Source organism: Dyadobacter ginsengisoli DSM 21015, from assembly GCF_059568735.1.
In genome coordinates, this window is sequence record NZ_JCANTY010000009.1 from 57672 (window position 1) to 288357 (window position 230686).

The window sequence follows — 230686 nt, forward strand, 5'->3', positions numbered from 1 at the left end:
TAATTATGAGAAGGGTTCGTTCCGTTTGTCATTGTCGAACATGACCAACAATGGGGTGATGCCGAATACGAAAACGCAGCAGAAATCGATCAACTTCAATTCACAATACAATATCACGAATCGCCTGACGGTATCGGTGAATGCGAGCTACATTAATACTTTCAATCCGAATAAGGCCAATACAACCGGTTCGAACAGCGTTTTGAACAGCCTTTTGTTCAACATGCCAAGCAACCTTCAGCCGCTTTCAGATATGAGGAGTTACTGGATGGACGGCTTTGAGGGGGTAAGGCAGAACGGTGCTATTATGAAAGATAATGGCATCGATGTTTCCGAGAATAACCCATGGTTTACGACCTACGAGAAGATACATCGTTTTGGCAGAGATAATTATTTTGGTAAAATCCAGCTCAACTGGCAGCTTACCGATGAATTATCGCTGCTGCTCCGGACCGGTACGCAGAATGTAAAGGAAAACTATGAATTGCGTAAGTCGTGGGGCGACAAAGGTGATGCTTACGGCCAGTATGTGCAGGGAAGTAATAGCAGCGTAGAGGCCAATACAGATGCGATCCTGAGTTACAGCAAGAATTTTGGCAAACTTTCGATGACCCTGGCGGGAGGCGGTAATTATCGCTATACCAATTCCAGCGATATGGAGATCTCCGGTGGCGACCTGAACTCGCCTGCATTGTTTACCCTGGCTAATATCAAGGCAGGTACCATGACGGTAGGCGGCAGCCCGTTCGTCAATAGTAAATCGGTGAGTGCCTACGGAACCGCAACGCTGGGCTGGGATGAGAAGCTCTTCCTGGACGTGACCGCGCGTAACGACTGGAAAGGGATTCTGCCTGAGGAGAAAATCCACTATTTCTATCCGTCAGCTTCACTGAGCTGGCTGGCATCTGAGACTTTCAAAATGCCGGAGACGATCAACCTGATGAAATTCCGGTTTGGTCTGGCGGATGTCGGAAACGGGCTGGTGAGACAGCGTTCTATCGATACTTACAGCTACGATCCAAGCCCATGGGGAGCGATCAACACGGTTTCGCTCAATGCGCAGCTTGTGGATCCGAATATCAAAGCACAACACTCGATCACCCAGGAAGCAGGTATCGATCTGGGACTTTGGCAGAACCGTGTACGATTTGACTTTACTTACTTCGTGAAAACACAGAAAGATCAGATCGACAACATTCCGCTTCCCAAAGGTTCCGGATACACAGGCATGCTGACCAACATTGGTGACGTGAGAAGCAGGGGTTACGAATGGGGACTGAACTTTACACCGGTCAAGACCAAGGACCTCTCTTGGGATGTATCGGCCAGCTTTACGCACTATAAGGCCAAGATCATTCGCCTGTCGGACGTATTTGCTCCGAACGGATACATATTTGCCAGCTACGACGGCAAGACGAAAGTGAAAATTGCGGAGGGAGAAACGATCGGTAATATCTACGAAGAAAATCCTATTTTGCGCGTAAAATCCGGTAAATACGCCGGTATGCCCTTGCTCAACAGCGACGAAGGCAAAATTCAGAAATCGGCCGACGAAAGAGACCGTGGGCAGTTAGGTAACTTCAACCCTGACTTTATCCTGGGTCTGAACACTACGCTTCGCTACAAACAGTTTACATTGAATATGGTAGGTAGTCTGCGGAAAGGCGGGAAGTACATTTCCGTCAACCAGCAATACCTGGAATCGAACGGACGGGCTGTAACCACATTAGGTTCGGGAGACAACAACCCGTGGTGGGTAGGTGGTCGTGATGCGGAGCATGGCGGAATGGTATGGCCGGCCACAGGAGCAAGCCAGTATGATGCGATCAATGCCAATAACGACGGGAAGCGGTCGGACTTCCAGGATGCAAGCTATGTGAAAGGTGTTTTCCTGAACCCGAACTACGAGGGTGACCCGGCAAATGCCCAGGATTCGGATTACATCGTGAATGGTGCAGATCCCAACAACACATTCTATGACTTCCCATACAACGGTTATGGTGATATCATCTGGAACTTCACAGCTACCCGTACGTACGACGCGACCAATTTCAAGATGAGAGAAATCTCGTTGGCATATACCCTGCCATCGACCCTGACGAGACAGTACAGGCTCAACAATGTGACCCTCGCGCTGGTGGGCAGAAACCTCTTCCAGTGGAACAAGTCGGGACGTCATGAAGATCCGGAATCGGCATTTACCGGAGTTGGCGCAAACCAGGGGGTTTTGAGGGCCACACTACCTAGCATCCGGTCATACGGTGTGAAACTGACCCTTGATTTTTAATTACTTTCCATTCAGAATCAATATGAAATCGATAAAAATATTCGCCCTTGTTGCACTTGCAGGACTATTTTCATGCAGCGACGATGAGCTCCGGACCTACGATGCCTTACAGCAAAAGGATGCGGTGGAATCCGTGAATGATCCTTACCTGCTGGCATCCATTATCAAAAAGACAGCCCTTTTTTATCAGAAAATGGGTTACGATACACGCATGCTGCCGGGAGCGGTACAGCACATGGAAAGCAACTACCAGAGCGGAGACAACTTCTATTCAGGCTTTAAATCTCCCGTCGCCGATATGTATGCCGCGATGGAAATCCTGAAATTGACCGACGGCTCCATCGGTCTGGCGAAGCAGCGCGGTTCGAAAACCCATGAAGGAATCTTCAAGATTTTCCGGGTACTTCTTTTTTCATACATGACCGATTTTTACGGCGACGTATATTACTCAGAGGCACTTAAGGCAAGAGAAGGAGTGCTCTATCCCAAATACGATAAACAGGCGGATATCTACAATGGACTTTTGGCGGAACTCGATGAGGCCAATGCATTGGTGGATGCTGGTACAGAAACTGTTTCCGACAGCTATGATCTGATGTTTGCCGGTAACAAGGAAAAATGGAAGAAATTCTCGAATTCCCTGAAACTGAGGTTGCTGATGCGTGCATCCGCGAAGCTGCCGGACGCAGGCGCGCGCATCACTGCACTGGCCAACGCGCCGATCATGTCGGACCCTGAGGACAATGCCGCGATTTCGTACATCGGAACACTGGGCGGAGATAACAGCAATTCATGGACGGGAGGCCCTTTGAACTGGGGGACCATCGACAACTTCGATACCAGAAGGCCCTGCAAAACGCTGATTGACAAGCTTACAGGCCTGAATGACCCGCGCATGCAGGTATGGTTCGCACCCGTTGAGAAGCCATGGACCAGTGACCCTGCGAAGAATGGCGTCAGTTTCACTACCACCGATCCGAATGGTTATACCTACACCTCGACCTGGGAGTACATCGACCGTAAGAACAAAGATATCGCAGCCTATGCAACAAAAGAGATCCTCCTCGATTCGAATAAGGTTTATGTAGGTTTTATAGCAGGAATGCTAGCCGACTGGAAGAACGGAAACGGACATTACGATGTGGCAGCGGGTGGTTCTGTGGGTAATTTCAAGGTTTCGAAATTCTCCAAGTTGTTTCGTGAAAACAAACATGCGTTGCTCAAAGCAATGATCATGAACAGCGACGAGATCCAGTTTATCCTCGCGGAGGCTGCCGCCAAGGGATTGATATCCGGAAGTGCCGACACTTACTATCGCAAAGGCATCACCAACTCAATGCTGCGCTGGGGGGTAAGTCAGGATGCGATTACCAAATACCTAGCTCAACCAGTGGTTGCATTGCCGGCAGACAAAGCTGGTCAGCTGGCTAAAATCGCGGATCAGAAATGGATCGGTCTGTTCCTGGTATCTTCCGAGGGGTATCTGGACCTTCGCCGCACGAAGCTGCCCAACATATTTAACAACGGCCGTCTGAGCGGCTTCCCGTTCCCGGAACGTTACCGTTACCCGGGCGATGAGCTGGGGCAGAATAAAAATGCATACGATGTAGGCGTCTCTTCGCTGACCCCCGCTGTGGACGACCAGTTTTCCAAAATGTGGTTATTGAAATAATAAATAAGACCGGGCAACAGGTACAGCGCCGTTGCCCGGTTTCTTGAATCCCAAATCCTCCTCTATCTCATCGTTTTCGTTAGGGAATAAATTAAAAATCAGAGTTTTACAATAGTACTAAAGACACCAACACCAGTAATGTAGGCAGGATTTCAGATCGGGTTAATTCCAGGCTTCGCGGCCAGGTGGTGATCCCAGGCTTCAATGAACTACGCTGTAAATATTCTTAGACACTGATTATATAAGCCGCTCCGGCTGTGAATTCTTTTTAAGCTCTATTTCTCAGTATCATGACAAGTGACAATCACCTTAAACTCGAAAATTATGGACCCGAATTCTATTATTAATCTGCGACGGCTGTTTCTATGCCTGCTGGTCGCAGTTTTATCGGTCAGCCCTTCCTTTGCCGGGAAAATGCGGCTCGACAAGACGATCAAGGGAAAGATCACATCCAAAATTGACGGCGCTTCTCTGCCGGGTGTCAGCATCATCGTCAAAGGTACCCAGATCGGAACTTCCTCCGACGCTTCCGGAAATTACTCCATCAATGTCAACGAAGGAACCAAGGCGGTTCTGGTATTTTCCTACATCGGGCACGAAACGCAGGAGGTGACGGTTGGTAATGAGTCAGTTATTAATGTAGTTCTGGCAGAAGGGGCCGAAACGCTCGGGGAACACGTGGTTACGGCATTAGGCCTTTCCCGTGAGAAACGATCGCTTGGGTACTCGATCGCGGAGGTCGACGGCAAGGAAATCAGCCGGGTGGCACAGGAAAACGTTTTGAACTCTCTATCCGGAAAAGTTCCGGGTGTTACGATCAGTTCGACGGGTGGTACCGGTTCGTCGGTGAGCATGATCATCCGGGGCGCTACTTCGCTTAGTAATGATAATCAGCCGCTGTTCGTCGTGGATGGGGTACCCATTGCCAATACACTGAACAATGTAAGCCAGGTTGGTAATGACAACCGCGTCGATTATGGTAATGCCATTTCAAGCATCAATCCCGATGACGTGGAAAGCGTATCGATCCTGAAAGGCCCTAATGCGGCGGCGCTGTATGGCTCGCGCGCAGGCCACGGTGTTGTACTGATCACCACCAAAAGTGGCAGCAAATCCAAGAAGATGACTGTCTCGGTCAATTCCAATACGGTTTTTGACAAACCCTACAAATACCTGAATATGCACCACAAGTTCGCAACAGGTATACTGCCATTTACACCGGACAATAATCCCTATCCGGGCGGGGTGTTACTCATTGACGAAAACTCTGCCGGTGGTGTGGGGCCGGAGCTCGACAAAGGCTACAAGGCGATTCAATGGAATAGCCCCAAGGATGCAAAGGGCAATCCGATCCCCACGGAATTGGTGTCACACCCCGACAACGTGAAGAATTTCGTCCGCACGGGTATCACGACCACCAACGGTGTATCGGTTTCAAACAGTAATGATCTGGTGAGCTACCGGTTGTCGTACTCGAATATGTCTAACCGGGGCATTGTTCCAAATTCAGACCTTTTCCGGAACTCACTCAATGTGAATTCGTCAGTTAAGCTCAGTAAGAAGCTGACAGTCAGTACCAATATCGATTTTAGCAGAAATAACTCCAACAATCGTCCTGCAACCAACCGCGGAACAAACCCGCTGCAATGGGCATATGCTGTTTCCCCGCATATCGACATAAAGGATTTGCGCAACTACTGGGTGCCGGGGCAGGAAGGTTTACAGCAGCTGTCACAAGGCCCGGGCGACTACAACAATCCATGGTTCCTGGCGTATGAGGTCAATAACAGCTTTGTGCGCGACCGTGTTTTCGGTAACCTCAAAGCCGACTGGCAGATCACCCCGCATTTCAGTTTGATGGGCCGGTACTCACTGGATACCTATCAGGAGGAACGCCAGACCAAAATCGGTAACAGTTACACCAATGACAGCCGCGGCGCTTTCGGGTTGATCAACTTATCGAGATTCGAGCGCAATGCCGACTTCCTTGCCACGTACAAACGCGATATCAGCCAGTTCAGCTTCTCTGTTTCTGCGGGGGGTAACACACGGTATCAGAAAAATACCGATCAGAACTCGTCTACCAAAAATGGCACCGGCCTGATCATCCCCGGCCTGTATACCATGTCGAACATTGCACCTGCCAACTTAAACTACACGAGCGCATTGTATGAAAAAGCAGTGTTCAGCGTGTATGGATTGGCTAATCTCGGGTTCAAGGACATGATCTACCTGGACATCACGGCACGGAACGACTGGTCGAGTACACTGCCTAAGGAAAATCGCTCGTATTTCTATCCATCAGCTTCTTTGAGCGTGTTATTGAACGAAATGTTCCCGATGGCAAACCAGATCAGCATGCTGAAACTGAGAGGAGGCGTAGCGCAAGTAGGTAATGATACCAATCCGTATAGTTTGCTGGCAACTTTGGGCAATGCAGGTGCCTGGGACGGCATTACCCGGCTGGGCAAGTCGGGACAGATCCTGCTCCCGGACCTGAAGCCTGAAATCGCGACTTCGTACGAATACGGCGTGGACATGAACCTTTATCACAACCGTGTCCGACTCTCTGCTACTTACTATCAGGTCGAAAACCGCAACCAGATCATCCCGACCAAGCTTCCCGGATCCAGTGGTTTTACTTCGAAGAATATCAACGCGGGTTTGCTCGTAAGCAAAGGTCTTGAACTGACACTTGGCGGAACGCCGATCGATAAGAACGGATGGAGATGGGATATCAATGCCAACTGGTCGAAAAACCGGACTACGATCAAATCACTTTCACAAGGTCTGGAATTTTATACATTGTGGACTGACGCAAAAGGCGGTGCATGGACTTACGTGGGCGAAAAAATCGGGGATATCTATGATGCCGAGATCGTAACTGTTCAGGATAAGGCTTCTCCTTACTATGGCTATCCGATCCTGGACGACGATGGTTCATGGCAGAGCATCGGTGCTTCGAATACCCGTAACAAGATCGGTAACTTCAACCCAGACTTTATCCTGGGGATGCAAACTTCTCTGTCATACAAAGGTTTCAGCCTGAACATGACATTCGATTGGCGTAATGGCGGGGACTTCGTATCGCAAACCTACCGTTACGGCGAATCCGATTTGAAATCACAGCGCTTCCTGGATAACCTGATCAATCCTAACGGCATGACCGGTGATCAGTTGCGCAACTATCTTGTCAATAATGATAAAGTAGTGATCAGAGGTAACAACTTCCCGATCGTGGGCGGACCTACCAAAGAGTATGGTGGCTTCCCGTTTGAGTACGGCGGCAACACTTATGACTATGCCGTCTTCAACCCCGGAGTAATCGCGGAATACAATGGAGAAGGGGATATCGTGGGCTATACCGAAAATCTCGGTGGACCGGGTACAAAATATATTCCCTATGGTGACAACTATCCATGGAGTTTTACCCGTGCTGCTACATTCGATGCCTCGTTTGTGAAGCTGCGCGAAGTATCGCTTGGTTATGACCTGCCATCCACTTTTGTAAAACGCCTGGGTCTGCAGAATGCCAACGTGGCGGTGTATAGCCGGAATATTATTCTTTGGACCAAAGCCAAGATCGGAATTGATCCTGAGCAGGCATTCCAGCAGGAGTCAGGCGCGCAGGCTGGTACGCAGTTCAAGCAGGGTATCGAACGTTACAACGTGACGCCCTGGGTGATGCCGATTGGCTTCAAGCTTGGGTTAACTTTCTAATTGTGAATCATACAGTCTATTTAATATAAATACACTCATGAAAAATATCAACAAAAAGTTCGTCATCATCCCGCTTCTGCTGGCATGTATGGTCTTTTCCTGTAAGGATCTGACGGAGCTCAACGAGAATCCCAACGGTGTTGGGGCAGAGACGGTGAACCCGAATCTGGTGTTGCCTACTGTATTGACAGAAGCTGCGAAACTTTATGTGAACCTGGGCTATCAGAACATCGCAGGTGTGGTGCAGCATACGCAAAAGGACGCGTGGTCGAGTGAACACAACGACTACGACTGGGGGGGTGATCAGAGCTGGAACGGATACTACGATGTGCTACGTAACAACGATTTGGTCTATACCCGTGCGGTTGCCCTGAATTTTGAGTTTCACCAGGGAGTAGCGCTGGTCATGAAGTCGTTCATGTTCGGGTTGATCACCGACCTTTGGGGCGATGCGCCTTATACCAACGCGCTCAAAGGCGAGGCAGGTGCTGTGGATGATATTTTACCTGCATTCGATACGCAGGACAAGATTTATGCCGGCGTCATCGCGGACCTTGAAAAAGCCAACACATTGCTTTCCAAATCGAAAGCTGACTATGAAGGTATCGTGGACAATGTGGACGTATTTTATGGTGGTGATCCTGCCAAATGGCGGAAAATGGCCAATTCGCTGCTGTTGCGTTACTATATGAGGCTTTCTGCGAAGCAGCCGGACATAGCCAAAGCCGGCATCGAGAAAATTGTAGCCAATGCTGCACAATATCCGATCATTACTTCCAATGCGGAGGACGCCACGATGGGCTTTCCCGGCAACAGCGAAGCTGACTCATGGCCTGCCAACACTGTGATCGACGCCAGCGGAAGTAATTACCGTCGTATCAAAATGTGCGCAACGCTGGTGGAGAGGCTGCAAACCCTTAAGGATCCCCGTTTGGGTATTTGGGCTAATAAAGTCGAAATACCGTTGGTCGTTGATCCCAAGCAGCCTGCCGGAACGGACAAGATCGTCGATGGCAAGCGCATTCTTTCACCCGATAAAGTAGGTGCCGCCCTCATCGACACGGATCCCGAGTACGTGGGACTGCCTCCGAGCTTTTCTGCCCTGCCATCAGCCTACAACCTGAACCCGACACCGGGACAAACGTCATTCAATCCGCACGTATCCTTCCTGAATAACATTTACAAAGCTGCCAAAGGCCCGCTGTTGAGAGCCCGCCTGATTTCGGCTGCCGAAGTGAATTTTATCCTTGCCGAAGCCGCATTGAAAGGCTGGGCGGCCGGGGTAGCCAAAGACCGTTACGAAGCTGGTGTGAAGGCATCGATGCAAACCTGGACTGTCGGTGATAAGTATGACGCGTACATAGCAACTCCCGGTGTCGCGTTTGATAATACATTGAAACAGATCATCGAACAGAAATGGATCGCCAGCTGGACGGCGGCGACCGAAGCATGGTTTGATTTCCGCAGAACCGGATTGCCTGCATTGAAAGCGGGCGCGGCAGCGAAAAGGGAAGTGTTGCCATTACGGTTCTATTACATGCAGGACGAATTGCGTATCAACAAAGCGAATGCGGAAAGTGCAGTAAGCAAGCTGGAAGTGACCAGCTTTTCGCAGGCGGATAAAGGAAACAGCCCATGGTCGAAGCAATGGCTTGTACAAGGTACCGGCAAACCATGGTAGTCGCATTGGTTTAAGGTGAGTATTTCAAACCGGGGCTGTCCGAATCCGCCGACAGTTCCGGTTTACTTTTAAAGCCCTTTCACTGAAATCCGTTCATGATGAAATCGAAGTGTATTTTTTTCTGCTGTTTATGTGTACTGTTCGGAGCCGGCGTGATGGCGCAGCATTTCAGGGCCGCTGCGGCAGTGAGGACAATCACCCCCAATCCGTTGCTGCCGGTGTCGGGCGGCATCGGTACGCCTAAAAAGGCTACGGAGAAAAATGGTGAGCTTTCCGTGCGGGCACTGGTTATGGAGAAGGGTGGCGTGCGTGTTGCCATCGTAAATGTGGACAACCTGGGCTGGCCGGCTGCATTGGGGAACAAATCGCGGAAACTCATTAAGGGCATTCCTCCAGGGAACGTGCTCATCGGTGCCACGCACACGCACAGCGGGCCGGACGCGTACGGATTTCCCAACGAAAAGGGCGAATCCTTTGCAGACCTGGCCTATCTCGATCATTGTGTGGCACAGATTGCCGATGCGGTGAATGAGGCGGTTCAAAAATTGGAAGATGCTTCTCTGATGATTGCGGTGGGGGAGGCAAAAGGTAAAATCGCCTATAACTACTATGCCGACCAGCTGTATGATCCAAGGTGCGGGGTGATCCAGGCCATTGCGGCTTCCGGTACTAAAAAAGGACAGCCTATTGCGACGTTGGTGAATTATGCGATTCATCCCGAGGTGATCGGATCAGGAAGGGGCATATTGAGTCCTGACCTCTGCGGTCCGCTTTATGACCGCATCGAAGCACGGGGAGGAGGCACGGCTGTTTTTATGAATGGTGCGCAGGGTGGAATGGTGACAGCTGATAACCGCCTTGAAAACGGGAAGGAGGCCAATGACTGGAATGAATGCAAAAGAATAGGCGAGCTGCTGGCCGACGAAGCACTCAGGATCGCGAATAGCGCGATTTTGCAGGAAAACCCTGATTTGTTTTGTGTTTCCAAAAAAATTGAATTCCCGGTGGATTCGGAGATTATGCGCTATATCCTTCAAAAATCGCCGATTAAAAATGAAATGGCGGGAGATAACCGTATCGTAACCCAACTGAACCTGCTAAACATCGGTACCGCGCAGGTGCTGACTGTTCCTGGGGAAGCGCTACCGAACATAGGTTATTATATCAAAAGGCATATGCACACCAAACAACCTTTCCTGTTCGGGTTGACCAACGATGCATTCGGCTATATGCTCAGCAAGGTAGATTTCAATAGTTTCAAAAGATACGATTACGTCAGCAGTACAAGCCTTGGCGAAATGACGGGCGAGATTTATATCGAACAGGCATTGAAATTAGTGAACGACAGCCCGAGACCTTTGGCAGGACAATAAACCAGACTTTTCATCTCAAACCTGATAAAACATGTTTTCCAGAATTGCCGGTACAGCATTAAAAACCATCATCATTGCATTGCTGACTATTGTTTCGCTCAACGCACAGAAGGTCACTCCTGAAAATGCGTTGGAAAGCTATCTCAACAATGGCGACAAGACATTCAAATGGGAGCTGAAAGAATCCTTTACCCGTGAAAATCTTACTTTTTACAATATCCTGCTAACTTCTCAAAAGTGGCGGGAGTTTACCTGGACACACCAGCTTACGGTGATCGTTCCCAAAGAAAACCGGCACGACGATGCATTGCTCTTCATCACCGGCGGTTCGAATGACAAGGAACTTCCTAATTGGAACAGTAAAAAGGATGAAAAAATGTACAGCTCGCTGGGTGCAGTGGCCACCACCAACCATGCGATCGTTGCATTGCTGAAACAAACGCCTAACCAGCCGTTTTTCGGTGACCTGACCGAGGACGCATTGATATCCTACACTTTACACAATTTCAAAAAAGACAAGGATTACAGCTGGCCGCTGCTTTTCCCCATGGTCAAAAGTGCGGTGAAGGCTATGGATGCGGTCCAGCAGTTTTCCCAAAAACAATTAAAACATACGGTTAACCGCTTCGTCGTTACGGGCGCATCCAAACGTGGCTGGACGACCTGGCTCACGGGCGCGAGCGACAAACGTGTGGAGGCAATCGCACCGATGGTGATCGACGTGCTGAATATGCCGGTGAGCCTCGACTATCAGATCAAATCCTGGGGAGATTACAGCGTTCAAATCGAGGATTATGTAAAGCTGGGCATTCCGCAGTCGACCGGTTCCCCGGATGGCCAGGCGATTACGATAATGATCGATCCGTATTCTTACCGTGCTAAACTGACGATGCCCAAAATGATTTTCATGGGAACGAATGATGAATACTGGGTGGTAGACAATATCAAAAATTATCTGGACAAGATTCCAGGCATCAATATGCTGCATTATGTCCCGAATGCAGGACACGACTTGGGAGACGGGCAGCAAGCGATGGAGGCACTCAGCGCATTCTTCGGTGCAACGGTGAACAAAAGGCCATATACCGAATGTAAATGGAGCCAGTCGGTAAAAAACCGGAGGGTAAGCCTGGATATCAAAACCACTCCTGATGCCTTGGTGGATGTGATCCTGTGGTCGGCCAGCTCCGCTGACCAAGACCTGCGAAACGATACCTGGACTTCCAAAAGTCTGGGCATTAGCAAAAGGGCTGCGGTGAAAGTGACCGAGTCGCTTCCACCAAGCGGTTTCCGCGCATTCTATGTTGACTTGAAATATAAAACACCGAAAGGAGCCGTCTACACCGAAAGTACAAGGGTGTTTCTGACGGATAATAAGTCGGTGCTGTAAATCCTGGAAATAGGTGTACCTATACCTGACGGGAAATTTGAAATAGCCATGATCAAATACAAACAATTGCTGCTGTGGGGCTTGCTATGCCCTTGCTTCCTATCTTTTTGTACGAAAACGAAGGAGCTGCCAAAAGGGTCTGTCAAAGAAGTAATAGACCGGGTCGTTACGAAGTTTTATGAGACGCTGACACCTGCCCAGTTGGACACGATTTCGGATAATTATATCCTGGGCATGCTGAGCGAACAGGATAAAGAAGTACTGGCTACACGTTTTTGGAATTTTGAAGCTAATGTGCCGGTCAAAGTATCGCTGATGCGGCACACCGGCCAGGTGGTTCCTCCATTCTGGCTCGAAAAGACTGGATTCAGGAAAACGAACATGCTGGTCAAGAATGAAGAGTTTACTTACGAAGTCTGGCAGAAAGACTTTGATAAAGGGCCGATAGGGCTGGGGATCAATGGTTTTGACAAAGACCGGCCCGTGTATTTTATCAGCGTGGCACCACAGAACGCGAATGATAAACTCTCCATAACGAACGTCGTCCCTGCCCAATACCCTTTGGATACCATGCAGGTGGGTGCATTTACCTATCATGACTGGGATGGGCTGACCCTGACCGAAGTACCCGACGAATTGAAAGGCCAGGTACTCTTCACGACAGTGCGTGGCCGGGCGCGCGAGGCACACCTAACGAATGCATTCCGAAAGACGGCAACCCAATCAACGGAAAACCCCGATCAGGTAGTCCTCACGTGGAGTGGAGACCCATCGACGACTGTGGACATTCAATGGCGTGTAAATCCCCGGATCACCGACGGAAAAGTGAAGTACTGGAAGGCCGGGGCTGCAGATACGCTCGTTACCGGCGGCGCGGGATTTAAAATGGAAGACAGGTTATTGCAGAACGATCGCTTTGTAAACCGTTTTACAACGAAACTCACCGGGCTGGTGCCGGGTACATTGTATCACTATTCAATTGGCAACGGGAAAGATTGGTCTGAGCCATCGTCGTTTCAGACTGCTTCGGATCAAAAAAAGGACTTTTCGTTTATCTGGTTCGGAGATACGCATTATTCACCGATCTGGGGCAGTATGGCGCAAAAATCCATCAAAAGGCATCCGGAAGCGTCATTTTTCTCCATCGCTGGTGACCTGGTGACAACAGGCTTGCACCGCGACGATTGGGACCAGCTCTGGGACCACGCCGGGTCAACGTTTACCACGCGGCCGCTGATGCCCGTGCCGGGGAACCACGACAGTCAGGATGGACTGGGTGCATGGATGTACAAGGAGATGTTCAGCTTACCGGAGAATGGCCCTGAGGGGCAGCCGTCTGAAATGACATATGCATTTAATTACCAGGATGCACTGTTCCTGATGCTCGATGGCACGCTGTCGGTACCGGCGCAGAGTGCCTGGGTGGAGGCGCAGCTGAAAAACTCCAAAGCGAAGTGGAAGTTTGCCATGTTTCATTTCCCGCCTTACAACTTCGAAGAGCCTTATGATGAAATCCAGCGGGAATGGTGCGCATTGTTCGATAAATACCATGTGGACATGGTCATGAGCGGGCACATGCATTATTATCTGCGCACGAAGCCGATGTTCCATCAAAAGGAGGCGGCATCGCCCGCGAAAGGCACGATTTACACCATGTCGATCAGCATCCCAGGCAAGCAGGTGCGGTGGCCGGATGAGGATTATGCTGTGGTGCGTTACAAGGATGGGCCGCTTTATCAGCACATTTCCATTAAGGGCAACACATTGTATTATAAATGTTACAACCCGGAAGGTGATGTGAAGGACGAGCTGACGATCACCAAGTAGTATTCAATAATTTCAATCATAATGACCAGGATTACATTACCATCAGCTCTCTTATTATTCATTGTTTTAAAGACCGAAGCCCAAACGCAGCTTGAACCGGTCAGAAAAGAATTTCTGAACCCCGATTCGAAAAATGTGCTGGTGGCTTCGCACCGGGCGGTACATCATGAGCTTCCTGAAAACTCGTTACCTGCGATCCGGGAGGCCATTCGCCTGGGTGTTGATATTGTTGAAATCGATGTGAAAGTGAGTAAAGACGGCATTCCGATGCTCATGCACGACGGTAAGGTCGATCGCACCACAACCGGGAAAGGAAATCTGGAAACCCAGACTTTTGAAGAATTGCGAAAACTGAGACTGGTTTCAAAAGGCCAGGTCACTGCGGAAACGATTCCAACGCTGGAAGAAGCCCTGCAAGCCGCGAAAGGCAATATTTTGGTCGATCTCGACCTTAAAACCGACCGAATCGACAAGGTGATTGAAGTGGTCCGGAAAATGGATGCAGGCAACTTTGTATTCTTTTTTGACAGTGATTACGAAATTCTTTCAAAAGTGGATTCTGCCTCCAAAAAGTACATGATCATGCCCAGAGCCTATTCACAAGCTATGGCGGATTCTGCATTGAGCCGTTTCGATCCTGAAGTGGTACATATCGACTCAGAATTTTATACACCGGAAGTAACGTCGCTCATCAGGGCTAAACATGCCCGGGTGTGGATTAATGCGCTGGGTGTGCCGGACAATGAAATCCGGAAAGGGAACGCGAAGAAAGTATTGCTTGATCTGACGAAGCAGGGGGCCAATGTCATTCAGACCGATGAGCCGGAAAAGATGATTAGTGCCTTAAAGGAGCTTGGAATGCACCGATAAACTTAAAACGCCATTCCGGGGGATCCGGAATGGCGTTTGTTAGATAGCCCTCATTTTATTGCTTTCGGCCTCGTGCGTACTTCCGCCAGCCCGAGTTTTCCATCAATCGGGACCTACAATCAGGCTAAAAGCTGCGGTCTTATTCAAACCGCCTGTTAGCACCGTTCAGCTCCCCGTGCGTACTGATCGCTACTGCGGTCAGGATCGCGAAAATGGCTACGACGAATATGAAATTGATAGCCCAGCGGCTGAGATTTAAGCCCCTATCAGAGAAGCCCGGTTGCATTTTCTTCATCAGAATGCCGATCACCAGCACGTTCAGGATATAGAGGTATTGCTCGATCCGGTAGAGGCTCATGAATGCGCAGGTAATAAGGATGCTGAAAATCGTGTATAAACCCAGATTCAGGAAGAAAAACGCCTGAAGTCCTTCATATGGCTGTTCAAAGAAGGCATAGCGTTCACGGAAGTAATACCGGTAAATAGAGTAACCTCCGAATGCAAGCACCAGCAATAAAGCTACCCACTGTACGTACAGCGTAATTCCTGCGGCGTCTGCGGCAGAATCGAAATGCAGGATGGTTTCGGTCAGTCTTTTTGTTTCAAACGATTGGTCCCAGACGATAAAGGGAATGATTAATGTGAGAATGGCAAGGGGAGCGAGCAAGGATGACTTACTTGTTTTGGTCTCGGATACCTCCCATTCGGACGTAAATGTGCCATAAGCCATTCCGATTCCCCCGAAAAAGCCGATCGAATACTCCATCACATTCCAGAAATTGAATTTGATGCCGGAGACACTGCCCATGACTTGCAGGAAGTTGCCAAATGCAAATCCGAATCCACCACCCAATCCGGCAAAAACTGCCAGCCGCATAGCCGAATGCTGCTTGTTGCGGATCATGTACCAGAACATCGCGACGGCCATTCCAAAGCATGCAGCCCAGGCTTCGGAACGCGGAGGTGTCATCAGCCAGCCGAGCTCCTCAATGAGTAAATAGTAAAAAATGATCGCACCGGCCGTCATTTCGGTGATTAACTGGGGCCATTGAACGGGCTTTTCTTTGCTGGAAGCCAATACAAGGCCGAACAAGCCACCACCAATGAGGCCGAACAACCCACCGATGACAAAGAGCATCAGAAAACCGTAATACACGTTCCCGAATTCGAGACCTCGTGCAAAACCAACGACTTTGCCATAACTGATGATGCCGCCCACACCCCAGCCAATGGCGGAAGCGAGCGTGAGCTGGAATGCTTTGGCATACCAATCCTTTCTTTTGGCAAGCAATACAATGCTCAATCCTCCGATGCCGCCCGCCCAGGCCGCACCTTGTTCATGTCCGAATTGTCCACGGATGGCCCAGGCAGTGCCGAGTGAAATGCCTGCAACCAGCAGGGCGTAAAGTAATTGTCTGTTGTTCATAAGTGGGGTGGATCTAAGAGTTTATGGGATAAATACTGGGTTGTCGTCCAAAAAGACTATAATGTTACCGTTACCTGGGAGCAGATAGCCTGAAACCGGGCAAGTCTAGTATTTCCGTAAAATTCAATCAGAACTATCGAACCTATGAGCAGTAAACGGCAACAACTCGCCATCTATGGAGGACCTGTAACCATTACGAAGACTTTTACATGGCCCGTTTACGACGAGCAGGAGGTTGCTGCCGTTTCGGTGGTCGTCGCCAGTGGAAAGTGGGGTAACCCGGATTGTGGTGACGAGGTAGAACGGTTTGAAAAAGCATTTGCGGCTTATTGCGGTAGCAAGTATGCCATTACCTGCGTGAATGGCTCGGTATCGTTACGACTGGCATTGATGGCCTGTGGCGTGAAACCGGGCGATGAGGTGATCGTACCGCCTTATACTTTTATCACCACGGCATCGTCGGTGATCGAATGCAATTGTGTTCCGGTTTTTGTGGATATAGATCCTGAAACTTACAATATCAGCCCGGCAGCCATCGAAGCGGCGATTACACCCCGGACAAGGGCCATTATCCCGGTCCATTTCGGCGGGCAATCCTGCGATATGGACGCGATCATGGACATCGCCCGGCGGCACAACCTGAGGGTAATCGAAGATGCTGCTCACGGGCACGGCGCTGAGTACAAAGGCAAAAAACTGGGTGCGATCGGGGATGTGGGGAGTTTCAGTTTCCAGTCTTCCAAAAACCTTACTTCGGGAGAGGGAGGTATTGTAATCACCAATGACGATGAATTGTACGCCACGATGCATTCCCTGCGCAATGTGGGGCGTATCGAAGGGGGGCAATGGTATGACCATTACAATCCGGGCTGCAACTATCGCATCACCCAAATGCAGGCGGTGCTGTTGTCGGAGCAACTCAAACGACTCGAAGGACAGACACGCCTCAGGAATGAAAATGGGTTGTATCTCAATAGCTTATTGGGTAGTATCGACGGAATCACACCCTTGAAGCGCACAGAAGCGATCACACTCCATTGCTACCATATTTATATTTTCAAATATGATGCTTCGAAGTTTGGCGGTCTGCCCAAAAGCGAATTCGCTGCCATGCTTGCCGCGGAAGGCGTGCCGAGTTTTAAAGGTTATCCCCACCCACTTTACAAACAGCCGTTATTCCAGAACAAAAACTTCATGTGTTACGCGATACCGGAAAATGTCGACTACACGGCCGTCTGCTGCCCGGTGGCCGAGCAGGCATGCAACACGGATGCCGTATGGATCTTGCAACATGCCATGCTGGGCGAAAGGGAAGATATGGAAGCTTTTGCCAATGCTATTTTGAAAATTCAGGAATCCGTCAGATAATACAAATTACAAATTCCGCCGCATCATCAGGTCGGTTTGAATGTCATCGCCCAGTGCAAACAGATGGCGGTCGAATGCGATAAATCCGTTTCTCGTATAAAAGCCGATCGCCTTCTCGTTTTTTTCCCAAACTCCCAGCCAAATGGACTGGTAGTGATGCTGGCGGGCTATGTTCACCGCTTTTTCAAATAACAACTGCCCGATTTTCTTGCCCTGATGAGCTTTCAGGACATAGATCCGCTCTATTTCCAGCGATGTTCCGTCTTTTAGTTCGGTCTGGGCCGGACCGTGGTTGATTTTCAGGTAGCCGATCAGTTCATTGTTAAAATAGGCAAGATGGAATTCGGAAGAAGGGTTTTCCAGCTCGCTGGTTACTTTTTCGACGCTGAAACCTGTTGCCAGATAAGCGGCCATGTTTTCCTTGGTGTTGAGATCCGCAAATGACTCGAAGAATGTCTCAATCCCTAATCGTCTGACGGTTTCCAGCTCGTTGATGGTAGCCTTGATGAGTTGTAATGACATTGTATGTTACTTTTTTGGTAATGCTTTAAGTCTGACTCCCTCACTGTGCGCCGTGAATTCGGGCGCGTACATGCATTGGATCGTCGTGATGCCATTGCTGAAATCGCCCTCGTGGGTTACAAAAAGCGGGTATTGGAACACGTAGGTTCCTCTTCGCAAACTACTGAAGAAGAAATTTGTGCTGGCGTCCCGGGTGCTTTCATAATAACCCAAACCGCCTTGCCAGCGATAGCCGCTGAGCACATTCACAGGTTCGAGTGCGGACGCGCGCAGGTCTTTCATATGCACATATTCCATGTCGCGGTCTACGCGAAGTTCAATACGGACTTTGATCTTGTCGCCGATATGTACCTGGTCGCCTGCATTGACCGGTGTAAGCACGGGGCCTGTATCTGTATTTTTCTCCACGAACAGTTTTTTGGAAAGTTTTAAAGGTGTTTCTGCAAAGGTGATTTTGTCAAGGTCTTCAAAGTACTGCCAGTATACAGCGCCCCAGCCGGGCATTGACGATGTGCCCGCGGTAGCTTCGACATCGAGACTGACTGTTCCCATCCCCGATGTAATGCCTGTATCGATGGTCTTTTTAAAGTACCCCGTCCCGTTTTCGGTTTTCTGATCTTTTTGCGTGATTTCAGTATCGCCCAGCCGGATCGTAGCCTGCGGGTTTTCAGTAAGCCAGTTCGCACCTGTCATCAGCAATGCATAACAAGCCTCTGCCGTGGCCTTGGTGCTCTCCCAGTTGTTAGTTTGTTTGTTTTTAAGGAGCCAAGTTTTGAGATCAGCCACGGCGGTCTGGTCATTCCCGATTTCCTGAAATGCTTCGATCAGCAACGCCTGGCGTTCGATAGGGGCTTCATGCCACCACCAGCCGCGCTGGCTGGTTTTCCAGTACATGCCGAGTTCCTCATTGTGGATGGAGGTTTGGCGCAGTGAGGTAAGGATCTGGTTCGCCGTTTTACTATCCTGCGTGCGATGCGCCGCCAATGCCGTCATCCCCTGCAATAATTTGGATTGGGAGACCCAGGTTAATCGGGCACGTTCGCGGAAGTACTGGTACGCTTTCTGAGAGGAAGCAGGAACAGGTCTGCTGAAGAAACTTCGGGCATACAGATATTGCAACTCTACGGGGCCCGGGACATAGTTTTTCAGGTCTGTTTTGTATTTAACCAAATTGTTATAGTCTTCCTGAATGCGTTTGTCGAGATACGGGATGGCCTTTTCCAGAATCGTATTGATGCCTGCCTGTTGTGCTGGTTGGAAGGCCTTGATTTTCTGCAAATGTCCGATGCCGGTAACGATGTACTGAGTAACGTAGCGATCGTCTGGTCCGCCTTTGAACCAAACAAATCCGCCATTGGAGCTCTGCATTTCCTGTAATTTGCGCATACTCGCATTCAGCTCGTTTTCCATCCTGACCAGATCGAACAGTAGTGCGACATTCCGTTTCTGCTCCTCTTCGGTTTTCGATGCCAGCACCCAGGGAGTTTCCTGCAAGAGCAGCGATTTGAGTTCCTGATTTTTGGACAAATTGCTTTGGAGCACATCTGAACCTTTCCACGACTTAAAGATCTGCGCAATGCGTGGAGAGGCATTCACAATATGCGAAGCAAGCGTATTAGCATAATAACGGTTCCAGGTTTGCTCGGCGCATTCGTATGGATACTCCATCAGGTAGGGCAGGGATTGCACGGCATACCACGCCGGATTGCTGCTGTATTCGACCGTGATAGCCTGGTGCACCAGGGTGGTAGACTTCGACGAGCCGAGCAATTTATTAAAGGTGAAATGCTTTGTACCGGCCCCGCGAATGGATAGCGGCATACTTTCCGTCACCAGCATGCGGTTGGGGAGCACTGGAAGCATATTCTCTTCGCCGTCGGACAGGCTTCCAGCTTTGGCGACTGCACGCCAGGTAACCATTTTATTGAAACCTTTGGGTACTTCCAAACTAAATAACACGGATGCACTTTGACCGGCCGCGATTGAAAAGGCACCCAATGGTTTACCGTTTTTGAAAATCCCGTCGATCGGCTGGTTTGTTTCCGTGTCGATCAGTTGGAGTGTTGCTTCTCCTTGCAACGCGGCCTTTGTCAGATTCACGACTTTGACGGGAAAGCTGATATGGTCCCCTTCGCGCAGGAAGCGCGGCGGGTTGGGCTGTACCATCAGTTCTTTCTGTGTGATTATCTCTTTGGTGCTGTATCCCAAAGCCAGATCCTGCGTATGCGCAAGCGCCTGAAACTTCCATTTGGTAAGTGCCTCCGGCATTGTAAATGAGAAGGTAATATTGCCCTCGCGATCCGTTTTCAGGTCGGGGAGGAAAAAAGCAGTTTCATTGAAGTTGGTACGAGTGGCCGGAGCTGCGTTGTTCAGTGCTGTGTTTCCATCATCGCCTGTCTTGGTTTTTTCCTGTTCTCGTTGGACATTATTACCGAGAGGTACTTTTTTCGCAATAACTGCTTCTTTTACTTCTTCCGAATCCGCCATTTGCATAGGCGCGGCTTCCGGTACCGAGGCGAAATTGCCGGGGCTTTTACCTGCTATTCGCAGTCTTGAACGACCACCACCCGCACTCACTGGCCTTGTTTGATCATATATCCCGAAACCCTGGAGTAACTCGTCATATCTCTTATCAAAAGATTTGTATTCACCATATTCGGCATAACGGATATCCGCATTCGTCAACCGGAAGTTCCCATTGTCGGTCCAGTACTGGAGGTTGGCTTGCATTTGCCAGACGTAGGGTTTCGTCCATTGATGCGGGTAAAACTGATCCAGTGAGGCGTCGTACATACTGCCAAGCATTTCGGCGGCCACTTTTTCTTTCTGATAACCGCTGATTTTTATCTTCCAGGTTTCCTTGCTTCCCGGCAGCGTTTTGTCCCTGAATGTTTCATATTCGATTTTCAGGTCTTTGTTGGTCCAGGGCACGGAGATGGTTTCCATGTACGTATGTACGCGGTTGTGCTTAACGAACATGTAATCCACGGAATATCCGCCGCGGTCCGCTTCCGAAGCGGTGTAGTCAAAAGTCCTCACCTCGTCATTCAGTGTTATGTACGAGAAATCTTTCGCTGCTGATTTTCGATTGGTGCTGGTGATCAGAAATGCTTTTTCTGCTGAGGTAGCTAAGGAATAGCTGCCCTTTTCGCCCGGCTCGATAGCCTTGCCGTGCGTGGTTGCTATGTATTGCGAATAGGTTAGTTTTTTGGAATTAGGATCCGTCAGTTCGATGAATTTGACATCGGTGAGTTTTTCTCCGGCCGCATTGACAGCACTGATCTGTATTTTATAAAAGCCAGCGGTCAGCGCATATTCTGAAACCGGAATTTCAGCATCCGGGCTGAGACTGACGGTCTTGCCGACGCCAGCCCCAGCTACCTCCCAGTTTTCCATTTCCGTTTCATCGTTGTACTCGTCGTTTGGAAAACTGGACACGTATTCGCTTTTGGTCATTACAAACAGGTCGGGCCGTTGCCAGTAACGATTTCTGATCAGCCTCTTTTCCGGTACGATCCGTTCGATCCGGATCGTGGCGTCCGCAGGAGCGAATGCGCCGGCCAGGTTTTCGGTACGGACAGGCAAAGATTTGAATCTGCTGACATCCAGCTTCGAAGGAATATCGGCTTGCAGCACATAAGACTTGTAGCTTACGGAGATCTGTGTCTGCGAACTTCTGGTCTCGCCATTGCTATCCGTCACATCGGCGTAAATGGTGTAGTCAAATACCGGGTCCGTTTTAGGGTCGATTTTCAGATCCGGAATAGCTTGAAAATTAATTATAAACTCGCCATCAGCTCCGGTGGTTGTGTCACCGTGCCCGATCTCCATCGGTTCCATAGGCTGCCACCAGCGCTTAACCAACCAGGTGTATATGATCCGTGGCGTGCGTACGACCCGGTATTTCACTGTGGCCCCATCGATCGGATTACCGGCGTAGGCCGAGGCTTTGCCCGTCACTTTAATCTGTTCATTAACTTTATAAGCGGTTTTGAGTGTGTCGAACCCGACAGCAAACCGGGGGCGTTTGTATTCCTCCACCCGGAAACCGGCCCGGTACTCATCCCGGACCTGTATGTAAAAGTTACCAGCGAGGCCGCCTTGCGGAATATTGAATGAACCTGAAAAACTTCCATATGCATTGACATGATGCTTTGTTTCGGCCACATGCTCTGCATTCGCATTGTAAAGCCTAACGGTAAACTCCGCACGCTGGTCTTCGAGCACACTGCTGCCCCTTCTGACGATACCTTTGTAATAAACCGTTTGCCCGGGACGGTACAGGCTTCGGTCTGTGAAAAGATACACGTGTTCCGCTTGTTTACTACTTTCTTCTGTCTCCTCTTCGTGGTAGTAATAGCGAATCGTATTTTCCTGTAAAAAGAGCCTGTCCTGCTGATAAGTGATTTCAAGCAGTTGTTGTTCGCCTCTCGTAGTGTTTCGCAAGGGCGGTCTTTTGAAATGCCCGAATGCATCGGTAGTCAGTTGCGGACCCTTATTATTGACATAAACCCTTGTATTGTAGTTATAGCTTTTTTCCCACAACTGTACTGTCGCCCCGGCAAGCGGCTGGCCATTGTCACGGTTCAGGATAAAGAAGTCGTTTTCCTTTTGGGCATAGCTGATGTCGGATACGTAAAACAATGTGGCGCCGAGCACTGCCTCCTTATTTTTGAAGCCCGGATCGGAGCAGGCCAGCAGCACATACTCTCCGGAGGGCAGGCCGTCAGATTTTATTTCAACGGCATGTTCCTGATGGTCTTTGGTTTCCGGAAGAGATTGCTCCCAGGCCCGTAAAGGCTGTGCACTGGTGAGTCTCGACCATTTTGTATTGTTATCATCCCTTTCCAGGCTATTTTTAATCAAATCCACCGCCTTGACCACCCTCAGAAACAACTTGTTGAAATCCTTATACTTCACCAATATGCGAAATGGCTTGCCGATGACATTAACAGCTTCCACCGAAAAGTAGAGATTCTTCCGCGGGATCTGTTTTGAAAGATTGAATGCATTCATCCCACCCTCCGTCTCCGGATTTTCCTGTGCGACCTTTTGACAGATTTCCAATGCCTTCACCCGCTCAAAACGGAAAGTAGAATCACTGCCGGGCTTGTAGCTGTCCGCTTTTTCATTCAACCATAGTGCCTTCAGGTACCAGGCCTGTGCGGCGGCCGGTGTCGACTGGTACTGATCTGCAACATGGCTTACCGCCATGAAATACAGCGTGTCCTTGTCCGGATGCACCGATTTCTGCCTCACATATTGAAGACGGGCCAGATCGGTATCGATCAGCGCGCCGGCATCCGCGTCTCCGAGATGGAATGCGACGAGTTTTTGATAAAGCAGCAGAGCTTGATATTCCAGCGACGATGAGTCTCTGGTTTCAAACTTCCTGTGTATAAAATCAGCAGCCGGATCAAATGCGGATGCCGTATTGATCTCAAATGCGTAAGCGGGCTTTTTGATATTACGCTCATCGGTCGAGAAGTACTCCAATGCCTTGTATGTGAGTAAATCATACAACGTTGGCCGTAATTTGCGCATGTTGCCTCTTGTGATAATCGCGTCGTAGGGTTCCAGCTTCGTACTTTTGAGAAGTGCCTCTTCCCGGATTGATTCCAGGTACAACGTCCCTATCTTTTTATGAAAATCGTCCGTACCCCAGGTTGCAATGTCCGTTTTATCGAAGTTGACAATAGCCGTGCGGTTGTACAGTTGCCAGCGGACGGTCTGATAGTAGGCGTAATATTGCGATGCGAGGAGGCTTGTCACGATGGGTCTGGCCGCCCCGGTGCTTTCGGCCATTTCTTTTTCCATTTCCCGGATCGAGGTTACCACATTGTCTTCACGGTTTTCCATCTGCAACTGCATCATGTAAACGGCCGCTTTAATGAGCTGGGCTTCCTGTTTCTCTTTTTTTGCAAGCTGATGTATTTTCCTAACCTGTTCCAGGGCATCCTTGGCGAGTCCCTTGCCGACAAGTCCTTCTACCGTTTTCCATTCTTGAGCGTAATTTTTGATCGGGTTTTGTCCGTAGGTGTGCATAGTTAATAATAAGATGATGGTGATAAACAGGTATCGCGAGAGGGCGTGCACAATTTTCATAGCCGGAGATTGTTTGTGATGATTTGTTAAAGATAATAAAAGGTAGCAGTGCCAAAAATGGCATTGAGCAGCCGGAACACGTCATTCAGCAAACAACTGTCGAAAGCCTGTTTTTCAGAAAGTATAAAACCTTTACATTCGCGCTTTTTACGATATGAAGTATCTTTAAACAGGGCTTTTGGCGAAAATATAACTAATCACTATTCTTTTTGAACGAATTTTATTTTTAATAACCTATGCGTACGATTCTATTGGTGGCGGGGATTATTGTCGCGCTGGTTTTGGGAAAACTGTTCATTTTTTCCAAACCTGGGGACGGCAAAACTTCGGATCCGAAAAAAAGCGGGGAAGGTAAGAATGCGAAATCGGGCAGCGGTGGCGCTGTACCCGTGAATGTGTTCATTGTAGGAAGAGAATCGATTGAAAACCAGATTTTCGCCTCTGGGACGATCTTGCCCAACGAGGAAGTGAACCTGATGTCGGAAATATCGGGCAGGCTTGTGAAGCTGGATATCAAAGAAGGAACGTACATTACCAAGGGCCAGTTGATCGCCAAAATCAATGACCGTGAACTGAAAGCCCAGTTGCAAAAGATCGCATATAACCAGGATCTCAGTAAAAAAATTGAAGCGCGACAGAAGAAGCTTTTGAACGTGGAGGCGATTAATCTGGAAGAGTATGACGTTACTTCCAACAACATCCGGGTTCTGGAAGCGGAGAAAGAGGTGATCGAAGCACAGCTTGAAAAGACTGAGATCCGTGCACCGTTCAGCGGCCGTATCGGGTTGAAATTCATCAGTGAAGGAGCATACCTGGCTCCGGGTACGCCCATCGTAACCATTGTACAGAGCAATCCGGTTAAAATTGACTTCACTGTTCCCGAGAAATACACGCCCAACATCCGCGTCGGCGGCATTGTGAAGTTTAACCTCGACGGAGACCCTTCCACCTACAGTGCGAAAATCCTGGCGGTTGATCCTAAGGTAGATGAAAACCTCCGTACGCTGCGTGTGCGCGCGATAGCGAGTAATCCCGAAAGCCGTTTTGTGCCCGGTATGTTTGTGAAAGTCCTGGCAGATCTCGATGCGAACCGTTCGGCAATGATGATCCCTACGGAGGCCATTGTGCCGGTTTTGAAGGGTAAGAAGGTTTTTGTGGTTAAAAATGGCAAGGCGCAGGAAGCGATGGTGACTACCGGACTGCGTACAGACAAAAAGATCCAGGTGATCGCCGGGCTTCAGCCCGGCGATTCGTTGATTACTTCGGGGATTATCGCTATCAAACCTAACACTGCCGTGAAGGTGAATCTATGAGTATTTCAACGCTTTCCATCAAAAGGCCGGTTCTTGCGATTGTGATGAACCTGCTGATCATATTGTTCGGGTTCCTGGGTTACAAATTCCTCGGAATGCGCGAATTTCCGTCCATTGATCCGCCCGTAGTGTCCATCCGGACGAGCTATACCGGTGCCAATGCGGACATTATCGAGTCGCAGATCACGGAACCGCTTGAAAAGCAGCTGAATAGCATCGAAGGGATCAAATCCATCAATTCAACAAGTAGCCAGGGTACAAGCCAGATCACCGTCGAATTTGATATCGGTGTGGATATGGAGCGGGCTGCGAACGATGTGCGTGATAAAGTAGGCTCCGCGTCCAGGACATTGCCGCTGGATATCGACGGCCCTCCGGTGGTGAGCAAGGCGGACGCGAACTCGGAGCCGATCATTGTCCTGACATTCAAAAGCGATAGCCGGTCACACCTGGAAGTGAGCGATTATGCTGAAAATGTGATCGCACAACGTCTTCAGACGATTGAGGGGGTCAGTGAGATCCGGATTTTCGGACAGAAGAAATATGCCATGCGGATCTGGATGGATCCCGTGAAAATGGCTGCGTTGGGAATTACCACGCAGGACGTCAAGGTAGCGCTGGACCGCGAGAATGTGGAGTTGCCCAGCGGTAAACTGGCCGGTGACAACACTGAATTGACAGTGAAAACCATTGGCAGGTTCCGGACGGAGGACGATTTCAATGAGTTGATCATCAAGAACTCCGCGACGCAGACGATCCACCTTAAAGATATTGGTTTTGCACAACTGGGTCCCGAGAACGAAGAAACGATCCTGCGGCTGGATAACGTCCCGATGATCGGTCTGGCCATTTCGCCTATGCCGGGCGCCAATTATCTCAATATTGCCGAGGAGGTGAACAAGCGGATGGCGGCGATCAAAAAAGAACTTCCCAAAGATTACCAGCTCGATACGCTGATTGACAATACTATTTTTGTTGAAAGATCGATTGAAGAAGTTGGGGAAACACTGCTGATCGCGATTATACTGGTGGTCATTATCATTTACCTGTTCTTCCGTGACTGGCTGATCGCCTTCCGCCCGCTGATCGATATTCCGGTATCCCTGATCGGGACGTTTTTCATTATGTACATCATGGGCTTTTCGGTGAACGTACTCACGTTGCTGGCGATTGTTCTGGCAACCGGTTTGGTGGTGGACGACGGGATTGTGGTTACCGAGAACATTTTCAAGAAGATAGAGCAGGGCATGAGCCCGATCGAGGCGGCCATAAAAGGGTCGAATGAGATCATATTCGCGGTTTTATCCACTTCCATTACGCTGGCTTCGGTGTTTTTGCCCGTGATTTTTATGGAGGGTTTTGTAGGAAAACTGTTCAGAGAGTTTGGGATCGTCATTTCGGCGGCGGTTTTGATCTCCGCATTCGTTTCGCTAACGCTGACTCCGATGCTGAATGCATACCTCGTCCGTAAAACGCATAAGAAAAGCTGGTTCTACGAAAAAACGGAGCCTTTCTTTGAACGGATCACCGACAATTACGGCAATGCACTGGCCCGGTTCCTGAAAATGCGTTGGGTAGCGATTCCGCTGGTGGCGATTACCATGGGTATGATCTGGTTTTTTGGCAAAGGCCTGCAATCTGAGCTTGCACCGTTAGACGACCGTAACTGGTTTCGTATCAATATGACTGCCCCGGAAGGATCCTCTTTCGAATTTACCGACCGGTATGTCCGGAATGTGAGCGATATGCTGATGGACTCTATGCCCGGGCGAAAAGGTCTGATGATGATCACATCGCCGGGAAATTCGGGTTTGGGTGCCGCCAATACGGGAAGTGGCCGTATTGCGCTGGTTGACAAAAAGTTCAGGAAGGAAACGCAACAGGAGATTGCGGATTATATTAATCAGAGACTGAAACAAATGCCGGATGCGAAGTCCTTCGTGGTACAGCAGCAGACGATTTCGGTCGACTCGCGCGGGGGATTGCCTATTCAATATGTGATCCAGGCGCCGGATTTTGAAAAACTGAGGGAATATCTTCCAAAGTTCATGGAAGAGGCTTCCAATGATCCCACATTTGCAATTACGGATGTGAACCTGAAATTCAGTAAACCTGAAATCCAGATCGTGATCGATCGGGAAAAGGCAAAGTCGTTGGGTGTTTCTGTACAAGATGTGGCGCAGACGATGCAATTAGCATTTGCCGGGCAACGTTTCGGGTATTTTACCATGAATGGCCGGCAGTACCAGGTAATCGGGCAGTACGACCGCGCAAACCGCGATGAACCGCTTGATCTGAAGAGTATGTTTGTAAAGACCAGTACAGGCGCTCTGGTGCAGCTGGATAACATCGTGAAAGCCGAGGAAGAAAGCAGTCCGCCGCAGCTTTTCCATTACAATCGTTACATGAGTGCGACCGTCCAGGCGGCGCTCGCACCTGGAAAAACCATCGGTGACGGTATTGCTGCTATGGACAGAATCCGTGATAAGCTGAATGACGAGACGATCCAGACCGCATTGAGCGGATCGTCCCGGGACTATGCCGAAAGTTCGTCGAACACGATGTTTTCGTTCTTCCTGGCACTGATCCTTATCTACTTTATTCTGGCCGCTCAGTTCGAAAGCTTTGTCGATCCGTTCATCATTATGTTTACCGTACCTCTCGCGATCGGCGGGGCGGTGTTCTCGTTATGGTTTTTTGATCAAACACTGAATATTTTCAGCCAGATCGGGATGATCATGCTTATCGGATTGGTGACGAAAAACGGTATTCTTATTGTGGAGTTTGCCAACCAGTTGAGGGAGCAGGGGAGAAGCATTCAGGAGGCCGCATTGGAAGCTGCTACGCTGCGTTTTCGGCCTATCCTCATGACCAGCCTGGCAACGATCCTTGGAGCGTTACCCATTGCTATGGCGCTCGGGTCGGCAGGGAAGAGCCGGATGTCGATGGGGATCGTGATCATGGGGGGGCTGCTATTTTCGCTGGTACTGACATTATACGTCATTCCTGCGATTTATACCTTCTTCTCACGACCTAAAAATTATGAGAAGATGAGGATGATAGACCGGGTAGCACGGGATAGCGAATTGGAGGAACCGGCACATTTTTGACGGGAGCCAAATGAGGCGGGATTTGATGGGAACGTGAACTATCGCGTTCCCATATTTTTTAGCATTCTTACGTGAGAACCCAAGGCATGGCTAAAATTGGCTTTTGCATTATAGATCAACCCAAATTCTATTGCAGTAGCCTTGACTATCGGTGACAGCGCGTGATAATGAACATGCGAAATGGAGGGGAACAGATGATGTTCAATCTGATAATCGAGCCCGCCGATAAACCATGAAAGAATACGGTTTCTTCCTGCGAAGTTGGATGTAGTCTGAAGCTGATGTACAGCCCAGGCATTCTCAACACACCCGGATTCGTCTGGCTCTGGCTGTTCTGCGCCTTCTACTACGTGAGCCATTTGAAACACGGTGCTCAATATCATGCCTGCCGTGGCGTGCATAACTAAAAAGCCAATCAGCCATTCTCCGAATGAAATGGAGGTGAAAGATAACGGGATTACGCATATGAACACGATATAGGCCAATTTTGTCCAGATCAGTCGAACCAGTTCTTTCTTTGGAAAAGGCTTGGTCATCCCGGACTTCGCCATTTTGTTGAATAGGGATATCTCCTTAAAGTCTTTCCACAAAAAGGACAAGGTCATCAGGCTGTACAGAAAGAATGCGTAGATGTGCTGGAACCGGTGAATGTATTTTTGTTTTTCCTGATAAGAAAGCCGGAGCAGAAACTTACCGGTGATATCTTCATCTACCTCATGGATATTGGTGTAAGTATGGTGGAGCCGGTTATGCTGAACTTCCCAATTGTAGGCATTTCCCCCCAGCAGGTAAATAGAGGCGCCGAAAAACTTATTCAGAATACGGGAAGTGGCGAGTGAGCCGTGTATGGCATCGTGCATTACCGACATACCCACACCTGCTACGCCGAAGCCCATCAGTACAGCAAGGCCGATCATCGCAAGATTCGAAAACTGGTTCGATAAGATCAGCGCGTAGGGTACGATGTACAGGCTAAGCATAAAAAATGCCTTATAAATGATTGCCTTGCCACCCGACTTGCATAACTGGTTTGTAGAGAAATATTGATCCACCCTTTGCCTCAGCGTCGGGAAGAAAGTGTTTTTGTCCGCGTTAGTGAATTTGATTTTCTGATATTGCATAAGAGGTGGGTGCGATGGATATCAATAACATAGTCCCCTAGCAACGGGATAATGCCCTTTATTATTGGTTAGGTGACGCGCTAATTTCGGGATTAGGGGCATTTATTTGGGGATGACCTTTTTTGCGAAATAATATTTGGCTGTTTGTCGGCAAACAAAGGAGGCCGGCAAAGCTTGCCGGCCTCCTTTGTTTGATTATCTATGATGGTGCTATTACAGAGAGAATTTCCCTTTGATAGCGTCTACGAAGTCCAGTTTTTCCCAGGTAAACAGCTCAACTTCTATTTCTTTCTCTTCTCCGTTAGCACCTTTAAACGATTTTTTCACGATCTCGTTCTTGCGTCCCATGTGGCCGTAGGCGGCTGTTTCGGAGTACATCGGATTACGCAGTTTAAGACGTTGCTCGATAGCATAGGGGCGCAGGTCGAAGATCTCACCGATTTTTTCAGCGATCGCGCCATCGTTGTCAGTTACTTTCGCAGTACCGTAGGTATTTACGTATAACCCACAAGGTTCAGCCACGCCAATGGCGTATGAAACCTGAACCAGTACCTCGTCGCAAAGGCCGGATGCCACCATATTTTTGGCAATGTGGCGCGTAGCATAGGCAGCCGAACGGTCTACTTTGGAGGGATCTTTTCCGGAGAATGCACCGCCACCATGTGCGCCTTTTCCACCGTACGTGTCCACGATGATCTTGCGGCCGGTAAGGCCGGTATCTCCATGGGGGCCGCCGATCACGAATTTTCCGGTCGGGTTGATGTGGTGTGTGATATCGCCTGTGAATAGTTTCTGAAGTTCAGGCGTCAGTTTCGCTTTTACGCGGGGGATTACGATGTTGATGATATCCTCTTTGATCTTGGCCAGCATGGCGGCTTCCGTATCGAAGTCGTCGTGCTGTGTTGAAACTACGATCGTGTCGATGCGCAACGGCACATTGTCGTCGCTATATTCGATCGTTACCTGTGATTTCGCATCGGGGCGAAGGTACGGGATCAATGCGGGCTCGTTGTTGCGGATGAAAGACATTTCCTGAAGAATCTTGTGCGCGAGGTCGAGGGCCAGCGGCATGTAGTTCTCTGTTTCGCGGGTGGCGTATCCAAACATCATACCCTGGTCACCGGCGCCTTGCGCGTTGGCTTTTTCTTCAAAGCTCTCGGAAGCCACCACGCGATCAACACCCTGGTTGATATCCGCACTCTGGTCGTGGATCGCCGAAAGGATACCGCATGAGTTCGCCTCAAACATGTATTCACTTTTTGTGTAACCAATTCTTTTGATCACATCGCGTGTGATTTTCTGAACATCCAGGTAGGTATTGGTCTTAACCTCGCCAGCCAGAACTACCTGCCCCGTCGTTACCAATGTTTCGCAGGCCACCTTACTATTGGTATCCCATGCTAGAAAATTGTCAATCAGTGCATCTGATATTTGATCGGCTACCTTGTCGGGATGTCCTTCAGATACGGACTCCGAGGTGAATAAGTATGGCATTGGAAACGAAATAAAAGTTAAAAGAAAAATTCAAATGTGTGATAAAATCACCTTTGGTAAGGGTATGCTATTTTTCTAATTGACGGCAAAAATAAGTAATCCTTTAGATATAGACTTTGAGAATTGCATTGTTTCAGTATAAATTCCTGAATTTTATCAAAATTCAGGCGTCATTTAACTAAAAACCTATTCATCGTACAGATCAGGAATTTAACCGGCAGTCATAACAGATCAATGATACCATAAAAAACCGGCATAGCTATGCTACACCGGCGCTGTATTATTCTTTTTGATCCGGATGATCAGATCGGGACATTGACGTGTCGCTCTGCATGATAGCTGGATCGTACCAATGGACCGGATTCAACATATTTCAATCCGCGTTTCAGCCCTTCTTCTTTATAGTTTTCAAACATTTCCGGAGTGATCCATTCGATCACCTCGTGGTGCATTTTGGTCGGCTGAAGGTATTGGCCGAGCGTGAGGATATCAAGGCCGTTATCGGCAAGGTCATCCATGGCTTTGTACACCTCGTCCTGCGTTTCGCCCAGGCCCAGCATGATGCCCGACTTGGTACGCTGCCCATATTCCTTGGTGCGTTTGATCTGTTCAAGGCTGCGGGTATATTTGGCCTGCGGGCGGACTGCCCGGTATAAACGTTCAACGGTTTCCATATTGTGAGAAACCACTTCCTGCCCTGCCTCGATCATGTGGATCAACGCATCCCAGTTGGACTTAACATCCGGGATCAGCGTTTCGATGGTTGTTTCAGGCGTGTTTTCCTTCACCTGGCGTACGGTCTGGTACCATATTTCAGCGCCCTTGTCTTTCAGTTCGTCTCTGTTTACCGATGTAATCACCGCATGTTTGACCTGCATCAGCTTGATGGCTTCTGCGACACGGCGGGGTTCATCGGTATCATATTCATTGGGACGTCCCGTTGCAACGGCACAAAAACTGCAGCTTCTCGTACAAACATTCCCCAGGATCATAAAGGTTGCTGTTCCTGCCCCCCAGCATTCGCCCATATTGGGGCAGTTGCCGCTTTCGCAAATCGTATGGAGTTTATAGTTGTCGACCAGCTGTCTTACTTTCCTGAATTCTGGACCGGCGGGAAGTTTTACCCGAAGCCAATCGGGACGTTTCCTGCGTTCCGACGGTATTACTGGCAATTCAATCATATTAATCTGTAATCTCTGATAAGCCGGAATTTTAGTGGATTATCAATTTATCAATGGTAATTATCTTTTCTTACTGCCAAAATACAGCGTCAGGTACCCTGATGTATAAAAGCTTCTGTTTTCTGCAAATGCCATAATCTGGATTTTCCGGGTGAATGCTTCTGCGAGAAACCCAATTTCAATGCCGGTTACATTCTCGCGGAATGCGCTCAGCTCAAAACTCATAGCTGTCTTGATATGGATGCCGGGAACAATTTTGGATTGACCGAACCCCTGGAAAAAGCTTCCGGCACCTACAATGCCTGTTTGTGAGCCGCCTCCGGTGTGCTTAACGGGATCAAATGGCTCCGTGGTAACCCGGCCATCGGTATTCTGGTACTGCACCATATAGGGCTTCTCGATGCCCAGTGACGGACCGGCGGCTAAAATCCCGCTGATCGCAATTCCTTCGTCATCCTGGCGGCTAAACAATGTCAGTTCACGTCCGTATTCCGGGCGTAACACGAACAGGTAATTCTGTTTTCCATAAACCAGCCTTGCGCCTGTTACAAAATCCTGTGTGGATAGTTCTTTCGGATGCTTCACATTCACGAGCTCCAGTGCAAGGTACCTGTACTGGTTTTTGCCAAACATTTTGGAGCCCAGAGCGGAAGACTGGCGAAATACCGCACCGCCGAGAATCCCGGAGTTGGTATTAGTGGTAATACCCACGGAGGTAAAAGATTTATAGCTCTCCTCGCTCTCCTCATTCTTCACTGATCTGCGCTGAGCGTATATATCTGCCGATAGTGCAAACAGAATAGATACTGATAGTAAAAGTTTTACACGCATCATATTATCGATATAATTCTCCGTGACTATGTATGTGTCGTATGAACAGTGAAAGTACAAAATAATAGCGTATACAACTGTATACTGACATCACTTTAACGGTTTTTTGTACATTTATGTTCTTTAAACGAAAAAAGAAGCAAAAAAGCCTGCCAGCGATCTGTTTTCCACGATTGATCAGCTGTCGGTTTTCTTTTTTAACATCCTTTTAATCAGAGCCCTTTGGTGAAAATCATTTATCAGGTCGCCATCCATATCTTCGCTTTTCTAATCCGGTTTGTTGCTCCTTTCAATCATAAAATCAAGCTCGGTACAGAGGGACGGAAAGGGCTTATCGGGAAGCTGCGGAAATCCTTTCATACGCTTGTGGCAGGGCGGCCGGTTGCGTGGTTTCACGCCGCCTCACTAGGCGAATTCGAGCAGGGAAGACCGGTGATCGAAGCTTACCGGCTGGCTTACCCCAACCATTTTATTATCCTCACTTTCTTCTCGCCGTCAGGCTATGAGATCAGGAAAAACTATACCGGAGCGGACTATATTTGCTACCTGCCCATCGATACGCCGGCCAATGCTCGGGCATTTGTCAGCATTGTAAATCCACGGGTCGCGTTTTTTATCAAGTATGAGTTTTGGTTCAATTATCTGCGGGAACTGCAAAAAAATGGGAGCTACATTCTTTCATTTTCTTCGATTTTTCGTCCTAACCAAATCTTTTTCAAATCCTATGGCGGGTTTTTCCGGGAAATGCTTGGTTATTTTGACCATTTGTTTGTTCAAAACCAGGCTTCAGTTTCGCTTTTGACAAATGCGGGGATTGCCGCTTGCAGCATCGCAGGCGATACGCGTTTCGATCGCGTACGTTCGATTGCGTCCAGCGCGCGCGAATTGCCGGAAATCGCCCGGTTTAAAGCGGGAAGTATGTGTCTGGTCGCTGGTTCGGTGTGGGATGCTGATATGCAGGCGCTTATTCCGGCGCTGAATGCATTGAAAAGCAATTTGAAGGCTATCATCGCGCCGCACGAGATCAAGGCAGAAGAAATAGCAGGCTGGCGCTCCAAATTGAACGGTCGTTCTATTTTGTATTCGGAAGTTGCCGCAGGACAAAGCCCGGAAGGGTTTGACTATTTAATTATCAATAATATCGGAATGCTTTCATCGCTTTACCGGTATGGCAATATGGCCTACATCGGTGGCTCATTCGGCGCAGGGCTGCATAACATCCTCGAAGCCGCGACATTCGGTTTACCTATTGTTTTTGGAAATAAAAGCTATCACCGGTTCCAGGAGGCGGTGGATCTGATTGAAAAAGGTGGTGCTTTTGCCATGGAGGATTCAAAAGCGGTGCTAAAAATGATGGAATGGTGGGTGGACAATCCTGATTCGGCCGATGGAGCAGGTGAAATAAGCAGGGAGTACGTGTCGTCAGGAACAGGCGCTACCGATCTGATCATGCAGAAAGTAAGGCAGGCAATAGGCTGATGGCACGTAAAGTGCCACCAGCTACGAAATATCACGAAAATTCCTTGCTAATCAGGTTTTCGAACAGATAGGCTTGTGTACCCAGCAGACGTGCCTTTGCGCCGAGCTTGGAGATGTGGATCGAGAGAGGGTTTTTGAAATCGGACAGGCAGTACTTATTGATTGCCTGCTCGATCGGATTGGAAATGAACGGCCCGGCTTCGGCCAGTAACCCGCCCACGATAATGACCTCGGGATTGAACAAATGTACCGCAGTAGCCAACCCTTTGCCCAACTCCGTCCCGACAGTGCTTAGCAAATCGATAGAAAACTCGTCGCCGGCATGGACTGCCTCGATGATATGCGACGTTTCGAGCGTTTCGAGTTTATTGTGGACAATCTGTTTCAGGATCGTCGCCCTGCCGCTGTGAATGCCTTCCTTAGCCTGGCGGATCAGTGCGATGGCCGAAGTGATCGTATCCAGGCAACCTACTTTACCGCAGTGGCATAGCATTCCGTCGGGCTTGACCTGAATGTGTCCCAGCTCACCCGCAAACCCCGAAGCGCCATTGAAAACCTCTCCATTGATGATGATTCCCAAGCCTACCCCCCAGTCGATGTTGATCGTCAATACCTGAGACTTATCAACTGCAAATCCGAACCGGTGTTCTCCGATCGTTGTGGCTTTGGTGTCATTGAAAAGGCAAACCGGCAGATCGAAATGGTCTTTGAGGTAGGCTACCAGCGGAATGCCGGGAGGTGTAAGGTTCAGATAGGTGAGGTTAATGCCCTGGGAAGAGTTGATCAGCCCAGGCATGGATACTCCAATACCCCAGAGCTTGCTGCGGGTGATATTGTTGGATTTGAGAAAGTCGTCGGTTGCGTCGAATAATTCTTTTAAAAAGTTAGAGGAATCGTCCAGGCGGATATTTACTTTCCTCTTCAAGATCAGCTGGTTGTGAAGATCGAATATCACCAGCTGCGTATCATGGCGGTTGATGTCCATGATCAGGGTCAGGTACTTTTTAGCATTCAGGCCGTATAATACCGGTGGACGCCCGGCTCTGGCGGGCCCGGTCCCTGTTTCGGTAATCCAACCCTCGCGCATCAGGTCATTTACGATGCCGGTTGCAGACGGGATACTCGCATGGAACAACTTTGCCATTTTATTAATGGAAGTGTCCCCGGATTGATACAAATGAAGCAGAAGACTGCTTCTGATGCGGTTTTTACGAATATCAATGACCGAACTCGGTTCTTCTGCCACTAAGTCCATTATGCGGAGTAATAATAATTACAGATGACGTTTTTAATTTTCTTTATAATTAGGTGATACTAATGTATGAAATAAACAGAAAAAACAGGTGTGATTTTAAAAAATATTATTATTTATTATGAAATCTTCAGGAGATCGGGCGGAATGCCAAATGTTTGTCAACAACGCTTACTTTCACAGGAAGATGGAATTTAGCTTGAAAACCGGTTGAAGCGAACCTTTCAATAAAAACGCCATGAATAGAAAAACTACTTAGTTTTTGCTGCTGGATTGAGTTCGCGGCCATTTTTTAACAACTTCTCCCAAACTCCTCTTAAATTCGCTGATTCCAAACAAACACAGAATGAGTTTAATCAGGGGATTGGTACTTCGCTCGACAGGATCATGGTATGAGGTCAGGGACAGCAGGGACGGGCATGTATGGCAATGCCGCTTAAAAGGTAAGTTCAAAGCACTGGGGCTGAAAGTGACCAACCCCATTGCGGTGGGCGACTACGTCAATTTCGAGGTGGAGAATGAAGGGGAGAACTTCGGGATCATACATGAAATCGTGCCGAGGAATAATTATGTAATCAGGAAGTCCGTTCACAAAACAGCCCACGCCCATCTGATCGCGGCTAATGTCGATCAGGCGATCCTGATCGCGACACTGGTATTTCCGAAAACGTCCTTAGGGTTTATCGACCGTTTTTTGGTAGCGATCGAATCGTTCCGCATTCCGGGCGTACTGGTCTTCAACAAGCAGGATTTATTGAATGATGAAATGAAGGAGTTCCAATCCGAGCTAATGGAACTTTACACGGGGCTGGGATATCGCTGTATGGCAACCACCGCGCTGGAAGAGCTTGGAGTTGAAGAATTCAAGTCACTGCTGAAAGGTAAAGTTTCGTTGCTTTCCGGACATTCGGGTGTGGGTAAGTCTACACTCGTCAATGCTATTGCGCCCGATCTGGATATCAAAACGCAGGAAGTTTCGACGTTTGCCAACAAAGGGGTGCACACTACAACCTTCGCGGAAATGTTTGAATTGGAAAGAGATACTTTCATCATCGATTCACCGGGGATCAAAGAATTGGGGTTGGCCGATATGGAGCCGGGTGAGATCAGCCATTATTTCCCGGAAATGCGTGATCTGCTAAACCAGTGCCGGTTCAACAATTGCCAGCACATCAACGAGCCGGGATGCGCGGTGAAGGAAGCGGTCTCGGAAGGGAATATTGCTTTTAGCCGGTACGAAAGCTACCTGAGCATGGTAGGTGGAGGGGATAACCGGAAATAAGGCGAGTTCAATCGTTTCGTTTTTGATGAGTTCAGTAATGCATCGGATTTATGGAAAATATGGAGCACATCGGTATCGCTGTCAGGGATCTCATCGCTGCCGAACAACTTTATTCTGTTCTGCTGAATGTGACGCCGTACAAGCGTGAAGCCGTTGAATCGGAGCAGGTGACAACCTCCTTTTTTAAGGTTAATCAAACAAAAATAGAACTCCTTGCAGGTACAGGGCCGGAAAGTGCCATTAGCCGGTTCATCGAAAAAAAAGGAGAAGGGATCCACCACATTGCTTTCGAGGTAGCGGATATTGTCGCAGAAATGGCCCGGCTGCGCGCTGAGGGCTTTACTTTACTAAGCGAGTCACCCAAACGCGGCGCCGATAACAAATTAATCTGTTTTGTGCACCCCAAGAGTGCCGGTGGAGTGCTGATCGAGCTGTGCCAGGAGATCAGATAATGCCGTGGCACATTAGAACGGTAACCCAACCGCAATATTCAGAATCAGGTTTTCTCTTCGCCAGGTTTTGCTTCCGAAATTAATCTCATTGAATACCCAGGGATTTTTGTACTTCACCTCGCCTTCGGGCGTCACGGATTTCACTTCGCTTACGTACCAGGGCTTACGGAATGGTGTGGCCAGGTCGAGCCTGAAAATCAGATAAGAGAAGTCAAGCCGCAAACCAATGCCACCGCCTACGGCAATCTGCTTCAAAAATTTGTTGCTGATCAATCCCGTGCCCGGATACGCTGCGCGCGTGCTGTCTCCGAACGACCAGATGTTCCCGGCGTCAACAAAAACAGCCCCGTTGATAATATCCGTAAACTTCATCCGGACCTCCGAGTTGAATTCGAGGCGAATGTCCGCAAACTGCTGGTAACCAAGCAGGCGTATCGACAGCGTGTCGGGGGCCACAGCACCTGGGCCCAGTGACCTGGCGCGAAACGCGCGGATACCCGTACTACCTCCCGCGAAATATTGCTTGAATTGCGGAATGGGCATTGTTTTGGAATTGCCGTAAGGTTTCGCTGCTCCCACCAGTATCCGGTTTGCCCATTTGATGGATGGCGTAATGGTCCGGTAATATCTTAAATCACCATCAACCTTGACGTACTGAAGTATGGGGACCTTTAAAAATTCTTTCGGATATCCTTCCGGGTTCTTTTTTGCCAGCAGACTTAGGATGTTTCCACCCCAATCTATCCCACCCGTCATTGCGATCTGATCCTTGCTAAACGGTCTGGGCGTAGGTCGGTAAGAAACAGAATAGTTGGAGCCCATGATGAAAAACTTGGTATCTACAAGCTTGAAAAGCCGGTCAATATCCAATGGATTGGTGTCCGGATCTCCGGCTATTTCTCCCAGGAGTTCTGTATTAATGTTTCTGGGTTCGACAAAGTTGATGGAGATGGGCGTTAAGGTATGTTCGACCTCAGAGTTTTTTCTCCATACATAAGACCAGTCTCCGCGAATCGATGTGGTGGTGTAAAAGTTGCGCTGAATTCTGTTCTCATAATTCAGTGACAAGATGGTTTTAGGGAGTGCCTGACTTTTCTCGGGCCTGATACGCACGAATGGGATTAGAAACCGGGGAAAGGACAGGTCAATTTTTCCCCCGTAACGGATGTACTCGTTTCCGATCCGGTTTGGATTAGCTTCTTTGTTCCCGCCAATCTGAACGTCGAAACCGTAGTAAGCACTGATGGCCAGCATTTCAGCGCCCTTAAAAAAATTGCGGTGCCGCCAGGTTAAATCGAGTTGAGAGCCGCCCAGGTTATTGGATTTTGTACTGGCTGATAACTTTGTCTGCAACGATTTCCGTTTCATCGGCGCCAGGTCATAATGCACATCCAGCAATGCAGAGTCAGAGCGGGGCACGAGGTCAAAACGGTTTTTGACGAACCGAAAATTTTGGAGGTTCACGAGTCTTTGCAAGGACACGTCGTGCATTGTGTTCGTATACAGATTCCCACGGCGGAAGCCGATCGCATCGTAGAAAATCCGCCTCTTGTAGTCATGCCCCGGGTCGCTAATGGTGATACCCCGGCGCAGACGCCCTTTGTTCACTGCCGAATCGGCCTCCTGGCTTGCATCCGTTCCGGTATTGACGAAAATACGGTTGATAAAATATTGTTTCAGGGAAGTCTGGGCCGTTTCTTTTTTGACTTCCAGAAATAAATTGACTTGCTGAGGCCCCATTGCGGAATCGGCCCGGCCAATGGTAGAGTCGACCTTCACAATCAGGTAATCGGGACTGAAATAGTAGTAACCTTTTCCTTTCAGTTCCTGATCAATCCGGGTACGCTCTGCCGTAATAACATCCAGCCGGATCGGATCGCCCTTTTTTAACAAGGTTTTCTGTTTGGTTGAATCCAGGTCCCTGTTGAACCGCGAGCTGTCGCTCACAATGAAATTGATTTCATTAATGAGGTAGCGGGGCATTACGTAGGCATCAAATTCGGTAGTTGCCGTTCGCTTCTTTTTTTTCTTGCTCTCTACAATTTTGCCCTTCACCGATGACCGGTAGTAACCTTCATTATCCAGAAATGCGACCATGTTAGCTGCATTGATATCCACCACACGCTGGGTAGCATAACGGGGCGGCTCGCCCAGCTTTTTTCGGAACCAGCTTCTTAAACCTCCATCGTCCTTCGGTTCACCGATCCAGTAGTAAAACCATACTTTCCACGGAAACCCGAAGATAGTCTTGTTGGGAGGTGGTTTGATCAGGCCTTCCAGTTGGTCGGCAACACCAGACACGTTCGGTTTGGAAATACTGTCGGCCTTGGCCGTGACTTTGTTGCCTACATAAATGCTCTGGCCCGCGGGTACATATTTGTTTACCGAGCAGCTGCCCAGGAAAAAACAGATGGCCAGAATGTACCCTATGTTACTTTTCATTGCGCTGCTTTTGAAAAATTTCACGGAAGAGGTCATAATCTGCCGTGATGATAAAACTTACGCCCGTTTCGATGATGAAACCTTCCAGGATCGACTGATACTGGTTTTTCCGGTATCCCCGGAACATATACCGACCGTCGCGCGATATGGAATAATCGAGGGCAATATTGTCAAACACTTCCGTTGAATTACCTGCATTGTTCTGGCTTTCGAGCTCGAAGTTCTTGCCGACCGAGATTTTAAGGCGGTTGTTCAGGAACGCTTTGCTTAATCCCAAGTTCAAGTCGGTACGCGCGCCGGTGGATTGATCGGCGGTGGAGTTGAGGCCAATATCGAGGTCGACGCCTTTGATCAGGTCGGACGCCAGGTTGTTCAATTGGTCGCTCAGCAGTTGGCTCACGCTTTGCCGCGCCACGGCCTCGGCGCTGGAACCGATGTTGAATCCGGCCGTCGACTGGTCGGTGATGAATTTGTTGGTAATAAGCAGCGCAAATGCCTGTTTATTCATTTCCGACGGGTTACCCACCATATCAGCCCAGAAAGTCTGGCTGGTAATATCGCTCTTGATCTGCTCGTCAATAGAAGTACCGGGCACGATATTGAACGTGATATTAGGTGTGGTCAGGTTTCCGGTAATGACGATCTGTACTTCGATAGGTATTTTACTTGCACCCTGAAACTTCGCGGCGATGGAACCGGGATCTACCATGACGGGGTAAGATGCCGTAATGTTGAGATCGGCTTTCATAGGGTCGCCGGTCCAGAGCAGCGTGCTCCCTTTTTTGATCTCGAATTGTCTTTTCAGGATTTGAAGGGTGAGGTCATAAGATCCTTCCGTCAGGTCGTAAGAGCCTAAAAGGAAAAGCTGGCCGTTGGGCGCTACGCCGGTGTTGAGCTGAGCATTCCCTTTCAGACGGATATTGTCCCCGTTCAATTCGTCGATCACCACCTTGAACTCCGATTTGTCGTCTACATCAATATCCAGTGATATCTGTGACGCGAAATCAACCATTACATTCTGAGTCTCTTCGACCGAATCTGCTTTCGCCACTCGCGTGGAGTCGCTCATATCCACAAACTCGATCACGCCTTTGGTCGCGTCGCCGGCTTCTGTTGCGTCGCTCGGCATCACCACGGCAATGCTGCTTCCCGGATCCAGTTTCACCTTTCCATCAATCACCGATTTGGAGCCCTGTCCCTTCACTGTGAGGTTTGCATCAATATTCGCCTTTCCGAAAAACAACTCATTCTGTTTTTGAGTGGAATTCAGCACATTGAAGTTCTTGGCCGAAATAGTCAGGTTATAGGCGACGTCCGGCAGTTTGGCAATATTCACATTGCCATTGACTTTCATGGCCTGGTTCAGAGAATCAGAGATCGTGAAATTGTTGAAGTTGATATTCTGGCCGTTGAACTGGATCTTTTGCCCGGCCAGTGAATACCGTGAACCCAGTTGTGTTGCATTGAAGGCTACCTTGTCAAAATTGACCTCGCCGTCGAGGCGCGGACTGTCTGTGGATCCTTTAATGGCGATGTTTCCCGTCAGGTTACCTTCGGCGCGCTTGAGTTCGCCAAAACTGAATGCCTCGATCGTTTGCGCGCTGAGTTTTTTGAGATCCATTTTGAAATCCATAGGCGTTTCGGATTTCAGGTTGTAGCTACCTCCGATACTGACGTCGTTCTGGTCATTCACCAGGGACATGGCCACGCGGATCAGGTTTTCTGTTTCGTTAGTCGACTTAATGGACAGGTTCCCTACCGGGATTTTGGTTACCGCAAGGTTGTCGATCGTGAGCTCTCCCGTGTACACCGGCGCGGTCATGTAGTTGTCCAGAACGATTTTGCCGTTCAGTGTGCCGGTTGCAAGAGTCGAATCCAGAGTAGCGATTTCAATGAGTGGTCCAATGGATATGTTCGACATGGCGATGTCAAGCGGGCTGTTGGGCTGTTCCGACGTTGAACTGATTTTTAAGGACTGCCCATTGTTGCTGATCATAAAGTCCTTTACATACAAACTGTCCGTCGCATACTGTATGTAGCCGGATGTATCCGCAGCCCATTTATCGTAATTCAGCAAAAGGTCGTCGCGCAGGTTCAGGCGATAACGGTTGTTATTGACAGCCAGATCGCCTTTGACCGCATGTCTTTCGGTATTGACCGAATCCCGGACAATGAAGTCGAATTTGATGTCATTGTTGACGATTTTACTTTCCAGCGATGCATTCTGCATTCTGAAACTACCGGTATTGACCATTCCGACGTTCGCATTGAGTGACGCATTGGCGTCTACTGTGCTGAAATCAACGGAAACGCGCTCGGTGCGGATACTGTCATAATCAACCATTGGAATACTCAGCCTGGCGACAATCGACGAATCCTTCTGGTTATCCATCTGCGCATTTAGCCGCACCGCATTCATTTCACGGAGCCCGGGCACAAAAAGCTGAATGGCCGGGTGATTGGTCACGGTCGCTTCAAGGTCGAAATTGACCGGTTTGGTTATTTCCTTGTAAGTGAGATCCGGAGTTTTGAAATGTTTCCCTACCTCGGTTAGCATGGCGTCGCCGAGCTCGGTATAGGAATAGTTTCCCGTCATTTTCGCTTTCAGGAATGGGGAGTCGATATACGCCTGCCGGCCACCACTCGAATCGGTTAGCTGGACATTGATATTCGATACATCGATCGGTTTGCGATGATGTGTCAGCACGAGGCTATCGATATTCACCGTTCCTAATGGGTTTTCAGGATTCGTGGAGGACATATTTACTTCGATATTCCCCTTAACCTGTAAGGAATCCGCGTACAAGTTCAGGGCAGTCAGATCGAGATTGGTGATCGCAAGGTCGGCCTTTACGGACGGATATTCCTTTGACAGGTCCGCTTGCGCATTCAGATCGAGATCAATGTTCCGGTCGTTCATGTTGGCCGAAATGTTAGCCAGTCCATGATCGATGTCGCCTTTCAATCTCAGGTTTTGATAGACATAACCCTTGATATCGGCGCTTTCAATGGTGCCATCCAGACGTGCGATCATGGTTTTGGGCGCATAGCCCACGCCTTCCAGGTCGGTGCGTAGTGTAAGCTTGCCCAATTCTGACGGAGGCTGTTTTAGCAGCTTGCCCAAATCGAACTCGCTGAATGTCAATGTGCCGTTGTACTGAGCCCTGAGACTGTCGGTAATATTTTTAAGAGTGCCTGAAAATGTACCCGTACCAAACGAAGTGTTAATAGTAGTGGCCAATGTGAGGTCCTCCATCGTGCCTTTGATTTTTCCGGAAACTTTTATTTCATCCGGAAGTTCGATAGAGGCTGGCAGGGTGCTATCCGGCAAAACCCTGAGCAGGTCCGCTTTCGTGGACGAAATCTCGGGGATATTCAGGTCCATTGCAAGCTTTTCGGGATCCGGTAAGCCACGCACGCGTCCATCTACGTTCAGGACAGTTCCATCGAGCATCGTAAACCGTGCCTTAGAAATCAGCATATCGTCTACGGAGCCGGTGATTTGTCCGGAGCCTTTTACCACGCCGTTAGGTTCCTTGTCAAATGGCGGAGTTTTTGCCAGATCCGGGACCAGTAACAGGATATCCGCGAATGCAATGCGGCTGTCGGTCAGTCTGAGTTTAAGTTTTGCCTTACCGATATCATTCGTCAGCTGATCGAGGTTCTTGTAGCGCAGGCTCAGTTCATCGCGTAAAAGGGTATTGGGTGTTTTCAGGTAAAGATTGCGGAGGTATGTTTCCTGATCGCCATATGCAAAATTGGTACGCAGGGCGTCTAACCGGAAGCCACTTTTTTCTTTGAATGAGCTTGCCTTGAGTGCGCCAGCGATCTTTTCAGGAGAAAACAGAAACTCCTGTAAGTCAACATTCAGATCTTTGATATTCAAGTGTGCATAGTCGAGCCCCTGGGGCTGGGCGGGCGAGTTGAAATCATCATAGCGGATATCGTTATTCACGATCCGGATCTCACCGACCTTGACATACCAGCCGGGTGTGGCGGATGCTGTTGATAGGGTATCTTTCTTTGCTTCCGGTGTTTTCGGTTTTTTTGCAAATTCTGCAAACAGCGACATGTTTTCCAGCGACACATTCCGGACATCAACACGCTGGCCGCCCATGAAAATGTGGTTGACATGACCTGCGAATTTATCGACTGTGACGCCATTTTTAAGCCCTGAAACTTCATCGTCAAACTGCCATTTGAACTGGCGGATGTCGATATCCCCTACTTTAATGTCCAGCGAGTCAGCCGGATCGGGCTTTGGTTCCGGGCCGGCCGCTGCGGTTTTCAATGCCGGATACATTCTCAGGCGGATCCGGCTGTTGAGCAATGCAGTGTTGGTAAGGTGATACTGTGAAAGGGTTGGATTGAACTTATCGAACTTCACAACCGCGGAATCGATATCGGCCTCGGCGTCGGTGCCAATCACGGCGTCGCGATAGGAAAGTCGGACATCTTTCAGCTTGATCTGGTCGAGCCGCATCTTCAATGGTTTTGAAGGCGTTGTATCTACCTCCGCGGACTCTGTTCCTGCAAAAGCATCCACAATAAACTGAAAATTGAAAACCGTGTCGGGAAGAACCCGGGTGATGTTCGCATTCACGCCTTCCAGTTCGATTTTGTTGATCCCGATATCGCCTTTGATCAGGCTATACATGTCGAGGTCGACATAAAGGCGCTTGCCGGCGACCAGTGTGTCGCCATGGAGATCTTCGAAGTACACGCCTTCCAGCAGCACCCAATCCGGAATGTCGAAACGGACTTTTTCGACGTTAACCTTGGTTTTTAGTTTTTTACGAAGAAAAGAATTCGCCTGGGATGTTAAAAAATTCTGGCCAAACGGCGTCTGGATTCCCCAGATCAACACGCCAACCAGAATCAATACTGTCAGGATTATGATGGCCAATACTTTCAGTGCTTTCTTCATCCTGCGCTGTTTTCCTGCCTGGTAGCATCGGCAGGTGTTGAGAATATACTTTTAAATGAATGGAAGGCCAAATCGGTGGATTCGACCTTCCGTATACCGGAATGCTCGCCGGTTGATTATCTTTTGAATAACTCCACATTGACCTGATCGTTGACAGTCAATGCTGATTTAATGGTAACGGGCTTTTTGTCGGTGCTGCTCTGTTCCACGATCTTGGTGGGATATAAAATACCGTAGGTGGATTTGGCGTAGTCAGCCAGGTCACTGGTAGTTTCCACGCCGGCCAGGGTCTCCTTCTGACGCACCAGCAAGCCGGTTTTTGCATCAAAGTACAGATTGTATTTCGCACCCTTTCCTTGCAATTCAACATGATTCACCGGAACGCCGTTGAGCGTCTCTGCACCCACCGTTGTGGCGATGAGACCGCGGTTTTTATAGTCGATGAATGGGGCAAGGTTCTCATACAATTCCAGGCGCATGCTCTGCTGTTCGGCCTGGCTAAGGTCCTTTACGTCAATTTTTTGGCCGATTGGCACCTTAATCCAGCCCTGGTCACCTTTTACGGTGTAAACAAAGCTGCGTTTCATAATTGTTTTGTTTTTGTAGATCGATTGGTCGGGTATCGAAGCCGTAATGACGGCGTCATAAGGCGTTGCCGCAGCAGCAGTGTAGCTTCTTTTCAGATTATAGGATTTGACACCATCCCACAAATTTTTGCCGCCCGTTGCTTTGTAAAACTGGGCGAATACTGAATCAGCAGGCAGTTTCTGTGCGTAAGACGTGGCCGATATCAACAGTGCCGCGACCAGTAGTTTCAAGTTCTTCATTTTAGTAAAATTTTGATGTGAGCGTTTCCCGATCGATTCCGGAACAACGGTTTTTAGATCGTTTTTTGCGTTTGGGGTTTAATTAAGCAAAATAAATCGACTCCTGCCACGACCTTGTTTGCAAAAACCATTCCACACATGCCTGCTACTTTCAAAAGGACTGTTTCGTAGCCCCCCTGTAATGCTGTGAACTGCTTGTAAATGAAAAAGGAAGGGACCTGGATCGCCCTTCCTTTTTGGAAATGAATGATTTCGACTAGTTTCTCAGGCATCGTCGCCGCTTGCGGAAATTTTACCAAACCTGTATTGGAATGTCACATTCACGAGCCGGTTGGTCTGATGCCAGTTTGATGATTGCGAATAGGTATCGGTGCTCAGCTGGCTTTTATAATTGCGCGAGAGGAAAATATCCTGGACATTGAATGAGATCGTGGCTTTCTTTTCCAGAAGATCCTTGCGAATCCCCATGTTGGCGATGAACACGCCGTCGCGCGTGCCTTGAGCGATCGCACGCGGACCTTCGTAATTCACGTATGCGGATGCGCGAAAATCGGCAGGCAGGGTTATGAATGCATTCAGGTTACCCGAGTAGCTCCACGTGCGGTTATCGATCTGCGCCAGTGCGGAAACGACTTCGCTGCGGAAGACACGGCCGCTGCCGTTAATTTTCAGGACATCGTTAAAAAGCTTCTGCGAGAAATCCGTTTCAAAACCATAAGATAGTTCGCGACCTACGTTATCATAGCGGGTAAGGGAAACGCCTGCTTCGTCGATCGTGCGGATTTGCGTAATCGCATTGTTTGAGTAATCCATAAATAATGATGGTCCCCAGCCGCCATTCGCCTCATAGTTGGAATATCCCATTTCGGCCTTGTGAGTAAATTCCGGACGGAGGTTCGGGTTACCGGTTCTGACGTTACGGGGGTCTGACACATCGGTGTAGGGGTTGAGCCAGTCGGCCTCGGGACGCTGCACGCGGCGGCTGTAATTAAGCTTGACCTGTGATGATTCTCCCAATTTTCTTGTCAATGCCAGGGATGGAACGAGCGTTAGAAAATGTACATTGAACTCCTGGTTACGGCTGATCTGGTTAATATCCTGATTATAATCGGTCACCCGCAATCCCGCACGCATGCCCCAGAGATCTGTTTTTTGGGAGAATGTCATGAAGCCGGTGTAGGTCGCATCCTTGTAACCAAATACATTGCTGATGTTGTTGTCAAAAACATAACTGTTTGTTTCACGATCCAGATTGTAAAACGCGTTTATGTTGTCGTTCGAGCTGGTGCGTGAGCGTACTCCGGCTTCCAGTGTCGCTTTCGGGGTAATCGGCCAGGTGTAGTCCGCGTTCAGGAATAACGAGTGACGGTTGTTGTCGCGAAGGTTCTGCTGGTTACGGATCAGGCTGTCGATTTTGCTTTCCTGCGAGAAATAAGATTCTCCGTCGGAGCCTCCGAGAGAATAGCTGGAATTGAAGTTCAGTTGATGGTCTTTTTCCGCAAATTTCAGTCGGTAGTCGAGGTTGAAATTGACGTTATCACCGTTACTCTTGCTGTTGTTGAGCCTGCGGAAACTTTCGGAAACCACACCATGGGTAAGACTGGTTTCGTTGAGGATGCTGCTGTTATTGCGGTTATTGTCCCGTGAATAGTTTACGCCGGCTTCGATGGAGTTCTTGTCATTGAAATCGTAGTTGACGCCTACACGGCCAAATGCATTCTTTCCCTTGTTACCACCCGTCCCGTCCTGTTGCAGGTGGGATGTCGTCTCGGTTACAAAATTATCACGGCTTAATGTTCTTTCCCAGGTCGTGGCGCGCGTTTGCCCACTTAGAGAAGCATTCAAACCGAATTTGCCTGCTTTGTAGCTGAGGTTGCCGGAGGCATTATTATTGTTTTTGTTACCGATGCTCAGGCGTGCACCCCCGTTCATGCCCCGGATTTTAGTTTTCTTCGTAATGATGTCTATCACCCCCGATGCGCCTTCCCCTTCATATTTGGCGGAAGGGGTAGTCATCACGTCGATCCGCTCGATCAGGTTGGCCGGAAAGGACTGAAGAATGGTGGGCAGGTCGCTTCCATAGAGGTTGGAAGGTTTGCCATCGATGAGGACCACTACATTACCTTTCCCGCGGACCTGCGGGTTGCCGTTTTCATCGAGCGATACCGCCGGTACCTTTTCGAGCAGGTCGCTGACATTGTTGCTGGTAGCCAGCATATCCTTGCCGATGTTGACGATTTTTTTATCGATATCGTCGACGATCATCGTTTTTTCGCCCTTTACGATCACCTCATTCAGTTTCTGAGCTTCCGGCAGCAGGGTAATTGTACCCAGGTCGAGCAGGTTCGCTTCGGTAGCCACGCTGATGTTGGGGCGGTACAGCGTCTGATAGCCCATGTTGGTCACCCGGAGGATGTAATTGCCAGGCGTGACATTGGCAATGGTAAACACGCCGTTTTCGTCGGCCACAGCGCCATTCGCCAGGGAGGAATCTTTGGAAGCAAGCAAAGCGACCGTCGCAAAACTAACGCCCGCATTTTGGGGCGCTTCGACAATTTTGCCCACCATTTTCCCGCCGTCGACCTGTTGCGATTTTGTATCATTCACAGGTAAGGGATAATGTCCGGGGTAAGCGAAAAGCAGATGGGTGGGTAGAATTAATGCAAGAAGATGAAGAAACGAAGTTCTTTTCACGGGTATAGGATTTAGATTTTATTAGGAGCTAAGTTAGGCAAAAGCGCTGATAGCGTGCGGGTAAATGTAACAAAACCCAGTTGTAAAGCTTTAAGTGGTACAAAGTTACACGTAATCTTTTTAACGTGCCTTTTTTTGAAATAATTACATAAAATTATTAAAAATTTAAGATCGGTAGTATTTTAAAATATGAAGACGTTAATTTGCATAGTTTTTAAATAATTTTAATAATTCCTGCTTTTAACCCAGATGAAACGTCTTCTTCTTCTCATTTTCTGCTGCGTGTTCGTGAAAACTGTGCATGCTCAGATCAACGTCATTCCTAAACCCATGCAGGTCGTGACTGCGAAAGGTGAATGGAATTTGAAATCAAAAACCAGGATCGGCGTACCTGCCGATACCAAATGGACGCATGTGGCCGGAATGCTGGCTTCGCAATTGGGCAAAGCGACCGGCCAGAGTATTCCGGTCGTGAAGGGCAAGGCTGATGTTTCTTTTGTAATATCCTCCGATGCAAGTCTGGGAGAGGAAGGCTACCGGTTGCTTTCCGGTTCAAAGGGCATTACCATACAGGCGCAAACGGCCAAAGGCGCTTTTTACGGAATGCAAACGCTGTTGCAGTTGCTTCCAGCCGAAGTGTTCAGCCCCAGCCCCGTTGCCGGTGTGAAGTGGGCCGTTCCTTATGTCACGATCAAGGACGTGCCGCGTTACGCTTACCGTGGCCTGATGCTGGATGTGGGCCGTCATTTTATGCCGATCGAATTTGTGAAAAAGTACATCGATCTGATCGCGCTGCACAAGCAAAATCAGTTCCACTGGCATTTGACAGACGATCAGGGATGGCGGATCGAGATCAAAAAATATCCGGAGCTGAAAACGATCAGTTCGAAACGCAAGGAAACTATGAAAGGTCATTATAGTGACCACAAATATGACGGCAAACCTTATGAGGGCTTCTACACGCAGGATGAGATCAAAGAGGTTTTGAAATATGCGGAAGAACGTTTTGTGAATGTGATCCCGGAAATCGAAATGCCCGGTCACGCACTCGCCGCGTTGGCTGCTTACCCGCAATTGGGGAATAATCCTGACAAAATTTATGAAACGGGAACGAAATGGGGTGTTTACGACGATGTATTTATGCCTCGCGAGGAGACTTTCAAATTTCTGGAAGATGTGTTGACGGAGGTGATCGACCTCTTTCCAAGTAAATACATTCACGTGGGTGGCGATGAATGTCCCAAGGTTCAATGGAAAGAAAGCCGTTTTGCTCAAAATCTGATTCAAAAGGAAGGCTTGAAAGATGAGCATGGCCTGCAAAGCTATGTGATCAAGCGGATCGATAAATTTATTACGGCTAAGGGGCGCCGGATGATAGGCTGGGATGAAATTCTCGAAGGCGGATTGTCCCCTAATGCAACAGTAATGAGCTGGCGCGGGACGGATGGTGGCATTGCGGCTGCCAAAGAGCGTCACGATGTGATCATGACCCCAAACAATTTCTGCTATCTCGACCATTACCAGGCCGAAGCCAAAACGCAGCCCATTGCGATCGGCGGTTTCACAGACGTGGCAGAGTCCTACTCGTACGAACCTACGCCAGCCGAACTCTCGGCCGACGAAGCGAAACACATTCTGGGCGTGCAGGGTAATGTATGGACGGAGTACATGAAAACACCGGCATATGTGCAATATATGGTGTGGCCGCGCGCAACGGCTTTGGCCGAAGTAGGCTGGACCACTAAGGAAGGCAAGAACTTCGAAGACTTCAGCAAACGTTTGGATATACACAAAAAACGCCTGGATTATCTGGGTGTCAATTACTTCGGAGCTCCGATCAACGGGCAGTTCGAGTATGTGTGGCCGGAGAAAAAGTAAAGTTTGTATTTTGCTCATAACACAACAGCATCCCGCATTCGCGGGATGCTGTTGTGTTATGTTGACATCCGGATCAATCCATCGCAACAAGATGGCCGGCGTCTAATCGGGTTTTTAGATGTCTTGATTTGGATGACGGCGAATGTCGGACTTTTTGAGCGCCGTCATAATAATTGATTCCATGCTAAGCAGTCAAAAATAAAAATTCCTCTCCCGCCCGCGCCTTCCTCTGAAACATTCTATTTTTGCAGGATGTATAAGATTCTCATCTCCCCTATACTTTTCCTGTTTGACGCTGAGCGCATTCACTATTTTGTGTGCGAAGTGCTTCATATCGCATTTAAAATCCCTTTTGTTCCGAAAATTATCCGCGCGCTGTATACCTATGAGCATCCGGACCTCGTGCAGGAGGTGGCAGGATTGCGCTTCCGGAACCCGGTAGGGCTGGCAGCAGGGTTTGATAAAAATGCGGAGATGGTGGATCAGCTGGAAGCGCTCGGTTTTGGGTTTATCGAAATAGGGACCGTAACGCCGCGGCCGCAGCCGGGAAACGACAAGCCGCGTTTGTTCCGCCTCAAAAAGGATAAGGCACTCATCAACCGGATGGGGTTCAATAATAAGGGAGTCGCCGTAGCAGCCGCCAAACTGGCGAAGCGGAAATCCAGCATTTTGGTAGGAGGGAACATCGGCAAGAACAAAGACACTCCCAATGAGCAGGCCCTGAACGATTACCTGATCTGTTTTCGGGAGTTGTTCGATGTTGTGGATTATTTTGTCGTGAATGTAAGCTCGCCTAATACGCCGGGATTGCGGGATCTGCAGGAGAAAGAGCCGCTTACCGCACTATTAAAAGAACTGCAGACCAAAAACCTGGAAAAGGCAAATCCCAAACCCATTTTCCTGAAAATCGCGCCGGATCTTACATGGAGCCAGCTGGATGATATCATCGACATCGTAAAACAAACCCGTATCGCCGGCGTTATTGCAACCAACACGACCATCAGCAGGGCGGGGCTCGCTACCGATACATCGGAGGTAGAAAAAATAGGGGCGGGTGGCCTGAGCGGTGCACCGCTGACGCATCGCTCGACGGAAGTAATTCGTTATCTTTGTGAACAATCCAATCATGCTTTCCCGGTTATCGGAGTCGGCGGTATCGCTACTCCCGGAAATGCTTTGGAAAAAATAAATGCAGGTGCCGGCCTGATTCAGCTTTATACCGGCTTTATTTACGAAGGGCCCGGTGTGGTCAGCAGGATCTGCAAAGCATTGGTCAGAAAGTAAAATCAAACTCAGCACTTCACGCATTCCCGGAATTGAAATAAATGTCAGTTAACAAGCCAAGAGGAAACACACAGCGCCAGAAACCGGAGGAGACTATCGCTCCCCGCTTTCGTGTATCCCTCGATTGGGAGCACATTTTTACCAGCCCGAAAAATACATTGGCCTGGGGCACATTCTTTATCATCCTGGGACTGATCCTGGAAACGTCTTTTTTCTCCTACATCATTACCGGGCTTTCCGATCAGAGTGTTCTGGATGGGCTAGGGCACGAGTCGATCCGCGATGCGGGGCGGCAGACGCGCAATTTCCTCGGAGTAATGGGAGCAGTAGTATCCCATATTTTTGTATACCGGTGGTTCGGGATCGGGGCATTGCTTCTCCCGCTGGTTCCCTTTGCAGCAGGTTGGAAAATGGCCTTTGGGCGGGAGATCCTTCCTTTGGGAAAAATAACCAAGGAAGTGATCTTTTTTTCCTTGTGGGTAAGCGTGCTGATGGGATACGTCGTTTTGATGAGTAATAGTGAAAACACGCTGAGCTTTCTTTCGGGTGGGTTAGGTTACCTGGTCAACGTTTCCCTGTTCGATTGGCTCAAATGGGGTAGCATCGTGCCCATCCTGTTCGCTTTGTTCGTTTTTGCGGTATTCTTCTACGATGCCCGCACGGTTTACGAATCATGGCAGGCAAAAAATGCCAAGCCGGAGCCGGTATCAGAAGATGTGAAGGATGATACAGTTCCTGTTGAGGCCGTTGAGCCCTCCGTTCCTGAAAGCAAATTTGTATCGGTGGTTAACGACACCTATGACGATGAGTTGCTGGCGCCCGAGGAAGAACCTGATCTGGACACAGAAGTGGAGGAAGAAGCGTCCAGCTTGGTTGCTCATCCTGCGGTAATTCAACCGGTTAAATTACCTATTCTGGCCGTTACGCCGCCCGCAACACCACTGGAAGTATCTTCTGTACCTATGGAGCCGCTGCTGGAACTGGAAGTGGAGGATACCACGCAGACGAAGGATGTTGTCGACGAAGATGTAGAAGACGAAGATGTCAATGCATCCATCTTGCGGGAATTTGGCCAATACGACCCGATGCTGGATTTGCCTTCATACCATTTCCCTAATGTCGATCTGCTGAACGAAGTTATTGAAAACCAGCATGAAAAGGTAAGCCAGGAGGAATTGGAAAGCAATAAAACCAAGATCGTAGACACCCTGGGGAGCTACGGTATCAATATTTCGAAGATCAAAGCGACGATCGGGCCTACGGTTACGCTCTATGAAATTATCCCGGAAGCGGGTGTCCGTATTTCAAAGATCAAGAACCTGGAAGGAGATATTGCGTTGAGCCTTGCAGCGCTCGGAATACGGATCATTGCTCCGATGCCGGGGCGTGGTACGATCGGGATAGAGGTGCCGAACAAGAACCGGGAAACAGTTTTCGCCCGTTCGGTACTTTCTAATGAGCGTTTCCAGAAATCAAATTTTGACCTGCCGATCGTTCTCGGTAAGACGATCTCGAACGATATACACATTGCCGATCTTGCCAAAATGCCCCACTTGCTGATGGCCGGTGCGACGGGGCAAGGTAAGTCGGTGGGTTTGAACGTTATTCTCGCCTCACTTATTTATAAAAAGCACCCCGCGGAGCTGAAGTTTGTGCTGGTGGATCCTAAAAAGGTGGAACTGACCCTTTTCAACAAGCTGGAAAGACATTTTCTTGCCAAGCTCCCCAACGCAGAGGAGGCGATCATCACCGACACGAAAAAGGTAATCTTTACCCTGAATTCGTTGTGTATCGAAATGGATTCCCGTTACGACCTTCTCAAAGAGGCCGCGGTAAGAAATCTGAAAGAATACAATGCGAAGTTTGCGCAACGAAGGTTGAACCCGGAAAAGGGACACCGTTTCCTGCCTTACATTGTACTGGTGATCGACGAGTTGGCGGATCTGATGATGACCGCCGGCAAAGAGGTGGAAACGCCTATTGCCCGTCTTGCGCAGCTGGCGCGTGCGGTGGGGATCCATTTGGTGGTAGCTACACAGCGCCCTTCCGTAAAAGTGATCACAGGTTTGATCAAAGCCAACTTCCCGGCGCGCCTCTCGTTCCGGGTTACGTCCAGTATCGACTCCCGGACTATTCTCGACATGGGCGGTGCCGAACAGCTTGTGGGGCAGGGAGACATGCTGCTGGCGATCAATTCCGAGGTGATCCGCTTGCAATGCCCTTTCATTGACACAAGGGAAATCGAAGATATTTGCGAGTATATCGGTGGACAGCGTGGCTACGACGAGGCCTATGCCCTGCCCGAATATGAAGGAGAAGATGCCGCAGAAGGTAAAGCGGAGCTGAATCCGGATGACTTCGACAGTTTGCTGCCCGACGCCGCACGCCTGATCGTTACCCATCAGCAGGGTAGTACGTCGCTGATTCAACGTAAGATGAAGCTCGGTTATAACCGGGCGGGACGTATCATGGATCAGCTGGAAGTGCTGGGAGTGGTGGGTCCTTTCACGGGTAGCAAGGCCCGGGATGTCATGTTCCATGATCTGAACATGCTGGAAGAGCATTTGCGTGTGATGGGCGTGAGCTGATTAAACCTTCCGCACTCGTCCAGGTCTAAAATTTGAAATATTTCACTTAAAACCCCGTTTTTTATAAACTCACTAAGGATTAAATTGTTGAATATGAGAAATTTGAAAAAAAGTGCTTGTTTACTTGCGGTGATGACGATCTTCTTTTTAACCCCCGTTGCTTCACAGGCGCAGGGCGACAAAAAATCATCGGCTATCCTTGAAGCCATGAGTAGCAAGTACCAGAAGATCAAAGCTTTCAAGGCACTTTTTACATACATCAGTAAAGGTGAAAAGCCGTTGAAGGGAGAAGCGACCGTGAAGGGCTCGAAATTCAGATTGAAAATGGCAGGTCAGGAGATCTTCAATGATGGTAAGCTGATGGCGACTTACATTAAGGAAACCAACGAAGTGAATTTGCAGGATTTTGATCCGACAGCGGGCGGTAATCTTGATCCTACCAAAATTTACACCGCTTATAAGAAGGGATTCAAATCCGCATTCATCAAGGAAAGGCAGGAGGCAGGTAAGTCATTGGAAGTAGTGGAACTGACTTCGACCAATAAAAGCAGCCAGGTAGACAAGGTACAGATCGAAGTGAATAAGGCAGATAAATCGATTGCCAGCTGGAAAATTTTCCAGAAAAATGGCCAGGAGGTAACCTATAAAGTGGATCAATTCCAACCTGATGTGAATGTAGCGGACAGTTTCTTTGCATTCAATTCCAAACAATACCCTGGTGTGGAAGTGGTGGATCTGCGATAACACATTTAATGAAGTACCAAAAGGAATGGGTGAGACCGAAAGGCTCACCCATTTTTCTTATACGCGTTATGAATTATTAACTTAGTTTACCGCCTGGTGCAGATCGCGGTATTTCTTGATGAGGTTATGCGACTCCAGTAATTCCGCTTTCTGATTGGCAATGAGCTGGCGTATGTCTACCGGCAGGTCGGCATCACTTGCCAGTGCGTCGTCATAAGCTTCCTGCGCGGCGTCTTCACCATATTCGCAGCTTTCGAGCACAGAGGTGCGGTCGTGGCCGGTGAATGTAGCCTTGATATCCATCCACACCCGGTAGATTTTACCCGAAGCAGTGGTTCCTGTTGCGACTTCTCCACCCAGATTACGAATCTCCGCACTTAGTTCGTTGATGTTTTCACGGCTTTCATTGGCCATTTTTTGAAAAATCCCCCTAAGATCCAGGTCAATATCTTTTACCTCATCGAGTGCCTTCTCATAGCCATCAACCCGGTCGTTATTGATCCGGATCAGATCGTTCAGTACTTCAATAAGATTTTCGTTGGCTTCCATAATGTTGATATTAAAGTTGTGACAAGTTTGAATTGAAAACTGTTGCAAGGCTTTTCAAATGTTATGCCATTATTTTCAAATCAGGTCGATGAGTGGTTCTAAGACGCTGTGGATTGCGTATATGTGGGGGATATTGCCCGCTTGGACAGCCGCGGATGGCGTATATGCTTCCTAAATTCAGCACACAAACAGCCTAGGGGCGGGCCAGCAGTGACCTTACGTGTTGTTCCGTGGCCGAGAAATAGCTGAGTTCTTCGGTTGGCTTATTCACAAACCGATAAAAGCGATTATCTTCAAATGCTTTGAAAACAGCCGGGTGTATATAATATTTTTTACAAACCGCCCGGGTATTGCCCAGGTGAGCGGCGACGATGTCCAGGCAACTATTTACGACCCGGGTTAACTGTCGCTGTGATGTGGCTTTTTCCTGTCGGCTCAGGTATTCGAATGCAGTCACGGTCCCCATCCAGGTCCGGAAGTCTTTGGCCGAAAAATTGGCGCCGGTGTGGCGCCGTACGTAGTCATTGACTTGCTGAGCGCTCAGCGCGCATCTACCGCCATTTTCGTGACGGTATTGAAAAAGTCGTTTTCCCGGCATCTCCTTGTATTGCTGCACGAGTCGTGCCAGTTGCTTGTCACGAAGGGTAATGTCCTGCCGGATCCCTTTTTTTCCTTTAAACATAAAACGGATCCGGGTGCCCGCAACCGTTGCACAACGGGCGTCGAGCGTGGTAATCCCCGATGACCCGTGCCGGATCTTGTACCGCTGGTTGCCTACACGCATACAAGTCTTATCCATCAGTTTGATCACCAAAGCAATGGATTTTTCCAGATCAAAATCCCTTTTCCTGAGATCATGCTCCACCTGCTCACGCAATCGCGGCAGTGCTTCAGAGAACGTCAGCAGCTTATAATACTTGGTCTGGTTCCGGATCAGGTTCCAGTAAGGATGATAGCGGTATTGTTTCCGTCCGGCGGCGTCAATGCCCGTAGCTTGCAGATGCGCGTCCGGATCGACGCTGATCCAGACCTCCGTCCATGCGGGCGGCAGTACCAGGGATTTGATCCGTTTGATTGTCTGCGGATCTTTGCAACGTTGTCCTCCGGAATCGAGGTAATAGAAACGCGGCGATTTTCCCTTCCGCTGGTATCCGGGCGCATGCTCCGACCGGATGTAATGCAGACCAGCCGCTTCGGCCGTCAGGGAGGGATCTTTTCTGAGTTTTTGATATTGTCTGGCCGTGATGACGGGCTCATCCGTCAAAGTTCCAGCGATTGCGGCTACCGGCATGTGGTTTACGTTTAACTGTGCAAAAACCCGTTAAAAACCAATACCAAATAAAAAACCCCCAACGAAACCGGATTCCCGATCAAGCTGAGGAACAATGTACTCAAACGGGCCTTATTCGACCGGGAAATATATGCTGAACACAGACCCTTCTCCGGGCACTGAGGTAGCATCGATAAAGCCTTGGTGGTTTTCCATGATCTTTTTACAGATCGCCAGCCCGATACCTGTTCCAGGATACTTGTGAGACGGATGAAGTCGTTGGAAAATGTCAAAGATCTTCTGTTCGTACTCCTTTTCGAAGCCAATTCCGTTGTCCGCAAAAGAGATCCTGTGATAGCTCTGCTCCTTGAATGTCTTTGCATATGGAACCTGACCTCCGTTGACGATATCGGCTGTGATCGTAATCTCCGGTTTTACTTCGGGTTTCACAAATTTGATGGCATTGCTGATCAGGTTGACAAAAAGCTGGTGTATCTGAAACGGAATGATGCTGACAGCGGGAAGTCTCCCCGCGTGTATCGAGACATGCTTTTCCTCCATTGTATCTCGCAATTCAGCCAGGACGCTATCCAGTACAACATCCAGATCGGTTGTAACAAAGACTTTCTCCATGGTGCCGGCTTTGGAATAAGCCAGAATGTCTTCGATAAGCATCTGCATTTTTTCAGCGGCAAAGCGCATTCGCTCCACAGAATCTTTCACCTGAACCGATAAATCCGGGTCTTCCCTGTCAAGCACTTTTGATGCAAAGATCTGGATCTTGCGTAATGGTTCTTTCAGATCGTGGGTCGAGATCCAGTTCAGGTTAGCAAGTTCCTTGTTAGCCAGCTGCAATTCCTGGTTCAAACGCCTGTTTTTGTCCTCCTGACTCCTGATAAACCGGAAATTAACATGTTTCTGCAGCGCATAGGAAAAGCTGGAAGCCGCATTGATCTCAGATTTGCGCCAGGGAATACTTTTGTCCTTGACAATCTCCATCCATAACTCGAAAGATTTCCTGGGAGAAAGACGGACGCCCTCCTCGTTGGGCAGGATAGCCTTATCCGGGTTGCCCGCCCAGTTAATGGTTTCTACTCTTTCCTTTCTGAACCAGATTATGCCATCGTTTTCGCCCGGCGCCATCGAATGGTAAATGATACCGGCTCCATATTTGGAAATGGATGGTGCATCGGGATAAATATCCAGCAATCTGGCGGTTTCAATGCCTTTGTTGGGATATGTAAGCGACAAGTATTTAAACAGCTGGATCAGGTCAGCGTCAGCGGGGACCAACCCGTTCTTGTACAAAACGCCGTCGTAAAAAATCGCCGCACCGGTTGCATTGGCCAGTTTCAGTAACGAGGCGGATTGGTGACAGGTCTTGATGAAGTTTTCCGATTCATGCAACAGGGTCAGTGATTCGACCAGCGCTTTGTCCACCTCTTCCGCGATACTGAATTCCTCGGCGACTTCGCGGACTGCAATTTGAGAGGTGAGAAAATGCCCCTGCAACAGCGCAGACAGCCGGGTATAGTGTGGGAGGATCTTCGGTGAGTAATGATGACAGGCGATCAGGCCCCACAGCTTATGGTTTTGCAGCAAGGAAATGGTAAGGGTGGCGCCGACACCCATGTTCTTAAGGTATTCGATATGCATTGGCGACACGCTGCGCAGGATCGAGAGGCTCAGGTCGAGCGAATGGTTTCCTTTCTCCGGTGTATCATCGATGGTCAGTAGCGGAACGGGCGTGTAGTTGATATCTGCGATCATCCGCAATGGATTGCGAATGTAGAGCTCACGCGCCTGTGCGGGGATATCGGTATGCGGATACTTCTGGTTGGCGAATGAGGGCAAATCCTGCCTTTTGCTTTCGGCCACCACTTCGCCATTATACTCAGTATCGAACCGGTAGATCATGACGCGGTCATAGCCGGTGATCGTACGTGTTTCGTCGGCAATTTCCTGGAAAAGATCCGGCAGGCCGCTGGATTTTTCCAGAATGGCCACAAAATTACGTGTCTGGGAGTATAAATTCGGTAAATGCAGGGTGCCGTCGGGGAATGGCTCCAATTCCATGATCACATTTCCACCACTTGCATGTATGGTCGTATTGAACGAAGTGCCATGCCATGAAAATACAAACGGCTTGGCCGGATCGATATCCAGTTGCATGTATTCTGCAAAATCCGCAGCCTGTTCTTCAGGGAAAATGTCTGCGATCTGTTTGCCCAGAAGCATTTCCGGCGCCAACCCGATGAAGTCGGAGGTGTTGGCACTGCAGAACTCGATGCGAGAATCGCCCTTTTTGATCCCCAGCAAAAAGCCATGGGGTTGAATGGTACCCGGGATATGGATGGGTTCACTTTCGCAATTTGTCAGGTTGACAATATCGCGGTTCACGATGTCCTTGATATTCATTACCTACTGATCAGTTACGACCGGCCGGGCCAATCAGGCCGAGCCAATTGTCAATGATTGTAAAAGTTTTTTTAGCACTGTCTATGACTTCTTCGCTTGTTCCCTGTGTGTCGACATATTGGGTAAGCGAGGAGATGAATGTTTTCCACAGGTTTCCCGTTTGCGCGCCATATCCCCAGAAGTAGCTGGCGCCGTTTTCGGGCGTGAAGCCAAGTGTCTCGTGAATATGCTTATACAGAATCCTTCCGCCGAGCGTGGATCCTTCCAGTACGTACATAATGCCTAATGCTTCCGCAGTCGAAGCAAATTCGAAACGGTACACCGACAACGCATCGATTTTTTCCTCGGAAAAACCCGTTGCGAGGAGATCGTCGATGATCAGTTGCGATTTGTAGCGCTGCTGCAAGTCGGTGATTTCGTGGGCAATTGCAGGGAATACCTGCTCCTCGCAAGCAATTGTCACTCCGAAAAGGGTTGCGAGGTATGTCTGATAATCCGCTATGGAAACCGAGGGGAGAAGTATCGCCCTGGAAAGCTGGTTGTCTTCCAGCTTCTGGTGGCTTTCCGCAGTCTCCTGTCTTAATCGTTTGAAAAATAATTCGTGCTTTGTGTTGAAAGCAGTCGCTTCACTCATACTGAATGCAAATTGAAAAACATGTAAGATTACTTCATTGGCAAAAATTGTTCCACTGCGACCGGAGTTAATCAACCAACTCTTCCAGTGAACATGTTCTTAGGATTTGAACGGAAAGCGGGGTGGCATTTATCGTAATGCCGTAACCCGAGTCGCGATGGTCGGATCGGTGGCAGATTTTGGCATGCTTTTTTATCTAAACACACCTCAATCAACAAAAAATGAAACCAATTATGAAAAAGTTCACAATGAGTGCCCTGATGATGGCTTCCGTATTAGCTTTTACGGCATGTAACAGCAATAAGTCAGAGGACAGCAAGGAAATTGCAGAAGAGCAAAATGAAGCCAAGTTGGACACGACTGCATTGGAAGATGACTCTGAATTCGCCGTCGCTGCGGCCGACGGTGGGATGATGGAAGTAAAATTGGGAGAACTCGCACAGACCAATGCGGCGAGCGCGGATGTCAAGAAATTCGGGCAAATGATGGTAACCGATCATAGTAAGGCAGGCGACGAACTGAAGACGCTGGCTGGACAGAAAAACATAACCCTGCCGGCGGCGCTTAGCGATGACAAACAGAAGCATTATGATGATCTGGCTAAAAAGAAAGGCAAGGAGTTCGATAAAGCCTATGTGTCATTTATGGTAGACGATCATAAGGAAGATATAAGTGAATTCGAAGAAGCTGCAAAAGATGCCAAAGACCCCGACGTAAAGGCCTGGGCGGAAGGTAAGCTTCCCACACTGAAGCATCACCTAGAAGCGGCCGAGGCATTGAACAAGAAAGCAAACTAGGATAAAATCATTTTTCGGCAGGGCCGGGATACTCCATGTATTCCGGCCTTTTTGTTTTTGAAGCAGGAAATAGTGAAAACAAATCATCAATTTGTAATTTTAGAGCCATCAGGTTTGTGCTCGTAAAGTAAATCATGGGAAATGTTTGCGAATTGATCTGCTATAAGTTTATTTTGTCTACCAATTATATAGAGTAATTCATGTTTACAATTAATGCCCGTTCGATCCGGTTGATATTAATGGCCATCCCAGGTTTGCTGGCCATGATGGTATCCCATAATGAGGCTTGTGCGCAAGCCGGCCAGCGACCCAACATCATTTTTATTTTTTCGGATGATCACGCCTATCAGGGAATCGGTGCCTACGGTAACAAAATTGTAAAAACCCCCAGCATCGACCGTATTGCGCGTGAAGGGGCATTGCTGACCAATAATCTGGTCACCAATTCGATTTGCGGCCCGAGCCGTGCAACGTTGCTGACGGGCAAGTATAGCCATATGAATGGCTACAAGCGAAATGACCGGACCCGCTTCGATACGAGTCAGACGTTGCTTTCCGAAACCCTCCGGAATAATGGGTATCAAACTGCCTGGATCGGAAAAATGCACCTGAATAGCCTTCCTGCCGGATTCGACTACTGGAATGTATTACCGGACCAGGGACATTACTACAACCCGGATTTCATTGGTCAACCTAATGATACTACACGCTACACCGGTTATGTATCCGATCTCATTACGCAGTTCGCGACGGGCTGGCTCGAAAAACGTGACGACAGCAAGCCATTCTTTCTGATCGTAGGACACAAAGCTACTCACCGCGAATGGCTGCCTGATTTGCAGGATCTTGGTGCCTACGACAATGTAACTTTCCCGCTTCCTTCCACATTCTACGACGATTACAAGGGAAGAAAGGCGGCAGCCGACCAGGATATGACCATCGACAAGACGATGCGTATGAAGCTGGACCTGAAAGTCGGGATCGACTATGAAAAGGATTTTCTCTACAAGCGCCTGAATCCCGAACAGAAAAAGGTGTTCAAGGCCTATTACGATAAGGTTTCCAAAGAGGTAACCGATAAAAATCTCACGGGAAAGGCATTGGTGGAATGGAAATACCAGCGTTACCTCCGAGACTATTTTTCCACAGCCAACTCGCTGGATCGCAACATCGGCAAGCTGCTCGACTATCTGGACAAGAGCGGTTTGGCTAAAAATACGGTCGTGATCTATGCATCCGACCAGGGTTTTTACCTGGGTGAGCACGGTTGGTTCGATAAGCGGTTTATCTATGAGGAATCCCTAAAAACGCCATTTGTGATCCGGTACCCGGGTGTGATCAAACCTGGAACAAAGGTCGACAACCTGGTAGCCAATATCGACTGGGCTCCCACAGTACTGAATATCGCAGGAGCACCTGCGCCTGCCGATATGCAAGGCAAGTCGTTTCTTCCCTTGTTAAAAAATACACAGGCCGCGCAGGTGCCCTGGCGGAAGGAAGCCTACTATCATTATTATGAGTTTCCGGAGCCGCACCATGTACATCCGCACTTCGGATTGAGGACCAGCCGCTACAAGCTTGCCTATTTCTACGGCGGGGCCGATTCATGGGAGTTGTATGACCTGAAAATGGATCCGAAAGAGGTTTCCAATATTTACGGGGTGAAAGGGACTGAAAAGCTGACAGCGGAACTAAAAACCAAACTGAAAGCGCTGATGAACGAGTACAAGGACGACGAGGCATTGAAAATCCTCGCAACGGCCAAACCCTGATCGCCGTGAGCAGAACGGAATTCGACGCGGTAGTGGTAGGCTCCGGCCCGAATGGGCTGGCGGCAGCGATCACATTACAGCGGTCGGGACTTTCGGTACTGCTGGTGGAAGGCAAAGAGACGATCGGGGGCGGAATGCGTTCCGCGGCGATGACATTACCGGGCTATGTGCATGACGTATGTTCGGCCATTCACCCGATGGCGTTGATGTCACCGTTTTTTAAGGATCTTCCGTTGTCGGATTTTGGGTTAAGATTTGTCCAGCCCGAATACGCGGCGGCGCATCCGCTGGACAATGGCCGGGTTGCGTTACTGGACCAATCATTGACCGCGACAGCCGAAAGCCTGGGCACCGATGCGGGTACTTATTTGAAATGGATGGCTCCGCTCGTCAGGTCGATGCCGAAGTTACTGCCAGACTTGCTCGGCCCAGTGCAATGGCCGGAGCAACCATTTGAGCTGGCCCGGTTCGGGTTAAAGGCGTTGCCGCCGGCCACATGGACGGCAGGTAAGTTCAAAACGACGGAAGGCAGGGCGTTGTGGGCGGGGATGGCTGCGCATGCGATACAACCGCTTACAAATACAGCGACTTCTGCATTTGGAATTATGCTGATGGCCGCTGCCCACCTGGAAGGCTGGCCGATCCCGGTGGGGGGAAGCCAATCAATTGCGGATGCGCTGGGGAATTATTTCCGTTCGCTGGGCGGGACAATAGAGACTGGATGGATGGTGGAATCGATCGACGAGCTTCCGGCAGCCCATGCGATCCTGATGGACGTAACACCGCGACAGCTGGTGCGGATTGCGGGAGAAAGGTTGAGTACCTCCTATCGCAAACGCCTCGATGCTTACCGTTACGGATCCGGCATTTTCAAGATAGACTGGGCATTGGAGGAGCCGGTACCATTCCGCGCGAAGGAATGCAGCGGGGCCGGGACGGTACATTTGGGAAACACATTCGAGGAAATCGCAGCTTATGAACAGAATATCTCGAAAGGAAAACAGGGTGAAAAACCTTTTGTACTGCTGGCACAGCAGAGCGTTTTCGATTCCACGCGCGCGCCGGAAGGAAAACATACCGCATGGGCGTATTGCCATGTCCCGAACGGGGACAGCCGCGACATGACCCAGGCGATTGAAAACCAGGTGGAACGGTTTGCTCCGGGTTTCAGGGAGGTCGTCAAAGCGAGGCATGTGATGAATGCCGGTGAAATGGAAGCTTATAATCCAAACTACATCGGAGGGGATATCAATGGCGGGGTGCAGGATATTGGGCAGCTATATTCGCGACCGGTGCTGAGCGCTTCGCCGTACCGCACCTCGGAAAAAGACATTTACCTCTGTTCATCGTCGACCCCGCCGGGGGGAGGGGTACACGGGATGTGCGGCTATCACGCTGCCAGACAGGCATTAAAGGATGTTTTCAGGACTAACATTGATGGGTTGTAATTGATTTTTTTGATATGGAATTTTCAGTAAAAGGCTTCGGTTGGATTGTATTGGGGATCGCTTTTGTGACTTCTTCCTGTGAGAAGAAGCAAACAGCGGAGGAGAAACGTAAGGCCGATAGCCTCGCGCATTGTATTGCCGACGGAATGCCCACGCGTGCTGCGGCAATCCGTAACGCAAGTTATGTGCCTGAAGGTATTGGCGATACTACCGGCATGGCCTGGATACCAGGAGGAAAATTTTTGATGGGCGCCGACGAGTTCCCCGATTCCCGCCCGATGCACCAGGTTACTGTGAATGGCTTTTTTATGGACACACATGAAGTGACCAACGCAGAATTTCAGAAATTTGTTAAAGCTACCCAATACAAAACCATCGCTGAAAGGCCGTTGAACCCTGCTGACTATCCCGGCGTACCCGCGGATAAACTGGTGCCGGGTTCTGCGGTTTTCACTCCGACACCTACGCGCGTTTCGCTCGATAATCCGCTGCAATGGTGGAATTACGTCGCTGGTGCGAATTGGGCACACCCGGAAGGGCCGGGCAGCTCAATTAAAGGCCGTGAGAATTATCCGGTAACCCATGTGTCTTATGAAGATGCCGCCGCCTATGCCAAATGGGCGGGGAAAAGACTGCCTACGGAGGCCGAATGGGAGTTTGCGGCGCAAGGTGGAAAAGGGAATCACACCTATTACTGGGGTGACGAACTGAAACCGGGCAACCAATGGGTCGCCAACATTTATCAGGGTAGTTTTCCGGATAAGAATACGAAGGAAGACGGCTACCTGACTGCCGCACCAATCAAATCGTTTCCTGCCAATTCGTATGGGCTGTACGATATGGATGGCAACGTATGGGAATGGTGTGAAGATCTTTACCGTCCCGATTATTATCAGAAAAGCCCTGCCACGAATCCCAAGGGACCTTCGGATAGCTATGATCCCGAGGAACCGGGCGCGGTGAAAAGGGTGCAGCGTGGCGGATCATTCCTTTGCAGCGACGATTATTGCATTCGCTACAAAGCGGGTAGCCGGGGAAAAGGAGAAGTCACGAGCGGAAGCAACAACCTTGGGTTCCGCTGTGTAATGGATAAAAAATAGTGAGATTACCAAACTGATGACTTTATGAGTATGCGCTTTCTGACCGTACCCGGGCTCGCGAGCTCAGGACCACAGCATTGGCAGACGATTTGGGAGGAGCAATACCCTGACCGTTTTGACCGTGTGCGGCAAGCCAATTGGGACTGGCCGGTGAAACAGGATTGGGTAGCACAATTACAGCAACAGGTCAGCGAACTATCCGCCCCCACGATCCTCGTCGCACATAGCCTCGGGTGCATTACCGTCGCACATTGGGCGCAGGAACACAGCTCTGAACTGATCAGGGGAGCGCTGCTGGTTGCGCCGGCCGATGCCGAACATTCGAAACGGCTGAGCTTTGTGATTGGCTTTACGCCCATACCGGTCCGCGAGATCCCGTTTAAAACAATTGTGGTCGCGAGTACCAACGATATGTATGCAACGATCCACAGATCCAAAGTGTTCGCGACGAACTGGGGAAGCGAATTTATCAATGTGGGAAAGCAAGGGCATATCAATGCAGTGTCGGGGCTGGGAGACTGGAATGACGGCAAGAGGATGTTGGAACAGTTCGAGGGAGTGGAGCTGCTGGCAGGGGAGGCGGCGCGTCAATGAGAAATGACGTAGCGGAATGTTAAAGGCTGTTAACGATTTGACGAATACTCTACTTCTTTTATATATTACAAATTCTTCTACACTTTAAACGATTGAAATTATTATGAAAAAAATGTTTGTTTTCGCGGTGGCAGGTTTGCTCTTCAATGCTGCTGCTATTGCCGACGGTCCTGGCAAATCAAAAGCGGCCGACAAGACGCTGGCGGTTGATACAAAAGCCAGCTCCATTGTGTGGGGTGCCAAAAAAGTGACCGGAACACACGCCGGAACAGTACCTCTGGAAAGCGGAACACTGGTCGTTGACAATGATAAGTTGAAAGGGGGAAGCTTTGTAGCTGATATCAAATCCCTGGTCGTAACCGATGTGACCGATAAAGACATGAACGGCAAGCTTACCAATCACCTCAAAAGCGATGATTTTTTCTCAGTAGAAAAACATCCGCAGGCTAAACTGGTGATTTCCTCTGTGACACCGAAAGCGGCGGGTTCATACGACGTAACCGGAAAACTGACCATCAAAGGCATTACCCAGGATGTGAAATTTCCGGCAACATTGAAATCCGACGGAAAGAAAGTGATTGCCAATGCAAAAGTCGCGATCGACCGCACGAAATATGATATCAAATTCCGTTCGACCAATTTCTTCGAAAACCTGGGCGATAAAGCGATCGACAACGACTTTACACTGGACGTAAGTCTTGTAGCGAACAAGTAATCCAGCATATTGATCCGATCGGAAATCCGGCCTGAAGCATCAGGCCGGATTTTTTATTGCCCTGCTACCCGACCGATGAAAACTGGCGAAATGGGTTATATTTGACCGCTTGATTTGATAACTGATAAAAAAACTATGAAAAATTTTATCGCCGGTTTAGCTATATGCACATCGATATTTGCGAGCAGCGCATTTGCCCAGACAGAAAACAAACTTCCGGATTGGGCTCTCGGCGGCTTTAAACGACCGGAGGGCGTCAACCCGGTTATTTCACCGGACAGTACTTCCCGCTTTTTTTGCCCGATGAACAAACGCCAGGTCGACTGGGAATCTAATGACACCTTTAACCCGGCCGCTACGATCAGGGACGACAAGATCGTTGTGCTGTACCGGGCGGAGGACAAGGCAGGGAAAGCGATCGGCATGCGCACATCGCGACTTGGCTATGCGGAAACTTCCGACGGAATTCATTTTAAGAGAAGAAAGGAGCCGGTGCTGTTTCCCGCGGAGGACACTCAGAAAGCCAACGAATGGCCCGGAGGGTGCGAAGATCCGCGTGTGGCTGTGACCGAAGACGGCCTGTATGTGGTGATATACACCCAATGGAACAAGGACAAGGCACGGCTGGGCGTAGCCACCTCCCGCGATCTGATCAAATGGGAGAAACACGGTCCGGCATTTCAGAAAGCCTATGATGGCAAGTTCAATAATATATGGACCAAATCGGGTTCGGTCGTCACCCAACTGGTGGGGGACAAACAGGTAATTGCAAAGATCAATGGAAAATATTGGCTGTACTTTGGAGAAGCCAACGTGAATGTGGCCACGTCGACGGACCTCACTAACTGGGAGCCGGTGGTGGACAGCAAGGGCGACCTGATCAACCTCATTTCTCCTCGAAAAGGATATTTCGATAGCAACCTCACCGAATGCGGGCCTCCGGCTATCGTGACTGAAAAAGGCATTGTTTTGCTTTACAATGGCAAGAACGACAAGGGTGAAGATGGTGACAAACGGTTTACACCCAACAGTTACTGTGCAGGCCAGGTACTCTTTGACAAAAATGATCCTACCAAGGTGCTGGCCCGACTGGATACGCCGTTTTTCCGCCCTATGGAACCATTTGAAAAGAGCGGACAATATGTGGCAGGGACCGTCTTCATCGAAGGGATGGTCTATTTCAGGAAAAAGTGGCTACTATACTACGGATGCGCCGATTCACGTGTGGGTGTTGCGATGTATGACCCGGCTTTGAAGGCACCGGGTGATCCGATTCCGTCCAACTAGCAGGTCAGTACAGGATAGTGCATCAGATATTTTTAGGAATTTTTGGATATTAATTTCTGCTTTTTTAAGAGTGTTGCTATTTCAAAAATCCCTTTGCAATAAGGGAAGTCAGTTGTTCAGAAGTCACTAAACCTATAAAGAAGATCAAAATGAGTTTCAGATTTATCAAGGCCGGATTATTAATGGCCGCCGTGGTGACCTTCACCTTCCAGGTTGACAGTTTCGCTCAGAAAAAAGAAAAAGGTGAGAAAGGTTTCGTATCTATTTTCGACGGAAAAACATTGAAAGGCTGGGACGGCGACCCCAAGTACTGGCGCGTCGAAAATGGCTCTCTGGTAGGTGAAATCACCCCCGAAACGCTTCTGAAAACCAACTCATTCATTATCTGGAAGGGCGGCGAGCCAGGCGATTTCGAACTGAAAGGCTCATTCAAGATCGCAACGGCAGGAAACTCGGGTATTAACTACCGCAGCGAGCAGCTCACCGATGTGCCGTTCGCACTGAAAGGTTACCAGGCCGATATCGACGGTAAAAACAACTATACAGGTCAGAATTATGAGGAGCGGAAGCGCACTACATTGGCTTATCGCGGTCAGAAAACGGTGATTAAAGAATACACCGGCGACAAAACGCCCGAAGCCATCCGTTCCAATGTGAAGGCCAACGCCTGGACGGGCTTTGAAGTGGTGGGCTCGCTCGGTAAATCCGATTCTCTCAAAACTTTGATCAAAAGTGAAGACTGGAACACATTCCATCTGGTTGTCAAAGGCAATCACCTTCAGCATTATATCAATGGTATCCTGATGAGTGATGTCACGGACAACGACACGGTAAATGGGGCGAAAAAAGGACTTTTAGGAGTACAGGTGCACGTGGGCCCGCCAATGAAAGTCGAATACAAAGATTTACGCATCAAACAATACTAATAGAAAACATCGGCTGTCGGCCGTCGGCTTAATGCGAAACCTTTAATGCAAAGCTTATAGCCTAGGGCTTAAAGCATAAAGCTTTTATAATGAATAAAATTGGATTCAATGTGCTCGCCTGGACGGCAGCAGTTTCGGATGACCTTTTTCCGATTATCGAAAGGCTGAAAACGATCGGCTATGACGGTGTCGAGTTTTATCTGGGCCCGCAGGAAGCAGCTGCTTACCAGCGAATGGGCAATTTTACAAAAGACCTCGGCCTCGAAACCACCACGGTAATGACGCTGGGTAAAGACGATAACCCGGTGAGCGAATCGGCAGAGGTCAGGCAGAAAGCACTTGACAAGATCAAATGGGCCGTTGATCGTGCCCACGACGTCAATTCCAGGGTAATTTGCGGACCTTTCCATTCCGGACATACCATTTTTGTAAACCGACCTGCCGAAGATCGGGAATACGCGTTGGCCGGGGAAGTGCTGAATGCAGCCGCAGATTATGCGGCACAGGCCAATATCACTTTTGCATTGGAAGCACTCAACCGTTTTGAATGCTATTTGTGCAATACCATGGAGCAATTGCTCAAACTGGTGAAGGCAGCGGACCACCCGAATGTGCGGGCGATGTTCGACACGCACCATTCCAATATCGAGGAGAAGAAGTACTCCACTGCTTTGCAGACCATTGCGCCGGTGCTCGCGCACGTGCATATCAGCGAGAACGACCGTGGTACGCCAGGAACCGGACAAGTACTCTGGGATGACGCGTTCTCGTCCCTGGCGGCAATCAAATATGACGGATGGCTTGCGATCGAGGCTTTTTCCCGTAACGATCCCGGCTTTGCTAACGCGATCGGGGTATGGCGGGAATTCAACGAACCGTGGGATATTGCCGAGAACGGCTACCGTTTTATTCGCGAAATGAGCCTGAAACACGGGCTCTGACCAAACCACTTTTTCAGTCCGGCACTTTATGAAAAATCTACTGAAATCAATGCTGGCCCTCGGCATTGCACTGATCACTTTCGGCGCAATGGCGCAGGATGACCCGGCCAAACACCGGGTTGTTTACAAGGGCGACAAGGGGCCGGGTGTGGGCAAGAATATCGTTTTCATCGCCACGGATCACGAGTATCGCGGTGAAGAATCGCTTCCTGCATTAGCGCGGATCATGGCGAAACACTACGGTTTTACCTGCACGGTCGTATATGCGCTCGATTCAAATGGCTATATTCTGCCCGGAGGTTCGAATGTAAAGGGCCTGGATGTGCTCGATAAGGCCGACCTGATGGTGCTTTTCATGCGGTTCGCACATTTCGGGAACAAGGAAATGCAGCATTTCGAAAACTATATTAAGCGAGGTGGCCCTATTGTGGCATTCCGCACCTCTACCCACGCATTTGAAATTAAAAATGACCCGAAGTGGGAGCATTATACCTGGAACTACAAGGGTCCGAAAACTGCCTGGAAAGACGGTTTTGGAGAATATATTTTGGGTGAAACCTGGGTATCGCACTACGGAACGAACCACAAGCAATCTTCCAAAATCATCATTGACGAAGCGCAGGCCAAGCATCCTATTATGCGGGGTGTGAAGGATATGTGGGTACAATCCGGCGGTTACACGGCCGCGCCAAAAGGAACGGTGCTGGCGAAAGGCCAGGTGCTGAATGGTATGACGGCCGATTCTCCTGCCGACCCGACCAAAGAATTGCTCCCTGTTGCCTGGATTCGTGATTATCAAATGGAAGGTGGCAAGAAAGGCCGCGCATTCACAACCACGCACGGTGCTTCGGAAGATTTGAAGGATTATGGATTTAGAAGAATGGTAGTGAATGCGATGTTTTGGAGTTTAGGAATGGAAAATAATATTAAGCCAGACAACGATATTGCATTCGTAGGGCCATATGAACCTACAACCTTCAACTTTAATGGGTATAAAGCGAATGTAAAGCCTTCCGATCTGGCCGGCTGGGATTCGCTGATTATGCCTGGCGAGGTAGTGAAAAAGAAGTCGAAGTGATTTTTATATAATTGAAAATAAACTTTTAAATGTCTCAGCAACTCCCATTCCGCTTTGGATCAGAAGTTTATACCTGGTTCATGAGCAACAGCGGCCAGACCCACCAGGGCCGGTTAGGACACATGATCGAAGTCATTGCGAAAGCTGGTTTTACGGGCATTCAACCCATTTTTACCTGGATGGGCGACCTCGTGGATCCGGACAAGCTCGAAGCCAAACTGAAAGAACAGGGTATCGGGCTGGCCGCATTGGCTTTGGCATTGGACTGGAATGAGGCCGAAGAGACCGAACGCGAACAGGAAGTAGCCGACCACGCTATCCGAGTGTTGCAACGTTTTCCCGGTGCGGTTTTAAATACAGTGCAAATTCCCACTGGCAGGCACGACCTTGCCGAGCGGCAGAAACGCCTTGTGAATATCGTCAACACGGTTTCGCGCCGTGCAGCAGATAAAGGTGTGCCTTGCAGCTACCACCCTAATTCACCGCATTCATCCATTATCCGCACCGAAGAAGATTACAAAATCGTACTGGAAAGTCTGGATGCATCGGTAACGGGCTGGACACCCGATGTAGGGCACATCATCAACGGCGGTATGGATCCGCTGGCCAAAATGAAGGAATATCAATCGCTGATTAACCATGTGCATTATAAGGACTGGGACGGTAATCCGGAATTTACATTGATGGGAAAAGGCAAAGTCGATTTGCTCGGCGTTACACAATGGCTCAAAGACATTAACTATAAAGGTTGGATCATTTGTGAGGATGAAGGGGAGGAAGCCCTGGAAGACCCGGATTTCGTGACATTGCACGACGGAAAGTGGATTCAGGAAGAGCTGGTGCCGGGATTGAGGTAGACTTCGGCTGTCGGCTATCGGCAGTCAAACTATTCTTTATTTAAAACCAAAAAAGCCGACGGCCGATAGCCGACAGCCATATTTATGCCCACCATCAAAACCAACGGTATCAATTTTTACTATGAAGAACGAGGCTCCGGTGAGCCACTTCTTTTGATTATGGGCATTACGGCCGCGGGTGCGGTCTGGAATGTACATGTCTCTGATTGGAAACGCGATTTCCGATGCATAATGGGCGATAATCGTGGCGTTGGCCAGACCGACAAGCCGGTCGGGCCTTATTCCACCGAACAGATGGCCGATGACTATGCGGGCTTGCTGGATTCGTTGGGATTGGAAAATGTAAACGTGATAGGGTGCTCGATGGGTAGTACCATTGCGCAGCAACTCGCGATCCGGCATCCTAAAAAGGTGAAATCGCTGGTACTGATGTGTCCCTGGGCGCGTTGTGACAACTATGCAAAGGGCCTTTTCCAGCATATCATGAACGCCAAGGCACGTTTCCGGCCAGAGGAGTTCGGCCTGTATATTCAGTTGCTGATTTTTTCCAAAGCATCCTGGGACGATGCGAAGCAGCACAGCGATCTGGAAGACGGTCGGAGGGCTGACGGTCTCAATCCGTTCCCGCAACCGCTGCACGGGCTGGAAGGCCAGGCGGCGGCTTGTATCGATCACAATGCTCTGCCAGATTTGGGCAAAATCAATGTGCCTACCCTGGTGATAGGGGGTAAGGAGGATATTTTCACTCCTGTTTGGATGGCCGAAGAAGTCGCCAACGGCATTCCCGGTGCTGAGCTATTCCTGTATGAGAAGCTCGGGCACGCATTCCATTTTGAAAACACCCCGGATTTCAATGCACGTATCAAAAACTGGCTTACACAGGTACGGTAGCCTGATCCGGGTATTTTTCTAAATAAAAGCATTAAAACGAGGCCATTTTCGCCTTTTTCAGGTTTAGATAATTACGAGGTTAATTAATACATAATGGAGATTGCAGCTTCGAAAGGTCGCGATGGGATAATTCAGGACTGGAAAGAAAAAGTTTCCAATCACGCGCAGGTAGGGGGCATCGAAACTTCGGTGATCGATAACGGTGCAGGCAGAGGTACCCGTATGGCGTGGGTGAATACCGGCACAGGCTTGCGTTTCAAAGTGGTGATAGACCGGGCGATGGACATTGCCGAGGCCTTTTACAATCAGCATAGCCTGGCCTGGATCAGTCATGGTGGCATTACGTACCCGCAACCTTTTTCGGACAAGGGCATCGACTGGCTGCGCACATTCGGCGGAGGTTTGCTGACCACCTGCGGCCTTTCCCACGCGGGCGGGCCGGAGTCGGACAGTCACGGCGATCGCGGTTTGCACGGACTGATCGGTAACCAGCCTGCGGAAATCATTTCGATCGTCCAGCCTGATTTACGTGCCGGAAAGTACGACATGAGCATTACCGGCATTATCCGTGAAACAAGGCCATTTGGCCCGAGTTTAGAGTTGAAACGGACGATTTCAGCGACATTAGGCGAAGCGAAATTGCGCATTCATGACGAAGTCATCAACAAAGCCAATACCGCCGCACCTCATATGCTGCTATATCATTTCAATTTTGGCTGGCCGCTGGTGGACGAAGGGACAGATATACTCTGGAATGGCCAATGGCACCCGCGCTTAGGCGAGGAAAATGCAAAAATTTTCAAAGAAGGAAATACATTTAAAAAGGCACCTGCTCCGCTCGAAAGTCACCTTGGAAGTGGAGAGGAAGTAGCTTTGATCGATGTCGATGCCGACATTTTCGGCGATAGCATTTGTGGATTGCACAACGAGAAGCTGGGAGTGGCCGTGGCATTGAAATTCAAAAAAGAACAATTGCCCTGGCTGGCCAACTGGCAGCATTGGGGCAAAGGCGAATATGTAACCGGCATCGAGCCAAGCACGCATCCGCTATCGGGCCAGGCGAAAGCACGGGAAGATGGCACTCTAATCTTTCTTGGACCGGAAGAAACGCGGGAGTACGATCTCGAACTGAGTGTGCTGACGACAAAAGAGGAGATTGAGGAGTTTGAGTTGAAGGTAAATGTATCGTGATTTTTCGTAGATAGCGGGACGTTAATGTCGTCCTGAGCGGAGTCGAAGGATGGTTGCGTGATGGAAAATGGCGGTATTGCACATCCCTTTCGACCGCCCGGTTCGCTCAGGATGACAAGGACGATACACATGAGTAAGGATAACATATTTTAAGTATCAACCAAAACCAATTTTTTAATACAAAAACAATGGGACTTTCAAGTATAGCTGAGAAGGCGTTGGAGCAGGGAAAGGGAATTTTGCGTTTGGCGCCGACCTGGGTGCCGCGTTCGTTTTGTGTCCCCGGTCGCAGGATCAAATTACACCCGGATGATTATTATGTACTGGGTGGCGAGCGTGGTGGAATCGATGAGCGTTGGCTGTCTTCAACCACTCCTGCGGAAAACGGGCCGCTTACAGGCGAGAATGAAGGTTTGAGCCAAATCGTTTTTGAAGACGAATCAGGCGTTCAAAAAGTGACATTGCGGGACGCGGTAGAAGAGCTGAAAGGCCAAATTATAGGTGACAGACTTTGGGATGAATACAAAAGCTGGCCCATGTACTCCAAGTTTTTTGACAATATGGGCCCGCTTCCGCATCATATTCACCACAGAGATGAGCACGCCGCAATGGTGGGCCAGAATGGAAAGCCGGAAGCCTACTATTTCCCGCCTCAATTGAACAATCACGGTGGCGATTTTCCATATACATTCATTGGTATCGCTCCCGGTACTTCAAAAGAGCAGATCAAAGAGTGTCTGATGAACTTCACCAAGGGGGACAATAAGATTACCAACTATTCCCAGGCATTCCGTCTGGAGCCGGGAACAGGCTGGGATGTGCCCCCTGGCATGTTACATGCGCCGGGCAGCTTGTGTACCTATGAGCCTCAAAAAGCATCAGATATCTTTGCGATGTATCAATCGCTTGTCAATGAGGCGGTTATTCCGGAAGAGTTGCTTTGGAAAGGAACGCCGAAAGACAGAATTGGCGATTATGATTTGTTGATGGAAGTGATCGACTGGGATTTGAACGTAAATCCTAATTTGATGGAAAAGCATTTCATGCGCCCCAAACCGGTAAAAGATGTCGCCGTGATGGCGGAAGAAGGATATAGTGAAAACTGGATTTGCTATAAAAACGAGGCATACAGTGCCAAGGAGCTTACCGTTTTCCCAGGACAGACTGTTACCATTACTGACGCTGCTGCATACGGAATGATTGTCATGCAGGGACATGGCAAATTCGGTGTATGGGATATCGAAACCCCTGCATTGATCCGCTACGGACAACTGACCAACGACGAATATTTCGTAAGCGAAGCCGCTGCGATCGAAGGTGTTACAATCAGCAACCCGTCGACTAGCGACCCGATCGTTATTTTGAAGCACTTCGGTCCGCGCAACCCTGATCTGGTATTGTAGAGGCTATAAGCTTTTGGCCGTAGGCTATATGCTCAATTGATGCATACAGTCAGAGGCTTAAAGCTTATGGCATAAGTTTATTTTCCACCCGGCCAGAGCCTATAGCCTATGGCTTACAGCTTAAAGCCCCTATCTCTTAAACCATGCCTGAAAATAATTTCCCCAAACTTCACAATGCCACATGGCCTGGCATCGTGGGTAAAGGTTCTGATTCAGAGCCTATTATTCCTTTTGATACATTGCTTGAGAAAACCGCTGCCGCCGAGGTGGACGGTGTGAAGTTCGATGGTGTCGACATTGGCCTTTTCGATGAACACATAGGCGAATACCTGAAAAGTGCCGACGGCGGCAAGCGCCTGGCCGATAAGCTGGCCGGATTTAACCTGGAAGCAGGAAGCCTGGTGGCCAACGTGTGGGCCGGCTCGGCCCTGGGCAGCAAAGATGCGCGCGAAACGTTTGTAGAGCAGGTGCGTAAGGCATGTGAGTTCGGGAAACAACTGCGTGACGCTGGTATCCGGAACGGCGGCGTGATCCGTATCGATTCGGCTGCTTCGCCCGAAGCTTGGTCGGCTGATCCTGCTGGTAACACGAAACAAATCGCCGAAACTTTCAGACGTGCTGCCGACGTAGCCGCTGATTTTGGGGAAAATCTGGCTGCCGAAGGAGAGATCTGCTGGGGTGGCATGCACAGCTGGAAAGCAATGCTCGACACCCTTGAGGCAACAGATCGCCCGAATGTAGGTTTCCAGGCTGATATGTCACATACTTTCCTTTACCTGCTGGGCTACAATGCGCCGGAAGACCGTATTCTGCCAGCCGATTTTGAATGGAGCGACCGTGCTACATTGGATGCGGCTTTCAAGAAAATGACTGCCGCGCTTCGCCCATGGACGATCGATTTCCACGTAGCCCAAAATGATGGGACTGTTCACGGAACCGGTTCACACGACAAAACCGGTCGTCACTGCCTGGCAACCGACCCGAACGGCAAGCTCGATATCGTACACCACGCCGGTTTCTGGTTGCGCGATGATAGCGGAAATCTCACGAAGGCGTTCCGCCACATTTGCTGGGATGGCTGTATGTTCCCCAACGAGGTAATGTACAAGCAGCAAACCTGGAACGACATCCTCGCCGCGCTGGTACGGGTACGTAACGCGCATGGCTGGGTAGTATAAAGGCTGTAAGCTTTAAGCTATAGGCTGTACGCTTTTTTTGCTAGCAGTTTAAATGAGCTTAAAGCTTACAGCCTAATGCTTACAGCTTACAAAAATATTCCCAAAACCTAAGGCTTAAAGCTTATTGCTTTATAGCCTAAAGCTTTCAACAAAATGTCAGAAAAAAAACAAATCCGTGTTGCGCTGATCGGTTCCGGTTTGATGGGCCGTACGCATACCAATGGTTATAAAAGAATCGGGGACTTTTTTCCCGAACTCGAATACCGTCCCGTTCTGGCGGCTGTATGTTCGCGTAACGAGGAAAAAGTGAAGGCCTTTGCGGAACAATGGGGGTACGAATCTTACGAAACCGACTGGCGGAGAATCATCGAACGTGACGATATCGATGCGGTGGACATTTGCACGCCCAACGACACGCACGCGGAGATCGCATTGGCTGCCGCTGCAAAAGGGAAAATGATCCTTTGCGAAAAGCCGCTCGCACGTACGCTTGCAGAGGCTAAAACAATGGTGGAAACTATTGAAGCTGCCGGCGTAAAAAATACGGTTTGGTACAACTACCGACGTGTACCCGCAGTGACTCTGGCCAAACAAATCGTCGACTCCGGTAAGCTAGGCCGTATTTTCCATTACCGTGCCAACTTCCTGCAGGACTGGACGATCAGCCCGGATGTACCGCAAGGCGGAACGGCAACATGGCGTCTGGATGTGGATGCGGCGGGTTCGGGTGTAACCGGCGACTTGCTTGCACACTGTATCGACACGGCAATGTGGATCAATGGCGGTATCAAGGATGTATCGGCGGTTGCGGAAACATTCATCAAAGAGCGCACGCATGCAGGTACCGGCCAGGTTCAGAAAGTAGGTATCGACGATGCCTGTATCTTCCATTGCCACTTCGATAACGGATCATTAGGCCTTTTCGAATCTACCCGCTATGCACGTGGTCACAAGGCGCTTTACACTTTTGAAATCAACGGGGAGCATGCTTCCATCCGCTGGGACCTCCATGATATGAACCGTTTGGAATACTTCGACCACGATGATCAGTCGATCGTACGCGGATGGAGATCTATTCTGGTAACGGACAGCGACCAGCCTTACATGAAGAGATGGTGGATCCCTGGGACCAGCATTGGTTACGAGCATTCGTTCATACACCAGGCAGCCGATTTCTTCGAAAGCCTGCAAACCGGTAAACCCTGCTCGCCAACTTTCCGGGATGCTTATGAAACCCAGAAAGTGTGCGACGCGGTGCTCGAATCAGCTGCTTCGAAAAGCTGGAAAGATACCGGCGTGAATTGGGAAGGGTAATCCCGTAATACTTTCAATATCGAGGCTTTAACCTCGTTCCGGGCAGCCGGGACAGGGTTAAAGCCTTTGTTCGAATCTCCCCATGACAGAGACCATCCTCACAGTTCAAAATCTCTCTAAATCTTTTTCCGGTGTAAAAGCGCTGGACAAGATTCATTTTGACTTAAAAAAAGGGGAAGTACATGCGCTAATGGGCGAAAACGGCGCTGGGAAATCGACTTTCATGAAAATTCTGATAGGACTGGTTGCGGCTGATTCGGGGGATATTATACTGGAAGGAGAAAGCCTTGCTGGCAGCAATGTGAATGAAACGTTGAAAAAAGGGATTTCCATGATCCATCAGGAAATTCTGATGATACCAGAACTCAGCGTCGCACAGAACATTTTTCTGGGGAGAGAAAGGGAAGTTTCAGGAAAAGGCGGGAGACTTTCGGGCTGGTTGAACGATTCGGAAATCAACCGGCGCGCAGCCGCATTGCTCGATCGCATGGGCGTTCATATTGCCCCGAAAGCGAAAATGAAGCACCTCAGTGTGGCACAAATGCAGATGGTAGAGATCGCCAAAGCCATTTCCAACAATGCGAAGGTGATCATTATGGATGAGCCTACCTCGGCCATTTCAGATAAGGAAGTCGCGACGCTTTTCAAAATCATTGGCGGCCTCCGATCGCAAGGAGTCAGTATCATCTATATTTCCCACAAAATGGACGAGATTTTTGAGATTTCGGATACTATTACCGTTTTGAGGGACGGTCAGTACATCGGAACCAAAAGTGCAACCGAACTGGACCGCAATGCATTGATTGCCATGATGGTCGGCCGCGAAATCGACCAGATGTTCCCGGAACCGCTCAATGCGCCAGGAGAAGAAGTTCTTTCTGTGCGTAACCTCGGGAAGGCAGGGAAGTTCACGAATATCACTTTCAATGTACGAGCAGGAGAAATCCTGGGACTGGCTGGTCTGATGGGCGCGGGGCGTACTGAAATTGCCCGTGCCATTTTCGGGCTCGATGAGTGGGACGAAGGGGAAATTCACGTCAACAAAGAGGCTGTGCGCGTGAAATCACCGCGTGAGGCGATTGATCGGGGGATCGGCTATGTGAGCGAGGACCGTAAAGGGCTGGGATTCATTCCCAGGATGTCTGTCAAGGACAATATCACACTATCCAGCATGAACAACCACAGGAAAGGGTTTTTCATCAACACACAAAGCGAACAGTCGGTAACGGAGCAGTTGATCGCAGATTTAAGGATCAAAACGGCTGGTACCGGGCAAAAAGTAACTTACCTGAGCGGAGGTAATCAGCAGAAGGTCGTGATCGGCAGAGTGCTGCTGGCCTCACCGGAAATTATTATCCTCGACGAACCGACCCGGGGGGTAGACGTAGGCGCGAAGTTTGAGATATACAAATTGATCCGTAACCTGGCCGACCGAGGCATTGCGATTATTATGATATCATCGGAGCTTCCCGAAATCCTCGGCATGAGCGACAGGATACTCGTATTGTCCAAAGGAAAACAAACAGCGTTGCTTTCGAGGACGGAAGCGACACAGGAATTGATCATGAAATATGCAGTAGCTTAATGGCTGTCAGCAATAAAAGAAATTTCAGTAATTCAAAAAAACCGACTGCCGAAAGCCGATGGCTGAAGTAACCCTATGAACACTCCTTCCCGATTCAGTAAATTGAGCCAGTATGGTATTTTCCTTGCATTTGCATTGATATGCCTGGTGCTGGCATTGAGTACGCCCAAATTTTTCACGGTATCCAACCTGCTGATCATCGGTAATCAGGTGTCGATCAATGCACTGCTTGCATTTGGTGTAACATTCGTGATCATTACCGGGGGGATTGACCTTTCGCTTGGGTCCATGGTAGCAGTTACGGGCGTTGCCGCGGCTACTTTCGCGCATCCGGATACTTATCCGCTGGTGATACCCCTCTTGGTGGGCCTGGGCGCAGGTTCGGCAATGGGCGCATTCAATGGCCTCGTAGTTACCAAAAGTAAGGTGCCGCCGTTCATCGTAACCTTGGGTACCATGACGATCGGGAGAGGCTTGGCGCTGATTCTGAGCAAAGGACGGCCTATTTCGAATTTATCCGACGAATTTAATTTCATCGGTGGCGGCAATATCCTGGGCATTCCATTTCCGATCATCATTCTGATCGTCGCATTCGCCGTTTGTTCGGTAGTTCTTAACAAGACGATCCTCGGGCGCTACATGTACGCGGTCGGAGGCAACGAGCCGGCGGCGCGCGCATCGGGTATCCGCGTGAGTCGCGTGAAAATGTGGGTATATACCATTTGCGGGCTGCTTTCTGCATTGGGAGGTATTCTGCTGACGTCGCGTATTACAACCGGCCAGCCCAATGCCGGAGCGGGTTTCGAACTCGATGCCATCGCTGCGGCTATTATCGGCGGCACCAGCACGTCGGGCGGCACCGGCACCATGACGGGCACGCTCATCGGCGCACTGCTCATTGGCGTGATCAGTAACAGCCTGGATTTGTTGAATGTGACATCGTATTATCAGCAGGTCGTGATGGGAGTCATCATCATAGGAGCGGTGGTACTGGATGGTGTGGGGAAGAAAGATTGAAAGGGAGGAAGGATTGAAAGGGAGGAAGGATTGATGGGGAGGATGGAGGAAGGAGATTTTCGTGTATTTTAAATATAACTTGACGGCAGACTGCCGAAGCTGAAGGCTTATGAAACGCAACGCTATTTTTGCCACCCTCATTTCCGCTGCATTGCTGGCGGGCTGCAACCAGAGTTCCGACAAAGAATCCGGCGCCGGAGAGAAGGATAAGCTGGTGATAGGGGCTACGATGCTCAGTATGCAGAATGAGTTTATTGTCAATGTGAGCGACGCGATGGAAGCGAAAGCGAAGGAACTGGGCGTGGAACTGATCACAGTCGATGCCGAACGTTCCGCATTGAGACAGGTCGAGCAGGTGGAAAGCTTCATCGGCCAGGGCGTAGACGCGATTATCATGAATCCTTGCGAGGTGGAAGCGAGTTCGCCGGCCATCAAACTCGCGATGGATGCCAAGATCCCCATTATCAATGTCAATTCCGAAACTGCTTCAAAACCGACGGCATTTGTAGGCTCCGACGATACCGAATCGGCGCGCATTGCGATGAAATACATTGCCGAAAAACTCGGCGGAAAGGGTAATGTGCTTATGATGCACGGGTTCATGGGCCAGGCCGCACAAATCAGGCGGGATAATGGGGCAAAGGAAATCCTGAAAGCGAATCCAGGCCTCAAATTGCTCGCCGAGCAAACCGGCGAATGGGACCGTGCCAAAGGGATGTCCCTGACTGAAAACTGGATCCAATCTTATGGTGATAAGATCAGCGCTATTTTTGCGCAGAATGACGAAATGGGGATGGGTGCGGTAAAAGCATTGGAAGCAGCGGGCCTGAAAGGCAAAGTGCTGGTTGTGAGTGTGGACGCGATTCCTGATGCATTGCAGGCGGTAAGGAAAGGAGCGTTGGACGCTACTGTTTTTCAGAATGCGAAGGAACAAGGCGGCAAGGCCATCGAGACGGCTGTGAAGGCTGCTAAGAAGCAGGCATTTGAGCAGCAAATGCTTATTCCTTTTCAGCTGGTGACGAAGGAGAATGTCGGGGAGTTTCTGAAATGAATGATCTACAATGGGATTGAGATTGTGCAAATTTGATGACAATGATTATCTCGTCCCTGACGAACTCACGAACATTGCATGGAGTTATTTTGAGCAAATTTTCATATTCAACCACCAAAGGGCTGAATTGGCAATGCAATTGAAAGAGTTTATATCCCGTGTAACCAGATGGAAAACAGACAGATTACAAATTTGGGTTGACGGGTCTTTTGCAACGCTTAAACCGCATCCGGAGGATATTGATCTGGTTTGTTTTGTAGATAGTGTCTTCTATGAGTCCAATCAAGCAGGTTTAAATTCTATTAAGCGAGACTTCCCAAAGTTAGATATCTATTTCATCAAAGATTATCCAACAGAACATCCCAAGTACTTTTTGACTAGCTTTGATAAACTTGATTGGTTATATTTTCTGACCAGGGATCGTCAAAACAGAAGAAAGGGCATCGTTAACTTGCTATTGTCATGAGACCGTTTGATCAACTTCAAGCAGAAATACAAGATACGCTCGAAAAGATTATTCGCGTAAATGCCTCTATCGCAAGGCATGAAGCCCGGGAACAATCTGATGAATTAGCCATTGCCCAGTTCGAAGAGATTAAGTCGCGGTTCACGCAGCATTTGTTGAAGCTTTTGGCGGAGATGGATATCAAATTAAAGGTAGCTGCGTAAGACATTCTACGTATCGTTTATCGCTTTCCCTCTCAAAATAATCTCCCTGTAAAAGTAAAACGCCGCTTCCCCGGCGCTTTTACTGGCGTGTGGCATTTGCCATTTTCCTAAAACCAACAAAATCACGGATGAACACTTTTAATATCAACCGCCGTAGTTTCCTTCACGGGGCCACGGCCGCATTGGCACTTTCAACATTCGGAGCGAGGGGAATGGACCTGGTCAACCCGGCCAAAACTTGGCGCGTAGGCTTAATCGGGACAGGCTGGTATGGCAAAAGTGATCTTTTCAGACTGATACAAGTCGCACCGGTAGAGGTCATTGCATTGTGCGACGTCGATAAAAACCAGTTGAATGAAGCAGGCAAGCTGGTGGGCCAGCGTCAGAAATCGGGCAAGACGCCCAAGCTCTATGGTGACTACCAGAAAATGCTAGCAGAAAATGAAATGGACATTGTGCTGATCGGTACACCCGACCATTGGCATGCATTGCAAATGATAGATGCCGTGAAGGCTGGTGCACACGTGTACGTGCAAAAGCCCATCAGTGTGGATGTGCTGGAAGGGGAGGCGATGGTCGCCGCCGCGCGTAAATACAAAAAGGTGGTGCAGGTGGGCACACAGCGTAAAAGTACTCCCCACCTGATCGACGCGAAGAAAAACATTGTTGATGCTGGCCTGCTCGGTAAGATATCCCACGTGGAAATGTGCTGCTACTACCATATGCGGGCTAATGGCAATCCGCCGGTGGAAGCTGTACCCGATTACCTGGATTATGAAAAATGGACCGGCCCGGCGCCGCTTCGTCCCTACGACGGCTCACCGCACGTTCGTTGGTGGCGGACATTCATGGAATACGGCAATGGTATCACAGGCGATATGTGCGTGCACATGTTCGACACGGTGCGCTGGATGCTGAAACTGGGCTGGCCAAAAAAAATCACGTCGAGCGGTGGTATTTATGTCCAGAAAGAGGGTAAGTCCAATATATCGGATACACAATCGGCGATTTTCGAATACGATGGCCTGAATTGCGTGTGGCAGCACCGCACCTGGGGAACGCCCAATAATCCGGACTATCCGTGGTCATTTACATTGTACGGCGAAAAAGGGACGCTCTGGGCGAGTACGATGGCATATGATTTCATTCCGCAAGGAAAAGGCGATAAGATTCACAAGGATGTTGTTTATGAGAAAGAAAAGTACCCGGAAGACCTTAAAGAAGATAAAATCGAGCTGAATGCAGCCCCTGCGACCCGTTTGCATATGCTGGATTTCCTGAGCGCCATTGACAATAATACCAGGCCGGTAGCGGATATCGAGGAAGGACATATTTCGACGGCCAGCTGTATTTTGGCAAATCTTTCAATGAAAACAGGCCGTTCGATTGTTTATGATCCGATAAAGCGCGAAATTGTGGGAGATAGGGAAGCCAACGCGCTGCTTGCCCGCGCCTATCGCGCTCCCTACATTCATCCTGACTATAAGAAGGTCTAGGATTAGTCAATAAAGTTCGTGGTCCCTTATATTCCCAGTACATCGCGTCCGGCAAAAACCGGGCGCTTTTTGTTTTGAGAGCACGGTTTAGTGCGTATCGCCTTGCAACAGAAAGCCATCGGGCCGGGTATAGTGAATTGAGGGATTTGGAAGGCTTTCAAACGCTTGAAATGCCTCGAAACAAGTAATTTTTGTGATCGATATATCAGTTTTATTTGTTTATAAGTTTAATAGATGTTTTACGGTCATTTAAACCATTTGCCCTTGGAAACTGTCAGACTATCATATCAAACCAAACGTTCAAAATCAAAATGAAAACCGTAGTGAAGTTGATAAAATCCGCCGGATTGGCGGTTGTGGCGGGGTTACTCATCATGGCGTGCAGCAACGCTCTTCAGGTCAGTTACGATTATGATTCGGCGGTGAATTTGAAACAGTTCAAAACTTTCAAAGTCGAAGCAGAACACAATATGGAGCAGGACCCACTTCTGGGCAGCGAGCTGAACCGCAGAAGACTGGGTGACGCCGTGGTGGAAGTAATGGAAGCCAAAGGGTATAAACTGGATAATCAGAATCCCGAAATTGTGGTGAGGTTCATGACCGACGTGAAAGACCGTCAGCAAGTACGGTCCAACAACATGTACTCGCCCTATATGTGGTGGTACGGAGGAGGAAACAATATTTCTACCTACAACTACCAGGAAAGCCGTTTCATTCTGAACATTTACCAGAAGACCACCGAAAGGATGGTTTGGCAGGGTTGGGCATCGGGAAAAGTGAAGGCGCCTACCAAGAAGGAAGATCAGAACACCATGATCAAGAATACCATGGCCGACATTCTCCGCTCCTTCCCGCAAGCAACATTGGATACGTATAGCAGGAAGTAGTTTTAGTCTTCAGATAAAAAATGCCGGGTGAGAGCCCGGCATTTTTTATGAATTGGCAATCTTACAAATCTTGTCCGTTGCGGTACTCCTCGGACGCCTTCTTCACAATGGCCTCCCCATCATGCAAATCACCGAAAACCTCGACGAGCGTATCCACGACAACACCGCGTTTAACAGGTACCCATTCCGCTTTTTTGGCTTTGTCGCGGATCACAAACACCTGTTCGCTGGAATTGACCACTGCCGTAACGGGGACAAACAGTGTGTTGCCGGAACGCTCCGTGTTGAGCTGCACCTGGGCATACATGCCGGCTTTTAACTCGTTGGAGCGGTTGTTGACGTCAAATTCAGTGATCATCGACCGATTTTCTTCAGATAAAGTGCGGGAACTGCGTGCGTATGTAGCCTTATAAATCTTTTCGGGACTGGCGGGTACGGTAAAGCTCACTTCTCCCTTGTTTGGAATAGCACTGGACATATTTTCGGGGATCGCCAGTGTCAGACGCAGCTTGGTGTTGTCTTCGAGTATAAAGAGCGGTTTGGCCCCGCCTTCACCCGGCCCTACCAATGCCCCGGGACTGATATTTCTTTCGGTAATAATGCCGTCGAATGGTGCTGTCACGGTCAGGTAGCGTGACAGTTCTGTTTTGGTTTCCATGAATGATTTCGCTGCCTGAACATTGCCTTTCGCAACGGCCATCGCCGAGCTATCGGTTGTTGCTCTTGCTTTTGCCAGATCGAGTTCGTTGAGTGAAACCGCGCCTTCTGTGCGGTTTGTTCGCATTAATCTGCTGTAAGTCAATGCGGTGGCCTGATATCGTGTCGTGATCTCATGCAGGGCAGCCTCAGCAGCAATGAGTTGCGCTTTGGCCTGGCTAAGTTCCGAGATAATTTCGGGTGCTTCGAGTTGGGCCAGGACCTGACCTTTTTTTACGATGCTACCCCGGTCCACATTGACGGCCCTTACAAATCCTTTCACTTTCGGATGAATACTCACTTTATTCCAAGGCTTCAATTCGCCTGGCAATGCGATCTGCTTGGCCGGCTTCATGCTTTTGACGTAGGCCAGTTCTACAACGGGTTCTGCGGCGGGAGCTTTTTGCTCATGTTTTTCGCTGGTTTCGGCCTCGGTATGGCAGGCCATCATGCCTGCGGCTACGGTCAGAAGTATCAGAATGGATTTCAAGGTATTCATGGAGAGAGATGTTTGGAGTTTTTTACGGAAGAAATTGCTTTCAGGGTCTTCCGGATCGAGGGATACGGAATTGACGGAAGCTTTGCGCTGAACGAGCGTGAACACCGCGGGAAGGATCAGCAATGATGCCAGCGTCGAGGCGATCAGCCCACCGATCACGGCTTGTCCCAGTGGGGCGATCTGGTCGCCGCCTTCGCCGAGGCCGGAAGCCATCGGTATCATCCCGGCGATCATCGCGATACTGGTCATCAGGATCGGACGGATCCGGCTACCGGCAGCCAGGGTGACTGCTTTATGCGCATCCTGCAATTTCAGACGCAGGTTTTCAGCATTGGTAACCATCAGGATCGCATTGGCTACGGATACGCCGACAGACATGATCAGACCCATATAGGATTGCAGGTTCAGTGTCGCGCCGGTGAGCAGCAGCAGACCAATGGAGCCCACTACCACGGCCGGGATCGTAGAAAGCACTACCAATGATAATTTGAAAGACTGATAGGTCGCTGCCAGAAGCAGGAACATGATCACCACGGCGATCAGCAGACCGGTTTGTAAGCTGCTCAGCGTTTCCGTGAGCAGTTCGGTTTGACCTTTCAGTTCTACGATCACCCCACGCGGTGGTTCACCGGCATTTTTAATAGCCTGTTGAACGGCAGTTGTAGCAGCCCCGAGATCCTTTTTATGGATATTGGCCGTAACCGTCACCAGGCGGTTTGGGCCTGCGCGGTCATATTCTCCCGGTGCGGTTTTTTCAGAAAAGGTGGCCACATCAGCCAGCAGCGGATTGGTTACTCCTGTTTTCAGCGGGATTGTACCAATGTCTTCCACGGACGTCATCTGGTATTCCGGTATTTGTACCTGCACCTGATAAGCAAGCCCCTTGGCATCGTCCAGCCAGAGGTTTTTATCTGTAAAACGGCTGGAAGAAGTGGCCGCTACCATCGATCTTGCTACCTGCGTGGAGGTAATCCCCAGCTGTCCGGCTCTTTCACGGTCGATTTTTACATCCAGAATGGGATATGCCAGCGGTTGGGCGATCTGAACGTCGCGCAGGAACGCGATCTGCTGCATTTCTTTCCGGATCTTACGGGCAAATCTTCCGGCTTCTTCTACGTCTTTCGCTGCCACGCTCACCTCAATCGGCGTGGAGGCGCCCTGGCTCATGATCTTGTCCACGAGTTCGATAGGTTCGAAGGAAATGGCCAGGTTTGGAATCTCTTTACCAATCCGGGCACGTAGTTTTTCCTTCAATGCGTCCATGCGAACCGGAAAATCTTCTTTCAGGGATACCTGTAAAACCGCCTCATGGGGCCCGCTGTTAAACACGAAGATGTTGGAAGTACCATAGCTGGAAGGGACTGTGCCGACATAAGCAGAGGAAATCTCGACGTGATCTTTTCCAACTTCCGATTTGATCAGGTTTAGCATCTTCAATGTGGCCTCTTCCGTGCGCTCTACACGTGTACCGTCGGGAACACGCATCCGCATCTGAAACTGGTGGCTGTTGGCCTTGGGAAGAATGTCAGTGCCAATGAGCAGGAATCCGCCGATGATCAATGCAATCGTGCCTGCGAGGTACACAGGTACAATCCAGCGTTTGCTCATGATGCCTCCCAGGGCATTCAGGTATTTTAGTTTAAACTTTTCAAAACCGGCCGGTGGCAGGGAAGGGTGTGCCCCTTCTTCGATGACATCATCGACTTCCTGACTATCCAGGGCCAGCGTCGGTGCCTCGTGATGCGGATGGTCTTTCAAAAGCCAGTTCGAGAGCACGGGAACCAATGTCTGAGAAAGAAGGAATGAGGCGATCATGGCAAAACCTACGGCCAGCGATAAGGGCAGGAACATGGACCTTGGAATACCACTCATGACAAATGAGGGCGCAAATACGGCCAGGATCGCCAGCAGGATCAGGAACTCGGGGAATGCAATTTCCTTACAGGCGTCCCAGATCGCCTGCTCCTTGGGCTTGCCCATTTCCTGGTGCTGGTGGATGTTCTCGATGGTCACAGTCGCCTGGTCGACAAGCACGCCAATCGCCAATGCCAATCCGCTCAATGTCATAATATTGATGGTCTGGCCAAAAAGATTCATCAATATGACTGCCGATAGAATGGAAATCGGGATCGTTACGATCACAATAATGACACTCCGCCAGTCGCGCAGGAAAAGCAGTACCATCAGACCGGTCAGCAATGCGCCGAGGATACCTTCCGTAATAAGACTTTTCAAAGAATTAGTCACATAAACCGACTGGTCGAACTCATAGGAAATCTTGACGTCCTCGGGGACTGCATTCCGAAGCTGGGGCAATGCGGCCCGGATATTGTTGACCACATCGAGCGTCGAAGCATCGGATTTTTTTACCACAGGAATATAAACCGCGCGGCGGCCATTGATCAACGCATAACTCACTGTCACGTCGGCACCATCTTCCACCACACCCACATCCCGGATAAATACGGTAGGGCCTGCACCGATGCGGATCGGGATATTGAGAAAGTCCTCGGGCTTTTTGATGAGGGAATTGACCGGCGTCATCAATGTCTTGTCCCCCATGCGGATGTTACCTGCGGGAGAGGGCTGGTTATTGGCAATAATGGATTTGATGACCTCCTCGGGTGTCATGTGATAGCTCCGGATGCGTTCAGGATCGACGCGGATCACAATCGTACGTTGGTTCCCTCCGAATGGCGGCGGGCTGGATACTCCCTCGATACGGCTGAACATCGGGCGAACGCGGGAGGAAGCAAAATCCTGGATTTCGTTCAGGGAACGCGAGGCACTTTCGAACACCATCTGTCCGATCGGTACCGAGCTTGCATCGAAGCGCACAACCTGCGGAGGGACGGTACCCTCGGGCATATATGCCTTTGCGCGGGAAACGTTATTCGCGACTTCCGCGGCGGCCTGCGCCATGTCGGTGCCCGGATAGAATGAGAGTTTGATCAGCGACAAGCCCTGAATTGTTTTCACATCCACGTCGCGAATACCGGACACGTACAGGAAGTGGTCCTGGTAGCGGGTCGCGATGAATCCGTCCATCTGGTCGGGAGCCATGCCACCGTAAGGCTGCACAACATAAATGGTTGGCAGGTCAAGGTTAGGAAAGATATCGACCGGAATGCTCCGTATCGACAGAATCGAGAAAAATAGGATGCCGATCACCACTACCACAATGGATATGGGCTGTCGAAGGGCAGTTCTGATGAGTTGATACATAATGCTTGGTATTTGTTATTTGATTTGCCTTGTCAACCTGAGCGGTCGATGCATTGTGTAATGCAATTGAGCATCACCCTTCTACCGCTCAGGCCGCCCGGTTCGCTCAGGGTGATATTGCTCGTATTTATTTGTCCAGTTGATTCAGGAAGATGCTCAGATCCCCCGCTGCGGCGGCTTTCAGCAGCAATGACCGCCAGGCGTTGCCATTGGTCACAAACTTGTCGACCTCCGCGCGGTTGAGTGCATTTACACTCTGCGCCAGCGTAAAAAGGTCGGTCAGTCCGCTTTGGTAGCGCGCTTCGGCCTGATTGAATGCGCGTTGGGCGGCGGATAGCTGCACGGGCGTCAGCCGGGCTTGCGCAAGCGAGAGCTGGAACTGGATTTCTGATTCCCGCGCCTGCCTGTCGAGTTGGAGCTGCTGGGTCTTGTACAGCGATTTGAAACGTTCTACCTGGAATTGCTCGGCACGGTAGTCGTTCCGGACTTTGAAAATATTGGTCAGGTTCCAGCGTGTCGATACGCCGAAAAGGTAATTGTAAACCTGGTATTTGACGCCGCTGCCGAAATCGGTTCGGAAGGAATCGTCTTTATTGGATACGCCGGAGCCACGTCCCCAGCCTGCTCCCACGAGGGAGATGGACGGGAGGTACATTCGTTTAATCGCCTGGCTTCTTGCCTGGGATGCGTCAATCTGAGTCTCGGAGAAACGCAGAGCGGGATTTTTTAGAAAAGAGGGGGACTCGCCTGGTATCTGCGGTAATTGGGAGTAGAAACCCATCGTATCGACTTCCATGCTGTCGCGCAGCTCACCGGTAAGTTCGGATAGCCGCAAACGCTGGGTTTTCTCTGAACGCCGGCTTTCCAGCAGGAGCAATTGCGCTTTGGCATATTCAGCTGCTGCCAGGGAACTGTCCACGCCCGGCCGCATGCCTGAACTTACTGCCGCGTCTGTCACCCGTTTGAAAACCGCAGCGCGCTCGAGGTTCTGGCGTTGGGCATCTACGAGTTTCTGGTTGATAAGCAGGAGCAGGTAGGCGTCGATGATCCTGACCTGGTGTTGAAAAAGTTCGTTGTCATAGTCGGCCTGGCTGCGGGTAAGATCCGCTTTGGCTGCATTGACATTGGCTTTGACTTTTCCAAAGTTGAATACCTTCCAGTCGACCATGGCTGTGGTGAAGCTGCCGAATGTAGCTGTGTAATAATTCTCCGGACGGATACCGCCTGATGGGGATAATGCGCTGCCCTCATTGGGAAGGAATGCACCGGCCACGCTGTTGCTGGTACCGTAAGTATATTGATCCTGCACGATGAATGCAGGCAGGTAATCTGTTTTAACCGACTTGACGCGCTGTTCTGCACTGTGGATCTCCGCCTGTTTGGCCCTCAAAAACGGGAAATTACCTTTGCCTTGTTCGAGGACTTCATGCAGTTTGAGCTTTTGGGCACATAACGGCTGAAGGGTACCTGCTGCGATCGCAAAGAGGATGAACCATGCATTTCTGATGCAAGTAAGCCGGTTTAAAATCCGGTCCGGAAAACAGGATGGCCGGGGTGGGAATTTCCGTGGAACTGAAAGATACCTGGAGTGCTTCATAATTCGGGTAAAGTGTTTTTTTAGTCGAAATTAGCGTGCAATTCTGGAAACATTTGGGAAAGGGAAGGCTGCAAACGGCTGTTATCGATATCATTAACCTTCCTAAATGTTTCCAACATCCGGAGTTATTTTTGTAAAGTACCTTTTGTAACAGGAATGAAAATATTAGTTGTCGAGGATGAAAAAGGGCTTGCCGAAAGTATCACGGATTATCTGTCCCGTGAAGGCTTCGTATGCGAGGTAGCGAATACGTTCTGGCAGGCCGACGAAAAGATCAGCCTGTATCAGTACGATTGCACGATCGTGGACCTGACGCTTCCGGATGGTGACGGATTCGACATTATCAAGACATTGAAAAAGATAGCCGCCGCGACGGGGATTATCATCATTTCAGCCCGCAACACTTTGGAAGACAAGCTAAAAGGCCTCGAAATCGGTTCGGACGACTATATGACCAAGCCCTTTCACCTTTCGGAATTAAATGCCCGGGTGAAATCGCTCATACGCAGGCGGAATTTTGGAGGGAATAATGATATGGTGTGGAAAGATATCCGTGTGAACCTGCCAGCGCGGAAGGTTTTTGTACGGGATATCGAAACAACCTTGTCCCGTAAGGAATACGACCTGTTGCTCTATTTTCTTTCCAATACCGATATCGCATTGACGAAGGAATCGATCGCAGAGCATCTCTGGGGCGATAACATGGATTCGGCGGATTCGCTGGATATGGTTTATTCGCATATCAAAAATCTTCGCCGGAAAATCGTCGATAAGGGCGGAAAAGACTACATTCAGTCGATTTATGGAATAGGATACAAATTCACAGCATCTTGAAACTGCTCGAAAAAACCAGCCGGATCTACCTGATGGCCTCGCTGCTGATTTACCTGGCTGTCGGCATCGCATTCTACTGGATCATCAAATTCATGATTTATGACGAAGTGGAAAGCCGGCTGATCCTGGAAAAACGGGATTTCGAGGCCTATGTCAGAACCAACGATACGTGGAGCAACAATTCCTATTTTGTGGAAAACAAGATCGAGGTGTTGCCGGTATTTGGTAAGTTCAAAAATGATGTCGCATTTACGGATACGCTGATCAGCAACCGGTACGAGGAAAGCCCGGACCCTTTTCGGCAGCTTACATTCTACACCCTGATCGGCGGGTCACCCTACCGGGTAGCCATCCGGAAGTCGATGATCGAGTCCTATAAGCTGATCGAGGCCATATCGGCGGCTATGATCGCGTTTCTGGGGCTTTTATTGGTGAGTACCTTCCTTTTTCACAGAAGTTTGTCGGGTAAGCTATGGAAACCTTTTTATGATTCACTGGCCAGGATTAAAGATTTTGACTGGACAAAAAACAAGCCACTTGAGACTGTCAGAAGTGAGATTACGGAATTCAACGAGCTGGGGGATGTGATGGAGAAGATGGCCTCTAAAATGCAGCACGACTATCGCAGCCTGCGTGAATTTACTGAGAATGCCTCCCACGAAATTCAGACGCCGCTCGCGTTGATCAATGCAAGGGTGGAGCAATTTATCCAGTCCAAAGACCTGGGTGAAAACCATACCTACTGGATTGAAGAAATTTATCATGCAGCCCGTCGGATGTCGCGGTTGAACCAGGGGCTGTTGTTGCTTGCTAAAATTGAGAACCAGCAGTTTACCGAACAGGAGGAGCTTGATCTTTCGGACCTTGCATTGAACAAGTTGAAGGATTTCGAAGACATCATCCAGCACAAGCAGATACAGCTCAGCTTGCAATCGACAGGTCGTTTTCGTAGGCTGATGTCGCCCGCATTGGCGGATATTTTACTGACAAACCTGATCAACAACGCGATCCGGCATAACTATTCCGGTGGAGAGCTTCGGCTGGAGACCGGGACCGAATATCTCCGGATCAGTAATACGGGCAATCCGCTGAAAACGGATCCGGAGCGCTTGTTTGAAAGGTTTAAGAAAGAATCCACCGGCGCGGAATCGCTTGGGTTGGGTCTGGCTATCGTGAAAGAGATCTGCGATGTATGTGAATTGCTGATTACCTACGAATTCCACGAGCCCATGCACATCATGCGCATTACAGCGCGATGATCGTTCAAGGTCATAGCTTCTGACCCTCACCCGTTACTTGCTAACCTTCTGCAATTCAGCTTCCAGTGTTTTGTTTCCGGGAAACTCCTGCGGGATCCAGCGGTTCACCACTTTTCCCGACGCATCGAGCACCAGGAAAGGATAGCGGATATCGATCGCATATTTTTCCTTCAGAATCTCAATGTTCTCGTCGGAAGCCCAGAGATGTTTGGCTGCCGGTCTGGTCTTGGTGTATTGTTTCCAGGTACGCAGCGGAATGCCTGTCGCTACCGAGATGTATGCGAACGTCACCTTATCTCCATATTTATCTTCCAACACTTTCAATCCGGGTTCGTGCTGACCGATACTGAATGAGAACACCATGCATACCGGTTTTCCCTGCAACGACGACACGGCGACCGCAGCGCTGTCGGGGCTGAGCAATGTTACATCAGGAATAGCCGAGCCGGGTTGCAGTGACTCCCTGGTTTGAATCAGTTTGCCTATATAATCGGCATAAGGTGATTGCGGGAAGGTCGTTTTGTAGTCTGGCAGCAATGTTTTCGCTGTTTCTATGCCCGGGATTGCAGTTGCGGCATAGTTAAGCCAGTAGGTAGCCAGGTATTCCCGCTGTTTGGGGTAAGAGGCGAGCTTATCCTTGCTGAATGCGTACACATCCTTCAACGCATCGGGACTGATTTCGTAACGGGTTTCCGATTCGAGCGGAAATTTCCGTGTGGAAGGGATCAACGCCCAGTTGCGCAGCTCGTCGCGGTAAGCCTGGCTGAGCAATGCGTCGTCGGGCTGGATCTTGAAATCCGAAAGGGTAAAATCTTCCAGTTCTTTTCTTTGGGCCGCATCGAGTTTGGTGACACGGTTGCGCCGCATGATTTTTTCCTGGATCAATTGTCGTGTGATCGACGGTTCCGTCGCGGTGGTCGCCAGCACGTAGGCTTCAAATGCAGGTACCACCGGGTTGGCCGCCTTGAATTTATCAAAAGCGTCGAGCCGGGCCTTTTTCAGGCTGTCGCTTTGCTGTACTACGCTCTTGTTGTCTATCTGTGATGGTTTATACCCGAATACCGGCAAATACTGGTATTGATTTTCGAGAAAGTAATTTTTAAGGAATGTCTGGTAATTGGCATTTTTACCGGAAAATGTCACATCGGCATTTTCCCCGAAATTGACGGTGAGGTCGTCTCCTGGCTGAATAAACAGCATCCAGGTTTTATTCACCCCATTGCCGCCGTATTGCAGGCGCATCATTTTAGGCTCATTGAGCTGGATAACGGCCTTTTCGGCAGTGTTTTCTGCGAAATTGGTGGAGGCCACGGCGTCGAGCTTGGTGTCAGCCAGTCCGGTGCCCAGATTGGGGTGAAAATGTACATCTTCCAGCACCAGCGTAGCGGTAGCCGGCGACTTTTTGGAAGCTGCAAGCGTAATATTGGCCGTATTTTGAGCATAGGAGACGTAACTGAATAGTGTGAGGACCAGAATATGTAAATGTCTCATCGTTATGAAAGGGAAAACTGTTTGAACCAAATGTTCCGGTGTAAAAATTGTGCCAATATACGCAAGTCGCAGGTGTAATTGCTGCCGCTATCTATCCACCGTAATCCGGACGCACATTAATGCAGTTTTTGAAAGCATAAATAGGACGAGTAACGTAACTTCGCCCTTCCATATCAATTGTTCTCCATGACCCGCGTTTCACAATTCCAGTTCAATGCCCTTCGCTCCCGTTTTGAGGGGGAACTCTATTTTGACGATTCCAATTTACATGCTGCGCAAAGGACCATTTATGCCACTGATGCATCCGTTTACCAGGAAATGCCGCTGGCAGTTGCATTGCCGCGTACTGTGGGAGATATCCGTGCGCTGATTGATTTTGCGAAGACTAACAAGGTAACGTTAATACCGCGGGCAGCCGGAACTTCGCTGGCCGGGCAGGTCGTGGGAAATGGCATTGTCGTCGATATTTCGAAGCATTTCGGGGAAATATTGGAAGTGAATGGGGAAGAGAAATGGGTAAGGGTGCAACCGGGTGTGATCCGCGACGATCTGAATAAGCATCTTGCTTCTCATGGTCTGCTTTTTGGGCCTGAAACATCTACAGCCAGCCGCGCGATGATCGGAGGGATGATCGGCAACAATTCCTGCGGACTGCACTCCATTACCTGGGGGGCAACACGGGACCATCTATTAGAAGTGAAAGTGCTGCTTTCGGACGGTTCAGAGGCTATTTTCAACGAGCAGACCGTTGCCGATTTTGCCGGAAGGATAAGTGAGCAGCAAATCAAAGGGCAGCGTTTGCAATCGGTTCTTGCCGGAATGTTTGGCTTAATATCCAATCCCGTTGACCAGGATCTGATCAAAAAGCAATTTCCGAAACCGACCGTGACGCGGCGGAACTCGGGTTATGCGCTGGATGCATTGGTAAGGAATTTTGAAAAAGGAAATATCAATCTCTGCAACCTCATTGCGGGCTCGGAGGGGACATTATGTTTTGTTACGGAGGCCAGGATCGCATTGGTGGATGTGCCTCCTGCGGCCGTGGGTGTTGTTTGCGTTCACACCAATTCATTGGCGGAAGCACTGCATGCCAACCGGGTTGCCATGCAGCTTGCCCCGAAAGCTTCTGAGCTTGTGGATAAGTACATTATGGATTTCACCAAAAATCACAATGTGTACTCTCAAAACCGGTTTTTCATGCAGGGTGACCCGGCAGCAATGCTGTTGGTCGAATTCTGGGGTGTTGCGAAAGAAGAGGTAGAGCAACAGGCATCGGCATTAATCACTCAGCTGCAAGCCGAGAATCTGGGTTACGCCTATCCGCTGCTGTTTGGCGACGATGCCAACAAAGCCTGGGATATCCGAAAAGCGGGCCTCGGCCTGATCCGTAACCTGCCGGGCGATACGCAACCTGTGAATCTGATCGAAGACTGTGCCGTGGCTGTGGAAGACCTCCCGGCTTATATCGATGACCTGGCAGCGCTTCTGGAAAAGCACGGCCTGCACGCGTCGTACTACGCCCATGCGGGTGCCGGCGAGCTGCATGTGGAGCCGATGATCAACCTGAAAACCAGCGAAGGGAAACAGCAATTCAGGGATGTATTGGCCGATACCGCGGTACTGGTGAAAAAGTACAACGGTGCGTTATCGGGTGAGCACGGGGATGGCCGTCTCCGGGGGGAGTTTATTCCGTTCATGATGGGCGAAGAGGTGTACGAAATGTTCCGGCAGGTAAAGCGTCTCTGGGACCCGGACGGCGTTTTCAATGCCAACAAGATCGTCGACACCCCGCCGATGAATGAGTTTCTACGCTACGAGCAGGACAAGCCAAACCCGGAGATCGACACTATTTTTGACTTTTCAAGACAAGAAGGAATACTTCGTCTGGCCGAGAAATGCAGCGGTTCGGGAGATTGCCGGAAAACGGAGTTAACGGGCGGTACAATGTGTCCCAGTTATATGGCCACACGGCGCGAGCGCGATACCACCCGTGCAAGGGCCAACATTCTTCGGCAATATCTGACGCCGGTTAAAGAAAAGGAGAAGTCGGTCACCCAGGATATGGTAAAGGAGGTTTTGGACTTATGCCTGTCCTGCAAGGGCTGTAAATCTGAATGCCCTTCCAGTGTGGATATCGGAAAAATGAAAGCCGAATTTACGCAGCAATATTACGAGAGCCACGGCGTGCCGATGCGCAGCAAGCTCATCGCCAATTTTTCTAAACAAATGAAACTGGCTTCGATTGCACCCTGGGCATTCAATGGCATCTTTGGAACACCGGCATTGCGGAAGATCGCCAACAAAATGGTCGGCTTCCACCCCGAACGGAGTATGCCGTCGCTCGACAGTGAGACTTTACTGGATTGGTGGCGCAAACATTACAAAAAGCACTCGGCCGATTCCCATGCGAGGAAAGTATTCCTGTTCTGTGATGAGTTTACGAATTATAACGACGCCGAGGTAGGCAAAAAAGCAGTATTGCTCTTGGAAAAACTCGGCTACGAGGTGGTCATTCCCGAGCATGTCGAGTCGGGCCGGTCGTATCTTTCCAAGGGTTTTGTAAAAGAAGCGCAAAAACTGGCGATCCGCAATGTCGCATTGCTGAAAGATAAGATTACTTACGATACGCCGCTGATCGGTATCGAGCCCTCGGCGATCCTTTCGTTTCGGGATGAGTACGTGGACCTTGTTGACGAGAACGAGCGGGGTAATGCTCAGAAAATAGCGGAAAACGCCCTGCTTTTTGAGGAATTCATAGCCCGCGAAGTGGACGCCAAACGCATTCAGAAGACCGCTTTTATACAGAAAAAGCAGCTGATCAAGCTGCACGGACATTGTCATCAGAAAGCACTGTCGACGCTGACGGCTTCCAAAAAGGCACTACAACTGCCTGAAAATTACCAGGTACAACTGATTCCTTCGGGATGTTGCGGAATGGCAGGTTCGTTTGGATACGAGGAGGAACATTTTGAAGTGTCCATGCAGATCGGCGAGCTGGTATTGTTCCCGACTGTGCGCCAACAGCCCGAAGATGTGATCATCGCGGCGGCGGGTACCAGTTGCCGGCATCAGATCAAGGATGGGACAGGGCGCAAAGCGATGCACCCTGTCGAAATTTTATGGGAAGCATTGATCAGATAATGCCTATTTCGTACCGCGGACATTTTCCATCACGGTGTCAGGACGCAGGCTTGTGCCAGTGTCGGAAGCAACCGAGTCAACGACGGTCGTGCCCTCTGAGGGGTTATCGGCCTGTTGGAATTTTTCGTCGTGATTAAAGAAGCCTCCCCAGAATGCAACGAGCATCAGGACAAGCCCAACACCCAGAATCCATTTCCACACATTCTTGGTGTTTTTGGTGGCTCTTGCTTCTTTATCAGTTTCTTGCCTGTTCATGGGTTTGATGATTTAGTTTGAAAAGGACAACACCATTTCCATACCAGCCCCGATCTGGCACTATTTCGCCGATTTATATAACATTGTGTTGATAAAATTTCCCCAAACTAAGTAGTGAATTTAAAATGTAATAAAACGGGGATGTTTCATGTTACCTTTGCTGGGAATTTCATTCCAGTTATTAGTTCTTCTCACAAGCCAGCCATATTCATGAATATTAGCCAAAATTTTTTAGCCATACTTTTTGCACTTTTCCTATTTGTGCAAGTCGATAGTCAGGCACAGAACGAAAACCGGAGCTTCTTCTCGGTTACTGCGGGGTATAGCTTGCCGGTAGGCGAACTGGCCAGAGAAAAACTGAACGACCCTTTCGCCGGTCTGACCGGTTCGGGATACTACGGACAAATTAACTACGACTTTCGCGTTGCCCGCTGGTTTGGGTTCAAGGTATCCGGAAGCATGAATAAGAACACGACACGCCCGCAACCGATTGTCGACATCGCCGATCGTCGTGTCGAGGAGATCAAAGGGCTTATTAACGAAACTACTTCGCATACCTGGGATACGAATGTATCCCGCTGGAAATTCAATGCCATCATGTTCGGCCCGGCTATCTATCTGAATTTTAACAAAGTACAGATCGAGGGACATGTACAGGGTGGTTATGTACAGGTTACTTCGCCAACTGTGGACATGACTGGTACTTTTCAATCGGGGGAAAATATGATTAAGGTGCATTTGAGCCCCGCGTCTACCAAGGATTTTGGCGTCGGGGCTGGTATGAGCCTTCGCTTGCCTGTTGCCGGGCCGTTGTACTTCCATCTTTCCGGCGATTTCCTGGCAACAGAAGCGCAGCTGAAAGATGTTGCAGTGGGTGTGAAAGTGGGTAGCCACCCGGAAGTGGGCATACCGATTAACGAGAAGCGTTTTGTGGGTGTAGCCAATATCGGTGCAGGTTTGGGCATTTCATTTTAAAAATACAATGCTGATAAAAACGGGTCGGATGCCGCACGCATCCGACCCGTTTTTATTTGTCAGGGACTTGTGGGATGCGCTTATTTCGCAAACCAAAGCTTCATTTTCATGTCATTCTTGCCTCCCTGCGCCGTGAGAGCCGCTGAAAAGTTATCGTAGTTCAGCGATTCTTCAGAATTGGGATAGGGCAGCCGCGTCGGAATGACATTCTGGTTGGTGTTTAGTACCGGTGGTTTGAGGTCCGGAATGCCCGTTCTGCGGAATTCGGTCCAGGCTTCGAGCCCTTGTCCGTACAATGCCATCCATTTTTGTTCCATGATCTGCGTGTATCCGGCCGCACCGGCTTTCAGCGCATTAGCGGTGAGGTAATCAGGGCTCACAGTGAGTTTGTACTGCGCGTGCGAGGCCGCAATGGCGTCAGTGTAGTTTTTGGCAACATCTCCTGCGGCCGCTATGCCTTTGAAGGCAAATTCGGCTTTTAGAAACAATAGCTCGGCGTAGCTCATGATCACGCCCGGAGCCGTCGGACCGGTGAAGTAACTGCCCACTCTGGAAGTACTGTCCAGACCCAGCTTTCCCGCCTGCGATGACGACAGGCCATTAGGCACGCCCGTATATTCATCACGAAGCGCCGGCTTATTAGCATAAACAGGCAGTCGTACATCTTTCAATACCTTCATTTTGTCTACCAGTGTGGCGCTCACCCGGTGGTCATCGCGTGTTTTGCGGTTTACATTAACCGGATTCTGGTTGTTGGTCGCGTCCAGATAGTTCAGCTGAATGTTATCGGAAACAGAGCTGATGACCGGGTATTTGGTCGGGTCGTTCAGAATTCTGGTTACCTCCGATTTGACATCCACCGGTGCATCCGCCTTGTCTATCATCCGGCTAAGTATCCGCAGACTGAGTGAATTGGCAAATTTTTTCCATTTGGCCAGGTCGTTGTTGAAGAGGATATCCCCGGCGATAGCCATGCTTTTATCGGTGGTGTTAATAGATTCTCCGGCCGATTTCAGTTCAGCGAGTACACCTGCGTATACGTCCTTCTGCTTGTCGTATTTGGGCAGCAGGTTTCCCTCCAGCCCCTGCAACGCGTCTTTGTAGGGAATATCTCCGTAAATGTCCGTGAGCAGGGTAAACACCCATGAGCGCAGTATGATGGCCACAGCCTGGTAATTGACATTGCCCGTTTCGGTCCCTATTTTGTAAATGCGTTGATAATCGGCAAGTGATTCGACATAGAGGCCCTGCCATCCCGCGGTATAAACGTCGCTCGACACTGTATACTGATCAATGTCTGTGTACTGGATCCTAGCCCAATGCTGGGAAAAGCCGTCACCGATATCCATTCCCACCGAGCCGCCCCAGTAAATATCGACCGCGCTCTGTATCCCGTGCGGCAGAAAAAGATCGGCCGTTCCTGTTGCCGCGCTGTTGTTATTGGTGTTGATCGTGTCAAAATCTCCCGTGCACGCTGTCACGCACAGCAGCGAGACCGATAGGAAGCTTGTAAAACCGAGTGAAAAAAAGCTCTTTTTCATATGCTTGGTAAATCAGGAAAATGTCTGTTATAAATTGAAGCTGATGTTGAAGCCCATCGTCTTAGTGGTTGGGATCTGGCCGTTTTCAATGCCTTGCAGATTGCCGTCGTTGTAGTAACTCGTTTCCGGATCGATGTGCGGCAGGTTGCTTTTCAGCAATGCAAGGTTACGCCCTACAATGGAAATCGCGATGTCGCGGAACGGCAGCTTATTGAATACTTTTCCGGAGATCATGTACGTCAGTTTTACCTCCCGAAGCTTGATGTAGCTCGCGTCGAATATGGTATTCTCATTGTTGGTCAGCAGATAATATTTGTGATGGTATTCTTCGGACGAGATCCTTTTGTCGTTAGGCACATATTCCGGACTTGCAGCCGTTCCCTTGTTCACGACGCCCTGTCCGATCACACCGTCTTCACGTCCGAAAGTCGTTTCTTTCAAAACACCTGTGTATCGACCTACATTAATGGATTGAGAGAAGATATCCCCGCCTTGCTTCATGTCGATCAGCGTGCTGAGGGAGAATCCTTTGTAGGTAAATGTGTTCGAGATGCCGCCTATCCAGTCTGGCGTGAAACTGCCCAATACCCGGCTCACCGGATCCAGCATCGGATACCCCTGGCTGTCATAAACGATCTGTCCGTCCGGAGCACGCAGGAAGCCTTTGCCAAAGAATGTGCCATACGGTTGCCCCACGCGTGCTTCAACCGACAGGCCTCGGAAACTGTTGGTGGAAGTTGCCTGGGTTAGCGAGTTGTAGCTGGTGTTGAGCTGGTACGTGGTGAGGCCGCCGTCCAGAGATACTACCTTGTTGTTGTTTTTAGCCCAGTTTAAGCCGATATCCCAGGTGAATTTGTCCGTTTTTACCGGTGTTGCCGTGAGCTGGATCTCAACGCCCGAGTTTTTGATCTTACCTGCATTCAGCAGCTTGGAAACGAAGCCCGTCGCATTGGAAATGTTTACATCGAGGATCTGGTTTTTCGAAACCTTGTTGTAATAGGTAACGTCTATACCTACACGATTGTGCCATAGCCGGATATCTGTCCCGATTTCATAGGACGAGGTGATTTCCGGTTTCAAGTTGGCATTGAGCATGGCATTGTTCTCTGACAAGCTCGGAGTGCTTCCCCATGCATTTTCGTATTTGTAAGTGCTCACGAGGCGGTAAGGGTCTGTATCATTTCCCACCTGGGCGACGCCTGCGCGTATCTTGGCAAATGACAGGACCGGGGACTTGATATCAAACACATCCGTGATGATCGCGCTCACGGCCGCCGACGGGTAGAAGTAAGACCGGTTGTTGGCCGGCAATGTGCTCGACCAGTCGTTTCGGGCCGTCAGATCAACGAAAAGATAGTTTCTGAAACCAAGGTTTGCCGATGCATAAAGGCTGTTTACCGTTTTTTGGATATAGCTGTTTTCACCCACCAGTTTCTGACGGGAGTTTCCGAAGTTGTACACTCTTGGAATAGCCAGCTCGGTAGCACCCATGTAATTGCGCTGAGCGTAGTTGCTGCGGTGATTCCCTCCGATGTTGGCAGTAAGATCGAATTCACCAAACTTGTGGGTCGCATTGAGCAGGAAGTCCGAATTTGATTCCCGTACGAAGATCTGTTCTTCATTATAGGCGTCGAACAGCGCCGACGTTCCGATAATGGCCTGACGAGCTGCGGTTTTGGTTTTTCTCCGGTCCTCATAAAAGTCGGTACCGGTCCGGGCCGTCAGGGAAAGCCAGTCTGTGAACTTGTAGGTTGCCGAAAAATTGCCGTAAAGGCGGTCTTTTTCGTTGGCCCGGGTGCTTTCGTTCAGCAGGTAATAGGGGTTTGTCCAATAGTTGTCATTCCAGTTGTACTGGTAAATGCTGCCCGGCTTTTTGTAGGCTTTTAACTTATCCATATCCACCTGGCGTCCAAACCAGATGAAGTACAATCCGAAATTGTTACGGTTATCACTGCCATCCTTAATATAGTTACCAGTGGCGCGGATGCTCAGTTTTTTGGTGAGGTTCCAGCCCGCATTCAGCGATACCGTACGACGTTGATAATTGGTATTGGGTAAAATACCGGTTTGATCCAGGTTGGTGAATGCAAGACGGAAATCGGCTTTGTCGTTGGACCCGGTTACTGCCACATTGTTGGTGAAGGTTCTGCCGGTTTCGAAGAACTTGTCGACGTTATCGGGATGGGCGATCCAGGGAGTCGGCGTTCGGGTCCCGTCGGCAGCAATGGGCGAATCAAACTGGGCGATCAAACGGCCATCCAGTTTAGGGCCCCAGCTTTCGTCCACGCCGTCGCCTTTTCCGCCTCCTTTCCCATCCACGTATGTAAATGCCCCGGCTGCGCCCTGTCCATATTCATTTTGCCACTGAGGCAGCCGGAAAGGGCTTTCGAAGGCAGTATTGGAGTTGACCGAAACGCCTATTCCCTTGGTACCTTTGCCGCTTTTGGTTGTGATCAGTACAACCCCGTTTGCCCCGCGCGAGCCATAAAGTGCGGCGGCACTGGGCCCCTTCAGTACGTTAATCGACTCCACGTCGTCCGGATTGATCGAAGCGGCCGCATTGCCGTAATCGATACCTGTTCCGGAACCGAAGTTGCTGTTGTCGACAGGCACACCGTCCACTACGAACAACGGCTGGTTGTTGCTGCCGATGGAACTGGCACCCCGGATGATCATCCGCGAAGACGATCCCGGTGCACCGTTGGAGTTGGTCACCTGTACCCCGGCAAGGCGGCCGGAGAGTGAATTGACCAGATTGGTCTCGCGCGCCTGCGTGAGGGTTTTGCCGCTTACTTCCTGCACGGCATAGCCCAATGCCTTTTTCTCGCGGGCAATCCCCAGCGCCGTTACTACGATTTCGTTAAACTGTGTCGCGTCGCTTTCAAGCATGATGTCGAAAACCGTTTTGGCCCCGACAGGGATCTCTGTGGTTTTGTAACCGATGAAAGAAACGACCAGCGTTGCGTTGGCCGGCGTGCTGAGAGAGAACTCGCCATTGGCGTCTGTGGTGCTTCCACGACTGGTACCCTTGATGAGGATGCTGGCGCCCGGCAGGTTCCCGTCTGCGGATTGCACTTTGCCCTTGATGGTGAGATCTTGCGCGAAACCTGTTCCCGATAGGAACAGCAAGAGCAATAAGAAGCCTAATGTAAAGACTTTCTTCATAATGGATAGTAATGGAGTGAAACAGTTAGGTAACTAATCGAAAACAGAATAATATTCTATTTTTAATTAATTTCAAGAAATAAACCATTAGGTAAAAATGTTTTAATAAAATATTCGTCGATAAATATGATTTTATTTAAAATTTAATATTTTTAAAAAGGATGTTTATATGCGGCTGCTTAAATGATGGCGGACAGGCGGCTACGCAGGGGTGGCAGGGTGGCCGTCAGCGAGTTATCAAAATAGCTGGTGCCGACCGGTATTTAGGAGTGTTATTGAAAGTAAGCGGCGATTGAATTGCTATATTTGCATCCTGTTCAAAATGAGTGGCCTCGTGCTGCCCATTATCGCATATCTCGAATATAGCTTTAAATGAAGGTTCTTAAATTTGGCGGCACCTCTGTCGGATCGGTCGACAGCATCAAAACGGTTATCAGTATCCTCGAAGAAAATCTCTCCAAAGGTGAGCGCATCGCGGTGGTTTTTTCAGCAATGGGCGGTGTCACGAACAGGCTCATCGAGATTGGAAAAATGGCAGCAGCGGGTAATACAGACTATGTCGAATTTTTGAAGGGAGTCGAGGAAAGGCATTTTGCTGTGGTCAGGGGGCTTATTCCCGTCAAGAACCAAAGTAGCACTTTTGCGGCTGTCAGGGGCCTTTTCAATGAATTGGAAGATATTCTGAGAGGGGTTTCGTGGATCCGGGAACTTTCCGAAAGGACGCTTGACCTCGTTATGAGCTTTGGAGAAAGGTTGTCGACCATGGTGATTACGGAAATTCTCAAAAGCAAAGGCATCGCAGCCGAGTTCTGTGATGCACGGCAGGTGATCCGAACCAATGCCGTTTATGGAATGGGAGACGTCAATTTTGAAGTCACCAACCATCTTATACTGGAACATTTTGCAAAAAGCACGGCGTTGCAATGCATTACCGGCTTTGTCGCATCCACTGCGGAAGGAGTCACTACGACCCTCGGTCGCGGCGGTTCCGATTATACAGCCTCCATTGTGGGTGCTGCACTGGAAGCCGATTCCATTGAGATCTGGACGGACGTCGATGGAATGATGACCGCCGATCCGCGCAAGGTGGCAAACGCGTTCACGATCCCGTCTATTTCTTATGCCGAGGCGATGGAACTGTCGCACTTCGGCGCGAAGGTGATTTATCCGCCGAGTTTGCAACCTGCATTTGCCAGGAATATTACCCTGAAAGTTCTGAATACATTCAACACGGATTTTGAAGGGACATTTGTCCAAAAATCCGCGAACGGTAAGGAGTATGCCATCACGGGGATTTCCTCCATTGATGAAATCGCGCTGGTCAATATCCAGGGCAGCGGGATGATCGGTGTTGCCGGTATTTCCGGACGGTTATTCACAGCTCTTTCCAATAATAATATCAGCGTTATTCTGATCTCGCAGGCATCTTCCGAACACTCGATCTGTTTTTCGATCGATCCGAAGAATGCGCAACGGGCTATCGATGTGCTGGAAAAAGAATTCGCGATCGAAATCGGCCTGGACCATATCGACGGCATTTCGGTGGAGAAAAACCTCTCCATCGTCGCTATTGTAGGTGAAGGGATGAAAAAAAGTACCGGTGTTTCAGGTAAGCTGTTCTCTGCGCTTGGAAAGAACGGGATCAATGTGGTGGCCACCGCTCAGGGCTCTTCCGAGCTGAATATTTCGGTGGTTATTTCGAAAAGTGATTTGTCGAAAGCATTGAATGCGATCCACGGTGTGTTTTTCCAGTCGGAAACGAGGTCATTGAACCTGTTTATCGTCGGGGTAGGGCTGATCGGTGGTACGTTGATCGAGCAGATCCGCAACCAGACCCAGTACCTGCGTGAGGAGAAATTATTGAACCTGAATATTGCAGGCCTGTCCAATACCAAGAAAATGCTGCTCGATCCGGATGGCATCAAGCCGGAAAACTGGCGCGACCGGGTCATGGACGAGGGGGTGAAAACCAGTTTGCCTGCATTCGTGCAGCGGATGATCGAGCTCAACCTGCCGAACAGTGTTTTTGTGGATTGCACGTCGGACAAAGACATTGTGCAGTATTACCATATGCTGCTCGATGCCAGTATCAGTGTGGTAACGCCGAATAAAGTAGCCAACTCCGGCAGCTATTCGGAGTATATCGCATTGCAGCGCACCGCATTACAGCGGGGTGTCAAGTTTTTGTATGAAACCAATGTCGGAGCCGGACTGCCGATCATCAACACGATCCAGGGACTGATGGCCAGCGGCGATAAATTCCTGAAGATCGAGGCGATCCTTTCCGGAACGCTATCCTATATATTCAACAATTTCGGAGGCGATAACCGGTTTGTAGACATTGTGAAAGAAGCCAAGGCCAAGGGCTTCACCGAACCCGACCCGCGCGACGATCTGAGCGGGGCCGATGTTGGACGAAAAATATTGATCCTGTCACGCGAGGTAGGTGTTCCGTTGGAGCCCGAGGAGGTGAAAATCTCCCAGATTCTGCCTGGAAACTGCCTGAATGCGCCTACCGTGGATGCATTTTTTGGAGAGCTGGAAATTTCCAATGCCTACTTTGCCGATATGCAGGCCGCAGCCGAAGCCAAAGGGGAGAAATTACGATACATTGCTACTTTGGAGAACGGCAAGGCCACCATTGAGCTGAAAACCGTCGATGCATCGCATCCGTTTTACACGCTTTCGGGTAGTGATAACATCGTTTCCTTCACTACAGAACGTTACAAGGACCGCCCGCTCGTGATCAAAGGTCCGGGGGCGGGCGCGGAGGTGACTGCTTCGGGCGTCTTTGCGGATATCATGAGTATCAGTAGCTATTTGGGATAGAAAACAACCATTTACAGTGAATTCAGTAAAAGCTTTTGCGCCGGCGACAGTCGCTAATGTGTCGTGTGGGTTTGATATTTTCGGTTTTGCCATTCAGGAACCGGGGGATACGGTCGAATTAACCAAACGGGATGAACCGGGCATAGTCATTACGGAAATTACGGGTGACGATGGCAGGTTGCCGCGACAGGCAGAGAAAAACTCCGTGACCGTGGTGATGCTGGCTTTGCTGAAACATCTGGGTATCAAAGACCTTGGCTGCGAGGTGGTGCTACGTAAAAATATGCCGCTGGGAAGCGGAATGGGATCCAGCGCTGCGAGCGCGGTGGCCGGTGTGGTGGCTATGAATGAACTGCTGGGCAACCCGCTGACCCGCCGGGAATTACTGCCTTTCGCCATGGAAGGTGAGCGGATCGCCTCGGGTTCCGCCCATGCCGATAATGTAGGACCTTCGCTTCTTGGGGGCTTTGTGGTGATCCGGAGCTATAATCCGCTGGATATTTTCACGATTCCTGTGCCTGATGATCTGTATTGCACCCTCGTACACCCCGATATTGAAATCAATACTAAGGACGCACGATTCATCTTGCGCAATGAGGTTTCACTCAAAAATACGATTGCCCAAATGGGCAATGTGGCTGGATTGGTGGCCGGATTGATGAAGGCCGATTACGACCTGATCAGCCGTTCGATGGTGGACGTCATCATCGAGCCCGTGCGCTCAATCCTGATCCCGGAATTTAAAGAAGTAAAGCAGGCGGCTATCTCGAACGGAGCACTGGGGTGCAGCATTTCGGGCGCGGGGCCGTCGATGTTTGCATTGAGCAGGGGTATTGAGAATGCGAAAAATGCAGGGAAAGCCATGCAGGAACGTTTCGCTAACGCGGGTATCGACTCGGCGGTGCACGTGTCCGGTATTAATCAGGGCGGCGCTATGATTTTATAATGATTACGAGGTTTTCGACGATTCCGTGAACTTTCGGCATCAGCTAAAACGTTAAATTGGACAGGTAATAAAACATTAGAAAAATGGTTACGGTAAGCGATACAGCCAAAAACAAAATTGTAGAACTCCGCAAGGCTGACGGTTTTGAAGAAGATTACCAGATCCGCGTTGGCGTGCTTGGTGGCGGTTGCTCGGGCTTGACATACAACCTCGAATTCAACTCCGATTCGAAGCCTAACGATATGGTTTTTGAAGACAAGGGAGTGAAAATTATCGTAGACAAGAAAAGCCTGTTATACCTGGCCGGAACGACCCTCGATTTTTCCGACGGCCTGAACGGAAAAGGTTTTCAGTTCATCAATCCCAACGCTACCCGCACCTGCGGATGCGGGGAAAGCTTCGCGGTTTAATTAAATTATTAAAATATTTTATTTTGAAAAAACGCGCTCCGAAATCCGGAGCGCGTTTTTTTTATCGTTTTGAATGGGTTTATTTTGAACCGTCTTTTACACACCACATTAAGGAACGTTTAAATCCATTTGAATGAAACCAACTCTTTTGATTTTAGCTGCCGGTATCGGCAGCAGGTACGGAGGTATCAAGCAGCTCGACCAGTTCGGTCCCAACGGAGAAACCATCATCGATTATTCATTATACGACGCTATCCGCAGCGGTTTTGGAAAAGTAGTTTTTATAGTACGTCAGGAGATCAAGGATAGTGCAGAAGCGATTTTCGCGCCTAAACTCAACGGTAAGATCGATTTCGATTTCGCCATTCAGGGCGTACAATCTTATGTGCCCGAAGATCTGGGCGTTGTAGAACGCACCAAGCCCTGGGGCACGGGCCATGCGACCCTGTGTGCCTGGGAGCAGACCGACACGCCTTTCGCGGTGATTAATGCCGACGATTTCTACGGCCGCGATGCGTTTGAGACCATGGCGAAGTTTTTACAGAACGACACCAATGACAAACAGCACGCGATGATCGGGTACGAGCTGAAACGTACCCTCTCCGAAAACGGCACGGTATCGCGCGGCGTGTGCGTCGAAAGGCCTGACCATAACCTGGATTCCGTGGTGGAAAGGACCAAGATTTTTGAAGACAATGGCATTATTTACTTCGAGGAAGACGGTAATCGTACCGAACTGGCGGCGGACACGCCAGTTTCCATGAATTTCTGGGGTTTTAAGCCATCTATGTTTCCTATCACCAAGGATCTTTTCGAAAAATACGCACGGGAAAATATCAACACCCCAAAGGCGGAATTTTATATTCCTACCGTTATGACCCACATCATCAAAGGCGGTTTGGGTGACTGCCGCGTGTTCCGCATCGCCTCCGACTGGTTCGGGGTGACCTATCCGGAGGACAAGCCATCGGTGCAGGCGTCATTGAATGCACTACATGAGGCGGGGGTGTATCCTGAGAAGCTGTGGGATTAAATGGTTGAAGCCTTTTTTCAAAATAAAAGCCTCCTGACTTCGGGAGGCTTTTGTTTTGTTATCGAGCTATTCGATCAGTATTTTCCCTGTCGTTGTGGACCCATCAGGAAAACTCATCAAGACTGAATAGATGCCGGGCCTTAAACAAGATACATCAATGTCTTCGTCAATTTTCGGAGAATCCCGTTTCAATGCTTGTTTCCCTTCCACAGAGAAGAAAGATATTGTGGTGGGAGCAGCTGAATTGATCCTTATTGTTTTGGTGGCGGGATTGGGATATATCACTGATAAATTGTGTTCTGATTCTTCAAACCGAACCGATTGGATCGAACTGTATGCGTATGTCTGATCTTTGTCGATCATTTTAAGGCGATACGAATTTTGACCTTGCATTGGCTTCGGATCACTGAAATTGTATTTCTGTGGAACAATCGTATTTTCATTTGCTGCTACCTGGCCTATCGCTATCCATTTATTTAGGTTGTCCGCTTTTTGAACTTCAAAGTGATCGGAGTTCGTTTCGTCGGAGGTAGACCATCGTAGCTCTATCGTATTATCCAGAGCTGTTGCTTCAAAATTGACTAATTGCACTGGCAGAGCGGTTCCCCAATCACGAAAGATAAATGCTGCCCCTTCGGAATTTTGGCCAAAACTTTGTGAACCGATTATTAAATCTTTTATGCCGTCTCCATTGACATCGCCTGCACTTTTTACGGAAACTCCGAATTGGGAGAAGGATTGATTGCTCTCGTACATAAGACTAGTCGGTTTGAGGCCTTCGGGGTTCATATGGAAGATGATAGTTAAGGAATGGATAAATGGTTAATAAAACTGCCAGAAATGATGAGTGAAGTCCACTGCCGGATTAGGCCGTAATAATTAATTTCAGCACAACGGCGAAGCAGACGGTTTAAACTTCGCAAGAGTATTGCCCTGATATACAATCCATTGAGCAGCGAACTGGAACTGCTTAGTAGACGGTCGATTTTAAAAAAACCTGCCCATGAGGATAAGCTCGCTGGCAGGTTGTTTGAGTTGCAGATATACTTTATGCGCACTAATGGATAAGAATTTTCTTCGAAGTCTGCGATTCATCAACATGGCTGATGACTAAAATGTATGACCCGGGCGCCAATCCTTTCACATCAATCTTTGAAGTCTGGCTGTGGGACTCGATGACTGCTTTTCCAGCTAGGGTGAATATTTTCACGCTCTTTATCAGGTCGGGATGGCCATGCTGGATACGAATTTCGTCTGTCGCCGGGTTGGGAAACACGCTGATGCCAGCCTGCCATTTTTCAGTTACCGGACCGGTGACTTTCCGTTTGATGGTTTCGGCCATTGTTTCTTCGGGTACCGGCGCATTGTTATAGCCCGCAAGCTGTGCTTGCACGTACCGCCACGGGCCGTACATTTGGCCTGTTATGGCTAGCACAGGCGAGTAACGCACACGTACGCGGACTTTGGTGCTGATGCCGTTTTTGAGAAGAATATTTCCTAAGAAATGGCTGATGCCGGACATGGTTGTAAAGCTGGCAGAGGCTCCCGTAAACTGGGTGCTGGTCGTGATAGGATAAACGCCCACTTTCGAAAAAGGTGTTCCGGCGCTTCTCGTCTCCCAAACCAGCTTACCCTTATTCTTCCCGATGAGCGATTTTGAAAATAAACCTGCCACAAAATTGGGCTGGCTGAATTGATCGTGATTAATTGGCAGACCGGCTAAACCGGTGTTGAGCAGCCGCACATTGTTTCTGAGGCCTTTGCTGTTGTTGCCATAGAATACTGAGGCACTACCGACGTCGAGTGACAGACCGTTGTCGGCATGCGGTGTCCCAACTACGATATCACTGTAGCCATCGCCATTTACATCGCCCGCGCCGGAGACGGCATACCCTAGATTGGCGCCGTTTTTGCTTCCCGCAATACTAAATGAATGGGAAGTTTGGATACTACTTCGGGAACCGTGATAAACCAGAGCCTTGCCTTTGATCGTATTGGCATTTACTCCATCGAAATCACCGGCGCCTACAATAAGATCAGCGTACCCATCCCCGTTCACATCTCCTGCGTTTTTGACAGCGTATCCGAAGTGTTGGTTTGCAATATCTTGTTCGAGTATGGTTGGAGCAGGGCTAACTTCACTGACTCCATTAACAGTGCCGTAATAAATCGTGGCAATGCCCTCATCCAATTGACCTTTGTCATAGCTTGGAGCTCCAACGACTACGTCACTGTATCCATCTCCGTTGACGTCGCCTACACCAGAAACAGACGCCCCCATATTTGCGTCTGTTTGGTTGCTTTGGAGGATTTTGGGATTATTGGTAACAATACCCTGGGCAGAGCCATGAAATATATAGGCCGCACCTTCCATATTTTGACCAAAACTATAATAAGGTGCCCCGACTATAATGTCGCCATAGCCATCTCCATTGACATCTCCCGCAGATGAAACCGCAATGCCAAAGTGAACGAATGCGAGGTTTGACTCAATGGTAGCGGACTTGATGGGGCCATTCGCAGAGCCAAGATAGATAAAAACCGCACCCTCATAAGACTGCCCGACCATAACTGTATAGCCGTCGTCTCCGATGACGAAATCTGCATATCCATCACGATTGATATCGCCAGCGCCTGCTACCGCACCGCCAAAACTCGAATTTGCAATGTTATTGTCCAAAAGTAAATTCATTGCCGGATCTACACCTGAGCTTGACCCGTAGTAAACAAAAACGACTCCCTCATTTAGTTGGCCGTTATCATAATCGCTCGCTCCAACAATCACATCGTCATATCCATCACCATTGATATCCCCCGCCCCTGCGACTGACCCACCAAAATAACTACCGAACTGGTTCTTGCTTAAAATCACTTTATTGCCTGCACTGATCCCGGTGAGCGAACCATAATATATCAAAGCAATTCCCCCGGTGACGGCACCAAAATCGAATTCCGGCGCCCCAACGATCACATCATCATGACCGTCGCCATTTACGTCCCCCACGCTTGCAACTGAGTAGCCAATCAGTGCCCCGGTATCGCTGCCCGACAGTGTCACGGACCCATTAGTGCCAATCCCCTCAGCCCCGCCATGGTAAAGAAACACATGACCCTCATCATTTTCTCCATTATCGTAGGAGTAACTGCCCACCAGGACATCGCTGTATCCGTCGCCATTCACATCTCCGGCGCTGGCAACGGCTGTTCCAAACCCACCTTCTACTTGATTGCTTTCAACGATTGAAGCAGGAGTATCCGAGATGCCGGAACTTGCCCCATGATGGATGAAAACGGCCCCTTCGTTGTTTTGGCCATTGTCAAAGTATTGAGCGCCAAGCATAATGTCGGCGTAGCCATCACCGTTTACGTCTCCCGCGCAAGCTATGGATGTACCCAATTGGGCGTCGATCTGATCTCCCTCAAAGATTTTTAAAGGAACAACATTGATTCCCGCTTGTGACCCCAGATGTAAGTACACTCTTCCCTCATTCACGAGTTGGTTGTCATATAAATAGGCGCTCACAAGGATGTCGCTGTATCCGTCGCCATTCACATCACCCGCGGAGCTAACTTTGTGTCCCATGCGCGCGTCCAATTGATTGCTTTCCAACATCACCGGGGTATTGGAAAGCAGCCCGTTGGCGCTTCCCTTGTAAATAAACGCCGCACCTTCATCTTCCAGGCCGTTGTCATATAGCCTTGCGCCTACTATTACATCGCTGAATCCGTCGGCATTTATGTCGCCAGCGGATGCGACAGAGAACCCGAACATGGCGTCAGCCTGATCCATTTGAAGGTGTTGGACTGTCTTATAATTGACGGGAGCTCCATAAAACACCATAGCGGCCCCCTCATTAATCTGACCCTGGTCATATTGATGAGCCCCTATGACGACATCGCTGTATCCGTCCGCATCGATGTCGCTAGCAGTCGCAACTGATACTCCGAAGTTGTCGCCGGGATTACCCGAAAGAAAATCCTGTGGCGTCGAGTTTGCGGTTATTCCCTGCGCAGATCCAAAATATAACTTTGCTATACCATCGTCTTGCCCATTGATATTATAGAAAGGTATCCCCACCAGGACGTCACTATAACCATCGCCATTGAAATCCGCCGCGCTAGCAACCGAGTACCCCATTTGCGCACCGTCCTGGTTGCATTCCAACGTTTCCGACACAAGGCTTAATCCATTTGCAGTGCCCTTAAACACAAACGCCGCGCCTTCATCGTTTTGCCCTTTATCGTATAGAGGAGCACCGACAATGATGTCGCTGTAACCGTCACCGTTCACATCGCCAGCGCTGGACACTGCAAAGCCAAGCCACATGTTGCTTTGATTGATTTCAATGAACTTGTCAGCATTTTGGGGATTGCCGTTAGTAACAATAGGATCGATTGTGATGGGATAAGCCGCATCGGCAACATCTACCGTGATTGCTATGCGATCATTTACGTAAGCAAGCGTTGCATTCAGCGGTTGTTTGTTTGCATCCCAGCATTTGAGATCATTGTAAACGAGCTTGTTATCTATCTCCCCTTTTTCGTTTTCAGTGTAGAAATGGAGTTGGTTTGCAGCTTCGTTCCGAACTTTGAGCCCATTCGCTGCGAGCCGGACCTGCAACTGCTTTGTGCCTTCCGGCGCTTCATCAATGATAAAGTTCTGTCGAACGCCTTTTTCACTGTTGATAAATTCCTCCGTGAACGCATTGTGGCTTATCCGCACCTGGTTCTCATTGTGATTGGCCTTTGCGCCCGTTTCGGGAGTGTACAGCAGCTTCCCGTCGGCGAAAATGCCTTCGTTTTTCAGTTCCAATTTGAAACGGTTCCCTGTCGTGTCGACACGCGCCTGAACGGTGAACTTGCCCGGTTCGTAGTAAGCCCGCAGGTTGTGTTTTCGGTTGGGACTTTGTAGTAGCTTCTTCTTTTCGTCAAAAGAAATTTGGTACTCCTGTTTTTCCAGCATCGAGCGAATGTCGGATAATGTAGTCTCGGGGACTTCTGCTGGCAATGGCGAAGCTAAGGCTGCCGATGTTTGCTTTGCGTGTTGGCGCCCCGGTTTGTTGATGCTGCGTATGCTCAGAAAGAACGCAGAAAGTGCAGTTGTTAAAACCATTCCGATGCGCAGAATGGACATGTAACGATTCTTCATAGTGTTGAACCTTTAAGTTGAACAATGAATTATAGCAATTGCTGCTATTAAGCTTACACGTGGTTTAAATTTTCATGTAAACCGTTTAACTATCGGATAGTGGAATGATCAGAAGGGGAAATAGGGTGCTTTTCAACGCCTTTTTTGCTGGCAGACATCGCTAGCAGCCGATGATCAATTTCCGGGAACTACAAGCGGCGTTCGCCCGGGTAATCCGGATAACATAGCGAACGACAGGTAATTGTGCAACATCAATAATCCTGCTCTTAGAGCCATATTCTCCTACACTGCGCCGTCCTGATCAAGAATTTCTACCCGTCTGATGTCCTTCAAATGATCGCTTTTCAGTTGAATCGTCTGTGCAGCCGGGTCGGGGTAGATAATCACCAGAGGGGTTTCGCCGGGAATATTGTGAGCGCGAAGGTTATGCTTCCGGTTGGGACTTTGGTAAGTTTGGCCTCGGGCATCAAATGATATATGGTACTCTAACTCGGCTATGTGGCTAACGGACTTATACTGTTTAGCAGACGGTCCTATGAAAAACATCTGTGATCTGCAAACGGGCACTACCACCATTGGCAGATCACAGATGTTTTGAATCAATGTTAACGAACAATAACCTTTTTCGAAGTTTGCGAACCGTCCGAATGGCCAATGACAAGAATGTAAGAGCCAGGTGCAAGCCTTTTTACATCGATTTTCGAAGTCGGGCCGTGTGATTCGATGACTACTTTTCCATGAGGAGTGAATAGCTTTACATTGCGGATTAATTCCGGTTGATTATGCTGTATATGTAGTTCATCGCTGGCCGGGTTGGGGAACACGCTGATACTTGCGTTCCACTTTTCGGTATCCGCCATCATTGCCTTCCTTTTGATAGTCTCCGACATACCGTCCGCCACTTCTTCCGGCACCGGCGCAGTACTGTTGCCCATCAGATAAGCAGGCAAATAACGCCAGGGCCCATACGCTTGTCCCGTCAGTGCCAGCACCGGATCATATTTTACCCGCACCCTAACCTTGGTGGAAGGTCCCTGCTTGTTGATCAGGTTCTTGAGTTCCATGCCAGTTGTCCCCAGGCTGGTGTAGGCATTCTGTGTCCCTGTAAATTGGGTGCTATTGGTAATGGTGTTGTTGCTGCCTTTTGAAAAGCCTTGTGCAAGCGGCTTGGTTTCCCATACCAGCTTGCCCTTGTTGCGCCCCAGGAAGGATTTGGCATAGAGGCCTGCGCCGAAGTTGTTGAGGGGGAATTGGTTATGGCTGATGGTAGTTGATAGGTCCGTGTTGTAGAGGCGGAGGTTGTTGCGGGTACCTAAGCTGCTGTTACCATAGTAAACTGAGGCTCTTCCTTCATTGATTTGACCATTATCGTATTGATGAGCACTTGCAATAACGTCACTATAACCATCACCATTGATATCGCCAGCTCCCGCAACGGAATTTCCCAGGAAAGCACTTGCTTGATTGCTTTCAACCAGTAAGTTGTAATTTCCTATGAGCCCTATGGACGATCCGAGAAACAAATAGAATGCTCCTTCGTTAGGATGACCATTTGTATAACCTAGGCTTCCGACGATCAAATCGCTGTATCCGTCTCCGTTTACGTCTCCCGCCGAAGATACGTTTCCCATGTAGCCATTTTCGACATTGCTTTCGAGCAACGTTGGCACACCGTTTGGCCCATTACTTGATCCATAATAGACAAAAATTGCGCCTTCGGCAGTTTGCCCATTTGTATAAGCTGATGCACCGATCGTTATGTCATTGAAACCGTCCCCGTTTATATCCCCAATGGCAAACGCATCACCCATCTGAGCTCCAACTATATTGCTATGTAAAATGAAAGGATTAGCTGGATTTAGACCAGCTTGTGACCCATAGTAAACAAATGCTGCGCCTTCAAAATTTTGTGCCGCCGTGTAAAAAGGTGACCCAACAACAACATCTCCATAACCGTCTCCATTCAGGTCCCCCCCGGAAACAGCATATCCTGTGTAAAAAGTGTCGGATGTGCCAGTTAGAACAATGCTGCCATTGGGATTTAAACCATTTGATTCGCCATAATAAATTAATGCTCGACCTTCGTCAAAATATTGTCCACCAACGTCGTATCCAGGCTCCCCAATTATCACATCGCTATAACCATCCTTATTTACATCTCCTGCGCAGGAAACTGATCCACCAAAATTACCTTCAAATTGAGAACCCAGAAGCGTAGTTTTCTTTGCTTTGTCTATACCTTGTTGAGATCCGTAGAATATGAATGCAGCTCCTTCATTGCCAATGGGATTATCATATAATGGTACTCCGATCACTACGTCCCCAAATCCGTCGCCATTTACATCACCGGCACTTGACACTTTACCAAGACTCGCCAAATTTTGATCACTTTCCAATGTGGTAGCCGGAATAGCTGTTAATCCTTGACTGGATCCGTGAAATACAAAGGCCGCTCCTTCCTGCGTTTGCCCGCCATCATAATTGTTAGCCGAAACAATTACATCCCCAAACCCGTCACCATTCACATCACCAGCACTGGCAACATCCCATCCAAATTGACTGTTGGGTATATTCATTTCCAAAGTAGTGACAGCAGCCTCCTTAATGCTTCTCGCCCCTCCCAACCACACAAACGCGGCCCCTTCATCAATCTGCCCCTTATCATAACCTGGCGTGCCAGCGACAATGTCGCTAAACCCGTCTCCATTTACATCCCCGGCACTCGCTACCGCAGATCCCAGATAGGCATTATTTTGGTTGCCTTCCTGCGTGCTGATGGGTGTGGCATCCAGTCCTGTGGCAGATCCCTGATAAACGAAAGCTGCGCCTTCGTTACCTTGCCCGTTATCAAACAGGTTTGCCCCTATGATCACATCCGCGTAGCCATCGCCGTTGACATCTCCGGCAGCAGCTACGGATGCGCCAAACTGTGCTCCTATCTGGTTCACTTCAAGTAGCTTGGCGATTCCGTTTCCAATGCCATTGGGCGAACCGTAGTAAATGAAAGCACCGCCCTCGGCGTTTTCTACATTGTCATACAAAAAGCCGCCAATAACCACATCTCCAAATCCATCCCCGTTCACATCGCCGGCTGCCGATACCGAATATCCAAAATAGGCCGTTGCCTGGTTGCTTTCCAGCGTCGTGACCACTCCTGCACCGATCCCTGCCGCAGACCCGTGGTATACAAATGCGGCCCCTTCGTCTTTCTCCGGTTTGTCATAGAGAAAAGCTCCCACAACCACATCGCTGAACCCGTCCCCATTCACATCTCCTGCCCCTTTGACTGAGAAACCAAACTGGGCATCGGGCTGGTTACTTTCCAGGGTAGTGCTGGCCGCACTGGCTATCCCCAGGCCGGAACCGTGGTAAACGAATGCGACGCCTTCATTGACTTGATCTTTATCATACATTGGCGCGCCCACGATGACATCGCTGAACCCGTTGTTGTTCACATCGCCGGCCAGGGCTACGCTTTGGCCCAGGTTTGCATTGGGTTGGTTGCTTTCCAGCATGGTCACTGCGTTGGTCCCAATGCCGACAACGGCCGAGCCATGGTAAATGAATGCCGCGCCTTCATTGCTTTCGTTGTTATCATACATCGGTGCGCCGACTATGACATCGCTGAACCCATCTCCATTCACATCGCCAGCGGTGGAAACGCTCGTTCCAAACTTGGCATCTTGCTGGTTGCTTTCCAGCATGCAGGCGGGCGTGTTATTCAGGCCGGTTGCTGCACCGTGGTAAATGAATGCCGCTCCTTCGTTGCTATGCCCGTTGTCATACATGGGTGCTCCTACGATCACGTCACTGAACCCGTCGCCATTGACGTCCCCGGCACTGGATACCGAAGAACCAAAATTGACCAGATCCTGATCTTTCTCCAGCAGCGTGTTGGCGTTGACAGGGTTTCCGTTGACCACCAGCGGATCGATGGTGACCGGATAAATAGCGTGTTCCACATCGACATCGATCTGGATCTTTCCATCCACAAAAGCGAGTGTGGCGGCCAGTGGATTTTTGTTCGCGTCCCAGCAATGCAGGTCGCGGTAGTACAGCTCCTGCCCGGGATCAGCTTTCGGGGAAAGTGTCAGCTCGTTGTTGCCCGTATGTGTAACTTCCATCCCCTTCGTATCCAGCCTGACTTGCAGGCTACGGGTGTCCGCGGGTGCGGTTCCGATTATAAAATTCTGCCGGACGCCACTGGTGTCATTGATATACTCTTCAATGAACCCCTTGTGCCGAATGCGAAGCCTGTTGTTCTGATGATCGGCCTTCGCCGATATTTGCGGGCTATATAACTTCCGCCCATCAGCGTAAATGCCTTCGTTGACGAGGTCGAGCCTGAAATTTTGGCCCGCTGAATCTTTGCGGTTGACGATCGTTAGCTGGCCCGGTTTGTAGTAGGCCCTGAGTCCGTGACTGCGGTTGGGGCTTTGAAGCGTATTTTTCAGGCTGTCGTAGCTGATGTGATACTCGCGTTCGGCCAGATTTTGGTGGATTTGCGCGAGGGTACTTTGCGGAATGGTTCCGCTGTCCCTTATCACCGCAGCGGCACTTTCTGTTTTAGGTTCAGAAAGGAAAGGCAGCCAATGCCTTTTCCAAACAAGGCTGGCTAACATCGTACCAGTAACCAGTATGGAAAGTAGCACTTTTAAGTAAGTGTGTTTCATCGTGATCGCAGATTGGGATTAAATGAGAAATGGGAAAGGGGCGGGTAAAGCCATTTCAAACTTCGTCATCCTATCATCCTAATAGGTAATCCGATGAGCAACAGCCACCAAGTAATGAGCCAGAGGGCGGGGCTTGTCTAAATCAATGTCTTTTTGACAAATACCTGATGGTTTTTTGTTCTCTTTACCAGCACAAATCCCTTCCGTTCCGGATGCACTAGAAAGTAGTGATAAGTGGAATCGTTTGCGAAGTAGCGATCCATTTTGTTATTGATGATGACGCAATTGATTTTGAAATCAGCCAGGCAATCGGCAAGATTTTCAGGCCGGATAATGTCATAGTAATAAAACGTCCAATCCTGACCGACGTAGCGGTCGTAGGAAAAAGGCGCATCTCCTCCTAGGGCCGAAACTGGCCCCTTTAAGTGACAATTTCTTAGCATCAAAGCAAACTCTTTGGAAGGAAGCGGCTTGTTTTGGGCACTCTCCTTGTATTTGGGGACATAAAGAAGCGTGACGAAAAACAGGTTCAGGCCTGCTCTCATGTATCCCAGGTTAATTACTCTGCCCGTAGGAAATTTTTTGAAGGTGATGCAATTACAGAGCAATGCAAGTAAGTACAAATAGAGAAAGAAGTGATACAGTACATAGTGTGTACGGGGGTAAATGAAAAAATTGGATACGTAAGTAGGTGCAAGAATGGTCAGAAACACCAGAAGAAAAGGTACATTCGTCTTAAGGGCCAGGATGACATTATGCCGGCTTTCACGATAATCCATTCGGAACAGTACCAGCAGGCCCAGCACCAAAAGCACGTATTTACGAAGTGGAAACTGTATACTATCGAAGATGATATTCTTAAAATGAAGGGGTATTATTTTGAAGTATTGAGTGATGTTCAGTTTGATATGCCAGAATACAAGCTGTGGGTCGGTAAGGATAGCATCCTTGATAGACACTAACCTGTGGCCGAAGGCAGTTGTGGTAATCTGGTTGAAGTGATTCCATGGCGATAAATTCAGTTTCGGGTGAGCATCGATATAATTGATCGAGAAATGATGCTTGAATGTCCAGAAACTTCGATCCCTCTGCCCAATAGGGGTTCCAAGGAAATATCCGCATACCAATGCAACCGTTGCCATCGTAAGAATATAGCCGAATTTTCTTTCGCGAAAACAGATGAAGCCGGTTATAACGGCAAGTAGAAAATAGCCAATATAAAGTTCGGGCCTCACATATGACGCGAGTAATGTGAATAAGGTGCATAAAAAGTATTTCCGGACAGGCCCTTCGGTGTAGGTAAAAGCCAGAAGGGATAGTAACAGAAAAATAATTGCGTAATGTGTCAGCTTGGGAGTAAGCGGGTAATTGAGGCCGGAAAACATAAACATGAGCGTGATCCACACAGCCAGCCAGAGATTAATTTTACGAGCCCTCAGAAGAAAATAGAACAGTACCATCGGCACGACGGTGGTGACGATATAATTAACGTAGTAGGTCTGGATGGCGTCATTTGTGATGAGTTGCAGTGCCAATTGAAAGACATAATACAAAGGACCGTCATCAGCGCCCCTGTATTTGCCTTTTAACAGCATCATTCCAAATGAGAAGTATAAATCATCGTCATCGGAAATAATATCAAGACGATTATTGTAATTGTAATTGATCAGGATCGCTCCTATTGCTACCATCAAAATTCCAAGGGCTTTTGGTGGTATTTTTTTTATCGTCATAGTGTGCGGGAGGTAATGGTGCGTTTGTGTGTGGACAGGCATTGTTTGATCAAACTTCGCCACGCCATCTTCCCGAAACGGAATCCGATGAGCCACGGCGCCGGATCGTTTAGTAGACGGTATTTCCGAAAATCATTAACCTGCCAGTGGCATAATGGCCATTGGCAGGTTGTTGGTGTAATGTATGATGTTAACGGACAATTACTTTTTCGGAGGCCTGCGTGCCGTCCGAATGACTAATGATGAGCAGGTAGGACCCGGGCATAATTCCTTTTATACTGAGCCTGGAAGCCGGCCCATGTGATTCGACGATTGCTTTTCCATCGGAAGTGAACAGTTTAACGTTACGAATTAACTCAGGTTGATTATGCCGGATATGCAGCTCGTCCGTTGCCGGATTGGGGAATACAGTAATACCTGCCTTCCATTTCACTGCTTCGGATAACATCGATTTCTTCCGGATCGTCTCGGACATCCCGTCGGCGACGTCCTCAGGTACGGGCGCTGAGCTTTTGCCCATCAGGTAGGCCGGAATGTAACGCCATGGTCCATACGTTTGTCCGGTTAATGCCAGTACCGGGTCATATTTCACCCGGACTCTTACCTTTGTGGAAGGCGCTTCCTTACTAATCAGATTTTTCAATTCTTTGCCCAAAAGACCAAGATTTGTGTAATACTTCTGACTGGCTGTAAATTGAGTGCTGTTGGTAATCAGACCATTAGAGGCCTGTGAAAACCCAACTCCGTTCGCCTTGGTTTCCCATATCAGCTTCCCTTTGTTACCTCCCAGGAACGATCTGGCGTACAAGCCCGCCCCGAAATCACTTTTGGCTTTCTGGCTTTGATCGAGAAGTGAAGTGAGATCTGAATTATAAAGGCGGAGATTGTTTTGCAGCCCGGTACCGGTGTTTCCATAGTAAATGTGTGCTGCATCGGCATCGGTCTGGGAGGAACTGAAATTCGGCGAGCCCACCATGACGTCGCTGTAACCATCGGCATTGATATCACCGGCACCGGCGACCGACCATCCAAAGAAATCATAGGCATCGTTTTGGTTTCCTGCAAGCATGATCGGACTGCTTTGAATACCCGATACCGAGCCTGTGAAAAGTAAGACCTGGCCCGTAGGTACAGAAGTCTGTTCATTCACAAACCAGGGAGCTCCTATGACTATGTCCGAGTAGCCGTCGCCATTAGTATCACCTGCACCCGATACCGAAGTGCCCATACCGGTACCCATTCCCGGGTCGTGAGAGAACAAGCTTGTGAAATTGACTATGTCGATTCCCGTCGCGGACCCGTAATAAACAAAAGCCGCTCCATCGGCATTATCGTAGCTTGGACTGCCGACGACTATATCACTATATCCGTCCGCATTGACATCACCCGCGCCGGATACATCCCATCCCATTTGGGCATAGGGTTGTATGCCTTTGATTGTCAACGCAGGATTGGCGACCAGTCCCGAGGCGCTGCCATGGTAAATGAACGCAGCACCGCGATCATCGTCTTCGAACGCATAGGCACCCGCGATAATGTCGCCGTATCCGTCGCCATTCACATCGCCGGCACCTGAGACCGAATTTCCCAGCCGGGCGTCGGCCTGGTCGCTTTCAACGATTTTCATTCCGGCCTGATTGGGGCCGGTAGGGGAGCCGGGATATACATAAAACGCACCCTCCTCGGACTCGCCATTGCTATAATTCGCCGCGCCCACGATAATATCAGCAAACCCATCGCCATCCAGGTCGCCGGCACCGGATACCGCAGAGCCCATCCAGGAGCCGGGTTTGTTGCTTTCCAAGATGGCTGCGGGTAACGGATTTATGCCGGAGGGAGAGCCGAAGTAAACAAAGGCTGCTCCTTCTTCATCCTGGCCGTTGTCGAAATGCATGGCACCTACTATAACGTCACTATACCCATCGCCATTGACGTCCCCGACGCCTGCCACGGAATTTCCATATTCTGCCTCTGATTGTCCGGCTTCGAGCATTACTGCGAAATTCTTGCTGATGCCGTGATTGGTCCCGGGGTAAATGAATGCAGCACCCTCGTCGGCCTGCCCATTATCATAATGCGGTGCACCGACGATGACATCGTCGTACCCGTCGCCGTTGACGTCCCCTGCGGCCGCCACTGCGTAGCCAAACCGTGACATTGCTTCGTTGCTGACAAGGGAAGACGGCAGATCGACAGCGAGCTTACCCGGGCCACCATGGAATACCAATACCAGTCCTTCATTCTTCTGGCCCTTATCGAACAGATATGCGCTGGTCACGATATCGCTGTACCCATCGCCATTGACGTCACCGGCGCTAGCCAGTGCACTGCCCATATGTGATTGGAGCTGCGTGCCTTTGATGACGATGTCCGGTTTTGATTTCAGTCCTGACGATGCTCCGTGGTAAATCAACGCCGCTCCTTCGTCCAGTAGCCCCTTTCCCCAATAGCCTGCTCCGACAAGCAGATCTGCATACCCATCGTCGTTGACATCTCCGGCACAAGCTACCGACGTGCCGAGTTCTGCATTCATCAGGTCACATTCGACCACCAGGGAAGCGTTGGTCTGGATGCCGGTTGCTGAACCATAATGAACAAACACAGCCCCTTCGTCGGATTGGCCATTATCAAAATACGATGCGGCTAAGGCTACATCTGAGTAGCCATCTCCATTCAGGTCCCCGGCACCGGCCACTGCCTTACCCAGCCGGGCGTGGGTTTGGTTACTTTCGATCACCACCGGGTTTGCGGTGTTGAGTCCGGTGGCCGAGCCGTAGCACAGAAATGCGGCTCCTTCTCCTGCCTGCCCATTCCCATACAATATTGCCCCGGCGACTACGTCGCTAAACCCATCTCCGTTCACATCTCCGGCACCGGCGACGGCTGAACCCAACCTGGCACCTATTACATTACTTTTCAAAATAGAAAAGTTGCCGGGAGCAATGCCATTTGCGCTTCCATAATACAGAAATGCCGCTCCCTCATTCATTTGGCCCTGATGAAAATAGATTGCCCCGGCAATGACATCGCTATATCCATCGCCATTTACATCGCCGGCGGGAGAAACAGCGGTGCCGAGCTGTGCATCTTCCTGGTTCTGCTCCAGTACGATGGCAGGGTTGGGTTTGATACCTTTGGCAGAGCCCAGATAGACAAACACGGCTCCTTCGTCGGTTTGCCCGTTGTGGTAGTTGGGGGCTCCGACAGTGATGTCACTGAACCCGTCCTTGTTGATGTCACCGGCGCTTGAAACGGCGAAACCCATTTGCGCATTGGTTTGGTTGCATTCCAGAATTGTCGGCACGGTGGTTGTGCCATTTGCAGACCCGTAAAACAGGAATGCCGCCCCTTCATCGCTTTGCCCATTGTCAAATAAAGGTGCGCCGGCAATGATTTCACTGAACCCGTCCCCATTCACATCTCCGGCAGAGGCCACCGAAAATCCGAACCAGGCATCCACCTGGTTGGCTTCCAAAGTCTGAGCTGCGTTGGCCGGATTGATAAACAGCGGATCAATGGTAACCGGAAATGTGGCCTTTTCTACATTGACATTAATCCGGACTTGTTGGCCAATACAGGTGAGGGATGCTATCAATGGTTGGTTGCGGGCATCCCAGCAATGGAGGTCGCGGTAAATGAGCCGTGGCTCGGGAGATTGCTCATCTCCGAAAAACAGCATTTCGTTTTGTCCGCCGCTTTTCACAATAAGACCTTCACAATCAAGCCTCACTTCCAGCTGCCTGGTCTGCTGAGGAGCCTCCCGAACGACAAAATTTTGCCGTATGCCGTTTTCATTATTGATAAACTCTTCGGTGAATGCAGGATACCGGATACCGAGCTTGTTGTGTTCGGGTAGGAGGGCTGCCGTATTGCCTGCTTCGCCAATGGGTTGGCCATCCGCAAAAATACCCCTGTTGATCAATCTGAGCCGGAAGTTGTTTCCCGCGGAGTCAATGCGGTTTTGGATCGTCAAACTGCCCGGCTGGTAGTAAGCGCGCAGGTTATGCTTCCGGTTAGGGCTTTGATGCACCTTTTTCGCTTTATCCCAGGTAATGTTGTATTCATGAGATGCGATGGACCGGAAAAGAGCCGATTGATCGGTATCCGGCAAAGTCGCCCGGGCACTTGCCCCGTTTTCAACCCCGGATGGATGCTTGTGCCTAAACGGATTGAAATAAAAGAGAATGGACATCGATGCGGCTATTGCTGTGATAGCCAGAGGGAGCGCTTTGGAAGCGTGTTTCATGGAATAGAAATTTTAAGATTAAGAGAAGTGTAAATCGGGTCGGCCGACCTTTCCTCCAATTTTGTACTAATCGTAAATTCTTCCCGAAACCAATGATCCGGTGACGTCAGTGATTATCAGACGGTAAAAATGGGTTTTCAAAAAAAATAGCCCCGGATTTAGTTTCCGGGGCATGTGAGAATAGTTGTATGTAGCGAAAATGATGTTTGCAAGTAGAGACAGGCTATTTCTGTACTAGAGCTTCCAGCATTTTTTCTGCCAGAAACTGGTTGCCGGCGTCGGTCAAATGCACGCGATCGGAGGTCAGAATGCCTTTTTCTTTGTTTTCAGGATTGTTTTGGGCCAGATAGTCGAGAAAATACTTGCGCAGGTCCAGGAGTTGCAGGCCGTTGCGTGTTGCTATCTCGCGGATAAGTTTGGAATACTGGTTCAGATCGCCGTCCTGCGCATTCGAGGCGTCATTACGCTCGCCTATTACGGTGGGCGTACAAACGATGACACGGATGTTCTGCGCCTTCATTTTTTTAATCAGTGCTTCATAGAACTTCACATATTTATCGGGGTCGGTTCCGGTTCCCGACGAAGTTTTGTGCCAAACATCATTGATACCCACATAAATGAAGACTACATCCGGCTTTTTGGCCAGCACATCGTCTTCGAGCCTTAAATAGAGATCATAAACCTTGTTTCCGCCTATACCCGCGCCGATCAGCTCGTACTGACTGTCCTGGCCTTTGGCTTTGAGCATTTCACCCACTTTGGTAATATAACCGGTTGGGCCTACACCGGCCTGAGTGATCGAATCGCCGAAGAAAACGACGCGTACAGGCTTGTCCTGGCGAAAAGCAAGCAATGGCAGCGCTAAAAATGCAACCTGTAATAGTTTGAAAAATACCCGCATGGTTGAGTGTTAAGAATGATTTTGGGAAAAAGACTGGTTGTTTGGAAAATTACCCTTATGCGCTCGGTGGGCCTTTGGTTTCGGATTTGATAATCCGAACGTCGGCATTACTGGCTGCATAATGCATTGTGAATGTGCCGCCGGGCTGTAATTGGGTTTCGAGGTGTGCAGGTACCGTGAGCTGCCTGATTTTACCGTCGATCCACGCCTGGACGGAAAGGATCTCGCCCTGTCGCTGGCAGGCCAATACTTCCCCGTAAATCATCAGGCCGTCGGGTTGGCTGGCGTCGTTCAGATAAACTTCGGCTGGTGTCCCGAAACGGACCAGTTTGCCCGTTTCCATGATGGCCACCTGGTCGGCCAGGCGGAATATTTCGCCCATGTCGTGGGTGACTAGGATGATAGAGAAACCGTGCTGACGGTGAAGTTTGAGAAGCAAATCCTGCAATTGGTAACGCATTTCCGGGTCCAGGGCGGCGAAAGGCTCGTCCATCAGCAGCAATTCCGGCTTGCGTACGAGCGCACGTGCGAGCGCGACGCGCTGCTGCTGCCCGCCCGAGAGCTGGGCCGGTTTACGGTCAGCCAGTTGCGTCAACCCGGTCGCTTCCTGCAGTTCATCCACAATTTCTGCCGATTGGCTTTCACCGAGTGCGAAACGCAGGTTTTTCCGGACGGTCATATGCGGGAACAATGCATAATCCTGAAAAACAAAGCCGATACGCCGCTTTTGGGCGGGTATGTGAATGCGCGAGGGGGTATCGAGCCAGACTTCATTTTGGAATGTAATGCGACCAGAACCCACGTGAATGAGTCCCGCGATGAGCCGGAGTAATGTCGTTTTTCCTGCACCGGAAGGCCCCGTCAATGCCAGAATGCCGCCGCTGGCAAGTGCGAAATCGACTTCCATCGGCAGGACGCCGTGCGCGGTATGCAAAGTATGCCGGATATGGACTTCAAGCTGGTTGTCGGACACGGAGCAGGCGGTTGTTAATAGAATAGACCAGCAGCAAAATAATGAAAGTGATCGCAAAAAGCACCATCGCGTAGGCGTTTGCGGCCGGGTAGTTCAGCGATTCTACCTCATTGTAAATGGCTACGGAAGCCACTTTGGTCACGCCGGGGATATTCCCGCCGATCATCAGCACGACACCAAATTCACCCACGGTATGCGCGAATGTGAGTACAAATGCCGTGAGTATGGCCGGTTTGCAGTTGGGCAGGAGCACTTGCACGAATGTCTGCCATTCGCTTTTCCCGAGCGTATAGGATGCCTCCCGCAATGACGCCGGCAGGGATTGAAGGCCTGCGCGGATTGGGTAGATCATGAATGGAAGACTGTATAAAATGGACGCGATCACCAGTCCCGGAAACGAAAAGACGAGCCTTAACCCGAAAACTTCCTCGACCCAGGCACCAAACCAATGCGACGGGCTGAATGCCAGCAGCAAATAGAAACCGATCACCGAAGGCGGCAGCACGAGCGGCATGCCGATCAGCGCTTCTACCACGCCACGGCCTTTGAACTTCCCGAAAACCAGCCAATAGGCGATCGGCATGGCGATTACGAGCAGCAGGACCGAGGTAATGCTGGCGAGTTTGAACGTTAGTAGTAATGGTTGGGTGTCCAATTTTAGTTTTGAATGACTGAATGACTATACTTTGACCTCACCTGACCACCTCTGACATTTACTCATAACCATACCGTTTGAAAATTGCCTTTGCTTTGGCTGAATACAGAAATTTGTAAAACTGTTCGCTGGACGCTTTTTTGGGAGAGTCTTCGCTGTGTTTTAATAAGATAGCGGCTTGTTGAATGGGTTTGTAAAGCGCCGGGTCGACGAGTATATAATGCCCCTTTCCCTTCATTTCCGGCGATAATACGATGGATAATGCATTGAAACCGGCTTCTACGGACCCTGTTGTAATATACTGCGCGGTTTGGGCGATGCTTTCACCGTATACCAGTTTCTTTTCCGTTTGGCCGTAGAGTTTCAATGCATTCAATGCCTGCACGGCCGCCTCGCCGTATGGTGCCGTTTGTGGATTGGGAACAGCTATTTTTTTGACTTTTTCGGTAAGGAGTATCGCCGGTTTGAGGTCGGTTTCTGTGATGTCTTTCGACCAGAGGACTAATGTACCCGTGGCGTAAACTTCCGGTTTTTGGTCGGAGCCGCCGTTTTTGAAGATTTCTTCGGGGTATTTGGTATCGGCTGAAACGAACACGTCGAACGGCGCGCCTTCGCGGATTTGCGTTGTGAGTTTGCCGGAAGATGCTACTACGATCTCGATCTTTTTGCCTGATTCTTTCTCGAATTCCTTTTGGATTTCCTTCATCACATACTGCACATTGGCGGCAGTAGCGACGACGATTTTGTCCGAAGGTTTGGAGCAACCGGCCAGAAATGCAGCGAAAAGGACGAGGTTACGTAGTTTGTTCATGCCGCAATTTAGATAAAAATGGATTATATAAATGGGCATCCAGGCAAGCAGGAGACCCCGCCGGGGCCGGTCGGTAATTTGCATTCCTGTATGCTACAACCAGGTTGTCGCTCCAGGACGACATCTGGCGATAGATAAGGGCGCCGGAGGCGCATCCTGTTTATAGCAAAACTGCGTCAAATCACGCATTGGCCCCGGCGGGGCCTCCTTACATCCCGTGTCGTTCGCGAAATTGTCGTAAATTGCGCCCCGTTTCGCCGGGGTGTTCCGGACGGAATTATTAATAGCTGATGGCCAATGGCTAAAAGCACAATTTTATCACCATAATGATTATAGAAACTGCACAGCGCACCAGGCAGACATCGGAATACTACTTTTCGGTGAAACTGGCAGAAGTGCGCAAACTGATTGCCGAAGGGCATGACGTCATTAATCTGGGTATCGGAAACCCGGACATGATGCCCTCAGTAGAAACTCTGAAAGCATTGACCGATGCTGCCTATCAACCGCAGGCACATGGTTATCAGCCTTATACAGGCACCCCGGCTTTCAGAAAATCAGTTGCAGATTTTTATTATCGCACCTACGGCGTTACACTCGATCCTCATACTGAAATATTACCCCTCATTGGTTCGAAAGAAGGTATTACCCATATATCGCTGACATTCCTGGATCCCGGTGACGAGGTGCTGGTGCCGGAGCTGGGTTATCCTGCCTATCGCGCCGTGAGCCAAATGGTCGGTGCGATCGTGAAGGAGTATCCGCTCCGTGAAGATTACGGCTGGCAGCCCGATTGGCAAACGATGGAAAGCCTCGTGACGCCCAAAACGAAAATCATGTGGCTCAATTACCCGCATATGCCTACGGGTGCGCCTGCGACGCGCGAGTTGTTCGAAGAAGCGGTTGCTTTTGCCAAAAAGCACAGGATTTTGCTTTGCCACGACAATCCGTACAGCCTGATCCTGAATAAGAAAGCACCCATCAGCTTGTTGTCGGTGGACGGAGCGAAGGAAGTGGCGATCGAGCTGAATTCGATGAGCAAGTCGCACAATATGGCAGGCTGGCGGATGGGATGGCTTTCCGGCGCGAAGGAATACATCAGCGCCGTGCTGACGATCAAGAGCAATGTCGATTCGGGGATGTTCTGGGCAATGCAGGAGGCTGGTGCGACGGCATTGCGCAACTCTGATGAATGGCATGCCCAACGCAATGCAGTATATCAGGGCCGTTTGGAAGCTTCGGAAGCACTTTTGAAGACGCTGGGTTGTACCTGGGACGATAAGCAGGAAGGTATGTTCCTCTGGGGCAAGCTGCCCGATTCCACGGAGTCGGCGGAAGCGCTCGTGAACAGCCTGCTCGTTGAAAAGCACGTTTTCATTGCACCCGGCTTCATTTTTGGTCCGAAAGGCCAGCGTTACATCCGTTTATCATTGTGTTTGCCAAAAGAAAGAATCTGGCAGGCCGTGGAGCGGATCAAAGGGTAATTGGGATTGATATTCTAAATTCAATATAATGATAATCAGCATTATAGGGGTCGGCCTGCTGGGTGGGTCGTTTGCCCTGGGACTGCGTGAGAAATACCCGCACGTGAAATTCGTGGGTGTGGATAATTCGGCAGTCAATCAGAAAATAGCATTGGCGAAAGGCATCGTGGACGAGATCCTGACGCTGGACGAAGCATTGCAGGTTTCAGAGCTGAATGTACTGGCGACACCGGTGGACGCCATTACCAAGCTGCTGCCGTACATGCTCGATCACCTGCCTGACGGCCGGACGATCACCGATCTGGGCTCTACCAAAGAGCTGATCTGCAAACTCGTCGACAAGCATCCGAAACGCGGGCAGTTTGTAGCTGCACACCCCATGGCAGGTACCGAGAATTCAGGTCCGGGAGCGGCGTTTAAAGAATTGCTGATCGATAAAAACGTGATCATCTGCGACAAGGACAAAAGCAATTCCGACTCGCTGGGACTCGTGGAAACGTTCCTCCGCGATGCCGGTATGAAAATCCATTACATGAAGCCTGTAGAGCATGATCTGCATCTGGCATATGTGTCCCATTTGAGCCACATCAGCTCATTTGCATTGGGAATGACCGTGCTGGATAAAGAACGCGACGAGCGTGCGATCTTCGATATGGCAAGCACCGGGTTTTCTTCCACAGTTCGTTTGGCAAAAAGCTCGCCCCAAATGTGGGCCCCGATTTTTGACCAGAACAAAAAGAATGTTTCGAAGGCATTGGGCGATTATATCGAGCTGCTGAAAAAGTTTAAAGAGGCAATAGACGGCCGTGATATGGACGCCAGCCTTTCTTATATGGCCCGGGCAAATGATATCGGACGGGTTTTGGCGGGGATTGAGAAGAAATGATGAATTTTGAGTGATTGAATGACTGAATGATTGAATGAGTCGCCGTGGAACGGGGAATGAGTGAATGAATGGGGTAATTCTGGTCAGGAAATAGTCAGGTGTAGTCGAGAATTGTTTCTTGTAAATAATTGATAATTAGTATATTGCAAATGGTTCTGAAATTTTTCGGAACCATTTGCGTTTTAAGACCTGTTAGGTTAGGGTCGCCTGGCGACGCATCTTCTTGATTGATTTTGAAGCACATACTCAATAAAACAATTAGAAATGACAAAAGCGCATGGGGTTTTGGTGGCGGTATTGATAGCAGCAGGCATTTCATTAGGTGTTCACCGGGCCGACTCACTTTCCAATCTTTCTACTACAAAAAAAATGCCGGTCGCGAAAATCGACTCGGTTGTTACCCGTTCCGAATGGATTTCATTGTATGACTCGCTGGGCTTGAAAAAGCAAGGCTTGTCGGAACGTGCATTCTATTGTGCATGGTTTGGTTTTCAAAAAATCAAACTCGATAACCCGATCATGGCGATCTGCGACTTTACGCAATCGTCGCGCAATAAGCGGCTGTATGTCATTGACTTAATTAAAAAGAAGGTGCTTCTGAATACTTATGTAGCGCATGGCCGTAACTCGGGAAATGAGTTTGCGGAGCGCTTTTCCAATGCGAATTCCTCTTTTCAATCCAGTTTGGGCTTTTATAAAACATTAGGCACTTACCAGGGCAAGCATGGTCTTTCGCTTCGGTTGGAGGGGCTTGAAAAAGGCATTAACGACCGTGCATTGGAACGGGCTATCGTGATGCACGGGGCGGATTATGTGAGTGAATCATTTATCAAAAATACCGGCAGACTCGGCCGCAGCCTTGGTTGCCCCGCTGTTTCGCTCGCCGACTCCAAAAAGCTGATCAATCTGCTTTACAATGGCGCCGGGCTCTTTATTTATTCCGGCGATCAGCATTATATCCGGGAATCCTCTTTGCTGGCGGGCATGGAAGCAATGGCCGACGTTCAGGCATTGGGCGTCTCGCGTTTGTAAACATCCGGGAAATACATCAAATCGCCTTTTGGATTACAGTCCGCAGGCAAATACAGCAAAAATACCGGAACCCTCTCTTTGAGTTTATGCCATTTGGGCGGGTGCGAAACGGTATCGGGCTCGGTAAGAAAATCACTGTCGAGCAGTTTCGTGCCGGCCATGTAGTTGGCCAGGTCGGTGGGGTGTTGCACGCGAACGCACCCGTGGCTGCGCCAACGCTGGTTGCTGGTAAACAAATACCTCGCATTGGTGTCGTGCAAGTAAATCGAAAGCGGATTTTTAATTTCTACTTTCAACAGCCCCAATGAATTGTCCTCCCCGGTTTCCTGCCTGAAACGGTAAGGGAATTTTTCAGCGCTTAGGTCGCCCCATTCCAATTCTTCGGGGTTAATCGCCTGCCCGTCCTTGTCGATCACCTGAATGCGGTTTTTAGCCAGATATTCGGGGTTTGCCGCGGCTTTCGGGAAAATCTCTTTAATAGCAATGCTTTTAGGCACATTCCAGTACGGATGCGTGACGATGCTTGTCGCGTAGGTGTCGATCGTAGGCGTAGGCGTATCGCGCTTACCCACGACAGTGCGCATGGTGAGCACATGCTGGCCGGCCGAATCCATCGCGGTCAGGTAAGCGCCCCGGATATTGACCACTACGAACCGCGGCGCGCCCTGAATTTGCCGGCGAATCCAGCGGTAGGCATTCAGGGTTTGAGCCACATATGCCGCGCTGTCCTTTTTTTGTTCCTTCAATAACCGGGTATAATGGATTTTCAGGTTATGGTAAACCGGGAAAACCGGTTCCAGCTTCTCCAAAACCTTTTCCACAGATTGCCCGTCGACAAGCTCCTCAGCCGCATCGCGTATCAGCGTTGTGTCGGCTTTGATTTTTTTCTGGGTAAACCGGATGGTGGGTTTGTGGCCGAACGCGATTTCTTCCAGCAATCCGAACACCGGCTGCGTGCCGGCCTTCGCCTCGAATTTGTGCGTATCGATCCCCGCATTGCCGGCGAGGTCGAGTAGTTGCTGATAGGTTTTCTTTTCACTGATCGCCTCGGCGAGCTCCTGATCAGTCATTTCCTTCGGGTTTTTCCGGCAGGATTGCATGATCGCGAGCGTAAAAAGAATCAGGAGGGGGATGTACCTGGCCTTGCCCAGGCCTGAGAGCATTTGCATGAGGGGTGTTGATTTTGTTGCTGGCAAAAACAGTACAATTGTCATGCTAACTTAAAAACCGCACACGCTTGCTGCCAGCAGCTCAAAAATGGGGAATTAAAGTGGCATCGCTGTACTTTAATTCCCTATAATGCTATTCGTTCCTCAGGCTGCGAACGGGGTCCGCAGTAGCGGCGCGGATAGCCTGAAAGCTCACCGTTCCGATCGTCACGACTAATGTTGCTACCCCCGTCACTACAAACACCCACCAGTTGATCTGCGTCCGGTAAGGATAATTTTCAAGCCATTTCTGCAATGCATACCAGGCCAGCGGCGACGCCACGACAATGGCGATCAGCACGAGTTTGACAAAATCCTTTGAAATCAATCCTACAATAGCCGCAACCGAAGCTCCCAGTACCTTGCGGATGCCCACTTCCTTCGCCCGCTGCTCGGCTGCCTGTACTACCAGCCCGAAAATGCCCAATGCAGAAAGGAACATCGTCAGCCCGCTGAAAAAGAGGAAGAGCTGGTGGAGTTTGGATTCGGCTTCGTATTGTTGCCGGAGCTGCTCTTCCACGTTGTTGATTCGAAGTAGTTTATCCGAGAAAAACGTTTTCCACAACCGTCGAATACCTTCTTCGACCTGCGTTTCGGTATCTGGCTGAATGCGGATGAGCATACCGGCATACTCCGGAGATTTTTGAGCGAGAATGAGGGTGGGTTTCATTGGTTCATAAAGCGATTCATTATGAAAATCCCCAACTACTCCCACGGGTACGGAATGGGCATTATTTACCTTGGTGTCAAGTTGCTTGATTCTCAGTATTTTCGAAGCCGAGGCGGTCATTAATGAGTTTTGGTTCGTCTGGGCTTCTGCAAATTTGTCGAAACCTTTTTTTTGCAATGAATCAGCATTCAAGGCATCGGCAAAATGGTCGCTGAACATACGGCCTTTTACGAGTTTCAGTCCCAAAGTTTGGGGCAGATCCACGTCACCGACGATGTACCAGATGCTGATAGGGCGGTCTGTATTGGCCGGGTCGGGTACATTTCGCTGCATATTGCCGCCGCCTTCGGTAGGGAGCCACAGGGACATGCTGCTGCGCAATACACCCGGGATTCGTTGTAATTCGGCTTTAAAAGCGTCTCCCTTGCCTTCCCACGAAATTTGTTCTATGCTTAGCAAACCAGTCTTTTGATAGCCAAGTTCTTTGTTCTTCATGAGATCGAGTTGTTGCCGGACCACGAATGTGGCAAGCAGCACAATAATTGAAATGGAGAATTGCGCCACTACCAGCATTTTGCGAAGACCATTCTGACTGAACGATGAAGTGAGGGTGCCCCGAAGTGTATTGGCAGGTTTAAAGCCGGATACCATCCAGGACGGATAAAGTCCTGTTAGTAATGCAGTAAAGAAAATCGTTACCAATGCCATCGTGGTCATGGGGAGACTGGCTGTGAACGTGATGATAAGCTTATGGCCCAAAAAGCTTTCTATCGGCGCTAGTGTGAAGTAATATGCAAAAAATGCAATGCCGACGGATATCCCGAAAAGAAGTAGTGTTTCCGTCAGTAACTGAACAATCAATTGTAAGCGCGATCCGCTTAGTATTTTCCGCACCCCGGCTTCCTTCAAGCGCGTGAAAGCCCTGGCTGTGCTGAGGTTGACAAAATTGATGCATGCGATAAAAAGTAATAGCAGTGCTACCCCCGTAAAAATGTAGATCGTGCGGACGTTGGCCTGGACGCTTTGCCCTTGGGCGAAGTCGGAGTGGAGGTAGACATCTTTTATCGGCTGAAATTCAAACTGTTCCCGACCTTTGTTATTCATGAAAGTGGTATACCACGCATTGATTTTGCGCGTAAATGCGTCAATATCGGTTCCCGGTTTCATTAGTATGTAATTTCTGCCGAAAGACGTGATTCCACTGTTAGTCAAAGGCTCTGTTTTGGTGGATTTCAACCGTATCGCATCGGCGCGAAGATGACTGTTATACGGAAGGTCTTCGATCAGTCCGGTAATTTCGTAAGGCGTGGGGCCGGAGCTGAATGTGGGTATATCATGAATGACTTTTCCGATCGGGTCCTGGCCGGGAAACATATTAGCTGCGTAGGACCTTGTTACGAGCAAACTCCATTTGCTCTTTGTCGAACGCTGGAAACTTCCGGCAAGCAACTTTAAGTCCAATATTCGGCTGATCATCGTATCAGCTGTAAGTATATGTGTTTGCCGGCCGTCCGGGTCTGTGGGATGGATTTTAAACTGTATGTCGTGGGCGGAAAGCGGCGACCAGGAATCCACTTCGGGATAATTTTTTTGCAATTCAGGAGCGAGGTTCTCCGGCGAAGATGAAGAGCGTTCCATAAGGTCGCTGCCCATTTTGCTGACGGTAACAATCCGGTAAATATCATCCTTCCTGCTCCATTGCCTGTCATATGACAGACTATCAATCACCACCGTAGCCACCATCATGCAGGCCCAAAGCCCGATAGAAAGCCCTGTGACGTGGATCAGCGAGTAGCTGCTGTTTTTGAGCAATACCCGTGAGCCGATCTTGAAATAGTTACGGAGCATTTCGGGGTTGAATACGGATGGTGAACGGTAAGCCGAGGGTTTGCGCTTCATGATCGATGGGCGCAGTAATGCGCTTACCTCGCGGATGAAAAACCAGTTGGCCTTGCGCGCGCCGGTGCGTCGATGACGCAATGCGTAACGCTCCTGGAGGTCACCCAGCAATTCCTCGCGGAGGTGTGGGGCGCAGATGCGGGTTGCCAGTTTGTTGAGCCAGCGGGGAGGGAGTGGTTGCATCGGGTCAGCTGTTTGAAAATTGGAGTCCCAGTTTCGTTAATTCTGTGTCTGCAATGCGGTTCCAGAGGCTGTTCCTGACATTGCGCACATCGCTCAGGATTTTCCCGCCGTAGTTGGTAAGCGCGAACAGCCGTTTTCTCCTTCCACCTCGCTCCTGCGTGGCTTCGCCGAGCTGGGAGGTCAGGCAGCCTTTTTGTTCGAGGCGCTGCAACGCGGCATGTACCGCTCCGGTGCTCACCGGCTGACCGGTTTCCCTTTCCAGCTCTTCGGCAATCATCACCGAATAGGCGCCCGGCGACAACGCTGCCACAGCCAGCAATACTATTTCTTCAAATTCACCCAGGTCGCTTCGTCTCATGGATATTCAGGTCAGATTTTATTTCATCTATTTCCGTATGTAAAATATCCTGCCAGCTTTGGGAAAGTGTGTTAGCGTTGAATTTAAGCCTATTAAAATCAAAAACCCTGTTCAAAAGCGGACAGCGGACGTCCGCCCTTGTACAGGGCTAAAGAAGAATGCAGGTTAGGATTATGCCCGTAAGCCTATTTTTTACCGAACAGCTTTTGCTTCGGGCTGCTTTTCTGCGTGTATGCCTTCACGGCCTCGGCTGCTTCGATCGGCAGGTCGGATTCGAGAATCGAAGCGCCGTCCTGTGCAATGGCCAGGTAAGCTGCTTTTCGCTCTTCCGGTGTTTTCAGCTTGTCATAGGACGATGCCGCTGAGATCATGCACATTGTTCCTTTTTTGTGCAGCAATGCATACAGCTCCTTGTTCTCGGGCTTTACATGGGGTCCAATGTAAGCGATCATCTGGTTGAACGGAACCCCGGCTTTCTCGTAATCCTCGTACTCTTTCATATTCCGGACGAATGCCGAGAAAGTGTGGTTTTTGTTTTGAGAAAGATAGTAAGTCATTTCGGCAGCGCTGTGGACGGTAAGCATCACGAAAGCGTCTGCGTTGTGCTTTTTAATCAGTGCGGCGGTCATCGCGAGCGGAACGTCCTTATGATCGAGATTGAGTACGGTTTTACCGCGTGCCCATTCAATCACCTCCGAAAGCGTCGGGATCGGGAAGTTGGTCACGTTGCCTTCTGCGTCTTTCAGTCGGATTTTTTTCAGCTCCTCGTAGGTGTAGTCCGAGAGTTTACCCTTGCCCGTGGTCGTGCGGTCAAGGGTGGCATCGTGCATGAGCACCATCACGCTATCCTTCGTCAGGCGCGGATCGATTTCGAAGAATGCCGGGGTGTGTTTCAATGTATTTTCAAAAGTGGCGATGGAGTTTTCAGGAAACCCTTTGACCATTCCCCCGCGATGGCCGGCTATCAGCATGATATCGTTGTCGGTATATTTGAAAAGGGCATGCAGGTCTTTGGCCGATTTGATTTTTAGTACATTCATTTTGGCCTGAGACCAGGCAGGTAATGTGACCGAGACAGCCAGCAGGGTCGAACAGACAAGCGGTTTGAAATAGTTCTTTTTCATATCGATGGATTAAAAATCAGGAACGGCAGTTGAGTTTGAGCAGACTGAATTCACCCTGCGCATCCAGATTGAATAATGTAATGGAAGAATTTTCCTGGACGATCTGCCGGTAGTTTTTAAGCGGCATCCCCAGTTTCCACGCCATGTAAAAGCGATTAACCGCATTATGCGCCACCACGAGAATGGTCCCCGAGGGGTGTTTTTGTAAAGCTTCGTTGAAAAAATCGTCCACCCGTGTGACGATCTCGACGGCCGTCTCTCCCGTGCCACCTGCACGCGCGTAGTCGGGTTCTTGCGCCCAGGCGTTCCAGAGTGCGGGGTTTTCGGCGATGAACTCCTCCCGGGTCTTGCCCTCCCATTCACCGAACGACGCTTCAATGAGCCGGTGGTCAACGATGACGCCAGGGTAGTTGACGGATGCGATGGTGGCGGTGTGGTGCGCCCGTTGCAGGGGAGAAGTATATACGGCGTCGAAGGTAATATCTTTCAGCAAAGTGGCTGCCTGGTGCGCCTGTTGGACACCTTTTTCAGTCAACCCGATGTCAGTGGTGCCACAATAGCGGTTGCCGTCGGCATTCCAGAGCGTTTCTCCATGACGGAGCAGATAAACATGAAGCATGGTCAATGGGTTTTGATGACTTCTCCGGAAATGAATCCTTTTTCCGTCAAAGTTTGAATAAAATTCCGGTATTGCTGCTCGTAGGCCGCGGAAAGGACCGGGTCGGGCAGGACCGTTTTTTCAATGTGCGTCATGGCAGCCGATGCCCGGGTAAGTGTGCCGAAGTGCGCACCGGCGGCCGCGACGATGGCTGCTCCTGCGGCACCGGTCACATTGCCGCATTTGTGGACAGGCCGGTTGAGGACATTGGCGCGGATCGTTAGCCAAACCTCGCTATTGCTGCCTCCACCGGCAGTGTACACAGCGTTCACTTGCTCGCCGGACAGGCTCTCAATCAACTCGTACGCGTAGCGCTCCACGCAGGCGACACCTTCCATGTTGGCGGTAAAAAGCATCTCACGACGGGTATTTCCGGGTTCAAAGCCCCTGGCCTGAGGCGCGATAAATGGGAAGCGCTCTCCTTGCTGTAACAAGGGATAGGCAATCAGTCCGGTGGGGATTAGGGCAGCAGCGGCCTTATTTAATACTGGCAGGTTGTCCGCAAAACCTGCCGAAATCCAGTCGGCGCCGATATTGGCAGCCCCGCCGGGCATCCAGTAGCCTTCGGGATGGCGGTGGCTGTATAGCCGTCCTTCGGGATCTCGTACTTCCCTGATGGTTACTCCCTTGACGACCAGGGTGGTGCCGATGGTGGTGTTCCAGTCGCCCGGCTTCACTGCCCCGGATGCTACCTGTGAAGCGCAGCCGTCGGTCATGCCGGCAATGACCTGTATTTCGGACAAGCCGAGTTGGCTGCTTAGTTCGGGGAGCAGGGTGCCAATGCGGGAGCCTGAGGGGACGACAGTTTGCAGCCATTCCTTTTGCAAGGGCAAATGTTCGGACAGGTAGGCAGGCCATTCGGCATTCGCAACGTCGAAGCCGGATTTCAATGCATTGGCATAATCGGTTACCGAATAGTCGCCGGAGAGTTTGCCGATGATGAAATCGGTCGCGTGAACCCAGGTTTTGATCTGCGCGGACCGCTCAGGGAAATGGTTAACATACCAGACCATTTTGGAAAGACCGCTCGAAGCATTGAAACCGGTATAGCCGTCGGGGTGATATCTTTCCGCTGTCTCGCGGCATTGTTTTCCTTCCGCGGCTGAGCGGGCGTCGCTGTACATCAATGCGTTGTGCAGCGGCTCGTTGTTCTTGTCGAGCGGGATCACGGTGCCGGATGTCGAAGTGACGGAAATGGCTTTGATTTGACTCAAATCAACATTTTTCCGAACCGAAATCAGCATATTTTGAAGACATTCCCATACCGACTCCCACCACATTGCCGGAGACTGTTCTTCCCGCGAATGCGGCGTGAGTGGAAAACCCTCTTCGCTGCTTCCGATCGTACTGCCCGCGTCGTTCAGCAGCAGCACGCGCACGCCCTGGGTTCCGACATCGATTCCTAAAAAATATGAATGCATTGATCTAAAATGGTTATTGGGATAATGTGCGAATCGTTTAATGCCCGATTTTGAATGCAGTCCTCGCCCGTTTCCATTCGGCTTGCCAATCGAGGTAAGCGCTGGTGCCATCCGGGGCGACGGTTTCCAGCGTTTCGGGAGTCGGGTTAGCTATTCCCAATGCATGGTTGCAGGCCGTTACGCCACCCGATACCGATGCCTGGCGGTAATTGGACCGGATCATCACTTTTTTACCTAATAAATTGGCAATGAACTGCCGCAGCAAACGGCTTTGCACGCCGCCGCCGCACATCCAGACGTAGTCCTGGTCGTGGCTGGTTACTTCGCACAGAACCCGATAATTCTCTGCAATGCTGCACGCAATGTCCCACAATGTCGCCCATACGAAATGTCCGCGGCTCAGCTGGTGCGATACGGGTGTATTGAAAATGAAACCGCCACGGATCAGCGGAGATTTTTCTCCGGCCAGCAGCGAACCCAATGCGGCCACACAATGCGTATCCCCGATGGCAGACACTTCCTGTTCGATCAGCTCGTAGGGCTCGTTGGGGTAAAATATTTCTTTCAAACGCTGGTAATTCAGTCCCGTTACGCCTGCATTGGCTTCCAGCAGGAAATGGGTAGGGTCGGTGTGGCGGTTGGTCCAGGTGCGATCCAGTGCATCGGTGACATAATGATCCTCGATCTTGATAATGGGTGTTGTGGTGCCCGAAACGATCACGACGTCGTCTGCCGATGGCTGCAAACTCATGATCGCCAGTTGGGTGTCCGATCCTCCCACCACAATATCGGCTGCTTCCGGAATTCCCAGTTCCTGTGCTATTTCGGGTAAGATTCTGCCTAGCAAGGTGCCGGAATGCACGAGTGGAGGCAGCAATGCGGAATCGATCTGGTAGGTCTCGCAAAGCTTGTCGGACCAGTCTCCCCGGGCTACGTCATAAAGCAAAGTTTCAGATGCCTGCGAGTGCTCGTAGCCGGCCACCCCGCAGAATTTAAACTGCGCCCAGTCGCTGATGCTGGTGAATGCCGAGACCTGTTGCCATAGTTCAGGGCGGCCATGCCGGAGGCCTACCAGTTTCAAAGCCGAAAAAAGCGAAGTGGGGTAGCGGCCGGTGAGCAGGTATATGTCGTGTTTGTCGGGTGCTATTTCCTCCCATTCACGACCACGGTGGTCAATATTGGGCATCCCAATGAGTGATTCGCCGTTTTTGCCCAGCGCCACGATGCCTTCGCGCTGGCTGGTGGCGGTGATGGCGGTAATTGCTATGGAGCCGGCCTGGGCAATGACCGATTTTGCAAGATTTTTGATGGTATTCCAAAGCGCGTCCGCATCGAAGAAGATGGATTCCGGATAGTTGTGATCCTTTTCGTACCGCATATCCGCGCTCGCCACACCGAGTATTGTGCCTGTGGTATCGGCAACCGCCACCCGTACATTGCCGGTTCCGATGTCCGCGATCAGGTAAGCCTGTTTGAATGTCATTGTTTTTTAATTAGTGGGTTTTAACAGACAATACTTCCCGATTTACGAACTGACGTATGTTTTGATTGCCTTTGATATAAAAATCATACAAGGCCTTGTTCATAATATCGGCATGATGATCTTCGACCTCAAAAGTAGCGCCGGCGATATGCGGGGTGGCGAGTACATTTTTGTGATGGATGAGGCGATAGTCGAGCGCATCAGGCGGTTCGTGGTCGAAAACGTCGAGAATGGCGCCGCGGATGCCGTTGCTTTCAATGGCAGCCAGTAATGCTTCCCTTTTCACAACCACCGCACGGGCGGTGTTCACAAAAATGGCATCCTTTTTCATCAAACCGATCAGCTCTTCGCCGATCATCCCCTCCGTGTCGGGGGTCACCGGCAGGTGAATGGACACGACATCACTTTGTCGGAATACTTCTTCCAGGCTTACCTTTTTGTAATCCGCGTCATCGGAAGTATAGAAAGGGTCGTAGTAAATGATTTCGGCCGGGAAATGGCGGACGAGGTTGGCGATAGTTTGCCCCACAGCCCCAAAACCGACCATTCCAATGGTTTTCCCCGCGATTTCACTTCCTTTGAACTGTAAGTAGGAAGTGTGCGCACCCGCTTCCCAATGTTCACCTTCCAGCCAGGCGATGCCTTCGAGCGTGTTGCGCATGAGGTTGATGAGGTTGGCAATGAACATCTCGGCTACCGCCTGCGCATTACGGGCAGGGGTATTGAATACGGGAATGCCTTTGGCAGTAGCTGTTGTAACGGCCACGTTGGAAGGAGTTCCCCGGCAAACACCGATGAAGCGCAGGCCGGGAAACGCTTCGATAACGGCCGCTGTAACATGGTCGTGCTCGGTAATGAGCGCTTCCGCGCCGGTTTCGCGCAGCAATGCGGTGAGCTCGCCTTCATTGTAGGCGCGCTCCTGCAATTTCCATGGCTTATAAATGATCTCTCCGAATTGTTCTTTTAAAATCTGTTGCGCCTTTTCGTGATAGGGTGCGGTGATGAGAATTTTCATACTTGGTGTCGTTTTGGCTTTTGCTGTTCAGCGCCCGGCTTTATAATTTGATTGATTTTTACTAGTGATTGTCATTAATGGCCAGTGCAGGGGTTTTGTTTTCCTTGGGCAATGAGATGAATCTGGTCAGGATTGCACTGATGAAATAGAGGATGGCGAGTATCCAGGCAACACCTTCGCTGCCGATGGTGCCGATAAAAATTCCGACAATCGCGGGGCCGATGAATACCGGCAGGCCTGCGCCCAGGTTCAGGATGGCCATTGCTGCTCCTTTTTCCTCTTTCACCAATGAAGGTACCAATGCCGATAACGGCACATATCCGGCCAGCAGCCCGCCCCAGAGTATGCCGGGAATGAGGATCAGCCAGAAATTACCATTGAAAAGAGCCGGCGAGTAGTAAAAAAGCAGCGTGGTAACGCCGCAGCCGAAACCGCCGAACCACATAATGGTATTCTGCCAGCCGAGCCGGTCGCCTACAAACCCGAAAATGAGGTTGAAAATGATGTTGCTCGTAAAGATCGTTCCCCAGATCCAGAGCCATTCCTGTGTGGAAAGTCCGTGTTCGGCCATATATGTGGGCAGGAATACGGGAAAAGCAAACTGGGCAGTGGTGTTGATGATCCGGACAATGCCGCCGATCAGTACTTTTGGTTCCTCCCGGACAATAGTGAGTCCTTTCAGTAATTCCCTGGCTTTACCTGCCGCCTCACCCGCTGAATGAAACTGATCTTTGTTCAAAACCAACGCGATAAATGCGCCCAGGCACACCCAGAAGATCGAACTCCACAACGTGTTCTGGTAGCCGATGCGCTCGATAGCCCAGCTGGAATAGTAAGCCCCGAACACATTGAGCCCTCCCGTGAATACAAACCAGAACCAACCTACCGCGCGGCCCAATGCATTTTCGGGAGTACGGTAGGTGATCCAGACCAGAAATGAATAGGCAAACAAAGGATACCCGAACCCTCTGATCGCATAAGTAAGCAGCATCACCGGGAAATTCAGTGATTCCATGCCCAGCCCCACGAATCCGATCGTGCCGATCACGTACAGCAGGATACCCATGAGCATGGCCTTGCGCGGGCCATACCCCTCCGCAAGCACGCCCGAAAACCAGGATGAAATTGCGATGGTAATGCCATAAACTGTAAACAGCGAGGCGGATTGCTGGATAGTCATGCCGCGGTCGAGGAGGTAGGGGCTGAGCCAGCCCTGCTCCACACCATCGCCCATCATGAAAATCAGGATGCCCAGATAGCCCCAGGCAAGGTGCCTGGGTAATCCGATGCGGTCAAAGGGTGTCATTGGTGCCATGTTTGGTTTGGGATTAGGAAAATAAAAGGTCAATTGAACGAATATCTCACGCCCAGCTGGATCCGCCAGGGCGTGCCGCCGATCGGACGGGTTGCGATGTTCTGCACGGAGTAACCATATTGCTGTTTCGCCTGATCAAATCCGTTGATGTTCAGCAGGTTGGTGTTGCCGCGGTTGTAGTTGCGGCCCCATTCCTTGTTCAGGATGTTGAGGAAGTTGAATGCATCGGCAGAAAATTCGAGGTTATGGCCTTTGACAATCTGAAATGATTTCGTCAAACGAAGGTCCACGGTGGTGTAGAATGGGTTTTCGCCACCATTCCGTTTGGCGACCTGTCCGATGTTCGAGTTAATATAGTCTTTTACACTCTGATCAGTCTCCGGGTTGCTCAGCAGGTCGCTGATGCCCTTGCGGATGTTCTCAGGCGTGGCCGGGTCGTTTGGGTTGAAGACATAGGCGAGGTCGTTGGTCAGTACAAAATCACCGTTCAGGCTCGTATTGCCGCCTACCAGGAAGCTATACCGGCTGCCGCCGATGCCTATCAATGTCGCGCCGAGCTGGAAACCTTTCCAGGAAGGCGCTGCACCATTAATGACGAGCTTGTTCTTGAACTGCTGGTCGGAATAGCCGTAGTTCAGATTGCGTGGGTCGTCTTTCACAGGCAGGAATGTCGAAGTGTTGGCGACGCAGCAGTTGTAAGAAGAGTTATCTTTCGCTGAGTTGATGGTATAACTCGCATTGACATAGCCGTCCTTGCCGATGCGCACGCTCGCATCCGCCACGAAAGTCAGCTGATTGGAAACGCCGGTAGAGATCAGTTCCAGTACACGGCCTACGTCTTCGGTTTTACGTGACTTGAGCCAGTCCGTCACCCCTTTGGCTGAAATCGTCGAGGCTGGTACAAACACACCACGGTTATCCTCGTTGGCCAGTCGGAATGCAGGGTTATCGGCCAGGTTACGGTCTACGTATACATAGTTGTTGACGGTCCGGCCTACAATGGCATTCAATCCGACGCGGATGCGGTCTCCGAAAAAGTGGTTGTAATTGATATTTGCCTTGTAAGTAGTGGGTACCTGAAAGTCCTTATTTACCGCATTGATGGTCGAAATGTAGTTCACGCCCTGCGGAATACCGGGAATGGTGGAAGGATCATTGCGGTAGGCATTGAAATTGGGTTTGGGAACTGCCGCACCGGTTACGTCGATTGCGCCTACCATCGATCCGCTGTTCTGGATGTTGTTGACCTGCGCATAGTAATGCGGCTGTGAAGAGAACATTCCGCCACCTATTTTCAGGATATCCTTTTTCCGGCCGCCCATGTCCCAGGTGACCTGGAAGCGCGGCTGGATGTTGTTCCAGTCCTGCGGCTTGATGTCGGTACGCACCCCCAGTGTTTTGTCAACATTAGCATTGTACTCACCATTGGTCAGGAAAGCGGTGGCGTCATAACGTAGCCCGACCACCAGGTTCAGGTCCCGGTGCGGATTGTACTCGGCTTGTGCGAATGCGGAAATGTCGAGTACGGTCTGTTCTACGATCGGTGCACCCTTGAGCGGGACTTCGCGTGCATACCGGTAGGGGGTCAGATTAGCCAGGTCATTGAGGCTGTTAAAGAAAAACCGGCCGTTCTGCTCACTGGAAAGATACGTTTCCATATATGTCAGCATGTTGTCGGTACCGAACGTGAAATTGATTTTGTCGGTGTTCAGGTAGGTGGTATTGCTCAGATGCACCTGCTTCATGCGGTTGGACTCGGGGCTGAAGCGCTGGCCGCCGAACTGCACGGACTTGGTTTGCGTCGCATTCGGGTTCGCCTCTGTCGGGAATGGAGAAGTTACATTCACGATCGCACGCGGGATGTTCTGGAAGGGCAGGTAGCTCTGCGGCGTCTTCGGTTTGTAGGAGTACATGTATTGTACCTTGAACTCGTTGGTCAGTCTTGGGTTAAGTGACGAGCGCAATGCGGCCATGGCCGTGGTCGAAACATCTTTGAAATCGTTGTAGGATTCGAGCAGGTTGATGTTCGAATTGTCGCCTTCATTGAATGGAGAAACATAGCGCGTCGTATTGCTTCGCAACGTGAGTTTATGTTTCTGGTTGATTTGCCAGTCGAGGCGCACAAATGCCGTGTTGGTGGTCGTCTTGCGGGGGAACTGGCCGTATTGTTTGCCCTTTAGTCCATACAATTCCGAGGCAATGCGGATCAGTTTATCCAGCGTGTCTTTCCGGATTCCATAGCGTTGTTCGTCGTCGGCATTTTTGATGTCGGCGATTACCAGCGGCTGACTTGCGTCCTGGCGGTCATAGGCGACGAAAAAATGCAGTTTATCCTTGATCAGCGGCCCGCCGAGGCTGAAACCCGACTGGTAGTTGTTGAAATCCTGCTCCCGTTTCACACCCCGGATGTCATATCCGCTGGAGAGCGTATTGTTTCGGAAATAGAGGAATGCCGAACCTTCCAGCTTATTTGTGCCGCTTTTGGTTACCGCACTGATCGCGCCGCCCGACTGCCGTCCCTGTGTCACGTCGTAATCATTGGTAATGACCTTGTATTCGCGGATCGCTTCCAGAGAAATGGCATATGGGCCTTCCGCAACGGTTCCGTTGGTCCATTGGTTCTTGGCATTCATACCGTCGATGGTCACGTTTGCTCCTGTGGCACGCTGACCGCCAAAGCTGAAATTGTCGCCGCCCTGCAGGGGCGAAAGGTTGTTCAGCCTGGTGAAGTTACGCCCTTCATTCGGCAGGTTTTTGATCTGCGCTGCCGTAATGGAGGTAGAGGCACCCGCTTGCTGGACTTCCTTAGCAAAGCCTTTTTCGGATATAACTACTTCTTTCAGAGCTGTTTCTGAGGCTGATAGCGTAATGTCTACGCGCAGTTTGTCTCCGTAATTGAGCGAATAACCCGTTTGCCTGACCGTTTGTAAGCCAACAAACGAGGCGCTGATGGAATAGGGCTTACCGAGCGGAAGCTGATGCAGGACGTATTCGCCCTTGGCATTGGTAATGGTATGGGTTTCAAAACCGGTTGCGTCGTTTCGGATGGTAATGGTCGCGCCCGGAAGGAATTCATTGTTTGTGGCGTCCTTCACCGTACCGGTAATAGATGCGTCGGTCGCCTGGGCGTGTCCGTAGTGAGTCGCTCCAAGGAGTATCAGCAACGACAGCAGGGTAGTCAGATGGATGAAAAAAGGTTTCATAGGATTGGGTAAGCCTGAATTTTACATTTTGATCATAGTGTGTTAAAATTTATTTCACTTTCCTGGCAGTCTCTGGCGCCTTGAAGCCTGCTTGGGTCTCATTTGGTATAATTGAAATAGAAAAAAGGATATATTATAGCTAAATGACGATGTAAACAAAGTAAAATTAAATTATTTAAACAAAATTAAAGTTTATTAAAGTAATTGAAACTAGTGATCTGTATAATTAACAATATGATAATATGCAGGTTTGACTACTATTTAGCTTACTGTGCAGGTTTTTAATTGTATTATTTATATTTAAAAAATAAATATGGCGGGTTATGGAGGGCTGATCTAACAAGTGGGCTTCCCGAATCCGGAAACTATTGTTATACTTGCTTTCAAAGCGTATCGAAATGACAATTACGGAAAGGCATCAATTCATTTTGCAGGAGCTGAAACGCACCGGGACGGTTAGTATCGTGCAGCTTTCGGAGCAAATGCAGGTATCGGGGGTGACGATCCGGAAGGATCTCAAATTACTGGAAGACAAAAACCTGTTGTTCAGGACACACGGCGGCGGCTCTCTCAATAACCCCTATGCGGTGGAGCGGCCGATTAACGAAAAGGAATTCATTAATTCGGAAGAAAAACAAGGCATTGCGCGAGAAGCACTTACGCTGATCCGGCAGACGGACTCGATCATGATCGGTTCCGGAACGACGGTGTTTGAGCTCGCGCGCTGCCTGCATCCTACGAAGCAGATTACGGTGATTACGCCGGCTGTAAAAGTAACGTTAGAGCTCAGCAACCGTCCTAATGTAGAAGTGTTGCAGCTGGGAGGGCTGATCCGCCAGAATTCGTCGTCCGTGGCTGGCTCCTATGCCGAGTACATTCTGGATCATATTTCCTGCGGCGTTCTTTTTATAGGCGTCGACGGCATTGACTTCGATTTCGGGCTCTCTATCAGCAACCTCACCGAGGCGGGGCTGAACCAGAAGATGATCAGCACGGCACAAATCGTAGTGGTGCTTGCCGATCATACGAAGTTCGGCAAGCGGGGGATCGGTAAGATCTGCGATCTGGACCAGGTGCAATATATAGTGACGGATTCGGCGGTATCACCTGAGTCGGTGAAGGCGCTGGAAGACCGTGGTGTGAAGGTGCTGGTGGCGGGTAGGTAAGGATAGGAATAGTCAGTTTATCACGTGAAGAACACCCTGCTGAAAGGTGTTCTTCTTTTTATGGTATGTCAATCCATTTTGTCATCCAGCTCGAAGCTTGGTATCAGCTGCTTCCTGGTGGATGCCGTAAGCTCACGTTTAGCTAAGGCATGGCATTCATAGGTTGCGTCCGCAAACATCATTTGCTGGGGAGGTGTTTTCTGTGTCGCCGCGGAAGGCCCCCTCAATGCGCCTACCAGTCCCATTTCTCGTGCCACATACACATAACGAACCGCGTCGATCACTACCCCCGCCGAGTTGGGGGAGTCCTGAACCGATAGCTGCGCGTCCAGCGTTACCGGGGAGCCCATGAATCCTTCCAGTTCAAGGCGAAAGTTGGCCACTTTGTTGTCGCCGTAAAAAGCAATGTATTCCGAAGGGCCCGCGTGCAGGAAGCTGTTGGTAGTGGAAATGCCACGAATATCGTTTTGGGCACGGATCACATTTTCCTTTGATATTTTTTTCGACTTCAGCCGGTTTTTGTCCTCCATATTAAGGAAGTCGGTGTTGCCGCCTACGTTGCGCTGAATGTGTGCCTTCACGTGATGGCCGCGTTCGAAAGCCAGTTCCTGCAACATCTGCGAAAGAATGCTTGCTCCGAACTGGCTGCGCATATCGTCGCCGATGATCGGGATGCCTGCTTCGATGAATTTCTGTTCCCATTCCGGGTTGGAGGCGATAAATACCGGGATACAGTTTACGAGCGAAATACCAAGTTCAAGGCAGATCTCGGCATAAAACTCGGTTGCGAGCTGTGAGCCGACGGGCAGGTAATTGATGAGTATTTCTGCTTGATGCTCTTTCAAACGGCTTACGATCTCCTCCCGGATCTCCTGCGTCATGACCGGGTCGTAGCGTTCGCTGTTGGCCAGTATATCCGTGGCTTTCAATTTGTCCTGAATTACAAAGCGATGGTCGGCGGGGTAGGCGAGCATTTGGGGCGAAACGCCGTCGAGCACCGGAGAGCGGTATACAGGCGCTTCGGTTTGGATGTCGGTGTAAAGCTGAATGGCACAGTTGGGCTTTGTAAAGATGGCGTTACGGAGTGGTAAGCCTATTTTGCGCTCATCGATGTCGAAGCCACATACGAATTCAATGTGTTCGGCCCGGTATCCGCCGATTTCGTTGGCCATTAGTCCTGATGTTTTTTCTGAAAAGCGGGTATAGTACTCCACGCCCTGAACCAGCGAGCTCGCGCAATTTCCCACACCCACGATTGCTACTTTTATCTTCTTTTTAATATTTGACATTTCCACTGCTTAGAGTTTTTGATGAAAAAAATTATTAAAATATTTTATTAAATATAAAATGATCTATTTTGAATCAAAATAAGTCATTTAAGTTCGATATATCAATAGTAGATCGAATTTTGTGCAAACGTTTGCATTAAATTACAAAAATGGGATTTTACATAGTAATTGAGGAGGGGCAAATGCACGAAGGGCACCGCCATAGCGGTGCCCTTCGTGCATTTGGAAAGAAGTTACTCAGAGATATTTTTTCATATAGTCGACAAAGAGTTTCCAGTCGTCGGGCAGGACTGTGTGCCCACCCTCATGCATGTAGTAGCCGAGGTGGCTCATGAGCAATGAGGTGTCACCGGCAGCGGGCATGGCGGTAGCCGTTGGTGCGGTTTCACCGAAGAGCCGGTAAACAGGTGCCGCCGCTATGGCAGAAAGGAATTCTCCTTTTGGGTCTGACCAGTAGTCTGTGCTTCCGGTTTGCAGTAACAGTGGTCGTGGAGCCATGAGTGCCACGAGCATATGAGCGTCGATTGGCATGGAGGCTACTTTGTCGGCATAGGTGTGGTAATTGGTGGCGAACTGGTAGAGATAGCGCGATGGGTCGGAAATATGCCGGATGGTTTCGCCGTAATTTCTGCGGGCTAATGCGGCCCCGCCCTCACCGGAGATGCTTGCTATCACCATTTTGAAGCGTGTATCATGTATGCCTGCCCATAGGACCGTTTTTCCCAGCCGCGATGCGCCTTGTAACGCGACCCGTTTGCTATCGATCTGGCGGTCGGTTTCAAAATAATCCATGGCACGGCTCAATCCCCAGGCCCAGGCTGAGATCGCGCCCCATTCATCCGGAGCGGGTTCGGTTTGCCCCGGTTTCAGATAGGTTTTTCGGATCCCGTATAGAAATCCATCTTTGAAATCAGGCTCTATGTCGCCGTAATAGACCGTCGCAAACCCAATGCCTGCATCCAGGAATTGCGCTACATTCAATTTGCCGAATGGGGAAGGTTTATCAGCCTTTACCTTCTTACCCTCTTTATTCCATATTTCACCCATCCGTAATCCGGGGTCGTCGATGATCTGGTTGTACGCGGCAAACGAGATATGCATCAACAGCGGCACGGGCTTAGTTGCCCGGGCCGGCAGATAGATCAGCAAATTCATTTTGTGAGCCGACGTGTCTTTCGTAAAGTATACCGTCACCTGCTTTCTGACCGCCTTGCCATTGAATGCCAATGTACCTTTGTCGAAAGTATGGAAAGTCATATCCTTTGGCCGGGACGGAGTTTTACCAAATTGGGTTTGCTCTGCCAGGCGCAGCAGTTCGGGGCGTCGTTGGGTGGTCCATTGCCTGCTGGTGGTAACCGGTTTTCCATCGCTGGTTTTGAGCAGGTCCGGAAGTGTGTATGTGCCGACGGAATCTTCCTGATAATTGACGGGAAAGCCTGCTACGACTGTCGGGCGGTTCGCTGCCTGCTGTGCCACCGAGCCGGTAATGGAAGCAGTGATGCAAAAAAGTAAATAGGTTATTTTCATTGGTTTAGGCGCCTTGTTGTTGAGTTTGAAAGCGTCCTAATAAGTCGGACAGCAGGGAAGAATACTGTCTTTGTTTTTTGGGAGTTGACCGAATTCTGTTTCGATATGTTGCGGCGGCCTAAAAGCCCTTCTGCAATTTTGGCAACAGTTCCTCCTCTGCCAATTTCGAGATAATGGAGGGCATGGCCTGGTACCCGTTGAATGCATTGGAGGCTCTTTTTGCAACGCTGGTGCGGAACACCTCTGTATCTGATTTTGAATCGACAACCTTTATGTACGCCTCAAATTTATGATTTCTGCGGTTTTGCTGGTAATGATAGGATATGGTGTACTTAGAATCCTCCTTCTTTGCGACCGTTTTGAAACCGGCGAACCCGATCCTTTCGACTATCTCTCTCTCAAAGCCTTTTTCGGTAGGCTCCACATAGAAAGTCTGTCCGAAGACGCCGGACGATAACAGCAGGAAAAAGCAGAGCATTTTAATCATCGAAGAGGTGTTTTAAGTCGACACAATAATATAAATTCTTCAAAAAATATAAAAGCTGAAACCGTGGATCGATTTGGTGGCGGGTGCCTTGCCTGTCGCTCTAAGGTAAAGATAGCTATTTGGCATGTGGGAAGGATTGCTTTGAACTAATTTAATAAGTGCGTCGGAATATATGGGATTACTTTAAAAAAGCGTCTTGCAGCAATGCAAGACGCTTTTTTAAAGTATTGTGAAATGAAGTTGGAGTTTCAGAACTGCGCCGTTGGTTCGTCTCTGCCTGGATTACAGCCAAATATTCCTCTAAGAGGTCAGGTATTTCCGATTATCCCAAGCAGCAATTCAAGCTTTTTTTCCTTTGATCAGAGCGGCAATGCCCAGTATGATGAGGGCCCCAATGAAGGATGTAAGAATTCTGGAAATCAATGACGGAAGTCCCAACACTGTTTCCAAGTCATCCCCAAGAACCCAGCCTCCTACAAATCCACCGATAATACCTAACACGATTTGCACCCATAGCGAAAAGGAAAACCGGTTAAATACTTTGTCGGCCAGCCAGCCAGCAAGAGCTCCAACCAAAATCGAAGTAAGCAGATTGATCATAGTCCAATTTAGTTAAGTGAGATTTGATTTACTGCATGCGCCCCGGTGTAGGGGTATTTCACAATAATAGTAGTAATAAAAATCAAGGATACAATTGGACACAATCCAAATCTCTCAGGCAAACGCTGGTCAGTATGATGCGATGGCAATGGGAACGCCCATAATGTCAGTGGAAGTGTTTACGTATACCGGTTAATAAAAAGATCAGCGTGTTATTGCTACGTATAGACGTCGGTGCGTAATTTAACATGTAACCTCCTCAGTAATAATTGTAAACCTGCCTATCTCTATGGAAGAACTCCGCCCGATCTCTCACACGAAAGAGGTCATTGATGCCCTTGCAGAAATTGAAGCAAGAGAACATGACGAGAACAATGAACGATTTAAGGTATTACTTATCGCCACAATTACCGGAATCGCCTTGATTTTTTTGATCGGCTTTTACCCTAAACTGGTAGAGAGTCTTCTAGCTGACGACAGATTTGCTTTTTTTTAAGTGATAAAATTATCGGGACGTATCTGGCGATCGTGTTTGGATTTCTCCTATCGAGTATTGGCGGGGATTTCGTTAGTACCGTTAAAAAGCAACTTTATGCAGCCTACGACAAGGGCTTGGCCGAACAACCTGAAAAGCAGGCGCCTGTGTCAAAGAATCTTGATGATAAGCAGCTTCAGGAAATGTTTAATCAGCTCATTAATAAGCGGCTATGAAGAATTTAAAGCTGTGGCTGTTAGGGGTGGTCACGGCAGCTACACCGGTATTGCTTTTTCTGCAAGGTAAAAAACTCTCAAACTCCGAGATAAAAGCCGATAGCACTTCCCGGATAATTAGCGAAATGTCTCTTCAAAAGCACATCGATAGTTTATGCATTGCTCTCGACTATCAAAAAAAATAACAGAATTCTATCGTGAGGAAGGAAGGAAGCCCGCACCATCCCCCAAAGTGATTGTTGTCGATAAGCCGCGCCAAGTTGACTATTCGAAACAAATCGACCGCATTATTGATTCGGCTAGCGCGGGGTTTCGCAGATCTACTCCTCGTAGGGGCGACTATTCGAAGCAAATCGACCGATTAATTGACTTGGCTAGCGCTGGATTTCGCAGATTGACACCGCCAAGAGTTGGCCTGGGAGGCCATATTGACAACGGAGATGCAGGGCAAAGGGCGGGTCGGAGCCAAATTATACGTGACTCTTTGGAAATCAGACAAATCGAGATAGCTCAAATCAAAGAAGAGCTGGGCGATTTGGAAAGACAGATTAAAAACCTCCGGAGATATAGAAACCTTCGAAATCGGAACGATACATTGAAGGTTTCTAAGGCTAACGATCAAAGGGAATTACTGATTTGGCGTTATGCATTTTTGACTAACCGGCTTTACACTTACCAAGGTAAGCCTGCGTTTCAATGAAGTATTGCGTTGATTTGCCTTTGAGACCTGAATGAAGAATCCTTCTGTCACAATCTGTTTGCCAGGGATACGATGTTGTAATACATTGCATTAGTAAGTTAGAAGCGTGCGCTAAACAGATATGTTATGAAAACCCTGACTGCAAATAGATCGTTATCTCGCCAAGAGCTTGTTTCAATCCTGAAAAACGGACTTTCTGATCATTACAGATACAAGATTGTTGACGACAATGAGGAAAGGTATGTGCTTGTCAGAAAAAATGCGTTGGTTGGCGCGAAGATTTTTAGTATCGCCGACAAAATATCCATCGAAGCCGTAGTGCCGACCCTGGGCGGGTATCTGTTTGCATTTGCGGTTACGTTCTGGACGGGTCTTTTTCTCGGTGTACCACAACCTTGGCTTAACTTCGAAAAAACGATTGGGAGCGCTTTGCTGAAGGTAATGTACTCGTAGTCGCCTTATATTTTCGGGAATTACACTTCGGTGTCAGTCTGATTGTCAAAATTTAGAATGTCCCTGTGTTATTCCCTCTTTGGTGATCAATTGTTGAATAGAGCTTATCCCGTTTGTTTAAACTCATCTGGTGTTAAAAAGCCAAGTGCTTGATGTGGTCTTTGAGTATTGTAGTCGTTAATCCAGTGTTCAACCACTTCTCGAACTTGTGGCAAACTTCGGAATAAATAAGCATTAAGAACCTCGCGACGAAAAGTGCCATTAAATCGTTCGATGTGCGCATTCTGTGTCGGTTTGCCAGGCTGTATCCAACGCAGTTCTATTTCATTTGATTCACACCATTCTGTCAACGCAATGCTGATAAACTCAGGTCCATTGTCGCATCGTAGGCAGTTCGGTTTGCCATGTGTTTCAATTGCCTGTTCCAGAAGCCGGACAACCCGCTTTGCAGGTAGGGAAAAGTCAATATCTATCCCCACTGCTTGCCGATTGTAATCATCCAATACATTTAAGGTACGAAAACGACGTCCATCTTTCAATACGTCAGACATAAAGTCAAGCGACCAAACTTGGTTGAGCCCTGTTGGCTTTGCCAAGGGTTGTCGAATTCGATCTGGTAACCGTTTTTTCTTACGCCTAGGTAAATTCAAGCCTAATAAGCGATAAATACGCCAAATCCGCTTATGATTGAAAGAATATCCTTGTCGGCGCAGTCTGTAACGAATCTTCCGCGCGGCGGCCACCAAAACCCCCAACCAGGATGGCGACGTGCAATACCTTGAATGGCCTGTTCAACTTCATTATCGGGTTGACACTTGGATTGATAAGCAAACATCCGTCGGCTTAATCCTGCTAATCGGCAAGCTCGCTGCTTGCTAAAAGCTTTTGTTTTAACAATCCAATGCGCAAACTGACGACGCTGAGCAGGCCCTACCACTTTTTTTTCAAAGCCTCTTTTACCACTTCATGCTCCAAACTCAACTCCGCATACATCCGCAGCGGCGGCCGCTTTTTCAACCGCCTGTTTTCCTCTTCCAAATCCTTCATCCGTTTCAACTCTGAAACCTCCATACCACCATATCGTTGCCGCCAATTGTAAAAAGTAGCTTCGCTGATTCCATGCTCACGGGTAATCTGAACAACTGTTTGCCCGTTTTGCTGCTGCTTTAGAATGGCCACGATCTGGGCCTCGCTGAATCGATTCTTTTTCATGTTCCTCTCCTTTTATGAAAATATAATCGGAAAGCTCCATTTATTCAACGATCACTTTTAGGGGAAGCTGACATCCCACGTTCTTAAATTTTTCCGGATCAAATAGAAGTCGTTAAAATGAAAAGCGCCTCGCAGCAATGCAAGGCGCTTTTTTGTGGATGTATAACGATGTGAAGTTATACTTTCGTGACCGCGACGGGAATCGAACCCATATCTAGAGTTTAGGAAACTCCTATTCTATCCGTTGAACTACGCAGTCGATATTTTAATGAACTATACTCCCTTTCTTTCGTGACCGCGACGGAAAATCGGTCGATCGCGACCCCGGCCCCATATCCAGCGTTTAGGAAACCCTATCGGGCGGCGGACCGCTCTATCCGTTGAACTACGCAGTCAATATTTTAATGAACTATACTCCCATTCTTTCGTGACCGCGACGGAAATCGGTCGATCGCGACCCCGGCCCCATATCTAGCGTTTAGGAAACTCCTATCGGGCGGCGGACCGCTCTATCCGTTGAACTACGCAGTCGATACCCCATCCCAAGTTGCGGGAATGGGGGTGCAAAACTGGGAAAAAATCATTTGAATTACAAATGATTATTCCTCAGTTTCTACCGGAGTGTAACCGAGATCAAGCCAATTCGGATAAATAGAGAAGTGTTTTTCCTTTACGAGCGAGAACAATGTCCGCTTCAACTCGTCGATATTTTCCTTCTGCTGGGCAGAGATGAAAACCACATGATCTGCTTTTTCCGCAATGTAGCTGCGTTTCAGTTGTTGCAGAATGTTTTCGGTAGATACACTTTCTTCTTCCGGCTCGTCGTCAGCGTTATAGGACGGTTTGTAAAGATCTATTTTGTTGAATACCAGAATCGAAGGCTTGTTAGCGGCACCGATTTCTTCAAGCGTTTTGTTCACTACGTCCAGGTGCTCCTCAAAGGAAGCATGCGAGATATCGACTACATGCATCAGAATATCCGCCTCGCGCACCTCGTCCAGCGTCGATTTGAACGACTCGATCAGGGTGGTTGGGAGTTTGCGGATGAAGCCCACGGTATCAGTCAGAAGGAAAGGGATATTCTCCATATTGACTTTTCGCACAGTAGAATCGACAGTTGCAAAAAGCTTATTTTCCGCAAAAACATCGGCCTTGGACAAGTTGCGCATTAATGTCGATTTACCCACATTGGTATAACCCACAATGGCGACGCGCACGAGCCTGTCCCGTTCCTTACGACGGGTTACACTCTGGCGGTCCACCTTTTCCAGCTTTTCCTTAAGGAATGCGATGCGGTCTTTCACGATCCGGCGGTCGGTTTCGAGCTCCGTTTCACCAGGACCTCGCATACCTACACCCGCACCCGACTGGCGACTAAGGTGTGTCCACAGCCGTGTCAGTCGCGGGTACATGTATTGGTATTGTGCCAGTTCGACCTGCAATTTCGATTGGGCGGTCTGGGCGCGCATTGCAAAAATGGCCAGGATGAGCAGGCTTCGGTCAATTACTTTGGTATCTTTGAAAACCGCTTCAAGGTTACGAACCTGCGATGGGGTAAGATCGTCGTCGTAGATGATCATATCCACGGGATTCGCAGTCACGTAAATCAGGATTTCTTCGAGTTTCCCTTTTCCTGTGTAAGTCCGGATATCGGCCCGTTCCAGGTTTTGCGTAAAGGTTTGAACGGTTTCCACTCCCAGCGTTGTCGCCAGAAAGGCCAGTTCTTCCAGGTATTCCTTGGTTTTTTCGACCGGTTGTTTTTGGGTACTTACCGCGACCAGTACGGCGGTTTCCTTGTGGGCGGCAGTGGAATATAATTTTTTCTTATCAATCATGCACTAGTTTTTTTGGCTGTGTTTTTCCGGCAAGAAATCCTTTTTGAACATACCCGCACGCCGGAAAATGGGTAGGGTTGGAACGGTTTGACGAAGGCAAAAGTTCACCACGGGAATTTGTGAAATTACATTTACCATTTAACAAATCCATTTTTTCGCTTGATTATTCAAAAAAGACTTTTGTATCTTTGCCCAAATTCATAAAGCCTATGTTGGTGCTCATCTTCGGTTAATTCTTAACCACCCGTCATTCTCCGCCTTTTTTACAGGCACTTTTTTACGGCCGTTGCTGGTCGTGCAATTTCTATTTATTCATTATTGCAAATTTCTATTATCCATGAAAAAGTGGTTTCAACTACTTCGTCAGGCTATTCGTGGCTCCGAAGAAAGTTTCACCGAAGGAAGCATCAACCGCGCTATATTTTTACTGTCTGTACCTATGATCCTGGAAATGGTCATGGAGTCGCTCTTCGCAGTGGTTGATATTTTCTTTGTTTCCAAAGTCAGTACAGAGGCCGTTGCCACGGTGGGGCTTACCGAATCGGTGATCACCTTGGTTTATTCCGTCGCAATTGGTTTGAGTACTGCTGCTACGGCTACTATCGCACGGCGAACCGGCGAAGGTAATCTCGCGCAGGCGCGGCATGCGGTAGGGCAAGTCATATTTATTTCGCTGTCTGTTTCTTCGGTGATAGCCGTATTGGGTTTCTGGCTCGCCGGGGATATTCTCCGGATGATGGGGGCGGATCATAAAGTGATTGAAACCGGGACGAACTTTGCCCGGATACAGTTCCTGAGCAGTCCGGTGGTTGTTTTGCTTTACTCCCTGAGCGGTGCCTTGCGTGGTGCGGGCGCTGCTGCAACGGCCATGCGCTCGCTGATCATCGCGAACGGGTTCAATATGCTTCTGGGGCCGATCCTGATTTTCGGTATCGGACCTTTTCCTGAGCTGGGCGTTACTGGTGCTGCATTGGCAACGGCAACGGGACGTTCGATAGGTGTGGGTTACCAGTTGTTTTCGCTAGCCAAAGGAAAAAGAGCGTTGGGATTGCAATGGGAGGACCTGCGGCCGAATATGGAGACGATCACGGCGATCATTAAAGTGGCGACAGGCGGCACCGTGCAGTTTCTCATCGGATCAGCCAGCTGGATTTTCCTAACACGCATTCTTTCTGAATTCGGTAGCGACGTTGTAGCGGGTTACACCATTGCGATCAGGGTGATCATGTTCACACTATTGCCCGCCTGGGGACTTGCGAATGCGGCGGCTACACTGGTCGGACAAAACCTGGGTGCCGGTAAGCCTGATCGCGCGGAGGCGTCGGTCTGGAAATGTGCATCCTATAACCTGATTTTCCTGCTTGTCTTATCGGTATTCATGTTTATTGGTGCCGAAAGCATTGTCAGTTTGTTCAGCACGCATCAGGATGTAGTGCAGACGGGAAAAATGGCGCTTCGTGTATTGTGTATGGGATACGGGTTTTATGCCTATGGAATGGTGGTGATCCAATCGCTGAATGGCGCTGGTGACACCAGGACACCGACGGTTTTGAACCTCATCGCATTCTGGGCTATTGAAATTCCGGTTGCGTATATATTGGCCGTTATCCTTGAACTGGGACCGGTCGGAGTTTTTGCATCGGTACCCATTGCGGAGTCGATCCTGGCTATGCTGGGAATATGGCGGTTCCGTCTTGGGGGATGGAAGGCCGTAAAAGTCTGATATGCCTGGAATTATAAGAGGGAGTCATTTATTGATTGCGTTTGCCAGGTCATGTCTGGTGGTGGTACGTTATTGCCTTTCCAAGCTGGGACGGAGGTAGCCCGAAACAAAAACGCGACCTTTGGGGTTTTAACAGTGATACATTTCGTCATATCCGCATGAAAATAGAACAGATTTATACCGGATGCCTTGCCCAGGGGGCATATTTCATAGTTTCAAACGGCGAAGTGGCGGTCATCGATCCACTTCGTGAAGTGGCACCCTACATTCAAAAAGCTGAAAGGATCGGGGCTGGCATCCGGTATGTATTTGAAACCCATTTTCATGCGGATTTTGTGTCCGGTCATCTGGATCTGGCCGAGAAAACAGGAGCGGTGATCGTATATGGGCCCGGTGCACAAACCGGATTCAAGGCCCATATCGCCGTGGACGGGGAAGAGTTCCGGTTGGGCGATGTGACGATCAAGGCATTGCATACACCGGGACACACCATGGAATCTACGAGTTACCTGCTGATAGACGAGTCGGGAAAACCGGTGGCATTATTCAGCGGTGATACGCTATTCATAGGTGACGTTGGCCGTCCGGACCTTGCACAAAAAGGCGAGCTGACGATGGAAGACCTTGCAGGTACACTTTACGATAGCCTGCGTTCGAAGATCATGCCATTGCCTGATGATGTGATTGTGTACCCGGCGCACGGGGCAGGCTCCGCGTGCGGGAAGAATATGAGCAAGGAAACGTCAGACACGCTGGGTAACCAGAAGCGGTTCAACTATGCTTTGCGTCCCGATATGACGAAAGATGAGTTTATCAGCGAAGTAACTGCGGGGCTAACCGAGCCGCCGCAATATTTCCCCGAAAACGTACGGATGAACCGCGACGGCTATGAAAGCATCGACGACGTACTGGAACGGGGCCATCAAGCCTTATCGCCGGAGGCATTCGAAGCAAAGGCCAATAATACAGGCGCATTGATACTCGATACCCGGAAACCGGAGGCGTTTGCCAAAGGTTTTATCCCTAATTCCATCAATATCGGCATAGACGGCAGTTTCGCACCTTGGGTAGGGGCATTAATTCCTGACCTGAAACAGCAACTGATGATCGTTACCGAGCCGGGCAGGGAGGAGGAGGTCGTGACGCGGCTTGCGCGCGTGGGTTACGACTACACCATTGGTTACCTGAATGGCGGGTTTGAGAGCTGGAAAGAAGCCGGGAAGGAAACGGATTCGGTAGCGTCGGTAACTGCAGGAGAGTTTGCGGAACGGTTTGAAAGGGATGATCTGGAAGTGATCGATGTGCGGAAGCCCGATGAATTCGCGGCAGGCCATATCGAAGGTGCCAGAAACCTTCCGCTCGACTACATTAACGACTTGATGCAGGAGTTCCCCAAAGACAAAACGCTTCACATTCATTGCGCGGGCGGGTACCGTTCGATGGTAGCGGCTTCCATTCTCAAATCGCGGGGCATCGATGACGTAGTCAATATCGAAGGCGGATACGGAGCCGTATTGAAGACGGACGTGCCGGTTTTGACGGGAGTATAAATCCGCTGATTATAGCTTAGCAAAATAACCGAACTGAATGTAGTTTATTAAATACTATATAAATCCTATATAATAACTAACAAATCATGGAAATCATTGAATTGCTCCGAAAACCGTGGCCCTGGTATGTTGCAGGGCCGCTGATTGGTCTGACGGTCCCGATATTGCTATTGCTTGGGAATAAATCTTTGGGTATTTCTTCGTCGTTGCGTCATATCTGTGCGGCGGTGGTGCCGGCCAATATTCCGTTTTTCAAATACAATTGGAGGAAGGAGGCCTGGAACCTGTTTTTCGTGGCCGGTATTGCAGTGGGCGGTCTCGTCGGAAATTTTGCGTTGGGAAATCCCGATGACATGGTGGTTTCAGCGGATACCCGGCAGACCTTGTCGTCCCTGGGAGTTACTGATTTTTCGGGACTGATGCCTTCGGATATATTTTCACTCGCTAATATCTTTACCCTTAAGGGTGCTATTTTCTTCGTACTGGGTGGATTTCTCGTAGGTTTTGGAACCCGGTATGCAGGGGGATGCACATCCGGCCATGCCATAATGGGCCTTTCTAATCTACAATGGCCGTCACTCGTGGCTACGGTCAGTTTTATGGCGGGTGGGTTTGCCTGCACACATTTGTTGCTTCCTTTTCTGCTCGGTCTGGTGAGGTAAGTGGTCCAGGCGGCCGCTACCTTACTTATTAAATACACTCAACAATGGAAAAAATACATCAACCTGCTGCTTTCGGCAATAACGAACCGGATCTCATCAAAATGGATGGCTGCGACGGGGCCAACCACCAGGAAAGTGCCGAAAGTTTTGCAGCCAATCTCAAATACATGATCGTGGGTATCGTGTTCGGGATTGTTTTTGTGAAGGCGGAAATCGTGTCCTGGTTTCGGATACAGGAAATGTTCCGGCTGGACTCCTTTCACATGTACGGCGTCATTGGTTCTGCGGTGGCGGTGGGGCTGCTGTCAGTCTGGCTGATCAGGAAATTAGATATCAGAACCTTATCCGGCGAGCATGTGAGCATTGCCGACAAAGTTTTTGATCAGGGCCAGATCTATGGTGGCGTGGTGTTCGGCATCGGATGGGCCATTACTGGCGCTTGTCCGGGACCGCTGTTCGCGCAGATCGGAGCAGGTTATGGCGCGGTGGCAGTTACTTTGTTGAGCGCGATTGCCGGTACCTGGGTATATGGACTGATCCGGGCAAAGCTTCCGCATTGAATTACTGCTTTCGTGCTACGAGATAAAGTTGCTCGTCGCCCAGCATAAACGGGTCGGCTTCGAGGTTACCGAACGTCCCCACCACAGTCATCCCGGCGCGTTCGAACATGAATGTAAGCTCACCCAGCGTGTAAATGTGCTGGCGCACGTTGTGCGTCACTTTTTCAGAACCCGAAATAAAAGTCTGCTCGGCTTCAATGTAGCTTCCCGCGGCGTGGTATTCGTTTTCGGCGAGATAGACGATATCCTCTTTTACAGGCATCCAGTTCCTTGACTGGAAGTTAGGCAGGATGCTTTCGGCCAGGTGCTCGGTGTGAATCGCTGCATGTGCACCGGGTTTCAATACCGAGGCTATTTGACTGATGAATTGTTGCATTTCCGGCCTTGGGAAAAAGCTAAAACTGTTGCCGAAGCAATAGGCCGCATCAAATGCTTCTTCCGGAAGATTCAATTCTAGTACATCGGCACAAACGACTTTGACCGGTAATTGCTCCTGCTCCGCAATGGCACGCAGTTCGTCACAGTACTCGGCAGAAATATCGATACAAGTCACTGAGGAGCCTTGTTCGGCGAGTGGCAATGCATGCCGCCCATAGCCGGCCAGCATATCCAGTACCAGACTATCGGGGGTTATTTCGAGCACATCCCGCAGGAAATCGACTTCATATTCGGTATATTCTTCATCCTGGTGCAGTTTCCAGGCGCGTTGCGGAAGTCCTTTGAAATAGGTATGGTACCAGGCCACTGGGTATTTTTGTTTGATCAGAAATTCAAAACTACGAAAAAAGCGAACTCACATCCGCATTAATCCGGGGGTAATGCGCAGGTATACCTGCCCCGAAAGCGGCGTTCCACCATAGCTGGCTTCGAGCATTCTGTCAATGGAATAAAGGCTGATCTGTCCTCCGGCTTGTAAAAGTGTGTTCCCGAACGAAGTGATCTGCCGGTTCAAACCCAGGGAAAACATAGAAACCGGGAGTCGCTCGATACCCAATTCGCCGAGAGAAGTGGCGAGCCCCAGTTCGTTAACGCTCTTTTGCACCCATTCGTAGCGGCCGTAAACAGCCCATTTATCCAGCTGGACATTGGATTCGGCCAGAACGGAATTTTCCTTGTGATGGGCACCGGCATCATTCAAGCCCCACACAAGCGTGGAAGAAATCCATCTGTTTTTACCATTGAGTTGGGCAGAATGCTGTACCGAGGCAGTGGTCCGGTTCACGTCTTCGTCCGGTTCGGCGGGCTCGGGACTTTTGATAAAACCTCTTGAAACCTGCAATGCCCAGTTAGCCGACGGGTTGAATAGAAGTCGGTAACTATGAGAATTGAAGCGCGGTTTGTCGAAATCGAAGCGGTTTTCGTCGGGCTCCCGACCAGTAAATGACGAGCCTTCCAGTTTGAATTTGCCGTATCGGATACCTGCGGTTACCACGCCAAATGTAATATGGGTAGCGTCCTGCCAGTGATGGCCTAATACGGCATCCGGATTATTGAATGCCGACATCCGGTGCATGAATGCGGTCGGACCTAATGCAGGCTCACCGGGATAGCCGGCGTAAAGCGTGAGGTCGATCTGATCGTTGACACGCTGCGTGTAGGCGACGGAAAGTTCCGAGATCAGGTCATGCGGATGTTGCCGGTCGATCAACGGTTTGCTTTTCCAGCTTTCACCCGACTGAAAAAGAAGGGGATAGCCAGCTCCTCCATCGAAAACGCGGTCGAGGGAAACCATGGCGCGAATGTTCAGCAATCCGTTTTTCCCGACCTGCCGTTGCGCCATACCCATGAACCAGTTGGGCATGCTGAATTTGGAATCGGATCCTTTTTTGCCGCTATTGTTGAAGTTTTGACTGGTGTAGCGAAGGAACAGGCTGCCGTGTAGCATGTAATTCCATTTATTGCCGTGCTTCATATACGCATACATGGGCGTGGCGTCCGGCTGCCATCCAGTACCCGACCCATTTCGGGTCATAGGCAGGCTTAATGAAAAGCTGTGGGTCATGTGTAAGGTACCATGTTGCTTTTGATCATGGTCCATTTGCCCATGATCCATGCTTTTCATGTCATGCATTTCATGGCTAACAGTGTCTTTAGCAGACTCCTGATGGTGTTCGTGCTGTGCGAATGCCGGTGAAATGACAGCCCCCATTCCGGCGGCTGTCATCAGGATCAGTTTGTTGAGAAGCATCATGAAGTAGTTTCGTGATCAATGCGCCGCCGCAGTTTTCCGGCAACAGCTTGGCAATTTGTCGTGCGACTTCTGGTTTGCAGGCAGCTCGTCGGCATCGTATCCCGTGCTGGTAATGGTTGCCTTAATGGCCTCCGGAGTGGTTTTGTTCGGATTGTATTTCACGGTTACTACCTTGTTGGACAGGTCGAGATTCGACTCTTTCACCCCTTTGGAAAGGCCCAGGTTTCGCTCGATGCGCGCCTTGCACATTTCGCAAATGGCGGAGGTTTTGATCTTAACCTCTTTGTCTCCGTCGGCTATCGCGACGTTCAAAGCCAGAAACAAGGCTGTCAGAATGCTGAGAATGGTCGTTTTCATAGTTTTAATAATTTGAATGATTAATGCTGATGGGCAGTGGAATCGGTATCGGCCATCGCTACTTCCTGTAAATCCATTTTGCAAACCGGGCATTTGCCGGCCTCCTCGTAGGTTTTTTCGCCTTCACATTTCATTGGACAGGCATATTTTTTGTCATTTACCGCATGTGCTTCCGTACCCGCAGCCGCATTTTCAGATTTTTCGTTATTTCCCGCGCAGGCCGCGAAAAGAAACACCAGGGATGCAAAAATGACTTGTTTCATACAGTTGAAGTTTTTGAATTAAAGCTTGATAATAGGTTATTTGATCGTAATGCCAATCCGGTATTCAATGACCTACCTGGTCGAGGGCGGTTCTTTGTAAAGCACTTTTCTTGAATTCACCCGGGGTCATGCCCGTCACTTTTTTGAACTGATTGCTGAGGTGCGCCGTGCTGCTGTAAGAAAGCCGCCAGGCTATTTCGCTCAATGTAAGTTCATTGTAGGACAGCCATTCTTTCACTTTTTCCACCTTTTGCGCGATAACGTACTGCTCGATCGTCTGTCCTGTTTCGGAAGAAAACAGGTTGCTCAGATAAGAGTATTCATATCCGATCTTTTCCGAGAGATAGTCCGAAAAATTCATCTGCGCCGGTTTATTGCCTTTAAGGTTTTGGACCTCGTCGATGACCAGCGTTTTAATATGCTCCACCATCGCAAGCCTCCGGTCGTCCAGCAATTCAAAACCGTTGGCTTCGAGTACTGTTTTCACCTCTTTCAGTTGACTACCATCCACCTCCGCCACCGTTTCGACCTCACCCAGTTCCACAAAATTCAGATCGATGCCCAGCCTGTTCAGTTCTTCGCGAACGACCCGCTTGCAGCGGTCACAGACCATATTTTTAATATATAATTTCATAAGTCCATTCCATTTAGTCTTTTAACCCTTCTTCCCTGCCACCATTCCTCCATTATCTGACAATCTTATAACGCATTCCCGCGTAAATCATTCGCCCTACGACCGGTCCCCAGGCCATTCCGGCATCGAAATGCTGGCCGAAAGGCTCGTTAGCTCCCATAATGGGGTCTTTCTGGCGGAAATTAGCCAGATTTTCGCCACCCAAGTAGATGTCCCATTTAGGAAATGTACGGGTGATTTGGGCATTCAGGTTATAGAATGAGGGCGACATCGTCGATGCCAGGTCTGTTGGAACGTGATGATCGGGAATATGACCCATGTAAGGAATTCTTCGTTTGCCGTTCCATTGAACGGTAGCATCAAATTTCCATTTGTCATAAGGCAGTGCATAACCCGCATTGAACAGCACCCGGTCGCGGCTGACCATCATCCTGGGCTGCAATGTATTGGCATCATAAACATTCCGGATGGTTTGTTTTACATCAAAAAGGCGATAGGCGAGTTTGAGCTCAAATCGTTTGATGGGAGTCAGGTTTGCTTCGGCCTGGAAACTGTTCGCGTAGGCTTTTCCTTCCAGGTTGTAAAAACGCATGTATCGCGGATCTTCCATGTCGGCTACCAGCTGGTTTTCAAAGTCAGTGCGATAAAAATCCATGATAAAGTTACCGCTCATTTCCCCGATTTTAAACTCCTGCGTCAGGCTTGCGCCATAATTCCAGGACACTTCCGGGCGGATGCTTTCGCGGAAAACCACTGCACGGGAACTTACCAGATTGCCATAGTACTCGGCCAGTGGGTTTGATACCCGGAAACCGCGCCCCGCCGAAGCCCGGAGGGTGGTTTGGTCGGTAAGATTGTACTTCAGATGCAGGCGGGGCGTCCATTGGGTGCCGTATAAGTTATGAAAATCCACCCGGCCACCGGCCACCATCACGAATTTGTCGAGATGGTTGTACGTATATTCAAAGAAAGCGCCCGGAACAGATTCATTTCTTTTCAGGCTAATGTCTTTGTAAAGCTCATCGTAGTGATCGAGCATGTAGCTGATACCAGTTTTGTAGGAATGGTTGGTATTGCCGATGATCGACTGATAAATGAGGTTCCCGTAGAACGTTTTCTGGCGGCCGTTGTAGTTATTCAGTCCAAAATAGGACTTGGAATCGTGCACGGAGGCGTTAACGATCAGGCCAAGACCTTTGTAGGGCTGGTCGGGAAACAAGCGCGCGATCTTCGAGAAAAACTCGTAACGGTTTATCCGCGCACCAAACCCATAGGCTTGGGTAGTTCCCTTCATTTCACGTTCGAAATCCTTTTGTCCGCCCAGGCGATCCTCATAAAGTGCTTTTACACCGAACTGAGCCATCATTTTGCTTCCCTGGTATTTCCATCGGTTGATCGCGTTGTACTGGGTATAGAGCGGCAGATCGAGGAAGCCATCGCCGTTTTTATCGACACGGTTGCGGAGCGTGCTGCCGTGGGTGAGCAGCCCGGTGCTCCATTTCTCACTCAATTTGTGGGCAAGGTTCAAATTCACCTCTGCGCGACCGAAGTTATTGACATAGGTGTTCAGGTACAGCTTTTCGTCGGTATCGGGCTTTTGCAGCTCGACATTGATTTGTCCCGTCATGGATTCATATCCATTCACCACAGAACCGGCTCCTTTGCCGACGTCGATGGACTGTATCCACGTTCCCGGCACGAAATTAAGCCCGAAAGTAGAAGCCAGTCCGCGAATGGACGGGATGTTTTCCACATTGGTTTGAATATAAGTACCATTCAGTCCGAGCATCTGGATCTGTTTGGAGCCGGTGACCGCGTCGGCATATGAGACCGATACGGATGCATTCGTTTCAAAGCTTTCGGAAAGGTTACAGCACGCAGCTTTGGCCAATGCCCGTGTCGTGATGATTTCGGTCTGATGCGGAGAAAGACGGTCGATGGAAGTGTTGTCGGCCCGTACCACCACTTCATCCAGCGTCTGATCGTTTTGCAGGACTACCTGGAGTTCGCTTTCCTGTCCTATTTTGATCGTATCGTTACGGAAGCCGACGAAACTCACCACGAGCAGTGCCGATTGGGCCGACCGGGGAATACTGAATTTCCCGTTGGCATCGGTGGCCGTGGCATGGGTAGTCCCCGACCAGTACACGTTGGCACCTGTAATGGGTTTCAGGCTTTTGGTTTGAGAGTCCTGCTCATTTACTGAGCCGGTTATACGCTGTGCGTAGATGGAGGAGGAAATGACTAAGAGTAGTCCTCCCAGCAGGTATTTATTCATGATTTCATCGATTCATTGGAATAAGAGATTCTTGCCAAATCGGGATGCTGTTAAGCATGGATTTGCGTTAAAAGGCTGTTATTCAATGATATCAAATCAAGAAAGACTGGATAAAAGCAAGCATACTTCTCCCGTGAAGACGGGAAGAGAAGGATATGTTGGGGAATAGTGAATGGGAAGGGATAATCCATTCGGCCTGGATAAAACGGAAGCGGGTTACTGCCCACGTTACGCCAGTGGCTACTGATTTGAGCAGTTTGGCAAGAAGTTGTGAATCATGGGAGACAATTTCGAGTTTTTTGAGTTGCTGGCTTTCCTTGCAGCAGTCGGTTTTTTTGAGAAATGTACCCTTCGCCATTTTCAGCTGCGCACTTTTGGCACAGCAGGAAGAGACGATTTTCGGTTTGCAAGACTCCGCTTTGGAATTGCTCACGAACTGCACCGATTTGCTGTCCATAATCGTGCACAGGCGCTCCGTTATGGCGAAACCGGTGCTGCTCAGCAGAACCAGGAATGCCATCAGGATGGTGATCGATCGGTGTAGTTTATTTTTCATCTTGTTGCTGTTGGCAGCAGGCTTTGAACTGTTGATCTGGCCCGGAAACTGAACTCCGGGCCAAAATTACTAATTATCAGGCGATTTCCTCGGCTACATATCCGGCCTTTTTAATCAGCTCGCTGATTTCTTCCGGAGAATGGGTCGTTTCAACTTTCAGTACGCGGTCGGCACTTTCCAGGTCGACGCTCCAGTTTTCAACATTTTCGTCACCATTGAGGAAAGGGGTAACGCCGGCGACACAGCCGCCGCATTTGATATTGGTTTTGAATTTTAATGTTTCCATGTTGCTATAATGGCCGGGGTGATACCCGTTGTATTTTGTGATTAATTGTTTTACAAATATCGGCAGCCCCCGGCGCCGGAATATTACAGAATTGTGGGAATGCTTTACAGAGTTTTTGGTTGTTGACTTCCCACCTTATGGCTACAACCGCGCGCTTTTCAACCTTAAACTATTCATCACCACGGAAACCGAGCTCAGCGCCATTGCTCCGCCGGCGATCATCGGGTCGAGGAGGAAGCCGTTGATTGGATAAAGGATCCCGGCGGCGACCGGGATGCCGATCACATTGTAGATGAATGCCCAAAACAGGTTTTGTTTAATGGTTACCACTGTTTTGTGCGACAGTTTCAACGCTTTGGGCAATGCCAGAAGATCGGAGGTGATGAGGGTCATTTTGGCCACATCCATGGCGATATCCGAACCTTTACCCATCGCCACACTCACATCCGCTTGCGCGAGCGCCTGAGAGTCATTGATGCCGTCGCCTACCATGGCGACAATCTTGCCCGCAGACTGAAGTTTTTTAACAAACTGCATTTTATCGTCCGGTTTCACCTCTGCCTGAAAACTGTCGATTCCTACCTGCCGGGCCACCGCTGCTGCGGTTTGGGCATTATCGCCGGTTAGCATATACACTTCGATCCCCTGGGCATGGAGTTTTGCGACAGCTTCCCGCGAAGTCGCTTTCAATTGGTCGGCGATGGCCGCGAGCCCGGTATGCTGACCATCGATCGCTATTCCAATCACGGTTTGGGCTTGTGCCGTCAACTGGTCATGCGCATTTTGCAATTCAGGGATCAGTTTAACACCTTCTTTTGCAAGAAAGCGGAACGTGCCGATCAGATATCTTTGCCCATTTACAGTGCCCTGGATGCCACTGCCGGTCCGTGATTGAAATTCGGTTACCTCTACTTTTTCTGCATCTTCAATAAAATCTACAATGGCCTGGGCCAGTGGATGCTCGGATCGCGATTCGAGGGCTTTGACGGCTGCGAGATGCGCCGATTGATTTTGCAAAGAATCGACCCATTGCCAGCCGGTTACTTTCGGACGGCCTTCCGTGAGGGTTCCGGTTTTGTCGAGGATTACGGCGTCGACTTTGTATGCTTTTTCAAGACTTTCGGCGTCGCGGATCAGGATGTTGTTCTCGGCGCCTTTGCCTACTCCTACCATCATGGCCGTAGGAGTGGCGAGCCCGAGCGCGCACGGACATGCAATTACCAGCACCGACACTGCTGCGAGCATCGCGTGTGTGAGGGCATTTTCGGCTCCTAACACCATCCAGGTTGCAAATGTGAGTAGGGCAATGACAATGACGACCGGTACAAAGATGCCCGCAATGCGGTCCACCAGTCGTTGAACGGGAGCTTTGCTGCCTTGTGCAGCCTGTACGGTTTTAATGATCTGCGCCAGGACCGTCTGCTTCCCGATTTTTTCGGCGGAGAAAGTGAAACTTCCGTGCTGATTGATCGTTCCTGCAAAAACCTGCTCGCCAGCCTTCTTTTCGGCGGGGATAGGCTCGCCGGTCATCAGGCTTTCGTCGACATACGAGCTGCCGCTGAGCACTTTGCCGTCGACCGGAATTTTCTCCCCGGAGCGGATCACGATTTCATCGCCTACATGGACGTCTTTCACACCAATCTCCATTTCGGCTCCGTCGCGATACACGCGCACCGTCTTGGGTTGCAGGCCGATCAGCTTTTTCAATGCATCCGAAGTATTCGATTTGGCGCGTTCTTCCATTAGTTTACCCAACAGAATGAAGAAGATAATCACCGCCGCGGCTTCAAAATAGACATGCGGATGCAAACCACGCTGGTGCCAGAATTCAGGAAAAAATGTATTGAAAGTGCTGAAAAGGAATGCGACGCCGGTACTTAACGCCACCAGCGTGTCCATATTGGCTTTGCGATGCGTGGCCTGTTTCCAGGCGTTGATGAAGAAATCCTTCCCGAACACCAGCAGAACCGGAATCGTGAGGGCCAGCATGATGTAATTGGCATTAGACCAATCCATGAAGAACATACCCAGGACCACGATGGGTACCGTTAGAATACCGGTATAGATCGCGTTGTTTTTGAGCTTTCGATAGCGTTCATGCTGGATTTTTTCCTGCTCTGCGATAGCGTCGTCCTCGTCATCCTCAATGATCAGCCCGTAACCGATGCTTTGAAGTACCTGGTCCATATCGGGGAGGTCTACCAGCTCGGGGTCGTACGCCACGGAGACAGATTGATTGGCATAATTCACTCCGGCATGGATGACTCCTTTTGTATGGCCTAGCATCGATTCCACACTTACAGCACACGCGGCACAGGACATGCCGGTTACCGGTAGCGTTACTTTTTTTATATCTGTTGTCGTTTCCATAGTCTTTCAGAATTGGAATACAAAGATAAAATCCGGCTCTCCCGGAGTCGTTACACAATTCTGGCTGTGGTTTACAAGATTCAAGGAAACGGATGTCTCAGGCAAGCCGGGTGCCGTTCGGGACGGGGAAGTCGGGGCTTGTCAGGATCACTTCGCCGTCGGGTAGAACGAAGCCGGTGGTAAGGACTTCGGACCGGAAATCGGCAATCTGTTTCGGAGGAAAGTTGACGACGCAAAGGACCTGCTTGCCGAGCAGCTGGTCTTTGGTATAGCGGGCGGTAATCTGAGCAGAACTTGCCCTGATACCGATTTCGGGACCCAGATCGATGCGCAGTTTAAATGCGGGCTTTCTTGCTTTCGGAAAATCGTCGACCTGAATGATCGTTCCGGCACGGAGATCAACTTGTTCAAAATCCTGCCAGGTAATCGTGTTCATGTTGCTTTCAGTTTGATATTAGTAATACTTATCTGGCAAATTAACATTAAAAAAGCCTTTTGCCGACCTTTCTCTTGCATTGCCAGGATTCATTTAAAACATTACAGATGAAAAAACTGATCGTTTCCATGATGCTGCTTTCGGCCGGATTACTGGCTTTTTCTTCCCAGGACAGAACCATCACATTCTATGTAGGTACACAGGATAAGGGGGCCAATTCTTCGATAACGCGGTGTGAACTTAATCTGTCGTCAGGCCGGATCACCCTGATCGACACTATCAATAAGTGCATTGCGCCAGGCTATTTGGCTATTTCCCCGAATAAAAAGAACCTGTATGCGATATCTTCCGATAACAAGGTATCCGCTTTTGTGATCGGCGCCGACCGGAAGCTAACCTATCTGAACAGCGAACCCTCGGAAGGCGTCGGACCTTGCCACGTTTCGGTACATTCTACCGGAAAAATGGCTTTTGTTTCCAACTATGGCGGCGGAAGTTTTTCGGCTTATAATATCGGGACCGACGGGAAGCTGAGCGCACAGGTGTACAAAGAGCAATATGCCGGGACGGGACCTAATGCGAAACGCCAGGAAAAGGCGCATGCGCATTTCGCGACTGCCAGCCCGGATGGCAGATATGTGTATGTGACGGATTTGGGAAGCGACAAGGTCATGAACTACACGGTGGATGTCAATACGGGCACACTGGCACCGAATGTGGCCCAACCGTTTTTCTCAGGTAAGGCTGGCGCAGGCCCGCGCCATTTGATCATTCACCCTTCCGGGAAAAGATTGTTTTTGCTCAACGAACTGGATGCCACATTGACCGCCTGCAACATCGGGAAAAAGGGAGTAATAACAGCCATTAAAACCTATCCTACCATCCCTGCCGATTATTCAGGCCCGACGAACACGAGCTCAGCGATCCATTTACACCCGAACGGCAAGTTTGTATATGTTTCCAACCGGGGCCACAATTCGATCAGCGCATTCAGGATACTGGGTAATGGGGAATTGGAAATGGTCGATCAGCAAACGAAGTCTATTTCAACGCCGCGGGATTTCAATATCGATCCGACCGGCAAGTTTATGGTTGTAGCCAACCAGTCGTCGGATAACCTGGTGGTGTACGATGTGGATGCCACAACGGGCAAATTCACGTTTAAGCAGGAAAGTATCGGCGTGAAAACGCCGATCTGTGTGGCATTCCTCTGAACAAAATGGTCAGAGTTTTCTGGCCATTTTGTTTTGATAGTAGCTTAGGAAATCCTCGATCTGCTCCACGGGCATTTTGCGGGCGATGATCTTTTTGTTTTTGTCGAGAATGTAAATGGTTGGTGTCGTAACCACATCGAATTTCCTGTTGAAGTCGATCTGCTGAAGGGCGTCGAAGCCATTGATCAATTCTTCCAGGTGGTAGGTTTTGACGAATGTTTTCCATTCCTCTACATTGTGCTCAGTCGAAATGGCCATTACCTTGATGCCATTCGCTTTGTTCTTGTCGTAGAATGCTTTCAGGACAGGCGAAGCCTCCTTGCAATGTCCGCAGGAAGGGGCGAAGAAAAACAATATCGTGTAGTTAGCCTGAATGGTCTGAACACTCACTTTTTTGCCTGCCGGATCAGTCAATGTCAGTGCAGGGAAAGGTTTGTTCACCAGGAGGTCTTTTAACGTAGTGACCTTTTCGGTAATGCGTTTTTTGATATCCTCGGATACGCCCATTTCGCCCGACAGATAATATTTGTTGGCCATATGCACCCAAACGGCCTCTGTTCCCACTGTTTTCGGATTTTCGTACTGGTTGGTGATGTAAAAAACAGTCCAGGCTTTCAGGTCTGTGTTGACGGAAACCTTCTTCACAATCATATCGGCGTCTTTGATAATTGAGTCAGGCACCTGTACGACGAGGTTTTTGAAATAACGTTCCAGCTTAGGTTCCAGGAACGGCGTGTTGACGATCCTGGGATCCGAAAAATCGAACGCGTCCCAGTAATGGGCCTTGTAATAGTTGAAAACCCACATGGAATCGGTTTTGCCATTCGGTAACTTCGGTGCGGCAGGTATTTCAGGGTCTGCCGACATTTTCAGCAGTGTTGCGGTGAAGCTGTCGGCATGTTCGGTTAGTAACTTCTTACGGTAGGTGCCAAACCCTTCCTGTATCGTTTTCAACCGGGCTTGGGCTTCCGGGGTCGTTTGTTTGCTCAGCGACTCCATTTCCTTAGTACCGTTGTTTAATTCTTTTCGATAGTTGTTGAAAAGCTCGTTTTCCTTGGAACCGGTTACTTTCATGGAGCCGATCATATCGGTCGTATCTACCTCAATGGCAAAGTTGGGTTCCTTGCCGGAATAAATGAGTTCGATCATTTTTTGGTTTCCAGGAAACAGGATTACGTACAGGCCCCCCGGAAGAGGTCCCGGGCCTTCAAATACCATTTTGCCATTAGCATCCGCTTTGGCCGTGTCTTTGGGTACAAATTGCGTAGCATTGCGATTATAATGCCCAATTACAAAGGAAGAGTCCCGCATGCCCTTCACCGTGGCTTCGATGCGATAGCCTTGTGAAAAAGCATTGGAGAAAAAAGTCAAAAGGAGCAGCAATGTGAAAACCGAAGCGCGGGTATAAACTGTCATCAGGGTATGGAAAGTTTGCTTTTGAGCTGTTTATTGGATTATTTCAAATCCGGATCACCGTAAAATTAACTTCAAAACGACAACTTCTGTCGACTTCTTATCCAAATGTTTTTTTTTCTCTCCAAAGCTATCGATTTCCTGGTCATGCCGCTGAGCATCATTCTTATACTGCTCCTGTATGCTTTTGCGGTTAAGAATGCGAAGAAACAAAAGCGGATCGTCGGTCTTGCGGTCGTACTGCTGCTCGCAATGTCGAATTCTTTTCTGGTAAGAAGGGCCCTGAACTGGTACGAGGCTCCTTTGGTGAATCTGAACGAGATTCAAGGTACTTACGATGTAGGGATTTTGCTGTCGGGAGGGTTGATATATACCAATATGCCAAGACAAAACCACATCGCGATGGGTAAGCATGGAGATCGTGTATTACAGACCTTCGAGCTTTATAAAAATGGAAAAATCAAAAAAATCCTGATTACCGGCATGAGCAGCGACGAGGCTATGGCCGATGGAAGAGGGGAAACCCGAAGGGCGGCGTCACTCCTGGTGAACTGGGGTGTTCCGGCCAAAGACATCATTTTTGAAGAGAAAGCCAAGAACACACGCGAAAATGCGCTCTACTCAGCTCGGATACTGAAAAAAATGTTCCCTTCAGGGCGATACATTCTGATCACCTCCGCGTTCCACATGCGCCGGTCGGTCGGGTGTTTTGAAAAAGCGGGTATCAAAACAATGCCCTTCCCGGCCGACTTCTACGGAGGATATGATGAGTTGGGTATTCGCGAAATCGTCCCTCAACCAGCAGTGCTTGCTGATTGCCATGTACTATGGCACGAGATGGTTGGATTCGCGATTTACAAAATCATGGGTTACTGCTGAGTGGTAACCTGGCGTATTAAACGCTCAGGATCTTCACCATTCTCAGCAAGTCTTCATTGATAGGTTTGGGCAAGCGGATCGTATCTTCGAATGGTGTGTATACCAGTTCGTTGTTGATGATCCCCGCCATGACGTTCTTCTGACCGGCGATGAGGCCTTCGAGTGCGCCCAATCCCAGGCGACTCGCCAGAATGCGGTCGTAGGCAGATGGCGTTCCTCCGCGCTGGGTATGGCCCAGTGTGGTTACCCGGATGTCGGCATTTTCGTCCACCTGTACTTTGATCTTGTCTGCCACTTCCTGCGCGCTTCCTTCTTCGTCGCCTTCAGCCACGATGATAATGGAAGAGGATTTCGAGCGGCTCCATCCCTGTTTGAGCGTTTCGACGACCTGAGAAATAGGGGTAAGCACTTCCGGTACCATTACGAGCTCTGCGCCCCCTGCGATACCCGACTGGATTGCAATGTAGCCCGAGTCACGGCCCATTACTTCGATAAAAAAGATACGGTCGTGCGAGCTGGCCGTGTCGCGGATACGGTCAATAGCGTCCAGCGCGGTATTTACTGCAGTATCGAAGCCGATGGTGTAGTCTGTTCCGTAAAGGTCGTTGTCGATCGTTCCGGGAGCTCCTACCGTGGGAATACCATATTCGTTGCCAAAAATCATAGCCCCTGTGAAAGTACCGTTACCGCCGATGGCGATCAGTCCCTCGATGCCCAGCGCCACCAGGTTGTCGTGTGCCTTCTTGCGGCCTTCGGGTGTCATGAACTCTTTGCTTCTTGCCGATTTGAGGATCGTACCTCCTCTTTGTACTATATTGCTAACCGAGTGGGATTCCATTTTATAGACATCCCCGGCGATCATTCCGCTATATCCTCTTCTGATTCCAAAAACTTCAATACCGTGATAGCATGCTCCGCGTACCACCGCCCGGATGCAGGCGTTCATACCCGGGGCATCTCCTCCTGAGGTAAATACTCCAATTCTTTTCATTTAATAATTTCGGGTTACTTCTAATCTTTCTATGTACAGCACCAATTGAACCTTAAAGGCACAATTTCCGCAAATTTATCCGGTATTTTCTTAAAATAGATGCCTTGATTCTTAATTATGTTAAAAAAATGCGAGAACAAGAATCATTTTTTACATCTCAAACATATACCAATACTTATATATTTGCGCCGGTTAATAGAAATTTAATGTCCCTTAACCGACGCTCATTGCTACTATTACTGTTTGAAAAGTCATATTTGTGGCGGATCGTTTACGGTACCGTCTCAGCCTGAAACCAACCCGTAGCTTAATATTATCAAAATGAAAAATCTGTTTTCCTGGCCGCGCATCTGGCCTCACCTGGTTGCTGTCATCGGTTTTATGATCCTGTCCATCGCGTACGTATCACCCGTCCTGCAGGGCAAAAAACTCAGTGCTCAGGATGAGATCCAGGCTAAGGGCGCGGCGCGGGAGGTTCTTGATTACCACAAGCAAACCGGTGAATGGTCGGCATGGACCAATGGAATGTTCGGCGGGATGCCCGCCTACCTGGTCGCTGCGGATTATCCAACGAGTGTTTCCACCAAGCTCGGGCAAGGGATTAACAGGATTTTACCGGCACCAGCCAATTATTTCCTGATCGGGATGGTCAGCGCCTATATCCTTTTTATCGTCCTGGGCGCAGGAGGATGGCTTGCGGCGATCGGAGCGGTAGCCTTTTCGTTTTCATGTTTCAACGTCATAAACCTGGAAGCCGGGCATGTTTCGCAGGTGATTGCAATCATGTACGCGCCAGGGGTGCTGGCCGGTGTAATCCTTGCTTTTCGCAGGAACTGGCTGGCGGGTTCGGCGCTTACCGGGTTATTCCTCTCCCTGGAATTGTACGCCAACCATGTTCAGATCACGTATTATCTGGGTATCGGCGTGGTGATACTTGTTGTGATGGAGAGCATTTCCTATTTCAAAAATGGCAAAGTTAAGGAGCTTGTATTCGTTTTGGGCGGTCTTGCGCTTTCTGCGGTGCTCGCCGTAGGTACGCACACGACCCGGCTTTGGAATGCATATGATTATACCAAAGAAACCATTCGAGGGAAGTCGGAACTGACCTCTGGTGCCAATCAGGCGGCTTCCAAACAGGGCAGCGGGCTGGACAAGGAATATGCCTTTACGTACAGTTATGGTGTCGGGGAATTGCTCACGCTGGTAATTCCCAATGCCTACGGCGGTCCTTCCCTTGGCCCGCTGACGAATACATCGGAAACTTACAAAGTGTTGACTGGTAGGGGATTTGACCCGTCGGCGGCACTTAATATTGTTCAGCAATTACCGCTTTATTGGGGCAGTCAGCCTATTATGGGCGGCCCCAACTACATCGGAGCAATCGTCTTTTTCCTTTTTGTACTTGGATTATTCATTGTGAAAAATCCATTGAAATACTGGGCTGCGGGGGTTGTGGCACTGTATGTGGTTTGGGCGTTGGGAAAAAGTTTTGCGGGAATTAACTACCTTTTCTTCGATTATTTTCCGATGTTCAACAAGTTCAGGGCGATGACGATGGTGATTTCACTGGCTCAGCTGCTGATGGTGCTCGTCGGGATATTGGGATTGTCGGCTATAGCACAAAAGAAGATTGCCGCAAAGGAATTTCAAAAGCCCTTCCTGATCTCGGCAGGTATTACCGGAGGACTGATGTTGGTGATGGCATTGATGCCGGGTGTCTTTTTTAACTTTCAGTCGGCAAATGATCAGCAATTTGCAGACCAATTCTCGCAAATGGCTCAGGACAAGGCCTATGGTCAGCAGGTCATTAATGCCATTGTGCAGGATCGAGCCGGAATGATGAAGGCGGACGCCATTAGAAGCTTGATTTTTATCGCGCTTGCTGCCGGTTTGGTGTGGTTTTATGTACAGGAAAAAATCAAAACCGTACTGTTTGCGGGCGTAATGCTGGTACTGGTTATTTTTGATTTATTCGGCATTGACAAAAGATATCTCAACGACGAAGACTTTGTGACCAAATACGTAGCACAGGGAATTACTACTCCTTCTCCGGCTGATGAACAGATCCTCCGTGACACGGATCCTGATTATCGTGTCTTCGACCAATCTTCCCGTCAGGGGCCGTTCAATAGCGCCGATGCCTCCTATTTCCATAAATCGCTGGGCGGCTATCACGCGGCTAAGCTACGTCGTTACCAGGAATTATTTGAGCATCAGCTCATGACGGAAAAGCCTAATTTCGAGATCATTAACATGCTGAATACGAAATATTTCATCTCAGCGGATCAGCAGGGTAATAAAGTGGCGCAGCCAAACCCGCAGGCTTACGGACATGCGTGGTTCGTGAAGTCTTATAAGGTAGTGCCGAACGCCGACGCCGAAATGGCTGCATTAAATGCGGTGAACCTGAAAGATGTGGCGGTGATCGATCAGCGTTTTGCTTCAAAACTGGGTGGTTTGGCGATCCGGCCGGATTCGACAGCCAAAATCAGCCTGATCTCTTACAAGCCCAATGAACTGGTTTACGAGGCGAGCTCAAATGCAGAAGGGCTAGCGGTGTTTTCGGAGATTTATTATAATGTACGTGACGAATGGAAAGTCACGATCGACGACAAGCCGGTTGATCTCTTGCGGGCGAATTACGTGCTGAGGGCATTGCGCATTCCGGCAGGCAAACATACGGTTAAGTTCCGTTTTGAGCCGGTGTCGGTAGCCACGGGAAGCAAGGTAGACCTGGTGAGCTCTTTGCTGCTGATCGGATTGATCGCCGGGGCAGTATGGATGGAAGCTAAAAGAACGAAAAACGCATAGCGATGACAGACCGGAAATTTCCCATAGGACCGCTGGTATTACAGGATTCGTATTCCAGGGAAGAAATCGGGCAGTTTATCGATGTGATCGCCACCATTCCCGTCGAATACCGCAAACGCGTAGCCGACTTGCCGGATGAAGATTTGCTCAAAACCTACAGGGAAGGAAGCTGGAACCTCCGGCAACTCGTGCATCACGTGGCGGACCTGCAATTTGTGCATTATCTCAGGATGAAAAAGGCGATCACCGAACCGGATTACAGGGAGGTCACACTGATTGACATGAATGCCTGGGCCGGCACCCCGGATTCGCTTAATATGCCCATAGCACCGTCGCTGGCATTGTTTGAAGGGACTCACGCACGTTACGCATACATCGCAGGCACGTTGAGCGAGGAGCAGCTTGCGATTCGATACTACCATGCTCCGCGTAAGCTCTGGTTCAGCCAGGCGCAGGCGCTTGCAATGTCTGTCTGGCATGTACGGCACCATTTGGCGCATATCGACCTGGCATTGGGAAACATTGACTAGGGCCAGGAATAATGTCTCAGGCAACGGGTAAATATCTCATTATAATCGGGATGGCGGTGGTGCTGATCGGCATCGCCGTCTACTTTCTTAGCGAGAAACTGCATTGGCTAGGGAGGTTACCCGGCGATATCCGGGTTGAAAAAGAAAATTTCCGGTTTTACTTCCCGATTACCACCATGTTACTGCTCAGTGGTCTCATTAATCTCGTTATTTGGCTCGTTAGGAGGTTTTTGTAAGCGCATCTTGCTGATAACCAATGTTATAAATTGCGGATGGTATTCCATTTTGGTTGAACGAGAATAAAATATCATTCATCTTTAAAGTCCGGTGAATGCATTTTATCATCTAACACACTATCTGAATGGAGTATTTCGCAGAGCTTGCCCGGTTTCTGGCGCAAGCTCAGACCGGCAACCTGAAAACTTCCCATTTTGCAGCCGAAGCTGACGGGCTGAAAATCAAGATCAGTTTTGGGAAAGGAAATCCCGCCCGTGTTCCCTGGATCGCATTTCTGGCTGATGGCCAGCATATCAGCAACGGTATTTATCCTTTCTACGTGTTTTACAAAAGCCAGAAGCTCCTGGTCCTGGCGTTTGGGATTAGCGAAACACTTCCACCAAAAATTCCTTGGCACCAGCAAAGTGCCGAAACGATTCAGGCTTATTTCAAAAACCATGGACTGGGCAAACCGGTGAAATACGGAAGTTCGTTGGTTTTTCGCGTATATGACATCGGGCAGCTGGACCAAATGCAGGCGGACGCGGATCTGACGGCGCTCATCGATATATATCGTCAAACGATCGGCAATGCACAAAGCGGCGGGACCATCGAAGCTCAATCGCTGGTGCGTTATCAACCATTTTATGAACGGTCGCTCGAATGCGGACTTCACATCGGGTCCGACCTTGTGATCCGGTTTATTGCCGCACTGCTTGCAAAGCCATTCGTTATTTTAACCGGATTATCCGGCGCCGGGAAAACGCAGCTAGCCCAGGCTTTTGCCAAATGGATCTGCGAAAGTGATGATCAGGTGTGCCTGGTTGCCGTGGGAGCCGACTGGACCAATCGGGAGCCGCTTCTGGGTTTTCCGAATGCGCTTGATCCGGAGCGGTACGTCATGCCAGAGAGCGGCGTGGTGGATCTGCTGTTAATGGCAACCGGAAATCCGGGTAGGCCCTACTTTCTGATTCTGGATGAGATGAACCTTAGCCACGTGGAAAGGTATTTTGCTGATTTTTTAAGCGGAATGGAGTCGGGACAAGGTATACGGATGCATTCGGGACAGCACCGCAATTCCGAGGGCGTGCCAGCCCGGCTGCCCTTTCCTTCCAACCTCTTCATCATTGGAACAGTGAACATCGATGAAACCACATATATGTTCAGTCCGAAAGTGCTCGATCGGGCGAATGTAATCGAATTCGCTATTTCCTGGCGGCAAATGGAGATGTTTCTCCGCTCGGAAAACAGACCTGAACTCTGGAAGCTGGCGGGTAAGGGCGCGAATGCAGCGGCTGCATTTGTAGAAATGGCGAAAGACAGAAGTCCGGAAAGCAAATTCAAGGCATCGATCAGCAATGAATTAGTTGAATTTTTTAAAATACTGAAACAGGCGGGAGCTGAGTTCGGCTATCGCAGTGCAAGCGAAATCCTACGGTTTGCTGCATTCGTTAACCATCTTGAACCCGAATGGCCACTGCAAAAGGTCATGGATGCGGCTATCATGCAAAAGCTGCTGCCTAAAATACATGGATCCCGCCGTAAGTTAGATGCGGTTTTAAAGGCGTTGGGGAGGAAATGTCTTGGGGACCCCGATCTTCTGGAAGACTTTTTAAGCTATAAAAAAGAAATGGAAGGCCTGGGTGCAGTTCATTATCCCATGACGCTTGAAAAATTGAGGAAGATCTACAAAAACCTGATCGACCATGGTTTTGCCAGCTACGCCGAAGCCTGATGGATGCAAGCAGTATGGAGATCCTGATCATGACGGAAGTTGATGATGGGACGGCCGGAATCCACATTATCGCGGAGGGACGGGTTGAACAGACAATTTTTGAACTGGACGAAAAAGAAGCCTGCGAGCACGGCGAGGCCCGGGTACAGCTGTTGGAAGGCTGTTTCTATGAATACGAAGTAACTGGCTCGTATTATCTCGATGCATCCCCGGTAGTCATTCCGTCGCAGATCAACCCGGCAATGGGCCGACTTACCCCGCTCGTGTATGTGGGAACGCTGGCGATCGGCATCATGGCTGCGCGGGATGGACGTAAGGCCGGCGAGGTAAAAATCGAGATTCGTTCCCGGAAAACCGGTTACAGAACCGATTACAGGCTCATGCTGGAAGGGATTACCGACAAATGTACCGACCTCCTCTTCCGGTACAATGCCCCGGTAACCCATCATTTTAGCCCGGACTATTCCACGGATCCGCTGACTTTATACCAGCGTTTTGCCTTTGTGAATTCGCTGCTCAGCACCGACGAATTTGATACCGCCTGCCAGAGAATAATAGCCAACCCGCGTGTCAGCTGGTCGGATGAGGTGATTAGCTGCGATATCAGGAGCATGCGCAGGCCGGGTCGGAAAGCCATCACCCAAATAATGGCAAGCGGAAACAGGACTTGCCTGCCTGATCATCACCCTTTCAAAAAAAGACTGACGTCATTGCCTTCCACTGTAATGTTGGCGTCCAAGACCGACTCGGTCGACGCCGTCGGGAACCGATTTGTAAAGCATGCATTACAGGTTTTTTCAGCATTTGCCGGTCACATCAAAGCGGTTGCTCCGGCCGGTAGCAGATTGTTCGGAGAAGCATCCAGGTTAGAAAACCGTATAGATCTGGTGCTTTCTGCTCCCTTGTTTAAAGAAGTAGGCAGATTTGCCGGACTGCTGTTGACGGGGATTGATTTGCAGAGAAAGGAAGGATACAGGCAAATTCTGCGGGTGTGGCTGATGTTTGATCTGGCTGCCAGGCTGATTTGGCGGGGTGGTGACGACGTGTATTCGGCGGGAAAGAAAGATGTGGCGGTGCTGTATGAATACTGGCTCTTCTTTGAATTACTGGACCTCATCAGGGACGTGTTTGCCATTGAGCCCGCCCATATAAGCCAGTTGATCGTACCGACTGTGGATGGATTGGGGTTGCAACTGAAAATGGGGCGCCATCTGGCCGTTGCCGGTGTTTTTGATGCCGGTACCCGAAAGCTGCATGTAGAGTTCAGTTTCAACAGGTCTTTCTCCGGACGTAATGAATATCCACAGGCGGGGAGCTGGACCACCGGGATGCGGCCGGATTTTACATTGTCCATCTGGCCTCTGGGCGTTTCGCAGTCTCAGGCGGAAACAGAAGAGCTGATCGTGCATATCCATTTTGACGCGAAATATAAGGTAGAGTCTGTGGCCGGAGTATTCGGTGAGCCGGAAACAGACATAGAACAGCACGCGCGCACGGGCGATTATGCGCAGGAAGACTTGTTGAAAATGCATTCCTACAAAGATGCGATCCGCCGGACAGCGGGAGCCTATGTGCTGTATCCGGGTGCTGCCGGGAAGGTTTACAAGCGGAAAGGATTTCATGAACTGATACCGGGTTTGGGGGCCTTCGCGATCCGTCCTTCCAAAGTCGACAATGGAAGTGAGGAGCTAAAACGCTTCCTGCAGGACGTCGTCGCGCATTTTCAGAACCGGGCCTCCCAGCGGGAAAAGGCGGCTTTCCGGAACTTTGATATATACAACAATGGTCCGTCAGACGAAGTGAGAGAATTGCTTCCCGAGGCATTTGGGAAAAACAGAGACCTGATTCCGGATGATACCTTCGTACTGGTCGGCTACTATAAAAGCGATGCACATTTACAGTGGATCATGAAAAACCGGTTGTATAATTTCAGGACGGGGACAGGGAGCGGCTCTTTGTCGCTGGGTGCGCGAGAAGTGAATGCCCGGTATCTGCTGCTGCACGGGCCGGGTGAGACGGTTACCGGCATAATGCTTAAAGTCTCCAATCCGGCACCGAGATTGTTTTCCCGGCAGGATTTGCTGCGAAAGAAATATCCGGCACCTACCGACGATTTCTATATTGTGTATCAAACGGATCCCGGTGTCGAACCTGAATTACGGGGCCATCACTGGGATGTTACCAGGCTTCCGGGATATCGGGCCAACCGGGCATCGGGTTTGCCGTTTTCGGTCAGTTTGACGGAGTTAATGAAGGTTTTGGTAAAATGATCTAACCTTTTGACCGGTAGTATTTTCTTTCCGGGTCTTTTGTTAAACATTACTCATGGCATTCAGGCAATTCATAATTATACCCGATGAAAATCAGAAATCTCTTTTCCGTTCTACTTGCATTCATATCTGTCACAGCATTTGCACAAACCAAACTCAGTATCGTTTTCATTGGCAATAGTATCACCCAGGGCAAGGGCGGCGATAATGGCTTTCCGCCGCCAACACATGCGGTGAACTATCTGAAAGCACAAAAAGGAATCGATGAGGTATTGTATGCCAATGCAGGCAGGAGCGGATCCACGACTGTTGACTGGCTGCCCGGAACAGGTAAGTACTTTACATTGGCGACGACGGCTGCCGACAGTCTGTATCTTCAAAAAGACCATCAACTGCTGTTTTCAATGAAACTGGGAACCAACGACAGCGCTATTCAGGGGCCTAACGGCGCGCCGGTTTCGAAGGAGGATTACAAAAAAAACATGCAGACGATCATTTCTGAATTGCTGAAAAGGTATCCCGGCAGTAAGGTGATTGTGCATCACCCGATATGGTACAGCACGAACACTTACAATCGCTCGAAATACCTGGCGGAAGGCTTGGAAAGGCTGCAAACTTACGTTCCCGAACTCGATGCGATGATCTCGGAATACAAGACCATGGAACCCGACCGTGTTTTCAAGGGTGATACAAAGGCATTCAAATACTTCAAAAAACATTATATCCAACTTTTTAAACCTGAAAATGGCCAGCAGGGCGTGTTTTACCTGCATCCTAATGTGGAAGGTGTAGCGGTGCTGGGCGAGTTTTGGGGAAAAGCGATCAAGAAAAAGGTACTTTAACGGGTGACCGCTCCGCAAACCATCGAAGCACTCCGGCAATGGTTCGAAGACCATTGTTACAGCGATCATAACTATGCGATCGGTGATCGGTTTGTTCACGAGGGGCATGGATTGAGGCAAGTAGGGGCGACTTTTGTATGGTATTATACGGAACGCGGACGCGAGGACATTCTTAAAACCTTTGACGCAGAACCGAAAGCGGTGGCTTATGCGCTGCAAGCCATCGAAAACGACCATTTCGCATCGAGCCATCTGGTCGGGATAGTCAGAAATCCGGCCGATGAACACGCACTTTTACACGAGCTGGCGATCCGGAATATCGGTTTCTGGAAAGACAGCATTCCATACGGCGGTCTCAACGATCGCCGTACGAGGGTTTTTGTGCGGGGCTGCGATATCCGGAAAGTAGAGGATCTGAGAGAGAAATATGTTGTACGAGACTAATTCGTATGCTGTAATGCTCCCTCCTGAATCCGTCTTTTTAAATATGTTTGGTCTGCGCCGTCCCGAATGTCCCTGCCGGCGGTATCTTGGTGCATTTGACCATTTTAGAGCTAATCTCCGCATCACAACGTATCTGACTCCGACCTTTTCTTTACGGGCTTGAACCCCGTAATGCCCTGCAACCCGATCGCCGGGCTTTGTTTTGGGATCGAGAGCAATTTTTCCCCGGTTTCTGGTTCGGTATATTCCTGGTAGCCTGACAGGTACCTGGCCGTGATAAAATCCTCTTCGCGTTCGAACTGTATGGACGGCTGGCCCATGAATGCGGAGATATTGTACAGCTTTTTGTGCCATATCGCCTTGATGAGGTTACCATCGAAATGGTAATGGTTTTCGAAACCACGGTCGAATTTGAACACGATCGGTTTGCCTGCATTGGCAAGCAGGCTCTCAGGCGTGCCGGTCAGGGTAATGGGGATGTAGGTTTTCTTGTCGTAAATAAATCCGCCATGTGCGTTTTTAATGTATTCCCGCATTTGCCTGGGTGCGTCGCCCACCATCAGCACATCTACGAGGAGGATATGTTCTGCGCTATAAAACTGGCCTGGGTTCTGAATCAGTGGGAGTTGAGATATTCGGATCATAGGTAATTCTTTCCTGGATTCTGGGCTTAAAATTAGGTAACATTCACTTGCCCGCAATCATCCCCGCTCCCGACCGGGATGAAGGCAACAATTTTTTGGAAATCATTTGTAGCAGTGCATTCGCGGCGATATATTGAGCAGAAATACATTGTCACCATGGTAAAAACATACAGATTTATCGCCCTCCTCGGCGATGGCCGCGAACGGTATAGCGATAAAGAACTCAATGCTGAATGGCCTACGGAACCGGTCGTGATCGATGCTTTCGGTTTTTCAGACGTTTACAGGTATTCGGGAGTTGTGTTCCTAAGCGAGGAATGGTTTGCGAAATACAGCAAAAACTGGCGGAACGACACTTCGGATATCGACAAGTTGCTCGTAAACCTCATCAGGTATTCCGCGAAAGATGCGCATTCGGAAAATCTGACTAAAATTAAAGATTACCTGGCTTCTCCGCCCGAGACGGTAGCTGAGGCAGTGGAGCTTTGGAAGAGTTTTTATGATCCTGCGCTGCGGGTGATTTAGGTTTTAGTCTCTCGGACCTTTCCTTTTCCGACTTCGTTTGCTCCTTTGGCCACTGCCCCCTGTCCCCTTGTCCCCGGATTGAAATCCGGGGTTGAATCTGGGGTTGATGGAGGTTGGGTGTTTGCGTATTTCTTGCAGAATTGTCTCCAACTTTTAGTATACAGCCGGTTAGAAACCAGTTAGTAACCGCTTTTCTATCTTAAACCGTCGGGCTATGGATAGTATTTTGAGACTATTGACGCTGCTTTTTCTTTGCTGCGCGTGCACCAAGCAACCTTCGCTGCCAATTGACAGCAAATTCAATGTAACCTCCCTGCTGAGCGACGCGGCCTGGTACGGGACGGCCAAAGCAATGCGGCTTTATAAGGAAGGCCAGAAACCCGAAGAATCCAGACGGTTTGATTTGCTCGTCACTACCGACATCGACTATGCCGGCAATGCGGGCGGCCCCAATCCGAAAACCCATAACGGCTGCCTCCACGGCGATTGCATTCCTACCCAGCATCTGTACATTCATGACATTCCCCTCAAAAAACGACGGGCAAAAATTGCGAAACTCGATAAAGGAAAGGTCAGCTATGTCGAGAGAACAGCGTTGGCTTTTAGGGGTAATTCCGGTGGGCTTGTTAAATGCTATATCTATGAAAAGCGCCATCCGGGTTGGGTGAGGGTGACGGGGTTTGACAGGAAATCAGGGACTGTGGAAGGTACTTTCAGTTTTGCACTCGACGAGGATAAGAATGTGGCGGGAAGGGTTGTGAACGGAATGCCGGAAACGATCCGGTTTACCAATGGCCTCTTCCGTGTGAAAATGACGGATGTGAAACTCCACGAATAACACTGCCTGCACCTCGCGACATGTGGAGGCACAGGCAGATGTAATGCTAATTATATCCCGGATTCTGTTTCAGCATCGCTGAACCATTGACAACGCTCATATCGATCTGATACTGTGGGATTGGAAAGTAGTTGTTTTTGCCTTCCAGGTATTTGCCGCCGGCAAGGTCGGTGGTGATTTTGGATTCGTAGCCGAAATAGCCATTGACTGCGCTTTCGGCCCTACCCCAACGGACGAGGTCGAAGAAACGGTGGCCTTCCATAGCCAGCTCGATGCCTCGCTCATAGTAAATCGCATTCAGTACGCCTTCTTTACCCTTCGCAGCCAGTGTGCCTGCCGGATAAGGCTTAATCACGTAGTTCGCTGCGGGCGTGGCCGAGAAACCGCCCAATGGATTGGAATCGGTGATGTACTTGTAAAGCCAACCGCTTTTATCCGCCGCTCTGGCCCGGACACGGTTTACATATTCTTCGGCTTTGGCCAGACTTCCTCCATTCGCTTCGGCTTCCGCCGCCAGAAGGAGCACGTCGGCAAAGCGTATCACGAGTACATTAATCGCGTTCCCCGGCGCCCAGGAGCTCAGGTCGGCGTAGAGATCCTGCGTTTTCTGACGGTGAATGTTCTTTTTTGGTGCATACGGACCTCCATATGGCTGATCACGAACCCAGTTCATGCCCGGGTAAATGCCCCAGTCGTGATAAGGAATGCCGCGGCGGCCTACTGTCCAGTCAAGCCGAGGGTCGAGGTTTCCGGCATCGGGCGTGAATGCGGCTGCGGAAGCAATACCCATGTCATTTTTGACATTATGGCTGTTGAAATCAGTCAGGTAGGGCAGACCGCTGGCGTCGGTGCGGTACATATTGACGAGCATTTGGGTAGGCTGGAAAAAACCGCAGCAACTGAATGGTGCGCCGGTGCCATAGGGGAAGTTGAGCATTCCGCCCTGATTGGCATTGGTAATGTCGAGGGTACCGTCGTTGGCGACCATTTGGATCGCGAAAACCGACTCGGCATTGTTCTTGGTAGCGGCGTCGAAGTTATCCTTGAAGGGGACAAGGTCGTATTTTAAGCCATTGGTGGTTACACCGCTGCTGATCACTTCCGTAAAAACCTTCGCTGCGTCGGTGTATTTCTTCTCGTACAGGTAGGTTTTGGCCAGATATGCACCTGCGGCCCATTTATTGGCCCTTCCGACGAGTGTCTGAGTGGCCGGCAACTTTTCATACGCCGCCTTGAAATCCGCCTCGATCATCGGCCAGATGTCCTTATCATTGGGCTGGTTGAAATCCGTGGTCGCTTCGTCGATCCACGGCACCATATTCCACATTTTTTTCAACTCGAAGTAATAATGCGCCCGCAGGAAACGAGCCTGGCCTTCGATGTTGGCCTTTTCCCCGTCCGACATGCCTTCCAGCAAGGCCAGTACCTTCAGCACCGTGTTGGATCGGGAAACTCCTTCGTACAATGCTTTCCATTTGCTATTAAAAAAGCCATTATCGGCACCGCTGCTGAATGTTGCAATAGCGCTGATCGGTGTCTGGTCGCCACCGTCGCTGCCTTTGTGCGCGTCTCCGCCCGGGATGGCGCCGTACACCCAGTTGTCGGGCGGAGACTCCCACCCGTTGCCGCCGGTGAAATCGCCCTGGCCGTCGAGTGCGGCATATGCGCCTGTGAGCAGGCCGTCGATCCCTTTGGCATTGGCGAGTACGTCGTCACCCAATGCGCCTTGTACGGGTTTATCTAAAAAATCATCCTGGCATCCTTGCAGGCATGTCAAACCTGCCATCAGGCAAAGAACGGCCATATATTTGAGAAACTTCTTCATATCGCGTTGCTTTGAGAATGTTAAAAAGTAAGGTTAAGGCCCACAGTGTATTGTCTCGATGATGGATACGAACCTTCATCGATGCCGAAAACGGTGGGGTTGCCATTCGCGTTCCGGCTTACTTCCGGATCCAGGCCTGAATAACCCGTGATCGTGAAGAGGTTCGTAGCCTGCAGGTAGACACGGAATTGCTGTGCCCTGATCTTCTTCATCAAAGGCGAAGAGAAAGTATAACCGATCTGAAGGTTTTTCGCACGCAGGTAGGAGCCGTCTTCCACGAAATAGGAGTTGGGAACATTGATGGTGCTGAACGAGCTGGCGTTTTCCTGGATCGGCGCTTTGGCATTGTGGTTTTCAGGTGTCCAGGAGTCGTAAAGGGCCGTTTTGCTCTTGGCACCAGAGCGTGAGGAGTTGAAATCGCTCCACCAGAGCGTCTGGTTCCAGAGCTGATTGCCCTGTACCCCGTAAAGGAAGAGGCTGAAATCGAAATGTTTATAGTTTAAACCAATGTTCAGGCCGTAGCTGAAATCCGGATTGGGGTTCCCGAGCATCTGTCGGTCGGCTGCGGTAATCTGACTGTCGCCATTGATGTTCTCATATCTGAAACGGCCCACCGAAGCGCCTTCCTGGAACACAGCATTCGGGTCACCGGTTTGTTTCACCGCTTCCGCATTGGCCGAGGCGATCTCTTCCTGCGTGTTCCAGAAGCCGACCACCTTGTAACCGAAGAATTGCCCGATGGAACTTCCTACCTGATTGCGGACAATCGAAGCGCCGTCGAAACCACGGCCTTCAAGATCAAAATAATTGGTGCTGTTGGTGACCTTTCTAATCTTGTTATTGTAGGTCGTGAATGTCAGGGTGGCATTCAGTTTCAGGTCTTGTGTCAGGTCGAACTTGCCGTCGATTTGCAGGTCGATTCCCCTGTTTTTCATCTGGCCAATATTCACAAAAGGTACGGAGCCTCCGCCCGCGGTACCTATCAGTGCAGGATTGAAGAGCAGGTCCTTGATTTCTTTGATATAATAATCGGCAATTACATCCAACCTCCCTTTGAAGAAAGTAGCGTCGATACCGATGTTGGTACTGATGTTCTTTTCCCAAACCGCATTGGGGTTCCCGATCTGGCTTTTTTCAAACCCTTCCAAAGCACCGGAGCCACTGGTACCGCCCAGGTCGTAGTACGAACTACGGCGATTGGAACTGTAAGTCGTGAATGCATTGCCGGAGGTTACATTGATCTGATTCCCCATGATCCCATAGTTGGCACGCAGTTTCAGGTCGTCGATCCAGGTTGCGCCGCGCATGAAGTCTTCACGCGAAATCCGCCATCCCGCGCTCACAGCCGGGAAGAAGCCGTAACGCTCGTTGATAAATTTGGATGAACCATCGCGCCGGATAATCGCGCCAAAGAGGTATTTGTCGTTGTAGATGTAATCCAGGCGGCCGAGCAGCGAGTACAATGCATCGGCAGAGCGGCTGCTCGAATTGGTACGTGTACCAGAGCCGGTGCCCAGGTTCATGTAGTTAGGGTCGAAAGAGAAGTAGCCCTGTGTGCTGCCACCCAGTTCGTAGTATTTACCGCTGTATGCCTCGGTACCTGCCGCGACGGTCAAGTCATGCTTGCCCATGGTTTTGTGGAAAGTAAGCAAGTTGGTCCAGGTCCAGTTGAAGCCGGAATAGGAGCCTTCCGAATAGGTGTTGGTATTGCTGTTTTCCTTGTTTTCGTAGGAAGGGAATGCAAACGAGTTCCACCTGCCGGAGTAGTTCTCGCCGCCCATACTGGTGCGGAATGTAAAGTATTTGAAGAGATCTACTTCTGCGAAGACATTACCGAACAGGCGGTTATCCAATCCTTTATCGTAGCGCGTGCGGTCGCGCATGGCCACGGGATTGAAGGCGTCGCCCATCCCCGACGCGCGGCTGCCCGCGTAGTTGCCCATGATGTCGTGTACGGGAACGATAGGCTGCATACGAAAGGAGAATGCGATAGCCGAGCCGCCGTCCGACAGAGCGCTTTTAGGATTGTCCGAAATGGAATAGGCCAGGTTCTCGCCGATCCGGACGTGTTTGCCGATGTTGTACTGGCTATTCGAGCGCAGAGTGTATCTTTTGAGATAAGTGTTGGTCAATGCACCCTGCTGGTTGAAGTAATTGAGTGAGAACAGGTAGTTGCCCTGGTCGCTGCCACCGCTCAGTGAAATGTTATGGCTGGTGGAAGGGGCCGCTTTGAAGATTTCATGGAACCAGTCGGTACCTGTTTTGTTGGCCTTGACTATCTGGTTGAATGTGTTGTAGTCATCCACCGAAGTATAATTCGGATTTACATAATACAGATCCGGGTTTGTGCCCGGGTCGCCTTCTTTGGCACCGGTGGGCAGGATATAGTCGGGCAGAGCAGGTGTGGTGCCGTAACCATACTGATCATCGCCCACGGTCAATCCCGAATTTTTCTGTACCTGGAATTTCAGTTGCGCCTGCTCCATAGGTGTCAGCGTTTTCCACACATTGCCTCCGGGAAGCGTCTGAACGCCGAACCAGGCATTGTAATTGATCTTGACCTTGTCCTTCCCTTTTTTAGTGGTGATTATAATAACCCCATTGGCCGCCCGAGACCCGTAGATGGAAGCCGAACCGGCGTCTTTCAGCACCTGCATCGACGCAATGTCATTGGTGTTGAGGTCGCTGATGGAAGTCGTTGGCACACCGTCCACCACGTACAAGGGTGAATTGTTGCCAAAAGTGTTCAATCCGCGAATGCGTACCTGGGGCGTTTCACCAGGTTGTCCCGAACTGAGGATTGTAACCCCTGACGCCCGGCCCTGCAATTGGTTGGCGACCTGCCCGTCCGGGGTTTGTTTCAGTTGCTCTACATCTACGACAGAAACCGCGCCGATCAGGTCCTTCTTGCGCTGTGCTCCGTAACCGGTCACAACTAGTTCGGTCAGGGTAGAAACATCCGGTTTCAGGGCCACGTCCACAGTGGTACGTGCACCTACCATCACCTCCTGGGCAGTAAACCCGATGAAGCTGAATATCAGGATCGATTCATCGCCGGCCACATCGATCGTGTAGTTGCCGTTTATGTCGGTCATGGTACCTTCGTTCGTGCCTTTGAGCCGGATTGCAACCGATGGCAGCACTTCACCTTTTTCGTCGGTCACCTTGCCTTTGACAGGCCTCGCCAGTGCCTGCGATACAGGTACTACCTCCCGCATGACTTCCGTTCCGGGACGTTCCGTCACGCCGATCATATTACCTACCTGCCTGAATTCCAGGGTAGTCTGTTTTTCGATCATTTTGAGGATCGAAGGCACCGGAAGTCCCAGGGCGTAAATGGTGATCTCAGGTGCCTTGCGTACCAGCTTTTCATCGAATGCAAAAGTGAGACCGGTTTGTTGCTCAATCTGCCTGAGAACCGTTTTGACGCGGGTCTGTCTCACGTCCATACTGATATGCTGGGCCTCTGTAGGCCCGGCCATCAGCAGAGCGGTAGTCAGAACTTTAATACCCAGTATAAGCGTAGAAATGCGCATACATTTTTTGAATAAGGGGAGCCCCTTATGGTAATAATTCACCATATTTGTCTGATGTTTAATGGTTAAGCTGTTAAACCGCGTCCACCCGCCATTCATGGTTCCAAGCATTGCCTGGCAGGGGACATCCTATACCGGGGACATTCGCCGTGTTCCCGGTATTTACCGGACCAGCCTTCCTGGAAAGCCCGTCCGCCTGTTTTGTGATCCTTATCTGATGACTACCGTGCTGTCGTTTAGTTGTGAATAATTGAAATTCTTGGAAAAACCCAGGACTTTCAGCACATCTGCCATAGGCTGATTATCGAGGGTAAGAGTTATTTTTTCGGTAGCCAGCCCTGGTTTTTCGACAATGATGTGCTGGTTGTATTTTCTTTCCAAAGCGTGCAATACTTCCGCCACCAGCTCATCCTCAAACACCATTCGGTTGTCCTTCCAGGGGGCAATGGCTGGCTTGCTGACATCGCTGATGTGGATTTGCTCTGTTTTTTCGGGGACTACCGCCTGTTCGGCCGGTAGAAGCAAGAGCGCGGGCTGTTGCGGCTTATCGCGGACCTGGACGCCTACTTTCCCCGTTTTGACGGTGACCCTGATGTTCCGGTCGTTTTTATAGGCTTTTACATCAAACGAAGTGCCCAATACGGTAATATCGAGCGTTTTGGCGTGCACGATAAAGGGTTTGGTCGTGTCACGTACAATGTCGAAGAAGGCCTGTCCTTCCCTTAGCACCACTTCCCTGGTTTTACCGGCAAATGCATTTGGATAGCTCAGCGTTGAGCCCGCATTGAGCCAGATATGCGAACCATCGGGCAGGGTTACTTTCATTGTCTTTCCCAATGGCGCCTGCACAACGCGGGTATCCGGCGATGTAGTTTTGCGTTCCTTAGTCCAGAGCATAAAACCGATCACGATCACCGCCGCAGCTGCCGACGACCAGGTTGTAAATCGTCGTACCCAACCAAAGTTCCGGGTGGGGCGCTGCCTTTCCTGCAAAGTCTTGAGGTTGGCATACATTCTGTCCCGGACCTCCGCAGCACCCTCAGGGGCAGCCGTCGCGACGGTTTCAGGCGTTGCAGTATCGTCATTGAGCCGATCGTACCACTCGTGCAATATCTTTTTTTCCTCCTCAGAAGCGGTTCCCTCGAAGAATTTCCTGGCTAGCAGTCTGATGTATTCCTGTGTCATTGCAAAGCGGATTGGCCCTTTGCAGCACATAGAGGAGATTGAGGAGCAAAACCCCTTAGTGGGGGAGGAAAAAAACTTCGGCGTAGGCTATAGGCAGTCGAAAAATGAAGGGTTTTGTTGTGGCCGATGAATAGAACCGGCGAATTCTCGCACCAGCAGCCGATGTCTGAGAGCTTAGAGCAACATCTGCACCACGCCGTTCAGGCTGGCTCTTACGATTTTCAAAGCCTTCGTCAAATGCGCTTCGGCGGTTTTGGGGGAGATTTTCAATTCTTCGCAGATATCCGGCAGAGAGCGGTCCTGTAATTTGTTGTACTGGAAAACCAGCCGGCATTTCTCCGGCAGACGGTTGGTCAGATTGGTGATGATTTCGAGCAATAGCCGGTTTTCGATCTCCTGTTCCATCGATACGGACGGAGTCGCCTCGTACCGGATTGACTCTTCGATTTCCTGCGTCTGTTTCGATTTGGCAAGGTACCGGTATACCTCATACCGCAACATCGCGGCCAAATAGGGTTTCAGCGATTGGATTTCGAGCGTTTCGCGCTTCATCCAGAAGAGCATGAAGGTGTCTTGCGTAATTTCTTCGGCTACGGCGGCGGATTTTACCATGCGGTGGGCCGTGTAGTAGAGTTTGTCCCAGTAACGGTGGTAGATTTCATCGAATGCACCTTCTTCACCTTCCTTTATCAAAGCGGTCAGCTCATCATCGGAAACGTGTCGGAAGTGGTTCATCAGATCGTCAGGCTGGTTTAAGAATGAGGGATTCTTTTACCAAATATAAAGTAAATTGACAACCGTCTGATGGTGATTTTATAAAAATGCAATATTAATAACTGTACTTTTTTGTAATTAGTTGATTATTTGATATAAATGAGGGGAATTGCAATATTTTATTTTGATTAGCTGTCTTGCTGACAAGATACGGGCCGGCAAGACAGCTGCTGTTCAATGGTTCACCATTTTCATAGCGCCTTCGCTGTAACGCTCACCGGTATTGGGGTAACGTGCTACCAGCTCATCGATGGTTTTCAGATCTTCCGCTGAAAGTTTGACATCCAATGCTCCTGCATTTTCTTCCAGGTATTTGCGCTTTTTGGTGCCCGGGATCGGGATGATGTCTTCGCCTTGAGCGAGTACCCACGCGAGCGCGAGCTGGGCGGGTGTGCAGTGCTTGCTTGTGGCCATATCGGCAAAGCCCTGCACTAGTTTTGCATTGTTATCTGCAAACTCGGCCTGGTACCGTGGCAATGTGCGGCGGAAATCGCTTTCGGCGAATGCCTGAGTGTTCAAAGTGTTGGTGACGAGCCCTCGGGCCAACGGTGAATAAGGTACCAGTGAGATACCGAGTTCACGAACGGTGGCAAGTATTTCCGTTTCTACGTCCCGCGTGATGACCGAGTACTCGCTTTGCAATGCGGCAATGGGATGTACCGCATGCGCTTTGCGGATGGATGCCGCCGAAGCCTCGCTCAGGCCCAGGTAACGGACTTTCCCTTCTTTTACCAGCTCGGCCATGGCGCCTACCATTTCTTCTACCGGTACATTCGGGTCTATGCGGTGGGCGTAGTAGAGGTCGATAGTGTCGATGTTGAGTCTTTTCAGACTGTTTTCAACAGCCGTTTTCATCCAGGCCGGGGAGCCATCGAACCACGCTCCGGCGGAGTTGCGGGGTGCGTTGTTGGATTCTCCGTAGCGGAACCCAAACTTCGTTGCGATGAAGAGTTTGTCGCGGTTCGGGACCAGCACTTTTGCGATCAGCTTCTCGTTCTCGCCATTGGCATACATGTCGGCGGTATCCCAGAAATTGATTCCCAGGTCGAGTGCACGGTGCAGGGTGGCAATGCTTTCGGCATCATCCGTAGGGCCGTAAGCAAAGCTCATCCCCATGCAGCCTAATCCAATGGCTGATAATTGTTCATCTGTTTTTCCAAGGCTTCTGTATTGCATGTCTTTTGGGTCTGTTTGCTTTAAGCAATGGGCAGTCGTTCCTGCTTAAAGCAAGGTTGATGATAAATGCTTGTCAATCGACGTCACAAAAGTAGCGGGAAGGGGTTTTCGGAGATTTATAGTTTTCAAACAGATCCTTATAAAAATCACACAGCCCGGCCGCGCACATTGCCAGGGGTAAGACCAGTCTGTTTTTTAAAGAAAATATTGAAATAGGCGGGGTACTCAAAACCCAGGCTATAAGCGATTTCCGACACGTTCCAGTTGGTATGATTGAGCAATGCCTGTGCCTCCCTGGTAATGCGGGCCGATATGTGTTCGGTCGTGGTTTTGCCTGTGATTTCTTTTACCGACCGGTTCAGGTGGTTCGCGTGAACGGAAAGGCTCTGGGCGTAGTCGTTGGCGGTTTTTAGTTTTAATGCGCTCTCGGGCGTGTCGATCGGGAATTGCCGTTCCAGGAGCTCGATGAATAGCGAGGTGATGCGGGCCGATGCATTGGTCTGTCTCTCAAACGTTTCGGCCGGCTGTATTTTCATGGCTTCGTGGATGATCAGGTGGAGGTAATTCCGCAGCATATCGTACTTATGCGGGTAATCCGACTCGATTTCGGCCATCATTTTCCGGAAAATCACTGATAACTCCTTCTGTTGCGGTTCGTCCAGAAAAAACACCGGATTGCCTCCGATTTTGAATAGCGGCGAGTCCTGTAAAAAGTCCTTCCGCTCGGCCGGATGTACGAAGGTTTCGGTAAACAATGCGAACCAACCTAGCTGGGATTCGGAGATCGCTTCCCATGAATAGGGTACCATCGGGTTGGAGAATAGCAACGCAGGATGGTCAATTTCAATCCACTTATCGGCATAATGCAGCCGCCCGGTGCCTATGATAAACGACACTTTATAAAAGTCGCGACGGCTGTAAGGCGTCTTCTTATAGCACGAATTTCTCTCAAAGACATTGAAATGCCCGATGCCGGCATTGTTCAGCGAAAGGCCCGTCGCATTCGCCTGTGGTATACGGCGGTAAAATTCCTGTATGGATTCGGTCTGGTTCATATTACAATATTATAAAATTCAAATAACAGAAGCCGTCTTGAAAGTTTCAATAACCGGGTAATTAATCACTTTTTAATTTCGAAGTATGTCCATTTTTCAGGAGATTGGACCACATGGAATATGCCGAAGTGGATCACAGGAGTGGTCGGGTGGGATGTTAATTTTGACTGATCCCCGGTGGCTCATCATTAACTCATTAATCATTTAAAATTACCATGTCTCAACGCAAACAAACCAGTGAAATAACACCAAAGGCATTTGCTGCCGTCCGTGAGCTTGAAAAGTATGTTTCCTCGACGGGACTCGATAAGGTACATTATAAGCTGATCAAGATTCGTGCTTCCCAGATTAACGGCTGCGGCTTTTGTCTGGACATGCATGCGCGCCAGGCCCGTGAGTTGGGGTTCAGCGAACAACGCATTTATATGTTAAGCGCCTGGCGCGAGGCAAACATCTATACGGAAGAAGAAAAGGCCATTCTGGCACTCACCGAGGAGGTGACATTGATCGCCGCTCACGGGGTGAGTGACGCCGTTTATAGCCGGGCCGTGGAGCTGCTGGGTGAGGAATATACCAAGGCTGTGGTGATGGGCGTGGTTGCGATCAGTGCCTGGAACCGCATTCTGATCACCGATCAGGTAGCCGTTAACGAATCGCCCGCGTATGTTCAATAGTCGCCCTATCCGGATGAGTACACAGTCGGAAAAAGCCGATTTGCTCAAAAAACTGCATCATAGCGGCCAGATGCTGGTGCTTCCTAATATCTGGGACGCCGCCGGTGCATTGATGCTGGAAAACCTGGGTTATCCTGCCGTGGCTACCGCGAGTGCGGCCATCGCCCGTGCACATGGATATGAAGACGGGGAGCATATTCCGTTTGAATTCCTGCTGACGATCGTTTCGCAGATCGTGAAATCGGTAGGCGTACCGGTTACGGTGGATATTGAGACGGGTTATGCACCTGACCGTGAGACATTGAAATCGAACATCCGCCGCCTGATCGGTGCCGGTGTGGCCGGGATCAACATCGAAGATAGCGACGTGCGCTCGCGTGAGCTGGTGCCGGTAATAGAACAGATGGAGAAATTGAAATTGATCGGCAGGGCGGCGGAACGTGAAAATACGAGGCTTTTTGTTAATGCCAGGACCGATGTATTTCTGGTGGCGACGGATCTTTCGGAGTCGCAAAAGCTTGCACTGGCGATCGAGCGCGGGCGTGCGTACGTGGAAGCCGGCGCGGATGCTGTATATCCTATTTTTGCGAGGGAGGAGGGGGCGATCTCAACCCTGGTTGCCGCGCTGAAAGTGCCTGTAAATGTCCTTGCGCGCACCGGAGTGCCTGACCTGGACGTGCTCCAGCGGCTGGGCGTGTCGCGCGTGAGTTTCGGGCCAAACGTGCAAAAGGCTACTTATCTGGATATGGAAGCCATGCTGAAAAATATCCGGGATGGTCTGAGTCATCATCCTGTAACAGGGCCACATATCTGATCGCTCTATATATTGTACTCGTTTTCAAAATCTCCCGGCAGTCACAACCGGGAGATTTTATATTGTCAGACCAAAATTAGGATTTACTTTGTAACGGGATTTAAACGAACGGTAACCGCCATTTTACGGTCAAGAACATGCAGGAAGACATTCTTTTCCAGATCAGCAACAAATTAAAGGAAATCAGAAAAAGCAAGGGGGTTACCCTTCAGGAGATCGCGGACGATGCCGGGGTGACCAAAAGCCTGGTGTCGCAGATCGAAAACAGCCGGACGATCCCCTCCTTGCCGGTAATGCTGGGCCTGATAAAGGCGCTGGATATCGACCTCAATGTGTTTTTCAAGGATATTATTTCCACCGCACCCGGCGAGAACGTACTGATCCGGCGCAAGGAAGAGTATCAGCCCTTTACGAAGGAGAATGCCAAGGGATTTTTCTACCACCGGATATTCAGCAAGCAATTCAAAGACAACCATATCGATGTCGTGCTGCTCAGGCTGGAAAAAGACGCTCGCAGGCCGATGGTCCGTACCAATGCTTTTGAATTCAAATATATCCTGGAAGGTGCCGTGGAATACACGGTTGGGAAGAATAAATATGTTTTGAATCAAGGGGATTCGATGTTTTTTGATGCCAATGAACTGCATAATCTCAAATGCAACGATTGTGACGAGGCGCTGCTCCTGGTCATTTACTTCTTTAATGAGGCACAGTAATACCTTGCGTGTATAGCTCTGGAAGTTAAATATTAATTAACATTTTCTTAACGTCTGATGAGAGTTTGCTTGTTACTTTTGTGGCGGCAAGGAGCATTATTGTGTTATTTTTAAATATAAGTTAACTTTTATTTGTGCTTTCATTGATTTTTCAATATTTTTAAGCTGTAAATAAGAAGCGTACCTGTTGAAAAGTTACCCGAATGTTTAGTTTTACTTAACAATGGTAGATCAAAGTAAGCAGGGCGCTTCGGGAAGATCTTTGCAGAAAGTTCAGTATTAGTTCACCAATTATAAGTGTAAGATGTCGATAGAACTGGTTGTTTTCGATATGGCAGGTACAACTGTCAGGGACAAAAATTTCGTGGGAATTGCTTTTCAGCAGGCAATGCAGTCGGAGGGGTATGACATTGCCATTGAGGATGTGAATCCTTTAATGGGATATGAGAAGCCGCTAGCCATTAAGATGATGCTGGAAGTGCAGGGGGCTGATCAATCAAAAATCACAGCAGAGCTGGTTGCTAAGATCCATGCACGCTTTGTGAGCGGGATGATTGATTTTTATAAAACGACTACGGAGATTGCTCCTTTGCCGAATGTGGAAGAAACTTTTGCAGCGCTTCGCGCGGACAATGTCAAAATTGCATTGAATACCGGTTTTTCACGCGACATCGCGGATGTGATTGTTGGCCGGCTGGGGTGGGAGGATAAGATCGATTACCTCGTGGCGAGTGATGAAGTGCCTCATGGTCGTCCCTATCCCGATATGATCCGCAAGATTATGGCCGCGTTGGGAGTGGCATCCGGGGAGGTGATTGCGAAGGTGGGCGACACGGAAGTGGATATCAATGAAGGAATCAATGCGGGGTGCAAATACGTCATCGGTGTCACTACCGGGGCGTTTACGCGGGAAGAGTTACTGCCGTACAAGCCCACGCATATCATCGACGATGTTGCGGAGGTGATCGGTATCATTGCAGGCAGCCATGCAATGGCTGTGAAAGGTTAATTCAACGTGTATATTTTTTGATTGACAGCATGAGTAAATCTGCGATAGTGATCGGCGCCGGGATCGTCGGGCTGGCAACGGCACGGGCTTTGGCTACGCGTGGTTATCAAGTTACAGTGATAGAGCGTTCATCGAAGGCCATTGGGGCTTCGATCCGTAATTTCGGGATGGTCTGGCCGATCGGTCAACCGGAAGGGACGCTATATGAGCGGGCATTGCATGCCAAAAGTATCTGGAAAGAGGTGTTGGCGGGTGCCAAATGCTGGTCGCACGAAGGGGGCAGCCTGCACATGGCCTACCACCAGGATGAACTGGAAGTGCTCCAGCAATTTGTAGATGTGAGCGCTTACAGGCCGGTAAGTTTCCTGAATGCAGCAGAAACACTGGAAATTTCCCCGGCAGTCAATGGTAAACAACTACTGGGTTCGCTGTACTCGGCGGATGAGATGATCGTGGATCCCCGGGAGGCGATCGCGGCCATTCCTGGCTACCTGGAAGCGGCGCTGGGTGTTACATTTATCTGGAATACTGCGATTTCAAAAGTGGAGTATCCGGCGGTTTATTCGGGAGGCCAAAGCTGGTCGGCGGACGAGATCTTCGTATGCAGCGGGCAGGATTTCGAGACGCTGTACCCCGAAGAGTTCGCTGCGGCCCCATTGACCAAATGTAAACTGCAAATGCTGCGTCTTGAGGCGCAACCCGACAATTGGAAGATCGGTCCGGCATTATGCGGTGGCCTTTCGCTGATCCACTATCACGGTTTTCAGGCCGCACCGTCACTGCTCGGTCTGAAAGCAAGATATGAACGCGACTATGCCGAATACCTGAAATGGGGTATTCACGTAATGGCTTCGCAAAACGGCCTGGGGGAGATCACTGTCGGTGACTCGCACGAATACGCGTTGACGTTCGATCCTTTCGACCGTGAATTCATTAATACCATGATCCTCGACTACCTGGGTACGTTTGCCCAGTTCAAATCGCCCCGGGTGTTTCAGACCTGGCACGGGATCTATCCTAAAATGACAAACGGAAAGACGGAAATCGTTATAAGGCCGGAAAGTGGCGTTACGATCATCAACGGACTGGGTGGTAATGGTATGACACTTTCATTCGGCCTGTGCGACGAGGTGGTAGGCGGGACCTACCGGTCATAGTTATTCCGCGTATATAGGTATTACGTTAGGTGTTCCTGTTCATCGTATGACTCACGTCAAGACTATATTGAATACTAATTTCAGATATATATGCTTGCAAGAATTACCTGCGTGCTGTCGGCTGCCTCATGGCTTCTGACGGCCTTTCATTCGCAATCGGAAGAGAAGCCTGCGGGCGTCCGGCATGTGATCGTGATCGGGATCGACGGCCTGAGTCCGGATGGTATCCGAAAAGCTGAAACACCTGTCATAGATCAAATGGTGGCGAATGGCGCCGTCAAATGGAATGTGCGGACGGTATTGACCTCCGCCAGCAGCCAGAACTGGGCATCGATGATCATGGGTGCCGGGCCGGAACAGCACGGGATCATCAGCAACGACTGGGAAATGGATGATCATACACTGCCGCCCATTGCGCAGGAGGCCGACGGTCGTTTTCCCACGATTTTCAGCATTTTACATAAAAAGCAACCCGATGCGGAGATTGGAGCGGTGTACCATTGGGGTGGATTCGGGAGGCTTTTTCAAAAGAATGCAGTCAATTATGACAAACACTTCTCCACTGAGGATTCCACCGCAACGGATTTTATACAATACATTAAAAGCAAAAAGCCGGTGCTCGGTTTCGTGCATTTCGATCATGTGGACCATGCCGGACACCATGGCGGTCATGGTTCTCCGGAATACTACAAATCGGTAGCCAAAACCGATTCGCTGATCGGTCAGGTGCTGGCTGGGATCAAAGAAGCCGGAATGGCTGAAAATACATTGGTGATCCTTTGGGCTGATCATGGCGGGTTGGGTTACGGGCACGGTGGTGCGACGCCGCAGGAGGCCGAGATCGCTGGTGTGTTTTATGGTGTGGGCGTGAAAAAAGGTTATGAGATCAAACAGCAGGTTTACACTTATGACCTGGCTTCCACGATTGCATTTGCGCTCGGCCTGGAACAGCCCTATGCGTGGATCGGTCGCCCGGTTAAGCCCGTGTTCAATGGTTTTGAAGAACCCAAAAACCTCTGGTTGGGTGAAAAGGCTGTGGCTATGCCCGTTATTTATCCGGAAAGAAAGCTATATCAGCAGGCGGGTGGTTTGTATGTGGATAAAATAGCCACAGTGAAGATCGACACGAAGGCAGAAAAAGGCACGACACGCTATACGACAGACGGTTCTGATCCCGGTCCTAATGCACCTGTTTACAAAGAGCCGTTTGTGGTAAATAAAACAACGGTGGTGAAAGCCAGGAGTTTTGATGATAAAAATAATCCGAGTTTGCTTTCGACTGCGTATTTTAGGTTGCTGAAGTCAGGGCAGGGGAATGGTGTTACGGCGACTTTCTATTCGGGCAAGGAAATGAGTAAAGTGCCCGATTTTAGTCAGCTTAAAAAAGGTAAGACCTGGGTGAGTCCGGAGTTTGGAGTGGTGAAAGCGGATATGGAGGCGTTGGTTGGTAAAGGCGGAGAGGGCTTTGCGGTGCAATTTGAAGGCTTTATCCAGATCGATAAAGAAGGTAAATACCAGTTTGCAACGCAGTCGGATGATGGCAGCAAGCTTTTTGTGGATGGAAAGGAGGTTGTGAACAATGATGGTAACCATGGCGTGGAGGAAAAAACAGGTTCCATCGACCTGAAACCCGGCAAGCACCCCATTAAAATACAGTATTACAATAATGGCGGCGGATTCTGGCTCGATGCATTTTATCGCGGCCCCGGTGTCCCGAAGCAGCTGATCCCGGCTGACAAGCTTTTTGTCAAATAACATCTGAACCTGCACATGGCAGACGTACACAACAGAACCGAGGGCGACATTAATTTATCATCGGCGCGTCATGACTGGTATGCGGTGGTCAGCGATCCCGAAACTTCGGGCTATCTGCACGAAGATGCGGAATATTTTTTACATCAATCGCTTTCGACCCCATGCCTGGATGTGCTCGCATCATGCGAAGGTATTTACCTGACCGACGTGCAGGGGAAGCGTTATATGGATTTCCACGGCAACAATGTGCATCAGCTCGGTTACCGGCATCCTTATGTGATCGAAAAACTGAAAGAACAGCTGGATATCCTGCCTTTTTCCCCGCGCAGGTACACCAATGTGCCGGCCATTGAGTTGGCTAAAAAGCTTGGTAGCCTGATGCCCGGCGACCTGAACCGCGTGTTGTTTGCCCCGGGAGGTACTTCGGCGGTCAGTATGGCGCTCAAACTTGCCAGGATCGTCACCGGGAAGCATAAGGTAATATCGCTTTGGGATTCTTTCCACGGCGCTTCGCTGGACGCTATTTCAGCAGGCGGAGAGCAGGATTTCCGGAAAGATATGGGCCCAATGATGCCTGGCGTAGAGCGTATTCCGCCGCCAATGACTTATCGTGGTCCATTTGCATCGGCGGGTCATGGCGACTTGCCTTATGCGGACTATCTCGAATATGTAATCGAAAAAGAGGGTGATATCGGTGCATTTGTCATCGAAACCATCCGGAATACCGATGTGCAGATTCCTTCGCAGGCCTATTGGGACCGGGTGAGGGGGATTTGTACGAAACATCAGGTGCTGCTCATTCTGGATGAAATTCCCATAGCATTTGGCCGTACCGGGAAAATGTTTGCCTTTGAGCATTATGGTATCGAGCCGGATATCGTGTGTTTGGGCAAGGGGCTGGGCGGAGGCGTAATGCCGATGGCCGCTATCGTGGCCCGTGATCGATATAATGTGGCTCAGAGCGTTTCGCTGGGGCATTTTACTCATGAAAAAAGTCCGCTGGGAAGTGTGGCTGCTTTGGCGATGCTGGATTTTATCGAGCAAAATCAAATATTGGACAAGGTGAATGAGGAAGCGGCATTCATGCAGGGAGCGCTTGCGAAACTGCATGAGAAGTTTCCGTTGATCGGGGAGGTAAGGGGCATTGGTTTGTTGTGGGGTGTGGAGCTGGTAAAGGACCGTGAAACGAAGGAAAAAGCGGTGCGGGAAGCCGAAACCGTGATGTATGAATGTCTTAAAAACGGGCTGAGTTTCAAGGTGTCACAAGGTAATGTGGTGCAGCTTTCGCCGCCGCTTATCATTACCCGCGAGCAACTGACAGAAGCGTTGCTGATCCTCGAAAAGGCCATCGAAACTGCCTCGGCTTTGGTATAACACTCAACGTTTGAACATATGCGCCTGAAAGAAGCACTTGCAAGATCGAATACGTTCTTTATTTCCTGGGCTATCATTGCTTCGTTCGGGGCCTATTTTTGTATGTATGCATTCCGAAAGCCGTTCAGTGCCGGACTGTACCAGGGCCTGGAGCTCGGTGAGGTTAGCTACAAGGCGGTTTTGATCATCGCGCAGGTAGCGGGTTATACGCTATCCAAATTTGCGGGAATCAAGGTTATCTCGGAATTGAAGCATGGCGCACGGGTTAAGCTCGTTGTCGGGCTAATTCTGGTTGCGGAGCTGGCGCTGCTGTTTTTTGGCTTGTGCCCCTATCCCTACAATTTTATTTTTCTCTTTATGAACGGACTTCCGCTCGGCATGGTTTACGGAGTGGTTTTCAGCTTTCTGGAAGGGCGCCGGTTTACCGAAATGCTGGCAATGGGATTGAATATCAGTGTAGTGGTCGCTTCGGGTATTCTCAAAACCAGTTACATCGAGGTGCATCGTGTTTTTCCGGGGATTTCGGAGTTCTGGATGCCGGCATTGATGGGGTTGCTCTTCCTTCCTTTGTTCCTATTGTTTGTGTGGATGCTATCGGTAATCCCAAAACCGACGGCCGAGGATGTTGCTTTACGTACGGAGCGTGTGCCCATGACGCGCGAGGATAAGCGGCTCGTGATGCGGCAATTCGGCGTGCCGATCGTCTGTCTGGTCATATTTTACGCGACGCTCGTGGTGGTGCGTGATTTTCGCGACAATTTCACGATCGAGATCTGGAACGAGATCGATTCGCATTGGGGGAGCAGTGTTCTTACTACGACTGAAATGATCACCGGTACCGTGGTGTTGGTCATTATCGGGGGGCTGGCCTTCGTGCGCGATAATCTCAAGGGCTTCCGGCTCACCTACCTTATTCTTTTCGCCGGCATTATCCTGATCGGTCTGGGGACATTGCTTTTTGAAAAAACGGTCATCAATGGCTTCTATTGGATGCTGATGATAGGGTTAGGGTTGTTTTTGGCCTATACAGTGCTGCAAACGGTGGTTTTCGAACGAATGATCGCATTGTACCGTATTAAGGCTAATGCCGGGTTTTTCGTATATATCTGCGAAAGTATCGGATATATGGGCAGTGTGGGATTGCTGCTTTTTAAGGAATTTTTTATGAAAGACCTGAGCTGGTCGCGGGTACTGATGCAGTTTTCTTATCTGCAATTTTGCCTGGGGCTGCTTTTGCTGACCATTAGTAACATATACTTCGATAAGTACCGTGTAGGGCGGACCGCCGAAAGCGGCACTTCAACGCTGGCTGCGATCTGAGCTGACCGATAAGCGCATAAAAAAAGGAGGTGCAAGCGCCCTCCTTTTTAACATCTCAATTTCACCTTTTCAATATTCCTAAAACCTATTTTGCTACTCTAAGCTCTACGATAGCGGCTTTTTGGGCCGGTGTGTGCTGGTTGTATGTGTTGGCCGCCTTTACTTTCGGTGGAGCTGGTGTTTCCACGGCAGGGGTAGAGACTGGCAATGTATTCTTGATGGTAACTGTTTTATTGTCGTCTGCGAATGCAACAGAGCTGGTCAATGCGATAACGCTAACGAAGGTTGTGATCAAAGTTTTCATAGCTTTTGTTTATTTAGAATTCTTGTCTTTGTCTTATTTGATGGTACAAATATAAATGGTATTTTGTAGTTGTGAATATATTTATTCAATGAGTGATCAAACGGTCATATGAAAGGTTTTAATTGGTGATGAGTGATTTATATGATTTTACAGACGGTTTGCTTTTTGAAGTATTCAAATATGATCCCGCTTGTTAATGATCTGGTTTTTATTAAGAAAGTGCAATTTATTTTCGGTTTGTGATTTGGCCACTTTTGTTAACTTGCGTGTATGGCTAAAATGATCAACCTCAAACCTTTCAAAGAATTTGTACAATCGGAATCCCTGGGCGGGGCCATTTTGATTATTTGTGTGATCGTGTCGCTCTGCATTGCCAATTCTCCTTTGGGCAGCATATTCGAAGATTTTCTTTCCACCCAAATAGGTTTCGACACCGCAAGCATCCATTTGCGGTACCCTGTCCTGCTCTGGATCAACGATGGGCTGATGGCGATTTTCTTTCTGCTCGTGGGGCTCGAAATCAAACGGGAACTGGTAGAAGGCGAGTTGTCGTCGTTCAAAAAGGCGGCGTTGCCGATATTTGCGGCATTGGGTGGGGTATTGGTACCGGCCGGAATCTATTTTTTACTGAACAACGGGACTCACACGGTATCGGGCTGGGGAATTCCGATGGCGACGGACATTGCATTTGCGATTGCGATCATCACGATGCTGGGCAGTAAAGTGCCGTCGTCGCTGAAAATCTTCCTGGCCGCCCTGGCGATTGTCGACGATCTGATGGCAATCCTGGTCATTGCGATCTTCTATTCCTCGGAACTGCATTATACTTACCTCATGTACGCCGGGGCCATTTTTGCAGTATTGCTGGTGATGAACCGCGCTGGTGTGAAAAACCTGGCTGCCTATCTAATCCCCGGGGCATTCATCTGGTATTTTATCCATCACTCGGGAGTACACGCCACGATCGCGGGTGTGCTTACGGCCTTTGCGATACCCACTACGCCCGACGCGCGGGAGTCGCCACTGGAAAAGTTGGAGCATATTCTTGTGAAGCCGGTCAATTACCTGATTATGCCGCTTTTTGCATTGTCAAATACCAATATCATGTTTGAAGGAAAGATGCTGGAAGGGCTCACGACGCCACTGGGAGTGGGGATTATCCTCGGACTGGTTGTCGGGAAGCCGCTGGGCATAACGGTGCTGTCCTGGATTACGGTGAGACTTGGTATCAGCAGCATGCCCAGCCGCGCCGGGTGGGCGCATATCATAGGCGTAGGGATGCTGGGAGGGATCGGTTTCACGATGTCCGTTTTTATCGCATTGCTTTCATTTCCGGGAGAACACCTGATCTTGTCCGAGGCCAAATTTTCAATCCTCACCGGGTCGGTCTTGTCTGGCATTCTGGGGTATGTAATGCTCAGTCAGGTGGACAAGAAGGCAGGAAATTGAGCCACATTACTCCGTTTTGCATTTGATGAGGATGTGATCGACCTGGCCGTTGGCGGAGAAAGCCGCGATCTGGCTGTATTTTTCATAATTCTCCCATCTTTTAACGCCATCCTCATCTACTTTCGGCGCGATGTTCTCTTTCAGGTTGAGCAGGCCAAGGATGACGCGGTTATCAAAGTCGAAGTCGTCGACATCGTTGAGCTGGATCTGGTCGGCGATGTCGTTGATATAGATGATCTGGACTTTGCCGTCGCGGTAAGCTACTTTCGGGCATTTTTCACAGCCTGCCTGCTCATCCCTGTAATAACTTTCGAGCTTGCCTTTGCCTAAAATGGCTTCCACCTCCTGCTGGTTCCTTAAAGCAACCTGAGGCAGGTCAAGTTCCACGGTCACCGGAGCATTTTCATCATGGTCATCGAGCACATAAAACTTTACAAAAATGGCAATGAGTATCAAAACGAAGGCGATGAACTTCCAGTTCGCCCATTTGCGCTTAACCGAGGGGTGTTCCATGCAGGTGGCTTGGTTTTTGAATGTAAAAGCAAAATATTGAGGTATAACTACGAAATATCATGCCAGACTCCCAGAGCCGTATCCTGCTCACACCTGAGATGAACTATGACCGGTTGACGATCAGTGAAGCTACATTGGTCCAGCACGAACTTCGTAAGCAGCTGATCCTCGAACCGATGCAGAAGGAGATCCGCACCATCGCAGGAGCGGATATTTCCCTGGAGCTTTACAGCGAAACTGTCTATGCAGGGCTTGTCGTGCTGAGCTACCCCGAATTACAGCCGGTTTCTTACTCTCTTGTGAAAAGCAGCACCATTTTTCCTTACGTTCCTGGTTTTCTGGCCTTTCGCGAAATTCCTGCTATTTTGAAAGCATATGAGCAGATGCCCGTCAAACCGGACGTGGTGATGTTTGATGGTAATGGTATCTTGCACGCACGGAGAATGGGCATCGCTTCGCATTTCGGCGTACTTACCGACACAGTAACCATGGGGTGCGCGAAAAAGAAGCTGGCCGGGCAATATACCGATCCCGATCCGGTGAAGGGCGCATTTACGTATGTGATGGATAAAGGTGAGATAATCGGGTACGCATTGCGGAGCAAGGACAACGTCAAGCCGGTCTTCATATCGCCGGGGCATCAGATGAATTTGCAGGACAGCCTCGATCTCGCCATGAAATGTACGGCAAAACATCGCCTTCCCGAACCCACCCGCCGGGCGCACGAGTATGTAAATCGCTTCCGGACAGGCGAATTAAGAGAAGGATATCATGAAGTGGAGCAATGGCGGTTGTTCCCTTGAGAGCGGTCGCTCTTGTATTCCTGCGGCCTTGTGCTTCCGTGCTCCGGTATCGTTGCACGGAAGTGCCCCGGTACTACACACTGTGTACTGCACTCTGGGACTGCTGTACTCCCCACGTCCCTCCTCCGGTACTACACACTTGTGTGCGTTGCCCTCCGGTACTGCCGTACTGGGGGGCTCTCCACTTCTCTACTCTAGTGCTATACTGTCCTACTGCCGTGGTATTGCTCTGCGGTACCGCCCACTGCGTAGTGTGGTACTGCCCACTGCGCAGTGCGGTACTGCCCACTGCGCAGTGCGGTACTGCGGCACTCCCCGGGTTGAAACCCGGGGTTCGGGCGTATAGATCGATGTTACTTTAGGGATTTGTCAATTTCGTTCAGCAGATACTTCTTGGGGTCGGAATCGTATTCCCAGAACATCACCCCGCCGAGCTTGTTGGCCAACACGTATTTGCATTTTTCCCGGACCGATTCTTCATCGTCGTAACTGAGAACGTCACCCGTCTGTGCATTCAGCAGGTAGGGGGCTTTGGCAATCGTGTCGCGGTATTCCTTGTAGCCCTTTTTGTTGACGAGGCTGTCTTTAATGTAGGTATAGCCATCGATGTATTGCTGCTTTATCTGCTTTTGGCCCAAACCTTTCTCCATTTTCGCGACTGTAAACATCCGGCCATAGAAAGGGAGGCCTACCACCAGTTTTTTCATCGGTACGCCCGCAGCGTGGAAGCCTTTCACCGCATTATCCACTGATTTGGCCGTTTTGTAAATGTTTGACGGATACAAACTGGTATGGTGTACCGCGGTATCACCCTGAAAAAGATCGTACGTCATCAGGTTTACATAATCCAGGTATTGCTGGGCTTTGCCCATTTCTGTGTTCTTCAGGAACTCCACGAAGCCGGCGACCGCAGTGGTCAGCAATTTTTTCTTGCCGGTTTCTTCTTCCAGAAAATTAAGCTCATCGCGAATAGCACGGAACATTTCGGTGTAGTTCTGCTTATCCTCGGGGCGAAAGACATTCCCTTCCTCTCCGGGCATGCCGGGATATTCCCAATCGATATCCACTCCATCCAGGTTGTACTTTTTGATGATCTCCACACTGCTTTTTGCGAAGACTTTTCGTGATGAATCGGTCAGGACGGCGTCGGAAAAGTTTTCACTCCATGCCCAGCCACCTATTGAGATCAGGATTTTGAGCTCGGGGTTTTGGGCTTTGAGCTGGTTGAGCTTCCGGAAGTTGGTCGAGTCGGTTTTCTCGTTGCTGAGGAATGCCTTGCCTTTTTTAATGTCGACAAATGCATAGTTAATGTGTGTCAGCTTGTTAGCATCAATGTTATCGACATCGAGCAGGCCGTGGAAGCCACCAACATAACCGATAACCACCGGGCGCTTTTCGGTTTCGGAAGCTGCTTCCTGTTTCTTTTCGGACTGGCAGCCATTGAGCAGCAGCACCGAAGCAGAAGTGACAGCGAACAGCACGGCGGCCGCAATGCTTTTTTGAGTTGGGATTAGGCGCATGATAATGGGGTTGATTGAAGCACTAAAATAAATACAGCTTCAAATCATCTCCTAATGTTGATGTTTCGGCGATAGAGATCTCCTCTGAACTAAATCAACTTTCCTGTCCGCATTGATCAGGACCCGGTAGCGGGCGCGGATAGTCTTTGAAGTGCTTTATGCAGGTCGATGCCTTTGCCCAATACGCCGTTGAACAGGTCGCCTTTCTGTTCAATGCGTTGCAAAATGTTTTTGATCGTAAAATCCTGCGGAGTTAGCCCGTGTCTCACTTCGCTCCATGCGAGGGGTGCGGACACGGTAGCTCCCGGCTTTGGGCGGGCGCTGTAAGCACATGCGAGCGTCTGGCCGATACGGTTCTGGAGGTAATCGACGTAAATCTGGTCGTTCTTCCGTTTGGAGAGCGATCTTTCCACTGTCGTCAGTTTGGGAAGCCTTTCTACGACAAGATGGGCAAGAATTTCAGCAAAATCTTTGGCTTCGTCGAATGTGTATTTCTTGTTGAAAGGAATATACACGTGCATGCCGCTGGCGCCTGAGGTTTTGCAATAGCCTTCCGCACTGGCCTCGTCGAGGAGATCCTTGATGGTCAGTGCCACATCGATGACATCATCGAATGTATTTTTATCGGACGGGTCGATGTCGAGCACGATGTAGTCGGGGTGATCGAGTTTGGCCGTGGTCGAATTCCAGGGGTTCATTTCGATGCTGCCGAGGTTAGCGATGTAAATGAGGCTTTCGACATCGTTACAGATGTAGTAGTTGACCATTTTCCCGGTCGACTCGGCAAGTATTTCCACGGTTTTGATCCACTCTGGAACCGAATCGCCCGCATCTTTCTGAAAGAAACCTTCGTCTTTGATGCCGTTAGGCTGGCGGCGGAGCGAGAGGGGCCGGTTTTTCAGATAAGGCAGAATATGGGGTGCTATGCTGCGGTAGTAGTCGATGAGCTCCCCCTTGGTAATGTGCTCGTCGGGCCAGTAAATTTTCTCCGGGTGGGTGACTTCGGCTTTCTTTTTCATGACGCCTTTCTTTTAGGTGCGCTAAGACTCTCTTTCAACTGTGCCATCAGATCGCGGCTTTTCGAATGTACGATCTTCATTTTTGGTGTAGTCGGTTTCTTGCCTTTGGCCTTTGCCATGATCAGTTTCAGCAATTTTTCATTGTAAGTATCCTTATAGCGCGAGATGTCGAAATCGGTCGTGAGCTGCTCGATAAGCTGAACGGCCATGTTCATTTCGGCAGGTTTGATTTTTACATCAGGAACTACCAATTCTTCGGTATCTCGGATTTCGTCAGCAAAACGGATTTTGTTCAGGATAAGCAGGTCGTCCTGTGGTTTGATGAGTACCAAGCTTTCGCGGTTACGGAGTACATAGGTCCCAAGGCCGCATTTGCCGGTTTTTTTCAATGCATCACGAAGTAATGCGTAGGGCTTTGCGCCCGATTTTTCGGGCTGGAGATAGTACGGAATTTCGTAGTAAATGCTGTCGATCTCCTTTTCTTCGACAAACTCCGCGATCTCGATGATCTTCGATTTTTCAGGACTGGCTTTTTCAAAATCACTTTCATCGAGGACTACATAGTTATCGTCGACCTTATAGCCTCGAACGATATTCTCCCATTTCACCTCGCGGCCAGTCTTGGCATTGACACGCTGGAAATGAATATTGGCGTGATCTTTCTTGTCCAGCATATCGAGGTCGAGCTCGCCGCCCTGGGTGGCACTGAACAGTTTGACGGGGATATTCACGAGGCCGAACCCGATCGCCCCGGACCATATTGCTCTCATATCTTATTCGGTTGAAAATAAGGTTAGAGCAAAATCTGTGCCTTTTGTTTGTCAGGAAGACAGAATACTGTGAAGTTATTGCCCCAGCCACCCCTTAAAAGCTCCCATTCTTTCCCGGCTGATCAGGATATCCTGATCCACACAATTTTCGAGATGGATCTTTAACCGGCTGTTGGAATAAGTAAACACATCCTTGATCGCCGTAATAGAACTGATGTACTTACGGTTGAGCCTGAAAAATGTTTCCGGCGAGAGCATTTCCTCGATATCGTCTAATGTATAGTCGACAATGTATTTCTTCCCGGCTTTGGTTTGCAGGAATGTCACCTTGTCTTCGCTGAAAAAGAATGCGATGTTGGCTACGTCCACCGATTGGATGCGTTCGCCGATTTTGACCAGAAACCTGTTTTTATAAGCTTTCGCTGCGGGTTGTATCAGGCTGCGGATCTGTTCCAGCGAAATGACCGGCTCCGTCCGCCCCGACCGGAATTTGTTTAATGCCTGTTCCAGTTCTTCCGGATCAATGGGTTTGAGCAGGTAATCGATGCTGTTCAGCTTGAATGCCCTGATCGCGTACTGGTCGTAAGCCGTGCAGAAAATAATAGGAGCGGTCACCTTCATCTGCCCGAATATTTCAAAACTGATCCCGTCCGCGAGCTGGATATCGAGGAAAATTAAGTCGGGTTGAGGGTGTGTTTTCAACCATTGGATAGCAGACGAAACCGTATCCAGGCTACCGTGAATTTGTGCTCCGGGGAGTTTTTCGTTGAGCAGTTGCACCAGTCGCCGTGCTGCGGGGCCTTCGTCTTCGATGATCAGGACGTTCATTTTTTAATTTTGAATGATTGAATGACTGGATGCTTGAATGGCCTAATAAGGCGCCGTGAAATCGTAAATGATTTTTTGGATGGCCGAATGTCCTGAAAGCACGAATGCCGTTTAAATCCGCTTCGAAAGCCTTGTTCGTCGCACCTCATTCAATCATTAAAACCGGAAGCTTTACCACAAACCGGCCACCTTCCCCGGAGACCATCACATTCCTTTCACTCAGCAACTCATAGCGCTTACTGATGTTGGCCAGACCGATGCCAGCCGATTCTTCGGGCAGACTGGACTTCGGTTGGAGATTGTTTTCCACCACCAACACATCGTTTTCGGCCTTGATTTCGATATGCAATGGATTTTGCTTCGAAGCCACATTGTGTTTGATCGCGTTTTCGAGCAGCAGCTGCAGCGATAGCGGCGGCAGGTTTCCTTTTACATCCTTGTGGACACGGATATGATATTGTAAACCTTCCTCAAACCGTATCTTCTGCAATGCCAGATAGTCCCCGGCAAAATTAAGCTCCTTTTCCAGCGGTACCAATTCTTCGTGTTGCACGTCCAGCACGTACCGGTAAATGCGCGAGAGTTGCCGGATGAATCGGGCCGAGGCCTCGGGGCTTTCGTAGACGAGATTGCTCAGTACGTTCAGCGAGTTGAAGAGGAAATGCGGGTTGAGCTGGTCTTTGAGCGACTGGTACTGCTGCGCGAAACGTTCGGTTTTTAGTTGCTCCGCTTCAATGGCAGCCTTTCGCCACTCCATCAGGAACGAACGGCTGATAAAAATGAAAGAAATCACAAATGAAACCCGCATCGGAAACTTCGTCCAGTGCACCAGTCCCTTCCAGGGGATATTTTCCAGCGTGAAGGATTGGCGGACAAGCAACGAATACACAAAGATAATAGTGAAGCTAAGGGCGAATACGTATATTAGGTAACAAGTGCATTCGAGCAGAAGCCGTTTGACGGGATATTGTATCCACGAAATGCGCTGATCAAAGTAATCTTCTATCAAATATCCCCCGTAGCTCAAACTTGTCGAGAGTACGAAGGAAATCAGGAAGTCGTCAGCTAATTCACTGATGATTTTACCTTGGTATAAACAGGAGGGACAAATGGACAGTGTAATGAGCAGCGCGATCACCGCGTTGCCTGCGAGGAATCCCGGTGAAAAATTCCAGAATTCCCGAGGTCCCTTAGAAGTATACCTGGCGCCCATCGATGCCGAATGATTGTTTATTTAAACAGAAAATACTAAACATGCCCTTTCGCTGCTGACTACTTCCCGTCACAGCTCTGGGTCAACCCTGCCGCCTGACCTTTTCCCCACGCAGGTAACATGGATGCTTTCAGCGCTTCCTGGTCCTGCCCGTTAAATATAGCCAAACTTTGCTTCGCCAGCCCGCATGCTTTCTCGGTTGATGAGCCGAAGAACTGCGCCATTCCGTATTCCATTTGAGCCATCAGGACCAGCGTTCGCGGATTTTTGTTATCGATTGCCAGCGACTTCCCAAAGATCTGCAACACCATCCCTGACAGGCTACGCCCGCGGCCAGCCGGATCCGCATTGAGTTTGGCCATGATCACGAAACCTTGCAGGGTCACGATTTCCGAATTATTGGGAGAAATGGCATCTGCTTTTTGAGCGAGCTCCTCCGCCTGTGCGAGCACTTCGTCTTTCCTGACGGTATTTAATGCTTTGTTAAGGCCCTGGTAGGTGTAGGCCAAAGCGTGGTAGTAAACGGGCAGCCATTCCGTGGGGTTCAGGTCTGTGATACGGGCAAATGCATTGGCGGATTGTTGCAGCTGTGGGAGAGAGTCTGCTTCAAGCAGCTTGGCGATTTCCTTTTTCATGACTTTCTGATAGGGATTGTCCTGCGCAAGGAGTTGCAGTGAAAATGCCAGTAATATGCTGAGCATGACGACGATCTTTTTCATGATTTGTAATGATGAGTTTGAGATTACAGATTGTTTAACTGGTTGGCATTCTTGTCTTTGGAAAGGGTAATGAACAGCCCGATGAATGCGAAGCGTCTCGCCCCCTGGCCGATGGGCAGACTGGCATAAGTGCCGGTTTCGTCAGGCAGAGAAGCATACCGGTACCCGAATACATTGTTTCGTCCGAGCACATTGGAGCAGGCGGCGTGGATAATGATGTTGGGTTTGGGTAAATAACTCCAGCTGAGGCTCATGTCACTGTATGCTGCGGTTTTGCGTTGCATTTCACCCGGAAGGTTGGGGTCGTTATAGGTGTAGCCACTGTTCCAGGACCACGACAGTCCTAATTGTGACTTTAATGTGGACACGAAATGTTTCGCAACGACCGAGCCATTGTGTTTGGGTGCAAACGAAGGCTGAATGCGAGTTTCGTAAGCGGCATATTTGCGTTTGCTGTCAATAAAGCTGTATGTAACCCAGAAATCGGTGCCTTTGATCGTCTTTTTATCGCGGTAAAACACGTCGAACCCACGGGCATACCCCGACCCGCTTTGCATGATGTTGGATGGCGTTTGGGCGTCGCCCTGCCAGGTAACAAGGCCGTTATAGTTTTTGTAAAATGCCTCCACACGCAGCGTCCGGTTATTTTTTACAATAAAATAGTTGAGAATGTAGTGGGTGGCGGCGGTATTTTTCAGGTCGGTGTCGTGGATACGGGCTTTCTCTTCGGGCAACTGGTTGAATCCTCCTACGGCGAAGGAAAACTGGCCTTCGTTTCTCAGTTTATAAGCGACGGAGAATCGTGGATCGAACCAGAACTGGCTTGCCAGCGTGCTGTATCCTGTGCGCAGGCCTCCAACGAGCACCAGGCGGTTATTGAGGTAATAGGTGCCTTCGACAAAATGGTTCAGTTGGTGGTCCCTGAACTCCCGCTTCCTGTTTGGGTCGATCAAAGCCTCTGAGTATTTTTTGATATACCATTCCAAGCCATTTTTGAAAGAAAACTGCGGTGAGAAGTCCCGGACTGCGACGATCTTGGCGTGAGTAAGGGCGGTAACCTGCCGGATGGGATCGAGGTTCAGCTTCAATGCGTCCCGGTTGTGGGAATAAGCCATCCCGCCATAGAACAGCCATCCATCTCCGTTGGAATGCCTGAATGAGAGGTTGCCGTAAGCATATCGGTTCCAGAGCTGCACACGGTCGCCCCGGCTGTCGCTGCCCGGGATTTTTTGCCAGATCGTCATTTGGTTGCCTTCGGTATGGAAATAGGCTTTCAGCATCCCCGAACGGCTCTTGGCGGTATTGCCCCATTTCTGCCGGAGTGAAATTTCCGAATCCCAGCTGGCGGGGCTCTGTTCCCAATCAAAGTTTTGACGGATCAGCGATTGATAAGGCGCGAGGTTGTAGTAATTGACGGAAGCTGTCAATGCATTCTCCCTGCCCACGAGCGTCTGCGTGTACCCGCCACCCAGTGCCATCACGCTGATGTCGCCCTGGTTGCGCAGCGGCAGGTCCAGGGTGTTTAATGCCAGCGCCGACGATAATGCCTGCCCGTATTCTGCCGAGTAGCCACCGGTGCTGAAAAACGATCCTTTGAAGAGATTGGGACTGAACCTCGTACGGGTAGGTACATTGGACGCCGTACTGCCGAACGCATTGCCGACCTGCATGCCGTCGATGAAAATGGCGGTTTCAGAGGCGTCGCCCCCGCGTACGAACAGCCGCCCGTCGTTCCCGACCGTGGATGTGCCCGGCAATGTGAGCAGGGCCGCAGTAATGTCGCCCATAGCGCCGGACGTAGTGACAATGTCGAGCGGTTTGAGAACGACCGATTTTTTTTCATCACTCGCTTCCATAGCGCCGGCCGTTATCGTTACGGCCGTGAGGAGATTGATGCTTTCCGCGAGCACGACCTGCACGGTAACGGGCGTTCCGGTGCATTCAACGCCGATCTCCCGGGTTTTGAAACCGACCGCCTGCACAGTCAGCGTCTGTTGGGCCGTTTCGTCGGTCAGGAACCGGAAGTTTCCCTGGGTATCCGAAGAAGTACCGTCGTACGTTCCTTTGAGGTAAGCGTTGGCTCCGGGTATCGCATTGCCTTTCTGATCGGTGATTTTACCCGATAGGAGGGTTTGGGCGGCCGCAGGAATGACGGAGAGCAGTAGCAGCAGGAAAGTAGAAACGTTCTTCATAAGCCATTCTGGATTTGAGCCAAAATTGGGCAGAATGAGGAAAGGCAGAAAATGAAGTCAACCGAAGTTGAGGATCAGCAGGATGAAGTGCAGGAGCTGCGGAGTAAAGCGTTTGGGGGATGTGGTCAAAATGATAGGGATACCTCAAATCCGTACACAGCTGTGAAATGGATTATGACTTTTTTGATAGCCCGTATAAATTTTTTAGCAAATATTGCAAAATGCTTGTAATCAGTTATTTGAATTTATATATTCAATCCAAGTTACCACGTGAGCCTCCCAAAGTTATCCTTATACGTTAGTTGTTAGCAGGAATCTGGCATGTTTCTTTAAAGGATGCCTCCCGAAGACAATTTCACAAAGACTAACTCTTAAATCGGATATAACTTATGGTAGCTACATTTGGTAACAACCCAGCGAGCAGCTTGAAACCAGGCGCAGTGCTTACCGTATCAGGTGCAGGATCTGAATCGGAAGCCCAGAGAGAAGTGGCTGATTTTCTACAATTGTGTAACCGGACCGACCTTGGTTATTTTTTGATTTCAAAAGATTATTTCTTGCTCTACACGAAATCAGGAAACTCTTTAAGTGGAATTGCCTAAGCATCAACATTTTTCATTTTAAAGCGACATGGTACACTCAGGTACATTTAAATTACTGGGGCAGAAGCTCATCAATATTATCATTCACAGAGACGACGTAGTCAAAATAGCACCCATCAAGAAGGGACGCGGATGTATCATTTATCTCAAAAACAAGGTTCCCTACGCAGTCAGCGAGAGTGAAAGGGAAGTTTATAAAAAGCTGAAATGGATTGCGGCATGATCTTCGGTCTTTTGCCATGAAAATAAAAGCGGGCTCCGGTACATCACCGGGGCCTTTTTTATGGGCGTTGACGATAAGCGGCGGCAGACTTTCGATTTGATTACACAGGCAATTTTATGAGCAGTTTGCGAACCTGGCTCAGCGGAATGGTGTTGTTCGTGTTCAGAATGCTCCACACCACAAAATTCCCATGTCCAAAAAGACTTATTTTTTTCTGATCCTCATCCTGGGGAGCCTGACCGCTTTGGGTCCTTTCTCGATCGATATGTACCTGCCCGGTTTTCCGGCCATTGCGAAGGACCTCAACACCACTGCGGCAAAAGTGTCGCAATCGCTCTCCGGCTTTTTTGTCGGCATTTCACTAGGTCAGCTGCTTTACGGTCCTTTACTCGACAAGTTTGGCCGTAAGAAGCCTCTCTTTATCGGGTTGTGCGTTTATATTCTCGCTTCTGCGGGCTGTGCGGTCGCCACTAGTATCGAGCAGCTGATTATCCTCCGGGTGATCCAGGCGATCGGCAGTTGTGCGGCGACCGTGGCTTCGGTAGCGATGGTTCGTGACCTTTTCCCGGTAAGTGAGAATGCAAAAGTATTTTCGCTGTTGTTGCTGGTTGTAGGTTTCTCACCGATGATTGCGCCCACGGCCGGCGGTTATGTCACCGACGCGTTTGGGTGGCATGCCGTATTTATCATATTGACCATAATGGGCGTCGCGATCCTGGCGGCGACCATATTGTGGCTGCCCGACAGCTATAAACCCGACAAAAGCATGTCACTAAAACCGAGGCCTATCATCGCCAACTTCCTCGAAGTGTTGCGTGAACCACAGTTTTATACCTACTCCATTACCGGCGCCATTGCATTTGCGGGCTTGTTTGCCTATGTGTCCGGATCGCCCATTGTGTTCATGGAAGTGTTTCATATTGAAGGGAAAGTATACGGCTGGATCTTCGCTTTCCTGTCGGTGGGGTTCATTGGCTCGGGACAGGTGAATACTTTGATGCTGCGTAAATTTACCAGCGAACAGATCGTGAATGTGGCCCTGATATGCCAGGCTGTGATCGGCCTGACGTTCCTTGCCGCCGCATTGAACGACCTGCTTACGCTCCCCTCAACCCTCGCATTTTTATTCCTTTTTCTCTGCTGTGTGGGTTACACTTTCCCTAATGCGGCCGCGCTTTCGCTCGCGCCGTTTATGCGTAACGCGGGTAGCGCGTCGGCACTGATGGGCGCATTCCAAATGGGGATGGGGACACTGATCTCCATTGCAATCAGTCTTTTTGAAGAGCCTTCCATTATTCCGATGGTGGCAGCGATGGCAGGTTCCGCTTCAGTGGCACTGATCGTGCTGGTGATAGGACGGCGCTTTATTACCAACAAAGTGGAAGTACAGCAGGGAGCGGATGCCGGTGTCATGCATTAAGGGCAGGGTTTATTTTATTTGTGAATGAATTATTTCAAAAGACTACTCGAATTACTGAAAATAGAAAGGGAGGAAGACAAGCAATCGTATATGCGGTTGATCGAAAAGTCTTCGGTTTCCGAACGCCGGGCCAATGGGTTAGCCTGGTATCCCATTGCTATTCGCGGCTCAGAAATGGGCCGGGGCGATTACCTCACGGTTGAAGTGGAAAGAACGACACACCAGGACCTGCCGCATCAGCTGCGGTTCGGGATGCCCGCCGTATTGTTCAGCAACCATGAGCCCCAAAAGGACCGTGTGGAGGGAGTGATCTCGCACCAGGGCGGTAACCGTTTGAAAATCACCTTGCGCACCGATGAACTACCCGAATGGTCCCGCGATGGCAAACTCGGTATCGACCTGCTGTTTGACGACAACAGCTACGACGAAATGCAAAATGCATTGAAAACAGCCGAAGGACAGGCGGCCTCGGACAAAGAGGGGCATCTCATTCGTGTACTCACAGGAGAAAAAACACCGTCTTTTGACCTGGACAGCTACCCCGTCTCGATCCCAAAGCTGAATGCTTCCCAACAACGCGCTGTTCAGCAGATCCTCTCTGCGCAGGACCTCGCGATCGTACACGGGCCTCCGGGTACAGGAAAGACGACCACGTTGGTTCAGGCTATCAAGCTGCTGGTCAAAAAGGGCGGCAAGCCGGTGCTCGTGGTCGCGCCTAGTAATACTGCCGTAGACCTGCTGAGTGAGAAGCTCAGTGAAGAAGGCTTAAATGTGTTGCGGGTAGGTAACCCGGTGCGTGTTTCGGAACGGCTGTCGTCTCTGACGCTCGATAGCAAAATGAGTGCTCACGCGGGCGTGAAGGACATAAAGGCGTTGAAAAAGCAGGCCAACGAGTTCAAAAATATGGCGCACAAGTACAAGCGCCAGTTCGGGAAAGCCGAGCGCGACCAGCGAAAGGCGCTGTTCGACGAAGCACACCGCATTATGAAGGATGTGGCGAATATCGAGCAGTACGTGATCGACGATCTGCTTGCCAAAACGCAGGTAGTGGCGGCTACATTGGTAGGCGCCAATCATTTCACCGTCCGGAATATGAAGTACCATACCGTCGTGATCGACGAGGCCGGGCAGGCATTGGAGCCGGCTTGCTGGATACCTATTCTGAAAGCGGACAAAGTGGTGCTGGCGGGTGACCATTTGCAGTTGCCGCCTACGATCAAGTCGGCCGAGGCCACCAGAGAAGGACTCAGTACCACACTTTTAGAAAAATGCGTGGCATTACACCCCGAAGCAGTGGTCTTGCTGGAAGAGCAATACCGGATGAATGAGGCGATTATGGGTTATTCATCCAAGGTATTTTATCATAACAAACTGAAAGCGCACGAATCGGTGGCTTCCCGCGTGCTGTTCCCGGGCGAAGCGCCCCTGGCATTCATTGACACCGCGGGCTGCGGTTTTGATGAAAAGCTGGAAGGGACGAGTTCTACCAATCCCGAGGAGGCTGCATTTTTGTTTAAACATTTGTCACAACTGGCTGCTGAGTTTACCCGAATGAACACCAGACCGGATGATTTTCCCACCATTGCCATTATATCTCCCTACAAGGAGCAGATCAATATCCTGAAAGGCCAGCTCGCGCATGTACCCGAGCTGCAACTTTACCTGGATAAGATAGCAGTCAATACAATCGACAGTTTTCAGGGACAGGAGCGGGATGTGGTGTACATCAGCATGACGCGCAGTAATACCGAAGGACAGATCGGCTTCCTCGCCGACATCCGTCGCATGAATGTGGCCATGACGCGGGCGCGCAAGAAACTCGTGGTGATCGGGGATAGCGCAACGTTGTCACAATTGCCTTTCTACGCCGACTTTATCGCCTATGCCGAAGGGTTGAATGCCTATCAGAGTGCCTGGGAGTTCTCGGATTTGTAACAATGTGATGAGCGGATTTTCTTTTCAAAGCAACCGGATTATCTTTAAAAGCATCTAGCTGAAATAAAGACATTCATCCGATTTGCTGAAAACCGTATGCCTAAACAATACCTTTTTACGCTTTACCTGGTTCTTGTCACTTCTTTTGTAGCTTTTGCACAGGCACCCGCCAGCGGATCGCCGCCCGGCGGGATCAGGGGCGTCATTAAAACCAAAAAAGGCGAACCGCTTCCGTTTGCGGCCATCATCGTCAAAGGAACGAGTATCAGCACTATTTCCAATGAGGAAGGCCGCTATCAGCTTGACCTGAAACCGGGCTATTACGAAGTGATCTTTCAATACCTCGGCTACAAAACCGGACAGAAAAACTTCACTGTTGAGGGTAAAATGCAAACCTTCGACCTGACGATGGAGGAGCAGGCGTTGAATCTCGGCGAAGTCCGCATTGGTGCCCGCGACGAAGATCCGGCGTACACGATTATGCGGAGCGCTATTGCCAAAAGTCGCTATCATTTCCTGCAAGTGGATAGCTACACGGCCAAAGTGTATTCCAAATCGTCGTTTGTAATCACCGACCTGCCTTTGGAATTTCTTTATAAAAAGGAATTGAAAGAAATGGAGAAGGAGGCCAATTTCAAAAAGGGCGTTCCGATGCTGAATGAGACGGTTTCGGAAGTTACTTTCCGCCAGCCCAGCGTGTACAAACAGCGGGTGGTCGCTACGCGGAGCAGTATGGATAAGAACATCGCCGATCCGAATATGTATCTGCTGGCGAGCTTCTACCAGCCGGAAGTGGTGAAGGCTGTTTCGCCTCTTTCTCCCCGCGCATTTGCCTATTATAAGTTCGAATATCTGGGTGCATTTCGTGAGAATGGTATTGAAGTCAATAAGATCAAGGTGACCCCGCGCAGCTGGGGCGAGGGTGTTTACCGAGGGACGATCCAGATCATCGAGGGTGAATGGAGCATTTACAGCCTTGATCTGCAAACGGTCAATACCGGTTTCCGGCTCGATATCAAGCAGGTTTACAGTCCTGTTCAGGGTGTTTGGTTACCGGTTAATCAGCAATTCCATGTGGAGGGAGGCATTTATGGTTTGAAAGGAAAAGGCGATTTCGTTATCTCGCAGTCGTTTACGAATGTGAAGATCAATCCTACATTCAAGCCGGATATAGTCGTGATCGATGATAAGAAATATGCGGAGGAAGCGAAGAAAGTACGATTGACCGGCAGGGAGATCAAGACGCAGAGTATGGAGCGGGTGGTGAGCAGGCAGAAAGAATTTTCAGCCAAAAACCTGCGGAAAATGATGAAGGAGTACGAAAAGCAGGACCGTAAAGAGAAAGAGAAGAAAGGAGAGGACATTGACCTGAAAATAAGCCGGGAGGATTCGACGCAGGTGGATTCGATGGCTACCAGACGGACTATGGCATTCTGGGATTCGTTGCGGACGGTCCCGCTTACGGTGGCGGAGCTGAAGAGTTACACGCGGCTGGATAGCCTGGTGATCATCCATGAAGGTTCAGAAAAACAGCGGGATAGTTTGAAAACCAGTAAGAGCGATACGACTAAATCGAAGAAGTGCCGCCAATTTGGTTTCGGCGATCTGCTTACCGGGCATAATTTCCGGTTAGGTAAGGAGAGTCCTTTTCGGCTGGACTACATGGGGCCGTTGCCAGGCGTGCAGGTTAATACGGTCGAGGGGTTGGTGCTGAACGGAATGGGGCTGAAATTGCGGCATTCGGGCGGGAAAACGGTTCGGGGAGTTAATGGGAAGTCGGAGGTGGTCAGGAATGGTCAGGCATGGTCGTTGGGAGGCTTGACGCGTTATTCGTTCGGTCGCAACAAGCTGCTCGCTACCGGCGTGGCCGACTATGCTTGGGCCCGCAATGTAATCAGCGTTTCGGGTGGGCGAGGTATTGCCCAGTTCAATGGCGAAAGTCCTATGCATCCCCTGCTCAATACGCTTACGACGCTGTTTTTGGAGCAAAACTTTGTAAAGGAATATCAGAAAGACTTTCTGCGGATTGATTTTAAAAACAGCCAGGAAAACGAACATTTTGAAATAAAAGCCAGCATTGAATACGCTGACCGCATCGCGTTGCCAAATCTCGAAAGGACTTCTCCGTACCGATGGATCGATTGGAAACGGCGGGAATTTACTTCCAACATCCCCGATAACGCGGAGAATCAGACCGACGCGGCCATGTTGCCTCCACCGATGCAAGGCCATCAGGCACTGACCGTCGGGATTGCGGCTTCATACAAACCTTGGCAAAAGTACCGGACGCGTGGTGGCAAGACATCTTATTATGACGACGATTCACCAAAGCTTTCGATCGGCTACCGCAAAGGAATCCACAATGCATTCGGCAGTGACGTTGATTTCGATTTCGTGCGGATCGGTATCGAGCACGGCTTCGAAACGGGTATACGCAGCAAATTGCGTTACAAGCTCGCCGTTGGCAGTTTCCTCAACAGCGACAGCCTTCAATTTCCTGACTATCAGCATTTTGTCGGCAATCGCTTTTTCTTCCAGCTCGGCGACCCGGTCGGAACCTTCCGCATGCTCGATTACTATAAATACAGCACTTCCAAACGTTTTTTCGAAGCCCACGTCCTAGCCGAGCTTCGCCAGTTCCTGCTAACTCAAATCCCATGGTTCCGAATTCTGGGCGTAAAAGAGAATTTTTTCCTGCATTACCTGGCCACGCCGGAGTCAGACAACTATACCGAACTCGGATATGGGCTGGATATTGGCATCCGCTTCCCGTTGCGTGTAGAGCTGGTCAACAGTTTTGAAGGGTTTAAATATAAGCATACCGCATTCCGGGTGGGGACTACGATGAATATTAACTGGGGGAAGAATTAGAGGATAAACACTTTTAGGAATCCATTCCCAAAAAGTCGACGTTTTTGTCCCTAGCTCAAAAAATCCTTGAGTTTGGCGGTGATCTCTTCTTCGCTGGGGAGCAGTTGCTTGTATTTCTTCGGTAGGTGGTTAGTTGTATTATAAGTCGCCACACCAATGGCAGCGCCGTGTTTTTTAGAGAATATTCCACAATGGCCAGAAGCGCATCTTTACTTATGGGTTTGGGTAGTGCATAGTCGAAATTGGTCTGATTGAGCAAATACCGTTCAAATGCTTTTTTCTCTATCTGATGGAGCAGTGTATTTTTCGACCAGCTGTATTTGCTTGTGGAAAGAATGTAAAATTGCCTTTCCTGGCTGAGCTTACACTTGGATAAAATGACCAAATGTTTGCTCCGGCTAATTTCTCCAACCATATACCAAATGTTCGTCGTGGAAAACCCACTCGTTTTTGGGAACTCGGCCTGCAGTTCTTTTGACAGCGATGTGACGATGGATTTGCCCCAGTTCTCGCTTTGTTTTTCAGATATGGATTTGCCGATTTCCCAACATAATTGGATGAGTTTAACATTGACAGTTTTTAAGGCCTCATACTGTGCCGAGCGCACTTTTTCCTTGATTTCGGCTATAAACTGTCTTTCCGGTATTTGTGTGTTCATATGCAGGTCACTCAGGTTCTAACCTTTGGACGTGTGGATCGGCATTTGGTAACAGCTTGTAGAATATTTTTTGAAATGATTTGAGCTGTTGCTACTTTTAACGCATTAAAATCTCCTGATAAAATACCAGATAAAACCACAGAATCGAGCATGGATCTTCTGTGAATGCCCGGGTTCTTCGCCCGGGACACTTTGCTATATCCAAAATTTTATCAGAGAGAAATGAAAGCAATGCAAAAAATCGCTGTGATTGGCGGCGGGGGGCGTACGGGCCAATATCTTGTCAATCAACTCATTGAAAAAGGCTATTCGCTGAAATTGCTGCTCCGGCATCCGGGGGATTTTACCATCCAAAGTCCGTTAATCGAGATAGTGCATGGCGATGTACTTGATGCCGAGGCCGTCCGGATTTTGCTGGATGGTTGCGGCGCGATTTTGAGCACGGTGGGCCAACGGAAAGACGAGCCGCTGGTGGCGAGCCAGGCGAATGCCAATATCCTGAATGCGATCGGTGAACGGCCGCTACGGTATGTGGTACTGGCCGGTTTGAATGTGGATACGCCGACGGACCAGAAAGGAGAGGAAACGTTGAAGGCCACGCAGTGGATGAAGGCGACGTTTCCTGCAATTCACAACGATCGGCAAAAATCCTATTCGGTTCTTGCGGAGAGCAATACCGAATGGGTTATGGTGCGGGTACCCTACATTGAATTTAATGGAAACCGTGCGGGGGTGAAAGTAAGTGCAACGGATTCGCCTGGCAACAAGATCGATGCCGCGGATATTGCCGGATTTATGATCGAGCAGCTCACGGATGATACCTGGCTGCATAAAGCGCCATTTATCTCCAACTAACAGTAAAGGCCGGCAAAAGAAATTTTGCCGGCCTTTTTCTATTTAAATCAAATGTTTTTAAATCAACGCATTCCAGAGGATTTCTGCCGGATGAAGCGCTTTGCGGCCAGTACCGTCGTGGATCTGGTGGCGGCAGCTGGTGCCCGGTGCGGCGATGATCACTTCTTCCGGCTGCTGGCGGACTGCTGGGAATAATACCAGCTCGCCGATCTGCATGGAAATGTCAAAATGTTCCTTCTCATAACCGAATGATCCTGCCATGCCGCAGCACCCCGACGGGATCAGCTGGACGGTGTAATTTTCCGGTAGCGAAAGCATCTTTTTGGTCGGTATCATGCTGGAAATGGCCTTTTGCTGGCAATGTCCGTGCAGTTTGATCAACTTTTTTTCCTTGGTAAACTGGTTCCTCGAAATATTTTTCAACTCGATTTCACGCGCTATGAATTCATCGAATTGCAATGCATTCTGTGCAACCATTTTAGCATCTTCCACCAATTCTTCACTCACAAGATCGGGATATTCGTCACGGAAAGTGAGAATTGCGGACGGCTCGATGCCCACAAGCGGCGTGTCGTGTGAAATGATATCTTTTAAAAGACGGATATTTTCCTCTGCGATCTTTTTGGCATCCCGCAGCAGGCCCTTGGAAAGTTGCGGCCGTCCCGACGGTCCATGGTTGGGGATAATCACCTCATAACCCAGTTTTTCCAATGCCAGAATGGATTTTTTACCAATTTCCACATCATTGTAATTGGTAAATTCATCGCAGAACAAATACACTTTCCGTTCCGAGCGGGGCGCACTGGTTTTCCGTTGCTTATACCATTTTTTCAAGGTTGTGCTGTGCAGCAAAGGCATGGTGCGTTCCGGGTGGAAGCCTACTACCGTGTTGGCGATCTTACGGAGCGGTGCATTCTTGAAAATCAGATTGTAAGCCCAGGGTACATAGCTCGCCAGGCCGGTCATTTTGGAGAAATTGCCGATCAGCCACGACCGCACCGGAATGCCGTTTGCATCGTGGTATTGTTGCAAGAACTCCATTTTCAGTTTCGCCACATCCACGTTGGAAGGGCATTCTCCTTTGCAGCCCTTGCAGGCAAGGCAGAGGTCATAGACTTCCTTGATTTCCTTGTTATCGAAACGGTTTTCCTTGGGCGAGCGTGTAAGCATTTCGCGCAGGATGTTCGCACGGGCACGGGTGGTGTCTTTTTCGTTCCGGGTAGCCATGAAGCTCGGGCACATGGTACCACCGCTGAGCTGCGTCTTCCGGCAGTCGCCCGAACCGTTGCATTGCTCGGCGTGTTGCAGGATATTCTGGTCGTGGAAGCGGAAATGGGTTTTGAATTCCGGCGTCTTCTGGTCTGCTTCATATCGCAGAAACGTATCCATAGGGGCCGTATCTACGATTTTGCCGGGGTTAAAGATGTTGTTTGGGTCCCAGGTTTTCTTGATATCCTTGAAAAGCTGGTAGTTATGTTGACCCACCATTTTCGGGATAAATTCCCCGCGCAGGCGGCCGTCGCCGTGCTCGCCGGAAAGCGAGCCGTCATATTTCTTCACAAGGTCCGCGATTTCCTCTGCGATCATCCTGAACTGACGGTGCCCCTCGCTGGTTTTGAGGTTGATAATGGGTCTCAAATGCAGCTCTCCTGAGCCCGCGTGCGCATAATGCACGGCCGACATGCCGTTCTTTTTCAGGATCTCGTTGAATTCCCGGATATATTCGGGTTGATCGTAAACGTCGATCGCCGTGTCCTCGATCACCGCTACCGCCTTTTCATCACCGGGGATATTGCCCAGCAATCCGAGCCCTGCTTTTCGTAGCGTCCATATCTTTTTGGTGTCCTCCCCGAAAAGCAACGGATAGTGGAAACCAATACCGGCTTCTTTGAATTCTTTTTCCAGATCAGCGGCCAGCTGTTCTACTTCCTCTTTAGTTTCCCTCGAAAGGTCGACTACCAGGATCGCCGGAAATTTGCCGTCCGGTTTGTTCTTGACAAAAAATGCATTTTTCCGTTGTTCGACATTGGTGGCCGCGCATTCCAGGACGTACTCATCAATGAGTTCTACCGCATGCGGACCATATTTGAGGGTCAGAATAGTCGCTCGCAACGCCTCGTCGATGGTATCGCAATGCACGCATACCAGTCCCTGGGTTTTGGGTGGCAGTGGTACGAGATTAACCTTTATTTCCGTCAGGAAGCATAATGTCCCCTCCGAACCCGCGATCAGGCTGCACATGTTGAACGGCCTGTCCGAACCGGTCTCCGTGGTGTAGGGCGCCATATTCAGCAGCATATCCAGCGCATATCCGGTGTTGCGGCGTTCTACCGATGGTTTCGGGAAGTTTTTCCTGATTTCCGACTGATTTTCGGGGGAAGCCAGGATAGCATCGGTTTTCAGGTATATTTTATCGAGCAGCGATGCGCTGCCGTTTTTGTCGCGCGCATTGCTGACGAGCGATTGTAGCTCATTGCTGCTGATATTTTTGAATTCGGCATCGCTGCCGTCGGCGAGGATCGCTTTTACTTCCAGCAAATGCTCACGCGTGCTTCCATAAACGATCGAATTGGAACCACATGAGTTGTTGCCGACCATCCCGCCGATCATCGCACGGTTGGCGGTGGAGGTTTCCGGGCCAAAATAGAGTCCGTAAGGTTTCAAGGCCATATTCAGCTCGTCGCGCACGACGCCTGGCTGGACACGCACCCATCGTTCCTCCGCATTGATCTCGATGATTTTGTTGAAGTTTTTCGAAACGTCTACAACTATACCGTTACCTACCACCTGGCCTGCGAGCGATGTGCCGGCGGTACGGGGAATTAAGGATACTTTCTTTTCCGTAGCGTATGAAATCAGTGCTTTGAGGTCACCGATCGATTTGGGAATAGCAACGGCAAGCGGCATTTCGCGATAAGCAGATGCATCTGTCGCGTATAACGTCCGCATGGTATTGTCGTAAAAGAGGTCACCGTCAAGGCGTTGTGCAAGCAAACTCAGATCAGCATCTGATACTGGAGACAGGGATGTCATAAATGCAATTAGCTGGAAAAATAACAGATTCAAAGTTACGCACAACCGGGAAGGAATTCCAGCAAAATGTTCGGGAAGTGCGAGGAGGGGAGCTGGAAAGAATTAAATGTCGGTTAAAAATTCTCTTGAAAATACCCGCTTTTGTACTTCTCGAATACGCTATTTGGACTTAAAGCGGATATGTCACCATCGTTTGAAATAAAATCATTTTTCTGGGATTTATACATGCAGATAGTATTGTATTATCCGAATTATTTATATTATTTTGTATAAGGTGTGGCGTAAAATTTATATTTTTTAGCGTTAAAGTTCATTGAAAATGCCTCTCTGAATTGTTGAGCGGCTTAAATGGACCAATAATGTGGGAAATGTCAAAATGATACAAAGCGCCGGCATTCAGACCTAATTTATATCTAACCTATGATGAATTTATCCTTTCATGTACTTCGTCAGCATGAGCTCCCTGCTGTGCGCATTCCCAGCGCCAAGACAAGACCATTCTATTTCAAATTCAGAATTTTTGCCTTGCTGATGGCCCTGGCGGGTATGAGCGGCGCAGTACTGGCACAGGACGTCAATGTGTCCGGTAAAGTGACAGACGCTAAAACAGGTGGTATTCCCGGTGTGACCATTACGGTAAAGGGAACCACAAAGGGAACCAATACTGATGTCGAAGGTAACTATCAGATCAGTGTTCCTGGTAATACAACACTGACATTCAGTGCGATCGGTTATGAAACCAAAGATGTCCCGGTCGGCAACAAGTCGGTTGTGGATGTGGTGCTTTCCGAAGATGTGAAAGCTTTGGAAGAAGTGATAGTGGTGGGTTATGGAACCGTGAAGAAGAAGGACGCTACTGGAGCGGTATCCGCACTGGGTTCGAAAGATTTCCAGAAAGGGATCGTCACATCGCCCGAGCAGCTGATGCAGGGCCGCGTGGCGGGTGTGCAGATCACACAGTCGAGCGGCGAACCGGGTGGTGGCATCAATGTGCGTATACGTGGTACGTCATCCGTACTTGGTGGAAACAACCCTTTGTTTGTGATCGACGGTGTGCCTTTGAGTGGTGACAATACTTCCGGTGGTGGCGACAACCAGGGTGTGGGGAGGCAGCCCGCCAAAAATCCGTTGAACTTTATGAATCCGGATGATATTGCCAGCATTGATATTCTTAAGGATGCGTCAGCAACGGCTATTTACGGTTCCCGCGGTGCGAATGGGGTGGTTTTGATCACGACCAAAAGAGGTAAAGGAAAAGGAACACTCGATTATGGTTATTCTTTGGGTGTAAGTACTATCACCAAAAAATATGATTTGCTGAACGCCTCCGAATACAAAGCGGCAGGTGGCCAGGACCAGGGTGCCAATACCGACTGGCAGGATGAACTGTTCCGTACTGCGCTGACGCACCAGCACAATCTGTCGTACGGTGGCGGGGATGCTTCAGGGAACTACCGTTTCTCGTTGGGCTATATGGATCAGGATGGTATCGTTAAAACCTCCAACGTAAAACGTTACAGCATTGGCTTTGCCGGAACCAAGAAGTTCATCAATGACAAACTGACGATTGGCAGTAACCTGAATTTCGCGAATACGCTGGATACCGGTGTCCCGATTTCGGAGAACATCGGTTTTGAAGGTGATCTGATGGGAAGTATCCTGAAAGCGAACCCGACACGGGCCGTGTTCAATGCAGATGGGACCTACAACCAGATTTCAACCACGGAACCAAACCCGCTGGCATTTGTAAACCTGTCCCAGGACAAAAGTAACACGCTCCGGGCGCTCGGAAATCTTAATGCTGAACTGGAAATCTTTAAGGGATTGAAATTCAAAACTGTATTGGGTTTTGACAAATCGCTCTCAACCCGCAAGGCAGCCTATTCAAGAGACCTGGTAGTGTCGGGTATCCAGAACATCGGTCGCGTGTATATCCGCGATGTAGAATCCAACAACCAGCTATGGGAAAACTATTTTACCTATGAAAAGGAGTTTGGAAATGTTTCATTGAATGCGTTGCTCGGTTATTCTTATCAAAGCTTTGAGACCGCGGGCAAGAATGTGGCTGCGGCTAATTTCAGGACCAGCAACCTGGATCTGATGATCAACAACCTCGGTATCGCCGGAACAGTGGAGATCAAAGACGGGACAGCGCTGAAGAGCGTTGGTTCGGTGATTCAGAACTCAAATTACTCCAAAGACGAGCTGCAATCGTACTTCGGTCGTGTCAACCTCGGTTTTGGAAACAAATATCTTTTTACAGGAACGTTGCGTGTCGATGGTTCTTCCAAATTCGGGGGTAATAACAAATATGGCTATTTCCCTTCCGGTGCATTCAAATGGAAAATTGTAGAAGAAGAGTTTATTCCTAAAACCGTATTCACCGACCTGTCATTGCGCGTGGGATATGGTGTAACGGGTAACCAAGCGATCCCTCACAACGTGTATGACCGCCGTGACCGTTACAGTGATTACGTGATCAACCAGGCAGGTGATGGAATTACAGGTGGTGGTTTGAATGCCGTGGCATTCAATAACCCGGATTTGAAATGGGAATCTACTGCTGCATTCAACCTCGGTATCGACTTCTCAATTTTGAAAGGCAGACTGTCCGGTAGCTTGGATCTCTATAATAAGAGCACCAAAGACCTGTTGTTCAAAGTGGTGGCGGCACAACCGGCGCCAAACCCATTCGTATACCGCAACCTCGATACCGATATTCAGAACAAGGGTATAGAGCTGGCTTTGAATGCGGTAGTGATCGATGGCAAGAAGTTTTCATGGGAAGTGCTGTTTAATGCCTCGTACAATAAAAACCTCGTGAAGAACCTGATCGGTACCTATGATACCGGTGAGATCAACGGTCAGGGGTTGTCGGGTGCGTTTGCACAACGTCTGGCAGAAGGCCAGCCGCTGTTTGCATACTTCCTGCGCGAATTCGGCGGATTTGACGAAAATGGTAATTCGCTTTATCCAAACGGGGACTTTCAGCAATTCCTGGGAGGCAAGAGCCCGCTGCCAAAACTCAACGCAGGTTTGACAAACAACCTGAAATATGGAAATTTTGACCTGGGTATATTTTTCAATGGCGTTTTTGGAAATTATATTTACTCCAACACAGCGAACGCATTCTTTACTCAGGGATCATTCGCCAATGGACGTAACGTAACCAAAGATGTAATCGGCAATGGAGAAGGTGCTTTGAACGCTCCGGATGTATCGACCCGGTTCCTGCAGAAAGGCAACTTTGTGAGATTGCAAAATCTGACGCTGGGTTACAGAGTACCGATGAAAGCCAATAAGGTGCTGAACAATGCGAGAATATTTGTAACAGGCCAGAACCTACTGACAATCACTCAATACGATGGTCAGGATCCGGAAGTGAGCACTAACAAGTCATTGAATGACATTCCCTCATTTGGGATCGATTATACGGCGTATCCGAGAGCCCGTACCTGGACAGTCGGTGTAAACGTGACATTCTAATTCCTAACTAGTTGAACAATGAAGACAAGCAGAATATATAGAATCGTGATAGCAGGAGTTAGTATGGCCGTAATGTCGGCCTGTACCGACCTTGTGAATGAAGAAAAGGACTCGGTGGTGAATAAGGCCACAGACGGGGGCTTTGCGCCGGTGAATGTAACCGAAGCGCTGGCATCCGCATACAAGGATTTGTCGACCTACTCCGACCAGGCTGGGATCTATGCATTGGGGGAGCACGTGACGGCAGAGATGATCCCGCCGACCCGTGGTGTCGACTGGGGCGACAACGGAGTTTGGCGTACGCTCGACCAGCATACCTGGGATGCGTCGCACTCGTACATCCTGAGCGCATGGAATGCATTGAACCAACGTGCGTACAAGGCTACGGAAATCATCGCTTCTAATCCTAATGCCCAGCAAAAAGCGGAGGCACAGTTTATTCGGGCATATAATATGTACTGGGTAATGGATTATTGGGGCGTAGTGCCTTTCAGGGAGGTAACCCAGGGTGTAAACGACCTTCCGAAGGTACTGACCCGTTCGGAAGCATTCGACCTGATCCTCAAAGATCTAGAAGAAGCATTGCCGAATCTTCCTAAGGCAGGGCCGTCGGTAGCGAATGGTACGGCGAATAAAGCAGCCGCCAATTTCCTGCTCGCAAAAATGTATCTCAATAAAGCGGTGTACAAAAGCGCGACGCCCGAAGGCCCTTACACATTCGACAAGGCCGATATGGACAAAGTGAGTGCTTATGTGGATGCTATTACGGCAGACGGTTACGCACTCGAAAAAGACTATTTCTCCGCATTTTCATCTGCGGCAAAAACAGAACCTATTTTAAACGTGCAGGAAGGAACCGCGCAAAACCGCTGGTTTATGACCCTTCACTATGGACAGAACCCGTCGGGATGGAATGGTTTCGCAACCCTCGCGGACTTCTACGACACTTTCGAGGCGAAGGATTCGCGGATCGGGCAAGCTGCCAAGAAAGACGGATCGCAGTTTTCGGGTATCGGACTCGGCTTCCTGATCGGTCAACAATATGACGAAAAGGGAAAGGTGATCATCGATTCGCGTACGCAGAAGCCACTGGCATTTACAAGGGATGTACCCCTCGCGGGTGCAGCCACCGACAAGGGTATTCGCGTCATCAAGTATCACCCGGCCAATTCGGGCAAGTACATATTGATGCGTTATGCAGAAGCTTACCTGATGAAAGCAGAGGCATTGCTCCGTGGCGGAAATGCGGCTGGTGCATTAACCCAGATCAATACACTGAGAACCGCCCGTGGCGCATCGGCCCTGGGTTCGCTGACAGAAGCCAACCTGTTTGATGAAATCGGTCGCGAATTGTATTGGGAAGGTTTCAAAAGAACGACTGAGATCCGCTTTGGTAAGTTTACTACTGGTGCTGGCACTTCGGTAAAAGAGGCGTATACCGTATTGTACCCCATCCCGTCAGCAGCGCTTGTATCCAACTCGAACCTCGTGCAAAACAAAGGCTATTGATAATTTAATCAT

The 230686-nt window shown here is 49.6% G+C and carries 164 protein-coding genes, 1 tRNA gene and 1 pseudogene (1 of these 166 running past the window's edge); 88 read left to right on the plus strand and 78 right to left on the minus strand.

Annotated elements, in window-relative coordinates; translation table 11 throughout:
- From BP71_RS29635 to BP71_RS29670, 8 genes are all read left to right on the plus strand, one after another.
- Positions 1-2287, plus strand: the 3' portion of a protein-coding gene (locus BP71_RS29635) for a SusC/RagA family TonB-linked outer membrane protein (RefSeq protein WP_496385226.1). The gene continues 1079 nt to the left of window position 1, outside the view; the window shows 2287 of its 3366 coding nt (coding positions 1080-3366); its start codon lies off the left edge, out of view; its stop codon occupies positions 2285-2287.
- A gap of 22 nt (positions 2288-2309) precedes the next feature.
- Positions 2310-3959 carry a SusD/RagB family nutrient-binding outer membrane lipoprotein gene (locus BP71_RS29640; RefSeq protein ID WP_496385227.1) on the plus strand — a complete coding sequence of 550 codons (1650 nt, stop codon included), beginning with the start codon at positions 2310-2312 and terminating at the stop codon, positions 3957-3959.
- Positions 3960-4283: 324 nt separating this feature from the next.
- Entirely contained in the window at positions 4284-7679 is a 3396-nt protein-coding gene (locus BP71_RS29645) for a SusC/RagA family TonB-linked outer membrane protein (RefSeq protein ID WP_496385228.1), read from the plus strand.
- Positions 7680-7716: 37 nt separating this feature from the next.
- Entirely contained in the window at positions 7717-9360 is a 1644-nt protein-coding gene (locus BP71_RS29650; RefSeq protein WP_496385229.1) for a SusD/RagB family nutrient-binding outer membrane lipoprotein, read from the plus strand.
- A gap of 98 nt (positions 9361-9458) precedes the next feature.
- Entirely contained in the window at positions 9459-10733 is a 1275-nt protein-coding gene (locus BP71_RS29655; protein WP_496385230.1) for a hypothetical protein, read from the plus strand.
- A 31-nt stretch (positions 10734-10764) separates the two neighbouring features.
- The gene (locus tag BP71_RS29660; RefSeq protein WP_496385231.1) at positions 10765-12123 is read left to right on the plus strand and encodes a PhoPQ-activated pathogenicity-related family protein; all 1359 of its coding nucleotides are present in this window, start codon (positions 10765-10767) and stop codon (positions 12121-12123) included.
- Between the two features lie 48 nt (positions 12124-12171).
- Complete coding sequence (locus BP71_RS29665; RefSeq protein ID WP_496385232.1) at positions 12172-13950, plus strand: purple acid phosphatase family protein; 1779 nt, start codon at positions 12172-12174, stop codon at positions 13948-13950.
- Positions 13951-13971: 21 nt separating this feature from the next.
- On the plus strand, positions 13972-14820 hold the full coding sequence (locus tag BP71_RS29670; protein ID WP_496385233.1) for a glycerophosphodiester phosphodiesterase family protein: 849 nt from the start codon (positions 13972-13974) through the stop codon (positions 14818-14820).
- Between the two features lie 139 nt (positions 14821-14959).
- Here BP71_RS29670 and BP71_RS29675 read toward each other — a convergent pair whose 3' ends face one another.
- The gene (locus BP71_RS29675; protein ID WP_496385234.1) at positions 14960-16246 is read right to left on the minus strand and encodes a hypothetical protein; all 1287 of its coding nucleotides are present in this window, start codon (positions 16244-16246) and stop codon (positions 14960-14962) included.
- 144 nt (positions 16247-16390) lie between these two features.
- Here BP71_RS29675 and BP71_RS29680 point away from each other — a divergent pair, with 144 nt between their 5' ends.
- Positions 16391-17614, plus strand: coding sequence for a DegT/DnrJ/EryC1/StrS family aminotransferase (locus BP71_RS29680; protein ID WP_496385235.1), 1224 nt, complete (start codon positions 16391-16393; stop codon positions 17612-17614).
- Between the two features lie 6 nt (positions 17615-17620).
- On the opposite strand, the gene BP71_RS29685 is transcribed toward BP71_RS29680, so the two are convergent.
- Complete coding sequence (locus tag BP71_RS29685; protein ID WP_496385236.1) at positions 17621-18136, minus strand: GNAT family N-acetyltransferase; 516 nt, start codon at positions 18134-18136, stop codon at positions 17621-17623.
- Between the two features lie 6 nt (positions 18137-18142).
- Positions 18143-24241 (minus strand): alpha-2-macroglobulin family protein, encoded by a 6099-nt coding sequence (locus BP71_RS29690; protein ID WP_496385237.1) that lies wholly within the window; start codon positions 24239-24241, stop codon positions 18143-18145.
- Between the two features lie 236 nt (positions 24242-24477).
- Here BP71_RS29690 and BP71_RS29695 point away from each other — a divergent pair, with 236 nt between their 5' ends.
- Together BP71_RS29695 and BP71_RS29700 are read left to right on the plus strand one after the other, a co-directional pair.
- A complete protein-coding gene (locus BP71_RS29695; RefSeq protein WP_496385238.1) occupies positions 24478-25554 on the plus strand; it encodes an efflux RND transporter periplasmic adaptor subunit in 1077 nt (358 codons plus the stop codon).
- Positions 25551-28664: an efflux RND transporter permease subunit gene (locus tag BP71_RS29700; protein WP_496385239.1), complete on the plus strand. Its 3114-nt coding sequence runs from the start codon at positions 25551-25553 to the stop codon at positions 28662-28664. The genes BP71_RS29695 and BP71_RS29700 overlap by 4 nt, the downstream gene beginning before the upstream one ends.
- A gap of 38 nt (positions 28665-28702) precedes the next feature.
- On the opposite strand, the gene BP71_RS29705 is transcribed toward BP71_RS29700, so the two are convergent.
- The 4 genes from BP71_RS29705 to BP71_RS29720 all read right to left on the minus strand — a co-directional run bounded on the left by BP71_RS29705 (position 28703) and on the right by BP71_RS29720 (position 33294).
- Complete coding sequence (locus tag BP71_RS29705) at positions 28703-29785, minus strand: fatty acid desaturase family protein (protein ID WP_496385240.1); 1083 nt, start codon at positions 29783-29785, stop codon at positions 28703-28705.
- A gap of 213 nt (positions 29786-29998) precedes the next feature.
- Positions 29999-31279 (minus strand): methionine adenosyltransferase, encoded by a 1281-nt coding sequence (gene metK, locus BP71_RS29710; RefSeq protein ID WP_496385241.1) that lies wholly within the window; start codon positions 31277-31279, stop codon positions 29999-30001.
- Between the two features lie 302 nt (positions 31280-31581).
- Positions 31582-32460 carry a lipoyl synthase gene (gene lipA, locus BP71_RS29715; protein WP_496385242.1) on the minus strand — a complete coding sequence of 293 codons (879 nt, stop codon included), beginning with the start codon at positions 32458-32460 and terminating at the stop codon, positions 31582-31584.
- A gap of 60 nt (positions 32461-32520) precedes the next feature.
- The gene (locus BP71_RS29720) at positions 32521-33294 is read right to left on the minus strand and encodes a hypothetical protein (protein WP_496385243.1); all 774 of its coding nucleotides are present in this window, start codon (positions 33292-33294) and stop codon (positions 32521-32523) included.
- A 219-nt stretch (positions 33295-33513) separates the two neighbouring features.
- Here BP71_RS29720 and BP71_RS29725 point away from each other — a divergent pair, with 219 nt between their 5' ends.
- Complete coding sequence (locus tag BP71_RS29725) at positions 33514-34770, plus strand: 3-deoxy-D-manno-octulosonic acid transferase (protein WP_496385244.1); 1257 nt, start codon at positions 33514-33516, stop codon at positions 34768-34770.
- Positions 34771-34801: 31 nt separating this feature from the next.
- Here the strand turns inward: BP71_RS29725 and BP71_RS29730 are convergent, their stop codons facing one another.
- Entirely contained in the window at positions 34802-36025 is a 1224-nt protein-coding gene (locus BP71_RS29730) for an ROK family transcriptional regulator (RefSeq protein WP_496385245.1), read from the minus strand.
- A gap of 343 nt (positions 36026-36368) precedes the next feature.
- Here BP71_RS29730 and rsgA point away from each other — a divergent pair, with 343 nt between their 5' ends.
- Together rsgA and mce are read left to right on the plus strand one after the other, a co-directional pair.
- Positions 36369-37304, plus strand: coding sequence for a ribosome small subunit-dependent GTPase A (gene rsgA / locus BP71_RS29735; protein ID WP_496385246.1), 936 nt, complete (start codon positions 36369-36371; stop codon positions 37302-37304).
- 50 nt (positions 37305-37354) lie between these two features.
- The gene (mce, locus tag BP71_RS29740; RefSeq protein WP_496385247.1) at positions 37355-37756 is read left to right on the plus strand and encodes a methylmalonyl-CoA epimerase; all 402 of its coding nucleotides are present in this window, start codon (positions 37355-37357) and stop codon (positions 37754-37756) included.
- Between the two features lie 12 nt (positions 37757-37768).
- Here the strand turns inward: mce and tamL are convergent, their stop codons facing one another.
- The 4 genes from tamL to BP71_RS29760 form a co-directional block, all read right to left on the minus strand.
- Positions 37769-40198 (minus strand): translocation and assembly module lipoprotein TamL, encoded by a 2430-nt coding sequence (gene tamL, locus BP71_RS29745; protein WP_496385249.1) that lies wholly within the window; start codon positions 40196-40198, stop codon positions 37769-37771.
- Complete coding sequence (locus tag BP71_RS29750; RefSeq protein WP_496385250.1) at positions 40188-45125, minus strand: translocation/assembly module TamB domain-containing protein; 4938 nt, start codon at positions 45123-45125, stop codon at positions 40188-40190. Before BP71_RS29750 ends, tamL begins: the two co-directional genes overlap by 11 nt.
- A 116-nt stretch (positions 45126-45241) precedes the next feature.
- On the minus strand, positions 45242-45952 hold the full coding sequence (locus BP71_RS29755) for a hypothetical protein (protein WP_496385251.1): 711 nt from the start codon (positions 45950-45952) through the stop codon (positions 45242-45244).
- Positions 45953-46216: 264 nt separating this feature from the next.
- A complete protein-coding gene (locus BP71_RS29760; RefSeq protein ID WP_496385252.1) occupies positions 46217-48646 on the minus strand; it encodes a TonB-dependent receptor in 2430 nt (809 codons plus the stop codon).
- Between the two features lie 249 nt (positions 48647-48895).
- On the opposite strand from BP71_RS29760, the gene BP71_RS29765 reads away from it, so the two are divergent.
- The 4 genes from BP71_RS29765 to lolA1 all read left to right on the plus strand — a co-directional run bounded on the left by BP71_RS29765 (position 48896) and on the right by lolA1 (position 55140).
- On the plus strand, positions 48896-50524 hold the full coding sequence (locus tag BP71_RS29765; RefSeq protein ID WP_496385253.1) for a beta-N-acetylhexosaminidase: 1629 nt from the start codon (positions 48896-48898) through the stop codon (positions 50522-50524).
- A gap of 252 nt (positions 50525-50776) precedes the next feature.
- Positions 50777-51808, plus strand: coding sequence for a quinone-dependent dihydroorotate dehydrogenase (locus tag BP71_RS29770; RefSeq protein WP_496385254.1), 1032 nt, complete (start codon positions 50777-50779; stop codon positions 51806-51808).
- Positions 51809-51849: 41 nt separating this feature from the next.
- Positions 51850-54396: an FtsK/SpoIIIE family DNA translocase gene (locus BP71_RS29775; protein ID WP_496385255.1), complete on the plus strand. Its 2547-nt coding sequence runs from the start codon at positions 51850-51852 to the stop codon at positions 54394-54396.
- 93 nt (positions 54397-54489) lie between these two features.
- Positions 54490-55140: an outer membrane lipoprotein periplasmic chaperone LolA1 gene (lolA1, locus tag BP71_RS29780; RefSeq protein WP_496385256.1), complete on the plus strand. Its 651-nt coding sequence runs from the start codon at positions 54490-54492 to the stop codon at positions 55138-55140.
- 81 nt (positions 55141-55221) lie between these two features.
- Here the strand turns inward: lolA1 and BP71_RS29785 are convergent, their stop codons facing one another.
- The 4 genes from BP71_RS29785 to BP71_RS29800 all read right to left on the minus strand — a co-directional run bounded on the left by BP71_RS29785 (position 55222) and on the right by BP71_RS29800 (position 60011).
- Positions 55222-55689: a ferritin-like domain-containing protein gene (locus BP71_RS29785; RefSeq protein ID WP_496385257.1), complete on the minus strand. Its 468-nt coding sequence runs from the start codon at positions 55687-55689 to the stop codon at positions 55222-55224.
- A gap of 193 nt (positions 55690-55882) precedes the next feature.
- On the minus strand, positions 55883-56980 hold the full coding sequence (locus BP71_RS29790) for a DNA topoisomerase IB (RefSeq protein ID WP_496385258.1): 1098 nt from the start codon (positions 56978-56980) through the stop codon (positions 55883-55885).
- 111 nt (positions 56981-57091) lie between these two features.
- Entirely contained in the window at positions 57092-59377 is a 2286-nt protein-coding gene (locus BP71_RS29795) for an ATP-binding protein (RefSeq protein WP_496385259.1), read from the minus strand.
- A 10-nt stretch (positions 59378-59387) separates the two neighbouring features.
- Positions 59388-60011, minus strand: coding sequence for a biliverdin-producing heme oxygenase (locus BP71_RS29800; protein WP_496385260.1), 624 nt, complete (start codon positions 60009-60011; stop codon positions 59388-59390).
- Between the two features lie 233 nt (positions 60012-60244).
- Between BP71_RS29800 and BP71_RS29805 the strand changes: the two genes are divergently transcribed.
- The 23 genes from BP71_RS29805 (at position 60245) to BP71_RS29915 (ending at position 84208) form a co-directional block, all read left to right on the plus strand.
- Positions 60245-60808, plus strand: a complete 564-nt coding sequence (locus tag BP71_RS29805; RefSeq protein ID WP_496385261.1) for a DUF4142 domain-containing protein — start codon at positions 60245-60247, stop codon at positions 60806-60808.
- A 200-nt stretch (positions 60809-61008) separates the two neighbouring features.
- Positions 61009-62580 carry a sulfatase family protein gene (locus tag BP71_RS29810; protein ID WP_496385262.1) on the plus strand — a complete coding sequence of 524 codons (1572 nt, stop codon included), beginning with the start codon at positions 61009-61011 and terminating at the stop codon, positions 62578-62580.
- Positions 62581-62585: 5 nt separating this feature from the next.
- The gene (locus BP71_RS29815; protein ID WP_496385263.1) at positions 62586-64028 is read left to right on the plus strand and encodes a phytoene desaturase family protein; all 1443 of its coding nucleotides are present in this window, start codon (positions 62586-62588) and stop codon (positions 64026-64028) included.
- A gap of 14 nt (positions 64029-64042) precedes the next feature.
- Positions 64043-65128, plus strand: a complete 1086-nt coding sequence (locus tag BP71_RS29820) for a formylglycine-generating enzyme family protein (RefSeq protein ID WP_496385264.1) — start codon at positions 64043-64045, stop codon at positions 65126-65128.
- 24 nt (positions 65129-65152) lie between these two features.
- A complete protein-coding gene (locus BP71_RS29825) occupies positions 65153-65722 on the plus strand; it encodes an RBBP9/YdeN family alpha/beta hydrolase (RefSeq protein ID WP_496385266.1) in 570 nt (189 codons plus the stop codon).
- Between the two features lie 103 nt (positions 65723-65825).
- Positions 65826-66437 carry a YceI family protein gene (locus tag BP71_RS29830; protein WP_496385267.1) on the plus strand — a complete coding sequence of 204 codons (612 nt, stop codon included), beginning with the start codon at positions 65826-65828 and terminating at the stop codon, positions 66435-66437.
- A gap of 135 nt (positions 66438-66572) precedes the next feature.
- A complete protein-coding gene (locus BP71_RS29835) occupies positions 66573-67724 on the plus strand; it encodes a beta-1,2-mannosidase (RefSeq protein ID WP_496385268.1) in 1152 nt (383 codons plus the stop codon).
- Positions 67725-67873: 149 nt separating this feature from the next.
- On the plus strand, positions 67874-68650 hold the full coding sequence (locus tag BP71_RS29840; RefSeq protein ID WP_496385269.1) for a 3-keto-disaccharide hydrolase: 777 nt from the start codon (positions 67874-67876) through the stop codon (positions 68648-68650).
- A gap of 89 nt (positions 68651-68739) precedes the next feature.
- The gene (locus BP71_RS29845) at positions 68740-69591 is read left to right on the plus strand and encodes a sugar phosphate isomerase/epimerase family protein (protein WP_496385271.1); all 852 of its coding nucleotides are present in this window, start codon (positions 68740-68742) and stop codon (positions 69589-69591) included.
- A 28-nt stretch (positions 69592-69619) separates the two neighbouring features.
- The gene (locus BP71_RS29850; RefSeq protein ID WP_496385272.1) at positions 69620-70669 is read left to right on the plus strand and encodes a ThuA domain-containing protein; all 1050 of its coding nucleotides are present in this window, start codon (positions 69620-69622) and stop codon (positions 70667-70669) included.
- A 29-nt stretch (positions 70670-70698) separates the two neighbouring features.
- A complete protein-coding gene (locus BP71_RS29855; RefSeq protein ID WP_496385273.1) occupies positions 70699-71526 on the plus strand; it encodes a sugar phosphate isomerase/epimerase family protein in 828 nt (275 codons plus the stop codon).
- Between the two features lie 84 nt (positions 71527-71610).
- Positions 71611-72417, plus strand: a complete 807-nt coding sequence (locus BP71_RS29860; RefSeq protein ID WP_496385274.1) for an alpha/beta fold hydrolase — start codon at positions 71611-71613, stop codon at positions 72415-72417.
- 93 nt (positions 72418-72510) lie between these two features.
- A complete protein-coding gene (locus BP71_RS29865) occupies positions 72511-73608 on the plus strand; it encodes an aldose 1-epimerase family protein (RefSeq protein WP_496385275.1) in 1098 nt (365 codons plus the stop codon).
- 188 nt (positions 73609-73796) lie between these two features.
- Positions 73797-75011, plus strand: coding sequence for a class I mannose-6-phosphate isomerase (locus BP71_RS29870; RefSeq protein WP_496385276.1), 1215 nt, complete (start codon positions 73797-73799; stop codon positions 75009-75011).
- A 143-nt stretch (positions 75012-75154) separates the two neighbouring features.
- The gene (locus tag BP71_RS29875) at positions 75155-76189 is read left to right on the plus strand and encodes a sugar phosphate isomerase/epimerase family protein (protein ID WP_496385277.1); all 1035 of its coding nucleotides are present in this window, start codon (positions 75155-75157) and stop codon (positions 76187-76189) included.
- Between the two features lie 153 nt (positions 76190-76342).
- On the plus strand, positions 76343-77503 hold the full coding sequence (locus BP71_RS29880) for a Gfo/Idh/MocA family protein (protein WP_496385278.1): 1161 nt from the start codon (positions 76343-76345) through the stop codon (positions 77501-77503).
- A gap of 82 nt (positions 77504-77585) precedes the next feature.
- A complete protein-coding gene (locus tag BP71_RS29885; protein ID WP_496385279.1) occupies positions 77586-79088 on the plus strand; it encodes a sugar ABC transporter ATP-binding protein in 1503 nt (500 codons plus the stop codon).
- A gap of 75 nt (positions 79089-79163) precedes the next feature.
- Positions 79164-80105 (plus strand): ABC transporter permease, encoded by a 942-nt coding sequence (locus BP71_RS29890; RefSeq protein WP_496385280.1) that lies wholly within the window; start codon positions 79164-79166, stop codon positions 80103-80105.
- A 109-nt stretch (positions 80106-80214) separates the two neighbouring features.
- Positions 80215-81156 carry a sugar ABC transporter substrate-binding protein gene (locus BP71_RS29895; protein WP_496385281.1) on the plus strand — a complete coding sequence of 314 codons (942 nt, stop codon included), beginning with the start codon at positions 80215-80217 and terminating at the stop codon, positions 81154-81156.
- A gap of 10 nt (positions 81157-81166) precedes the next feature.
- Positions 81167-81622, plus strand: a complete 456-nt coding sequence (locus BP71_RS29900) for a DUF6932 family protein (RefSeq protein WP_496385282.1) — start codon at positions 81167-81169, stop codon at positions 81620-81622.
- Positions 81619-81825, plus strand: a complete 207-nt coding sequence (locus tag BP71_RS29905) for a hypothetical protein (protein ID WP_496385283.1) — start codon at positions 81619-81621, stop codon at positions 81823-81825. The genes BP71_RS29900 and BP71_RS29905 overlap by 4 nt, the downstream gene beginning before the upstream one ends.
- A gap of 128 nt (positions 81826-81953) precedes the next feature.
- Positions 81954-83321 (plus strand): Gfo/Idh/MocA family protein, encoded by a 1368-nt coding sequence (locus tag BP71_RS29910; RefSeq protein ID WP_496385284.1) that lies wholly within the window; start codon positions 81954-81956, stop codon positions 83319-83321.
- A 311-nt stretch (positions 83322-83632) separates the two neighbouring features.
- The gene (locus tag BP71_RS29915; protein WP_496385285.1) at positions 83633-84208 is read left to right on the plus strand and encodes a DUF4136 domain-containing protein; all 576 of its coding nucleotides are present in this window, start codon (positions 83633-83635) and stop codon (positions 84206-84208) included.
- A 61-nt stretch (positions 84209-84269) separates the two neighbouring features.
- On the opposite strand, the gene BP71_RS29920 is transcribed toward BP71_RS29915, so the two are convergent.
- Together BP71_RS29920 and BP71_RS29925 are read right to left on the minus strand one after the other, a co-directional pair.
- On the minus strand, positions 84270-88628 hold the full coding sequence (locus BP71_RS29920) for an efflux RND transporter permease subunit (protein WP_496385286.1): 4359 nt from the start codon (positions 88626-88628) through the stop codon (positions 84270-84272).
- A gap of 127 nt (positions 88629-88755) precedes the next feature.
- Positions 88756-90225 (minus strand): TolC family protein, encoded by a 1470-nt coding sequence (locus tag BP71_RS29925; RefSeq protein ID WP_496385287.1) that lies wholly within the window; start codon positions 90223-90225, stop codon positions 88756-88758.
- 156 nt (positions 90226-90381) lie between these two features.
- Between BP71_RS29925 and BP71_RS29930 the strand changes: the two genes are divergently transcribed.
- Both BP71_RS29930 and BP71_RS29935 read left to right on the plus strand, forming a co-directional pair.
- Positions 90382-91059, plus strand: coding sequence for a response regulator transcription factor (locus BP71_RS29930; RefSeq protein ID WP_496385288.1), 678 nt, complete (start codon positions 90382-90384; stop codon positions 91057-91059).
- Positions 91056-92318 carry a sensor histidine kinase gene (locus tag BP71_RS29935; RefSeq protein ID WP_496385289.1) on the plus strand — a complete coding sequence of 421 codons (1263 nt, stop codon included), beginning with the start codon at positions 91056-91058 and terminating at the stop codon, positions 92316-92318. The genes BP71_RS29930 and BP71_RS29935 overlap by 4 nt, the downstream gene beginning before the upstream one ends.
- A 33-nt stretch (positions 92319-92351) precedes the next feature.
- On the opposite strand, the gene BP71_RS29940 is transcribed toward BP71_RS29935, so the two are convergent.
- Entirely contained in the window at positions 92352-93809 is a 1458-nt protein-coding gene (locus tag BP71_RS29940; RefSeq protein ID WP_496385290.1) for a TlpA family protein disulfide reductase, read from the minus strand.
- Between the two features lie 186 nt (positions 93810-93995).
- Between BP71_RS29940 and BP71_RS29945 the strand changes: the two genes are divergently transcribed.
- Positions 93996-96950: an FAD-binding and (Fe-S)-binding domain-containing protein gene (locus BP71_RS29945; RefSeq protein ID WP_496385291.1), complete on the plus strand. Its 2955-nt coding sequence runs from the start codon at positions 93996-93998 to the stop codon at positions 96948-96950.
- Between the two features lie 3 nt (positions 96951-96953).
- Here the strand turns inward: BP71_RS29945 and BP71_RS29950 are convergent, their stop codons facing one another.
- Positions 96954-97205 carry a hypothetical protein gene (locus BP71_RS29950; RefSeq protein ID WP_496385292.1) on the minus strand — a complete coding sequence of 84 codons (252 nt, stop codon included), beginning with the start codon at positions 97203-97205 and terminating at the stop codon, positions 96954-96956.
- A gap of 210 nt (positions 97206-97415) precedes the next feature.
- Between BP71_RS29950 and BP71_RS29955 the strand changes: the two genes are divergently transcribed.
- Positions 97416-98180: a hypothetical protein gene (locus BP71_RS29955; RefSeq protein ID WP_496385293.1), complete on the plus strand. Its 765-nt coding sequence runs from the start codon at positions 97416-97418 to the stop codon at positions 98178-98180.
- A gap of 80 nt (positions 98181-98260) precedes the next feature.
- On the opposite strand, the gene BP71_RS29960 is transcribed toward BP71_RS29955, so the two are convergent.
- Complete coding sequence (locus BP71_RS29960) at positions 98261-99721, minus strand: SusD/RagB family nutrient-binding outer membrane lipoprotein (protein WP_496385294.1); 1461 nt, start codon at positions 99719-99721, stop codon at positions 98261-98263.
- Positions 99722-99748: 27 nt separating this feature from the next.
- The gene (locus tag BP71_RS29965) at positions 99749-102886 is read right to left on the minus strand and encodes a SusC/RagA family TonB-linked outer membrane protein (RefSeq protein WP_496385296.1); all 3138 of its coding nucleotides are present in this window, start codon (positions 102884-102886) and stop codon (positions 99749-99751) included.
- A gap of 372 nt (positions 102887-103258) precedes the next feature.
- On the opposite strand from BP71_RS29965, the gene thrA reads away from it, so the two are divergent.
- From thrA to BP71_RS29985, 4 genes are all read left to right on the plus strand, one after another.
- Positions 103259-105715 carry a bifunctional aspartate kinase/homoserine dehydrogenase I gene (thrA, locus tag BP71_RS29970; RefSeq protein ID WP_496385297.1) on the plus strand — a complete coding sequence of 819 codons (2457 nt, stop codon included), beginning with the start codon at positions 103259-103261 and terminating at the stop codon, positions 105713-105715.
- 16 nt (positions 105716-105731) lie between these two features.
- The gene (locus BP71_RS29975) at positions 105732-106661 is read left to right on the plus strand and encodes a homoserine kinase (protein ID WP_496385298.1); all 930 of its coding nucleotides are present in this window, start codon (positions 105732-105734) and stop codon (positions 106659-106661) included.
- Positions 106662-106744: 83 nt separating this feature from the next.
- Positions 106745-107071: a HesB/IscA family protein gene (locus tag BP71_RS29980; RefSeq protein WP_234670279.1), complete on the plus strand. Its 327-nt coding sequence runs from the start codon at positions 106745-106747 to the stop codon at positions 107069-107071.
- A gap of 133 nt (positions 107072-107204) precedes the next feature.
- Positions 107205-108104, plus strand: a complete 900-nt coding sequence (locus tag BP71_RS29985) for a nucleotidyltransferase family protein (RefSeq protein ID WP_496385299.1) — start codon at positions 107205-107207, stop codon at positions 108102-108104.
- Positions 108105-108170: 66 nt separating this feature from the next.
- Here the strand turns inward: BP71_RS29985 and BP71_RS29990 are convergent, their stop codons facing one another.
- From BP71_RS29990 to modA, 9 genes are all read right to left on the minus strand, one after another.
- The gene (locus tag BP71_RS29990; RefSeq protein ID WP_496385300.1) at positions 108171-108860 is read right to left on the minus strand and encodes a T9SS type A sorting domain-containing protein; all 690 of its coding nucleotides are present in this window, start codon (positions 108858-108860) and stop codon (positions 108171-108173) included.
- Positions 108861-109161: 301 nt separating this feature from the next.
- Positions 109162-113253 carry an FG-GAP-like repeat-containing protein gene (locus tag BP71_RS29995; protein ID WP_496385301.1) on the minus strand — a complete coding sequence of 1364 codons (4092 nt, stop codon included), beginning with the start codon at positions 113251-113253 and terminating at the stop codon, positions 109162-109164.
- A 605-nt stretch (positions 113254-113858) separates the two neighbouring features.
- On the minus strand, positions 113859-117926 hold the full coding sequence (locus BP71_RS30000; protein ID WP_496385302.1) for an FG-GAP-like repeat-containing protein: 4068 nt from the start codon (positions 117924-117926) through the stop codon (positions 113859-113861).
- 137 nt (positions 117927-118063) lie between these two features.
- Positions 118064-119617: a hypothetical protein gene (locus BP71_RS30005; protein WP_496385303.1), complete on the minus strand. Its 1554-nt coding sequence runs from the start codon at positions 119615-119617 to the stop codon at positions 118064-118066.
- A gap of 232 nt (positions 119618-119849) precedes the next feature.
- Complete coding sequence (locus BP71_RS30010) at positions 119850-123905, minus strand: FG-GAP-like repeat-containing protein (RefSeq protein ID WP_496385304.1); 4056 nt, start codon at positions 123903-123905, stop codon at positions 119850-119852.
- A gap of 223 nt (positions 123906-124128) precedes the next feature.
- Complete coding sequence (locus BP71_RS30015; protein ID WP_496385305.1) at positions 124129-124806, minus strand: SGNH/GDSL hydrolase family protein; 678 nt, start codon at positions 124804-124806, stop codon at positions 124129-124131.
- 55 nt (positions 124807-124861) lie between these two features.
- On the minus strand, positions 124862-125779 hold the full coding sequence (locus BP71_RS30020; protein WP_496385306.1) for a sulfate/molybdate ABC transporter ATP-binding protein: 918 nt from the start codon (positions 125777-125779) through the stop codon (positions 124862-124864).
- Positions 125760-126434, minus strand: a complete 675-nt coding sequence (modB, locus tag BP71_RS30025) for a molybdate ABC transporter permease subunit (RefSeq protein WP_496385307.1) — start codon at positions 126432-126434, stop codon at positions 125760-125762. Before modB ends, BP71_RS30020 begins: the two co-directional genes overlap by 20 nt.
- Positions 126435-126492: 58 nt before the next feature.
- Complete coding sequence (gene modA, locus BP71_RS30030; protein ID WP_496385308.1) at positions 126493-127245, minus strand: molybdate ABC transporter substrate-binding protein; 753 nt, start codon at positions 127243-127245, stop codon at positions 126493-126495.
- A 326-nt stretch (positions 127246-127571) separates the two neighbouring features.
- Here modA and BP71_RS30035 point away from each other — a divergent pair, with 326 nt between their 5' ends.
- The 3 genes from BP71_RS30035 (at position 127572) to BP71_RS30045 (ending at position 130647) form a co-directional block, all read left to right on the plus strand.
- Complete coding sequence (locus tag BP71_RS30035; protein ID WP_496385309.1) at positions 127572-128729, plus strand: pyridoxal phosphate-dependent aminotransferase; 1158 nt, start codon at positions 127572-127574, stop codon at positions 128727-128729.
- Positions 128730-128757: 28 nt separating this feature from the next.
- Entirely contained in the window at positions 128758-129615 is an 858-nt protein-coding gene (locus BP71_RS30040) for a prephenate dehydrogenase (RefSeq protein ID WP_496385310.1), read from the plus strand.
- Between the two features lie 264 nt (positions 129616-129879).
- Complete coding sequence (locus BP71_RS30045) at positions 129880-130647, plus strand: murein L,D-transpeptidase catalytic domain family protein (protein WP_496385311.1); 768 nt, start codon at positions 129880-129882, stop codon at positions 130645-130647.
- Here the strand turns inward: BP71_RS30045 and BP71_RS30050 are convergent.
- The 10 genes from BP71_RS30050 to BP71_RS30095 all read right to left on the minus strand — a co-directional run bounded on the left by BP71_RS30050 (position 130620) and on the right by BP71_RS30095 (position 145184).
- On the minus strand, positions 130620-131816 hold the full coding sequence (locus BP71_RS30050) for a L,D-transpeptidase family protein (protein ID WP_496385312.1): 1197 nt from the start codon (positions 131814-131816) through the stop codon (positions 130620-130622). The two genes, BP71_RS30045 and BP71_RS30050, sit on opposite strands and share 28 nt — an antisense overlap.
- A 133-nt stretch (positions 131817-131949) precedes the next feature.
- Positions 131950-134607 carry a permease prefix domain 2-containing transporter gene (locus BP71_RS30055; protein ID WP_496385313.1) on the minus strand — a complete coding sequence of 886 codons (2658 nt, stop codon included), beginning with the start codon at positions 134605-134607 and terminating at the stop codon, positions 131950-131952.
- A 4-nt stretch (positions 134608-134611) separates the two neighbouring features.
- Entirely contained in the window at positions 134612-134965 is a 354-nt protein-coding gene (locus BP71_RS30060; RefSeq protein ID WP_496385314.1) for a PadR family transcriptional regulator, read from the minus strand.
- A gap of 185 nt (positions 134966-135150) precedes the next feature.
- Positions 135151-136089, minus strand: coding sequence for a glycerophosphodiester phosphodiesterase family protein (locus BP71_RS30065; RefSeq protein ID WP_496385315.1), 939 nt, complete (start codon positions 136087-136089; stop codon positions 135151-135153).
- Between the two features lie 16 nt (positions 136090-136105).
- Entirely contained in the window at positions 136106-136708 is a 603-nt protein-coding gene (locus BP71_RS30070; protein WP_496385316.1) for a histidine phosphatase family protein, read from the minus strand.
- A gap of 2 nt (positions 136709-136710) precedes the next feature.
- Positions 136711-138168 (minus strand): FGGY-family carbohydrate kinase, encoded by a 1458-nt coding sequence (locus tag BP71_RS30075; RefSeq protein WP_496385317.1) that lies wholly within the window; start codon positions 138166-138168, stop codon positions 136711-136713.
- A 37-nt stretch (positions 138169-138205) separates the two neighbouring features.
- Positions 138206-139651: an FGGY-family carbohydrate kinase gene (locus BP71_RS30080; protein WP_496385318.1), complete on the minus strand. Its 1446-nt coding sequence runs from the start codon at positions 139649-139651 to the stop codon at positions 138206-138208.
- 10 nt (positions 139652-139661) lie between these two features.
- Entirely contained in the window at positions 139662-140666 is a 1005-nt protein-coding gene (locus BP71_RS30085; RefSeq protein ID WP_496385319.1) for a 2-hydroxyacid dehydrogenase, read from the minus strand.
- A 61-nt stretch (positions 140667-140727) separates the two neighbouring features.
- Entirely contained in the window at positions 140728-141972 is a 1245-nt protein-coding gene (locus tag BP71_RS30090; RefSeq protein ID WP_496385320.1) for an MFS transporter, read from the minus strand.
- Positions 141973-142010: 38 nt separating this feature from the next.
- Positions 142011-145184, minus strand: coding sequence for a TonB-dependent receptor (locus tag BP71_RS30095; RefSeq protein ID WP_496385321.1), 3174 nt, complete (start codon positions 145182-145184; stop codon positions 142011-142013).
- Between the two features lie 398 nt (positions 145185-145582).
- Here BP71_RS30095 and BP71_RS30100 point away from each other — a divergent pair, with 398 nt between their 5' ends.
- A complete protein-coding gene (locus BP71_RS30100; RefSeq protein ID WP_496385322.1) occupies positions 145583-146350 on the plus strand; it encodes a DeoR/GlpR family DNA-binding transcription regulator in 768 nt (255 codons plus the stop codon).
- Positions 146351-146418: 68 nt separating this feature from the next.
- On the opposite strand, the gene BP71_RS30105 is transcribed toward BP71_RS30100, so the two are convergent.
- The 4 genes from BP71_RS30105 to BP71_RS30120 form a co-directional block, all read right to left on the minus strand.
- The gene (locus tag BP71_RS30105; protein WP_496385323.1) at positions 146419-147639 is read right to left on the minus strand and encodes an inositol-3-phosphate synthase; all 1221 of its coding nucleotides are present in this window, start codon (positions 147637-147639) and stop codon (positions 146419-146421) included.
- Between the two features lie 237 nt (positions 147640-147876).
- The gene (locus BP71_RS30110; protein ID WP_496385324.1) at positions 147877-149166 is read right to left on the minus strand and encodes a glucuronyl esterase domain-containing protein; all 1290 of its coding nucleotides are present in this window, start codon (positions 149164-149166) and stop codon (positions 147877-147879) included.
- Positions 149167-149284: 118 nt separating this feature from the next.
- Entirely contained in the window at positions 149285-149653 is a 369-nt protein-coding gene (locus BP71_RS30115; RefSeq protein WP_496385325.1) for a hypothetical protein, read from the minus strand.
- 339 nt (positions 149654-149992) lie between these two features.
- Positions 149993-150250, minus strand: coding sequence for a GlsB/YeaQ/YmgE family stress response membrane protein (locus BP71_RS30120; RefSeq protein ID WP_496385474.1), 258 nt, complete (start codon positions 150248-150250; stop codon positions 149993-149995).
- Between the two features lie 292 nt (positions 150251-150542).
- Here BP71_RS30120 and BP71_RS30125 point away from each other — a divergent pair, with 292 nt between their 5' ends.
- Both BP71_RS30125 and BP71_RS30130 read left to right on the plus strand, forming a co-directional pair.
- Positions 150543-150749, plus strand: coding sequence for a hypothetical protein (locus BP71_RS30125; protein WP_496385326.1), 207 nt, complete (start codon positions 150543-150545; stop codon positions 150747-150749).
- A 1041-nt stretch (positions 150750-151790) separates the two neighbouring features.
- Positions 151791-152117 carry a hypothetical protein gene (locus BP71_RS30130; RefSeq protein WP_496385327.1) on the plus strand — a complete coding sequence of 109 codons (327 nt, stop codon included), beginning with the start codon at positions 151791-151793 and terminating at the stop codon, positions 152115-152117.
- 104 nt (positions 152118-152221) lie between these two features.
- On the opposite strand, the pseudogene BP71_RS30135 reads toward BP71_RS30130, so the two are convergent.
- The 3 genes and pseudogenes from BP71_RS30135 to hflX all read right to left on the minus strand — a co-directional run bounded on the left by BP71_RS30135 (position 152222) and on the right by hflX (position 155164).
- A pseudogene (locus BP71_RS30135) lies at positions 152222-153329 on the minus strand (IS3 family transposase).
- Between the two features lie 187 nt (positions 153330-153516).
- Positions 153517-153588, minus strand: a tRNA-Arg gene (locus BP71_RS30140).
- 340 nt (positions 153589-153928) lie between these two features.
- On the minus strand, positions 153929-155164 hold the full coding sequence (gene hflX, locus BP71_RS30145; protein ID WP_496385328.1) for a GTPase HflX: 1236 nt from the start codon (positions 155162-155164) through the stop codon (positions 153929-153931).
- A gap of 337 nt (positions 155165-155501) precedes the next feature.
- Between hflX and BP71_RS30150 the strand changes: the two genes are divergently transcribed.
- From BP71_RS30150 to BP71_RS30165, 4 genes are all read left to right on the plus strand, one after another.
- Positions 155502-156887 carry an MATE family efflux transporter gene (locus tag BP71_RS30150; protein WP_496385329.1) on the plus strand — a complete coding sequence of 462 codons (1386 nt, stop codon included), beginning with the start codon at positions 155502-155504 and terminating at the stop codon, positions 156885-156887.
- Between the two features lie 158 nt (positions 156888-157045).
- A complete protein-coding gene (locus BP71_RS30155) occupies positions 157046-158437 on the plus strand; it encodes an MBL fold metallo-hydrolase (RefSeq protein ID WP_496385330.1) in 1392 nt (463 codons plus the stop codon).
- A gap of 86 nt (positions 158438-158523) precedes the next feature.
- Complete coding sequence (locus BP71_RS30160; protein WP_496385331.1) at positions 158524-159099, plus strand: YeeE/YedE family protein; 576 nt, start codon at positions 158524-158526, stop codon at positions 159097-159099.
- Between the two features lie 101 nt (positions 159100-159200).
- The gene (locus BP71_RS30165; protein WP_496385475.1) at positions 159201-159659 is read left to right on the plus strand and encodes a DUF6691 family protein; all 459 of its coding nucleotides are present in this window, start codon (positions 159201-159203) and stop codon (positions 159657-159659) included.
- Position 159660: 1 nt separating this feature from the next.
- Here the strand turns inward: BP71_RS30165 and BP71_RS30170 are convergent, their stop codons facing one another.
- From BP71_RS30170 to BP71_RS30215, 10 genes are all read right to left on the minus strand, one after another.
- Positions 159661-160404 (minus strand): class I SAM-dependent methyltransferase, encoded by a 744-nt coding sequence (locus BP71_RS30170; RefSeq protein ID WP_496385332.1) that lies wholly within the window; start codon positions 160402-160404, stop codon positions 159661-159663.
- Between the two features lie 48 nt (positions 160405-160452).
- Complete coding sequence (locus BP71_RS30175; RefSeq protein WP_496385476.1) at positions 160453-161847, minus strand: hypothetical protein; 1395 nt, start codon at positions 161845-161847, stop codon at positions 160453-160455.
- 18 nt (positions 161848-161865) lie between these two features.
- Positions 161866-162207 (minus strand): heavy-metal-associated domain-containing protein, encoded by a 342-nt coding sequence (locus BP71_RS30180; protein WP_496385333.1) that lies wholly within the window; start codon positions 162205-162207, stop codon positions 161866-161868.
- Positions 162208-162227: 20 nt separating this feature from the next.
- A complete protein-coding gene (locus tag BP71_RS30185; protein ID WP_496385334.1) occupies positions 162228-162470 on the minus strand; it encodes a heavy metal-binding domain-containing protein in 243 nt (80 codons plus the stop codon).
- Between the two features lie 64 nt (positions 162471-162534).
- Positions 162535-163104 (minus strand): helix-turn-helix domain-containing protein, encoded by a 570-nt coding sequence (locus BP71_RS30190; protein WP_496385335.1) that lies wholly within the window; start codon positions 163102-163104, stop codon positions 162535-162537.
- A 52-nt stretch (positions 163105-163156) separates the two neighbouring features.
- Positions 163157-165382: a TonB-dependent receptor gene (locus tag BP71_RS30195; protein ID WP_496385336.1), complete on the minus strand. Its 2226-nt coding sequence runs from the start codon at positions 165380-165382 to the stop codon at positions 163157-163159.
- Between the two features lie 91 nt (positions 165383-165473).
- Positions 165474-165938 carry a hypothetical protein gene (locus BP71_RS30200; protein ID WP_496385337.1) on the minus strand — a complete coding sequence of 155 codons (465 nt, stop codon included), beginning with the start codon at positions 165936-165938 and terminating at the stop codon, positions 165474-165476.
- A gap of 76 nt (positions 165939-166014) precedes the next feature.
- Positions 166015-166224 carry a heavy-metal-associated domain-containing protein gene (locus BP71_RS30205; RefSeq protein WP_496385338.1) on the minus strand — a complete coding sequence of 70 codons (210 nt, stop codon included), beginning with the start codon at positions 166222-166224 and terminating at the stop codon, positions 166015-166017.
- 141 nt (positions 166225-166365) lie between these two features.
- Positions 166366-168594, minus strand: a complete 2229-nt coding sequence (locus BP71_RS30210) for a heavy metal translocating P-type ATPase (protein WP_496385339.1) — start codon at positions 168592-168594, stop codon at positions 166366-166368.
- Between the two features lie 97 nt (positions 168595-168691).
- Positions 168692-169030 carry a tRNA-binding protein gene (locus BP71_RS30215; protein ID WP_496385340.1) on the minus strand — a complete coding sequence of 113 codons (339 nt, stop codon included), beginning with the start codon at positions 169028-169030 and terminating at the stop codon, positions 168692-168694.
- Positions 169031-169137: 107 nt separating this feature from the next.
- On the opposite strand from BP71_RS30215, the gene BP71_RS30220 reads away from it, so the two are divergent.
- A complete protein-coding gene (locus BP71_RS30220) occupies positions 169138-170244 on the plus strand; it encodes a lactonase family protein (RefSeq protein ID WP_496385342.1) in 1107 nt (368 codons plus the stop codon).
- Positions 170245-170253: 9 nt separating this feature from the next.
- Here the strand turns inward: BP71_RS30220 and BP71_RS30225 are convergent, their stop codons facing one another.
- Positions 170254-171660 carry a redoxin domain-containing protein gene (locus tag BP71_RS30225; protein ID WP_496385343.1) on the minus strand — a complete coding sequence of 469 codons (1407 nt, stop codon included), beginning with the start codon at positions 171658-171660 and terminating at the stop codon, positions 170254-170256.
- A gap of 105 nt (positions 171661-171765) precedes the next feature.
- On the opposite strand from BP71_RS30225, the gene BP71_RS30230 reads away from it, so the two are divergent.
- Positions 171766-172536, plus strand: a complete 771-nt coding sequence (locus BP71_RS30230; RefSeq protein WP_496385344.1) for a YdcF family protein — start codon at positions 171766-171768, stop codon at positions 172534-172536.
- A 16-nt stretch (positions 172537-172552) separates the two neighbouring features.
- On the opposite strand, the gene pfkA is transcribed toward BP71_RS30230, so the two are convergent.
- On the minus strand, positions 172553-173527 hold the full coding sequence (gene pfkA / locus BP71_RS30235) for a 6-phosphofructokinase (protein WP_496385346.1): 975 nt from the start codon (positions 173525-173527) through the stop codon (positions 172553-172555).
- A 321-nt stretch (positions 173528-173848) separates the two neighbouring features.
- Here pfkA and BP71_RS30240 point away from each other — a divergent pair, with 321 nt between their 5' ends.
- The 7 genes from BP71_RS30240 (at position 173849) to BP71_RS30270 (ending at position 182375) form a co-directional block, all read left to right on the plus strand.
- Positions 173849-176338: a hypothetical protein gene (locus tag BP71_RS30240; protein ID WP_496385347.1), complete on the plus strand. Its 2490-nt coding sequence runs from the start codon at positions 173849-173851 to the stop codon at positions 176336-176338.
- Positions 176339-176340: 2 nt separating this feature from the next.
- Complete coding sequence (locus BP71_RS30245) at positions 176341-176868, plus strand: DinB family protein (RefSeq protein ID WP_496385348.1); 528 nt, start codon at positions 176341-176343, stop codon at positions 176866-176868.
- Between the two features lie 59 nt (positions 176869-176927).
- Positions 176928-177104: a DUF2905 domain-containing protein gene (locus BP71_RS30250; protein ID WP_496385477.1), complete on the plus strand. Its 177-nt coding sequence runs from the start codon at positions 176928-176930 to the stop codon at positions 177102-177104.
- 125 nt (positions 177105-177229) lie between these two features.
- A complete protein-coding gene (locus BP71_RS30255; protein WP_496385349.1) occupies positions 177230-178819 on the plus strand; it encodes an MrcB family domain-containing protein in 1590 nt (529 codons plus the stop codon).
- The gene (locus BP71_RS30260) at positions 178819-181089 is read left to right on the plus strand and encodes a DUF2357 domain-containing protein (RefSeq protein ID WP_496385350.1); all 2271 of its coding nucleotides are present in this window, start codon (positions 178819-178821) and stop codon (positions 181087-181089) included. Before BP71_RS30255 ends, BP71_RS30260 begins: the two co-directional genes overlap by 1 nt.
- Positions 181090-181175: 86 nt before the next feature.
- Positions 181176-181931 carry a GDSL-type esterase/lipase family protein gene (locus tag BP71_RS30265; protein ID WP_496385351.1) on the plus strand — a complete coding sequence of 252 codons (756 nt, stop codon included), beginning with the start codon at positions 181176-181178 and terminating at the stop codon, positions 181929-181931.
- Positions 181932-181934: 3 nt separating this feature from the next.
- On the plus strand, positions 181935-182375 hold the full coding sequence (locus BP71_RS30270) for a hypothetical protein (protein ID WP_496385352.1): 441 nt from the start codon (positions 181935-181937) through the stop codon (positions 182373-182375).
- A 122-nt stretch (positions 182376-182497) separates the two neighbouring features.
- Here BP71_RS30270 and BP71_RS30275 read toward each other — a convergent pair whose 3' ends face one another.
- The gene (locus tag BP71_RS30275; protein WP_496385353.1) at positions 182498-183019 is read right to left on the minus strand and encodes a hypothetical protein; all 522 of its coding nucleotides are present in this window, start codon (positions 183017-183019) and stop codon (positions 182498-182500) included.
- A 156-nt stretch (positions 183020-183175) separates the two neighbouring features.
- On the opposite strand from BP71_RS30275, the gene BP71_RS30280 reads away from it, so the two are divergent.
- Positions 183176-183544: a hypothetical protein gene (locus tag BP71_RS30280; protein WP_496385354.1), complete on the plus strand. Its 369-nt coding sequence runs from the start codon at positions 183176-183178 to the stop codon at positions 183542-183544.
- Between the two features lie 214 nt (positions 183545-183758).
- Positions 183759-184382: a hypothetical protein gene (locus BP71_RS30285; protein ID WP_496385355.1), complete on the plus strand. Its 624-nt coding sequence runs from the start codon at positions 183759-183761 to the stop codon at positions 184380-184382.
- 46 nt (positions 184383-184428) lie between these two features.
- On the opposite strand, the gene BP71_RS30290 is transcribed toward BP71_RS30285, so the two are convergent.
- The 6 genes from BP71_RS30290 to BP71_RS30315 all read right to left on the minus strand — a co-directional run bounded on the left by BP71_RS30290 (position 184429) and on the right by BP71_RS30315 (position 193933).
- Positions 184429-186207 carry a RagB/SusD family nutrient uptake outer membrane protein gene (locus BP71_RS30290; protein WP_496385356.1) on the minus strand — a complete coding sequence of 593 codons (1779 nt, stop codon included), beginning with the start codon at positions 186205-186207 and terminating at the stop codon, positions 184429-184431.
- Between the two features lie 20 nt (positions 186208-186227).
- A complete protein-coding gene (locus BP71_RS30295) occupies positions 186228-189743 on the minus strand; it encodes a SusC/RagA family TonB-linked outer membrane protein (protein ID WP_496385357.1) in 3516 nt (1171 codons plus the stop codon).
- 210 nt (positions 189744-189953) lie between these two features.
- Complete coding sequence (locus BP71_RS30300) at positions 189954-190928, minus strand: FecR family protein (protein ID WP_496385358.1); 975 nt, start codon at positions 190926-190928, stop codon at positions 189954-189956.
- A 174-nt stretch (positions 190929-191102) separates the two neighbouring features.
- On the minus strand, positions 191103-191663 hold the full coding sequence (locus tag BP71_RS30305) for an RNA polymerase sigma factor (RefSeq protein ID WP_496385359.1): 561 nt from the start codon (positions 191661-191663) through the stop codon (positions 191103-191105).
- Between the two features lie 213 nt (positions 191664-191876).
- Entirely contained in the window at positions 191877-192878 is a 1002-nt protein-coding gene (locus tag BP71_RS30310) for an aldo/keto reductase (protein ID WP_496385360.1), read from the minus strand.
- A gap of 146 nt (positions 192879-193024) precedes the next feature.
- Positions 193025-193933 (minus strand): helix-turn-helix domain-containing protein, encoded by a 909-nt coding sequence (locus BP71_RS30315; protein WP_496385361.1) that lies wholly within the window; start codon positions 193931-193933, stop codon positions 193025-193027.
- A gap of 215 nt (positions 193934-194148) precedes the next feature.
- Between BP71_RS30315 and BP71_RS30320 the strand changes: the two genes are divergently transcribed.
- From BP71_RS30320 to BP71_RS30355, 8 genes are all read left to right on the plus strand, one after another.
- Complete coding sequence (locus BP71_RS30320; RefSeq protein ID WP_496385362.1) at positions 194149-194607, plus strand: carboxymuconolactone decarboxylase family protein; 459 nt, start codon at positions 194149-194151, stop codon at positions 194605-194607.
- A complete protein-coding gene (locus BP71_RS30325; RefSeq protein WP_496385363.1) occupies positions 194597-195421 on the plus strand; it encodes an isocitrate lyase/PEP mutase family protein in 825 nt (274 codons plus the stop codon). Before BP71_RS30320 ends, BP71_RS30325 begins: the two co-directional genes overlap by 11 nt.
- Before the next feature lie 137 nt (positions 195422-195558).
- On the plus strand, positions 195559-196137 hold the full coding sequence (locus BP71_RS30330) for a helix-turn-helix domain-containing protein (RefSeq protein WP_496385364.1): 579 nt from the start codon (positions 195559-195561) through the stop codon (positions 196135-196137).
- Positions 196138-196441: 304 nt separating this feature from the next.
- On the plus strand, positions 196442-197146 hold the full coding sequence (locus BP71_RS30335) for an HAD-IA family hydrolase (RefSeq protein ID WP_496385365.1): 705 nt from the start codon (positions 196442-196444) through the stop codon (positions 197144-197146).
- 29 nt (positions 197147-197175) lie between these two features.
- A complete protein-coding gene (locus BP71_RS30340; RefSeq protein WP_496385366.1) occupies positions 197176-198303 on the plus strand; it encodes a TIGR03364 family FAD-dependent oxidoreductase in 1128 nt (375 codons plus the stop codon).
- A gap of 90 nt (positions 198304-198393) precedes the next feature.
- Positions 198394-200058 carry an alkaline phosphatase family protein gene (locus BP71_RS30345; RefSeq protein ID WP_496385367.1) on the plus strand — a complete coding sequence of 555 codons (1665 nt, stop codon included), beginning with the start codon at positions 198394-198396 and terminating at the stop codon, positions 200056-200058.
- A gap of 15 nt (positions 200059-200073) precedes the next feature.
- Complete coding sequence (locus tag BP71_RS30350; protein WP_496385368.1) at positions 200074-201432, plus strand: aspartate aminotransferase family protein; 1359 nt, start codon at positions 200074-200076, stop codon at positions 201430-201432.
- 18 nt (positions 201433-201450) lie between these two features.
- Positions 201451-202752 (plus strand): DUF5690 family protein, encoded by a 1302-nt coding sequence (locus BP71_RS30355; RefSeq protein ID WP_496385369.1) that lies wholly within the window; start codon positions 201451-201453, stop codon positions 202750-202752.
- Between the two features lie 85 nt (positions 202753-202837).
- Here the strand turns inward: BP71_RS30355 and BP71_RS30360 are convergent, their stop codons facing one another.
- Positions 202838-203056, minus strand: a complete 219-nt coding sequence (locus BP71_RS30360; RefSeq protein WP_496385370.1) for a hypothetical protein — start codon at positions 203054-203056, stop codon at positions 202838-202840.
- 270 nt (positions 203057-203326) lie between these two features.
- Between BP71_RS30360 and nhaA the strand changes: the two genes are divergently transcribed.
- A complete protein-coding gene (gene nhaA / locus BP71_RS30365) occupies positions 203327-204505 on the plus strand; it encodes a Na+/H+ antiporter NhaA (protein WP_496385371.1) in 1179 nt (392 codons plus the stop codon).
- Between the two features lie 6 nt (positions 204506-204511).
- Here the strand turns inward: nhaA and BP71_RS30370 are convergent, their stop codons facing one another.
- Positions 204512-205018 (minus strand): hypothetical protein, encoded by a 507-nt coding sequence (locus tag BP71_RS30370; protein ID WP_496385373.1) that lies wholly within the window; start codon positions 205016-205018, stop codon positions 204512-204514.
- Positions 205019-205077: 59 nt separating this feature from the next.
- Between BP71_RS30370 and nfi the strand changes: the two genes are divergently transcribed.
- The gene (gene nfi / locus BP71_RS30375) at positions 205078-205821 is read left to right on the plus strand and encodes a deoxyribonuclease V (protein WP_496385374.1); all 744 of its coding nucleotides are present in this window, start codon (positions 205078-205080) and stop codon (positions 205819-205821) included.
- A 353-nt stretch (positions 205822-206174) separates the two neighbouring features.
- On the opposite strand, the gene BP71_RS30380 is transcribed toward nfi, so the two are convergent.
- The 7 genes from BP71_RS30380 to BP71_RS30410 form a co-directional block, all read right to left on the minus strand.
- Complete coding sequence (locus tag BP71_RS30380; RefSeq protein WP_496385375.1) at positions 206175-207341, minus strand: glycoside hydrolase family 18 protein; 1167 nt, start codon at positions 207339-207341, stop codon at positions 206175-206177.
- A 116-nt stretch (positions 207342-207457) separates the two neighbouring features.
- The gene (gene ligD, locus BP71_RS30385; RefSeq protein WP_496385376.1) at positions 207458-208360 is read right to left on the minus strand and encodes a non-homologous end-joining DNA ligase; all 903 of its coding nucleotides are present in this window, start codon (positions 208358-208360) and stop codon (positions 207458-207460) included.
- Complete coding sequence (gene ku / locus BP71_RS30390; RefSeq protein ID WP_496385377.1) at positions 208357-209130, minus strand: non-homologous end joining protein Ku; 774 nt, start codon at positions 209128-209130, stop codon at positions 208357-208359. Before ku ends, ligD begins: the two co-directional genes overlap by 4 nt.
- A 75-nt stretch (positions 209131-209205) precedes the next feature.
- Complete coding sequence (locus BP71_RS30395) at positions 209206-209958, minus strand: LytR/AlgR family response regulator transcription factor (protein ID WP_496385378.1); 753 nt, start codon at positions 209956-209958, stop codon at positions 209206-209208.
- A 145-nt stretch (positions 209959-210103) separates the two neighbouring features.
- Entirely contained in the window at positions 210104-211171 is a 1068-nt protein-coding gene (locus tag BP71_RS30400) for a sensor histidine kinase (protein WP_496385379.1), read from the minus strand.
- A 59-nt stretch (positions 211172-211230) separates the two neighbouring features.
- Positions 211231-211890, minus strand: a complete 660-nt coding sequence (locus BP71_RS30405; protein WP_496385380.1) for a hypothetical protein — start codon at positions 211888-211890, stop codon at positions 211231-211233.
- Positions 211891-211913: 23 nt separating this feature from the next.
- Positions 211914-214082, minus strand: coding sequence for a TonB-dependent receptor (locus BP71_RS30410; RefSeq protein ID WP_496385381.1), 2169 nt, complete (start codon positions 214080-214082; stop codon positions 211914-211916).
- A gap of 389 nt (positions 214083-214471) precedes the next feature.
- Between BP71_RS30410 and BP71_RS30415 the strand changes: the two genes are divergently transcribed.
- The 5 genes from BP71_RS30415 (at position 214472) to BP71_RS30435 (ending at position 221133) form a co-directional block, all read left to right on the plus strand.
- On the plus strand, positions 214472-214684 hold the full coding sequence (locus BP71_RS30415; RefSeq protein ID WP_496385382.1) for a hypothetical protein: 213 nt from the start codon (positions 214472-214474) through the stop codon (positions 214682-214684).
- Between the two features lie 28 nt (positions 214685-214712).
- Positions 214713-214907: a hypothetical protein gene (locus BP71_RS30420; RefSeq protein WP_496385383.1), complete on the plus strand. Its 195-nt coding sequence runs from the start codon at positions 214713-214715 to the stop codon at positions 214905-214907.
- 190 nt (positions 214908-215097) lie between these two features.
- Positions 215098-216327, plus strand: coding sequence for a multidrug effflux MFS transporter (locus BP71_RS30425; protein WP_496385384.1), 1230 nt, complete (start codon positions 215098-215100; stop codon positions 216325-216327).
- Positions 216328-216351: 24 nt separating this feature from the next.
- Complete coding sequence (locus BP71_RS30430) at positions 216352-218262, plus strand: AAA domain-containing protein (RefSeq protein ID WP_496385385.1); 1911 nt, start codon at positions 216352-216354, stop codon at positions 218260-218262.
- A 96-nt stretch (positions 218263-218358) separates the two neighbouring features.
- Complete coding sequence (locus BP71_RS30435; protein WP_496385386.1) at positions 218359-221133, plus strand: DUF5686 and carboxypeptidase regulatory-like domain-containing protein; 2775 nt, start codon at positions 218359-218361, stop codon at positions 221131-221133.
- 55 nt (positions 221134-221188) lie between these two features.
- On the opposite strand, the gene BP71_RS30440 is transcribed toward BP71_RS30435, so the two are convergent.
- Positions 221189-221791: a DUF1016 N-terminal domain-containing protein gene (locus BP71_RS30440; protein ID WP_496385387.1), complete on the minus strand. Its 603-nt coding sequence runs from the start codon at positions 221789-221791 to the stop codon at positions 221189-221191.
- 222 nt (positions 221792-222013) lie between these two features.
- Here BP71_RS30440 and BP71_RS30445 point away from each other — a divergent pair, with 222 nt between their 5' ends.
- On the plus strand, positions 222014-222646 hold the full coding sequence (locus tag BP71_RS30445) for an NAD(P)-dependent oxidoreductase (protein WP_496385388.1): 633 nt from the start codon (positions 222014-222016) through the stop codon (positions 222644-222646).
- 57 nt (positions 222647-222703) lie between these two features.
- Here BP71_RS30445 and BP71_RS30450 read toward each other — a convergent pair whose 3' ends face one another.
- Positions 222704-225679 (minus strand): FAD-binding and (Fe-S)-binding domain-containing protein, encoded by a 2976-nt coding sequence (locus BP71_RS30450; RefSeq protein WP_496385389.1) that lies wholly within the window; start codon positions 225677-225679, stop codon positions 222704-222706.
- 420 nt (positions 225680-226099) lie between these two features.
- Here BP71_RS30450 and BP71_RS30455 point away from each other — a divergent pair, with 420 nt between their 5' ends.
- Together BP71_RS30455 and BP71_RS30460 are read left to right on the plus strand one after the other, a co-directional pair.
- Positions 226100-229165 carry a SusC/RagA family TonB-linked outer membrane protein gene (locus BP71_RS30455; protein WP_496385390.1) on the plus strand — a complete coding sequence of 1022 codons (3066 nt, stop codon included), beginning with the start codon at positions 226100-226102 and terminating at the stop codon, positions 229163-229165.
- An 18-nt stretch (positions 229166-229183) separates the two neighbouring features.
- Positions 229184-230674, plus strand: a complete 1491-nt coding sequence (locus BP71_RS30460; RefSeq protein ID WP_496385391.1) for a RagB/SusD family nutrient uptake outer membrane protein — start codon at positions 229184-229186, stop codon at positions 230672-230674.
- The last annotated feature ends 12 nt before the right edge of the window (positions 230675-230686 follow it).

Bases quoted from the DNA above. Each gene is read 5' to 3' on its own strand.
- BP71_RS29640 (WP_496385227.1), top strand. From the start codon at position 2,310: ATGAAATCGATAAAAATATTCGCCCTTGTTGCACTTGCAGGACTATTT.
- BP71_RS29645 (WP_496385228.1), top strand. From the start codon at position 4,284: ATGGACCCGAATTCTATTATTAATCTGCGACGGCTGTTTCTATGCCTG.
- BP71_RS29650 (WP_496385229.1), top strand. From the start codon at position 7,717: ATGAAAAATATCAACAAAAAGTTCGTCATCATCCCGCTTCTGCTGGCA.
- BP71_RS29655 (WP_496385230.1), top strand. From the start codon at position 9,459: ATGAAATCGAAGTGTATTTTTTTCTGCTGTTTATGTGTACTGTTCGGA.
- BP71_RS29660 (WP_496385231.1), top strand. From the start codon at position 10,765: ATGTTTTCCAGAATTGCCGGTACAGCATTAAAAACCATCATCATTGCA.
- BP71_RS29665 (WP_496385232.1), top strand. From the start codon at position 12,172: ATGATCAAATACAAACAATTGCTGCTGTGGGGCTTGCTATGCCCTTGC.
- BP71_RS29670 (WP_496385233.1), top strand. From the start codon at position 13,972: ATGACCAGGATTACATTACCATCAGCTCTCTTATTATTCATTGTTTTA.
- BP71_RS29675 (WP_496385234.1), bottom strand. From the start codon at position 16,246: ATGAACAACAGACAATTACTTTACGCCCTGCTGGTTGCAGGCATTTCA.
- BP71_RS29680 (WP_496385235.1), top strand. From the start codon at position 16,391: ATGAGCAGTAAACGGCAACAACTCGCCATCTATGGAGGACCTGTAACC.
- BP71_RS29685 (WP_496385236.1), bottom strand. From the start codon at position 18,136: ATGTCATTACAACTCATCAAGGCTACCATCAACGAGCTGGAAACCGTC.
- BP71_RS29690 (WP_496385237.1), bottom strand. From the start codon at position 24,241: ATGAAAATTGTGCACGCCCTCTCGCGATACCTGTTTATCACCATCATC.
- BP71_RS29695 (WP_496385238.1), top strand. From the start codon at position 24,478: ATGCGTACGATTCTATTGGTGGCGGGGATTATTGTCGCGCTGGTTTTG.
- BP71_RS29700 (WP_496385239.1), top strand. From the start codon at position 25,551: ATGAGTATTTCAACGCTTTCCATCAAAAGGCCGGTTCTTGCGATTGTG.
- BP71_RS29705 (WP_496385240.1), bottom strand. From the start codon at position 29,785: ATGCAATATCAGAAAATCAAATTCACTAACGCGGACAAAAACACTTTC.
- metK (WP_496385241.1), bottom strand. From the start codon at position 31,279: ATGCCATACTTATTCACCTCGGAGTCCGTATCTGAAGGACATCCCGAC.
- lipA (WP_496385242.1), bottom strand. From the start codon at position 32,460: ATGATTGAATTGCCAGTAATACCGTCGGAACGCAGGAAACGTCCCGAT.
- BP71_RS29720 (WP_496385243.1), bottom strand. From the start codon at position 33,294: ATGATGCGTGTAAAACTTTTACTATCAGTATCTATTCTGTTTGCACTA.
- BP71_RS29730 (WP_496385245.1), bottom strand. From the start codon at position 36,025: ATGGACTTAGTGGCAGAAGAACCGAGTTCGGTCATTGATATTCGTAAA.
- rsgA (WP_496385246.1), top strand. From the start codon at position 36,369: ATGAGTTTAATCAGGGGATTGGTACTTCGCTCGACAGGATCATGGTAT.
- mce (WP_496385247.1), top strand. From the start codon at position 37,355: ATGGAAAATATGGAGCACATCGGTATCGCTGTCAGGGATCTCATCGCT.
- tamL (WP_496385249.1), bottom strand. From the start codon at position 40,198: ATGAAAAGTAACATAGGGTACATTCTGGCCATCTGTTTTTTCCTGGGC.
- BP71_RS29750 (WP_496385250.1), bottom strand. From the start codon at position 45,125: ATGAAGAAAGCACTGAAAGTATTGGCCATCATAATCCTGACAGTATTG.
- BP71_RS29755 (WP_496385251.1), bottom strand. From the start codon at position 45,952: ATGAAGAACTTGAAACTACTGGTCGCGGCACTGTTGATATCGGCCACG.
- BP71_RS29765 (WP_496385253.1), top strand. From the start codon at position 48,896: ATGAAACGTCTTCTTCTTCTCATTTTCTGCTGCGTGTTCGTGAAAACT.
- BP71_RS29770 (WP_496385254.1), top strand. From the start codon at position 50,777: ATGTATAAGATTCTCATCTCCCCTATACTTTTCCTGTTTGACGCTGAG.
- BP71_RS29775 (WP_496385255.1), top strand. From the start codon at position 51,850: ATGTCAGTTAACAAGCCAAGAGGAAACACACAGCGCCAGAAACCGGAG.
- lolA1 (WP_496385256.1), top strand. From the start codon at position 54,490: ATGAGAAATTTGAAAAAAAGTGCTTGTTTACTTGCGGTGATGACGATC.
- BP71_RS29785 (WP_496385257.1), bottom strand. From the start codon at position 55,689: ATGGAAGCCAACGAAAATCTTATTGAAGTACTGAACGATCTGATCCGG.
- BP71_RS29790 (WP_496385258.1), bottom strand. From the start codon at position 56,980: ATGCCGGTAGCCGCAATCGCTGGAACTTTGACGGATGAGCCCGTCATC.
- BP71_RS29795 (WP_496385259.1), bottom strand. From the start codon at position 59,377: ATGAATATCAAGGACATCGTGAACCGCGATATTGTCAACCTGACAAAT.
- BP71_RS29800 (WP_496385260.1), bottom strand. From the start codon at position 60,011: ATGAGTGAAGCGACTGCTTTCAACACAAAGCACGAATTATTTTTCAAA.
- BP71_RS29805 (WP_496385261.1), top strand. From the start codon at position 60,245: ATGAAAAAGTTCACAATGAGTGCCCTGATGATGGCTTCCGTATTAGCT.
- BP71_RS29810 (WP_496385262.1), top strand. From the start codon at position 61,009: ATGTTTACAATTAATGCCCGTTCGATCCGGTTGATATTAATGGCCATC.
- BP71_RS29820 (WP_496385264.1), top strand. From the start codon at position 64,043: ATGGAATTTTCAGTAAAAGGCTTCGGTTGGATTGTATTGGGGATCGCT.
- BP71_RS29825 (WP_496385266.1), top strand. From the start codon at position 65,153: ATGAGTATGCGCTTTCTGACCGTACCCGGGCTCGCGAGCTCAGGACCA.
- BP71_RS29830 (WP_496385267.1), top strand. From the start codon at position 65,826: ATGAAAAAAATGTTTGTTTTCGCGGTGGCAGGTTTGCTCTTCAATGCT.
- BP71_RS29835 (WP_496385268.1), top strand. From the start codon at position 66,573: ATGAAAAATTTTATCGCCGGTTTAGCTATATGCACATCGATATTTGCG.
- BP71_RS29840 (WP_496385269.1), top strand. From the start codon at position 67,874: ATGAGTTTCAGATTTATCAAGGCCGGATTATTAATGGCCGCCGTGGTG.
- BP71_RS29845 (WP_496385271.1), top strand. From the start codon at position 68,740: ATGAATAAAATTGGATTCAATGTGCTCGCCTGGACGGCAGCAGTTTCG.
- BP71_RS29850 (WP_496385272.1), top strand. From the start codon at position 69,620: ATGAAAAATCTACTGAAATCAATGCTGGCCCTCGGCATTGCACTGATC.
- BP71_RS29855 (WP_496385273.1), top strand. From the start codon at position 70,699: ATGTCTCAGCAACTCCCATTCCGCTTTGGATCAGAAGTTTATACCTGG.
- BP71_RS29860 (WP_496385274.1), top strand. From the start codon at position 71,611: ATGCCCACCATCAAAACCAACGGTATCAATTTTTACTATGAAGAACGA.
- BP71_RS29865 (WP_496385275.1), top strand. From the start codon at position 72,511: ATGGAGATTGCAGCTTCGAAAGGTCGCGATGGGATAATTCAGGACTGG.
- BP71_RS29870 (WP_496385276.1), top strand. From the start codon at position 73,797: ATGGGACTTTCAAGTATAGCTGAGAAGGCGTTGGAGCAGGGAAAGGGA.
- BP71_RS29875 (WP_496385277.1), top strand. From the start codon at position 75,155: ATGCCTGAAAATAATTTCCCCAAACTTCACAATGCCACATGGCCTGGC.
- BP71_RS29880 (WP_496385278.1), top strand. From the start codon at position 76,343: ATGTCAGAAAAAAAACAAATCCGTGTTGCGCTGATCGGTTCCGGTTTG.
- BP71_RS29885 (WP_496385279.1), top strand. From the start codon at position 77,586: ATGACAGAGACCATCCTCACAGTTCAAAATCTCTCTAAATCTTTTTCC.
- BP71_RS29890 (WP_496385280.1), top strand. From the start codon at position 79,164: ATGAACACTCCTTCCCGATTCAGTAAATTGAGCCAGTATGGTATTTTC.
- BP71_RS29895 (WP_496385281.1), top strand. From the start codon at position 80,215: ATGAAACGCAACGCTATTTTTGCCACCCTCATTTCCGCTGCATTGCTG.
- BP71_RS29900 (WP_496385282.1), top strand. From the start codon at position 81,167: ATGGGATTGAGATTGTGCAAATTTGATGACAATGATTATCTCGTCCCT.
- BP71_RS29905 (WP_496385283.1), top strand. From the start codon at position 81,619: ATGAGACCGTTTGATCAACTTCAAGCAGAAATACAAGATACGCTCGAA.
- BP71_RS29910 (WP_496385284.1), top strand. From the start codon at position 81,954: ATGAACACTTTTAATATCAACCGCCGTAGTTTCCTTCACGGGGCCACG.
- BP71_RS29915 (WP_496385285.1), top strand. From the start codon at position 83,633: ATGAAAACCGTAGTGAAGTTGATAAAATCCGCCGGATTGGCGGTTGTG.
- BP71_RS29920 (WP_496385286.1), bottom strand. From the start codon at position 88,628: ATGTATCAACTCATCAGAACTGCCCTTCGACAGCCCATATCCATTGTG.
- BP71_RS29925 (WP_496385287.1), bottom strand. From the start codon at position 90,225: ATGAAGCACTCCAGGTATCTTTCAGTTCCACGGAAATTCCCACCCCGG.
- BP71_RS29930 (WP_496385288.1), top strand. From the start codon at position 90,382: ATGAAAATATTAGTTGTCGAGGATGAAAAAGGGCTTGCCGAAAGTATC.
- BP71_RS29940 (WP_496385290.1), bottom strand. From the start codon at position 93,809: ATGAGACATTTACATATTCTGGTCCTCACACTATTCAGTTACGTCTCC.
- BP71_RS29945 (WP_496385291.1), top strand. From the start codon at position 93,996: ATGACCCGCGTTTCACAATTCCAGTTCAATGCCCTTCGCTCCCGTTTT.
- BP71_RS29950 (WP_496385292.1), bottom strand. From the start codon at position 97,205: ATGAACAGGCAAGAAACTGATAAAGAAGCAAGAGCCACCAAAAACACC.
- BP71_RS29955 (WP_496385293.1), top strand. From the start codon at position 97,416: ATGAATATTAGCCAAAATTTTTTAGCCATACTTTTTGCACTTTTCCTA.
- BP71_RS29960 (WP_496385294.1), bottom strand. From the start codon at position 99,721: ATGAAAAAGAGCTTTTTTTCACTCGGTTTTACAAGCTTCCTATCGGTC.
- BP71_RS29965 (WP_496385296.1), bottom strand. From the start codon at position 102,886: ATGAAGAAAGTCTTTACATTAGGCTTCTTATTGCTCTTGCTGTTCCTA.
- thrA (WP_496385297.1), top strand. From the start codon at position 103,259: ATGAAGGTTCTTAAATTTGGCGGCACCTCTGTCGGATCGGTCGACAGC.
- BP71_RS29980 (WP_234670279.1), top strand. From the start codon at position 106,745: ATGGTTACGGTAAGCGATACAGCCAAAAACAAAATTGTAGAACTCCGC.
- BP71_RS29985 (WP_496385299.1), top strand. From the start codon at position 107,205: ATGAAACCAACTCTTTTGATTTTAGCTGCCGGTATCGGCAGCAGGTAC.
- BP71_RS29990 (WP_496385300.1), bottom strand. From the start codon at position 108,860: ATGTACGAGAGCAATCAATCCTTCTCCCAATTCGGAGTTTCCGTAAAA.
- BP71_RS29995 (WP_496385301.1), bottom strand. From the start codon at position 113,253: ATGAAGAATCGTTACATGTCCATTCTGCGCATCGGAATGGTTTTAACA.
- BP71_RS30000 (WP_496385302.1), bottom strand. From the start codon at position 117,926: ATGAAACACACTTACTTAAAAGTGCTACTTTCCATACTGGTTACTGGT.
- BP71_RS30005 (WP_496385303.1), bottom strand. From the start codon at position 119,617: ATGGTAGCAATAGGAGCGATCCTGATCAATTACAATTACAATAATCGT.
- BP71_RS30010 (WP_496385304.1), bottom strand. From the start codon at position 123,905: ATGAAACACGCTTCCAAAGCGCTCCCTCTGGCTATCACAGCAATAGCC.
- BP71_RS30015 (WP_496385305.1), bottom strand. From the start codon at position 124,806: ATGCGGGTATTTTTCAAACTATTACAGGTTGCATTTTTAGCGCTGCCA.
- modA (WP_496385308.1), bottom strand. From the start codon at position 127,245: ATGAACAAACTACGTAACCTCGTCCTTTTCGCTGCATTTCTGGCCGGT.
- BP71_RS30035 (WP_496385309.1), top strand. From the start codon at position 127,572: ATGATTATAGAAACTGCACAGCGCACCAGGCAGACATCGGAATACTAC.
- BP71_RS30040 (WP_496385310.1), top strand. From the start codon at position 128,758: ATGATAATCAGCATTATAGGGGTCGGCCTGCTGGGTGGGTCGTTTGCC.
- BP71_RS30045 (WP_496385311.1), top strand. From the start codon at position 129,880: ATGACAAAAGCGCATGGGGTTTTGGTGGCGGTATTGATAGCAGCAGGC.
- BP71_RS30050 (WP_496385312.1), bottom strand. From the start codon at position 131,816: ATGCAAATGCTCTCAGGCCTGGGCAAGGCCAGGTACATCCCCCTCCTG.
- BP71_RS30055 (WP_496385313.1), bottom strand. From the start codon at position 134,607: ATGCAACCACTCCCTCCCCGCTGGCTCAACAAACTGGCAACCCGCATC.
- BP71_RS30060 (WP_496385314.1), bottom strand. From the start codon at position 134,965: ATGAGACGAAGCGACCTGGGTGAATTTGAAGAAATAGTATTGCTGGCT.
- BP71_RS30065 (WP_496385315.1), bottom strand. From the start codon at position 136,089: ATGAAAAAGAACTATTTCAAACCGCTTGTCTGTTCGACCCTGCTGGCT.
- BP71_RS30070 (WP_496385316.1), bottom strand. From the start codon at position 136,708: ATGCTTCATGTTTATCTGCTCCGTCATGGAGAAACGCTCTGGAATGCC.
- BP71_RS30075 (WP_496385317.1), bottom strand. From the start codon at position 138,168: ATGCATTCATATTTTTTAGGAATCGATGTCGGAACCCAGGGCGTGCGC.
- BP71_RS30080 (WP_496385318.1), bottom strand. From the start codon at position 139,651: ATGACATTCAAACAGGCTTACCTGATCGCGGACATCGGAACCGGCAAT.
- BP71_RS30085 (WP_496385319.1), bottom strand. From the start codon at position 140,666: ATGAAAATTCTCATCACCGCACCCTATCACGAAAAGGCGCAACAGATT.
- BP71_RS30090 (WP_496385320.1), bottom strand. From the start codon at position 141,972: ATGACACCCTTTGACCGCATCGGATTACCCAGGCACCTTGCCTGGGGC.
- BP71_RS30095 (WP_496385321.1), bottom strand. From the start codon at position 145,184: ATGAAACCTTTTTTCATCCATCTGACTACCCTGCTGTCGTTGCTGATA.
- BP71_RS30100 (WP_496385322.1), top strand. From the start codon at position 145,583: ATGACAATTACGGAAAGGCATCAATTCATTTTGCAGGAGCTGAAACGC.
- BP71_RS30105 (WP_496385323.1), bottom strand. From the start codon at position 147,639: ATGTCAAATATTAAAAAGAAGATAAAAGTAGCAATCGTGGGTGTGGGA.
- BP71_RS30110 (WP_496385324.1), bottom strand. From the start codon at position 149,166: ATGAAAATAACCTATTTACTTTTTTGCATCACTGCTTCCATTACCGGC.
- BP71_RS30115 (WP_496385325.1), bottom strand. From the start codon at position 149,653: ATGATTAAAATGCTCTGCTTTTTCCTGCTGTTATCGTCCGGCGTCTTC.
- BP71_RS30125 (WP_496385326.1), top strand. From the start codon at position 150,543: ATGGAAGAACTCCGCCCGATCTCTCACACGAAAGAGGTCATTGATGCC.
- BP71_RS30130 (WP_496385327.1), top strand. From the start codon at position 151,791: ATGAAAACCCTGACTGCAAATAGATCGTTATCTCGCCAAGAGCTTGTT.
- hflX (WP_496385328.1), bottom strand. From the start codon at position 155,164: ATGATTGATAAGAAAAAATTATATTCCACTGCCGCCCACAAGGAAACC.
- BP71_RS30150 (WP_496385329.1), top strand. From the start codon at position 155,502: ATGAAAAAGTGGTTTCAACTACTTCGTCAGGCTATTCGTGGCTCCGAA.
- BP71_RS30155 (WP_496385330.1), top strand. From the start codon at position 157,046: ATGAAAATAGAACAGATTTATACCGGATGCCTTGCCCAGGGGGCATAT.
- BP71_RS30160 (WP_496385331.1), top strand. From the start codon at position 158,524: ATGGAAATCATTGAATTGCTCCGAAAACCGTGGCCCTGGTATGTTGCA.
- BP71_RS30165 (WP_496385475.1), top strand. From the start codon at position 159,201: ATGGATGGCTGCGACGGGGCCAACCACCAGGAAAGTGCCGAAAGTTTT.
- BP71_RS30175 (WP_496385476.1), bottom strand. From the start codon at position 161,847: ATGCTTCTCAACAAACTGATCCTGATGACAGCCGCCGGAATGGGGGCT.
- BP71_RS30180 (WP_496385333.1), bottom strand. From the start codon at position 162,207: ATGAAAACGACCATTCTCAGCATTCTGACAGCCTTGTTTCTGGCTTTG.
- BP71_RS30185 (WP_496385334.1), bottom strand. From the start codon at position 162,470: ATGAAACAAGTCATTTTTGCATCCCTGGTGTTTCTTTTCGCGGCCTGC.
- BP71_RS30190 (WP_496385335.1), bottom strand. From the start codon at position 163,104: ATGAAATTATATATTAAAAATATGGTCTGTGACCGCTGCAAGCGGGTC.
- BP71_RS30195 (WP_496385336.1), bottom strand. From the start codon at position 165,382: ATGAATAAATACCTGCTGGGAGGACTACTCTTAGTCATTTCCTCCTCC.
- BP71_RS30200 (WP_496385337.1), bottom strand. From the start codon at position 165,938: ATGAAAAATAAACTACACCGATCGATCACCATCCTGATGGCATTCCTG.
- BP71_RS30205 (WP_496385338.1), bottom strand. From the start codon at position 166,224: ATGGAAACATTAAAATTCAAAACCAATATCAAATGCGGCGGCTGTGTC.
- BP71_RS30210 (WP_496385339.1), bottom strand. From the start codon at position 168,594: ATGGAAACGACAACAGATATAAAAAAAGTAACGCTACCGGTAACCGGC.
- BP71_RS30215 (WP_496385340.1), bottom strand. From the start codon at position 169,030: ATGAACACGATTACCTGGCAGGATTTTGAACAAGTTGATCTCCGTGCC.
- BP71_RS30220 (WP_496385342.1), top strand. From the start codon at position 169,138: ATGAAAAAACTGATCGTTTCCATGATGCTGCTTTCGGCCGGATTACTG.
- BP71_RS30225 (WP_496385343.1), bottom strand. From the start codon at position 171,660: ATGACAGTTTATACCCGCGCTTCGGTTTTCACATTGCTGCTCCTTTTG.
- BP71_RS30230 (WP_496385344.1), top strand. From the start codon at position 171,766: ATGTTTTTTTTTCTCTCCAAAGCTATCGATTTCCTGGTCATGCCGCTG.
- pfkA (WP_496385346.1), bottom strand. From the start codon at position 173,527: ATGAAAAGAATTGGAGTATTTACCTCAGGAGGAGATGCCCCGGGTATG.
- BP71_RS30240 (WP_496385347.1), top strand. From the start codon at position 173,849: ATGAAAAATCTGTTTTCCTGGCCGCGCATCTGGCCTCACCTGGTTGCT.
- BP71_RS30245 (WP_496385348.1), top strand. From the start codon at position 176,341: ATGACAGACCGGAAATTTCCCATAGGACCGCTGGTATTACAGGATTCG.
- BP71_RS30255 (WP_496385349.1), top strand. From the start codon at position 177,230: ATGGAGTATTTCGCAGAGCTTGCCCGGTTTCTGGCGCAAGCTCAGACC.
- BP71_RS30260 (WP_496385350.1), top strand. From the start codon at position 178,819: ATGGATGCAAGCAGTATGGAGATCCTGATCATGACGGAAGTTGATGAT.
- BP71_RS30265 (WP_496385351.1), top strand. From the start codon at position 181,176: ATGAAAATCAGAAATCTCTTTTCCGTTCTACTTGCATTCATATCTGTC.
- BP71_RS30275 (WP_496385353.1), bottom strand. From the start codon at position 183,019: ATGATCCGAATATCTCAACTCCCACTGATTCAGAACCCAGGCCAGTTT.
- BP71_RS30280 (WP_496385354.1), top strand. From the start codon at position 183,176: ATGGTAAAAACATACAGATTTATCGCCCTCCTCGGCGATGGCCGCGAA.
- BP71_RS30285 (WP_496385355.1), top strand. From the start codon at position 183,759: ATGGATAGTATTTTGAGACTATTGACGCTGCTTTTTCTTTGCTGCGCG.
- BP71_RS30290 (WP_496385356.1), bottom strand. From the start codon at position 186,207: ATGAAGAAGTTTCTCAAATATATGGCCGTTCTTTGCCTGATGGCAGGT.
- BP71_RS30295 (WP_496385357.1), bottom strand. From the start codon at position 189,743: ATGCGCATTTCTACGCTTATACTGGGTATTAAAGTTCTGACTACCGCT.
- BP71_RS30300 (WP_496385358.1), bottom strand. From the start codon at position 190,928: ATGACACAGGAATACATCAGACTGCTAGCCAGGAAATTCTTCGAGGGA.
- BP71_RS30305 (WP_496385359.1), bottom strand. From the start codon at position 191,663: ATGAACCACTTCCGACACGTTTCCGATGATGAGCTGACCGCTTTGATA.
- BP71_RS30310 (WP_496385360.1), bottom strand. From the start codon at position 192,878: ATGCAATACAGAAGCCTTGGAAAAACAGATGAACAATTATCAGCCATT.
- BP71_RS30315 (WP_496385361.1), bottom strand. From the start codon at position 193,933: ATGAACCAGACCGAATCCATACAGGAATTTTACCGCCGTATACCACAG.
- BP71_RS30320 (WP_496385362.1), top strand. From the start codon at position 194,149: ATGTCTCAACGCAAACAAACCAGTGAAATAACACCAAAGGCATTTGCT.
- BP71_RS30325 (WP_496385363.1), top strand. From the start codon at position 194,597: ATGTTCAATAGTCGCCCTATCCGGATGAGTACACAGTCGGAAAAAGCC.
- BP71_RS30330 (WP_496385364.1), top strand. From the start codon at position 195,559: ATGCAGGAAGACATTCTTTTCCAGATCAGCAACAAATTAAAGGAAATC.
- BP71_RS30335 (WP_496385365.1), top strand. From the start codon at position 196,442: ATGTCGATAGAACTGGTTGTTTTCGATATGGCAGGTACAACTGTCAGG.
- BP71_RS30340 (WP_496385366.1), top strand. From the start codon at position 197,176: ATGAGTAAATCTGCGATAGTGATCGGCGCCGGGATCGTCGGGCTGGCA.
- BP71_RS30345 (WP_496385367.1), top strand. From the start codon at position 198,394: ATGCTTGCAAGAATTACCTGCGTGCTGTCGGCTGCCTCATGGCTTCTG.
- BP71_RS30350 (WP_496385368.1), top strand. From the start codon at position 200,074: ATGGCAGACGTACACAACAGAACCGAGGGCGACATTAATTTATCATCG.
- BP71_RS30355 (WP_496385369.1), top strand. From the start codon at position 201,451: ATGCGCCTGAAAGAAGCACTTGCAAGATCGAATACGTTCTTTATTTCC.
- BP71_RS30360 (WP_496385370.1), bottom strand. From the start codon at position 203,056: ATGAAAACTTTGATCACAACCTTCGTTAGCGTTATCGCATTGACCAGC.
- nhaA (WP_496385371.1), top strand. From the start codon at position 203,327: ATGGCTAAAATGATCAACCTCAAACCTTTCAAAGAATTTGTACAATCG.
- BP71_RS30370 (WP_496385373.1), bottom strand. From the start codon at position 205,018: ATGGAACACCCCTCGGTTAAGCGCAAATGGGCGAACTGGAAGTTCATC.
- nfi (WP_496385374.1), top strand. From the start codon at position 205,078: ATGCCAGACTCCCAGAGCCGTATCCTGCTCACACCTGAGATGAACTAT.
- BP71_RS30380 (WP_496385375.1), bottom strand. From the start codon at position 207,341: ATGCGCCTAATCCCAACTCAAAAAAGCATTGCGGCCGCCGTGCTGTTC.
- ligD (WP_496385376.1), bottom strand. From the start codon at position 208,360: ATGAAAAAGAAAGCCGAAGTCACCCACCCGGAGAAAATTTACTGGCCC.
- ku (WP_496385377.1), bottom strand. From the start codon at position 209,130: ATGAGAGCAATATGGTCCGGGGCGATCGGGTTCGGCCTCGTGAATATC.
- BP71_RS30395 (WP_496385378.1), bottom strand. From the start codon at position 209,958: ATGAACGTCCTGATCATCGAAGACGAAGGCCCCGCAGCACGGCGACTG.
- BP71_RS30400 (WP_496385379.1), bottom strand. From the start codon at position 211,171: ATGGGCGCCAGGTATACTTCTAAGGGACCTCGGGAATTCTGGAATTTT.
- BP71_RS30405 (WP_496385380.1), bottom strand. From the start codon at position 211,890: ATGAAAAAGATCGTCGTCATGCTCAGCATATTACTGGCATTTTCACTG.
- BP71_RS30410 (WP_496385381.1), bottom strand. From the start codon at position 214,082: ATGAAGAACGTTTCTACTTTCCTGCTGCTACTGCTCTCCGTCATTCCT.
- BP71_RS30415 (WP_496385382.1), top strand. From the start codon at position 214,472: ATGGTAGCTACATTTGGTAACAACCCAGCGAGCAGCTTGAAACCAGGC.
- BP71_RS30420 (WP_496385383.1), top strand. From the start codon at position 214,713: ATGGTACACTCAGGTACATTTAAATTACTGGGGCAGAAGCTCATCAAT.
- BP71_RS30425 (WP_496385384.1), top strand. From the start codon at position 215,098: ATGTCCAAAAAGACTTATTTTTTTCTGATCCTCATCCTGGGGAGCCTG.
- BP71_RS30430 (WP_496385385.1), top strand. From the start codon at position 216,352: ATGAATTATTTCAAAAGACTACTCGAATTACTGAAAATAGAAAGGGAG.
- BP71_RS30435 (WP_496385386.1), top strand. From the start codon at position 218,359: ATGCCTAAACAATACCTTTTTACGCTTTACCTGGTTCTTGTCACTTCT.
- BP71_RS30440 (WP_496385387.1), bottom strand. From the start codon at position 221,791: ATGAACACACAAATACCGGAAAGACAGTTTATAGCCGAAATCAAGGAA.
- BP71_RS30445 (WP_496385388.1), top strand. From the start codon at position 222,014: ATGAAAGCAATGCAAAAAATCGCTGTGATTGGCGGCGGGGGGCGTACG.
- BP71_RS30450 (WP_496385389.1), bottom strand. From the start codon at position 225,679: ATGACATCCCTGTCTCCAGTATCAGATGCTGATCTGAGTTTGCTTGCA.
- BP71_RS30455 (WP_496385390.1), top strand. From the start codon at position 226,100: ATGATGAATTTATCCTTTCATGTACTTCGTCAGCATGAGCTCCCTGCT.
- BP71_RS30460 (WP_496385391.1), top strand. From the start codon at position 229,184: ATGAAGACAAGCAGAATATATAGAATCGTGATAGCAGGAGTTAGTATG.